Raw genomic sequence first — 227,860 nt, 5'->3', positions numbered from 1 at the left:
CGCAGGTGGTCGGCGTCGGGGCCGCGGGCGGGCCGGTCCGGTGGGCGTCGGCGCCGTCCGGGACGGTGTGGGACAGTGTCCGGCTGTGAACGAGTCCCTCCCCGCCGCGGTCACCGAGGAGACGCTGAGCGTCGCCGAGGTGGCCGACCGCCTGTCGATCCCCGTCTCCCGGGTCCACCAGCTCGTCCGCGACGGTCAGCTCCTGTCGTTCAAGAACGGGCACGACGTCGTCGTCCCGACCGCGCTGCTCGACGACGACGGTGTCGTGCGCGGGTTGCCGGGCACGATCGTCGTCCTCCGCGACGGCGGCTACGACGACGACGCCATCCTGAGCTGGCTGTTCACCGAGGAGGAGTCGCTCTCCGGTGCTCCGATCACCGCGCTGCGCGCGGGCCGGCACAAGGAGATCAAGCGCCGCGCCCAGGCCATGGCCTTCTGAGGGTTCCGCCGGCTCACCCGCGGGACGGACGCCCGGCGCGTTCGCGCGCCAGCTCGGTCCCGCGGGCGGCCAGCGCCCGGCCGAGCCGGGGCAGCGCGACGGCGGCCCGGCGCCGGTTCGGCACCGCGACCCGGTGGGTCAGCACGTCGTAGCCGGCGTCGGCGATCTCGTCGAGGATCTCCGCGTACAGCACCCGGGCGGCGCCGACGCAGGCCCGCGACACCGGCTCCAGCATGGGGATCCCGGGGTCGGCCCGCCGGTAGGTGGCCCGGGTCCGGGCGACCAGGTGGGCCAGGGCGCGGCGGATCCGCGGGTCCGGGCGCCCGGTGCGCCGGCTCCAGGCCAGCAGCTCCCGGTCGACGCCGAACGCGGCGAGTTCGTCGGCGGGCAGGTACACCCGGCCGCGGTCGAGGTCCTCGCCGACGTCGCGCAGGAAGTTCGTGATCTGGAACGCCACGCCCAGCAGCGCGGCGTGCGGCTCGGCCTCCGCCCGCGGGACGACCGTCCCGAGCACCGGCAGCGTCTGCAGCCCGATCACGGCGGCCGAGCCGTGCACGTAGACGGCCAGCTCGTCGTCGGTGGCGTAGCCGGTGACGGTGAGGTCCATCCGCATCGAGACCATGAAGTCCCGGAACAGCGACGCGTCGAGGTCGTGGCGGCGCGCGGTCTCGGCGACGGCGAGCACCTCGGGCCTGCTGCCGGGCAGCGGGGCGCCCGCCAGCGCGGCCGCCAGCTCGGCGTCGAGCGCGTCGAGCCGGGTGTGCGGGTCCCCGCCGCCCGCGCCGTCGGGGTCGTCGACGATCTCGTCGGCGAAGCGGGCGAAGCCGTAGAGGGCGTGGATGTCGACCCGTCGCGCCGGGGGCAGCAGCCGGGTCGCCAGGAAGTAGGTGCGCCCGTGCTCGGCGTGCAGCGCGCGGCAGGCCGCGTAGGCGGCCCGTAGCTGCGGGTCGGTCAGGCCGGCGGCGTCGAGCTCGACGCGCCCGGCCCGCTCAGCCGCGGACGCCCGCATCGGTGGTGGGCGCGGTCGACGGTGCCTCCGGGGCGCCCCGGCGCAGCCCCAGCGGGTCCGGGCGGAGCAGCGACGCCGCGGCCAGTACACCGGCCAGGGCACACACCAGCAGGTAGTGCGGCACGTAGAGGGCGGTCTCGCCGTCGGGGAAGTACACGATCATCAGCCAGATCGAGCCGGCGACCACCCACTGCAGTCCGCGCGCGCTCCACGGGGTCATCGCGAGCAGGCAGAACCCCCAGCTCAGGTACCACGGCAGGGTGGTGGGGGAGAGCACGGCGGCCAGCGCGAGGGCGATCGCGGCATTGCGCACCGCGGCCCGCGGGTCGTCGCGGCCGCGCCACCACAGCAGGGCGATCAGCAGGCCCATCACCAGCGCGCCGATGAACCGGAACGTGTCCACGAACGCCTGGGTGTTCACCTCGCCGGCGAACATCCCGGCCACGCTCGCCGTCGCCTGACCGACGGCGGTCGGCACCGACAGCCAGTTCACGATCATCGACGGGGCGCTGAGCGCGGGCAGCCAGCCCAGCCCGAGACCGGTGAGCCAGGTGGCCCCGCCGAACACGACGCCGAACACGGCCACCGACGGCACCCCGGCCCGGACCAGCCGCGACCAGAACCCGCCGGACAGCGTCGCGGCCCACACCAGCACCAGGAACGGCAGCACGATCCCGGCCGAGGCCTTCACCGCCATGGCCAGCGACGCGACGACGATCGCCCACACGAACCGCTGCCGCAGCGCCAGCAGCGCCGCCAGCGGCAGCAGGCCGACGACCAGCAGGTCGTTGTGCACCCCGCCGACCATGTGCACGACCATCACCGGGTTCGCCACGGCCAGCCACAGCGCGACCGCGGGACGCCCGCCGAGGCGCCTGGTCAGCGCGGGCAGCACCGCCACGAGCAGCAGCAGCCCGGTGACCAGGGTCAGCCGCATCAGCACGACGCCGAGCAGCACGTTCTGGCCGACCAGCAGGACCACGCCCTGCGCGAGCAGGATGAACAGCGGGCCGTAGGGGGCGGGGGTGTCCTGCCAGAAGAAGTGGACGTTGTCGGTGAAGATCCCGCCCATGGTGTCCGGCCCGACGACGTACGGGTCGTACCCGGCCAGCGGCAGCGCGCCCTGGGCGAGGTAGCTGTAGGGGTCGCGGGTGAACAACGGCGCCGTGACGAGCATCGGCAGCATCCACACCGCCGCCGTCGTCAGCACCGCGCGGCCACCGGCGCGCCGGGCGAGCACGGCGCGGCCCAGCCGCACCCACGCCCACACCATCAGCACCAGGCCGACGTAGATCACGATCGTCGCGAGCATCGCGCCGTGGCCGTAGCGCCAGAACGACAGCGCCGAGTTGCCGATCACCGGGTCCCGCATCGGGATCCCGCCGCCGCCGAACGAGCCGAGGAACATCAGCACGGTCCCGGCCAGCCCCAGCAGCAGGACACCCCGCGGCGGCGAGCCGAGCCGCTCGACCAGGCCGGGGCCCGCGGGCTCCGGTGCGGGCGGCGGGGGCACGACCGCGCCCGCGCCGGGGTCCGGCGTCACCGTCTCGGGTGCCGCCGGGCGGGGGAGCGGGGGCGAGGGCTGAGCCGTCATCGTGTCCGTGTGTGCTGGTCGGGCATCGTCGGGAGCATGATTCCACGCCCCCCGGCACCCGCCCTCAGTGCCCCGTGTCAGTGCCCCGTGCGCGCGGCGGCCCCGCGCCCGGCGTGCTCGGCCGGGCGCGGACCGGTGATCCGCTCGGCCGCCAGCCGCCCGGAGATCAGGACCGGGGGGATCCCGACGCCCGGGGTCGTGCCGCACCCGGCGAGCACCGCGTTCGCCGTACCGCGGACCAGGTTGCGCGGCCGGAACGGGCCGGTCTGGGCCAGCGTGTGCGACGCCGAGAACGGCGTGCCCGCGGCCATCCCGGCGGCCGCCCAGTCCTGCGGGGTCCACATCCGGGTCCAGCTCGGCTGCGCGGAGGGGTCCACCAGCCCGCGGTCGGCGAGCACACCGAACAGCTCCTCGGCGTACGCCGGGCCGACCCGGTCCCAGTCGATGCCGGGCGCCACCGCGGTGTTCGGACACGGGGCGAGCACGCTCATGACCTCGCGCCCGCCGGGCTGCAGCGACGGGTCGGTCAGCCCGGGCCGGGTGACCAGCAGCGACGGGTCGGACATCAGCTGTCCCTCGTCGATGATCTCGCGGAAGGTGCCCGCCCAGGAGCCGCCGAAGGAGATCGTGTGGTGGTGCTGCGCGGTGCCGGGGGCGGGCGTGGGCATCCCGGCGTGCACGACGACGGCGCTGGGCGACCAGCGCAGCCCGACCGGACGCCGCGGTGCGCCGCCGAGCAGGGCGTAGGCCGCGGGCAGCTCCGGGGTGAGCACGACCGCGTCGCACGGGGTCAGCGTCTCGTCGGCGCCGTCGGGACCGGTGTGCCGGACCGCGGTGACCCGGTCCCCGGAGCGGTCCAGGCCGGTGACGGTGCGGCCGTAGTGGATCTCTGCTCCCGCGTCGGCGGCGGCGCCGGCCAGTGCGGTGCCCATCATCCGCATGCCGCCGCGCGGGAAGTACACGCCCGCGACGGTGTCCATGTAGGCGATCACGCCGTAGGCGCCGAGCGCGTCGCGCGGGGAGACACCGGCGTAGAGCGCCTGGAAGGAGAACACCCGGCGCAGCCGCTCGTCGGGCAGGAAGCGGTCGATCCGCTTCCCGAGCCGCCCGAAGCCGCCGAGGGCGGCGAGCCGGGCCAGGTCGGGGCCGAGCAGCGTCAGCGGCGAGTCCATGTTCGCGCCGATGAAGTTGTCCATCTCGGCGCGGTAGAGGTCGGTGAGCCAGTGGCGCAGCCGCCGGTACCCGGCCGCGGAGTCCGGGCCGCACTGCTCGCGGATCTCGTGCTCCATCGCGGCGGCGTCGGTGTGCACCGCGATCGCCGAGCCGTCGGCGAACTCGGCCCGGTAGGCCGGGTCGAGGCGGACCAGGTCGAGCCGGTCCGCGGTCGTCTCGCCGACGGCGGCGAACGCGGAGTCCAGCAGCTCCGGCATGGTCAGCACGGTGGGGCCGGTGTCCAGGGCGTAGGTGCCGTGGTCGTCGGTCACGTCGAGCCGCCCGGCGCGCCCGCCGGGGAAGCTCTCCCGCTCGACGATCGTGACGCGGCGGCCCGCGCCGAGCAGGTGCAGTGCTGTCGACAGCCCGGCCAGCCCCGCCCCCACGACGACGACGTGGTCGGTGTGCCCCTCGATCCGCCGCACCCCGCTCACCAGGCCCGCCGGGTCGCGCGCTCGGCCAGCTCGAACAGGTGCGAGCGGCCCGGTTCGGCGACCGGTGCGGAGTCGAGCGCGTCGAGCGCGGCGCCGGTGAGCGCGGCGATCCGCTGCTCCACCGACTGGACCGCGCCCAGCTCCGACAGCGCGGAGCGGGCCCGTTCCAGGCTCGCGGCGTCCAGGTCGGGGTCGCCGAGCGCGGAGAGGACGACGTCGGCCGCGGCCCGGTCCCCGCGCTGCTCGGCGCGCTGCAGGGCCGCGGCGACCAGCAGGGTCCGCTTGCCCTCACGCAGGTCGTCCCCGGCGGGCTTGCCGGTGACCCGCGGGTCGCCGAACACGCCCAGCAGGTCGTCGCGCAGCTGGAAGGCGACGCCGATGTCGGCGCCGTAGCGCCGGTAGGCCGCGACGACCCGCGGGTCGGCCCCGGCGATCGCCGCGCCCAGGTGCAGCGGCCGCTCCACGGTGTAGGCGGCGGTCTTGAACCGGTCGATGGTCAGTGCGGTCGACTCGGCGGTGTCCCCGGAGGCCTGGGCCAGCACGTCGAGGTACTGGCCGGACAGCACCTCGGTGCGCATCGCCCGCCACGGCTCGGCGGCGCGGGTGTGGGCGCCCTCGGGGAGCGCGGCGGCGTGGAACATGTCGTCGGCCCACACCTGGGCCAGGTCCCCGACGAGGATCGCGACGGCGGCGCCGAACCGCGCCGGCGGTCCGGACCAGCCGTTCGCCGCGTGCATCCGGGCGAACTCCACGTGCACCGTGGGCCGGCCGCGGCGGGTGGAGGAGGCGTCCATCAGGTCGTCGTGGACCAGGGCGCATGCCTGGATCAGCTCCAGCGCGGCGATCGCGCTCAGCACGCCCTGGGCGTGCGGGTCGGCCGGGTCGCCGCCCGCGCCACGCCAGCCCCACCAGGCGAAGGTGGGCCGCAGCCGTTTGCCGCCGCCCAGCACGAACCCGGCCAGCGCGTCGGCGGCCGCCGCGACGACCGGGTCGATGCCCAGCACCTCGGTGCGGCGGCGGTCCAGGTACCCGGCCAGCACCCGTTCCACGTGCTGGGGCAGCGCGTCGTCGAGCGGAGCCGGACCTGCGGTGGACAGGCCCGGGGACCCGGACGGACCGGACGGTGCGGACACGGGGGAGACGGGGTCGGCCACGACGACCAGGCTATCGGTGCACCCGGGACCCGGCTCGCCGATGCCGTCGTGGCGCACGTCATGGCGGTGCGCAGACGGTGCGCGCCGGTCGGTGGACGACCGAACGGCGGTACGCACCGTAAGGTCGTCGGGGTGACGACGACCTTCGCATCCACGGTGACCGAACGGATCAACGTCGACCGCCCCTTCTTCGCGGTGGAGTTCTTCCCGCCCAAGGACGATCGGGGCGAGGCGGAACTGTGGCGCGCCATCCGCCGATTGGAGGTGCTCGACCCGGCCTACGTGTCGGTGACCTACGGCGCGGGTGGCTCCAGCCGTGACCGCACCGTCCGCACGGTGGAGCGGATCGCCACCGACACGACGCTGTGCTCGATGGCGCACCTGACCGCCGTCTCGCACTCGACCGATGAGTTGCGCCACGTGATCGGGTCGCTGGCCGCCGCGGGTGTCCGCAACATCATGGCGCTGCGCGGGGACCCGCCCGGTGACCCGCTCGGCGAGTGGGTCGCCCACCCCGACGGGCTCGAGTACGCCGACCAGCTCGTCGCGCTGATCAAGCGGTCCGGCCCGTTCTGCGTGGGCGTCGCCGCGTTCCCCTACGGCCATCCGCGCTCGGCCGAGCTCGAGACCGACACCGAGCGGCTCGTCGGGAAGTTCCGGGCGGGCGCGGAGTTCGCCGTGACCCAGCTTTTCCTGGAGCCCGACGGTTTCCTGCGGCTGCGCGACCGGGTCGCCGCCGCCGGGTTCGACCAGCCGATCATCCCCGGCATCATGCCGCTGACCTCGGAGAAGACCTTCCACAAGGGGCCCGAGCTGTCGGGCTCGCCGCTGCCGGCGGCGCTCGTCGAGCGGCTCGCGCCCTACTCCGGTGACACGGCGGCGTTCCGCGCCGCGGGCATGGAGGTCACCGGCGAGCTGTGCGAGCGGCTGCTCGCCGAGGGTGTCCCCGGGATCCACTTCTACTGTCTCAACCGGTCGACGGCGACGACCGAGCTGGTCGATCGTCTCGGGCTGGCGCCGCGCCACGAGGGCACCCGGCTCTCCACGCCGGCCTGACCGTCCGCGGCGGGGCCCGCACCGGCCCGTCGCGGTGAGCCCACCCCGGTGAACCGGGTCCGGCCACCCGGTCCCCGGCCGGGACCGCCCGCCCCGGCCCGGTGGCTCCGGCCCGCCGGACGGGCGGGTGGTCAGGAGGCCGGGCGCACCAGGTGCAGGTCCGGGGCCGGGCGGGCGCCGACCGGCCCGACGTCGGCCCAGGTCGTCTTGCCGCCGTGGTGCCGGCGCACCCCCCAGCGCTGCGAGAGCCGACCGACGATCTGCAGCCCGCGTCCGCGGGTCGCGGTGGGGTCGTAGGGCTGCTCGCGTCCGCGCACGACCGAACCGTCGCGCACGCGCAGCCGTACCGCGCCGTCGCGCACCCGTGCGGTCACCAGCATCGGGGTGTGCGCGTGGTCGACACCGTTCGCCACCAGTTCGTGCAGCACCAGCGTCGCGTCGCCGACGGTCGCGTCGTCCACCAACGGGGTCAGGAACCGCGTCAGCTCGTGCCGGGCCGTGCGGCACGCGGCCGCGTCGGGCTCCACCCTGAGGATCCAGGACTGTGCGGTCACGGGCCCGCCCCCTCCCCGTCCTGCCGGGCCGGCCCGCCCGACGCGACCCGGTTACCCGATGTGCCCGCCTCGCACACCCCCGCGGTCGCCCACCCGGGGGCGGACCGGAGCGGGTACGGTCACGGGTCCGACGCGTAGAGCCAACTGCGCGTGCCCGCAGCCGCGAGCACGACGTGGAGGCTCCGCTTGCGCATCGCCGTCATCCGTACCCCCGAGGTCCCGCGAACGTGCGGCGCGGGGATCACCGCCGCCTCGCTGGCCGCCGCCGGTCACACGGTCCGGGTGTTCACCGACGTCCCCGACGACCCCGACCTGACCGCCCCGGCCGACGGCGGCACGCTGCGCGTGCAGCCGTGGGAACCCGGGCAGGACACCGCACTGGCCGCGGCGTGGTCCGACGACCCGCCCCAGGTGGTGCACGCCATCGGACCGCGCGCCGGGGCCGCCGCCGTCGCGACCGGGGTGCCGGTCGTGCAGGTCTATCCGGCCGACTGCCAGGGCCCGGCCGCGATCCCCGCGGCCCGTACCGGGTCGTCGCAGGGGGCCGCCCGCGTGCTGGCCTCCAGCGAGGAGCAGCACACCGCCCTGCTGCGCCGTGGGGTGCCGCGGGCGGTGCTGCGGACGGTGCCCGCCGCCGTCGACACCGACGTGTTCGCCCCCGACGGGCCGGCGCTGCGCCGGGACGACCGGCCGCGGTTGCTCGCGGTCGGCTCGCTGGCCGACGGCGCCGGGATGGACACGGTGATCCGTGCGCTGTCCCGGATCCGCACCGCCGAGCTGCTCGTCGCCGGCGGCGCGGCGGACCCGGACCCCGACCGCGCGCGCCTGTTCGGCATCGCCCGCGAGGCCGGCGTCGCCGGGCGCGTCCGGTTCCTCGGGCCGGTCGAGGGCGGCCTGATGCCGCGGCTGCTGCGCTCGGCCGACGTCGTGGTCGCCGCACCGGAGCGCGACGTCGGGGTCGGGCCGGTCCTGCAGGCGATGGCCTGCGCGCGGGCGGTCGTGGCGACGAGCGTGGGAGGGCTGCGCGACGTCGTCGTCGAGGGGGTGACCGGGGTGCTGGTCCGCCCGGCCCGGCCCGCCGAGTTGGCGGTCGCGCTGCGCGGCGTGCTCGGCGACGACGCCCTGCGCGCCGGGTTCGGGATCGCGGGCCGGGACCGTGCGGTGTCGCGGTTCGACCGGGCGCGGATCGCCGAGGCCCTGACCGTCGTCTACGGCGAGCTGGTCGGTGCGCCGGCCGCCGAGCCCGCCGAGGAGGACGACCCCGAGGACCGCACGCCGGTCGGCGCCGCGGGCTGACCCGGTGGCCACGCCAGGTCGCGGAGGTCCCGGACCGCGCGCGGCGCGGCCTCGACGGCCGCATGCCGGTGCGGCCCGGGTGCCCCGGGTCGGCGGATGACCGGGAAGTGCCCGGCGCGGCGGACCCGCCGCGCCAGCGCGACGCGGTGCCGGGGCGGGGCGACCAGGCGGCGGTGCACCCGCTGCAGCCCGGCCCCGCCCGCGAGCGCGACCGGCAGCGCCACGACCACGTGCCACCACGACGTCGCCCAGAAGTGCACGGTCGCGACGAACAGTGCGGTCCAGCCGAGCGCGGCGGTCCGGAGCAGCGTCAGCCGCAGGCGCAGTGGCCGGTCGCGGCAGCCGCGTCGCAGCACCGGGGCGGTGCGCGTGAGCACCCACAGCCAGTACAGCGCGAGCAGGGTGAGCGCGAGGTAGCCGGTGACCCGGCGGAGGTCCATGTGGCCCCCCTCGCCGCCGATCCACGTGGTGTTACGGCTCACACACGCAGGGTCGGTATGGGACCCGGTGTCCGGTACCGCCTGCGCCGTGCGAGTGATCATCCGCGTGACTGATGAGCAACGCTAACCGTCTGCTCCTAGCGTGATCGTCATGCGCACAGCCGACGATCAGTGGGACATCACCAGCAGCGTGGGCGCCACCGCCCTGGCCGTCGCCGCGGGGCGGGCGCTGGAGACCCGCCGCGCCGACCGGCTGGTCGACGACCCGTACGCCCAGCGGTTCGTCGACGCGGCCGGGACGCTGTCGGCGGTGCCGCGGGACCCGGGCGACGCCGCCGACCCGTGGGTCGTGCAGGCCGGCTACCAGGGCGTGCGCTCCCGGTTCTTCGACGAGGCCCTGACCGGCGCAGGGACGACCCAGGTCGTGCTGCTCGCCGCGGGCCTCGACGCGCGGGCCCTGCGCCTGCCGTGGCCCGCCGGGACCACGGTGTTCGAGATCGACCAGCAGAAGGTGCTGGACTTCAAGGACGGGGTCGTCGCCGAAGCGGGGATCACGCCGACCGCGCGCCGGGTCACCGTGCCGGTCGACCTGCGCCACGACTGGCCCGCCGCGCTCACCGCGGCCGGCTTCGCCCCGGACCGGCCGACCGCCTGGCTGGCCGAAGGCCTGCTGCCCTACCTGCCCGCCGACGCCGAGCAACTCCTCTTCGAGCGGGTGCACGCGCTGTCGGTGCCGGGCAGCCGGATCGCCGTCGAGCACTTCGGCGACCAGGTGGAGCGGATCGCGGACGATCCGTCGTTCCGCGAGGCGGCCCAGGAGATGCTGCACACCACCGACGTCCGCGAGCTGTTCTTCGCCGAGCCCCGGGCCGAGTCCTGCGACGACTGGCTGCGCCGCCACGGCTGGACGGTCACCGCCCGCCCGGTCCGCGAGGTCGCCGCGGGCTACGGGCGGCCGCTGCACGACACGGTCACCGACACCCTCGGCTCGGCGACGCTGCTGTGGGCCGACCGGACCTGAACGGCGGGCTCAGCGGGCGGCACGGGCGTCGACCAGCAGGGCCATGTGCAGCGCGGTCCGCACCTCGGGGTCGGTGAGGTCGAGGCCCAGCAGGCCGGAGAGGCGGCGCAGCCGGGCGTAGGCGGCGGGGCGGCCCACCCCGAGCCTGCGGGCGACGTCGGCGACGACCCCGCCCGCCCCGACCAGGGCCCACAGCGTGTCCCGGGCGTCGGCGCGTGCGGCGGCGGGCAGCGCCGTCACCGGGCCGAGCACGTCCGCCGCGAAGCCGAGCAGGGCCGGGTCGTCGCCGAGGCGGTGCACCAGCCCGCGCAGCGCGGGCACCCGGACGGGGCCGCGGCCGCCGGTCGCGGCGTGCGCGGCCGCGTCCTCGCGGGCCCGGCGCAGCAGGTCCGCCACGGCGGCGAACGGGCCGGGCCCGGCCGTCGCCGCGGCCACCGTGGCGGGCAGCGCGGCGAGCAGCGGGCGGCCGTCGCCGGGCACGAGCACGACCAGCTCCCCGGGTGCGGGCGAGACCACCGTCGCCCCCGGTGCGACGACGGCGAGCGCCGCGTCCACGGCCTGCTCCGGGTCGACGGCCCGCCCGGGGTCGTCGTCTCCGGCCGGGCGCAGCGCCACCACCGACAGCGGACCCGCGGTGTCCAGCCCGGCGGCGCGGGCCCGCACCGCCAGCCGTCCGGCGTCGGACGGCACCGCGACGGCCAGGTCGGCCACCAGCGCGTCGCGGGCGGACCGCAGCAGGCCCTCGGGCGACGGGTCGAGCAGCGACACCGCGTCCGCGGCGGCGTCGAGCAGTGCGCGCACCCGCTCGGCGGTGCCCGGCGTCGGCCGCGACGGCACCGTCAGCCGCCCCCACCGCGCGCCGGGCCGCCCGACCGGAGCGGTCGCCCAGCCCTCCGGCCCGGCGGGCCCGGCCAGCCGCGAGCGCGCCGCCCAGTCCCGCAGGTCCGGACCGCCCGCGGTGAGCAGCACCCGGTGCGCGAGGTCCTCGCACACCACGGGCGCGTCGATCCGGCGGGCCAGCTCGCCGACCACGCGCCCCGGCGGCACCCGGTGCAGGGCGAGCGTCCGGAACGCGGCCTCGACGCCCGGCGGCCCCGGGTCGTCGTCGCGGCGGGCGACCTGCCCCAGCACACCGGCGACGATCTCGGCGAAGCGCACCGTGCGCCGCAGCTCCACCAGCGGGAACCCGGCCGCCCGGGCGGCCTGCACCAGACCGGCGGGCAGCGACGGCAGCTGCCGGCCGATCTCCACGACCAGCCCGACCGCCCCGGCGGCCCGCAGCGCGTCGACGTAGCGGGCGGGGACGGTGGTGGGGTCGGCCACCGGCACCCCGACCGAGAGCACCAGCACCCCCGGCGGCAGCGTCCCGGCCGGGTCGGCGACCTCGCTGACGTGCACCCAGCGCACCGGGGTGCCCAGCGCCGCCCGCCCGGCCCGGACGGCGGGTGCCCCCGCCCGGACCTCCGGACGGGCCAGCACGTCGGCGATGGTCGGGTGCACCGGGATCCACTCCGTCCGCCGCGCGGTCGAGGACGATACGGATCGTATCCCTGACCGGGGCCGCCGCGGCGCCGACGATCGGAGACGTACCGCGCCGCTACCGAGGGAGCCCCACGTGACCGCCGTCGAGAACACGACCCGGACCGAGGCCGGAGCCACCCCGGACGCGCCCGCCCTCTCGCCGCACGCCGACGCCGCCGGGCGGCATCTCTGGATGCACTTCGCCCGGATGCACGGCCGGGACGGCGCCGCCCCGATCCCCGTCATCACCCGAGGCGACGGCGTGCACCTGTGGGACGACCGCGGCCGCCGCATCCTCGACGGCCTCGCCGGCCTGTTCGTCGTGCAGGCCGGGCACGGGCGGCGTGAGCTGGCCGAGGTCGCCGCGAAGCAGGCGTCGGAGCTGGCGTTCTTCCCGGTCTGGGGCTACACGACCCCGCCCGCGGCCGAGCTCGCCGAGCGCCTGGCCCATCTCGCCCCCGGCGACCTGAACCGGGTCTTCTTCACCTCCGGCGGCGGCGAGGCCGTCGAGAGCGCCTGGAAGGTGGCCAAGCAGTACTTCAAGCTCCGCGGCCGCCCGCTCAAGCACAAGGTGATCTCCCGGGCGACGGCGTACCACGGCACCACCCACGGGGCGATGGCCGTGACCGGGCTGCCCGCGATGAAGAAGGACTTCGAGCCGCTGGCGCCCGGCGGGTTCCGCGTACCCAACACCAACCTCTACCGCCACCCCGAGTTCGACGGCGACGCCGAGGCCCTGGGCCGCTGGGCCGCCGACCGGATCGAGGAGGCCATCGCGTTCGAGGGCGCGGACACCGTCGCCGCGGTCGTGCTCGAGCCGGTGCAGAACTCCGGCGGCTGCCTGACCGCGCCGCCGTCGTACTTCGCCCGGGTCCGCGAGATCTGCGACCGGCACGACGTGCTGCTCGTCGCCGACGAGGTGATCACCGGCTTCGGCCGCCACGGCGTCCCGTTCGCCAGCGCGAAGTTCGGGTTCACCCCGGACATCATCACCTGCGCGAAGGGCATGACCTCGGGCTACGGGCCGCTGGGCGCGATGATCGCCTCGGAGAAGGTGATCGAGCCGTTCCTCGCCCCCGGCGTCACGTTCCCGCACGGCTACACCTGGGGCGGGCATCCGGTCTCGGCCGCCGTCGCGCTCGCGAACCTCGACCTCATGGAGCGCGAGGACCTCTACGGCAACGTCCTGTCCCACGCCGACGCGTTCGGCGCGACCCTCGACCGGCTCCGTGACCTGCCGATCGTCGGCGACGTCCGCGGCGACGGCTACTTCTGGGCGATCGAGCTCGTGCGGGACCGCGACACCAGGGAGACCTTCGGTCCGCAGGAGCGGGAGCGGCTGGTGCGCGGGTTCCTCCCCGGGGCGCTGTTCGAGGCGGGCCTGTACTGCCGCCCCGACGACCGCGGCGACGTCGTGATCCAGCTGGCGCCGCCGCTGATCGCGGGACAGCGCGAGTTCGACGAGATGGAGCAGATCCTGCGGGGGGTGCTCGCCGAGGCGGACAAGATCGTGTGAGTTGGCGGGCGACCGCCGCGTCGGGTTGTTGCCCAACCGGCGGGTAACTAGGTTGACCCCCGCAGGCGCCGCACCGCGGCGGGGCATGCCGACGGGGGGCTCCATGACGACCGACGACCTCACCGGCGGCGGACGCGAGGTCGTGGTGACCCAGGCCCGGTCGCACACCGAACGCGGCATCCTGCGGCGCTGGGCCGAGGAGCAGCACCCGGGCTCGGCGGTCGTCGGGATCGGGCCGAACGGCGAGGTCCCGTCCGCGCTGGGGGAGGCCCTGCACGGCGACGACACGGTGATCGTCCCGGCCCGCGTGGCCTGGGTGACCCCCGAGCCCGAGGACGGCGGCCCGGTCCGCAAGCTCACCGGGCTCGCGACGTCGGCGGTGATGCGGATGGCGTGGTCGCCGCTGCACCCGTCGATGGCCCGGCACCGCCCGGATGCGGCGCGCGTCGTGGCGGGGGAGCCGGCGACCGTCGCCGACCTGGTGTCGCGGTTCGTCGCCCAGGAGAGCGGGCGGCCGGGCAGTAACGGCTTCACCCGGTTCGTCGCCCGCCAGGCCGTGCTGGCCTGCGACCGCGCGGAGCGGCGCATCCTCGGCGACCGCTACAAGGTGCCGCGCCGGATGGTCGAGCAGATCACCTCCTCGGCCCGGTTCCCGGCCCTGGTCGAGCGGCTCGCGCACCAGACCGGCAGCCCCGCCACCGAGGTCGAGCAGCGTCTGGAGTCCTGTCTGCACGAGATGGCCGCCGTGCAGAGCCCGCCCGCCATCGACCTCTTCCGGGCGATGATGGGGCCGATGCACGCCAAGGCCTGGGACGTGCAGGTCGACGAGTCCGGGCTGGAACGGCTGCGCGAGCTGAACAAGGAGCACGCGCTGGTGTTCCTGCCCAGCCACCGCTCCTACGCCGACCCCCTGCTGTTCGCCGAGGTGCTGCACGACCGCAACTTCCCGCGCAACCACGTCCTGGGCGGCAACAACCTGTCGTTCTGGCCGATGGGGTCGCTCGGACGCCGCGCCGGGATCGTGTTCATCCGCCGCACCTTCGGCGGGGACACCGTCTACAAGGCCGCGATCCAGGAGTACCTGGGGCATCTGCTCGCCAAGCGTTTCAACCTGGAGTGGTACATCGAGGGCGGCCGCAGCCGCACCGGCAAGCTGCGCAAGCCCCGCATCGGGCTGCTGCGCTACCTGGTGTCCGCGCTGGAGGAACGCCCCGAGCTCGACGCGGTGCTCGTCCCCGTGTCCATCGTCTACGACCAGCTGCACGAGGTCGGCGCGATGGCCGCCGAGCAGCGCGGCGGGCAGAAGAAGGCCGAGGGACTGGGCTGGCTCTACGGCTACTTCCGCGACCAGCGCCGCCACATCGGCACCGCCCGGGTGCGCTTCGCCGAGCCGTTCGCGCTGCGCCGTGCGCTCGACGACGCCGGCCCCGGCCGGGCCCAGCTGGAGAAGGTCGCCTTCCGGGTGTGTGCGGGCATCAACCGCGTCACCCCGGCGACGGCGACCTCGCTCGCGACGTTCGCGCTGCTCTGGGCGCAGGACCGGGCGCTGACCCTGCAGCAGGTCCGGGAGGTCGTCGCGCCGCTGGCGGACTACCTGGAGGCCCGCGGCATCCCGGTGCCGATCGCCGAGCTGCGGACCCGGCACGGCCTGCGGATGACCCTCGACCGGCTCGCCGAGGCCGGGGTCGTCACCGTCTACGACGGCGGCACCGAGCCGGTCTTCGCCGTCAGCACCGGCCGCCACCACGTCGCCGCGTTCTACCGCAACGGCGCGCTGCACCACCTGCTCAACCGGGCCATGCTGGAGATCGCGCTGCTGCGTGTCGGCGACGCCGCCCCCGACGAGGACATCGTCGAGGTCGCGTGGCGCGAGCTGGCCCGGCTGCGGGACCTGCTGAAGTTCGAGTTCTTCTTCTCCACCCGCCGTGAGTTCCGCGCCGAGATCATCGGCGAGCTGGACCTGGTCGACCCGGAATGGCGGACCCGGGCGGCCGACCCGGCCGACGTGCGCGGTGTGCTCCGCCAGGCTCCGCTGCTGGTCGCGCCGGGCGTGCTGCGGTCGTTCCTCGACGCCCAGCTCGTCGTCGCCGACCGGCTGGTCGCGCTGGGCGAGGAGCCGATGGCCGAGGAGAAGGAGTTCCTGGAGGACTGCCTCGGCGTCGGCCGTCAGATGCTGCTGCAGCAGCGGCTCGACCGCGCCGACTCGGTGTCGCGCGAGCTGTACGCCACCGCCGTGCGCCAGGCCGGCAACCGCGACCTGCTCGGCGAGCCGGAGTCCGGCGCGGCCGGCGCGTCACTGGGGGAGCGGCGCGCCGCCTGGCTGACGGAGGTCACCGCGGTGATCCAGGATCTGGGACGGCTGGGCGAGTTGCAGCGCGCCCGCCTCGAGGTGGTCCTCGGCTCCGGCGGGACGACGGCGCCCGAGGCGGCCCCGGCGTCGCCGGTGGTCCCGCCCTCCGGGGCGAAACAGCGTGCGGAAGGGGATACGGGTGTCGCCAGCTGACGGGACGCCGGCCGGGGACACCCGGGACCGGCTCCGGGCCATCCGGGAGGCGGAGCCGGGACCGGGGACGGTCGCGTACTTCGACTACGACGGCACCGTCATCGACGGCTACTCCGCGGGGGCCTTCTACCGCAAACGGCTGCGCGAGTTCGACGTCGGGCCGGTCGAGATGGTGCGCACCGTGCTGTCGGGCATGCGCGGGATCCGCACCGACGACGACTTCAAGGAGTTCCTCTCCATCACGCTCGCGACCTGGAAGGGCCGCAGCGAGGACGAGCTCCACGCCCTCGGGCGGACGCTGTTCCGTGACGAGATCGCGGGCTCGCTGCACCCGGAGGTGTGGGAGCTGGTCGCCGCCCACCAGGAGCAGGGCCACCAGGTCGTGATGGCGTCCTCGGCGACGCGGTTCCAGGTGCAGCCGATGGCCGACGAGCTCGGCGCGGACCGGGTGCTGTGCACCGAGCTGGAGGTGCACGACGGCGTGCTCACCGGCCGGGTCGCGGGCACCTCGCTGTGGGGCACCGGCAAGGCCGAGGCGGTCCGCGCCGACGCCGCCGCGCACGGTGTCGACCTGGCGGGCTGCTTCGGCTACGCCAACGGCACCGAGGACGCGGAGTTCCTGTCCGCCGTCGGCCACGCGGTCGCGGTGTCACCGACCGACTCGCTGCGCGCGCTCGCCGGCGAGCGGGGATGGCCGGTGCTCGACTGCGCACCCCGCGGCGGGCTGTTCCCCAGCGTCACCGACGTCGCCCGCACGGCTGTCTTCTACGGCGGCATGGCCGGCGGGCTGGCCGCCGCGGCCGGGGCCGGGCTGCTGCACGGCTCGCGCCGCCGGTTCGTCGACATGGCCGGCTCGGTCGGCGCCGACGTCGCCTTCGGGCTCGCCGGGATCGACGTCGAGGTGACCGGCGCGGAGTACCTGCACTCCGCGCGGCCGTGCGTGTTCGTGTTCAACCACCAGTCCAAGTTCGACGTGCCGGTGCTGATGAAGCTGCTGCGCGAGAGCTTCACCGGCGTCGCGAAGAAGGAGGCCGCGCAGATCCCCGTGTGGGGGCAGCTGTTCTGGGCCGCCGACGTCGCGTTCATCGACCGCTCCAACTCCCGCGCCGCCCGCGCGGCGCTGCAGCCGGCCGTCGACAAGCTGCGCGACGAGGGGATCTCCCTCGCGATGGCGCCGGAGGGCACGCGCTCGCCGACGCCCCGGCTCGGCCCGTTCAAGAAGGGCGCGTTCCACATCGCGATGCAGGCCGGGGTGCCGATCGTGCCCGTGGTCATCCGCAACGCCGGGGAGATCATGTGGCGCGGCGCCCAGACGTTGCGAGGCGGGACCGTGCAGGTCGCCGTCCTGCCCCCGGTGGACACCTCGTCCTGGGTCCCCGAGGACGCCGGGAAGTACGCCGAGGAGGTCCGCGGCCGGTTCCTCGACACCCTCGCCGCGTGGCCGGAGCGCCGCATCGCCCAGCAGTACGACCGCAGCGACGACAGCCAGGAGGACCCGGCATGAGCGACTCCCCGGCGGGCTGGGGTTCGGCCCGCGAGATGTCGCCGTTCGAGGTCATGATGTGGCGGGCCGAGGGCGACGACCCCCGTTTCCGGTCCCCGGTCCTGGCGGTCGAGCTGCTCGACGCCAAGCCCGACTGGGACCGGCTCGTCGCCGCCGTGGACTGGGCGACGCGGATGGTCCCGCGCTTCCGCGAGCGCATCCGGGAGCCGCTGGGCGGGCTCGGTACGCCGTACTGGATCCACGACCTCGAGTTCGACCTCCACTACCACCTGCGCCGGGTGCGGATCCCCGGCGCCGGACCGGGCTTCTGGGCGGAGCTGTCCCCGATCGCCGAGCAGTTCATGATGACCCCGTTCGACCGGGAGCGTCCGCCGTGGGAGGCCATGCTCGTCGAGGGGCTGCCCGGCGGGCGTGCGGCGTTCCTGCTGAAGCTGCACCACGTGCTCACCGACGGCATGGGCGTGGTCCAGCTCCTGTCGCAGCTGCACAGCCGCAAGCGCGAGCACGACGACACCAAGCCGCAGCCCGCCGCGCCCGAGCCGACCTCGCCCGACCCGCTCGCCGAGGTCGACCGGCTGGTCCGCCGCGAGGCCGGGATCGTCCCGGCGGCCGCCCGTGCCGCCCGCGACGTCGTCGGCGCGCTCACCCACCCGCTGTCGGCGGCCCGCGACACCGCCCGCTACCTCGACTCGGCGCTGCGGGTGCTGTCCCCGCCGCCCGGCGGTGCCTCGGAGCTGCTGCGACCGCGGGGGATGTCCTGGCGGTTCGTGGCGCTCGACGTCGACTTCGCCGACCTGCGGGCGGCGGGCAAGTCGGTGGGCGGCTCGTTCAACGACGCCTTCGTCGCGTCCCTGCTGGGCGCCTTCCGGCTCTACCACGAGGCGATGGGACACCCGGTCACCGGCGACGCGACCCTGCGCACCTCGGTGCCGGTGTCGGTGCGCAGGGAGGGCGACGCCGCAGGCGGCAACCGCTGGGCACCGGCCCGGCTCGCCGCGCCGATGGGCGTCGCCGACCCGGCCCGGCGGATCCGGGAGGTGTCCGAACAGATGCGTGCCGCCCGTTCCGAGCCCGCGCTGGAGAGCCCCGACGTCGTCGCGCCGCTGCTGGCCCGGCTGCCCGGCCCGCTGCTGACCCTGGTCGCGGGCGGCTCGACCCAGGGCAACGACCTGCAGGCGTCGAACGTGCCGGGGCTGCGGTCCGAGGCGTTCCTGTGCGGCGCCCGGATCGACCGCGTCTACCCGTTCGCGCCGCTGCCCGGCTGCGCGGCGATGATCTCGGTGGTCACCCACGGGGACCTGTGCTGCGTCGGGGCGAACATCGACGCGGCCGCGATCACCGACCGCGAGGAGTTCGCCCGCTGCCTGGCCGGGGGGTTCGCGGAGGTCCTCGCGCTGCAGCCCGGGGCCGCCGAGCCCATGATCGTCGGATGAGCGCACACCACGTCGGCGGCTCGGGGGAGCCGCTGCTGCTGCTCCACGGGATGACCTCCTCCTGGCGGGCCTGGAAGCCGCTGCTGCCCATGCTGGAGGAGCACCACGAGGTCTGGGCGGTCACGATGCCCGGACACCTCGACGGCCCGTCGATGCCCGAGGGCGAGTTCAGCATGGACCTGATGGTCGACGCCCTGGTCGAGGAGCTCGACGCGCTGGGTGTGCCGGAACGGCCGCACGTGGTCGGCAACTCCCTGGGCGGCTGGGCCGCGCTGGAGCTCGCCCGCCGCGGCCGGGCCCGCTCGGTCGTCGGGCTGTCCCCGGCCGGGGCCTGGTCGGTGCCCTCGGACCTGTACCGGCTGCTCGTGGTGTTCCGGCTCGGGGCACTGCTCGCCGGGTGGGCGCCGATGCGCACGCTGGCCTCGTGCGGGGCGATCCGCAGGCTGCTCCTGCTCACCGTGGCCGAGCACGCCGACCGCTACACCGCCGACGAGGTGGCCGAGCTGTTCGACGACCTCGCCGGCTGCACCATCCTGGAGCCGCTGCTGTCCGCGGCGCGGATGGACACCGCCATCACACCGTTCGAGCAGCTGCCCTGCCCGGTGCGGGTCGCCTGGGCCGGCTCCGACCGCACGATCCCCTACGGCCGCTACGGCCGCCCGCTGATGGACGCCGTCCCCGGCGCCGAGCTGGTCGTGCTCCCCGGCGTGGGCCACGTGCCGATGGTGGACAACCCGGCGCTGGTGGCCTGGACGATCCTGCAGCACACCCGCTACCAGGTCGCGTCGTGACCGGCCCCGGCAACGCCCCCGCCGACCTCTCCGCCGCCCTCGACGGCTGGGCCCCCGGACCGCTCGTCGGCACCGACACCGTCACCCCGTGGTCGGTCGCCGCGTTCTCCGGGCTGCTCGACCTCGACCCCGTCGCCGCCGACGGGGACCCGCTCCCGCCGCTGTGGCACTGGCTCGCCTTCCTCGACACCCCGCCGATGTCCGCGCTCGGCGACGACGGCCACCCCCGCGAGGGCCACTTCCTGCCGCCGGTCCCGGACCGGCGACGCATGTTCGCCGGCGGACGCCTGACCTGGCACGCCCCGTGGCGGGTAGGCGAACCGGTGACCCGCCGCCAGGAGCTCGGCCCGGTCCGGGTCAAGCAGGGCCGCAGCGGCGAGATGGCGTTCGTGACGACGCGGGCGGAGTTCCGCCGCGGCGACACGCTGCTCTGCGTCGAGGAGCAGGACATCGTCTACCGCTCGCAGCCGGCCGGCACCGTCCGGGGCACGGTCGCGCCGGACCCGGCGCCGCGCCCGGAGCACGAGTGGGCCTTCACCGTGCCGACCGGCCCGGAGCTGCTGTTCCGGATGTCGGCGTTGACCTACAACACCCACCGCATCCACTACGACCTGCCCTACGTCACCGGCGTCGAGGGCTACCCCGGCCTGGTCGTGCACGGCCCGCTGTTCGCCCTGCTCGGCCTGGAGATCGCGCGCCGCCACCGTCCGACGGCGTTCGTGCGCGGCTTCGAGTACCGCCTCACCGCACCGGCTTTCGCCGGCGCCGACGTCTGGGTCGGCGGGACCCCGGACGGGGACCGCATCGACGTCGCGGCCGGGTCCGACGGGGCACCGGAGTCGGTGCGGGGGAGCATCGAGCTCGCGACCTGAGCCTGCCCGGGTCCTGCCCCGGTGCACCACGGCTCCGTCCTCAGCTCTCCCCGGCCCCGGTCGTTGCCCCGCCCCCGGTCATCGCGGCGATCGCCTCGGTGACGGCCTGCTCCACCCGCTCACCGTCGACGCCCGACCGGGTCAGGACACCGTCGCCGTCCTCCTGCTCCAGCAGGGCCAGCAGGACGTGCTCGGTCCCGACGTAGTTGTGCCCCATCCGCAGTGCGTGCCGGAAGGTCAGCTCCAGGGCCTTCCTCGCGGCCGGGTCGAACGGGATCAGGGCGGGCACCGTCGTCGCCCGTTCCGGGAGCGCGGCGACGGCGGTCTCGCGCAGTGCCGCGGTGTCGGTCCCCAGCCCGGTCAGCAGCGCGACGGCCAGCCCCTGCGGTTCGGCGAGCAGCCCGAGGACCAGGTGCGCCGGGGTGATCCGGTCGCTCTCGGCCGTACGCGCCTCGTTCTGCGCGGAGACCACGACGTTGCGGGCCCGCGGGGTGAACCGCTCGAAGCCCTGGGCCATGTTCTCCGGGGCGTCCGGACGGGTGACGAACCGCTTCTGCGCGGCCTGCTTGGAGACCCCCATGCTGCGGCCGATGTCGGTCCACGACGCCCCGGCCCGGCGGGCCCGGTCCACGAAGTGGCCGATCAGGTGGTCGGCGACCTCGCCGAGGTGGTCCCCGGCGAGCACGGCGTCGGAGAGCTGCTCCAGCGGGTCCTGGTGGACCGAGGTGATGGCGTGGATGAGGCCGTCGAGGCGGACGGTGCCCCCCAGAGGTGTCGGTGACGTCATGCGTCAACCGTAAGTTGACGACGGTTGTTCGTCAACCTCGGGTTGACGATCACTCGTGTTCGGGCAGCAGGGGCACCTGCAGTCCCTCGTCGTGGCCGAGGCGGCTGGCGCGGCCGACCGAGGCCGAGCCGAACCGGCTCCGGACGGCGTCGAGCGCGGTGTCCAGGGCCGGACCGGCGTGGGCGTCGAGGGGAAGCTCCAGCTGCAGGGCGTCGTCGCGGTCCAGGTTGGTCAGCGACAGGCCGAGCAGGGTGATGCCGCGGGCGTGGATCTCGGGCAGGGCGTCGCTCAGCAGCCGGCGGGCGGCGGAGAGGATCGTCGGCGTGTGCGCGGTCGCGACCGGCAGCGTGTGCGACCGCGTGATCCGTGCGTAGTCGCCGAACCGCACCCGCAGCACGACGGTGCGGCAGACCCGGCCGCCCGTCGCGGCCCCACCCGCGTCGCGCGGTACGGACGGGCCGTCGATGTCGATGGTCTCGTCCGGTTCGTCGCGGTCGGACCCGCGGGGGGCGCGCAGGCGCCGGGCCAGCCGGTCGACGGTCGAGGCCAGGATGCCGTCGAGCTCGGTGTCGGTGCGCGGGTGGCGACCCAGGGCCCGCTGCGACCCGATCGAGCGGCGTGTCCGGTGCGTGTCCACCGGGCGGGGGTCCCGCAGGTGCGCGAGCGCGTGCAGGTGCCGTCCCGCGGCCGGCCCCAGGTAGGACACGAGCGCGGCCTCGCCGAGCGCGGCGACGTCGGCGACGGTCCGCACGCCCACCTCGTGCAGTCGCCCCGCCGTCACCGCCCCGACGCCCCACAGGCTGCGCACCGGCAGCGGGTGCAGGAACTCCCGCTCCCGCGCCGGGTCGACGACGAGCAGCCCGTCCGGTTTCGACGCCCCACTGGCCACCTTGGCGAGGAACTTGGTGCGGGCCACGCCGACGCTGATCGGCAGCCCCGCCTCCCGGGCCACCCGCTCGCGCAGCCGCGCGGCGATCTCCCGGGGCGTGCCCGCGATCCTCGCCAGCCCGCCGACCTCCAGGAACGCCTCGTCGATCGACAGCCCCTCGACCTCCGGGGTCGTGTCGCGGAACAGCGCGAACACCCGGCGGCTCGCCTCGGAGTAGGCCGCCATCCGCGGCGGGACGACGATCGCCTGCGGGCACAGCGCCCGCGCCTGGCGGCCGTTCATGGCGGTCCGCACGCCGTGCGCCTTGGCCTCGTAGCTCGCGGCCAGCACGACACCGCCGCCCACGACCACCGGCCGCCCCTGCAGGCGCGGGTCGTCGCGCTGCTCGACCGACGCGTAGAACGAGTCCAGGTCGGCATGCAGGATGGTGGCCAGGCCGCGCACGAACACATGTTCGCATGCGGCGGGGTCCGCGGCGAGCGGCTGCGCCCGACGGCTCAGGCGCCCCCGGTCCGGCTGCGCCAGCGTTCCCGAGCCCGGCGTGCGGCCTTGGCCACCGCGGCGTCCGGGTGGTGCTCGCCGAGCGCGGCCAGCACCTCGCCGACCCGCGGGTGGTCCAGCTGCCACACGGCGTCGAACACCTCGAGGGTCTCGGGCGGGAACTCGGCGGCGAACGCGTCCGGCCAGTCCTCGGCGTCGACGGTGTCCAGCGCGACGGCCAGCACGTCGATCGAGGCGGTGAGCAGCAGCTCCGGCTCGACGGCGTCGGCGTCGAGCTCTCCGCGCGCGACCAGCCGGCGCGCCACCATGCCGCGGTGCGGGCCGTCGAGGTGGTCGTGCAGCAGGGTGTCGACGGCCTCGGCGCCGAAGCGGTCCGCGGCCACGCCGGTCGCGGTGAGGGCGACGAGCAGGGGCTGGCCCGGCGCGAGCGCCGCCGCCACGAACTCGGCCACCGCCCGCGCCGGATCGGGCTGCGCGGCGTGCCAGGCGTCGATGTCGCGGCGCCATTCGTCGGGCGGGACCTCTCCGGCCAGCTCGACGATCTCCGCGGCCGAGGCGACCGCCGGGTCCGGCCGGGTCGGGTAGTGCAGGTCCTCCGCGGCGAGCAGCAGCAGCGCGCACGCGACCCCGCCCGGGGTGAGCTGCACGATGCCGCCGACCCGGACCTCCTCCGCCCCGTCGGGCTCGTGGCTCGACCCGGTCCAGGCGACCATCCCGAGCCGCTCCAGCTGCTCCAGCAGCGTCGCGGTCCGGAGCGAGGCGACGTCGGCGTCCCCGTCGGCGTCCTCGGTCCAGTCGAGCAGCACGTCCAGGGCGTGGCGCAGGTCGTCGTGGTCGACGCCGTCGTCGACGTGGCGCAGCAGGAACAGCAGGGCCGGGGTCGCGTCCTCCGACGGCGGACCCTCCTCGGCGCGCAGCAGCGCCTCGATCGCCTCGTCGTCGATCTCACCGGTGAACACCACGTCCGCTTCGGGTGCGGTGTCGTCGACCGGGGTCGGCGCGGCCTCCCGGACGGGCAGGTCCGGGTCCACGGTGTCCTCGGCGGCGACGTGCGGCCAGCCCGTCGACAGCGCGCCCACCTCGCGGGCGGCGAGCACCAGGTCCTCGTGGGCGGAGGTGTCGTCCAGCCCGGCGAAGCGCGGCACCGCCACCAGCCGTCCCGACTCCCGCCGGACGGCGCCGGCGCGCACGCTCGTCTCCAGCACCCAGGTCAGGGTCCGCAGCCGGGTCGAACGGTCGAGGCGGACGACACGGTCCGGCTCGTCGCCGGTGCCGAGCAGACCGACCAGCTCGCGGGCGTCGGCGAGGCGCAGGTTGCCCGTCGCGGTCAGGGACCGGCCGCGCGGGCCGCACCAGCCGGCCAGCGCCCGCGCGTCGTGCAGGATCCGGGCCTGCGCCGCGGACGCCGCCCGGTCGGCGGGCGAGGGGATCCGCACCGGGTCCGGGTCGTCACCCAGCTCGGTGAGCAGCGGCGACCCGGCCCCGGCCTCCAGCTCGTCGTACTCCTCGACGTACTCGCCGCACAGTCGCCGCACCTGCGACGGCCGCGGCGAGCCCGGGGCGAGCAGCCCGCGCTCGTCGAGGAACTCCACGAACGCGGCGACGCTGGCGGGCACCAGCCGCACCGGCAGCCGGTGCTCCAGCACGATGTGCGGGCACCAGCCGTCGAGGAAGGTCTCGACGTGCTCCAGCGGCCAGTCGGCGAGGTCGCCGTCGCCGGCGAGCCACTTGTACTGCAGCAGCAGCTCCGCCGACATCGGTTCGGCGACCACCTCGTTCTCGGTCAGCCACGCCGCGAACCCGTCGAGGAGTTCCTGGGCGGCCGCGTGGAACTCGTCGTCGGAGTCCGGGCCGAACCGCATGCGCATGGGCCGAGTGTGCACGCCCGGCACCGGCCACACACCCACGGGCGCCGATCGGCGTGTCCGGAGCAGGTCGTGCCGCGGGCGGGCAGGATGGGCCCGGACATGACCACACTGTTCGCCCTGCTGATCGCCGCGACGGCGATGGTCGGCAACACCGTCGCCGCCCTCTGGGAGGCCCGCGGCAGCCGGCTGGCGAAGTACGGGCGCCCGGTGTGGCTCCAGCCGTGGTTCCTGGCCGGGCTGCTCGCCGACGTCGTGGCCTGGGTGCTCACCGTCGTCGCGCTGCGGTACCTGCCGGTCTTCGCGGTGCAGTCGATCCTGGCGGGCGCGATCGCGCTGACCACACTGGCCGACCACGACTGGAACCCGTGGAACCTGATCCGGCGCGACCGGTGGGCGGTCGTCGCGGTGCTGGCCGGGCTGGTCGTGGTGGCCGCGAGCGCCGCGCCGGACCGCCCGGACGCGCTGCCCCCCGTGGCCACCCCGGTCCTGCTGGTGTCGTTCGTGGTGATCCTGGCCGCCGCCCCGTTCGTGTGGCGGGCCGGACGGCCGATGCTGCTGGCGCTGCTGGCCGGGCTGGGCTTCGGCGGGACCGCGCTGGCCGTCCGCGCGATCCACCCCGGCCCGCTCCGATGGGAGACCGCGGGCAACCTGCTGCTCGACCCGCTGGTGTACGGCGTCGTCGCGATGGGGGTGCTCGGGGTGCTGGCCTTCGCCCGCGCCCTGCAGGACGGCGCCGTCGGCCCGGCGACGGCGGTGCTGTCGGTGACCGAGGTGGTCGTGCCCGGTCTCGTCGGGATCGCGCTGCTCGGCGACCGGATCCGGCCCGGCTGGGAGGGGGCGGCGCTGGCCGGGGTCCTCGTCGCGCTCGGCGGGGTGGTCGCGCTGACCCGCCCGGACCCGGAGTCGGTCCGCCGCCGCGTGCACTGAGCCGCGGCCCCGGGGGAACACCTCCGCCCGGCTGTGGTGTTGCCCCCACATGACGAGCACCCTCACCGCCCACGACGCGTGGCGCACCGCGCGCGAGCAGACCCTCCGCGAGCCGCACGGCTGGTTGTCCCTGACCGCGCTGCACTGGCTCGACGACGGTGACGGTGCCGTCCCCGGGCTGCCCGGGACCTGGCGCGCCGCGGGTCCCGACGAGGTCGCGGTCACCGCCGTCGCGGACGACGGGATCGTGCTGCCCGGCGCGACCGGCCCGCTCGACGGCACCGCGCACGTCCGGCCCGTCGACGGCGCCCCCGGCGTGATGGTCACCGTGGGGGAGCGGGTGGTCGAGATCGCGCGGCGCACCGACGCGTGGGCGCTGCGCGTGCGCGACCCGCAGGCCCGCACCCGGACCGCGTTCACCGGGGTACCCGCCTGGCCCTACGACCCGGCCGCCGTCGTCGACGCCGTGTTCACCCCCTACGACGCGCCGCGGACGGTGACGGTCGACGCCGTCGTCGCCGGGGTGCAGCACTTCCCGACCGCGGTCGGCGAGGTCGCGTTCACCTGGGCCGGTGCTCCGCAGCGGCTCGTGGCGCTGGCCGGGAAGGACGGCGGCCTGTCGCTGCACTTCCGCGACGCCACCTCCGGGGACACCACCTACGGCGGCGGCCGCATCCTGCGCACCGACGACCCGGCGCCGGACGGGACGCTGGAGGTGGACCTGAACCGGGTGGTGAACCTGCCGTGCGCGTTCACCGCCCACGCCACCTGCCCGCTGCCGCCCGCCGGGAACGCCCTGGACGTGGCCGTCGAGGCGGGGGAGATGAGCCCGCTGCGGCCCGACCTCGCCTGAGGCCCCCGGTCCTGCCGCGGTGAGGGGGAGTTGCAACCTCCCCGCAACCGGTGTCGTGGATCACGCGGGTGGTGTTCACTCACCTCCGTTGCCCCGACGACCGCGGCAGGACGGCGAGCGCCGCCCCGGTCGTGGCGAACCGCTCGCAGGAGGTGCCCGTGACCACCACGCAGGAGAAGACGGCGGCACGCACGACCGCGGAGGGTTGGCTCACCGCCTTCGCCGACGCCCTGTCCGCCCGCGACATCGACCGCGCCGTCGCGCTGTTCGCCGACGAGAGCTACTGGCGCGACCTGGTCGCGTTCACCTGGAACCTGAAGACCGTCGAGCATCACGACGGCGTCCGCGACCTGCTCGAGAACACCCTCGACGGGACCGACCCGTCGCACTGGGAGATCTCCGCGGAGCCGACCGAGGCCGGCGGTGTCACCGACGTGTGGTTCACCTTCGAGACCGCCGTCGGGCGCGGCTCCGGGCACGCCCGCCTCGTCGACGGGAAGGCCTGGACGTTCCTCACCACCCTCGACGAGTTGAAGGGGCACGAGGAGCCCCGCGGCGAGAACCGGCCGTTCGGCACCGAACACGGCGCCAACCCGGACCGGGTCACCTGGAAGGAGCGCCGCGAGGCCGAGCTGGCCGAGCTGGGGCGCACCCGCGACCCCGAGGTCGTGATCATCGGCGGCGGCCAGGGCGGTATCGCGCTGGGCGCCCGGCTGCGCCAGCTCGGCGTCGACACGATCATCGTCGAGCGCAACGAGCGGCCCGGCGACTCGTGGCGCAAGCGCTACAAGAGCCTCGCCCTGCACGACCCGGTCTGGTACGACCACCTGCCGTACCTGAAGTTCCCGGACAACTGGCCGGTGTTCGCGCCGAAGGACAAGATCGGCGACTGGCTGGAGTTCTACACGCGGATCATGGAGCTGAACTACTGGGGCTCCACCACCGCGCGCAGCGCCGAGTTCGACGAGGCGTCCGGCCGATGGAGCGTCGTCGTCGACAAGGCGGGCGAGCAGATCACCCTGCGCCCGCGCCAGCTCGTGATCGCGCTCGGCGTCTCCGGCAAGCCGAACATCCCCGACTTCCCGGGCCGGGAGCAGTTCCGGGGCGAGGTGCAGCACTCGTCGCAGCACCCCGGCCCGGACGCCTACCGGGGCAAGAAGGTCGTGGTCATCGGGTCGAACAACTCCGCGTTCGACATCTGCGGTTCGCTGTGGGAGGTCGGCGCCGACGTCACCATGGTGCAGCGCTCGTCCACCCACATCATCAAGTCCGACACGCTGATGGAGTACGGCCTCGGGGACCTCTACTCCGAGCGCGCGGTCAAGGCGGGCGTCGACACCCACACCGCCGACATGATCTTCGCGTCGCTGCCGTACCGGATCATGCACACGTTCCAGAAGCCCGCCTACGACAAGGCCCGCGAGGTCGACGCGGACTACTACCGGCGGCTGGAGGAGGCCGGGTTCGAGCTGGACTTCGGCGACGACGACTCCGGCCTGTTCATGAAGTACCTGCGCCGTGGCTCGGGCTACTACATCGACGTCGGTGCCGCCGAGCTCGTCGCCGACGGCAAGGTGAAGCTGGTCCGCGGGCAGATGCAGGAGTTCACCGAGAAGGGGGTGCGGCTCGCCGACGGCACCGAGCTCGACGCCGACCTCGTCGTGTTCGCGACCGGCTACCGGTCGATGAACGGCCTCGCCGCCGACATCGTCGGCCAGGACGTCGCGGACAAGGTGGGCAAGGTGTGGGGCCTGGGCTCGGAGACGACCAAGGACCCCGGTCCGTGGGAGGGCGAGCAGCGCAACATGTGGAAGCCCACCCAGCAGCAGAACCTGTGGTTCCACGGCGGCAACCTGCACCAGAGCCGGTTCTACTCGCTGTACCTGGCGTTGCAGCTCAAGGCGCGTGAGGCGGGCATCGACACCCCCGTCTACGCGCTGCAGGAGCGCCACCACCTCTCCTGACCGCCGAGCGGGAGAGACCTGTCGGGGACGGTCACCGCCGCACTACGGTGCGGTGGTGACCGTCCCCGACATCGCGGTGCAGGCCGCGCGGGCGCTGTGGGCCGAGCTCGAACCGGTCCACGACGTCGTGTACTTCGCCCCCGAGGCGCGGGCGGCCGCCGAGGCGGCCGGGTTCCGCGGGTTCTGGCGCGGCTACTTCGCGATGCGCGCCGCCCCGCTGGGGCCGGTGGGCGCGGCTCCGGTGACGGCCGCGTTCCACGGCTTCCACCCGTCGATGGTCGCCCGTGCGCTGCCCGGGGTCTGGTCGCCGGGGTCCCCCGACGGGGCGCTCGCGGCCCGGCTCGCCGGTTCCGCCGCCGCGCTGCGCCGGTCCGGGCTCGACGGCGCCGGCCCGGCCGCCGACCCGGCCGCGCTGCACCGGGCCGCGGAGCTCGCCTGGGCCGCCGCCGGGGAGGTCGACGTCGACGGCCGCGTCCTCGCCGCCGCGAACGCCGCGCTGCCCCGCCCCGACGGCGACCTCGAGACCCTCTGGCAGGCGACGACGACGCTGCGCGAGCACCGCGGGGACGGTCACGTCGCGGTCCTGGTCGCGCGGGGTGTCGGCCCGGTCGCCGCGCACCACCTCAAGATCGCCGCCGGGGAGACCGACGGCGAGTGGCTGCGCACCGCCCGCGGCGTCGACCCGGACGCCTGGGCGGCCGGCGCGGAGGACCTGCGGGCCCGCGGCTGGGTCGACGCCAACGGCGCGCTCACCGCCGCCGGCGCCGACGAGCACGACGAGATCGAACGGCTCACCGACCGGGCCGCCGCCCGCCCGTGGGGCGCACTCGGCCCGGAACGGACCGCCGAGCTCGCCGCGCTGCTGGCGCCGATGGCGACGGCGGTGCTCGCCGCCGGGGACGTGCCCGTACACGGCCCGGTCGGGCTCGTCCGGGACGGCCGGTGAGGACCGCCACGACGGTCGAGGCCTCCGGCGGTGACTGGCGCGAGACCGTCGAGTTCGTCGTCGAGGCCGAGAAGCTGGGCCTCGACGACTGCTGGGTCGCCGAGGCGTGGGGGTCCGACGCGCCGTCCGCGCTGGGCTACCTCGCCGCCCGCACCGGACGCATCCGGCTCGGTTCCGGGGTGATCCAGGTCGGCACCCGCTCGCCGGTCGCGATCGCCCAGGCCGCGCTGACCCTGCACGACATGTCGCAGGGACGGTTCCTGCTCGGGCTCGGCCCGTCCGGCCCCCAGGTCATCGAGGGCCTGCACGGGGTGCCGTTCGCCCGCCCGCTCACCCGGCTGCGCGAGACGATCGAGGTGGTCCGGGCCGCCTGCGCGGGGGAGCGCATCGCCTACGACGGCGAGACCGTCGCGATCCCGCTGCCCGGCGGACAGGGCCGCCCGATGCGGCTGTCGACCACGCCGGTGCCGGACCTGCCGGTGTTCGTCGCCGCGCTGTCCCCGCGGATGCTGGAGCTCACCGGGCGGGTCGCCGACGGCTGGCTGGGCACGAGCTTCGTCCCCGAGGGTGCCGACGCCTACCTCGCCCACCTCGACACCGGTCTGCGCGCCGCCGGGCGGGACCGGTCCGCGATCGAGGTCTGCCAGGGCGCCGAGGTCGCCTTCGCCACCGACGAGGCCGACCAGGCGGCGATGGTCGACGCCCGCCGCCCCGGCATCGCGTTCAGCCTCGGCGGGATGGGCACCGCGGAGCGGAACTTCTACTTCGACGCCTACCGCCGCCAGGGCTGGGGCGAGCGGGCCGACGCCGTCCGCGCCGCCTGGCAGGGCGGGGACCGGGCCGGCGCCGCGGCCCTGGTGACCGACGAGATGGTGCTGGGGACGACGCTGGTCGGCACCGAGGAACGGGTCGCCGCGCGGTTGCGGGACTGGGCCGCCGCCGGCGTCGGCACCGTCCGGCTCTACCCGGCGGGGGAGACCCTCGACGAGCGCCTCACCACGCTGGCGCGGGCCGTGGAGCTGGCCCGCGCCGCGGGGTGATCACACGTCGGCGGCGCGCTTCTCGGCGAACCGGCGCCACGCCGTCCAGACCAGGCCGGCGAGGAGCAGCAGGTACAGCACGACGGTGATCGGGCTCGACACCAGCACCGCCGGGTCGTTGTCGGAGTTGCCCATCGCGTCGCGCAGCGAGTACTCCGCCAGCGGCCCGAGGATCACCGCGATCAGCACCGGCGCGACGGGGATGTCGTAGAGCCGCATCGCCAGCCCGAGCACGCCCACCACCAGCATGATCACCAGGTCGACCTGGCTCGCCCCGGAGGCGTACACGCCGAACGCGGCGAACACCGCGATGCCCGCGTACAGGTAGGACTTCGGGACCCGCAGCAGCTGCGCCCACAGCGGCGCGAACGGCAGGTTGAGGATCAGCAGCACGATCATCGCCAGGAAGAACCCGGCGAGCAGTGCCCACACGATGTCCCCGGAGCGCTCCAGCAGCAACGGGCCCGGCTGCAGGCCGTACTGCTGGAACGCGGCGAGCAGGATCGCCGCCGTCGCGGAGGTGGGCAGGCCGAGCGCGAGCAGCGCGCCCATCGCGGTGCCCGCGGTGGCGTTGCCCGCGGCCTCCGGCGCCGCGACGCCCTCGATGGCGCCCTTCCCGAAGGTCGGCTCGGCCTTGCGCCGGTCGAGCCTGCGCTCGGTCCCGTAGGCCAGGAACGTCGGCACCTCGGCGCCACCGGCCGGGATGACACCGAACGGGACGCCGATCGCCGTGCCGCGCAGCCACGCGGGCAGCGCCTGGCGGAACTCGGCCTTCGACAGCCACCACCGGCCGGTCGGCATGACGGCGCTGGTCTCCTCGGCCCGGCCGACCTTCGCGGCCTGGCTGAACACCTCGCCCAGCGCCAGCAGCGACACCGTGATCACGACGATCGAGACGCCGTCGAGCAGCGGGGAGAAGCCGAAAGAGAACCGGGGTGTGCCGGTCGGCTGGTCGATCCCGACCAGGGCCAGGGTCAGGCCGATCGCGAGCGCGGCGACGCCGCGGATCGCGGAGTCGGCGACGACGGCGGAGATCGCGACGAAGGCGAACACGGCGAGTGCGAGGAACTCGGCGGGGCCGAACCCGGTGGCGAGCCGGGCGAGGGTCGGGGCGAAGAACACCACCAGCGCCGAGGCGACCATGCCGCCGATGAACGCGCCGATCGCGCCGGTGGCCAGCGCCTGGGCGGCCTTGCCGCGCAGCGCCATCCGATGCCCCTCGAAGGTGCTGGCGATGGCGGTCGAGTTGCCGGGGGTGTTCATGAGGAACCCGGCGATGGAGTCGCCGAACAGGCCACCGAAGTAGATGCCGGTGAACATGATCAGCGCACTGGTCGGCTCGAGGACGAAGGTCAGCGGCAGCAGCAGCGCCACGGCCATCGCCGAGCCCAGCCCCGGCAGGACCCCGACCGCGGTGCCCATCAGCGCACCGAGGAACACGAACAGCAGCGCGGAGGGGCTGAGGACGTGGGCGAAGCCGCCGAGCAGGTTGGTCAGTTGTTCCACGGGTCAGAACCCTCCGACGAAGCCGGCGGGCAGCGAGATCCCGAGCAGCATGCTGAACACGACCTGGACCGCCGAGGACACGGCGAGCCCGCCGAGCGCCATCGCGGGCCAGCGCCGGTTGCCCAGGGCGGCGGCGACGGTGACGAACAGCCCGGTCGCGGACAGGATCCACCCCAGGTAGGGCAGGACGACGATGAACGCGGCCACGCCGCCGACCGCGGTCAGCACGGCCGGGGCGTTCACCCCGGTGTCGGCCGGCGCGTCCCCGCCGGCGGCGCCCTCGACGTCGCCGTCACCGGTGGCCGCCGCGGCCGGGGCCGGGGCGTCGAACTCCGGCCGTGGCCGCAGGATGTCGAACGCCAGCAGCGCCGCGACCACGTAGCACAGGATCGCGACGATCCACGGCATGGTGGTCGGGCCGAACAGGCCGCCGTCTCCGACGACCCGCATGGTCAGCGTGCCGTAGGTCAGGAAGACCCCCAGCGCGGCGAGGATCGCGGGCACGACGAGCGCGCCCCGGGACAGGTGTGCAGGACGGCCGCTCATGCCAGCCCCAGCTCCTTCAGAAGGTCGTCGATGCGGGCCTGTTCGGAGACCAGATAGCGGTCGTAGTCCTCGCCGTAGGTCTCGCTGCGCACCCAGCGGTTGCGGGTCACGGCCTCGCCCCAGGACTCGGTCCCGACCATCTCGCGGGCGATCTGCTCCAGCTCCGCGCGGGCCTCGGGGGTGATCCCGGCGGGGGCGACGAGCCCGCGCCAGTTGACGAGGTCGACCTCGGGCATGCCCAGCTCGTCCATGGTCGGGGCGTCGACGCCCTGCAGGCGTTCGGGCGCGACGACCGCCAGCACCCGCAGCTGCCCGGACTCCACCAGGTCGCGGAAGTCGTTGTAGCCGGAGATCCCGACGCCGACGGTGCCGGCCGCGGTCGACAGCAGGCTCAGCGTGAGTTCGCCGCCGCCGGGGTGCGGGGTGTAGACCATCCGCTCGACGGGGATGTCGCGGGCCTGCGCGAGCTGGGCGGCGACCATGTGGTCGATGCCGCCCGCCGAGCCGCCGCCGATCGGTAGCGCGGCCGGGTTCGCGGCCCAGGCGGTGAGCATGTCGTCGAGCGTGCGGAACGGTGACTCGGCCGGGACCGCGACGACCTCGAAGTCCTCCGCGAGCCGGGCGATCGGCGTCGTGTCCTGCAGGCTGAGCGCGCTGCCGGACTGGCTGATCCCGCCGAGCATGACGGTGCCGGTGACCATCATGGTGGTCTCCTCGCCGGCGAGACCGGCGAGCTGGTTGAGGCCGATGGTCCCGGCGGCACCGGGGATGTTGACCACCTGCACGGTGTTCACGATGTTCCCGGTGCGCATGGCCTGCTGCGCCTCGCGGGCGACCAGGTCCCAGCCGCCACCGGCGGCCGCGGGGGCGATGAGGGTGAGGTTGGAGCGCGCCGCCTGTCCCTCCCCGGACCGGGCGGCGTCGGCGAAGGCGGTCACCGCGAGTGCGGCGACGAGGACGATTCCCAGGGCTGCGATGACCTGCCGTCGTGGCATGGGGGCAGACGTTGGCACACGTCCGCTCCGTCCTCCATGGTCCGGATCGGAAACTCTACGATCTCTGTGACCACAACGAACTTTTCTCCGGTATGTCCGTTCGGCGTGGTTAGTCTCCGTCCCGTCCGCGAACGCCTGATGGGGAGCGACATGACGATCTGTGTGGCCTACGGCCCGACGCCCGAGGGCGACGCCGCCCTGGACCTGGCGGTCCGCGAGTCCCGGCTGCGGGGCGCCCCGCTGACGGTGCTGGCCACCGGCCGCCAGGAGCTGTTCGACGCCGACGGCACCGGGACCCACGACCACGCCTCGCTCGAGGTGACCATCGGGTCGCGGCTCGCCGGGCTGCGCGCCGAGGGTGACCCGACCACCGCGGTGCGCGTCGTCGACGACGGCGGCGACCCCGCCGAGGCGATCCTCGACCTGGCCGCGCAGGAGGACGCGCAGCTGCTCGTGGTCGGGGTGAGGCGGCGCAGCCCGGTCGGCAAGCTGCTCACCGGCAGCACCGCGCAGCGGATCATCCTGGACTCCCCGATCCCGGTCCTCGTGACCCACGCGGCGCGCTCGTAGGCTCGGCTTTCCCCAGGTCAGGCGCGCCTCACCGGGTGTCGGACGGATCACGAACGGGTGTGGGCGTCCCGAGGGCGGGGCACTCCCGGTACATCCCGAACCGACATCGGAAGGAGCGGTGGGCACCATGGCCACCCCGATCACCAGCCCGCTCGACAGCGGCGCCACCGACATCACCGGCGGCGTGCTGCAGGAGACCCTCGTCGACCTCGTCGACCTGTCCCTGGTCGCGAAGCAGGCGCATTGGAACCTCGTCGGCAGGCAGTTCCGCGACATCCACCTGCACCTCGACGAGCTCGTCGACCTGGCCCGCGAGCACGGAGACTCGGTCGCCGAGCGGGCCGCCGCGATCGGCGTCGCCCCCGACGGTCGCGCGAAGACCGTCGGCCGCGACACGGGGCTGCCCGAGTACCCGGCGGGCTACGTGTCCGACTCCGACACCGTGCTCACCATCTCGGCGACCGTCGACGCCGCCGTCGACCGGCTGCGTCCGCGCATCGAGCAGGCCGGCAAGGCCGACCCGCTCACCGAGGACCTGCTCATCGAGCTGGGGCGCGCGCTGGAGGAGGCCCGCTGGATGTGGCAGGCGCAGGCCGCCGGCTACCGCGGCGAGGTCTGAGCAGCACCCGCACGACCACCGGCCCCGGGCGTCCCCACCACGACGTCCGGGGCCGTCGTGTGTCCGGGGTCGTGGTCTCCGGGGTCCGGCTCAGCGCACCGCTGTCGCGGCCGCGGTGACCGTGGCCCGCCAGATCGCCATCGCCGCCCAGAGCACGAACACCCCGACCGGCAGGGGCAGGGCGTCGGGGAGGTCCGCACCGTAGGACGGCCGTAGCCCGCCGGTCCGCCACACCCGCCCGGCCTCGTTGACCGCGTCGGCCGTGGTGAGCAGGGCGAAGCGGCGCCCGATCCCGGAACCGGTGAGCCGGTAGGTCAGGTCGCCGAGCTCGACGGTCCACCGCGGGCGGGAGAGCGGCCCGTCCGGGTGGTCGACCGATCGCTGGATGTGCGCCCGGATGTCGCCCTCCAGCGCGAACCGGGCGATCCCCTCCGACCGCAGCGCGTAGGGGTGTCCGTCGATGACGAGGTCCCGGTGGGAGTGCCAGGCCCGCGCGCTCCACCCGGTGACGGCCCGGCCGTCGGCGGTGACCTCGTAGCGCACACGGAGCAGGCCCGCCGGGGTGGAGGTCGCACGCAGCTGCACCCGCCCAGCGTGCCACCGGCGCCGCCGCCGCGGGAGGATCACGCGGTGAACCGTGCGGTGGTCCTCGCATTGCTGGCCGCGTGCGCCGGGGTGGTGGACGTCTGGGCCGTGGTCGCACTGGGCGGCGCGTTCGCCGGTGTCGTCACCGGCAACCTCGTGACGGCCGGGTACGCCCTCGCCGTCGCCGAGCCGGCCCGGCTGCTGCCGCCTGCGGTCGCGGTGGCCGGGTTCGTCGTCGGCGTCGCGCTGTGGTCGCTGCTGCGACGCCGGTGGCCGACGGCGGTGTCGGTCCCGCTCGTCGCCGAGCTGGCGGTGCTCGTCGTGCTCGCGGTGGCCTGGCCGCTCGCCCCGGGCGCGACGCTCCCGCTGCTCGCCGGCGCCGCACTGGCGATGGGCGGGCAGAGCAGCGTCGCGCAGCTGCTCGGACAGTCCACGACGTACATGACCGGCACGCTGACCGGCGCCGTGTCCGACCTGGCCACCGGCGACGGGCGGCGGTGGCCGGCGCTGCGCCAGCTCGCGGCGATCGTGCTCGGCGCCGTCGCCGGCGGGCTGCTCCTGGCGCACCTGCCGGCCGTCGTCCCGGCGCTGGCGGCACTGCTCGCCGCGGCCGCGGTCGTGGTCCGTGCCGTCGGGGGACCGGCGGGTGTAGGATGATCCGGTGGGGCCCACCGCCCCGCAGGACGACGACGTCGAAGGAGCACCGACCGTGCCGCTGCATCCGCAGGTGGAAGCCCTCCTGAACCTCATGGCCGAGCAGGGCGGGGCGCCGCCGGAGACCATGACCGTCGCGCAGAACCGCGCGATGATCCGGGAGATGGCCGCGGTGTCCGGTCCGCCCGAGCCGGTCGCGGCGGTCCGCGACGACCGCGCCGGCGACGTACCGGTGCGCATCTACAGGCCCGAGGGCACCGGCCCGTTCCCGGTCCTGGTCTTCTACCACGGCGGCGGCTGGGTGATCGGCGACCTCGACAGCCACGACCCGGTCTGCCGGTCGCTGGCCAACCGGTCCGGCGCCGTCGTCGTCGCGGTCGACTACCGGCTCGCCCCCGAGCACCGGTTCCCGGCCGCCGTCGACGACGCCGTCGCCGCCCTGGAGTGGGTGCACGCCCACGCCGCGGAGTTCGACGGCGACCCGTCCCGCATCGCCGTCGGTGGCGACTCCGCGGGCGGGAACCTCTCGGCCGTCGTCGCCCAGCACGCCCGCGACCACGGCCCCGCCCTGCGGTTCCAGCTGCTGGTCTACCCGGCCGTCGACGCCGCCGACCAGAGCCCGTCGATGACCGAGAACGCCCAGGGCCCGCTGCTGACCGTCGCCGGGATCGAGTGGTTCATGGGCCACTACCTCACCGGCGAGCAGGACGCCCTGGACCCGCGCATGTCCCCGGCCCGCACCACCGACCTGTCCGGGCTGCCGCCCGCGCTGGTCGTCACCGCCGAGTTCGACCCGCTCCGTGACCAGGGCGCCGCCTACGCCGCAGCGCTGAACGCCGCGGGCGTGAAGACGGAGCTGCGCGAGTCGCCGGGCATGATCCACGGGTTCCTGCAGTTCGGTGCCGCGATCGACGACAGCCGCGCCCTGCTCGACGAGGCGGGAGCAGCCCTGCGCGCCGCCCTGGCCTGACCCGGTGCGCCCTCACCCCGGGGTTGCCCCCAGGGGCACTTTCGTGGCTTAGAGGGCTACGAGGGTGACCCTGGGAGCAGCCCGGGCGGGGTGGGGGTGGCCGGCCACGCAGCGGCGTGGGAATGCGGGCCCCGGGCCGGTCGTTGCCGATGCTCAGTAGGCCGTCCGACCCGAGGAGCACCGTGCCCCGCCTGTCCCCGCCGGTGGCGTTCGCCGTCGTCGCAGCGACGTTCGTCTGGTTCCTCGCCGCGTCGTCCGCGCCGTCCCCGCTCTACGTCGTCTACCAGGAGCGGTTCGCGTTCACCGAGTTCACGCTGACCACGGTGTTCGCGGTCTACGTCCTCGCGCTGATCGCCGCCCTGCTCGTGGCCGGGTCGCTGTCCGACCACATCGGACGCAAACCGGTGCTGCTCGGTGCGATCGCGCTGGAGGTCGTGTCCCTGGTGCTGTTCCTGCTGGCCGACGGCGTCGGCTGGCTGCTCGTCGCGCGCGTCGTCCAGGGCGTCGCGACCGGTGCGGCGACGGCGACGCTGCCCGCGACGCTGGTCGACCTCGCCGCCCGCGGTGACCGGCCGGACCGGGCGGGTGCGATCAACGGGACCGCTCCGCTCGCCGGGCTGGCGCTCGGTGCGCTCGGCTGCGGCCTGCTCGTCGAGTACGCGCCCGCCCCGACCCGCCTGGTCTGGGCGCTGCTGGTCGCCGGCCTGGTCCTGGCGGCCGTGCTGGTCGCGCTGATCCCGGAGACGATCGACCGTCGGCCCGGGGCGCTCGGATCGCTGCGGCCGCGGGTCGGGGTGCCGCCACGGGTGCGGGCCGGCTTCGTCGCGATCGTGCCGATCCTGCTGGCCAGCTGGGCGCTCGGCGGGCTCTACCTGTCGCTCGGGGGCTCGGTCGTCGCGCAGGTGTTCGGGGTGCACGACCACCTGGTCGGCGGGCTCACCGTCGTCGCGCTCGTCGGGACCGGCGCGGTGACGGCGTTCGCGCTGCGCGGGCGGGTGCCGTCGACGCTGCTCGTCCCGGCGGCCGGGCTGCTGGCCGCCGGCACCGTCGTCACCCTGGCCGGGGTGTCGACCGGGCTGCTCGCGCTCGCCGCCGTCGGTGCGGTCGTCGCCGGGCTCGGATTCGGTGCGGCCGCCTACGCCACGTTCGGGACGATGTCCACGCTCGCGGCCCCGCACGAGCGCGGCGAGCTGTTCGCCGCCCTCTACACACTGGCCTACCTGGCGTTCTCGGTGCCGGCGATGGTCGCGGGCGTCGCCGCGACGCTGGGGGAGCTGCGCCCCACGGCGCTGGTGTACGGCGGCGTCGTCGCGCTGCTGGCCGTCGTCGCGGCCGTGCTGGGCCGCCGTGTGCCGGTTCCCGCGACCGGAGAACCGGTCCCCGCGCCGACCTGCGGAGCCTGATCGGCGGACGGCGCGAGCGGTATGCGTTACCCCATCCGTCGGTGAACGCGGGCAGGCGACCACTCGTCGCGTACTCCGCGGTGGGCGGGTGTCACGGGTTGTGACCGATGGTCTCGGCGTGGTTACGGTGTCGGCCGCTCCGGGTCCTCCCCGCACTCTGGCCCGGGCGGTACCTGCTCCCCGAGGTAGAGGAACGACCATGGCTGGACGACACCGCAAACCCACCGAGACCGGCCGCCAGGTCGCCCGGATCAGCGCGTTCGCCGCGATGGCGGCCGCCCCGCTGGGCGTCGCCGGGACCGCCTCGGCGGCCGAGTCGACCTCGTCGGCCCCGTCGGCCCCGTCCGTCGAGCGCTCGGCCACCTGGGAGAAGCTCGCGCACTGCGAGAGCACCGGCAACTGGGACGCCGACACCGGCAACGGCTTCAAGGGCGGCCTGCAGTTCACGCCGTCGACCTGGAAGGAGTTCGGCGGCCGCCAGTACGCGCCGAGCGCGGAGCAGGCCACCAAGGCCCAGCAGATCGAGATCGCGAAGAAGGTGCAGGACGAGCAGGGCTGGAAGGCCTGGCCGGCCTGCACCAAGAAGCTCGGCTGGCGCTGACCCGCCACACTGGCCGCATGGATCTGGACGCGGTACGGCGGATCGTCGCCGAGGACTCCGGGCTGTGCACCGTGGCGGTCGTACGCGCCGACGGCCGCCCGCACACCTCGCTGGTCAACGCCGGTGTGCTCGACCACCCCGTCACCGGCGCCCCGGTGGCCGCCTACGTCACCTATGGCCCCGTCAAGCTGACGGCGTTGCGTGCGCGACCCGCGACGTCGCTGCACTGGCGGGCCGGGTGGCGCTGGGTGGCCGTCGAGGGCAGCTCGGAGATCATCGGGCCGGACGACCCGCGGGACGGCGTCGACGTACCGCAGCTCCTCCGGGACGTGTTCGTCGCGTGCGGCGGGACCCACGACGACTGGGCCGAGTACGACCGGGTGATGGCCGAGCAGCGGCGGGCCGCGGTGCTCGTCGTGCCGGAGCGGGTGGTCGGGAACCACTGACCGGACGACCCACTGCCTGATTTCCACTTGCCTGTCCGGTACGTCACGCGGTGCGATGGTCCGCGTGAGGATGTCGTGACGGCCGGGCAACCCGGCCCGCAGCCGGTCGGCCCGCTCGGGACGGCGGAACGCGCACCGGCGCCGGACCTCGCCCGCGGGGCGATGCTGTTGCTCATCGCGCTCGCGAACACACCGTTCTACCTGTACGGACGGGCCCACTCCGAGGCCGGTTTCCACCCGGTCGAGGGTTCGCCCGTCGACCGGGTCGTGCAGGCCGCGCTGATCATCGGCGTGGACATGCGGGTGTACCCGATGTTCGCATTCCTGTTCGGGTACGGCCTCGCGGTGATCCGTCGGCGGCAGGCCGAGGCCGGGGTGCCGGACGCCCGGGCCTTCGCGGTGCTCCGCCGCCGCAACCTGTGGTTGATCGCGTTCGGTCTCGTGCACGCCCTGCTGCTGTGGGGTGGCGACGTCCTGGGCGCGTACGGCCTGTGCGGGCTGGTGCTGACCTGGCTGTTCCTGCGACGTTCCGACCGGACCCTGCTGGTGTGGTCGGCGCTGGGCACCGTCGTCCTCACGGCGTTCGCCGCGTTCTCGCTCTACGGTGCCTGGGCGGTCGTCGTCGAGGGAGTGCCGGTGCAGGGCGGAGGGCTCCCCGCCTTCGTGACCGCGAGCGCCTCGGCCACCGACCCGCTCACGGCGGCGCTGGACCGGATGCTGCTGTGGCCGTTCATCGTGCTCGGCCAAGGACTGTTCGGGATCGCGGTACCGGTTGCGATGCTCCTCGGGGTCTGGGCCGCCCGGCGCAGGGTGCTGGAACGGCCGGCCGAGCACCGGCGGCTGCTGTGGCCGGCGGCCGTCCTGGGGATCGCGGTCGGCTGGCTCGGCGGGCTGCCGCACGCGCTCGCCCACGTCGGCGTGCTGCCGGAGCTCGGCACGGTCGTCTGGGCGTTCACCGCCGTACAGATGGTCACCGGGTTGGTGTGCGGGATCGGTTACGTCGCGGTGTTCGGTCTGCTCGCCGCCCGGCTCGAGGGGCGGCCACCGGGGCGGGTCGCGTCGGCGGTGACCGCGCTCGGCAGGCGGTCGATGACCGGCTATCTGGGACAGTCCGTGCTGTGCGCGCCGGTCCTCGCGGCCTGGGGGCTCGGGGTGGGTGGGCTGCTGGGTAGCGCCGGGATGGCCGTCTACGCGGTCGGGGTGTGGACGGTGACTGTCGCTGTCGCCGTCGCACTCGAACGGGCCGGTCGTACGGGCCCGGCCGAGCAACTGCTGCGGCGGCTGGTGTACCGGCCGGGGCGGTGACCCGGCGGTCGGGCGCGGCCATCGGTACCCGACCGCGGACCCGGCGGAACCGCCGCGGCCCGGGCCTCGTCCAAGCCGCATGACCACCTACGCCCACGACCCGGTCGCCTCGACGATCGTCGCCTGCTGGCCCACCGGCGACGGCGCCGTCGCCTGCCGGGCCGCCCGCGTCCCGAAGGCCCTCGACCACTCCCTGGCCCGCCGCACCGCAAAGGCGCTGAGCGCCCTGTCGACGCACCTGTGGGCCGCCTACGCCGACCAGGCCGCCCACGAGCTCGACCCGGCGGCGCTCGCCGCGGCCGTGCGGCACCCGAACCAGCCGGTCGGGGACCTGCTGCGCGTCATGGAGGACGGCTGTGCCGAGACCGCGCACCTGCTGGGCCGGATCGTGGCGCGGGCACCGGGACGGGCGTTCCGCGACGCCGTCGTCGCCGACGTCCGCGCCGAGACCGACGCCGTCCTCGACGCCGACGACGGCGTCCTCACCGGACGCTCCGCCCAGGCCGTCGTCCACCCCCGGAGCGACGCCCCGGCCGAGCAGCTCCTCGTCGCCCACGCGCTGCTGCACGACGACCCGCTCGGCCCGCCCGCGATCGTGACGTCGGTCGAGCCGAACGCGGCCGCCGTCGCGACCCTGCGCTGGCTGCGGGCCTCGGCCGTGCTCGTCGCGGAGCGGGTCGGGCACACGGTGCCCGACGTCGTCGCGCTCGCCGAGGCGATCGGGCACGAGGACCTCCCGGTGGCCCGGCACGTGCTGTGCACCCTGGCCGGGGTCGGTGAGGAGGAGGTGGTCCTCGACCTGCTCCAGGAGGCCGTCCTGGCCCGCCAGGGCTGGTTCATCGTGTGCCCGGAGCAGCCACCGCATCCCGAGGAGGGCCACCGGGCGGTCTCGACCGTGCTGGACCCGCTCGACCCGGCGTCGTGCCTGCTCGACGGCCTGGTCCGCGGGCTGCACGGCTGTTTCCGGGTGTGGCTCGACGACGTCGTGGCCCGGGAGACCCCCGGCACCGACCCGCGGCTGGTCGGGACCGCCCGGACCGCGGCGCTGCGCCTGCGCTACACCGACGAGGTGCGGCGCTCGGTCCGGGCGGGCCGCTGAGCGGCTCGGCCGGCGACGACCGGCCCGGCGACCACCGGCCGTCACCGGGGCGCGGCTGGAGGATCACGCCGTTCCGGGCCGGCGCCCCGCGAGCATCTGTACCGCGGTCCCGGCGACGGGCAGCACCAGCAGCAGCGCGAGTGCCGCGCTCAGCCCGACGACGGCGGCGAACCCGCCGATCACCGCCGCCCCGATCCCGGCGCCGGTGAGGAAGCACAGCGTCGCCACCCCGATCGCGCCGCTGCGCCGGTCCTGCGGCACCGCCGTGCCGACGGCGGCGATCATCGCGGGCTGCCCGGTGCCGAACGCCAGCGTCACCAGCATCGGCGCGAGCGCCAGCACCCACGGCAGGTGGCTCGCCACCCCGGCCACGGCCACGACCAGCCCGACGACGGTCGTCGCGCAGGCGCACGTCAGGGTCTGCCGCGGCCCGATCCGGGCCTGCAGGAACGCCGACGCCGCCGGGCACGCCAACGCCACCACCGCCGACGGCACCAGCACCAGCCCGGTGGCCAGTGGGCTCCAGCCGCGCTCGGCGAGCTCCAGCGGGATGCCCAGCAGCAGGGCGAACCAGCTGGCCGGCACCGCCGAGGCGCACAGCGAGCTGCGCACCACCGTCGCGTTGCCGACCACCCCGCGCGGCAGGAACCCGTCGGGCCGGGCCCGCACCCACAGCGCCGTCACCGGGACGCCGACCGCGAGCAGCACCCCACCGGCGACGGCCGCGACCGCACCCGCGCTGGGCGACTGCACCAGCAGCACCAGTCCGGACACCGCCGTCGCGACGATCGCCGCACCCACCAGGTCCACCCGGGCGCCGTCGCCGCGGACCACCGAGTGCCGCCACAGGTAGGGGACCGCGAGCAGCGCCAGCACCGGCAGCGCGACCGCGGCCCGCCAGCCGCCCACCGTCGTCAGCGCCCCGCCGATCAGCGGGCCGAGCGCGGACAGCGCGGCCGAGATCCCGGCCAGCCGCCCGAGCACGCCGCCGCGTCGTTCCGGCGGGGTCCTGGCGGACAGCAGCGCCGAGGCGAGCACCGGGACCGAGGCCGCGCCCAGCCCCTGCACGATCCGGGCGGCCATCAGCAGGCCGAAGCTCGGCGCGGCCGCCGCGGCGAGCGCTCCCAGCCCGAGCAGGCCCACCCCGACACACAGCGGCACCCGGATGCCGACGGCGTCGGCGAGCCGTCCGTGCACCGGCGTCGCGACGGCCAGCGCGACCGCGTACCCGCTCACCATCCAGGTCGCGACCGCGGTGTCGACGCCGAGCCCGTCGGCGAGCAACGGCAACGCGACCGTCACCCCCGACGTCGAGGTGCCGGCGAGGCCGAAGAGGAGTCCGAGCACGATCGACAGGAGCACGCGACGATCCTCACCCGCCCGGGCGACCGGTGCACCGTGATTCGCTGTGAACCGTGCCGAACCGACCCGTCATCCGCCCGGCGACCGCCGAGGACGCCGACGCCTGCGCCGCCGTCTACGCCCCCTACGTCCGGGACACCGCGATCAGCTTCGAGGCCGAGCCGCCGGGCCCGGTGGAGATGGCCGAGCGGATCGCCGCCGCCCGCGAACGCCACGCCTGGCTGGTCGCCGTCGGCCCCGGCGGTGAGGTGCTCGGCTACGCCTACGGCGGGCCGTGGAAGTCCCGCGAGGCCTACGCGTGGACCTGCGAGGTCTCGGTCTACCTGGCCCCGTCGGCGCAGGGGCGGGGGCTGGGCCGGGCGCTGTACGAGGCGCTGTTCGCCGAACTCGTCGCGCGCGGCATGGTCGTCGCCGTGGCCGGGATGACCGTGCCGAACGAGGCGAGCGCCGCGCTGCACCGCGTCCTGGGGTTCAGCGAGGTCGGGACGTTCCGCGGTGTCGGCTGGAAGCACGGGGCGTGGCGCGACGTGACCTGGTTCCGGCGGGCGCTGGTCGAGGCGCCGCCGGACGGCCCCCGGGACTGACACCGCCGGGCGCGTGCGAGGATCACCGCCCGTTGCGCCCCGCACCGTTCCGGCCCACCGGCCGGGATCGGCGCCGGCGCGCCCCGCCCGTGACCCGGGCCGGGGGAGCGGTACCGCACGGGGAGCACCATGGACGGCCTGCGCCGTGAACTCGACGGACGCCAGATCGGCATGATCGCCGTGGGCGGCGCGATCGGCACCGGGCTGTTCCTCGGCTCCGGGCTCGCCATCTCCATCGCCGGGCCGGCGGTGATCGTCGCCTACGTCGTCGCCGCCGTCGTCGCGCTGGTCCTGGCCTACGCGTTGGCCGAGATGGTGGTGCGCCACCCCGAGGCCGGGGGATTCGGGCCCATCACCCAGCGCTACCTCGGGCACGGTGCCGGGTTCGTGCAGCGCTGGATGTACTGGGCGGCGCAGGTCGTGAACATCGGCAGCGAGGTCGTCGCGGCCGGGCTCTACCTGACGTTCTGGTATCCCGACCTGCCGCTGTGGATCCCGGTCGTCGGGTTCTCGGTGGTGATGCTCGCGGTCAACGCGGGCGCGGTCCGCTTCTTCGGCGAGACCGAGTACTGGTTCGCGATGATCAAGGTCGTGACGATCGTGGCGTTCATCGTCGTCGGCCTCGTCGCGATCGTGTTCGGTCTGCCCGGGCAGCAGCCCGTGGGCCTCGGCGCGCTCACCGCGCACGGCGGGTTCGCCCCGAACGGCCTCGGCGCGATCTGGCTCGCCCTGACCGTGGTGACGTTCTCGTTCCTCGGCACCGAGGCCGTCGCCGTCACCGCGGCCGAGTCCTCGGACCCGGTCCGCGACATCCCGCGCGCGGCCCGGCGCACCGTGGTGCGCCTCGCGGTCTTCTACGTCGGGGCGATGCTGGTGGTGGTGACCCTGCTGCCGTGGAACACCGTGACGACCGGCGACGACGTCACCGAGTCGCCGTTCGTCCGCCTGTTCGCCCTGGCCGGGGTGCCCGCGGCGGCCGCGGTGATGAACGCCGTGGTGCTGACCGCGGCGCTGTCGGCGATGAACACGAACCTCTACGTGACCGCGCGCATGACCTACTCGCTGGCCCGCGACGGCTACGCGCCCCGTTCGCTCGCCCGGGTCAACCGGCACGGCGCCCCGCAGCGGGCGCTCGCGCTGTCCGCCGTCGGCCTGGCGCTCGCCTCGCTGGTCTCGGTGTTCGCCGAGGCCACCGCCTTCCCGCTGCTCGTCGGGCTGGCCCTGTTCGGGGCGCTGGTGACCTGGCTGCTGATCTTCGCCGCGCACCTGGCGTTCCGCCGGTCCGGCGCGGGGCAGGAGTCCCCGGTACGGCTGTGGGTCGCCCCGTACACGACCGTCGCGGCGATGCTGTTCGTCGCCGCGGTGCTGGCGACGACGCCGTTCACCACCCAGTTCGCGACGGCGGCACAGGCGGGCGTGCCCTTCCTGGCCCTGCTCGTCGTGGTCTACCTGGTGGTGCGGCGCCGCCGCCGGCGGGTCACGCCTTCTTCAGTTCCGAGTGGAGCTTGAGGACGGTCTGGCCGTCCTCCTGCTCGAGCACGTAGGCGGGTTGTCCTCGGTCCCGTTGCGGGACTGCTTCGACCCGTCGATGGTCTTCTCGATGCGGTCGGTGGAGTGGTCCACGACCTTGCCGGTCGGGGTGCCGTTGCCCCAGTTCCACGCGACCCACGTGCCCTTGGCGAACTTCTGCGTCATGGGACCGGATACCCCCGCGCTGGCCGGTCAACCCGGCGCGGGGGAACGCCTCACCAAATCCGGACGCGCCGGTCCGGGTCGGTGTAGAGCCCGTCGTCCTCGGTCACCCCGAACGCCTCGTGGAACGTGTCGAGGTTCGTGACGACCGCGTTGCACCGCAGGTCCGGCGGCGAGTGCGGGTCGGTGGTGAGCCGCCGGATCGCCTCGGCGTCGCGGGTCACCGCCCGCCACACCTGCGCCCAGCCGAACAGCACCCGCTGCTCGCCGGTCAGGCCGTCGATCACCGGCGGCTCGGAGCCCTCGTGCGCGATCCCGTAGGCCTTCAGCGAGATCGTCAGACCACCCAGGTCGCCGATGTTCTCGCCGACCGTCAGTGAGCCGTTGACCTTGTGGTCGGGCAGGCCGGCCGGGGACAGGCCGTCGTACTGGTCGATCAGCATCTTCGCGCGGGACTCGAACTCGGTCCGGTCGGCGGCCTCCCACCAGTCGGTGAGGTTGCCGTCGCCGTCGTAGCGGGAACCCTGGTCGTCGAAGCCGTGGCCGATCTCGTGGCCGATGACTGCGCCGATGCCGCCGTAGTTGGCGGCGTCGTCGGCGTCGGGGTCGAAGAACGGCGGCTGCAGGATCGCGGCCGGGAACACGATCTCGTTGAGCCGCGGGTGGTAGTAGGCGTTGACCGTCTGCGGGGTCATCAGCCACTCGTCGTGGTCGACGGGGCCGCCGAGCTTGGCGTACTCGAAGTCGTGGCGCCACTCCGCGGCCCGGCCCGCGTTTCCGAGCAGGTCGGCCGGGTCGATCTGCAGGTCGGAGTAGTCCTTCCACTTCTCCGGGTAGCCGACCTTCGGGGTGAACTTGCCGAGCTTGTCCTGCGCCCGCTCCCGGGTTGCCGGGCTCATCCAGTCCAGGGTGGAGATCGACCGGCGGTAGGCCTCGACGATGTTGTCGACCAGCTCGGTGATGCGCTCCTTGGCGTGCGGCGGGAAGTGCCGCTCGACGTAGATCTTCGCGACGGCCTCGCCGAGCGCGCCCTCCACCAGTGACACCCCGCGCTTCCACCGCTCGCGCAGCTCCGGGGTGCCGGACAGGGTGCGGCCGAAGAAGTCGAAGTCGGCCTCGACCAGGTCAGCGGACAGGAACTCCGCGCACGACCCGGCGACGGTCAGCGCCAGCCACGCCTGCCACTGCTCCAGCGGGCGCCCGGCCCACAGCTCACCAGCCGCGGTGACGAAGCTCGGCTGGCGGACGATGACCTCGTCGTAGGCGTGCGCGGGCACCCCCAGCGCGGACTCCCACTCGGCCCAGTCGAAGCCCGGGGCGGCGGCGCGGAGCTCGTCGCGGGTCATCAGGGTGTAGGTCTTCTCGGCGTCCCGGTTGAGGACCCGGTCCCACGACGCGTCGGCGAGCGCGGTCTCCAGGTCCATGACCTGCTCGGCGACGCGCTCCGGCTCGGCCAGCCCGACCAGCTCGGCGAGACGCTGGAGGTGTTCGACGTACTTCGTGCGGATCTCCGGGTCGCCCTCGTCGCCGTAGTACGACTCGTCGGGCAGTCCCAGCCCGGCCTGGTTGAGGTTCACCAGGTAGCGGGACGAGTCCTTGAGGTCGGTCGCGATGAACTCGCCGAACAGCGCGGCACGGCCCTCGCGCTGGCGCCGGCCGAGCACGCCGGCCAGCGCCGCCCGGTCGGTCGCGGCGTAGATCTCGTCGAGCAGCGGGCGCAGTGGCGCGGTCCCGAGCTCCTCGGCCCGCTCGACGTCCATGAAGGAGCGGTACAGGTCGCCGACCTTGCGGGCCTCGGTGCCGGGCTCCGCCGAGGACGCGCACTCCTCGACGATCTCGTGGACCTGGTCCTCGGCCCGGTCGCGCAGGACGCGGAACGCGCCGTCCTGCGAACGGTCATCGGGGATCTCGTGGGTCGCCAGCCACCGGCCGTTCACGTGGGCGAACAGGTCGTCCTGGGGGCGGACGTCCGGGTCGACCCAGTTGAGGTCGAGACCGGACGGTCGCGAGGTCGGGGCGGACTCGGTGGTCGTCATGGGGCCATCCTGCCTGTCGGGTCCGACGGTTTCGAGCAGCCGACGACGACACGCCCGCGCCGCCCGGTCCGCTGCGGAAGTGGGAGTGCTGCGCCGGTGGTACCCGGAGGGCGATCCGGCAATCGTGATTCCGGCCGATTCCTCGGGCCGCGTCAGACAGGACGGATCAGACGCATGGTCCCGTCGGGGCGCGAGTCCATCGTGATGGTGTCGGCCTCCACGGAAGTTGGTAGAGCGACCTGTGGTGCCAACGCCGCGGACAGATGGGCGAACAGAGCCTGACTCCGACCGTTCTCGGCGGCCTCGTCGCTGGCGAACGCGGGCAGGAACCGGCCGGAGAAGGTGCTCGCCGTCAGAGGAGTCGAGGCCAGGCGGGTGAACAGCATCCGCATCCGGCGGACCTCGTCGGCGCGTGCCGCCAGATCGGCGTCGACAGTGGCTCGGAATGCCGCGAGCGGCGCGCCGGGGTTACGCAGCTGGGCCTCGGTCGCGGTGAGGACGGTCCGGCGGCTGTCCAGAGCGATCGCCCGGTAGGCGGTGTGGACGGCCAGCCCGAACGAATCCCAGCCGAGTGAGCCGACGTTGCCCAGCTTCTCCCGCAGCTCCGAGCCGGACGTCGTTGCCGCGCACTCCCTGGCGACCTGCTCCCACCCGTCGAGGAGCGCCACGGAGCGGTTGCGGATGACCTGGAGGTCCCGCATCGCGGCGCCGAGCCCGACGCTCTCGGGAATGGACGCACCGTCGAGCAGCGCGGCGTGCGCGGTCTCGATCGTCTGCTCGGCCGTCCTGAGCTCGGCCTCGTCGTCGAGCTCCAGCCGCACGGCCAGCCGGTCGACGCCCTTCTTGATCTCGCCGAGGGTGCGGGTCTGCTCGTCGCCGCCCAGCATCTCCGCAGCGACGGTGAGTGCGAGCAGCCCGACGCCGACCGGGCTCATCGACTTCGCCAGCGCTCCGGGACTCATCGGCAGGAGCCGCACCTGACCGGTGATGCGCCCGGCACCGTTCGTGGTCATCCCGCGATAGCCGCCGCTGACGGCCTTCATCAGCGAGTCGGTGCTGCCGCTGGGCATCTGCAGGATGAAGCGCTGACCGGTGGCGGTGACGGCCTGTCCCGTGCCGGCGACCGCCTTCGCCACGCCGTCGGCCAGCGCGCTCGTCGCGCGCAGGGGCTTGCGCCAGTCCGTGCCCGTCCCCGGGCTGGGCTCGGACCGCAGGATCGCGCCTTCCCCGCGGGCCAGGAGCTCCCACGGGTCGGTCGTGGCCGAGTCCCCCAGCGGGAGGACGACGGCGGTCGGCTCGGACGCTCCGGCGCTGCTCATACTCGGTCAACGGCCGCAGCCGCCCGGGGCAACGCGTCCCTCCGGGTGGTGGCGCGGACCGGAGCCCGCGGCACGCGTGTAGAACCGTCACCGATGACCGACATGTGGGACGACCTGTTCGAACCCCCGGACCCCGCCGACGTCCTCGGGGACCTCCACGAGGTCGCGACGAGCGTCTTCGACCTCTGCTACGACGGCTCCGAGCCGGAGTGGGCGGCGTGGGCCTGGTCGATCCTCACCCGGGCCGGACTGGCGGCCGCCGGCACCGAGTACGAGCGTGGCGAGCTGGTGCTGCGGCTGCTCGCGCTGAACATGTTCCACCGCGAGTTCTGCGCCCGCGCCCTCGACCTGGGCGTGCCGGGGGAGTGGGACGTCGACCCCGACCGCGTGCTGGGCGACCACCCGCGCCTGCACCCGGTCCTGCTCGGGATCATCGCGGAGCGGCGCAGCCTGGACCTCGCCGACTCCACCGACCCGGGGGACCTGGACTTCGACGTCTCGGTCGCCGCGACCGCCCTCGACGCGCTGGTGCGTTCGGAGTACCGGCGGGTGGTGCCGCTGCTGGTACAGGCGGCCGGTCCGGTGGACCTGGCCGCGTCGGTGTGGGCGTCCACCCGGGAAGGGGCGCGGTTCCCGCTGCCCGACACCGCGGTCCGCGAGCTGACGGCCGCGCTCACGCCCGCCGGGCACGCCGCGCTGGAGTGGGTCCGGGGCGGCGCGCGCCGGAGTTGACCGGACAGGACTCCGCCGGGTGGACCCCGCATTGTCGGCCACCGGAGCCGGCGCGCACCATCGCGGTGTGACGATCAACTTCGACGCGCCGGTCACCCGGCCCCGCACCACTCCCGCCATCGACCTGCTGGAGGGCGAGCGCCTGCTCGCCCGTCTGCCGGGCGACGGGCCGGACCGGAGCAGCGCGCGGTACGAGGCGTTCACCGTCACCCCGCTCGGACGCACCCTGGGCGCCGAGATCACCGGGATCGACCTGCGGGAGCAGGTCGACGAGCAGCTGCGGGCCGAGCTGCACCGGGCACTGCTGGAGTGGAAGGTCCTGTTCTTCCCCGGCCAGCACCTGACCAGCGAGCGGCAGCGTGAGCTCGCACTGCTCTGGGGCGACCTGGAGACCAACCCGATGCTCGACACCGGTGACTCCGCCGACGTCGTCCGTTTCGGCACCGGGAAGCGCACCTACGAGAACATCTGGCACGCCGACACCACGTTCCGCACCGCTCCGGCGATGGGCGCCATGCTGCGGATGGTGCAGACGCCGCCGTTCGGCGGGGACACGATGTGGGCCGACATGGCCGTCGCCTACGACAACCTCACCGACGAGGTGAAGGCACGCATCGACGACGCCGTCGCGGTGCACGACATGGTGCCCGGCTTCGCCCGGTTCGTGGACCCGGAGCGGCTGGCCCGCGGCCACGAGCTGTTCCCGCCGGTGACCCACCCCGTCGTCCGGACCCACCCGGAGACCGGGCGGCGCACGCTGTTCGTGAACGCCTCGTTCACCACCGCGATCGTCGGTCTGCCGCGCGAGGAGTCCGACGCGCTGCTGCGGCACCTGTTCGCCCAGGCCCACGTGCCCGAGTTCCAGGTCCGCTACCGCTGGTCGGAGGGGACGCTCGCGTTCTGGGACAACCGGGCGACCCAGCACTACGCCGTCGGCGACTACCACCCGCACACCCGGGTCGCCGAGCGTGTCGCGATCGCGGGTGACCGACCCTTCTGAGGCTCGGCCGGCCGAGTTCGAGTTGCCGAACACGGGGGCCCCTCGATACTGGGAGGAGGCGGTCCACCAGAGCGGCCGCCACCGCGAACCGGTCGGTCCGGCGTGTCCACACGCAGCAGGATCGGCGCCTCCCACGAGCGTCCGTACGCGCATCCCGCCCCGCCGCCGCCACCCGCGGCGGGGCGTGCGTCGGCATGCTCCGACCGCGAAGGAGCACCCCCGTGCCCGCGATCCTGTTCGGCTCCATCTCCACCCTCGTCGACACCTCCGAGCTGCAGCGCGAGGCGTTCAACGAGGCCTTCTCCCGGCACGGCCTCGACTGGCACTGGGACCGCGACGACTACATCGCCATGCTGGAGTCCAACGGCGGCGCCCAGCGCATCGCCGAGCACGCCGCGTCCACCGGTGAGACCGTCGACGCCGACGCCGTGCACGCCACCAAGTCCGAGGTCTTCCGGACGAAGCTGCGGGAGTCCGGCGCGACCCCGCGCCCCGGTGTCCGCGAGACCATCAAGGCCGCGCACGGCCGCGGGGTCACCGTCGGGCTGGTCACGACGACCTCCCGCGACAATGTCGACGCGGTCCTCGACGCGCTCGGACCGGACGTGACGCGCGCGGACTTCGCGCTGCTCGTCGACCGCGCGATCGTGTCCGCACCCAAGCCCGACCCGGCGGCGTACACGCACGCGATCGCCGCGCTCGGCGAGACCGCCGACAGCGTGGTCGCCATCGAGGACAACGTCGGTGGCGTCGCCTCGGCGACCGGTGCGGGTGTGCGCGTCGTCGCCTTCCCGAACGCCAACACCGCGGGTCACGACTTCTCCCAGGCCACCGAACGCGTCGAGTCGCTCGACGACGGTGCGCTGCTCGCCGACGTCACCCGCTGACGCCCGGCCGCACCCCTCCCGCACGGCCCCGACGGGCCCGGTCGTACCGACCGGGCCCGGCACGGGCGTGCCCACGAGTCCCATGCCCCGCCCCGGATCGACCTGATCGGAGACCAGAGGACATGAGCAATCCCCAGGCAGCGCAGACCCTGCCGCCGAGCCCCACACTGACCACGACCGACACCGCGTTCCGGGTCGAGAGCTGGGAACGGATCGAGTTCACCCTCTCCTACGTCGACGGCGCCTTCGCCGCGGAGAACACGCACGTCGCGGACCTGTACCGGGACCGGGGCCGCTGCCTGATGGTCGTCGACGAAGCGGTGCACGAGCTCTACGGCGACCGCATCCGCGCCTACTTCGACCACCACGGCATCGCACTGACCACGGTCCCGCTCACGATCGCCGAGACCGCGAAGAGCCTGCGGACCCTGGAGCGGATCGTCGACGCGTTCGCCGAGTTCGGGTTGAACCGCACCGAGCCGCCGCTCGTCGTCGGGGGTGGGCTGACCACCGACGTCGCCGGGTTCGCCTGCGCGTCGTACAAGCGGGGAACGCCCTACATCCGCATCCCCACCACGCTGATCGGCCTGATCGACGCCAGCGTCGCGATGAAGGTCGCGGTCAACCACGGGAAGCACAAGAACCGGCTCGGTGCCTTCCACGCCTCGCACGACGTGCTGCTGGACTTCTCGTTCCTGGCGACGCTGCCCGAGGCGCAGGTCCGCAACGGTGTCGCCGAGATGATCAAGATCGCGACGGTGGCGAACGCCGACCTGTTCGACCTGCTGGAGAAGTACGGCGAGGACCTGCTGGCCACCGGGTTCGGGCACCGGGACGGCACGCCGGAGCTGCGCGAGATCTCCCACCGCGCCACCTACGACGCCGTCCGCACCATGCTCGAGCTGGAGCACCGCAACCTGCACGAGCTCGACCTCGACCGGGTCATCGCCTTCGGCCACACCTGGAGCCCCACCCTGGAGCTGGCGCCGGAGACGCCGATGCTGCACGGGCACGCGATCAGCGTCGACATGGCGTTCTCCGCGACCCTCGCCGAGCGGCGCGGCTACATCTCCACCGGCGAGCGGGACCGCGTCCACCGCCTGTTCAGCGGGCTCGGGCTCACCGTCGACAGCCCGTACCTCACCCCTGAGCTGCTGACCGAGGCCACCGAGTCGATCACCCAGACCCGGGCCGGGCTGCTGCGCGCGGCGGTGCCGAAGCCCATCGGCACCTGTCACTTCGTCAACGACGCCACCCCCGCGGAGCTGACCGCGGCCCTGGCCGCGCACAAGGAGGTCGTCGCCGACCTGCCGACGGCGGCGGGCGGGGTGGACATGTGGTCGCTGAAGTGACCGGCGCACCGACCCGGCCCGCCCGCCCGGTCACACCGACGACGATCCTCGCCGAGCTGCTCGACGACCTCGTCACCCGCGCCGGGGCGGGCGCCGACCCCGACCTCGTCCGGGCCCGGGACCTGGCCGCGGGCCTCGACCCCTACCTCGACGAGCACACCTCGCCGGCGTCGTCGGCGCTGGTCGAGCTGGAGGCGCGCACCCGGTCCGCGGCGTGGACCGGGACCCTGGAGCAGGAGATGCTGTCCGGTCACGTCGAGGGCCGGTTCCTCGCGTTCCTCGTCGCCATGACCGGCGCCCGGCGGGTCCTCGAGGTCGGCATGTTCACCGGCTACTCGGCGCTCGCGATGGCCGAGGCCCTGCCCGACGACGGCGAACTGGTCGCCTGCGAGCTCGACGCCGACGTGGCGGCGTTCGCGCGGGACCGCTTCGCCGCGTCCCCGGCGGGACGCCGGATCCGGGTCGAGGTCGGCCCGGCCGCGGACACCCTGGAACGGCTGCGGGGCACCGCGTTCGACCTGGTGTTCGTCGACGCCGACAAGGCCGGATACGCCGGGTACCTCGACACCGTCCTCGACGGCGGCCTGCTCGCCCCGGGCGGGGTGGTCTGCGTCGACAACACCCTGATGCAGGGCCTGCCCTGGACCGGGGACCGGACGGCGAACGGCGACGCCATCGCCGCGTTCAACCGCCGGGTCACCGACGACCCCCGCGTGGAGCAGGTGCTGGTGCCGCTGCGCGACGGGCTGACCCTGATCCGACGGTCCGCATGAGCCGCACCACCGCCCTGAGGGGCCGGGCCCGTTCGTCGGGCCCGGCCCCGGCGCGGCTCGCCTCGGGCGTCGTCGCGCTCGCCGCCGCCGGGCTCGCCGGGCGTGCGCTGGGCACCGGCCGCGACGGCGCCCCGCGCGAGGGCACGGCGGCGACCCGGGTCCGTACCGCGGGCACCCTCGCCCTGCTCACCGCCGCCCTGCCCGCCGACCTGGCGATCACCGGCGTCGCCGCGCTGGCCGGGCTCCTGCGCCGTCGTGAGCGGGCCCGGCCGCACCGGCCGCTGACCGTGCTGCTCAGCGGCGGGAAGATGACCAAGGCGCTGGAGCTGGCACGGGCCTTCCACCGTGCCGGGCACCGGGTCGTGCTCGTCGAGCAGGCCCGCTACCGCTTCACCGGGCACCGCTTCTCCCGGGCGGTCGACGCGTTCCACGTCGTCCCCGCCCCGGACGCGCCGGGCTACGCCCACGCGCTCGCCGACATCGCCCGCCGGGAGGGCGCCGACGTGTACGTGCCGGTGTGCAGCCCCGTCGCGAGCTGGTACGACGCCGACGCCAAGCGGCTTCTCGAACCGTTCTGCGCGGTCGTGCACCCCGACGCCGACGTCGTCGCCATGCTCGACGACAAGCACCGGTTCACCGCGACCGCCGCCGGGTTCGGCCTGCCGGTGCCCGCGGCGCGGCGCATCACCGACCCGGCGCAGGTCGTCGACCACGACTTCGCCGCCACCCCGGGGCGCACCTGGATCCTCAAGTCGCTGCGCTACGACCCGGTGCGCCGCCGCGACCTGACCCGGCTGCCGCTCCCGACCCGCGCCGAGACCGCGGCGTTCGTGGCGACCCTGCCGATCTCACCGGACAACCCCTGGATCCTGCAGGAGTTCGTCGAGGGCACGGAGTACTGCACCCACGCCACCGTCCGCGACGGCGACGTCCGCCTGTACTGCTGCTGTCCGTCGTCGAGCTTCCTGCTCAACTACGACCACGTCGACCACCCGGCGATCGAGGACTGGGTGCGGCGGTTCTGCGGCGAGCTGGGGGTGACCGGGCAGCTGTCGTTCGACTTCATCGAGGCACCCGACGGCCGGGTCCTGGCCATCGAGTGCAACCCGCGCACCCACTCCGCGATCACCCTGTTCCACGACCACCCGGGCGTCGCCGCGGCCTACCTCGACGCCGGTGCCGGCACGCTCGTGCCGGCACCGGCCACCCGGCCGACCTACTGGCTGCACCACGAGCTGGGCCGGCTCCTCGGCGACCCCGGGTCATGGCGGGAGCGGCTGCGGATCGTGCGCGACGGACGGGAGGCACTGCTCGACGTGCACGACCCGTTGCCGTTCCTGCTGGTCCCGCACCTGCAGATCACCTCGCTGCTGCTCGGCAACCTCCTGCGTGGACGGCCGTGGGTGACCGTCGACGTGAACATCGGCAAGCTCGTCGAACCGGCGGGGGACTGAACCGTGCTGCGTGTCCTGCACCTCGTCGGCTCGGGCGTCGACGAGTTCTTCTGCGACCTGTCCCGGCTCTACGCCGCGGACTGCCTCGACGCGACCGCCGACCCGGCGCGCTACGAGTTCGTCGTCGCGTACGTGACGCCGCAGGGCTGGCGGTTCCCGGCCGGGCTCGACCCGGAGCAGATCGCCGCCGCGCCACTGCGGACCCTCCCCGAGGCGGTCGCCGAGATCGCCCGGGCGGGCGTGGACGTGATGGTGCCGCAGATGTTCTGCCGGCCCGGGATGACCCACCACCGGGCGCTGTTCGAGCTGCTCGGGATCGGCTACGTCGGCAACACCCCCGAGGTCATGGCGCTGGGCGCGGACAAGGCCCTGGCCCGCGCGGTCGTCGCCGAGGGCGGGGTCGCCGTCCCGGCGGGGGAGACGGTGCGCGCCGGGCAGGTGCCGACGGTCCGGCCGCCCGCCGTCGTCAAGCCGGTGGACACCGACAACTCGGTCGGGGTCACCCTCGTCCACGACCCGGACGGGTTCGGGGTGGCCGTGAAGGCCGCCCTGGTCCACGGCGACCGCGCCCTGGTCGAGGAGTTCGTGCCGCTGGGCCGCGAGGTCCGGTGCGCGGTGGTGGAACGCGACGGCCACCTGGTCGGGCTGCCGCTGGAGGAGTACCGGATGGACGCGGTCGACAAGCCGGTCCGCCTCGCCGACGACAAGCTCGCCCGCACCGGCGACGGCGACCTGCGCCTGGTCGCGAAGGACGCCCGGTCCTGGATCGTCGACGCAGGCGACCCGGCCACCGGGCCGGTGCAGGACGCCGCCCGCGCGGCGTTCCGCGCCCTGGGCTGCCGCGACTACGGGCTGTTCGACTTCCGCATCGACCCGGACGGCCGGCCCTGGTTCCTGGAGGCCGGGCTGTACTGCTCGTTCGCCCGCACCTCGGTGGTCGTCACGATGGCCGAGGCCGCGGGGATCGGCGTCGCCGACCTGTTCGCCGACGCCGTCACCCGCGCCGCCGCCCGCACCACCGCCCCACCCGGCTCCGACCGCTGATCCCGGCTCCCGCCGCCGGTGGGGCGCGCCGTCGCACCCCGCAGGTGGCCCGCGCACCCTCCGCGGCGGGTGCGGCGACCGCGTCCGGGGTGCGCGGCGGGAGCTCAGCGGGCGGCGCGGGGCCGGACGTGCTCGCGCACCATGCCGCGGTGCATGACCCGGTCCCCGACGACGCCGGAGTGGTCGGCGCGGTGCAGCACGCAGGCGTTGTCCCAGATCACGACGTCGCCCGGTGCCCACCGGTGGTCCAGCACGTTGTCCGGCCGCGTCGAGTGCTCGATCAGCTCCCGCACGGTCGCCGCGGACTCCTCGGCGTCCATCCCGCCGACCTCGGCGCAGCGGGCCGCGGTCGAGAGGTAGAGCGCGGTCCGGCCGGTGCGCGGGTGCGGGCGGAACACCGGGTGCCAGGCCTCGGTCTCGGTACCGGCGTCGTCGGGGGACAGCCCGGTGACGACGTGGCGGATGCTGCGGCCGTCGAGCCGGGTCCGCAGCGGCTCCGGGAGCGTCTCGTAGGCGCGGTACTGGTTGGAGAACTGCGTCGCGCCGCCCCGGGCGGGGACGGTCACCGCCCGCAGCGCGGTGTAGGCGGGCGGGGCCGCGACGTAGCTGGTGTCGACGTGGAACGAGCTGCGCGGCGGGGTGTCGCGGCCGACGTTGGAGATCACGTTGAGGTCCGGGTGGGTCTCCAGCGGCGTCTCACCGGTGGTGAACGCCAGCGGGCCGAGACCGCGGAGGAACGCGAGGAAGCCGTCGTCGCCGACGTCGTCCTGACCGCGCAGGACGAGGACGCCGTGCTCGGCGAGCAGCGCCCCGAGCGCGTCCGGGTCGAGGTCGGGCAGGGACGTCCCGGTGACGCGGGCGCCGACCGGATGCAGGGCCTCGATGTCCATCACCCGAGTGTGCGGGCGCCCGCGGTCACCCGCGCGCCGGACGCCGGGGTCAGGACGCCGTACGGCCCCACCGGCGGCGACGCGGGCGGTCGGCTGGCTCGTCCTCCATCGGGGCGGCGATCGCGAGCCGCCCGACCTGCTCGTTGAGGACCTTGAGGTGCACCCGGACGTCGTCGTGGGTCGGGTCCAGCACCGCCTGCTCGGCGATCTCCGCGGCCTGGTCGACCGACTGCTTCAGCGACGCCTTCGCCTTGTTCAGCCGGGCGGCGATCCGCTTCGCGGGCGGCTCGGTGAGCCGGAACCGTGCCGGCTCGATCGAGTCGCCGACGGCGGCCAGGCGCTGCACCGCCTCCAGCTCGGAGTCCAGCCGCTTGCCGATCTCGGTGAGCCACGTCCGCACCTGCATCGCCGAGATCACCGTGGTGATCCGGTGGAAGCGCTGCACCTGCTCGGTGCACTCGGCCACGTAGGTCCGCCAGTACCGCGAGAGCGGTGCGGGTGACGGCTCGGATCCGGGTCGCAGGAGTGACACGTGCGCAGGCTACCGGTGATCACGACGAGGTCGCCGTGGGTCACGGGATGCGCCCGTCCGTCGCCAGCACCGGCGCGTCGGCGGTCACGGTGTCGGGGTAGATCAGGCCGCTGCCGGTGTTCAGCACGACGACCGTCTCCGACCCGTCGAGCCACCCCGACTCCCGCAGCCGGCCCGCCGCGGCGACGCAGGCCGCGCCCTCCGGGCAGATCCAGGTGCCCTCGTCGCGGGCGAGGGCGTGCTCGGCGGCGAGCAGCTCGTCGTCGGAGACGGCGACGGCGGTCCCGCCGGTGTCGTACACGGCGTCGAGGACGAGGAAGTCGCCCAGCGCCTTGGGCACGGTGATCCCGAACGCGACCGTGTGCGGGTCGGCCGGGGCCGTCGACTCGCGCAGCCCGGCCTCGAACGCGTCGACGATCGGCGCGCAGCCGGTGGCCTGCACCGCGACCAGCCGGGGCAGGGGACCGGAGATCCAGCCGAGCTCCCGCATCTCCGCCAGGGCCTTGTGGATCGCGATGATCCCGACGCCGCCGCCGGTGGGGTAGAGGATGACGTCCGGGCAGCGCCAGCCGAGCTGCTCGACGATCTCGTAGCCCATCGTCTTCTTGCCCTCGATGCGGTAGGGCTCGCGCAGCGTCGAGGTGTCCTGGTACCCCGCCCCGACGGAGTTGCGGCGGGCGACGGCGTCGGCCACGAGCCTCCCGGCGTCGCCGATCAGGCCGTCGACCAGGTACAGCTCCCCGCCGGAGACGACGACCTCGCGCCGGGTGATCTCCGGGGCGTCGACCGGCATCGCGATCAGCGCACCGAGCCCGGCGCGCGCGGCGTAACAGGCCCAGGCGGCACCGGCGTTGCCGTTGGTGGGCATCGCGACCGCCCGGACTCCGAGCTCGGCGGCCCGGGACACCCCGACGGCGGCGCCGCGCGCCTTGAACGCCCCGGTCGGGACCAGCCCCTCGTCCTTCATCCGCAGGCCGGGCAGCCCGAGGCGGGCGCCGGCACGGGGGAGCGGGAGCAGCGGGGTCATGCCCTCGCCCATCGTCACCACGTGCGCGGGGTCCCGCACGGGCAGCACCTCGTGGTAGCGCCACAGGTCCGGCGGGCGGGCGGCGATGTCGGCCGGGGTCACCAGCGTGCGGGCCCGGTCGAGGTCGTAGCGGGCGAGCAGCGGGGCACCGGAGGCCGAGGTGCCCTGCACCGTGTCGGCGTCGAGGACCTCGCCGGTACGGGAGCACTCCAGGTGGGTCAGCGTCGAGAAGTCGGGCACGGGTCCAGCTGATCTCCCGCCGTGCCGTGGCGCAACCGGAGGGGTGCGGCGACGCGGGCAGGAGCAGGCCGCCACGACTACGCCGTTGCGACGATCCTGTTAGCCTCGGGAGCGTAAGCGTGAAAGTTCAACAATCGAGAGGAACCCATGCGCCCGCTCCCCGCGCCGCTCTCCGACATCGCACTCCTGCTCGTCCGGCTGCTCGTCGGCGTCGTCCTCGTCGCCCACGGCCTGCAGAAGCTCTCGGGTGGTGTCGGCGGGGTCGCGTCGGGCTTCGCCGGCATGGGCATCCCGCTGCCCACGGTCTCCGCGCTGTTCGTCATCGCGGCCGAGCTCGGAGGCGGTCTGCTGCTGATCGCCGGTGCCGCGACGACCGTGGCGGGGCTCGCCGTCGTCGTCGCGATGGCGGGGGCCTACCTCTTCGCGCACGTGGGCCTGAACCCGTTCGTCGACTCGGGCGGCTGGGAGCTGGTCGGCGTGATCGCCGCCGGTGGACTCGCGCTGGCCGCGACCGGACCGGGCCGGTTCTCCGTCGACGCGCTCGTCGCCGGACGCCGTCGCACGCCCGCCCGGCACGCGGTGGGTGTGTCCGCGGGGGAGTAGTACCCGCCCGCACGGGGGATCCCTCCGCATGCCCGAGGGCCACACCGTGCACCGGCTCGCGCGGCTGCAGCGCCGCCGCTACGCCGGACGGCCGGTGGCCGTCTCCAGCCCGCAGCGCCGCTTCACCACCGGCGCCGAGATCGTCGACGGGCGGGTGCTGGTCGACGTGCAGGCCCACGGCAAGCACCTGTTCCAGCACTACGGGCCGGACACCACCGTGCACGTCCACCTCGGGCTGTGGGGCCGGTTCCCGAACCGGAGGCTCCCCGAGGAGCCGCCCCGCGGCCAGGTCAGGATGCGGATGGTCGGCGAGACGCACTACGCCGACCTGCGCGGCCCGGCCGCCTGCGAGCTGCTCGACGACGTGGGTGTGAAGGAGCTGCGGGCCCGCCTCGGCGAGGACCCGTTGCGCGACGACGCGGATCCGGCGCGGGTCCGGGAGCGGTTCGCCCGCTCCCGGGTCCCGCTGGCCGCCCTGCTCATGGACCAGTCGGTGATCGCGGGCATCGGCAACGTCTTCCGCGCCGAGACGCTGTTCCGCACCGGACTGGACCCGATGACCCCGGCCCGCGACCTCGACGACCGGTCCTTCGCCCTGCTCTGGGACGACCTGACCGAGATGCTCCGCGACGGCGAGCGGCGCGGCCGGATCGAGACGCTGCGCCCCGAGCACGACCCGGCCCTGCTGGCGCCCCCCGACCGCGGCGCGGTCTGCGCCAGCGTCGTCTACGCCTACCGCCGCACCGGACAGCCCTGCCTGGTCTGCGGCGCCCCGATCGCGCACGCCGAGATCCGCACGCGGAACCTGTTCTGGTGTCCCGGGTGCCAGGCCGGAGGCACCGCCCGGCCGCTCACCGAACGGTGACGATGGATGTCCGATCTGTCCTGTACCGCGCGGTAGCGGTACCGTTGACGTCATGCTGTCGACCGGTCCCGCTCGTCCGGAAGCGGGGCGTCGGCCGATCGTCCGCTGGGACGCCGCGCTGTCCGGGGCCGCGCTGGCCGTGACCGGCATGCTGGTCGCCCTGGGCGTGTTCGGTGCCGTCTTCCTCGTCGCGTTCCTCGACTACTGCCCGCCGCGGACGTGCAGCTCCTCGGCCGTGCTCGTCTCGGTCGGCGGGTCGCTGGTGGTCGCGGCCGCCGCCGGGATCGCCGGTCTCGCCATGACCGTGCTGCGGGTCGTCGAACGACGCCCGGCCTGGCCGTTCGCGCTGGCCACCCTCGTCGTGACCGGCTCCGCCGTCGTCTTCGGGGCGGTCCACTACGCGAGTGCGATCGGGTACTGACGCATTCACGGGTCGATTCCCAGAATGCGTGCGCCGAGCCGGACCTCGCGGCCGGAACCGTTGCACGCGCCGCAGTGCCGCCACGATTTCGTGGCCAGTGCGCCGTACTGCCGCGGGGTGCCCTTGCAGCGCCCGCACCGGGTGAAGGGGTGCAGGTAGAGTGAGCCGATGTACAGGAACAGGGCCACCGCACCGATGATCACCAGAATGGTCGTGCCGCTCGCCCCGCTCTGTTCCTCGGCTGCGGACAGCAGAAACTCCGTCATTCTCGTCGCCCCCCGGTGAATGGAGCGCGACCCCCTGTCGCCGCCCCGGTCACCGAGGTTACGTCGCCGTTTACGGAATCCTTGACCGGTTAATCACTGTTGACGATCGCCGGTCCGCTCGGCTGCGTCCGCCGCCGCAGCGCGCTGCGCCGTCCGGCGGAAACCGACCGCGATCGCCGCCGACATCAGCATCATCACCGCGACCACCCACATCCCGGCGCGGGAGTCGCCGGTCAGGTCCTTCAGCCACCCCGCGACGAACGGCCCGGCGAACCCGGACAGGTTGCCGAAGGAGTTGATCAGCCCGATCCCGGCGGCGGCCCCGGCCCCGGTGAGGAACGCGTTCGGCAGCGCCCAGAACGGCGGGATTGCGGCGAAGACCCCGATCGCGCAGACGGTCACGCATGCCATGACCAGCAGCGGTGAGTCCATGTACAGCGCGCCCGCGATCGCGACCGCCCCGACGACGGCGGGGACGGCCACGTGCAGCCCCCGCTCGCCGCTGCGGTCGGAGTGCCGGGCCCACAGCACCATCGTCACCGACGCGATCGCGTACGGCACCGCGGTGATCAGACCGACTTCGACCAGCGAGTAGTCGGCGCCGAACTGCTGCTCGAAACCTGCGACGATCTGGGGCAGGAAGAACGCCAGTACGTAGAGCCCGAACACGATCCCGAAGTAGACGACCGAGAGGGCCACCACCCGGCCGTCGCGCAGGGCGGCGGCGACGCCGCGGTCCTGCCCGGCCGCCGCAGCGTCCTCGGCGGCGATCCGTTCCTCCAGTGCGACCGCCTGGTCGGCGGGCAGCCACCGGGCCCGGGTCGGGCGGTCCGGCAGCAGCCACAGCACCGCGATGCCCAGCAGCACCGCCGGGATGCCCTCGACGAAGAACATGAAGCGCCAGCCGGCGTCGAAGCCCAGGGCGCCGTCGCCGACCGAGATCAGCCACGTCGACAGCGGCCCGCCGACCACCGAGGACAGCGGCACGGCCAGGAAGAACAGCGCGACGATCCGCGCCCGCTCCACCCGCGGGAACCAGTAGGTCAGATACAGGATGATGCCGGGGAAGAAGCCGGCCTCGGCGACACCGAGCAGCACCCGCACGACGTAGAAGCCGATCTCGCCCTGGATGAACGCCGTCGACGATGCGACGACGCCCCAGGTCACCATGATCCGGGCGATCCAGATCCGGGCGCCGACCCGGTGCAGGATCACGTTGGACGGGACCTCGAAGAAGAAGTACCCGATGAAGAACAGCCCGGCGCCCAGGCCGTAGGCGGCCGCGGACAGGCCCAGGTCGGCGTTCATCGTCAGCGACGCGAACCCGACGTTGACCCGGTCGATGTAGTTCAGCAGATAGGCCAGGGCGAGCAGCGGGATGAGCCGCTTCGTCGCCGTCCGTACGGCCGTCGAGACCAGCACGCCTTCCCCCTCCGTTGCGGTGCGCACGCCCGCGCAGTCTCTCCGCCGGAGGGTCAGTCCTTCAACCAGGCGTAGGCGGTGTGCCGGGAGACACCGAGCGCCGCCGCCATCGCGCTGACCTCGCAGCCGGCCTCGCGCCCGGCGCGCAACAGCGCGCGGCGACGCTCGCGCGGCGCGTCCGCCGCCGCCCGCAGCTCCTCCAGCACGGCCGCGGACTCGGCGGATCCCCGGCGGCGGCCCACCCCGGGCCGGGAGAACGCGCGGACGGCGTCGGCGTCCCAGACCTTGCGGCCGCCCGGGCCGGGGTCGGGCAGCGGGGCCGGCGCCTGGCCGCGGGAGACGTAGGAGTTCCAGGTGCCCACCTGCACGCCCCAGTGGGCGGCGCACTCGTCGCTGGTCCATGTCGTCACGAGGGCCGAGCCTGTCACGGGGCGCCGGGTGCGTCGCCGCCGACGATGTGTCGATCTCGGTAAGCCGTTGTCGACGGACCGCCGGGGTCATCACATTCGATGATCAGGTCGTCACGGTCGGCGCCGGTCGAACCGGACGAGGTGTACGGGCGCGCGCGATTCTGCGCGCCCTACGGCCGCAGTGCGGTGACCACCCAGCGCAGCGACGTCCGGTCGGTGCAGGTGGCGAGCAGCTCGGCCTGCTCGGCGCTCTCGGTGTCGCGGCGACGGGTGTCGAACAGGTCCTCGACCAGGCCGGGCACGTCGCGGTGCTCTCCGGGCAGCGGCTCGTCGCCACCGGGCAGTCCGAGGCGGGCGACGACCAGGCGCAGCGTGCGGTGCCCGATCAGTCGCATACCCGGGGACAGCAGCGCGGAGTTCCGCGGGGGAGTGGTGCCGGCGGCGGGCTCCTGCCCGGGCAGCGGCACCGCACCGGGCGGCGTGCCGGGCAGGCTCACCGCGGACACGGCGATCACGCCGCCGTCGAGCAGGGCCCAGGCGTCGATCGCGGGACGGTGCGTCTCGCGACCCGACGCGGTGGCCAGTCCCTGGTCGGCCAGCCACCGGCGCAACCGCGGCCGCAGGTCCCAGCGCACGTCGAACACGCCCTCGGCCAGGTCGGACGGGGTGAACACCTCGTCCCACCGCGGGCCGCCGGACGCCCCGTTCCCGACACCCGTCTCGGGCTGGATCGCCATCTTCGTCCCCCGACCCGGGGCACGCGCGTTCCCGGGGAACCAGGATAGGACGGTCCGGACGGGCGTACAGGCTGGTGCACACGGCCGTACCCACAGGTGTGATGACACGACCGACGCGGCGGTGATCGGCGTCCCCGGAACGCCGATCAGCAGGCGATGTCACACTGTGTGAGCGATTATGCCGGTGTCTGCGTGACAGATGACACGATCGAGCGAGTCCGCCGCAGGCGGTAACGAGGCAGGATGAGTCGAGCGATCCACAAGTGACGGCGACGTGGAGGCGACATGGACGGGCAGTTCGACAGGGTTCCGGCGGTGCACCCGGGGATGATCCCCGCGGCACGGCGCTCGGTGGAGAACCTGCCGTCCGGACGAGGTGTGGTCGACGGCGAGCGGGGCCGCGTGCTGGCCCGCTACGCGCGGCTGATGCGGTCCGGCCGGCCGGAGGTCTGCCTGCCCGGGCGGCGCGAGATCTCCGAGCGCGAGCGGTTCGGCGCCTCCGCGACCGGCAGCGACGGCAAGGTCATCTACCCGGACCGGGACGCGGCCGAGTGTGCCGCCCGTGAGCTGGAGGCCCTCGGCGGGCGCCCGCAGCGGGCCTATCTGTGCCGGCGGTCCCGCCGCGGGCACTACCACCTGACCACCGACGCCGTCGCCCAGCGTCGTCGCGGCCCGGCGGAGCTCATCCCGCAGCCGCGCCGCGGCGACTGACCCGACCCGACGTCCGACGACCCCCGGTGCCCGCGGCGCCGGGGGTCGTCGCGCGTCCGGGGCCGGTTCCCCACGGATGTCACACCGATGTGATGCGCGGCACACGCTGATCGTCTAGCGTGGGATGTGGCGGCGGTCACGTCACCGCCGAGCCGACGTTCCCACCACCACGCATCGGAGGGCCCCGTGAACCCGCACCTGCTGGAGGAGCGCGTCGCCACCGTCAACGGCGGCCGCGATCTCGCCGACCCCGCCCGTGCCCGCCTGCGCGCCCACAAGGCCACCGCCGACGCCTGCCGACGGCGCGCCGCCGAGCGCCGTGCCGAGCTGGAGCGCGTCCTCTCCGGAGGCACCACCGGTGACGCCCTGGACCTCATGCTGGAGCTCGACGCGCTCGAGCGGGTGCAGGACCGCATCGACAACCGGCTCTCCGAGCTGTGCGACGCGCTCACCGAGCCGCGCACCCCGCGCTACGGCGACGCCCAGCCCGTGTAGCCGCGCCCCGCGGCCCGTGTGGATCACCCGCGCCCGTGGTTCGATGACCGGCGGACACCGCCGTCGGACCACGAGGGAGAGCACACGTGCGTGCAGTGCAGGTCAGCGAGCTGGACGGGCCGTCCGCGGTCCGCGTCGCCCAGGTCGAGCCGCCGGTCCGCGGTGACGGCGAGGTTCTGATCGACGTCGCCGCGGCCGGGGTGAACTTCCCGGACGTCCTGCTGACCAAGGGGATGTACCAGTACAAGCCGGAGCCGCCGTTCACCCTCGGCTCCGAGTGCGCCGGCACGGTGCGCGAGGCGGGCCCGGACAGCCGGTTTGCCGCCGGGGACCGGGTCGTCGCGTTCACCATGTCCGGGGTGTTCGCCGAGACCGTCTCCGCTCCGGAGCAGCACGTCTTCCCGCTGCCCGACGAGGTGGACTTCGCGGCGGGCGCCTGCCTGCCGATGAACTACCTGACCGCGCACTTCACCCTCGACACCCGCGGTGGCCTGCGGGCGGGGGAGACGGTGCTCGTCCAGGGCGCGGCCGGGGGCATCGGGACCGCGGTGATCCAGCTGGCGGCCGCGATGGGGGCCACCGTCATCGGCGTCACCTCCACCGAGGCCAAGGCCGAGGTCGCCCGGCGCGCGGGCGCGGCGCACACCGTCGGCGTCGACGGGTTCAAGGACGTCGTGAAGGAGTTGACCGGCGGTGCGGGCGTCGACATGGTCGTCGACCCGGTCGGCGGGGACCGCTTCACCGACTCGGTGCGCTGCCTCGGCCCGCTCGGCCGTCTCATGGTCGTCGGATTCACCGCGGGGGACATCCCGACGGTGAAGGTGAACCGGCTGCTGCTGAACAACGTCGACGTCCGCGGGGTCGGCTGGGGTGCCTACGCGCTGGGACGCCCGGACTTCATCCGCTCGGAGTGGGACGCCCTGCTCCCGCACCTGCGTTCCGGCGCGCTCGACCCGCTGATCAGCGAGCGCTTCGGCCTCGACGACGCCGCGACCGCCCTGTCACGCATCGACGACCGCACCGTCACCGGCAAGGTCGTCCTGCTGACCTGATCCGGGTCAGCCCGCCGGCTCGAGGTTGTGCCGGACCGCGGTTCGCGGCAGCGGCGCCGTGGTCTCGGCGGCCGCCGCGCGGGGCGCCGGGGTGGGGCCGACGTGGCGGTGCGGCGCCGGCACCACCACGGGCTCGGCGACGTGCAACCGGTGGCGGGCGGCGACCGCCCGCCCGGCCGGGCCGGTCGCGGTCAGCGCGTGCAGCGCGAGGGCCCGGTGCGCCGGGACCTCGCAGCGGCGCAGGAAGCGGTCCAGCTCGCGTACGGCGTCCCCGGGGTGGCGGGCGAGCGCCCACGCGGCGAGCTCGGCCTCGGCGACGTCGGCCCGCACCCCGCTCATCCGCACGCACACGTACTCGACGTCCTCGTCGGCCAGCTCTCCCGGCGCGGGCAGGTGCATGCCCTGCTCGGTCAGGTACTCGTGCACCGCCCACAGCCCCATCGGGGTCAGCGCGACGACCGTGGGGTCCGGGTCGTCGCGGTGCGCGACCCGGGACAGCTCGTCGAGCTCGTCGGCATCGAGGGTCTCGGTCAGCTCGATCGCGCCGAGCAGCTCGCAGGCGTCCAGCAGGGCCGTGACGTCGCGGCGCCACAGCCGCTGCTCGACGTCGCCGGCGAGGTCGTCGACCACGCAGCCGGCCTCGTCGTTGACGGCGTCGCGGACCTGGCGGTGGAAGTGCTCGAGCGGGACCTGCCCGCCGCCGGTGGCGTAGAGGCCGACCCACAGCATCGGGAACGCCTGCGACATCGACATCCCGAACAGCGACGGTGCGCCGAACACGTCGGTCCCGCCCAGGCTGTCGCCGAGGCGTCCGACCGACTCGAACACCCGGCGCCACAGCTCGATCGGCCGGTTCAGCAGCGGGCCCGCGCTCTTGACCGGCAGCAGCCGGCCGCGCACCACGCGGACCAGGCGCGCCGAGCGGGCCCAGCGCAGCAGCAGCGACACCTCGGGCAGGTCGTCGCTGGTGCGGGCGGTCTCGCGGTAGATGTGGTCGAGCTGCAGGTGCGCGGCGAGGTCGAGCGCGTCGGTGCGGTCGAGTCGGCCGTCGGAGGTGAGCCGACGCCCCGCCCGCACCCACAGGGTCAGCTTGCGGAGCAGCTCGAGGGCCTCGGAGCGCTCCGCGGCGTCGACGAGCGCCGCGGCGCCGGGCATCGGTACCGGCGGCAGCTCGGGGTTCCACTCGGTGCGGGGCGGACGCTGCGCCTCGCGCCGCATGATCTCGGCGAGCGCGTGCCGGTCGACGTCGGTCTGCCCGGCGCCGGCGCGGTCGAGGAACCGCTGCACCGCGGCCGGGTCCGCGGGGTCGACGCCGTGGCGGTGCAGCTGCACGCCCCAGAACTTGCCGAGGTCGTAGTTGCGCTCGTCGGCGAGACCGTCGTGCAGGGCGGGGGTGGAGTCGAGGACCTGACGGTGCAGCGCGTCCGCCGGGTGCGACTGCGGGTCGAACCAGTCGTGCTCGTCGACGAAGTCGATGAGTGCGTGGAAGGCGGGGGCGACGTCGTCGGGCTCGAGCACGGTCACCTTGCGCGGGAACCACATGCCCAGCGCGTCGGCGATGTGCGAGCGCGTCCAGCGGCCCAGCCTGCGGTCGCGCGCGTACTTGTAGTCCAGCACGGCGGCGACGAGCGCGGTGTCCACCTCGACGCGACGGCGGCGGGCCCAGAGGGAGAACTGCTCCAGCAGGCAGCTGCGGGCCTCGGCGTACCCCTGGTCGTCCCCCGGGGTGAAGACGAGACGCATCCGGCCCACTGTGTCAGGTCCCTCCCATCCGCTCCGGCTGCGGCGCAGCACTTTCCGATGATCGTCGGTGCGCGCGGGGGCCGTGCACCGGGTGGTCGCAGGAGGTCCAACGAGCGCGGTCGGCCCGGGTCACTCCCGACCGCTCACCGTCGGTGGGCGGTCGGTCACGGGCCGTCCGATCGTCCGGCCGTCCCCGCGACCGTGAGCCCTCGACCCTGCCACGGACGACGACGGCCGGACACCCCGGGAGGGTGTCCGGCCGCCGTCGTGTGCGACGAGAGGTGGTCAGTCGCCGCCGACCGGGCTGTCGCGCCGTTCGGCGGTCGCCCGCGTCGACTCGTCGCCGGTCCGCCCCTCCGGCCCGTCGGCCCCGGCCGCGACGGAACCGTGGCCGTTGCCGGAGCTGCCGTTGCCGTCGGCGGGTGTGTTCGGGTCGGTCGAGTCGAATGCACCGACCTTGACGTAGAAGTTCTCGCCGTGGTTGTCGGTGGCCCAGTCGACGGCCTGCTCCAGCACCTGCGCGCCCTTCTCGTCCCGCAGCACGACCTTGTCGCGGCGCAGGTCCTTGAACAGCGCGAAGCACAGCAGCACCATGATCACGACGAACGGCGCCGCGACCAGGATGGTCAGGTTCTGGATGCCGTCCAGGGCGTTCTCACCGCCGGTGACGAGCATCAGCACGGCGACCGCGCCCATGACCGAGCCCCAGAAGACCACGACCCACTTGCTGGGCTCGATGGTGCCGCGCTGGGACAGCGTGCCCATGACGATCGACGCGGCGTCGGCGCCGGACACGAAGAAGATCGCGACCAGGAGCATGACCAGCAGGCCGGTGAAGGTCGCCCACGGGTAGGCGGCCAGCATCTGGAACAGCTGGACGTTGGAGTCGTCGGAGAACTGCGCACCCTGCTGGGCCTGGGTGATGGCGGTGCCGCCGAAGATGCAGAACCAGACCAGCGAGACCAGGCTCGGCGCGAGGATGACGCCGCCGACGAACTCACGGATGGTGCGCCCGCGCGAGATCCGCGCCAGGAACATGCCGACGAACGGCGTCCACGAGATCCACCACGCCCAGTAGAAGATCGTCCAGCCGGAGAGCCACTCGAGCATCGGCTCGCCGCCGACGGCCTCGGTGCGCCCGACCATCTCGAAGAACTGGGAGAAGTACGCGCCGATCGACGTCGGAATCAGGTCCAGGATGATCACCGTCGGGCCGACGACGAACACGAAGAACGCCAGCACCGCCGCCAGCACCATGTTGGTGTTGGACAGCCACTGGATGCCCTTCTCGACGCCGGAGACGGCGGAGAGGATGAACGCGGCGGTCAGCACGATGATGATCGCGGCGAGCACCCAGGGGCTCACCTGGCCGTCCACCCAGCCGACGGTCTGCATGCCGCCGCCGATCTGGAACGCGCCCAGCCCCAGCGAGGCCGCGGAGCCGAACAACGTCGCGAAGATCGCGAGGATGTCGATGCCCCGGCCGATGGAGCCCTCGGCGGCCTTGCGCCCGATCAGCGGGATGAAGGCCTGGCTGATGAGCTGACGGCGGCCCTTGCGGAAGGTGGAGTAGGCGATCGCGAGGCCGACGACGGCGTAGATCGCCCACGGGTGCAGCGTCCAGTGGAACAGCGAGGTCGCCATCGAGGTCTGCAGCGCGTCGATGGTGCCGGGCTCGGCGGCGCCGGGCGGCGGCGACTGGAAGAAGGTCAGCGGCTCGTTCACGCCGAAGAACATCAGCCCGATGCCCATGCCGGCGGAGAACATCATCGCGATCCAGGAGACCGTGCGGAACTCGGGCTCCTCGTCGTCGGCGCCGAGCTTGATGCGCCCGAAGCGGCTGAAGGCCAGGAACAGTGCGAAGGCCACGAAGGCGGTCGCGGCGAGGATGAAGCCCCAGCCGCCGCCGCGCATCAGCCCGCCGAGCATCGCCTCGGCGGTGGCGCCGAGGGTGTCGGCGCTGAGCAGCCCCCACAGCACGAACAGCAGCGCGAGCGCGGCGCCGACGCCGAACACGATCCAGTCGGTGCGGGGCCGGTCGTCCCCGGTCGTGTCCGGACGGCCGTCCGGTGGTGATTGGGCCTGTGTCATACGTGGTCACGCCCGTGTGCCGGGCGCATCCCCCCTCCGCTCTCGTTCGTGCAGAAATGGTGCACAAGTCGTTTGTGTGCCGAAAGTGTAGGTACTGGGCCGTCCCGTGTCGCTGTGCAGGCCGAACCGTGATGTCAGGAGGTGGTCCAGCCCTCGTCGGAGACGCCGCCGGGGACCGGTGCGGCCGGGTCGTAGGGGGTGCGGGTGAAGACGAACGTGGCCAGCCACAGGTGGTCGCGGGCGATCCGCAGGGTCTCCCCGGCGAAGTAGCCGTCCAGGCCGACCCAGGTGCCGTCCGGGCCGGGCCGGAACCGCGACGCGCGTCCGGGACGCCCGAGACCGCCGAGGTGCAGCAGCCCGCCGCCGACCGAGCGCAGCGCGTAGGGGGAGGGGCCCCAGAACCACGGTCCGAGCAGCTCGGGGTCGACCGGGCAGGGCTGCGGGGTCCACGGCGCGACGATGCGGGGCTCGGCGACGCGCAGGTCGTTCAGCAGCCCGGCGGCCAGCCCGCTGTCCATCCCGGAGGTGGTGTTGCCCATCGCCAGGGCCCCGGCGCCCTCCTCGCGGTCCACCCAGAGCCCGGCGAGGAATCCGGGCATGGATCCGCCGTGCCCGACCAGCGTCGTCGTGCCGCCGCCCTCGGGCCGCTCGAGCCGCAGGACCTGCACGCCCAGGCCGTAGCCTGCCCAGACCGGCGACGTCGGGTCGACGCCCGCGGGCAGGGTCATCTCCTCGACCGTCGCCGGGGAGAGCACGTCGCCGGTGTCGCCGAGCAGCAGGGCGCCGAGCCGGGCCAGGTCCGCCGCGGTGCACCACAGCTGCCCGGCGGCGGCCATCACCCCGGCGTCGTGCTCGGGCTCGGACAGCACGAGGTCGGCCCACGGGTGCACCGCCCGTCCCGCCGCGGCGGGCTGCTGCGGGCGGGTCGAGGTACGGGTCATGCCCAGCGGGAGCAGTACCTCGTCGCGGGCGACGTCGGCCCAGGCGCGGCCGCGGAGGCGGGCGACGACCTCACCGAGCAGCCCGAACCCGAGGTTGGAGTAGTGGAAGCGGCGCGCGGCGGGCAGCACCCGGTCGGCGTCGCCGAGGCCCAGCTCCTCGAGGGTGCCGCCGGGGGTGCGCTCCCACCACCGGCCGGGGCTCTCCGAGCCGGCCCCGGCCAGGTGGGACAGCAGCTGGCCCAGGGTGCGGTCGCCGAGCGGGGTGCCGGGGAGGTGCCGGTCCAGCGGGTCGTCGAGGTCGAGCAGTCCCTCGTCGCGCAGCCGCAGGACGGTGACCGCGCAGACGGTCTTGGAGATGGAGCCGATCCGGTACTGGACGTCGTCCTCGGCGGCCCCGTCCGGCAGCGCTCCGCGCCCGGCGTGCCAGACGAGGGCGCCGTCGCGGACCACCCCGGCGACGAGGGAGGGGACGCGGCCGTCGCGCTGGGCGCGGGCGACGCGGGCGAGCAGGGTGCGCTGGGTGCTGGGGAGCAGCTCGGTCACGGGGCGACCCTAGATCCCCGGCGTGCTCACAGTCCGCGGATGTCGGCGAACGAGCGCAGCCGCACGGCCCGCTCCGACAGTGCGGCGGGCACCGGCTCGGGTACCGGCATCCGGTCCGCCGCGGTCAGCGGGCCCAGGTCGAGCCCGGTCAGCTCGCCGATCCGGGCCACCGGCACCTGGAAGGTGCGGTACGGGCCCAGCGGCGGCGGGTCCCCTGGCGCCGGCTCGGCGAGGTCGCCGAGCAGGGGCGTCTGGTCCAGCAGGTATGCGGTGGTGCTGAGCGCGCCGCCGACGACGAAGGCGCCGATCTTCCAGAACAGCCGCGGGATGCGCACACCGCGGTACTCCGGGTCGTCGTCGGCCAGCACCGGGCCGGTGAACACCACGAGCCGCCGGTCGTTGTCGCCCGCGTTGTCGAGCAGGTAGTCCTCCAGCCCGCCCCAGGTCTGCTTGTCCTGGTTGAACGCGGCGGCCTGCGGGGCGGCGTTGGTGTAGTGGAACGTGTCGGACTCCGCCGTCGCAGCCTCGGCGGCCCCGCCCCACACCGGGTCCTGGCGGCGGACCAGGTGGCCGCGGTCGAGATCGTTGTCGGCGTAGAGCTCGGCGCCGGCCTGCTGCCCGGCGGGCAGCCGGTCGTCGAGGCGCCAGTCGTCGGAACGTTCGAGCTGCCGCAGGGTCGCCCCGTCGATCGCGACGGCGGTGGCCGCGGCCAGGCGCCGGTCGGGCCGGTGCAGCGTCGCGAAGTGGGTGTAGGGGAGCAGCAGGGTGTCGGTCCCGGGCAGCGTCGGCATCGGCGTCGCGACGCCGAGGAAGTCCGGGTCGAAACCGGGGGCGGCGGGGGCGCTCATCGGCGTGACGGTAGCGGCGCCGGGTGAACGACGGGTGCGCCTGCGCCGCCGTCGGTCAGGCGGTGCAGCAGCGGGGCGGTGCGGAACCCGACCAGCGAGCGCATGACCAGCGACGTCGACGTGCGCTCCACCCCGTCGATCGCGAGGAGGTGGCCGGCGATCCGGTAGAGGTCGTCGGCGTCGCGGGCGACCAGGTGCACCAGCAGGTCCTCCGGTCCGGAGACGCCGTGCACCTCCAGCACCTCCGGTACCCGGTCCAGTGCGTCGGCGACGGCGGCGAGCTCGCGCTGCACCACCCGCACCGTCACGAACGCGGTCAGCGGATAGCCGAGCGCCGCCGGGTCGACCCGGCGCTCGAAGGTGTCCAGTGCGCCGAGCCGGTCCAGCTTGGCCAGCCGGGCCTGCACGGTGTTGCGGGACAGGCCGACCTGTTCGGCGAGGGCGAGCACCGTCGCGCGGGGGTCCTGCGCCAGGGCCAGCAGCAGCCGGGCGTCGTGGCCGTCGAGCGCGGCCCGCCCGTCGCCGGTCGTTCCCGTCACGTGGTGCCCCCTCCTCGTGTCCGCGGGTGCGCATTATGCCGCCCCGACGCGCGTCCTGCCCGGCCCGGGGCGTGCACTCTGCTCAGTCATGCGGTCTGTGGTTGTGCACTCGTCGATGTGATGGTGGGCTGGGTGGGCAGGCTGCATGAGCGACGAGGCTGGAGTGGTGGGCGATGGGCACGCAGACGGTGACGACGGACACGCTCGTCGAGATCGAGAAGCGGGTGCTGTGGCTGTCCACCGCGATCGTCGACGCGGCCAACCGGCGCGGCGACCCCAGCGGGCTGAAGGTGGGCGGGCACCAGGCGTCGTCGGCGTCGATGACGACGATCATGACCTCGTTGTGGTTCGAGCACCTGCGGGCCGGGGACCGGGTCTCGGTCAAGCCGCACGCCTCGCCGGTGCTGCACGCGATCAACTACCTGCTCGGCGAGCTCGACGAGCGCTACCTGGGCACGCTGCGCGCCTTCGGCGGGCTGCAGTCCTACCCGTCGCGGTCCAAGGACCCCGACCCGGTCGACTACTCGACCGGCTCGGTGGGGATCGGCGCGACCGCCCCGATCTGGGGTGCGCTGGCCCGCCGCTACGTCGACACCCACTTCGGCGGCGCCGGACAGGGCAGGCAGTACTCCCTGGTCGGCGACGCCGAGCTCGACGAGGGCGCCGTCTGGGAGGCCATCCTCGACCCGATGGTCGGCGAGCTGGGCGAGGTCGTGTGGATCGTCGACCTGAACCGGCAGTCCCTGGACCGGGTCGTCCCCGCGATCGGCGCGCCGCGGATCGAAGGCATGTTCTCCGCGGCCGGCTGGCAGGTCCTCACCGTCAAGTACGGCAGGCTGCTGCACGAGCTGTTCGACCGCCCCGGCGGCGACGCGCTGCGCGCCCGGATCGACACCATGCAGAACGCGGAGTACCAGCGGCTGCTGCGCTGCGACGCCGACGAGGTCCGCACCCGGCTCCCCGACGGGCACGCCGGCCTGGAGGAGCTCGTCGCCGGCCTCGACGACGACACCCTGCTCGCCGCGGTGCGCAACCTCGGCGGGCACGACACCGCCGCGCTGCGCGACGCGTTCTCCGCGATCGACGACACCCGGCCCACGGTGATCCTCGCCTACACGGTCAAGGGCCACGGCCTCGCGACCGCGGGCCACCCGCAGAACCACGGCTCGATCCTGAGCGCCGACCAGGTCCGCGAGCTGGCCGACGCCGTCGGCGCCGACCCCGACGACCCCTGGCGGTGTTTCGATCCGGAGTCCCCGGCGGGCGAGGTGGTGGCCGCCGCGGCGCAGCGGCTGCACCGCGACCCGGTCGACGACCAGCCGGTCCCGCCGCTGCCGACCGACATCGGACGCACCCCGACCGGGCGGGCCACCACCCAGGCCGCGCTCGGTCGGGCGCTGCTCGACCTCACCCGCGAGGCCCCCGAGGCGGCAGGCCGGGTGGTCACGCTCTGTCCGGACGTGTCGTCGTCGACGAACCTGGGCGGCTGGGTGAACAAGGTCGGCGTCTGGTCCACCGCGGAGCGCAAGGACTGGTTCGACGACGATCCCGAGACGATCCTGCACTGGCGCGAGCGGCCCACCGGCCAGCACCTGGAGCTGGGCATCGCCGAGGGGAACCTCGTCGGGGCGCTGGGGGAGCTGGGGGCGACCTGGTCGCGCTGGGGCCGTCCGGTGCTGCCGATCGGGGTGCTCTACGACCCGTTCGTCGAGCGCGCGCTGGAGCCGTGGTCGTTCGGCATCTACGCGGGTGGCCAGTCGATCCTCGTCGGCACGCCCTCCGGGGTGTCGCTGGCCCCCGAGGGCGGTGCCCACCAGTCGGTGACGACACCGTCCGTCGGGCTGGAGCAGCCCGGCTGCGTCACCTACGAGCCGGCGTTCGCCATCGACACCGAGTGGACGCTGCTCGCCTCGCTGGCCCGGCTCGGCCGTCCGGACGGCACGAGCGCCTACCTGCGCCTGTCGACCCGGCCGGTGGACCAGACCCTCGCGGCGGTCCCGGCCGACCCGGCCGCGCGCGAGCGGCGCCGGCGCCAGGTGGTCGCCGGGGCCTACCCGCTCCGCCGCGCCGCGGGCACACCGGCGCTGACCATCGCGGTCGCCGGTGCGCCGACGACCGAGGCACTCGCCGCGGCGGACCGGCTCGCCGAGCTCGGCCACGACGTCGACGTCGTCGTGGTGACCAGCCCGGGGCTGCTGTTCGACGCCCTGCAGGCCCGCGCCGGACGCCCCGCCCGTCCGCAGGCCGAGCCGTGGATCCTGGAGTCGGCGTTCCCCGCGCGCCGGGCCGCGCCGCTGGTCACCCTGCTCGACGGGCACCCGCACACCCTCGCGTTCCTCGCCGGGGTCAACCGGGTCCCCGCGACGCACCTGGGCGTGCACCGCTTCGGTCAGTCCGGCGACCTCGCCTCGGTCTACGCCCACCACGGGCTCGACGCGGACACGGTCGTGGCGGCCGGACTCGACCTGCTCTAGGCGGAACCGGACATCGGGTGACGTACGTCGCTGGATCGCGCAATCGATAATGACTACGGTTACCGACCATGCTGCTTCTGGGGTTGGCGTCGGTCACCTTCCGTGAGAGGTCCGTTCCGGACGTCGTGCGCCTGGCGGTCGACGCCGGGTCCGAGGTCGTCGAGTGGGCCGGGGACCGGCACGTCCGCCCCGGTGACCGGGCGGCGGCGTCGGCGGCCCGCGGTGCCTGCGCGGGCGCAGGGCTGCGGATCGGCACCTACGGCAGCTACCACAAGGCCGGTGCGTCCGACCCCGGCGAGTTCGACGCCGTCGTCGCGACGGCGGCCGAGCTCGGCGCCCCGCGGGTACGGGTCTGGGCCGGGACGGCGGCCTCGGCCGACGTGTCGCCCGCCGGGCGCGCCGCCACCGTGGACGCGCTGCGGCGCTGCGCCGACGCCGTCGCCGAGCGGGGGATGGGGTTGCTCGTCGAGCACCACGTCGAGTCCCTCACCGACGGCCTCGACACCGCGCTGAGGCTGCGCGCCGAGGTCGGCCACCCCGCCCTGGTCACCCACTGGCAGCCGCGCGAGCTGCCCGACACCGACGTCTGCCTGGCCGAGGTCCGCGCGCTGCGCCCGGCCACCGTGCACGCGTTCTCCTGGGGCGCCGACGGATACACCGAGCGGCTGCCGCTCGGCGACCGCGCCGACCTGTGGGCCCCGGTGCTCGCCGAGCTCACCGCGCAGTCCCGCGACGACGGCACCGACACCGAGGTGCTGCTGGAGTTCGTCCCCGGCGACACCGCCGCCTCGCTGAGCCGCGACGCCGCCGCGCTGCGCGACCTGCGGGCCGGTCGCGACCTGGCCGGTGCGCGATGAGCGCCCGTCGCCTGCCCGCCGATGCCGATGCCGGCTCCGCCGCAGCCGCTCGCACCGCCGCCGCCCGGTCCCGTGCCTCCCGGATCGCCGCCCTGCTGCCGGTCGCGCTGGTCGCCCTGCTGCTCGCCGGGTGCGGTGGGACGGCCGCGCCCGCGCCGGAGGCGGCCGCCGGGCGGCCCGCCGTCAGCCGGGACGTCGCACCGCTGGAGCCGGCACTCTCGGTCACCGACCCGCGCGGCACCGCCGTCGCCGTGCCGGCCCCGCCGACGCGCATCGTCTGCCTGACCGGCCTGTGCGACGACATGGTCGTCGAGCTGGGGCTCACCCCGGCCGGCACCTCCACCCCGGCCCTGCTGAAGAACCCCGTCCTGCTCGGCGAGCGCGCCGCGCAGGTCCCGACCGTCGCCGGCAGCTTCGGCAGCGAGGACGTCGAGTCCATCGCCGCGCTGCGTCCCGACCTGGTGATCGGGCTCGGCGGAGTGCACGAGCCGCTGCGTGCGGCGATCGAGCGGTTCGCCCCGCTGTGGCTGGTGCAGCCGACGACCTGGGAGGAGTCGGTCGGCTACCTGCGGGACCTGGGGTCGCTCACCGGACGCACCGCCGAGGCCACCGCGGGCGAGCGGCGCTTCCGCACGACGCTGGCCGACGGCGTCGAGCGGGCGCGCGCCACCGGCCAGGCCGACCGGAAGGTCCTGCTGATGTACGGCAGCGCCGACACGATCGGCGTCGACACCACCGACACGGTCAACGGGAACCTGCTCGCGACGCTCTACGACTACCCGTTCGTCCCGCGCGGCGCCGACGTCGAGACCGCGAGCACCTACAGCGTCGAGGAGATCCTCGCGCAGGCCCCGGACGTGGTGTTCGCGTTCTCGCTGCTGTTCTCCTCCGCCGACCGCACCCTGACCGACCAGCTCGCCGCGAACCCGGTGTGGGCCCAGGTCCCCGCGGTGCAGCAGGGGAACGTGCACGAGATGGACCCGCGGCTGTGGGGCAGCGGGCGCGGCACGCGCAGCCTGGGCGCGATCGTCACCCAGTCGCTCGCGGTGGTCCCCGGCCGGTGAGACGGGCCCTGGTGCTGCTCGCCGTCGCGGCCGGGGCGGTGCTGCTCGCCGCGCTGGTCCTCGGGACCGGCACCCCGGCCGTCGCGCCGCACCGGCTGCCCGCCGTGCTGGGCGCGGCGGGCGGGATCGAGCACGTCGTCGTCACCGAGCTGCGGGTGCCGCGGCTGCTGCTCGGTGTGCTCACCGGCGCCGCGCTCGGGCTGGCCGGGTTGCTGCTGCAGGACGGTCTGCGCAACCCGCTCGCCGTCCCCGAGCTGCTCGGGGTGTCCTCCGGTGCGGCGGCCGCGGTGGCGGTCACGGTCGTCACCGGGGCCGCGGTCCCGTTCGCGCCGCTGCTGCCCGCCGTGGTCGGCGCGGTGACCGGGGGAGCGCTCACCCTGCTCGCCGTCCGCGGCGCCGTCGGCCCGGCCGCGGTCCTGCTGATCGGAGCCGGGGTGGGCGCGGCGCTGCAGGCGCTGCTGCTCGCGGCGGTCGCCATGACCGGCTCCTCGGAGCAGGGCGTGCTGGTGCGCTACCTGCTGGGCTCGCTGACCGGCACGACGTGGGCGACGGTGACGCCGGTGCTGCCCGCGCTGGCGGTCGCGTTCGTCGCGGGGGTCGCGGTGCTGCCGCTGCTGGGGCCGCTGCGTCTCGGCGACGACGCCGCCTCCGCGCTGGGCCTGCGCACCGGTGCGGCCCGGGCGGCGGTGCTGGGCGTGGCCTGCCTGCTCGTCGCGGCCGTCGTCGGCCCGGCGGGGCCGGTCGCCTGGGTCGGGTTCCTCGCCCCGCAGCTGGTGCGGGTGCTGCTCCCCGCGGCCCGGCCGCTTCCCCGCGCCGCGGCCTGCGCCGGGGCGGGTGCGGCCGTGGTCGTCGTCGCGGACCTGCTGGCCCGCACCGTGCTCTACCCGGTGGAGCTGCCGGTCGGCGGCTTCACCGCGGGGGTCGCGGTCGTCGCGGGCGGGCTGCTGCTGGTGTGGCGACGCCCGCGGGCCGCCCGCACGGCCGGTCCCGCCCGCACGGCCGGTCCCATCCGCACCGACGGTCCCGCCGCGGCGGTGGACCGGTGAACCGCCCGGTGGGCCGGGGCGTGCCGCTCGTGGCCCGGTTCGGGCTGCTCGGACTGTGCGTGGCGGTCGCGGCCCTGGCCGGGCTCCTGGCCGGCACCGCCGTCGGGCCCGGCACCGCGCTCGCGGCGCTGGCCGGGGTCGCGGACCCGCTGTCCACCGACCTCGTCCGGGAGCTGCGGGCACCGCGGGTCCTGGTCGGGCTCGCGGCCGGTGCCTGCCTCGGCGTCGCCGGGACGGTGCTGCAGGCGGTACTGCGCAACCCGCTCGCCTCCCCGGAGGTGACCGGTGTCGGCTCCGGCGCGGTGCTCGGCGCGGTGCTGGGGACCGTGCTCGGCGGACCGGTCGGCACCCCGCTCGGCGTGCTCGGCGTGGCCCTGCTCGGCGGCACGCTCGGCGGCGGGGTGCTGTGGCTGCTCGCCGGTCGGGCCGCGGGGCCGGGCACCGCGGACCCGCTGCGGCTGGCCGTCGTCGGGGTGCTGGTGTCGGCGGTGCTCGGCGGGACGACGTTGCTGCTGCTCACCGCCCGCCCGCAGCTGGCCGGGTCGATGGTCCGGTGGCTGGTCGGCTCGCTCAACGGGCGTGGCTGGGAGCACTGGGACGCGCTCTGGCCCGTCGCGCTGACCGCGGTGGTCCTCGCGGTGCTGCTCGGCCCGGTGCTCGCCGTCCTCGGCGTCGACGACGACCACGCCCGCGGCGTCGGCCTCGCCGTGTCCGGGTGGCGCTCGGCCGCGGTGCTGCTGGCCGTGCTCGCCACCGGCGGGGCGGTCGCGGCGGTCGGGGCGCTCGCGTTCGTCGGGCTGCTCGCCCCGCACCTGGCCCGTGCGGTGCTCGGGCTGCGGGGCGCGGCCGACCCGCGGCTGCTCGTGCCCGCGTCGGCGGCGGCCGGGGCGGGCACGGTCGTCGCGGCCGACGTCGTCGCCCAGGTGCTGACGGCGCTCGCCCCGGCCGGGGACCGGCCGATCGGGGTGCCCGCGGGAGCGGTGACGGCGGTCGCCGGCGCGGTGGTGCTCATCGGGATCGTCCGCCGACGGTCCCGTACGACGGTGGGAGGTGCGCTGTGACGGTGCTCAGGGCCGAGGGGGTGACGGTGCGCTTCGACGGGCGCACCGTGCTCGACGGCGTCGACCTGGCGGTCGACCGCGGGCAGTGGCTGTCGCTGGTGGGGCGCAACGGCTGCGGGAAGACCACGCTGTTGCGGGTGCTCGCCGGGCTGCACCGGCCCGACGCGGGCGCGGTGCACCTGGCCGACCGGCCGCTGGCCGGGACCCCGCGCCGGGAGGTCGCGAAGCGGGTCGCGGTGCTGCCCCAGGCCCTGCCGCCGCTGGGCGGGGTGACCGTGCGGGCGCTCGTCGCACAGGGCCGCTACGCCGTCCGCGGGCCGCTGGGCATGCTCGGCGGCGGCGCCGACGCGGCGGTCTCCGACGCGCTGGCGGCCACCGGCACGCAGGCGTGGGCCGACACCCCGGTCGAGCTGCTGTCGGGCGGGGAACGCCAGCGGGTGCGGATCGCGCTCGCCCTGGCCCAGGACGCCCCGGTGCTCCTGCTCGACGAGCCCACCACCTACCTCGACGTCCGCCACCAGCTGGAGGTGCTCGACCTGGTCCGGGAGCTGCAGGAGCAGCGCGGCCTGACCGTCGTCGCGGTGCTGCACGACCTCGCCCAGGCCGCGCGGTGCGCGGACCGGATCGTCGCGCTGCGCGACGGGCGGGTGCACGCCGACGGCGCACCCGGCGACGTCGTCGACGACCGGCTGCTGGCCGAGGTGTTCGGCGTGCGCGGGGTCGTCTCGACCCACGAGGGGCGGCTGACCTGCAGCTACCTCGACGCCGACCCGGTCCGCAGCGTCAGCGCCTGAGCCCGGCGTCGGCGCCCTGGTCCGGAGTCGGCGCGCCGACCCCGGCAGCTGCGTCCGACCCCGGCCGCGGCGCCCGCGTCGCCGGGCGTCGCGTTGTCGTGGTTCCGGCCACCGTGTCGTCACCGCCGGCGGCCGGCCGACGATCGAGATGCACGTTCCGGCCCTCTCCGGGGCGGAAACGTGCATCTCGCGGGACCCGCGACGGGCCCTACCCGCGGGCGGCCCGGCGCAGCGGCGGGGTGAGCCACGCCAGCGCGACCCCGGCGGCCAGCACCGCGGCCCCGGCCGCCAGACCGCCGCGCGGGCCTGCCGGTGTCGTCGCCACGACGCCGGCCAGGGCCGCCCCGGCGGGGGTGCCGAGGCCCCAGGACAGCATCCGTGCGGTCGTCGAGACCCGGGCGCGGGCGTGCTCGGGCGTGACCTGCAGCCGGTAGGTGACGGCGTTGAGCACGACCGTCGAGTACGCCGTCCCGAACGCCGTCGCGGCGAGGAGTGCGGGGACCCAGTGCGTCGCCGACACCACCGCGACCGCGCAGGCCAGCGACACCGGCAGCCCGGCCAGCGCGAGCCGCGCCCCGCCCCAGCGCTCCGACAGCCGCGGGACCAGCCGGGCCGCGGCCAGCCCGCCCACACCCCAGCAGGCGAACAGGAGGCCGAGCCGGGCGTCGTCGTCGGCGCGGATGCCGAGCACCCGGTCCGCCCACGGCACGGTCATCGCGAGCCAGGCACCGCCCGCGACGGCCTGGGTGGTGCCGACCAGCGTCAGCGTGCGGACCACCGGATGGCCCATGAGCAGTGCCAGGCCTTCGCGCACGTCGGCGAGGATCCGGGTCGGCGCGCGGGTGCCGGGCCCGGGGGACAGGCTCCCGGCGACCGACCGGATCAGCAGAGCCGACGCGACCGCGGTGAGCGCGGTGACCGACAGCAGCCCGGCCGGGGCCAGGGTCGCGACGGCCAGCCCGGCGAGCGGCGGCACGACCAGCTCGACGACGGTCGTCGCGCCGTAGAGGGTGGAGAACGCCGCGGTGATCCGGTCGGGCCCGACCAGCGTGGGCAGGGCGCCGAAGTTCGCGGCGTCGAAGAAGACGAAACCGGTCTGCACCGCGACCGCCGTGCCGAGCACCTGCCACGGGGTGAGTACCCCGGCCCACCAGGCGAGCGGGATCCCCGCGAGCACCGCGCCGCACGCCAGGTCGACGCCGACCATGAGCCGCCTGCGGTCGACACGGTCGGCCAGCGCTCCCGCGACCAGCCCGAACAGCAGGTAGGGGAGTGCCTCCGCGGTCGCGATCGCCGCCGTCCACGCGGGCGAGCCGGTCAGCCGGTAGACGAGCACGGGCAGGGCGACCGCGGCGACCAGGGAGCCGGCGACCGAGACGACCCGGGCGGCGAGGTAGCGGCGCAGGTCGTTGCGTTCCTGCTCGGGGGCGGTCGGGGCCGTCTCGCTCACGGGGTCCTTCCGTCGGGGATGCGCGAACCATAGTGTGAAACGACAGTCATCACCAATAGTGGTGCCACGAGACGTTGACCACTGTTGAAAATCGATGTCGTTTGTGACCACGATGGAGTGGTCCGGAACCGGACGATGTCACCCACTGGAGGAGAAAACGATGAAGGACGTCTTCACCGAGCTCGAGGCCGAGCGCGCCCTGCCGCACAACTCCGCGAGCCACTCCAACGCCCTCGTCGAGAACCCGTTCGCGACCGAGCAGGCCGCCGAGCAGGAATGACACCCGCCGCGGGCCCGGCACCGGTGACGGTGCCGGGCCCGCGGTCTGCCGTGACCGACCGACGGACCAGGGAGTGCCAGTGGAACGACTGCGACCGGGCGTGAGCGTGTTCGAGGTCCCCGGGCGGGGCTCGGCGCTGCGGGAGGCCTCCGGCCGGTTGCGTGGGGTCGAGCTGCCCCGCGGCACGGTCGAGGCGCTGACCCGCTGGTTCGACGGCGCCGACCCCACACCTCCGCCGGGACTCGACCCGGAGCGCGGCGCGTTCGCCGCGGCCGGGTACCTCGACGACACCCGCCCGGCCCGGACGGCCACCGTGACCGTCGCCGGTGACGGCGCGCTGGCCGACGCCGTCGCCGCCGCGCTCGCCGGGCCCACCGTGCGGGTGCTGCGCGGGACGGTCGGAGAGCTCGCGGCCGTCCCGGCCCGCCCGGACCCCACGCGCCCGGCGACCGGCGTCGACGCCACGGGGGGCGCGGATGCGTCCACGCCGCCGACCGCGGTCTGCGTCGTCGCCGACGGGCCGGCACCCGCCTCCTGGACCGCGCTGGACCGGCTGCCCGACCGCGGGACGGCCGTGTTCCGGCTCGCCGTCGAGGGCCGGCACGGGATCCTGGAACCTCCCGCCGTACACCCCGGCGACGCCGGGCACGCCGACGTCCGCGCCCGCCGCCTCGCCGCGGCCGGATCCGGGCACCCGCACCTGCTCGCGTACTGGGAGGCCGCCCCGGCCGCCCCGACCGGGCCCGGCGACCACGCCCTGCTGGCCGCGCTGCTCGCCGCCGACGTGCGCGCCTGGGCCGCCGGCCACGACGTCCCGGCGGTCGGTGACCTCGTCCCGTCCGCCCTGCCGGCCCGGCGCCGTCTGCGGGTGGTCGACCTCGACACCGCCGCCATCGCCGACCACCCACTCCTGCCGGTCCCCGACAGCGCGCCGTGACCGACCCCGCCCGGCCCGGCCCGTCAGCCCAGGGCACCGTCGACCTCGACCTGACCGCGCCCGACGGGGCCCGGCTCGCCGCCACCCTCGTCCGCCCCGCCGCCCCGACCTGGCCCGCGGTGCTCATCCGCACCCCCTACGGCCGCGGGCGGCTGCTGCCCGAGGCCCGCGGCTGGGCCGCGCACGGGTTCGGCTGCCTCGTCGTCGACGTCCGGGGGCGCGGCGGCTCGACGGGGGAGTTCCGGCCCTACGCCCACGAGACCGACGACGGCGCCGCCGCGCTCGCCGCGCTGCGCGCGACCCCCGGCTGCGACGGCCGGGTCGTGCTGGCGGGCGCCAGCTACGGGGCGCACTGCGCGGTCGCCGGTGCCCTCGCCGATCCCGACGTGTGCGGGGTGCTCGCCGCGGTCCCGGCGCTCGGGCCCGGCGAGACCGCCCGCGAACCCGGCGGTGCCGCCCGGCTGGCCTGCCGGATCGGCTGGTGGTCCGAGCACGGTGCGGGCGCGCGTCCCGCCGCCCCGTCGGCGGCCGCGACCCTGCCGGTCTCCGGCGCACTGACACCCGCCCCGGACGGGTGGGCCGACCTGTGGGACGCACCCGAGGAGACCCCGTGGCTGTGGTCGGGGATCGCGCGGGCCGCGATGCCGCTGCTCGCCGTCGGGGGCACCGCGGACCCGTTCGCCGCCCGGACCCGGGAGCTCGCCCGGCGCTGGGGCGGACCGTCGAGACTCGTCCTGGGGCCGTGGGGGCACGAGCTCGACGCCCCCGCACCCGGCGCGGTCCTGGCCGGGCGGCGGATCGGCGCGGTCTACGCCGCCTGGGCCCGCGCCGCGGTGCAGGGCCGGCCGCGGGGGCGCGGGGCACTCGTGGCGGTGGGGGAGACGGGGCGCTGGGTGCGGGCCGGGGACGGGCCGGCAGTCACGGTCGCCGCGGCGCCGCCGGACGGGTTCCCCACCGGCTTCGTCGCCGACCCCGAGCGGCCCGTCCGGTCCCGCGTGCCCGGCGCACCCACGCCGGCTCTCGCGTCGACCGACGGCGCCGCTCCCGCTGCTACGCCCCCTGCGGCGACCCCTGCCACCAGCACCGGGGCGACCGCCGCAACCACCAGCGCGACCACCGCCGCAACCACCAGCGCGACCACCGAGTCGGCCGCCGCGGGCCGCCCCGCCGACCGGGTCGTCGCCCACACCCCGCCCCTGCCGGCGGGGGTGCTCGCCGGGCCCCTGGTCGTCACCGTCACCGGCGAGACCGACGCCCCGGACGCCGACTGGGTCGTCCGGGTCGGACTGCGCGGCCACGACCTCGTCACCGCCGTGCACCGGCACCGCGGCCCGGCGTCGCGGCAGGTCGTCGTCACCACCCCGCCGGTCGGCGCCGCCGTGGGCGAGGGCGACCGGCTGCGCGTCGAGATCGCCGGGCACCACTGGCCCGCACACGCCCGCAACCCGCACACCGGACAGGACCCGGCGCACGCGACCGACCTGCGCGTCGACCACCGCACCGTGCACGCGCTGCGCCTGGACCTGCCACACGTCCGACCCGGCCGCGACGAGGTCGCCGCGGCCGCCATCCCCGAGGAGGTCACCCTGTGACGGCACCGACCGTTCCCGTACTGCCGGTGGAGGCGCTGGTCGACCCGCTGGGCGGGATCGTCCGCCGGTTGGTCGACGTCGCCCTCGTACCGGGGCTGCCCGCCGCCTACACCGCCGTCACCGCCGAGGTGTCCGACGCGCGCCGGCTCGGCGCCTGGCCCGCGGACCGGGTCAGCCTCGGCACCACCTTCGGCGACCGCGACGGCGCCCGCACCGCCGCACTCGGCGAGGCGGTCGAGCGCTACTGCGGCAACCGCGTCCCGCGCGACCTGCCGCTCACCACGGCCGCGGAGCTGCGCGCCGCGGGACACCGGTGCTGGGGGCCCGAGGAGCTGCCGCTGCTCGCGCACTGGCAGGACGGCCGTCCCTACCAGCGCTTCACCGAGGACCTGCCGATCCGCTGGATCGCCGGCGTCGAGGCCGACGAGGAGCCGACCTGGCTGCCCGCCTCCTGGGCGCTGCTCAACCACCACAGCGGGGCCCGTCGCGCCGAACCCCGCTTCCACCACCTCAACTACGCCGGCATCGCCACCGGCGACGGCGCCGTCGACGCCCACCGGCGCGGCCTGCTCGAGCTCGTCGAACGCGACGCGCTGGAACGCTGGTGGCACCTCGGTCTGCCCTCCCACGGCATCGACCGGGCCTCGGTCCCCGGGCTCGACGCCGCGCTGGCCGGGGCCGCGTTCGACGTCCACCTCGTCGAGCTGCCCACCGAGTACCCGGCGGCCGTGGTCGGTGCCGTCGTCGTCGACCCGGAGACCGGGATCGTCGCCGGGGGCGGCGCCGCCCGTTTCGACGCCGCCGAGGCCGCCACCAAGGCGGTGCTGGAGGCCGTCCACACCTGGGTGTTCACCCGCGGACTGCTCGACCCCGACGGCTGGGTGTACGCCTCGATCGACGCCGGTGTCCTCGCCCGCGGCCTCTACCTCGACCACCGCGCCGACCGCCGCTACCGCGACGACGCCGGCGGGCGCTACGCCGCCGTGCGCGACCTCGGCGCCCAGGTGCAGGTGTGGCTCGACCCGCGCGTGCAGGAGGAGCATCTGCCCCGGTTCACCGCGCCCGCGACCCGCGGCCCGCTGCGCACCGGACCGGCCGGGGACCTCGCGTCGCTGACCGCCGCGCTGCTCGCCGACGGGCACCGCATCGCCCGCGTGGACCTCACCACTCCCGACGTCGCCGAGACCCCCTGGCGGGTGGTCCGCACCTGCGCCACCGGTCTCGTCCCCAACGCGCCCGCCGCGTTCCGGTACTGGGGGCTGCCCCGCTGGCGCGACACCGCCCGCGCCCACGGGCTCGGCCTCGACCCGGCCGCCGGTCCCGACGGGCTCGTGCACTGCCCGCCGCCGTTCCTGTGACGGTCCCGCCCCCGGGCAGGGCCGCACCGTGCCCGGGCCACGCCGCACCGGGGCCCGGACCGGACCCGCAGCGGGACCGGTCCGGCGGCGCCGAGGAGGCCCGGACCGCCGCGGCGTTCCGGCTCGCCTGGTCCGGCGCCGACCCGGGCCCCACCGACCACACCACCCGCCCCGCCGAGGCGACCACGGCGGCCCGGCCGGTGCCCCTGACCCGCGACGGCACCGGGACCGGTGCACTGCTGGCGCTGTCGCTGGCCGCCGACCCGGACCGGGTGGTCGGCGGGGTGCGGCTGCGCCGGGTGCCGTCGGCGGGCGGCCGCTACCCGGTCGACGCCTGCGTCCACGACCCGACCACGGACGGCCGCGACGCCGGTCGCGTCTACGACCCGCTCGCCCACGCCCTCGACGGCGGGCCCGCCCGGGAACCCGCCCGGCCCGGCGCAACCGGACCCGGCAGCCACGCCCGGCCCGGCGCCGCCGTCCCGGCCCTGTCCGACCCGGACCACGACGACCACGACGACCACCCGGACGTCGTCCTCCACCTCGCCCCGGAGCGGACCGCGTGGCGCTACGGCCCCCGCTCGCTGCCGGTGCTGCTGCTCGACCTCGGCCACGCGGCCGCCGCCGTCCTCGCCGCCGCGGCGACGCTGCGACGACCCCGTACGGCCCACCTCGTCCCCGACGGCGACCGCTCCCGCGTCGTGCTCACGACCGGACCCGGTCCCGAAGGCGCCGTCGCGCTCGGTGCCAGCGCGGACCCGCACCCGGCGGCCGTGCTCCGCGCACGCCGCTCGGCGCCGTTCGCGAGCCTGTGTCCACCGGTCGCCGACCCCGGGCTCGACCGGGTCGCCCGGACCCGCCTCGGCGCGGGACAGCACGCGGCCCTGCTCGACGCGGGCCACCCGCTCGCGGCGGCGCTGACCCGGCGGGCCTGCGGCCTGCCCGACCTCACCGGTGTCGGCGGGCTGCTCGTCGTCACCGGGGACGTCGACCCGGGCCCGGACACCGTCGCCCAGCACGTGCGGACCGGCCTCGCCGTCCACGACGCCTGGCTGACGGCCACCGCGGCCGGGCTCAGGGCCCGGCCGGTCGGCTGCTGGGTCGAGGCGGTGCTGCACGGACCCGGCGGCCGGGGCCGGGTGCAGCACGCCCTCGCGCTCGGCGGCTGACCCGCCGGGGGAGTACCGGTCAGGTCGCGGGCGGCAGCGGGGGGCGGGCGGCTCGTGCGGCGGCTCGTCGCCGGACTTCCCGCCCGGCTTGTCGTCCCCACCGCCGGCGAGGAAACGCTCGAACTCCGCGGCCAGCTCGTCGCCGCTGGGCAGCTCGCCGCCCTCCAGGCCGTCCCGCAGGTCACCGGACTCCCGGGCCGCGACGACCTGGTCGTACTGCTCCTCCAGCGCCGAGACGACCTGCCCGACCTCCTCCGACGCCGCCATCTGCTCGGCGATCTCGGACTCGGCCTGTTCGGCGGCGCGGGTCAGCGTCTCGGTCGGCAGGTAGAGCCCCGCCGACAGCCCCGCGTGGTCCAGCAGCACCCGTGCGGCCTGCGGGTACGCCGAGCGCGACAGGTAGTGCGGCACGTGCACGGCGTAGCCCACGACGTCCTGCCCGGCCTGCCCGAGGCGGTACTCCAGCAACGCCGCGGCACTGCCCGGGACGTCGGCGGTCGCGAACCACGGGGTGTGGCCCTCCACCAGCTCCGGGCGGGTGCCGTGCGCGGTCACTCCGATCGGACGCGTGTGCGGCACGGCCATCGGGATGCCCTGCAACGTGATCACCAGCCGGATCCCGAGCTGCTCGACCAGCAGCCCGACCGCGGCGACGAACCGCTCCCACTGCATGTCCGGCTCCGGACCGGCGAGCAGCAGGTACTGCGTGTCCCCGGTGTCGGTCAGCGCGACGACGTCGAGCTCCGGCGGGTCGTAGTCGGCCCAGCGGTCGGTCTCGAACCGCAGTGGCGGGCGTCGCGACCGGTAGTCCACGAGCTGGTCGACGTCGAACCGGGCCACCCGGACCGCCTCGCGTTCGTCGGTCAGCGCGCCGACCGCGAGCGCACCCGCGTTGCCGGCGTCGACGAAACCGTCCAGCACGACGATCAGGACCGGCTCGTCGAGCGCCGGCGCGGCCGGATCGACCTGGTACAGCTGAGCGGGATCGAGCACCGGCGTCCTCCGAGTCGTGGCGTGCACCGCGACCCTATCCGGAGCCCGCGTCGGCCTGCCCGGGCGCGGTGTGACCACCGACCCCGTGTGACACGGCCCCGCCGGTACACCCCGCCCGCCCGGGATGGACCAGAATGGTCGTTCGTCATGCACACGTCACGTCGCGCTTACCTCGTCTGGTCCGCCGGTCTGTTCGCCTACGTCGTGGCGGTGCTGCAACGCAGCTCGTTCGGCGTCTCCGGGCTGGAGGCGGCGGAGCGGTTCGGTGCGTCCCCGACCGTGCTCGCCGGGTTCCTCGTCCTGCAGCTGCTGGTCTACGCCGCCCTCCAGGTGCCGGTCGGGCTGCTGCTCGACCGGTTCGGCGCCCGCACCATGGTCCTCGCCGGCGCCGTCACCATGACCGCGGCGCAGGTGCTCGTCGCACTCGCCACCTCGCTGCCGCTGGCCATCGCCGCCCGCGTGCTCGTCGGCGTCGGCGACGCCCTGACCTTCATCTCGGTGCTGTCGGTGCTGTCCACCTGGTTCGCGCCGCGCCGGGTCCCGCTGATGACGCAGATCACGGCGCTGCTCGGCCAGTTCGGCCAGGTGCTCTCCGCGATCCCGCTCGCCACCGTCCTGCACGCCTACGGCTGGACGGCCGCGTTCCTGTCCGCCGCCGGGATCGGCGTCGTCGCCGCGGTCGCGGTGCTCGCCGTGTTCCGCGACCGCCCGCCCGGCAGCCCGGCCCCGGCCCCGGCGAGCAGCCCCCGCGAGGTCGTCGACGGGCTCACGGGCGCCTGGGCGCACCCGGGCACCCGCCTCGGGCTCTGGTCGCACGCCGGCACCCAGTTCTCCGGCCTGGTGTTCGCGCTGCTGTGGGGCGTGCCCTACCTCGTCGCCGGGCAGGGGATGACGCCCACCGGCGCCTCCGTGATGCTGACCGTGCTCGTCCTCGCCGGCGCCGTCGTCGGCCCGGTGTTCGGCGAGTTCACCGCCCGCCACCCGCTGCGCCGCTCCTGGCTCGTCCTGTCGGTCATCGGCGCGACCGCGCTCGTGTGGACGGTCGTGCTGCTCGTCCCGCCGCCCGCGCCGCTGTGGCTGCTCGTGCTGCTCGTGGTGGTGCTCGCCGCGAACGGCCCCTGCTCCGCCGTCGGCTTCGACTACGCCCGCACCTTCAACCCCGCGCACCGGCGCGGCACCGCCGTCGGGATCGTCAACGTCGGCGGGTTCACCGCCTCGCTCACCACCACACTCCTGGTCGGGCTCGTGCTCAGCGTGTCGGGCGGCTACACCCCCGAGGCGTTCCGGCTGGCCTGGCTCGTGCAGTTCCCGATCTGGGCGCTCACCGCCGTCGCGGTCGTCCTCGCGCGGCGCAAGGCCCGCCGGGTGATGGCCGCCGAGGGCACCGTCGTCCCGCCGCTGCGGGAGGCGCTGCGCCGCAACCGGCGCCGGCGACAGGCCCGGTAGACGACGACGGGGGCGGGACCATCGCGGTCCCGCCCCCGTCGCACACGGAGCGGTCTGCCCGTCCGGCGGGCCTCACCCGGTGTCGCCTGCTCGCTCGGCAAGTCTCACTCGGTGTAGCCCGCTCGTTTCGGCGGGCCTCACCCGGTGTCGTCTGCTCGCTCGGCGAGCCTCACTCGGCCAGCAGCCGGTACAGCGCCTTGCGGGCCTCGGTCAGCGCCTCGGTCGCCGACGCCACCTGCGCCTCGGAGCCGGCCTCGGCGACCTGCCGCGCGGCGGCGGCGAGCCGGCCGAGCTCGGTGACCAGGCCGGTCGCCGGGTCCGACTCGGCGGCCTCGGCGTCCTCGGCGAAGGGCGCCCACACCGCGTCGAGCTCGGCGCGGTGCTCCTCGACGTGCCGGGTGCCCTCCTCGGTCAGGTGGACGACCCGACGGCCCTCGGTCTGCTCGGACCGGACCAGGCCCTCGTCCTCCAGCTGGGACAGCATCGGGTACACCGAGCCGGGGCTCGGCTTCCACTGCCCACCGGAGCGGCCGGTGATCTCCTGGATGATCTCGTAGCCGTGCCGCGGGCCGTCGGCGACGACCGCGAGCACCGCGGTGCGCACGTCGCCGCGGGCACGCTTGCCGCGCCGGCCGCGGGGCCCGCCGGGGCCGAACCCGCCCGGGCCGAACCCGCCGGGACCGAACCCGCCCGGGCCGAAGCCTCCGGGACCGAACGGGCCTCCGGGGCCGAACCCGCGGCCGGGACCGAAGGCCCGGCCGCCGGGCCCGCGTCCGCGGCGGTGGGCGCGACCGTGGCGGTGGCCGGGTCCGCCCTCGTCGCGGGGGTCGTCACGGTCGTCGCCGTGGACGTCGGGGGTGTCGTGCATGGCTGCCTCCTCCGGGCCGCAGGGGAACCCGGCGCCGCGGTGGCCCCGGGGGTGTCGGTGGATGCGGGGCCCGAAGGGGCTCCGGAACATGTCGCGCGTGGTCATGACGTGTGGTCCTCTCGTCGTGAGCCTCCTTGTCGATCGGCTCGTGTGCCATCACGATATATCGCGACTGCTCTACGTTGCAACGGTGATGGCCTGAGAATGTCCTGAGGGTGCGCGGAGCGGCCCGTGGCGGGTTCACTGTCCCGGCGGGCCGGCGGGCGGTCCGCCGGATGTGAGGGGGAGTCGTGGGGCGTCACGACGCAGGGGCCGGCCGGGCCGGCGAGGTACCGGAGGACACGGCCGAGGAGGTCGACCTCAGCGATGTCTCCGCGGCGCAGCTGCGGGACCGGCTCTCCGCGCGGTCCGACGGCCGCGACGACCAGGTCGTCGACGCCGCGCGCGAGCTGCGGGCGAGCCTGGACCGGCTCGGCGCGGGTCTCGCGGCGCGCCGTGCGGCGCTCGTCGGACGGGCGGGGGAGATCGCCCGGGCCGCCGTGCCCTACGTCGGCGGCGCCGTCGCGACCGGGGTGGGGGCGGTGCTGGTGGCGCGCCGTGCCCGCCGTCCGCGCCGCTCCCGGTACCCCGGGGCGGTCTGACCCGGGCCGGTCGGGGTCAGTGGCTCCCGAGCCCGGCGCGCACCCGCATCAGGGCGAAGCCCAGCAGGTTCCGGCCGGGCCAGCGGTCCGGCGCGCCGAGGTCGGGGTCGTCGGCGGCCAGGCCGATGCCCCAGATCCGGTCGACGGGGGAGGCCTCGACGAGCACCGCGTCGCCGGTGCCCAGCAGGGCCGCGGTGAGCCGCTCGGCGGAGCGGAACTTCGCCCGGTTGCCCTCGACGACGACCTCGACCCGGCGCGCGGCCCACACCTGCGAGTCGAAGCCCCGGACCTCGCGCCCGGCCCGCTTGGCGGTGTCCGGGTCGTCGTCGGACAGGACGCGGTCCAGCGCGTCGTCGTCGCCGAAGGTACGGGCCTTGGCCGCCATCATCCAGTGCTCGGCGGTGGCGTAGCGGACCCCGTCGACGACGAACGGCGACGGATGCCACTGGCTCAGCACGTGCACGTCGCCCGGGGCGGGCTCGGAACCCCAGAACGGGACGAACCGCGGGCGCGCCCCCGCCGCGACGGCGGCCCGCAGGGATGCGACGTCGGTCGGGGCGTCCTCGCTCACGCCCTCCGATCCTAGGGCGTCGGCGGGGCGGCCGCGTCGGCCAGCGCGGACAGCAGGTCGGCCGCGCCCACTCGTCGCTCGGGCGGGACCCGGCCCAGCAGGTCGGCGACCGCGGCGCGACGGTGGGCGTCGACCTCGCGGATCAGCTCCCGTCCGGCCGGGGTGAGCTCGACGAGCAGGTGCCGCCGGTCGTCCGGGTCGGGGCGGCGTTCGACCAGGCCGGCCCGCCCGAGACGCACGAGCACCCGGGTGGCGTTCGACGGGTGGACGTCGAGTTCACGACCGACCGCGGTGACGTTGGTGCGCCCCGCGTCCGCGATCAGCATGAGGACCCGCAGCTGGGGCACGGTCACGGCGTCCCCGGCCGCCGCCACCGCGCGCACGCTGATGCCGGTGAACGCGCGCGCGAGCGCCAGGCCCGCCTTCACCGTCGCGCCGTCCGGGGGATCCCGATCTCGGCCGTGTGCGTCGGTCATCCCGTCCACCTCCCTCACCGGCGATCTTTACTCCGCGCTGACCGATGCGTCGATCAATCTTTGCCATTGCACAACTACTGCGCAAGCGCAACAATAGGGACGTCGAAGGGAGAGTTCCATGAAGGTGTCGGACATCCTGCGGATCAAGGGCGACACGGTGCACACCGCGTTGTCGTGGAACACCATCGCCGAGGCCGCGACCCGGCTCGCCGGTCCGCCGGCGATCGGCGCGCTCGTCGTCTCCGACGACGGCCGTCGCGAACGCGTCGACGGCATCGTCTCCGAACGCGACATCGTGCGCCGGCTCGCCACCGACGGCGCGGGCCTGCTGGATCTCACCGTCGCCGACGTCATGACCCGGCACGTCGTGACCTGTTCGCCGGAGGACTCGCTCACCGAGGCCATGGGTCTGATGAACCGCTGGCGTCACCGCCACCTGCCCGTCGTCGACGACGGACGGCTCGTCGGGATGATCAGCATCGGTGACGTCGTCAAGCAGCGGCTGGCCGAGATGAGCACCGAGGCCGGGGTGCTGCGCGACATCTACCTCGCCTCGCACTGACCCCGCCCCGGTCGTCCCCGGTGTGACGTGACCGTTTCGCCGGGAACGACCGGGGTGTGCCGTGCGTTGGACCGGACATGACTGCAGCGAGTGCCACCGCAGGTCGCCGCGCCGGCCGCACGGCCGCGTTCGCGACACTCTTCCGTGCCCTCACCCGTCGCGGCCGCCCCGGCGAGCCCGGACCCGTCGAACGGTTCCGGGCGCTGCCCGCCATGGCCGGCGACGCCTGGCGCGGCACCTACCCGCACCTCGGCAAGGGCCGGGTCGCGCTGTTCCTGATGGCCCTGGCCTACCTGGTGTCGCCGGTCGACCTGGTGCCCGAGGCGTTCCTGACCGTGTTCGGCCTCGGCGACGACGCGGTCGTCGCGATGTGGCTGGGCGGGGCCCTGCTGGTCGAGGCCGACCGCTACCTGGGGTGGCGGCGGACCGCACCGGTCGTCGTCGACGGTCAGGCGCAGGTCGACCGCACGTAGTCCCGGATCCGCTGCGACGCGGCCTGGTAGTCCGGGTCCGCCCGGTCCTGCGCGATCTCCGGGTCACGGGCGACGGCGAGGGTGTCCCCGCCGTTGGCCTCCAGCAGGTCGAGCTGACGCTCGACGAGCTGGTCCACCCGCTCGAAGTCCGCGCGGATCTCCTGCGGTGCGAGCGAGGTGACCTGCTGGTTGGCCTGCCGGACGTTCGCGGTGACCTCGCCGACATCGGAGATCGAGCGGCCGATGCCCACCCCGCTGAACGGCTGGGTGGCGGTGCGGCTCGCCTCGACGGCGTCGCAGAAAGGGCTGGACGGGCGGTTCTGGGTCGTGACGACCGTGCGGGACGACGAACCCGGCTGGGTCGCCAGCGAGCTGCCGCAGCCCGCCACCAGGAGCAGGGCCAGTGCCGCCGGGACGAGCAGTCCTGGCCGCCGTACAGCCGTCATCCCCGATCCTCCACTCACCGGCCGGGAAGGTGCCCGCGCCGCGAGGGGAAGTCTAGGGCGCGTGGTGTGAGGTGGATGTCGGCGGTGGGTCGGCGGCGCGGACGCGGATCGCGTCAGCCTGCGAGGACCGTCCGCAGCACCGCGGGCCGGTCGGTGATGATCCGGTCCACCCCGGTGGCCGCGATCCGCCGCATGTCGTCGGGGTCGTCGACCGTGTACGTCCCGGTCTGCATCCCGCGCGCCGCGACTTCCGCGACCAGCGCGGCGTCGACGACCTCGAACGACGGGTTGATCTGGGTGACCCCGTGGGCGGCGGCGTCGTCGAGCTGCGCCGCGGTCGGGCGCCCGTCGAACAGCCATCCGGCCGGGACCTCCGGGGCGGCCTCGGCGAAGCTGCGCATCACGTCGTGGTCGAAGGACTGCACGACGACCCCGCGCCGGCCGTCGAGCTCGTAGGCGACCTCCTTCTCCATTCCCGGGTACCGCGCCGGGCCCTTCAGCTCGACCAGCAGGTCCGCGCGACCGCGGAGCCGGTCGGTGAACTCCCCGAGGGTGGGGATGCGCTCCCCTGCGGAGGCGGGGGAGAACCACGACCCGGCGTCGAGACGGCGCAGCTCGGCGAGGGTGAACGCGCCGACCGGTGCGATGGCGCGGGTGGGGAAGACCTGTGCGACGTCGGTGGTGCGGGCCAGCGTGGCGTCGTGGACGAGCACGAGGTGACCGTCCGCGGTGCGCTGGACGTCGACCTCGACGGCGTCGGCCCGCTGGGCCAGCGCCTCGTCGGCGGCGGCGAGGGTGTTCTCCGGGGCGTCGGCGGAGGCGCCGCGGTGCGCGACGACCTCCGGACCGGGCCGGGGACGGTCGGAGTCGGCGAGGGCGGACGTGGCCGTCGCGAGGAGGGCGGCGGGGACGAGGAGGGTTCCGGGCAGGCGTCGCACGAGGTGGGTCCTCAGGATCGGGGGCGGTGCCTGGGAACCATCGTGGCGTGGCCGGTCCGGCCGATGTCGAGCGGGTGTCCGCCGGGGGACGAGCGGGCGAGGACCTGGTGGTCAGGGGAGGGTGACGGCCGCCTCGAACGCGGGCAGGTAGCCGTCGCGGTAGCCCTGGGCGGTCGGGTGGTAGACCGCCGGGGCCGACGCGGGCGGGGGAGTGATCCACGGGTCGGCGGAGCAGACCCCGTGCCCGGCGAAGGCGGCACGGACGTCGACGAACCGGCCCCGGAACCGCCCTGCCGCGTCGGCGAGGGCGGCGTCGAGGGTGTCCGCCGCCCGGTTCAGCGCCTCGCGGCGGACGGCGTTCGGGACGCCGGGGACGTCGCACTCGGCGCCCGGCTCGAACAGCCGCGGGTAGCCCAGGACCAGGATCGTCGCGCCGGGGGCCTGCAGCCGGACCCCGACGATGGTCGAGATCAGCCCGCCGGGCGCGACCCAGCGGGCGGCACGCTCCCCGCCCCGGACGGCGCGCAGGCAGGTCTCGTCGTCGCGGGCGGTGCTGCAGGCGGCCAGGACCGGACCGAACCCGGTGTCGTTGCCGCCGACGGTGATCGTCACCAGGGTGGTGTCCGCGGAGACGGTGCGCACCTGCCGGGCGATCACCTCGCCGCTGGTGGCGCCGCTGCAGGCGACGCTGACGAACGACGCCGGGTCGTGCCGGGCCGCCCACAGTGCCGGGTAGGACGCGGTGCTGCGCCGGCAGTCGCCGGTGGCCGGGTCCGGCCGGGCCCCGACGCCCGCGGCGTAGGAGTCACCGAGCGCGACGTACCGGACGGGGGCGGCGGCCGCGGTGGCCGGTGCCGGGTCGGCGAGGGCCGCCGGCGCCAGGACGACCAGCAACGCGCATGTCAGCAGGGGGACCAGGAGGCGGCGCACCCGTCCAGACAACCCGCGCGACACCGTGACGGCAATCCGGGCACCGGGTGAGCGGGTGCACGCGCCGTCGACGACGAGGTGCGCCGAACGGGTCCCGGGCCGGCCGCCTGCGCGGAGCGCGCGTCGCGGAGCCACCGCGCACGCGTCCTCACCGTGGGTGAGAGCGTGGACCGCGACGCCCCCGGCCACGACCACTCGGCCGCGGCGCGCGGCCGACGGAAAGCCCAGCTCAGGACCCTGTCCGAGGTGGACCGGCCGGGCCGGCGCCACGGTGAACGGCAGGTGGCCGGGGCGAGTGGCCGGCGGCGTCCGCTCACCGCCCGCAACGTCCCGTCGGTCTCGTGATCACCCGATCGGGTTCTTCCGTCCGTTGCGTCCGGCTAGCGTCGGTGTCAGATCACGGAACGGTCACGAACCGGACGCGGCTCCTCCCCAGGGGGCCGCCCGCTCCCCACGGGTTGTCCGCCGTTCCGGGATCCGGAAGGAAGGGTCGTGGCACGGCATCGCTCCCCCCGGAGCCGTCAGGCGAGCCTCGCGCTCCTGGCCCCGCAGTTCGCGGTGGCCGGGATCGGGGTCCCGGTCGGCTCGTTCCCCGCAGGTCCGCACGTCCGGCGCGCCCGTGACGCCGGGGCCGAGGACGGCTCACGCTGGGCGGCCTCGACCCGGATCACCGCCGCCGTCGTCGCGGTGGGCGGCATCGCCGCCACCGCCCACGCGGGTGTCGGCTCCGGCGACCTGTCCGCGACCGTGACGTCCTGGTTCGACACGGCGGGATCGTCGTCGGTGTCGAGCCAGGACGCCGCGCTCCCCGCCGCCGTGCCCGCCCCGCGGGCCGCCGCGGACGACGCCGCCTCGCCGATCGCGGACCCGGCCACCATCGCCTCGCTGGCCGCTCCGGCCGCCGCCCCCTCGGCGGCCGCGCGCACCGTCGCCGTCGCCGACACCGGCCGCGCCAGGGCCGCCTCCGCGGTCCAGGCCGCCACCGCCTCGGTCGACCAGGTCCGCAAGGCCGCCGAGGAGCGCGCCCGGGCGGTCGAGGCCGCCCGCGCCGCGGGTGCCACCGGCGCGCTGCAGTCCGCCTCCGCAGGCGGTGCGGTGTCGATCGTGACCGGCCGGGTCACCTCGGGCTTCGGTTCCCGCTGGGGCACGAAGCACATGGGCCTCGACATCGCCGCCCCGATCGGTACCCCGATCCACGTACCGATCGCCGGCACCGTCATCAGCTCCGGCCCCGCCAGCGGGTTTGGTATGTGGGTCCGGGTCCGGCACGCCGACGGCACGGTCACCGTCTACGGCCACATCAACCGCTCGCTGGTCTCGGTCGGCCAGAAGGTGGCGGCAGGCCAGCAGATCGCCGAGGTCGGCAACCGCGGCCAGTCCACCGGCCCGCACCTGCACATCGAGGTCGTCGATCCGAGCGGAACCAAGATCAACCCGAAGCCGTGGCTCGACGCGAACGGGTTCCGCTACACCTGAGTCAGGAGTTCTGGACCGACTCCAGCGCACGGATCTTGTTCGTGGCGTCCAGCGCGGCGACCTTGTACGCCTCCGACAGCGTCGGGTAGTTCAGGACGGTGTCGACGAGGTAGTCCACCGTCCCGCCACAGCCCATGATGGCCTGCCCGATGTGCACGAGGTCGGTGGCGTTCGTGCCGAACACGTGCGCCCCGAGCAGCCGGTGGTCCTCGGGCGACACCAGCAGCTTGAGCATGCCGTAGGAGTCGCCGACGATCGCTCCGCGCGCGAGCTCGCGGTAGCGCGACAGCCCGGTCTCGTACGGGATCGACGCCGCCGTCAGCTCGGCCTCGGTCCGCCCGCAGAACGAGATCTCCGGGATCGTGTAGATGCCGATCGGCTGCAGCTCGTGCAGCTCGCGGACGGGCTCGCCGAACAGGTGGTAGGCGGCGAGCCGGCCCTGGTCCATGCTCGTCGACGCCAGGGCCGGGAACCCGATCACGTCGCCGACCGCCGCGATGTGCTCGACCGAGGTCCGGTACTGCTTGTCGACCTCGATGCGCCCCCGGTCGTCGGCCCGCACACCGGCCGCGTCCAGGCCCAGCTCCTCGGTCATGCCCTGGCGGCCCGCCGAGTACATGACCATGTCGGCCGGGATCTTCTTCCCGCTGGCCAGGCTGGTCACCGTGCCGCGGCCGTTCACCTCGACCGAGGACACCTCCTCGCCGAACCGGAACGTGACCGCCGAGTCGCGCAGGTGGAACTTCAGCGACTCCACGACCTCCGGGTCGCAGAACCCGAGCATCGAGTCCCGCTTCTCCACCACGGTCACCCGCGTGCCGAGCGCGGCGAACATCGAGGCGTACTCGATGCCGATCACCCCCGCGCCGACGACGACCATCGAGCCCGGCACCCGGCCCAGCTGCAGCACCTGGTCGGAGTCGACGACCCGCTCGCCGTCGAACGCGACGGTGTCCGGGCGGGCCGGGCGGGTCCCGGTCGCGACGACGAAGTTCGAGGCGGTGACCTGGTTGTGGTCACCCCGCCCCGTCCCCTCGACGACGACGGTGTGCGGGTCGGTGAAGCGCGCCGTCCCGGTCAGGATGTCGACGTGGTTGCGCAACAGCTGGCTGCGCACGATCTCGGTCTCGCGGCCGATCACGTGCCGGGTGCGGGCCAGCAGGTCGTCGATGGTGATCTCGGACTTGACCCGGTAGCTGGCGCCGTACATCTCGCGCTGGCTGAACCCGGACAGGTACAGCACCGCCTCGCGCAGCGTCTTCGACGGGATGGTGCCGGTGTTGACGCAGACCCCGCCCATCATGTGGCCGCGGTCGGCGATCGCCACCCGCTTCCCGAGCTTCGCCGCGGCGATCGCGGCCTTCTGCCCCCCGGGACCGGAGCCGATCACCAGCAGGTCGTAGTCGTGGGCGGGTGACTCGTCGGCACTCACCCGCCCAGCGTGGTGGCCGCCGCGCCGCGCGGCAACCACGCCGGTGTGAACAGCGTGTCACGCGCGGTAGGAGCGTCTCCGTTCGTCGGCGAGGAAGTGCGCGGTCTCCCGGGTGGCGGTGTAGAGCGAGCGGTAGTGCGGGTGGAAGCGGTCGTAGACCTCGCGGGCCGCCGGGTCCGGCTCGACCGTGCGGGCGACCGGGTTCCAGTCGCGCAGCCGCGGCTCGGCCCCGGTCGCGACGGCGGCCAGCCACGCGTCGCCGAGCGCGGCGCCGACGGTCTGCTCCGGCACGTCCTGCGGGACCCCGGTCACGTCGGTGACGATCCGGGTCCACAGCCCGCCCTGCACCCCGCCGCCGACGGCGACCAGGCGCTTCGTGCCGCCGCCCGCGGACCGCATGACCTCCAGGTTGTGCCGGACGCCGTGCGCGATGCCCTCCAGCGCGGCCCGGTAGACCTCGCCGCGGGTGTGCCCGGTGGTCAGCCCGGCGAGCACGCCGCGGGCGTCCGGGTCGAACAGCGGGGTCCGCTCCCCGGCGAAGTAGGGGAGCAGCAGCAGCCCGCCGCTGCCCGGCGGCACCTCCGCGGCCTCGGCGACGAGCCCGGTGAACCCCTCCCCGGTGAGGTCGCGCAGCCAGTTCGTGATCGCCCCGGAGGTCGCCATCCCCGCGGCCAGGGTGAACGACCCCGGTACGGCCCCGCGGGTCGTCCACATCGCCGGGTGCGGGTGCGGGCGGTCGATGACCTCGATGAGGAACATCGTCGTCCCGTACATCACCATGACCTCCCCGGCGCCGGTGACGCCGGCGCTGGTGGCCTCGGCCCAGGCGTCGACGGTGCCGGCGGTGACCGGCAGCCCCTCCGGCAGCCCGGTCGCGGCGGCCGCCGCCGCGCTCACCCGCCCGGCGACCTCGGTCGGCCACAGCAGCCGGGGCAGCGTGATGCCCGGGGCGGTGCGCTCGGCCCAGTCGGGCGCCCAGTCCGCGGCGGCCAGGTCGTACATCGGGTCGCACTGGCTGGCCGAGTGGTGGTCGAGCACGTACTCGCCGGTGAGCCGGTGCACCAGGTAGGACGAGCACATCAGGAACATCTCGGTGCGGGCGAACACCTCCGGCTCGTGCCGGGCCAGCCACCGCCACTTCGGCCCCACCGCCTGCGAGGACAGCGGTGTCCCGGCCCGGGCCAGGATCGCGTCCTCGCCCAGCTCCGCGTTCAGCTCGTCGATCTCGGTGCCGGCGCGGGTGTCGACGCCGTAGAGGATCGCCGGGCGCAGCGGGCGGCCGTCGCCGTCGGCGGGGAGCAGGGTCGGCCCGATCCCCGACACCCCCAGGCCGGCGAGCTCGGCGCCGTCGTCGAGGGCGGGCAGCAGTTCCCGCACGACCGCGACGAAGTCACCCCACCAGACGGCCTCGGCGTCGTGCTCCACGTGGCCGGGCAGCGGCTGTGCGGTCTCGTGCGCCCGGTCGGCCCGGGCCAGCACCCGGCCGCGGGCGTCGACGAGGACGCCCTTCGAACCCGACGTACCGATGTCGACGCCCAGATACACGTGCATGGGACGTTCCTACCGTCCCCCGCCCGCGGTGCACACAGAACGGGTGCAGAACATTCGTGCAGGTCGACGCGCGCGGTGGGCCGGGGCGCCGCAGACTTCTCCGGTGCAGCTGCCCACACCCCACCCGGACACCGCGACCGACTGGGTGCGCGAGCACCTCGGTGACCTCTGCCGCGACGAGCCCGTCGCCTCCGGAGCGTTCCGGGGCGGGCAGACCGCGGCCGACGCCGCCGTCGCGGCGCTGGACCTGACCGGCTATGCGAAGCGGCGCAACGAGGTGCTGCCGGTGTCGCGGCGCGGTGCGACGGCGCTGTCGCCGTGGATCCGGCACGGGCTGGTCGACCTGCCGACCGCCTGGGACGCCGCCGCCGACGCCCCGCCGCGCGACCGCGCCAAGTTCCGCGACGAGCTGTGCTGGCAGGAGTACGCCCGCCACCTCTACGCCCGGCTCGGCACCCGCACCCGCTCCGCGCTGCGCGCGGCCCCGGCCCGCGCCGAACAGGGATGGGACGAGCCGTGGCCCGCCGAGATGGCCTGCGTCGACGCCTGCCTCACCGAGCTGCACACCGACGGCTGGCTGGTGAACCAGACCCGCATGTGGCTGTCCTCGCAGTGGACCGTGCGCGCCGGGCACGAGTGGGCGGGCGGGGAGAGCGAGTTCTTCGCCCACCTGCTCGACGGCTCGCGCGCGGCGAACCGGCTCGGCTGGCAGTGGACCGTCGGCGCCGGCACCGGCAAGCCCTACGGCTTCTCCCGCTGGCAGGTCCGCAAGCGCGCCCCGCAGCTGTGCGGGAGCTGCGCGCTGTCCGACGCCTGCCCGATCGAGCACTGGCCCGCCGATCCGCCGTCGCGCCCGGCTCCCGAGCACGACCCGCGGCTGCGCTCGGACCCCGACCCGGAGACGACCGGGGGGCCGGCCGCCCCGGTCTCCACCGGCGCCGCGCCGGAGGCGGTGTGGCTGACGGCGGAGTCGCTCGGCGACGCCGACCCCGCCCTCGACGCCCACCCGGACCTGCCCGCGGTGTTCGTGTTCGACGAGCCGCTGCTGCGCCGGCTGCGGCTGTCCGGCAAACGGCTGGTGTTCCTCGCGCAGACCCTCGCCGACCTGGGTGAACGCCGTGCCGTGTTGGTGCACCGCGGCGTCGTCGCCGACGAGCTCGACGGCACGCCCGTCGCCGTCACCCACGCCCCGGTCCCCGGGTTCGTCACGCGCTCCGCCGCCGTCCGCCCGGTCGTGGTGCACCCCTGGCCGTGGCTGTACCGCCCGCACGCCGGTCCGGTCACCTCGTTCACCGCGTGGCGCAGGCGACTGCCCCGGCGCGGGGGGAAACCATCCACGACACCCCCTCGGCAAGGGGTGTGAGGCGGGACCGTCCACAGCCGGTCGGGTGACGGCGTTCCGCACGTCCCGGCCCGCGACGACCGTGGCGGCATGACCGCCTGCCCCCAGCCCGACCCCCTCCCCGGCCCCGGCCCCGGCCCCGGCCCGTCGCCGGGGTCGGAGGACCTGCCCGCCACCGGATGGCCCCCCGGCACCGCGTCCGGTCCCGGTCTGCGGCTCGACCGGCCCGCCGAGCTGATCGCCGCGGTCCCGGTGCTGCTCGGCTTCCACCCCCGGGACTCGCTGGTGCTCGTCTCGGTCACCGGGCCGCACCTCCACGACCGGCTGGGGCTCACCGTGCGGGTCGACCTGCCGCGCTCGTCGGCGTCGGCCCGCCGGGTGTGCCGGGAGGCGGTCGGGGTGCTCGCCGGGGAACGGCCCGCCCGGGCACTGGCGCTCGTCGTGCGCGACCCGGGCCCCGCCGGGCCGGGTCCCCGCCGGAGCCGCCGGGACGTGGGGGCCGCCGCGCGGCGGGCGCTGCTCGACGCCGCGATCGAGCCGATCGCGGCCCTCTGGGCGACCGGTACCCGGGCGGGGGACCGGTGGGGCTGCTTCGATCTGCCCTGCACCTGCGGCGGGCTGCTGCCCGACGCCGCGTCGACCACGCTCGGGGTCACGGCCGCGGTCCGCGACGGCCGGGCCGTCCTGCCCGACCGCGCCGCGGTGCTCGCCCCGCTCGACTCCGACGCCGGCACCCGTCGTCGCCGGGCCCGGTTGCGCGACCCCGGCGCCGCACCGGCCCGGGTAGGTGCCGCGACCGGCACCGCCCTGCTCGACGCCTGCCTGGACGAGGCCGCGGCGAGCCGGCTCGTCGTGGACGACCGGCTGGCGCTGGCCCTGTGCGGCGCCCTCGACGTCGGCGACGTGCGCGACGAGGCGCTGCGCCGCTGCCTGGGCCCCCGCGCCGCGGACGCCGAGCAGCTGTGGGCGGTGCTGGTCGCGGCCCTGCCGTCACCGCAGCGGGCGCACCCGCTGGCCCTGCTCGCGGTGTGCGCCCTGCTGCGCGGCGACGGCGCGCTCGCGACCGGGGCGACGGAGCGGGCGCTGGCCGAACGGCCCGACCACGTCCTCGCCGGGGTGGTGGCGGCGAGCCTGCACGGCACCCGCGACCCGCGCTCACCCGCCGCACGGTGGGCGGGCCCGGGCGGGCTGCGGCGGCTGCTCACCGCGATGCTCGACCCGGACGCTCCCGACGAGACGGCCGCCCGGTGAGCCGGCCCCGGGCCGCGCAGGTTCAGCGGGACCGGGCGAACTCCCAGGCGTCGCCGACGATCTCGGCGATCGCGGTCCGCGACGGCTTCCAGCCCAGCTGCTGCGCGGCCTGCTCGCTCGAGGCCACCAGCACCGCGGGGTCACCGGCTCGGCGCGGCGCGACGACGGCCGGGATCGGGTGCCCGGTCACCGTGCGGCAGGCCTCGACCACCTCGAGCACGGAGAACCCGTGACCGCTGCCGAGGTTGTAGATGTCGTGCCGCCCCGCGACGGCGTGGGTCAGCGCGAGCAGGTGGGCCTCGGCGAGGTCGTCGACGTGGATGTAGTCACGCACGCAGGAGCCGTCGGGGGTGGGCCAGTCGTCGCCGTAGACCGAGATCGACTCGCGGGTGCCCGCGGCGACCTGCAGGACCAGCGGGATCAGGTGGGTCTCGACCGCGTGCCGCTCCCCGAGCGGGGTGTCACCGGACAGGTGCGCCCCGGCCACGTTGAAGTACCGCAGGCTCGTAGCGGCCAGGCCGTGCGCCGTCGCGTAGGAGGTGATCATGTGGTCGATCGCGAGCTTGCTCGCCCCGTAGGGGTTGGTCGGCCGGGTCGGCGCGGTCTCCGGGATCGGGACCTGCTCCGGCTCGCCGTAGGTGGCGGCGGTGGAGGAGAACACCAGCCGCGGTACCGCGTGCTCCCGGACCGCCTCGAGCAGCCGGAACGAGGCCACGACATTGCCGTCCCAGTACTTCTCGGGCTTCTCGACGGACTCCCCGACCAGCGAGCGGGCGGCGTAGTGCAGCACGCCGTCGAACCCGCCGCGGCCCAGGACCTCCCCGGCGCGGGTACCGAGCTCACCCTCGACGAACTCCGCGCCCGCGGGCACGGCGTCGCGGTGGCCGGTGGACAGGTCGTCGAGCACGACGACCTCGTGGCCGGCGTCGAGCAGGTGTGCGGCGCACACGCTGCCCACGTAGCCCGCGCCGCCGGTGACGAGCAGCTTCACGTGTGCGGATCCTCCTCAGACGGCGCGGACGAGCACGGCGTGCGCGACCGGCGGAGCGACGGTCGACTTCTCGTCGTCCGAGCTCACCGGCACCGGGTCGCCGAAGCGGGAGATCGGGCCGACGTCGATCACGTTGCCGGGCACGATCCCCGCGAGCTTCAGCTCGCCCATCAGGTCGGAGTCCAGCTGCACGTGCTCGGCGATCCGCCGGATCTCGACGCGACCGCCACCGCGGCGGGCCAGCTCGTCGAGCCGCTGCAGGCCGACCTCGAGCGTGGGCGGCACCGACGACGACGTCGACGCGTCGTCCCCGCGCTCCAGCTCCTCCAGACCCGGGATCGGGTTGCCATAGGGCGACACGGTCGGCTTGTCGAGCAGGCGGAGCAGCTTGCGCTCGACGTCCTCGCTCATCACGTGCTCCCAGCGGCACGCCTCGGCGTGGACGAGCTCCCACTCGAGCCCGATCACGTCGATCAGCAGCCGCTCGGCGAGGCGGTGCTTGCGCATGACGGCGACGGCGCGGCCGCGGCCCTCGTCGGTCAGCTCGAGGTGGCGGTCCCCGGCCACGACGACGAGTCCGTCGCGTTCCATACGGGCCACCGTCTGGCTGACGGTCGGCCCGCTCTGTCCGAGGCGTTCGGCGATCCGCGCGCGCAGCGGGACGACGCCTTCCTCCTCGAGTTCGTAGATGGTGCGGAGGTACATCTCCGTGGTGTCGATGAGGTCGTTCACGTGGGGCCCCTTCGTTCGACGTCCAGTCTACCCAGCGCGGCTCCCGCGCACGGCGAGCCCGTCCGGGGCAGGATGGGCGCCGTGTCCGGATCCATGATCCCCCCTTCGGAACTCGCCGGCCTGCTGGGGCCCGCCCCGGCCGCCGGCACCGTGCGGCCCGTGGTGCTCGATGTCCGGTGGCGTCTGGCCGGCCCGCCCGGCCGCGCGGACCACGGGGCCCACCGGGTCCCCGGTGCGGTGTTCGTCGACCTCGACACCGAGCTGTCCGCGGGCCCCGCGCGCCCCGGCCCCGGCGGGCGCCACCCGTTGCCGGAACCCGCTGCGCTGCAGGAGGTCCTGCGCCGGGCCGGGATCCGGGACGAGGCCGGCGACCAGCTCGTCGTCGCCTACGACGACCTCGACGGCTCGGTCGCCGCGCGCGCCTGGTGGCTGCTGCGCTGGGCCGGCGTCGCGCCCGGCCGGGTCCGGGTGCTCGACGGCGGGTTCGCCGGCTGGCAGGCCGCGCGGCTGCCGGTGGCCGGCACCGGCCCGGGTGCCGGGACGCCGGAACCGGAGCCCCTGCCGCCCGGCGATCTGGTGGTCCGGCCCGGCGGGATGCCCGTCGTCGACGCCGACGGGGCCGCCGCGCTGGCCCGCGACGGCGTGCTCCTCGACGCCCGCGCCGCCGCCCGCTTCCGCGGTGAGACCGAGCCGGTCGACCCGCGCGCCGGGCACGTCCCCGGTGCCCGCAGCACCCCGGCCGCGGCGAACACCGGCCCGGACGGGCGCTGGCAGCCCGCCGGCACGCTGGCCGAGCGCTTCCGCGCCGCCGGCGTCGCACCCGGTGTCGCGACCGGCGCCTACTGCGGGTCAGGCGTCAACGCCTGCGCCCTGGTGCTCGCGCTGGAGGAGTCCGGCCTCACCACGCCGGACGCCCCGGCCGCGCTGTACCCCGGGTCGTGGTCGGAGTGGAGCGCCGACCCGGACCGGCCGGCCGAGACCGGGGACCGGCCGTGGGCCGCGCGGGAGTGACCGCGCCCGCCGGCCTGGCATACGGTTCCGGCCCATGAGCGCTCGCACGTCGGTGGTGTGGACTCCGGAGTTCCTGACCTACCAGCTGTCCGACGACCACCCCCTCAACCCGGTGCGGCTGGAGCTGATGATGGAGCTGTCCCGCGGGCTGGGGGTGCTCGACGGCGTCGACCCGGTCGTCCCGGAGCCGGCGGGCGAGATGGATCTGACCCGGGTGCACACCCCCGGCTTCCAGACCGCGGTGAAGTCCGCGCCGGAGGCGCCGTTCGGCGTCGGCCACGGGTTGGGCACCGCCGACAACCCGATCTTCTTCGGCATGCACGAGGCGTCCGCGCTGATCGCGGGCGGCTCGGTCGCCGCCGCCCGGGAGATCGCCGAGGGCCGCGCGGACCGCGCGGTGAACATGGCGGGCGGGCTGCACCACGCGATGCGTGACCGCGCCGCGGGCTTCTGCGTCTACAACGACTGTTCGGTCGCGATCGCCTGGCTGCTGGAGCAGGGCTACGAGCGCATCGCCTACGTCGACGTCGACGTCCACCACGGCGACGGCGTGCAGGACTGCTTCTACGACGACCCCCGGGTGCTGACGATCTCGCTGCACCAGCACCCGCTCACGCTGTGGCCGGGCACCGGCTGGGCGGGGGAGATCGGCCGCGGTGCCGGCGAGGGCTACGCCGTCAACGTCTCGCTGCCCCCCGGCACCGGCGACGCGGGCTGGCTGCGGGCCTTCCACGGCGTCGTCCCGTCGCTGCTGGAGTCGTTCCGTCCGCAGGTGCTGGTCACCGAGTGCGGCGCGGACACCCACTCCGAGGACCCGCTGGCGAACCTGGAGCTGTCCGTCGACGGCCACCGGGCCATCTACCACGCGTTGCGCGAGATGGCCGAGACCACCGCGGGCGGCAAGTGGCTCGTGCTCGGCGGCGGCGGGTACGCGCTCTACCGGGTGGTCCCGCGCTCGTGGACGCACCTGATGGCCGTCGCCCTGGACCGCGACCTGGACCCGGACACCTCCATCCCCGCGGACTGGACCGCGCTCGCGGCGACCCGGACCCGTTCGCCGCTGCCGGTCTCGATGTCCGACGGTGCCGACCCGGCCTTCGAGCGGTGGGGCGGCTCGTTCGGCGAGCGCGTCGACTCCGCGATCCTGGAGACCCGTCGTGCGGTGTTCCCGCTGCACGGCCTCGACCCCGACGACCCGCGGGACTGAGACCGACCATGACCGAGAAGACCGACGAGACCCCGGCCGACGCCCCCGGGCACCCCTACCCGCGGCACTGGGAGGCCGACGTCGTCGCCTCCGACGGCGGGATCGTGCACCTGCGCCCGATCCTGCCCGGCGACGCCGACGCGCTGCTCGCCTTCCACGCCAAGCTGTCCGACCGCACCCGCTACCTGCGCTACTTCGGCCCGTACCCGCGGATCTCGGCGCGGGACCTGGAGCGGTTCACCGTCGTCGACCACCGGACCCGGGTCGCGTTCCTGGCGCTGCTCGGCGACGAGATCATCGCGGTCGGCCGCTACGAGGGGCTGACCCCCGGCGGCGGGGCGGCCGCCCAGGAGGGAGCGGGCACCGACAAGCCGGTCACCTCCGCGGAGGTCGCGTTCGTCGTCCGCGACGACCACCAGTCCCGCGGCCTCGGCTCGATCCTGCTCGAGCACCTCGCCGCCGCGGCCCGGGAGAACGGGCTGTCCCGGTTCGAGGCCGAGGTGCTGGTGGAGAACCACGCCATGGTGCGGGTGTTCCGCGAGGCCGGCTACGGCGTCACGCGGGCCTTCGCCGAGGGCGTCCTGCACCTCGAGTTCGACATCGACCCCACCGAGAAGTCGATCGCGGTCCGCTACGCGCGCGAGCAGGCCGCCGAGGCCCGCAGCGTCGCGAACCTGCTGCACCCGACCTCGGTGGCGGTGATCGGTGCGTCGGCGGACGAGACCAAGATCGGCCACGCCGTCCTGCTGAATTTGCTGCGCGCCGGGTTCACCGGCCCCGTCTACCCGGTCAACCCCGACGCCCGCTCGGTGCGGGGCGTGCGCGCCTACCCGTCGGTGATCGACATCCCGGACGAGGTGGACCTCGCGGTCGTCGCCGTCCCGGCCGCGAACATCGACGAGGTCATGGACTCCTGCCTGGCCAAGGGCGTGAAGGTGCTGGTCGTGATCAGCTCCGGCTTCGCCGACGGCGGCACCGTCGCCGAGCGCAGGCTGGTCGCCGAGGCGCGGGCGCACGGGATGCGGGTGGTCGGGCCGAACGCACTCGGCGTCGCCAACCCCGACCCGTCGGTGCGGCTCAACGCGACCCTCGCCCCGCGGATGCCCGGGCACGGGCGCACCGGGTTCTTCTGCCAGTCCGGCGCGCTCGGCAGCGCCATCCTCGCCAACGCCCGCACCCGCGGGCTCGGCCTGTCGTCGTTCGTGTCGGCGGGCAACCGCGCCGACGTGTCCGGCAACGACCTGATGCAGTACTGGCAGACCGACCCGAGCACCGAGCAGGTGCTGCTCTACCTGGAGACCTTCGGCAACCCGCGCAAGTTCGCCCGGGTCGCCCGCAGGCTGGCCCGCACCAAGCCGGTGATCGCGGTGAAGTCCGGCCGGCACACCGGGACGCTGCCGTCGCTGGCCTCGGTCGGGGCGCCGATCGACGAGTCCAGCGTGCAGGCGCTGTTCGAGCAGTCCGGGGTCATCCGGGTGCAGACACTGCCGCAGATGTTCGACACCGCCCTGCTCATCGCCCACCAGCCGCTGCCGAAGGGCCGCCGGGTCGCGGTCGTCGGCAACTCCACCGCGGTGAACCTGCTGGTCCTCGACGGGCTGCTCGACGAGGGCCTGGAGCTGGCGGGGGACCCGGTCGACGTCGGCACCCAGGCCTCGCCGGAGGCGTTCGCCGGCGCGGTCCGCGCGACCCTGGACGGCGACGCCCGCCCGGACGCGCTCATCGCGGTGTTCGTCCCGCCGGTCGCGGTGGCCGGCCGGGACCACGCGCACGCCCTGCGCGACGCCGCGGACGGTGCCGGGGTCCCGGTCATCGCGGTGTTCCTCGCCGCCGAGGGCATCCCGGCGGAGCTGTCGGTACCCGGCGCCGACGGCACGCCCGGCCGCGGGTCGGTGCCGAGCTTCGCCAGCCCCGAGCGGGCCACGTCGGCGCTGGGCCGGGTCAGCCGCTACGCGCAGTGGCGTGACACCCCGGTCGGGGAGTTCGTCGTGCCCGAGGGCATCGACGCCGACCGCGCGCGGGAGCTCATCGCGTCGTTCGGGCCGGACAGCCGGCACCCCCTCACCGACGACGAGGCCGTCGACCTGCTCGCCTGCTACGGCCTGGAGGTGATCACCTTCCGCCGGGCCAAGGGCGCCGACGACGCCGTCGCCGCCGCCGAGCAGCTCGGCTACCCGGTGGTCATCAAGGCGACCGCGGACCAGTGGCGGCACCGCGGCGACTTCGTCGGGGTGCGCCTGGACCTGGTCTCGGAGGAGGCCCTGCGCGTCGCGCACGCGGAGCTGTCGCGGGTGACCGGGTCCGACGAGGTCTACGTGCAGCGGATGGCCCCGAAGGGCACGTCGTGCACGGTGGAGGTCGTCGACGACCCGTCGTTCGGGTCGCTGGTCGCGTTCGGGCTGTCCGGGATGGCGACCGAGCTGCTCGACGACCGCGCCTACCGGGTCCTGCCGGTGTCGACCGAGGACGCGGCCCGGCTGGTGCGGGCCCCGCGGGCGGCGCCGCTGCTCACCGGCTACCGCGGCACGGACCCGGTCGACCTCGCCGCGCTGGAGGACGTCGTGCTGCGGATCGGGCGGCTCGTCGAGGACCTGCCGCAGGTCCGCTCGCTCGCCCTGGACCCGGTGCTGGCCTCGCCGCAGGGGGCGTTCGTGGCCGGGGCCCGGATGACGATCGGCCCGGTGCCCGACCGGCGCGACGCGGGCCCCCGCCGCCTGCGCTGACCCGCCCGCCCGCCCCCGGGAGCCCCCGGTTCCGTCGCCGGGCACCCGCCGGGTGGCCCCCAGGGGAACCTTCGTGGCTTAGAGCGCTACGAGGGTTCCCCTGGGTGCACGGCGCGCCGTGCACGGGGGCCGCGGGCACACCCCCGGGGGGGGGGCGGGCGTCGCAGCGGTCAGGTGCGGAAGGTGACCTGCAGGGTCGGGGCGCTGGTGTCGGCGAAGAAGTCGTTGCCCTTGTCGTCCATCACGACGAACGCCGGGAAGTCCTCGACCTCGATCTTCCAGACCGCCTCCATGCCGAGCTCGGGGTACTCGAGCACGTCGACCTTGCGGATGCAGTCCTGGGCCAGACGGGCGGCCGGGCCGCCGATGGAGCCCAGGTAGAAGCCGCCGTTCGCGGCGCAGGAGTCCACGACCTGCTTCGACCGGTTCCCCTTCGCCAGCATCACCAGGGACCCGCCGGCCTCCTGGAACTGCTGGACGTAGGAGTCCATCCGGCCGGCCGTCGTCGGACCGAAGGAGCCCGAGGCGTAGCCCTCGGGGGTCTTGGCCGGTCCGGCGTAGTAGACGGCGTGGTCCTTGAGGTACTGCGGCATCGGCTCGCCGGCGTCGAGCCGCTCGGCGATCTTGGCGTGCGCGATGTCGCGGGCGACGACCAGCGGCCCGGTCAGCGACAGCCGGGTCTTCACCGGTAGCTGCGACAGCTGGGCGCGGATCTCGTCCATCGGCCGGTTCAGGTCGACCCGCACGACCTCGTCGGACAGGTCGGCGTCGGTGGCCTCGGGCAGGTACTGGGCCGGGTCGCGCTCCAGCTGCTCCAGGTAGACCCCGGACGGGGTGATCTTCGCCTTGGCCTGGCGGTCCGCCGAGCAGGACACCGCGACGCCGACCGGCAGCGAGGCGCCGTGCCGGGGCAGCCGGATGACGCGCACGTCGTGGCAGAAGTACTTGCCGCCGAACTGGGCGCCGATCCCGAAGTTGCGGGTCAGCTCCAGGACCTGCTGCTCCAGGTCGGTGTCGCGGATGGCGTGCCCGAGCGGCGAGCCCTCGGTCGGCAGGTTGTCCAGGTAGCGGGCCGAGGCCAGCTTGGCGACCTTCAGGTTGAACTCCGCCGACATGCCGCCGACGACGATCGCCAGGTGGTACGGCGGGCAGGCCGCGGTACCGAGGCTACGCAGCTTCTCGTCCAGGAACGCCGCGAGCCGCTTCGGGTTCAGCAGTGCCTTCGTCTCCTGGTAGAGGAAGGTCTTGTTGGCCGAGCCGCCGCCCTTGGCCATGACCAGGAACTCGTAGTACGGGTCCCGGCCCGGCTTGGCGTACAGCTCGACCTGCGCGGGCAGGTTGGTGCCGGTGTTCTTCTCGTCCCAGAAGCTGATCGGCGCCATCTGGCTGTAGCGCAGGTTCAGCTCCTGGTAGGCCTCGAAGACCCCGCGCGACACCGCGGCCTCGTCGTCGCCGCCGGTCAGCACGGTCTCGGTCTTCTTGCCGACGACGATCGCGGTGCCGGTGTCCTGACACATCGGCAGCACCCCGCCCGCGGACACGCAGGCGTTGCGCAGCAGGTCGGTGGCGACGAACCGGTCGTTGCCGGACGCCTCGGGGTCGTCGATGATGGCGCGCAGCTGCTTCAGGTGCGAGGGTCGCAGGAGGTGCTGGATGTCGGTGACGGCCGCGCGGACCAGTCCGGTGATCGTCTCGGGCGGGACCTCGAGGAAGGTGCGGCCCGCGGCCTCGGTCACGGTTCCCGCGGGCAGGTCGAGCTCGCGGTACTCGGTGTCGTCCGGGCCGAGCGGGAGCACGTCGGTGTGGTGGAACTCGGGCATGGCGGGGACGCTACCGGCCGTCGCCGGGCGGGCACCGCAGGTGGAGACGCAGACGACGTGTGAGGCGCACTAACCGGACGACCCTCCGGTTAGTGTTGTAGTGTGGGCCACATGCCTGGCTCGATCCTGGGAACCTCCGTCCGCCGCGTCGAGGACGCCGACCTGATCACCGGTGCGAGCACCTTCGTCGGCAACCTGGTCCACGGTGCCGACGCACCGGCGGGCCTGGCCCATGTGGCGTTCGTCCGCTCGCCGGTGGCGCACGCGCTGCTCACCGGTATCGACACCACCGAGGCCGCGGCCGCGCCCGGCGTCCTCGCCGTGTACACCGCGGCCGACCTCGACCTGCCCGCCCACCACGGCCTGATGGTCCTCAACCCGGCGCTGCCGCGCCCGCCGCTGGCGACCGACCGGGTGCGGTTCGTCGGCGAGGCGGTGGCGCTGGTCGTCGCCGAGAGCCGCGCCGCCGCCGTCGACGCCACCGAGCTCGTCGAGGTCGGCTACGACCCGCTGCCCGCGGTCACCGACATCGAGGCCGCGCTCGCCGACGACGCCCCGCTGCAGTTCCCCGACCAGGGCAGCAACCTGGCCGCGGGCGAGCGGGGGACCGGCGACCCGCTCGACGGCGCCGAGGTCGTCGTCCGCGCGCGGATGGTGAACCAGCGCGTCGCGGCCGTCCCGATGGAGGGCAACGCGATCGTCGCCGACCCCACCACCACCGACTTCCCGCTCACCGTGCACGTCTCCACCCAGATGCCGCACGGCTTCCGCACCCAGCTCGCCGGACTGACCGGGCTGGAGGCCGACCAGGTCCGGGTGATCGCCCCGCATGTCGGCGGCGGGTTCGGCGCGAAGGCCGGTGTGCTCGCCGAGCACACCGCCACCGTCGCCGCCGCCCGGGCGCTGGGGCGGCCGCTGGCCTGGGTCGAGACCCGCTCGGAGAACCTCGTCTCGATGCCGCACGGCCGCGGCCAGGTCGGCTACTACGAGCTCGGCCTCACCCGCGACGGCCGGATGACCGGCCTGCGCGTGCGGGTCGTCGGGGACGCCGGGGCCTACGCCGGCTTCGGCGGCGCGCTCCCGCTGCGCACCACCTACCTCATGGCGACCGGCGTCTACGACATCACGGACCTGCGCTACGACGCCGTCTCCGCGCTGACCAACACCACCCCGATGGGCGCCTTCCGCGGCGCGGGACGCCCCGAGGCCGCCGCCCACCTGGAGCGCCTGGTCGACGTCGCCGCCGCCGAGCTGGGCATCGACCCGGTCGAGCTGCGCCGGCGCAACCTGCTCGCGCCCGACGTCTTCCCGTACACCACCCCGACCGGCGCCCGCTACGACGTCGGCGACTACGACCTGCCGCTGCGCGAGGCCCTGCGCATCGCCGGCTACGACGAGCTGCGCGCCGAACAGGCCCGCCGCCGCGAGGCGGGCGACCCGGTGCGCCTGGGCATCGGCATCGCGGTCTACGTCGAGGTCACCGCCGGGGGCGGGGGCGGCGAGTACGGCTCGGTGACCGTGCACGACGACGGCACGGCGACCGTGTCGGCCGGCACCTCGGCGCACGGTCAGGGGCACGCGACGTCGTTCGCGATGCTGGTGTCGGACCGGCTCGGCATCCCGATGGACCGGATCCGCTACGTCCAGTCCGACACCGCGCTCGTCCCGCGCGGCGCCGGGACCGGCGGCTCGCGGTCGCTGCAGCTCGGCGGGACCGCGGTGTCCGAGGCCGCGCACGAGCTGTACGAGCGGGCCCGCAAGCTCGCCGCGCACCTGCTGGAGGCCGCCGCGGAGGACGTCGAGATCACCGACGAGGGCATCTTCGGCGTCGCCGGTGTGCCCGGCGGCCCGACCGCGACCTGGAGCGACGTGCACCGCCAGGCCGCCGCCACGGGGGAGGAGCTGCACGTCGGGCTCGACTCCGCGCAGGACGGGGCGACCTTCCCGTTCGGGGCGCACCTGTCGGTGGTCGAGGTCGACACCGACACCGGCCGGGTCACCCCGCGCCGGCACGTCGCCGTCGACGACTGCGGGCGGATCCTGAACCCGCTGCTCGTCGAGGGCCAGCAGCACGGCGGGCTCGCCCAGGGCGTCGCCCAGGCGCTGCACGAGGAGGTCCTGTTCGACGACGAGGGCCAGCCCCTGACCTCCAGCCTCGCCGCGTACACGATCCCGACCGCGGCCGACCTGTTCTCCTTCGAGACCGCGACGACCGAGACCCCGACCCCGCTGAACTCGCTCGGCGCCAAGGGCATCGGCGAGTCCGCGACGATCGGGTCGACCCCCGCGGTGCAGAACGCCGTGGTCGACGCACTGTCGGACCTGGGTGTGCGGCACATCGACCTGCCCTGCACCCCCGAGCGGGTGTGGCGGGCGGTCGCCGCGGCCCGCGCCGGGGCGCCGGAGCAGGCGTGGCGGGAGCCGCCCGCGGTCTTCGACGACCTGCCCGTGCGCGGCGGTGGCGCCGAGGACGACGCCGCGATCTGACCCGGGTGCCGGCCCGGGTCGGTCACCGCCGGGCCGTGGGAGTGCCGTGGCGGATCCACACCCGCTGTCCGGCATCCACACCTGCTGCAACGGGTGTGGTCACCGGACAGCGGGTGTGGCTGCGGACCGCCACGAGGCCGGGTCGGCGAGGGCGGGCGGTCACCTGCGGGCGGGACGGGTGGCGCCGCACCGGCGGGGCGGATGCCCGGACGGGGCCGCCCCGTCGCCGTGGTGGCGGAACGCGTGTCGCGGTCCGTCGACGGTGTCAGCCGTACGGGTGAGTTCGGCCCGTCCACCGGCCGGGACGCGCGGTAACCCACCCCCTGACTGTCCCGCGGGCCCCCGGTGGCGCAGACTCTCCGCCGGACGGCAACCGATACCGGGAGGCACCCGCACGATGAGGCTCGCGACGATCCGGACCGCGACCGGGCACCGGGCGGTGCGCGTCGACGGCGACACCGCCCTCGAGACGGGGGAGGCCGACGTGCGGGCGCTGCTGGAGCGCCCCGACTGGGCCGAGCACGCCGCGGGCGCGGCGGGCCCGGTCCACGAGACCGCCGGCCTGGACTACGCGCCGCTGGTGCCGTCGCCCGAGAAGATCATCTGCATCGGGCTGAACTACCGCGACCACGTGCTCGAGATGGGCAACGAGCTGCCCGAGTACCCCACGGTCTTCGGCAAGTTCGCGCCCGCCCTGGTCGGCGCCCACGACGAGATCGAGCTGCCCGAGCAGTCCGACCGGGTGGACTACGAGGCCGAGCTGGCCGTCGTCATCGGGCGTTCGGTCCGGCGCGCCGACCGCGAGGCGGCGACGGCCGCCATCGCCGGGTACACCGTGCTCAACGACGTGTCGATGCGCGACTACCAGCGGCGCACCAAGCAGTTCCTGCAGGGCAAGACCTGGGAGCACTCGACGCCGCTCGGGCCGGTGCTGGTCACCCCCGACGAGCTGCCCGCCGACCCGGCCGCCGGTGGCGCGCTGCGGATCTCCTCGGAGCTGTCCGGGGAGACCATGCAGGACTCCACGACCGACCAGCTCGTGTTCGGCGCGGTGGACCTGATCGTCTACCTGTCGGAGATCCTCACGCTCAACCCGGGCGACGTCATCGCCACCGGCACCCCCGGCGGCGTCGGCGACGCGCGCACGCCCCCGCGCTACCTCACCGACGGCGTCGAGATCGTCACCGCCGTGGAGGGGATCGGCGAGTGCCGCAACGTGTGCCGGGCGGTGCGGTGACCCCCGCGCGCACCCCCGGCGACGGCCGCGCCCTCGTCCCGCCACCGGTGGGCGACGCGCTGGCCTGGGCCGGCGACGGCCAGGCCCACCTGCGCGGGCTGATGACCCGGATGGCGGGCGAGGCGTTCCGCGCCCCGTCGGCGCTGCCGGGCTGGACCCGCGCGCACGTGCTCACCCACCTGGCCCGCAACGCCGACGCCATGGTGAACCTGCTGACCTGGGCGCGGACCGGCGTCGAGACCCCGGCCTACCCCGATCCCGCGTCCCGCGACGCCGACATCGAGGCCGGCGCCGGGCGCAGCTCCGACGAGATCCGCGCCGACGTCGTCGCCGCCTCCGACCGGCTCGCCGACGCGGTCCGGGCGATGCCCGAGAAGGCCTGGTCGGCGACCGTGCGCAACCCGCAGGGCGTCGAGATGCCGGTGACGGCGGTGCCCTGGAACCGGGCCCGCGAGGTGTGGATCCACGCCGTCGACCTCGACGTCGGCGCCTCGTTCAAGGACCTGCCGATCCCGATGCGGGAGGTGCTGGTCGCCGACGTGGTCGCGCGGCTGGAGCGCAAGCCCGGCTGCCCGCACGTGCGCCTGGAGGAGGTCCGCACCGGCGCGACGCTGGAGTTCGGGCCGGGGCCCGCCGGGCCGGACGGCGCCGAGCCGCGCGACCTCGGCACGGTCCGCGGCAAGGCGCACGACATCATCGCCTGGCTGCTCGGCCGCCCGTTCGACAAGGGCCTGCGCGACGCCGACGGGAAGCTCCCGCCGCCGCTACCGGTCTGGCTCTGACCCCGGCTCCGCCGCGGGCCGGTCGCGGCCCTCGAGCGAGTCCAGGCGTGCGGTGGCCCGGCCGAGCTGGCGGGCCATCTCGTCGAGCCGGGCCTGCAGCAGTGCCATCTCCGCGGTGAGCACGGCGACCGCGCCCGCCGCGGCGACCGGGTCGCCGATCAGCCCGTCGGCCGCCTCGGTGCCGTGCGGGTCGGGGTGCTCGGCGAACCCCGCCGCGTCGTCGGGCGTGGTCAGCGGGCCCGTCGCGACGTCGTCGGGCAGCAGGGTGAGCTCGGCCAGTTCGGCGAAGCGCTGCGCCGACAGCACCGGGCGGGCCCCGGCGCACCGCAGGCACACCGGTTCCAGTCGGCGCCAGCCGTGCTGCCCGGAGCCGGTGTCGGCGAGCACCGCGACCCGCGCCCCGCAGCGGCAGGGCCGCATCCGGATCGTGCGCACCCGCTGCCGGGCGTAGCGCAGGCCCAGCTCGTAGCGACGGAACCGGCCGGAGACGGCCACCTCGAGCAGGATCGCGCCCTGGTGCTCGGGCGCGCACGCCAGCTCGCGGGCGTCGTCGGCGGTGTGGAAGCAGTAGAACCCGCAGTCGCACCACCGTGACGGGCAGGCGTGCCGGCAACCGTGCGCGCACACCGCGTCGTCGACCGTGCGGTAGACGTGCGCCCGCCCGAGCGTCACACCGCTGAAGCCCACCGTCGTGCCGTCCGCGGACAGCATCGGGAACGCCAGCTTGTGGCCCTCCAGCGGGCCGGTCGGGTACTCCAGCGGGGTCCGGCGGAACAGCCCGCGCACCCGGTCAGTCCTCGTGGGACCCCGAGTGCGCCGGCTGCGGGGCGGCCGGCGTCCACTCGGTGAACTCGGGCTCGACGGTGCGCGCCGGGCGCGGGCGCTCCTGGGCGTCGGCCACCCGGTCGGCCTCGTGGTCCACGGCGAATCCCTCGGAGATCTTGCGGCCCAGCCTCATGACGCCTCCCGTGTGCTCCGGGTCCCGGCCACCTGGTGGACGTGGCCGCCGTCACCAGGCTGACCGTTCGTCGCGGGGTTGTCCAGGGCGGAACGGGTGAGGAGGGTGCGGGGACGGATCACAGCCGGCGCCGGGCCCGGCCTCGGTAACGTCCTGTGCCAGGACGGGGACCGGGGGTGGTCGATGCGGGGCGAGGCGCGCTACGGGCTCGAGCACGAGCTCGCGCTGCTGCGGGACGACGGGACGGTGGCCGACCACCGGTCGCTGACCCACGCGCAGGTCGCGGCGGTCGTCGACGAGCTGCCGGAGCTGTCCGGGGACCAGACCGACCTGCGGATCGGCGACGCCGGCATCCGCCGCAAGCGCTGGTACGCCGAGGGCTACGAGCGCCTCGACGAGAACGGCGGGCTGCTCCGGTTCGACCCCAAGGGCATCGAGATCCGGACGCGCGTGCACGACTCGGTCGAGGCCGCCGCCGACGCGCTGGCCGCCGACGCGCTCACCCTGGCCGCGGTGGCCGCCCGGCACGGACTGCGCCCCGTCGCGTTCGCCCACCACCCGCAGCTGTCGGCCTACCGGCTGGACCCCCCGCCGAACGCCCACGAGCGGGCGCTGATGGCGGCCTCGCCGGAGGAGCGGACCTCGCACCTGCACATGGTGACCTGGGGGCCGGACCTGAACCTGTCGTTCCCCGAGTCGGGCACCGACCCCGCCGTGCTGGCCGACGCGGCGGCGAAGCTGACCTTCTACAGCCCCTACCTGGTGCCGTGGTCGTTCTCCTCGCCGTTCCGCGACGGCCGGGTCTGGGGCGGGCTGTCGGCGCGCACCGCGCGTCGCACCGGGGCGCGCCCGGCGGCGCTGGCCTACCTGCCGCCCGACGCCCCGCTGCTGGTGACCGACCCCACCCTGGTGCGGCACGCGGGGATCCCCGGGGAGGTGGGGCGGATCGAGTTCAAGGCGTTCGACGCCGTCCCGGCGGTCGCGGGGGAGGAGCCCGCCGACGGTGTGGGCACCGACCTGCCCGCGGCGCTGCTGAGCCTGCTGACCGGCCTGCTGCGCGACGACACGCTGCCCGGCCGGCGTCGGACCCCGGACGCGACGGCGCACCGCCGCTCGGCGCTGCGGGGCTGGGCCGACCCGGCGGTGCGGGCGGGGTCGCAGGCCGTCCTCGACGCCGCGACCGCCGCGCTGGCCGGCGACGACGCCCACGGCGCGCGGCTGGCGTCGCTGGCCCGGCGGCTGGCGCGCCGCGAGACCCCCGCGGACCGGATGCTGGCCCGCCACCGCGCGGGCGGCGGCATCCCGGGGCTGGGGCACCCGGCGACGCACGGCGCAGGCTGAACCGGTCCCGCCCGGCCGACCGGGCCCCGGCGACGCGCGCCGGGGCCCCGGTCCGGCTCAGCGGTAGCTGTGCTCCTCGGCGGGGTACTCGCTGTGCGCCACGTCGGCGGCGAACGCGGCCGCCGCGTCGTGCAGGGCCGAGCCGAGCTCCGCGTACTTCTTGACGAAGCGCGGCACCTTCCCGCGGTTCATCCCGGCCATGTCCGACCAGACGAGGACCTGGGCGTCGCAGTCGGGCCCGGCGCCGATGCCGACGGTCGGGATGCGCAGCTCCCCGGTCACCCGCTTGGCGACGTCGGCGGGCACCATCTCCAGCACGACGGCGAACGCGCCCGCCTCCTGCACGGCCAGCGCGTCCTCGACGAGCCGGTCGGCGGCGTCGCCGCGGCCCTGGATGCGGAACCCGCCCAGCGCGTGCTCGCTCTGCGGGGTGAACCCGAGGTGGCCCATCACCGGCACGCCGGACGCGGTGAGCGCCTCGACCTGCGGCGCGAAGCGCGCACCGCCCTCGAGCTTGACCGCGTGCGCCCCACCCTCCTTCATGAACCGGAACGCCGTCTCCTGCGCCTGCGCGGGGGAGATCTGGTAGCTGCCGAACGGCAGGTCGGCGACGACGAGCGCGCTGCGGGCGCCGCGCACCACGGCGCGGGTCAGCGGGACCAGGTCGTCGACCGTGACCGGGATGGTGTTGTCGTGGCCGAACACGTTGTTGCCCGCGGAGTCGCCGACGAGCAGCACCGGGATGCCGGCGTCGTCGAAGATCTCGGCGGAGTAGACGTCGTAGGCGGTCAGCATGGGCCAGCGCCGGCCCTCCTGCTTCCACTGCAGCAGGTGGTGGACGCGGGTCCGCTTCGGCGGGGTCGCGGGCGCCCGGTACGGGGCCGCCACCTCTCCGCTCTCCTGTGTGCTCACCGGTGAGCTCCTTCCGTGCCTCGAGGCCCACGCTGGTCGTGGGTCCCCGGGTTCGCCGTCGATGGCGGACGCCAGGGTGGCAGCGCACGGGCCCCGACCGCCCCGTGGTGTGGGCACCCTCACCCGGGCCGTGACCCGCGACCGGTCACCGTCGGGGGTCGGTGGCATGCTCACGGTCATGCTCCCTCGGCTGTTGCGACGACGTGCCCACCGACGAGAGACACCGGCCCCGGCCCGCCGGCGGGCGCGTCCGGCCGCGCTCGCCGTGCTCGGTGCGGCGACCCTCGTCCTGGTCGGCGCGTGCGCCGACGCGGGCACCGGCGACCAGCCGCAGGCCGCGCAGAACCCGCCGGAGCTGGCGCAGTTCTACGACCAGCAGCTGCAGTGGGGCCCCTGCGCGGACTACGCCCCCACCGCGGACGACGCGCAGACCTACGCCGACCCGCAGTTCGACTGCACCCGGGTGACCGTCCCGCAGGACTACGCCCGGCCCGGCGACGGGAAGACGATGCAGATCGCGCTGCTGCGCAAGAAGGCGACCGGAGCGAAGATCGGCTCGCTGTTCGCCGACCCGGGCGGCCCCGGTGCCTCGGGCACCTCGTTCGTCGCGCGCCAGGCCGCCACCTGGGCCACCAACGGTCTGGGGGACCGGTTCGACCTGGTCGGGTTCGACCCCCGTGGCACCGGTGCGAGTCTGCCGAAGATCCAGTGCCTCACCGACGCGGAGAACGACGAGGAGCGCACCAAGGTCTTCGCCGACCCCTCGCCCGCCGGGGTCGCCGCCGCCGAGGCCGACAGCCGTCAGTTCGCCGAGCGCTGCACCCAGCGCACCGGGGCCGACGTGCTGGCGAACGTCGGCACCCGTGACGTCGCGAAGGACATGGACGTCATGCGGGCCGCCGTCGGCGACCAGAAGATGACCTACGCCGGTTTCTCCTACGGCACCGAGCTCGGCACCGCCTACGCCGAGGCGTTCCCGCAGAACGTCCGCGCGCTGCTGCTCGACGGCGCGATCGACCCGACGCAGTCGACCATCGACTCCACGGTCAAGCAGAACGCCGGGTTCCAGCTCGCGTTCGACAACTTCGCCGAGGACTGCACCAGCCGCCCCGGCTGCCCGCTGGGCACCGACCCGGCGAAGGCGACCCAGGCGTTCCAGACGGTGATGCGGCCACTGATCGACACGCCCGCGAAGGTCGGCGACGGGCGCGTCCTGAGCTTCTCCGACGCCCAGACCGGCGTCAGCCAGGCGCTCTACGTCTCCCAGCTGTGGCCCGCGCTGCAGCAGGGGATCTCGCAGGTCGCGAACGGCAACGGCGACCTGCTGATGCGTCTGGCCGACCTCTACCACGAGCGCGACGACCAGGGCCGCTACTCGAACATGCTGCAGGCCTTCCAGTCGATCAGCTGTGTGAACCAGCCGGCGCTGAAGGAGCCGTCGGAGGCCCTGGAGCTGGCGACGCGGGCCGACGAGGCCGCCCCGTTCCGCTCCACCGGCCGCGGCCCGGTCGGTGCCCGCGACGCGTGCGCGTTCTGGCCGGTCCCGCCCACCAGCGAGCCGCACACGCCGAAGGTCGACGGACTCCCGCCGGTCGTCGTGGTGTCGGTCACCGGTGACCCGGCCACGCCGTACCAGGCCGGGGTCGACCTGGCCCAGCAGCTGAACGGCAGCCTGATCACGGTCAACGGCAACCAGCACACCGCGTCACTGCAGGGTGACGCGTGCACCGACACGCTCGCGATCGACTATCTGGTGAACCTCACGCTCCCGCCGCAGGGCGCGGAGTGCACGCTCGCGCCCAGCTGAGGGCCGTCGTCGGGGGTGTGCGGGCGACCACGACCGGGTCGCCCGCACACCCCGGTAACTTCCGCGTAACACGGGGTTCCTAGGCTCCGCCGCATGGACCGCCAGCAGGAGTTCGTGCTCCGCACGCTCGAGGAACGCGACATCCGTTTCGTCCGTCTCTGGTTCACGGACGTGCTCGGATATCTCAAGTCGGTGGCGGTGGCCCCGGCCGAGCTGGAGGGCGCCTTCGCCGAGGGCATCGGCTTCGACGGCTCGGCCATCGAGGGCTTCGCCCGCGTCTACGAGTCCGACATGGTCGCCAAGCCCGACCCGTCGACGTTCCAGGTGCTGCCCTGGGAGACCGCCTCGGGCGAGCACTACTCGGCGCGGATGTTCTGCGACATCGCCATGCCCGACGGGTCGCCGTCCTGGGCCGACCCGCGGCACGTGCTGACCCGCGCGCTGAACAAGGCGGGCGAGGCCGGGTTCACCTGCTACGTGCACCCGGAGATCGAGTTCTACCTGCTGCGCGACCTGCCCGGCGACGGCACCCGGCCCGTCCCGGCGGACTCCGGCGGCTACTTCGACCAGGCCAGCCACGACGTCGCCCCGCACTTCCGGCGCAACACCATCGAGACGCTGGAGTCGATGGGCATCTCGGTGGAGTTCTCCCACCACGAGGGCGGCCCCGGCCAGCAGGAGATCGACCTGCGCTACGCCGACGCCCTGACCATGGCCGACAACCTCATGACGTTCCGCTACGTCGTGAAGGAGGTCGCGCTCACCCAGGGCGTGCGTGCCTCGTTCATGCCCAAGCCGTTCTCCGAGCACCCCGGCTCGGCCATGCACACGCACTTCTCGCTGTTCGAGGGCGACCACAACGCCTTCCACGACCCGGACGACCCCTACGAGCTGTCCGCGACCGGCAAGGCGTTCGTCGCCGGCGTGCTCAAGCACGCCCGGGAGATCACCGCGGTCACCAACCAGTGGGTCAACTCCTACAAGCGCCTCATCACCGGCGGCGAGGCCCCGACCGCGGTGTCCTGGGGCCACGCGAACCGCTCCGCGCTGGTCCGGGTCCCGATGTACTCGCCGGGCAAGTCCTCGTCGCGGCGGGTGGAGGTCCGCACGCTGGACTCCTCGTGCAACCCCTACCTCGCCTACGCGGTCATCCTGGGCGCCGGCCTCACCGGCATCCAGAAGGGCTACGAGCTGCCCCCGCCCACCGAGGACGACGTGTGGGCCCTGACCGACACCGAGCGCCGGGCGCTGGGCTACGAGCTGCTCCCGCAGAACCTCACCGAGGCCCTCGACGTCATGGAGAAGAGCGAGCTCGTCGCCGAGTACCTCGGCGAGCACGTGTTCGACTTCTTCCTGCGGAACAAGCGGGCCGAGTGGGACGCCTACCGCCGGAACGTGACGCCGCACGAGCTCGCGACGTATCTTCCCGTGCTGTGACCGACTTCTCGGACGAGATCATCCTGGGCCCGCTGCCCAAGGGCATCACGCGGGCCGGTGAGGGCCAGTACAAGCGGGTGTGGAACGTGCTGGGCCACACCTACTGGGCGAAGGCCGTCAGCGAGACCAGCTTCGCCTTCGAGACCCTCGACCCGCCCGGCACGGGCGTCCCGCCGCACGTGCACCCGACCCAGGACGAGCACATCCACGTCCTCGACGGCGTGTTCACGCTCTACCTGGACGGGCAGTGGGAGAAGGCCGGGCCGGGCGACACCGTCCTCATGCCCAAGGGTCTGCCGCACGCCTACTACAACAAGGAGCAGGGCGACGCCCGCGCGCTGTTCTGGGTCAGCCCGGCCGGCCGGCTGGCGTCGCTGTTCGACCGGCTGCACGACCTGACCGACCCGGCCGAGGTCGTGCGGCAGTCGGCGCTGCACGACGTCGACTTCCTGCCGCCGGGCAGCGTCCCCGGCGCCGACTAGCGGGTGTTGCCCGACGCGCGGTGGTAGCCGGCGAAGATCTCCTCGAGCTCCCCGCCGGTGATCACCGCGTCGAGGTCGTCGAAGCCGTCGGGCGCGCGGCGCTCGACCTCGTCGATGACCCGTTCCGGGCCACCCACGCGGTTGCGGAGCACGACGTCGGCGGTCATCGGCAGCCGTTCGGCCTCGTACGCGGCCAGCGCCGCCGCCGGGTCGCCGCCCGCGGCCAGGTGCCGGGCGAGCGACTCGGCGTCGAGGATCGCCTGCCCGGCGCCGTTGGAGCCCATCGGGACCATCGGGTGCGCGGCGTCGCCGAGCAGGGTGACCCGCCCGTGCGACCAGCGCGGCAGCGGGTCCCGGTCGCACATCGGGAACTCGAAGATCTCCGGTGTCGCGGCGACCAGCGCGAGGTGGTCGACGTCGTCGAGGTGGAAGCGGCGGGCGTGGGCGAGGGTCTCGTCGCGGTCGGCGGGCCGTGACCAGTCCTGTCGCTGCGGGGCGGGGTCGCCGTCGGCGCCGGTCGCGATGCACACCGCCCAGTTCGTGAGGACCGTGCCCGGCGCGCTGCCGGCGCCGACCGGGTAGACCACCAGCTTGGCCGCGTTCCCGCCCGCGACGACCATCGAGCGGCCCCCGCGGAACGCCGGCCAGTCCGTCGCACCGCGCCACATCGACACCCCGTTCCAGCGCGGCGGTCCCTCGCCCGGGAACAGGCCCGCCCGCACCGCGGAGTGGATGCCGTCCGCGCCGACCAGCACGTCGCCGGTCGCCTCCGGCAGGGCGTCGTCGGCGAAGCGGACCCGGACACCCCCGTCGGAGTGCTCGACGCCGGCGACCCGGTGCCGGGTGCGGATCGCGTCGGACCCCAGCCGAGCGCGCACGGCGTCGGTGAGCATCCGGTGCACCCGGCCGCGGTGCCCGGCGACCTGCGGGAACGAGAAGCCGGCCGCCACCCCGCAGGGTCTGCGCAGGATCGGCTGCCCGAGCCGGTGGGCGTAGGTGAGGTCGGTGGTCGCGATGCCGACGTCGGCCAGCTCCGCGGCCAGGCCGAGCCCGTCGAGCACCCGCACGGCGTGCGGCAGCAGGTTGAACCCGACACCGAGCTCGCCCGCGCCGGACCCCTGCTCCAGGACCGTGGACCCGATCCCGGCCCGCTCCAGGGCCAGGGCCGTGGTCAGTCCTCCGACACCCCCACCGACGATCACGACGTGCATGCCCCCGAGCCTGACCGCTGGACGCCCCTGAGGGAAGGGCGGCCCGCGATGGGGCAGGATCACCGGTCATGGACCGTCGCACGGGGACCTCGCTCGCCCGGCTCGGCCTCACCGGTGAGGACGCGGCCACGACCCTGCGAGGTCTGGGCTGGTGGGCGACCGACGGGCCGGCGCCCGGCTGCGAGGAGATCATGTGGGCGCTGGCCCGCAGCCCCGACCAGTCCCTCGCCCTGCGGGCGGTCGAGCGGCTGGCGCAGACCGCCCCGTGGCCCGCGATCGACCGGGCGCTGCGCACCGACCGCGGGCTGCGGGGGCGGCTGTTGGCGACCCTGGGGTCGTCGACGGCGCTGGGCGACCACCTCGTCGGCCACCCGGACCGCTGGCCGCTGCTGGCCGACACCGCCGAGCGCGGGAACCCGCCGCCGGACCTGGCCCGGCGCACCGCGAACCTGCTGCGCGCGGTCGGGGCCGACCCGGCCGCGCCGCCGCCGGGGACGCCCGGCGGAGCGCGGGCGTCGCTGACCGGCGCCGAGGCCGTCGCGGCGCTGCGCACGGCCTACCGCGACGAGCTGCTCGGCCTCGCCTCGGCCGACCTGGCCGCCGTCGGCGACCCGGGTCTGCCGGTGATGGAGGTCGACGACGTCGCCGCCCAGCTCGCCGACCTCGCCGAGGCCGCGCTGTCGGCGTCGCTGGCGGTGGCCGCGGCCGAGCAGGACCCGCCCGAGGAGCTGCGGCTCGCGGTCATCGGGCTCGGCAAGTGCGGTGGCCGGGAGCTCAACTACGTCTCCGACGTCGACGTCGTGTTCGTCGCCGAACCCGGCGGGGAGCTCACTCAGGCCGCGACGAAGCTCGCGTCGCGGGTCATGCGCATCGCGGGGGAGGCCTGTTTCGAGGTCGACGCGAACCTGCGCCCCGAGGGCCGCCAGGGCGCACTCGTGCGGACCCTCGACGGGCACGTGGCGTACTACAGGCGGTGGGCGAAGACCTGGGAGTTCCAGGCGCTGCTCAAGGCCCGCCCGATCGCCGGGGACCGCGAGCTCGGCGCCGCCTACGTCGAGGCGCTGTCGCCGATGGTGTGGCAGGCCTCCACCCGCGACGACTTCGTCACCGACGTGCAGGCCATGCGGGCCCGGGTCATCGAGAACATTCCCTCCGAGCAGCGCGAACGCGAGCTGAAGCTCGGCCGCGGCGGGCTGCGCGACGTCGAGTTCGCCGTCCAGCTGCTGCAGCTGGTGCACGGCCGGGGCGACGACTCGCTGCACTCGGGCAACACCCTGGTCGCGCTGGCCGCGCTGTCGGAGAGCGGCTACGTCGGCCGCGACGACGGCGCCAACCTCGCCGCGTCCTACCGGTTCCTGCGCCTGCTGGAGCACCGGCTGCAGCTGCAGAAGCTGCGCCGCACCCACCTGCTCCCGGCCGCCGACGACGTCGACGGACTGCGCTGGCTCGCCCGGGCCGCGCGGATCCGCCCGGACGGGCGCCGCGACGTCGTCGGGGTGCTGGTCGACGAGTGGCAGCGCAACGCGCGCCGCGTCACCCGGCTGCACGAGAAGCTGTTCTACCGGCCGCTGCTGTCGGCGGTGTCCCGGCTGGCCGCCGACGGCGCCGACGCCGTGCTGTCCCCGGAGGCGGCGAAGGCACGGATGAAGGCGCTGGGCTGGGCGTCGCCGGAGGGGGCGCTCGGGCACCTGCGGGCGCTCACCGGCGGGGTGTCGCGGGCCGCGTCGATCCAGCGGGCGCTGCTGCCGGTGCTGCTGGACTCGCTGTCGCGCAGCCCCGACCCCGACCGCGGCCTGCTCGCCTACCGGCGGGTGTCCGAGGCGCTCGCCGACACCCCCTGGTACCTGCGGCTGCTGCGCGACGAGGGCGCGGTCGCGCAGCGGCTGATGACGCTGCTCGGGACGTCGGCCCTGGTCCCGGACCTGCTGGCCCGCGCGCCGGAGGTGCTGCGGATGCTGGCGACCTCCTCGGGGGTGCAGAGCCCGGAGCTGACCCGGGACCCGGCCGAGGTGTCGATGGCGCTGCGCACCACCGTCGCCCGGCAGAGCACGCCGGAGGCCGCGGTGGCGTCGGCGCGGTCCTACCGCCGCCACGAGATGCTGCGGATCGCCTGCGCCGACCTGCTCGGCCTGCTGCCCGTCGACGCGGTGTGCACGGCGCTGAACTCGGTCAATGAGGCGGTGCTGGCCGCGACCCTGGACGCGGTGCTGCGCGCGGAGACCGAGCGCTCGGCCGTCCTGTCGGTGATCGGGATGGGCCGCCTCGGCGGCGGCGAGTCCAGCTACGGCAGCGACGCCGACGTGATGTTCGTCTGCAGGCCCGCCGAGGGCGTCGACGACCACACCGCGGTGAGGTGGGCGACCCGGGTGGTGGAACGCGTGCGGCGGCTGCTCGGCTCCCCCAGCCCGGATCCGGAGCTGTCGGTCGACGCGGACCTGCGCCCGGAGGGCCGGTCCGGGCCGATGGTGCGCACCCTGGCCTCCTACCGCGAGTACTACGCCCGCTGGGGCGAGGTGTGGGAGGCCCAGGCGCTGCTGCGGGCCCGCCCGATCGCGGGGGACCGGACGCTGGGCCGCGAGTTCACCGCGCTGGTCGACCCGATCCGCTACCCGGCCGACGGCGTGTCGGCGGCCGCGGTGTCGGAGATCCGCCGGATCAAGGCCCGGGTCGACGCCGAGCGGCTGCCCCGCGGCGCGGACCGCACCACCCACACCAAGCTCGGCCTGGGCGGGCTGGCCGACGTCGAGTGGACGGTGCAGCTGCTGCAGCTCCAGCACGCGGGCGACGTCCCCGAGCTGCGCACCCCGTCGACGCTGCACGGCCTGCACGAGGCCGCGGAGGCGGGGCTGATCAGCGCCGGGGACGCCGCCGAGCTGGAGGAGGGCTGGCGCACCGCGACCGCGGCCCGCAACGCGATCATGCTGGTCAAGGGCAAGCCCGGCGACCAGCTCCCGCGTTCGGGGCGGGAGCTGGCCGCCGTCGCCGTCGCGCTCGGGTACCCGGCGGGCGGCGACCCGGGGGAGTTCCTCGACGACTACAAGCGCGTCACGCGGCGGGCCCGCGCGGTCGTCGAGCGGGTGTTCTACGGCTGGTCCGAGGACTGACCGGCCGGTGCCGAGCGCAGCGCCGCGGCGAACCACTCGAACGCCGGAACCGCGGGCTCGCGGGCCGGCCAGCCGTTGAGCACCCCGAGCAGCGTCCAGTAGCGCTCGACGCGGCGGTCGGCGAACAGCTCGACGCTGTCCGCGGTCCGGGCGCGGGCCGCCGCGTCCTGCCCCTCGACGCCGGGGATGCGGGCGAGGACCCGGGCCGCCTCCGGGCTCGCCGGGTCGACGCCCGCGGCGAGCGCGGCCCCGGCGTGCTCGGCCACCGCGGCGGGGTCGGCCCCCCGCTCGTGGTGCTCGGGGGCGGTGGCACCGGCGACGGCCATCTCCCGGCACCGGGCCCGGAACCCCGGGTCGGCGACGAGCTCGGCCAGCTCCACCCAGGCCCCCACCTGCTCGGGGGTCGGGTCGTCGGGCAGTTCGGCGGGCATCGACCGCATGCCGGTGGCGATGCCCGCGCCGGGCGCGTCGTCGTCGATGCCGGCGAAGGTCTCGGTCACGAAGTCGTCGATCAGGTGCTGGCGCTGGGCCGCGGACAGCCGGGCGAGGTCGTTCATCAGGGTCACGCTCCGTTCGTCGGGTGGGGTGTCACCGGCTCCGGTGCGGGCGAGCAGGGCGCACACCGCGCGCTGCGCCCGCAGCTCCCGGATCCGGTCGTCCAGGGCCCGGACGTGTGCCGCCGCGATCTCGCCGACCCCCCGTCGGCGGGACAGCACGGCGCGCACGTCGTCCAGGCCCAGGCCGAGCTCGCGCAGGGTGCGCACGAGGTCGAGCCGTGCGACCGCGGCCGGTCCGTAGACCCGGTGGCCCGCACCGTTGCGGTCGGCGGGGACGAGCCCCTCGTCCGACCAGAAACGGAGCGTGCGCACGGGGACCTCGCTGCGCCGGGCGAGCTGCCCGATCGTCAGCGTGACAGGGTGATCATCGGTAGGTGGTGCGGTCACGGGGACAGCGTCGGGTGTTCCAGCGGCTGGAGGTCAAGTGCGAATCGGTTTCGGGATCCCGCAGTTCGGTGCGTCCGCGGCCCACGTGGACGGGACGATGCGGTTCGCGGCGGGCGCCGAGGAGCGCGGCGCGGCGAGCCTGTGGACGGGCGACCGGCTGCTGGTGGCCGTCGACCCGACGGTCGGCTACGGCGGCGGGCCCGGCGGCCCGGGCAGCGTGCCCGAGCAGTTCACCGCCGCGCACGACCCGCTGGCGCTGCTGACCGCGGCGGCCGCCGTCACCGCGCGGGTGCAGCTCGGCACCAGCACGCTCAACGCGCCCTGGTACCCGGCGGCGCTGCTGGCCCGGCAGGCGGCGACGATCGACAACCTGTCGGGCGGACGGCTGCTGCTGGGCCTCGGCATCGGCTGGTCGCCCGAGGAGTACGACGCGGTGGGTGTCCCGATGGGTGAGCGCGGCGCCCGGCTCGACGAGACCCTCGACCTGTTCGACACCTGGTGGCACGACGACCCGGTGGAGTTCACCGGGCGGTTCGCGAGCGTCGCGCCGTCGTACGTGCACGCCCGGCCGCGGCACGTGCCGGTCTACCTGGGCGGCTTCAGCCCCCGGGCGCGCCGCAGGATCGCGGAACGGGCCGACGGGTTCCTGCCGGTCGTCACCTCCGACGTCACCGACCTCGACGCCGCGGTCTCCGCGCCCTGGGCGGACCTGCGTGCCGCCGCGGCCGAGGCGGGCCGCCCCGCCGACGCGGTCGGCGCGGTGCTGCGGGTGAACCCGAAGCCGGGGGAGACCGCCGCCGACGCCGCCGCGCTGGTGCGCCGGGCGGCCACCGACACCGACGTCGACCACACCTTCGTCGACCTCATGTACCTGGCGGACGACACCGACTCGGCGCTGGAGGCGGTCGAGGAGATCCTCGGCGCGGTGTGACCGGACCCCGCTGGTTCACTGGGGTCCGTGGCAGACCTCGACGTGATCACCCGCGGGTACGAGCTCGTCGCGGCCCGGCCGGCGTCGCTGCTGGCCGCGCTGCTGGCCCTGACGGTCGTCGCGTGGCGGCCGACCTGGCGGCTGACGCGCACCGCGGTCACGATCGCCCACGAGGGCGGGCACGCACTCGTCGCGGTCCTGGTCGGGCGGGGCCTGGCCGGGATCCGGCTGCACGCCGACTCCTCCGGCGTCACGCACTCCACCGGCGCGGGGCGCGGGCCCGGGGTGGTCGCGATGTTCTTCGCCGGCTACGTCTTCCCGCCGCTGCTGGGCCTCGGCGGTGCGGTGCTGGTCGCGGCGGACGAGGCGCAGGCGATGCTGTGGATCGCGGTGGTGCTGCTGGCCGCGACGCTGCTGCAGATCCGCAACCTCTACGGCGGGCTGGCCGTCGTCGCGACCGGGGCGGTGCTCGTGCTCGTCGCGCTGCGTGCCCCGGCCGACCTGCGGACCGGGTTCGCCGCCGCGCTGACCTGGTTCCTGCTGTTCGGCGGGGTGAAGGCCTGTCTGGAGCTGCGCCGCGGCCGTCGCGGGGGCCGGCTGCGCCACTCCGACGCCGACCGGCTCGCCGAGCTCACCCCGCTCGGCGGCGGGGCGTGGGCAGCGGTGTTCGTGCTCGTCGCGTTCGCCGCGACGCTCGCCGCCTGCTGGGTCGTGTTCGCCCCCGGCGGGGCGCCCGCCTGACAGCATGGGGCCATGGCAGAGGACTTCAACACCAGGGTGATCCGTGAGTTCCGCGAGAACGACGGCCGGGTCGGCGAGCCGTTCACCGGCCTGCCGATGATCCTGGTCCACCACGTCGGCGCGAAGAGCGGCGCCGAGCGGATCGCGCCGCTGCGCTGGTTCGCCGACGGTGACCGCTGGGTCGTCGTCGCCTCCGCGGCCGGCGCGCCGCGCCACCCCGCGTGGTTCCACAACCTGATGGCGAACCCGGACGTCACCGCCGAGATCGCCGACGGCGAGGGCGGGGTCGAGACCGTGCCGGTGCATGCGGCCGAGCTCGACGAGGCCGACCGCGACCGCGTCTGGACCTGGATCAAGGAGAACAACGGCGGCTTCGCCGACTACGAGCGCAGGACCGACCGGACGATCCCGCTCGTGGGCCTCACCCGGCGCTGACCGCCGCCCACCCGCCGTGTGAGGCCGGGGTGGGCGTGCGCGGCGCGGTGATGGCAGGGTTCGCGGTATGACGATCTCCCTCGAGCAGGCCCAGACCATCGCCGCCGCTGCCCTGGCCCACGGCACCGAGCAGGGCTTCAACCCGCTCACGGTCGCGGTGCTCGACCCGGGCGGCGCGATCGTCGCCCTGGCCCGCCAGGACGGCTCGGGCTTCCTGCGGCCCGACCTCGCCGTCGCCAAGGCCAGCGGTGTGCTCGCCCTCGGCATGACCAACCGCGCGATCGCCGCCCGCGCCGCGGACTCCCCGGAGTTCTTCACCTCGGTGGCGAACCTCGCCGGCGGCAAGATCCTCTCCGTGCCCGGCGGGGTCTTCGTCAAGGACGGGGCCGGCGCGCTGCTCGGCGCCGTCGGGGTGACCGGCGACGCGTCGCTCAACGACGAGGCCGCCGCCCTCGCGGGGATCGAGGCCGCCGGTCTGGTGGCGGTCACCGGCGCCGAGTAGTCCCACCGTCCCGCAATGTGCCGCACCCCCGGGCGACGAGGTCAGCCCGGGGGCGCGGAGGGGACACGATCCTGCCGCCGAGGAAGGACCGTGCACGTTCGTGGTCGCGCCGAGGGCGCAGGGTGACGCAGGGGGTCGCGCGTGGCCGGTGCCGTTCCGTGGACACCCGGGCGGTGTCACCGAGCGGAGTGGACGGGCCGGTACGACCCTCACTCGATGTGACCTGGAACACGATACCTCTGAGTCAAGCATTCGCGTCCCACCGTTGTCAACGAATCCGCGGACGCGGGCGATGAGATGATCTCTGCACCGATTCCGCGTGCGGGATGCTCCGAGCGGACCTGACCCCGAGCGGGGGTCGCATCCGTCCGCGGTGACCGCCTCGTGACGCGTCCGCATCCGGGAAGACCCCGACCGTGCGAACTCCGGCACCTGATGGTGGGGCAGGGGTGTTCTGCGATGTTTCCGTGACCGGCAGTGGTTAGCGTCGGCGACGTCCTACACGACATCGGGAACCGCGTGGTGCCGACGGCCGTACACCGGTCGGCGGACGGGCGTCTCCACGGTGCCGTTCGGAGCAGCCGGAGCGGGCCGATGTTCCCCCGTCTCCTGATCGCATCCGAACGGTGACCACCGGGGACGTTTCGCCACGACCCCCACGGGTCACTCGGTGCCGACCGGTCAGATTCGGTTCGTCACGAACGGACCGTGAGCGAGGGAGACAGACATGGGCATCATCGCGTGGATCGTGCTGGGGCTGATCGCGGGCGCCATCGCCAAGGCCATCATGCCGGGCAAGGACCCGGGCGGAATCATCGTCACCCTGATCCTGGGTGTCGTCGGCGCGCTGCTCGGCGGCTGGATCGGCAGCGCGGTGTTCGGCGTCGGCCTCGGCGGCTTCTTCAACATCTCCACCTGGCTGCTCGCCATCGTGGGGTCGCTGATCCTGCTGGGGATCTACCGCGTGATCGTGGGCCGCAAGGTCCGCGCCTGACACGCGCGTAACACCCTCGTCGGCGCCCGCCCGGAGACTCTCCGGGCGGGCGCCGACGTATGTCCGGACCCGTCCGCCGGCGCCCGCGCGGCGGGTGGCCGGGGGAGCAGCCGGACCGCCGGCCCGCCCCGCACCGCAGGCCCGCGGGCCCGGCCCGACGGACCGCGAGGTCCGTCGGGGAGACTGGGGCCAGTACCCGACCACCGATCTGGAGTTCTCGATGCCGCAAGGGACCGTCCGCTGGTTCGACGCCGAACGGGGTTTCGGCTTCCTCGCACCCGAGGACGGCTCGCCGGACGTGTTCGTGCACGCCTCCGAGATCGTCGGGGGCGGCGGTGCGCCGGTGCTCCGCGAGGGCCAGGTCGTCGAGTTCGAGGTCGGCGAGAACGACCGCGGACCCCAGGCGCTGCGGGTGCGCGTCACGGGCGAGGCGGCCGACAGCGCCGTGGGCCTGCTCGGCACCGTCACCTGGTACGAGCCGGGGAAGGGGTACGGCTTCGCGACCCCGGACGGCGGCGGCGCCGACATCTTCGTGCACAGCTCCGCCATCGTGACCGGCGGCGTGGTGACCGATGGTCAGCGGGTGGCCTTCCTGGTGGTGGAGGGCGAGCGTGGCCCGCAGGCCGGGCACGTGATCCCGCTGGGAGCGGGGGCCGGCCTGCCCGCCACCGACGACACCGCGGACGACGCCGACGGCACGGTGGCCTGGTACGACGAGGACAAGGGCTTCGGCTTCGTCACCCCCGACTCCGGCGGCGACGACGTGTTCGTCCACGCCCGGGCCCTGGCCGAGGGGCTGACCTGGCTCGCGGAGGGCGACCGTATCGCCTTCGAGGTGGCCCAGGCGGAGAAGGGGCCCCAGGCCCGTGACGTGCACCTGGTCCGGGCCGGCGAGCCCTCGACGGCGCCGAAGCGGTCGGCACCCGCCGCGGGGCCGGCGGCGCGCGAGGTCCCCGCGCGGGGCGGTGAGGGCGTCGTCGTGCGCTACGACGAGGACCGCGGCTTCGGGTTCATCTCCCCGGATGCCGGCGGGGACGACCTGTTCGTCCACGTGTCCGTGATCCGGGACGCGGAGCCGCTGCAGAAGGGCGACCGCGTCCGCTACGCCGTGCGTCAGAGCGACCGGGGCCCGCAGGCCGACCGCGTCGAGCGCCTCTGACGGGGCGGCCGACGACCCGCCGGACGCGCCGAGGCCCGGCTCCCTGACGGGGGCCGGGCCTCGGTGTGACGTGGGTCAGGTGCGGATCACACGTCGTAGTACAGGGCGAACTCGTACGGGTGCGGGCGCAGCCGCAGCGGGTCGATCTCGTTCTCCCGCTTGTAGGAGATCCAGGTCTCGATCAGGTCCGGGGTGAACACGCCACCCTCGAGCAGGTAGTCGTGGTCCTGCTCCAGCTTGTCGATGACCGCACCGAGCGAGGCCGGGACCTGCGCGATGTCCTTGGCCTCCTCCGGCGGGAGCTCGTAGAGGTCCTTGTCGATCGGCGCCGGCGGCTCGATCTTGTTCTTGATGCCGTCGAGACCGGCCATCAGGATCGCCGAGAAGGCGAGGTACGGGTTGCCGGACGAGTCGGGGCAGCGGAACTCGACGCGCTTGGCCTTCGGGCTGTCACCGGTCAGCGGGATGCGGATGCAGGCCGAGCGGTTGCGCGCGGAGTAGACCAGGTTGACCGGGGCCTCGAAGCCCGGGACCAGGCGGTGGTAGGAGTTCACCGTCGGGTTGGTGAACGCCAGCAGCGACGGCGCGTGGTGCAGCAGGCCGCCGATGTAGTAGCGGGCGGTGTCGGACAGACCGCCGTAGCCGGACTCGTCGTGGAAGAGCGGCTGCCCGTCCTTCCACAGCGACGAGTGCACGTGCATGCCCGAGCCGTTGTCGCCGAACAGCGGCTTCGGCATGAAGGTGGCGGTCTTGCCGTTCTGCCACGCCACGTTCTTCACCAGGTACTTGAAGAGCATGACGTCGTCGGCCGCACGCAGCAGCGTGTCGAACTTGTAGTTGATCTCGGCCTGGCCCGCGGTGCCGACCTCGTGGTGCTCGCGCTCCACCTCGAAGCCCGACGCCTGCATCGTGCTGACGATGTCGGCGCGCAGGTCGGCGTAGTGGTCGACCGGCGGGACGGGGAAGTAGCCGCCCTTGTAGTTGACCTTGTAGCCCAGGTTGCCCCCGACCTCTTCGCGGCCGGTGTTCCACCAGCCCTCCGAGGAGTCGATGTGGTGGTAGGCCTGGTGCGGGTCGGTGCCGAACCGGATCGAGTCGAAGACGTAGAACTCGGCCTCGGGCGCCATGTACGCGGTGTCGGCGATGCCGGAGGCGGTCAGGTACTCCTGCGCCTTGCGGGCGACGTTCCGCGGGTCCCGGGAGTAGGGCTCACCGGTGATCGGGTCGTGCACGAAGAAGTTGATGTTCAGCGTCTTGTGCTTGCGGAACGGGTCGAGACGGGCGGTCGTCGTGTCCGGGTGCAGCGCCATGTCGGACTCGTTGATCGCCTGGAAACCGCGGACGGAGGAGCCGTCGAAGGCGGCACCGTTCTCCAGGAGGTCGCCGGCCGTCTTGGCGGGGACGGTGAGGTGCTGCATGACGCCGGGCAGGTCGCAGAACCTGATGTCGACGTACTCGACCTTCTCGTCCGAGATGTACTTGAGTACCTCTTCGGCGTTGCTGAACACTCTCTGGGCTCCTTCATTCGCTGGTGGAGATCGTGGGTGACGGTAGGAGTGCCGTGTTGCTCACCCATCACTCACCTGTTTCACCGACGTTAACTGACCCGACCGCGACATCGATCACGTTCGTCATTTGTGTCCGGTCCGGTCCCGCTCGGTGGTGCGGCTACGGCGCCTACGCTAGAGAGCATGGCCCGTTGGATCGAGTCCTGGCTCCCCGGTTCATCCGCCGGAGGCTCCGCCCCGGCCGGACACCCCGGCGAGCGTTTCGGGCTGCCGGCGGCCGGCCACTACTCCGTCGCCGGGTTCGGCCGCCGCGTCGCCGGCGTCTGCCTCGACTGGTTCCTGTCCTACCTGCTGGTGCTGCTGGTCGCCGGGGTCGACGCGCTCGGCACCCCGGAGTTCAGCTGGTGGGTACTCGGGACCTGGTTCGTGATCACCGCGCTGTCCGTGTCGGTGCTCGGCACGGCACCGGGGCACCTCGCGCTGGGGATGCGGGTCGCGCGCACCGACATGGCGACCCACGTCGGTGTCCCGCGGGCGCTGCTGCGCACCGCGATGATCGCGGTGGTGCTGCCGCCGTTCCTGCGCGACACCGACGGCCGCGGCTGGCACGACCGCGCGAGCCGCACGGTCGTGGTGCGGGTGCTGCGGGGCTGAGGCCCGGCGGCTCAGGCGCTCGCCGGGGGAGCGCCCAGAACCGACGCCCGGGTGCCCGCCAGGTGCACCCGGAGCACGGCCACCGCGCCCTGGCGGTCCCGGGCGCGCAGCCCGGCGAGCAGCTGCCGGTGCTCGGCGACCAGGCGCTCGGCCCGGCCGGGGAAGCGGCCGCCCAGGGCGCCCATGTTCATCCGCAGCTGCCGGTCGCGCAGCGTCCCGTAGACCTCCAGCAGGATGCTGCGGCACCCGGCCCGCACCAGCACGGTGTGGAACTGGCGGTCGGCCTCGACGAAGGCGAGCTCGTCGCGCGCGGCCACGGCGGCGAGCTGGGCGTCGATCGCGGCGTCCATCGCCGCGACGATGTGCTCCAGGGTCTCGTCGTCGACCCCCACGACGGTGGCGATCGCGTGCGACTCGATGACGTCGCGGGCCTCGACGACGGCGTCCACCTCACCGGGGGAGACCGGCACCACGAGCGCGCCGCGCTTGGGGTAGAGCTTCAGCAGACCCTCGGCCTGCAGCTGCAGGAACGCCTCGCGGACCGGCGTGCGGCTCAGCGCCAGCGGCCGCGCGACCTGACCCTCGCTGATCAGCTCGCCCGCGGGCAGGGAGCCGTCGAGGATCCCGGCCTTGGCGAACCGGTACGCCCGTTCGGTGGCGCTACCGCTCGCCCGTGACCCGTCGTCCACACCCGAAATGATGCCTGAACACGTCCGGTCCGGGTTCGCGAGGCTTGCCCACCCCGGTCGACATCCCTACCGTTCCCCTCCAGGAATGCGGCATAGATGCAAGATGGATACCGGGAGGACCGGGTGATCCTCGCTCACGGTGCGGCGCAGGACCGGGGTGTGACGTCGCTGCTCGACGACCTCGTCCGGCGCACGACCAGCAGGCTGGGCGGTGGTGGCGGCACCGTCGCGTTGCTGGGCGACCCGGCACCGGTCGTGCACCGCGATCCCCTGCCTCCGGTCGAGGACGTCCTGGCCCGCCTGGTCCGGGAGCCCCGCACCCTCCTTGTGGAGGGGGACGGCCCTGGCGCACCGGACGTGCTCGGAACCCCCCTCTGGTGGGACGACGAGTTGCTCGGAGCCTGTGCTTTCGGTGGGGGTGGGAGCTTCCGCGATTCCGACGTCGCCGCGGTCGAGGGGTTCGCCGAGCAGGCGGCCGTCGCGGTGATGGCGGCCCGGCTGCTCGCCGACGTCCCGGCGGTCGCGACCGCCCCCGCCGCGCCGCGGCTGCTGCCGGAGCTGCGGGCCGAGCTGGACCGCGCGCTGCGTGCGCTCGGTGCCCGCGGCGGCGTGGTCACCCTGGGTACCGAGCGGGTGCCGGCCCCGGTCGTCGCGACGGGGGTGCACGAGGTCGCGCGGCTGCTGCTCGACAACGCGGTGCTGCACTCCGGTGCGTGCACGCTGCGGGTGGGGCTGGCGTTCGAGACGGGGACGGTCCGCCTGCTCGTCGAGGACGACGGCCGCGGTTTCGACCCCGGCACCGCGCCCCGGTCCGGGCTGCACCGGGTCGAGTCCACCGTGCGCGCCGCCGGCGGCCGGCTGGAGATCGACAGCGTCCCCGGGTGGGGGACGCGCGTGCGGGCCTGCTGGCCCGACCCGCCCACCCCCTGCACGGCGGGTCCGCCCGTCGCGCCGCCCGCCGGCCACCAGCCGGCCCGCGGCCAGCACACGCTGACCCTGCGGGAGCGGGAAGTTCGCGCACTCGTCGAGCAGGGGCTGGCCGACAAGCAGATCGCCACCCGGCTGGCCATCTCGGTCAAGACGGTGGAGAAGCACGTCGGAGCGGTGCTGCGGAAGACCGGTGCCCGCAACAGGACCATGCTCGCCCGCTTCGGCGCGGGCAACTGAGCGAGGGCCGCCCCCGAGCCGCACGCAGGACGGCGTGGCCGCCGTCGCTGCGGCCGGCGGGGCCACCTGGTCGACGCCGCGTCGGCGACCGGCCCAGTCGACGCCGCCGCACCGGCGCCGACTGGGCCGTACGGCCCTCTCCGGAGGGTGTGGGGGTGGGGGTGAGGTAGGGAGAGTCCTCATATCTGTACGGGTGACCGCGCTCATAGCGTCCTCGTCGTGGCCCGGTACGGACCCGGGCAGCTCGACTCGACGAGGAGTGAGGCCCGGATGCAGCGACTGACCCTCCAGGACGCAGAGAAGGCGCTGGCCGCCGGACTGGCGAAGGCGACCGAGATCGGCCAGCCGATGAACGTGGCGATCGTGGACGACGGCGGCCACCTGCTCGCCTTCGCCCGCCAGGACGGCGCGATCCGCGCGAGCATCGACATCGCCCAGCGCAAGGCGCGCACCTCGATCCTGATGAACCTGCCGACCGCGGCGCTGACCCCGCTGGTACAGCCCGGTGCCGAGCTCTACGGCCTGGAGCACACCGCCGGTGGCATGGTCATCTTCGGCGGCGGCATCCCGATCCACCGCGACGGTGAGCTCGTCGGCGCGGTCGGGGTCAGCGCCGGCTCGGTGGAGCAGGACGTGACGGTGGCCGAGGCCGCCGTCGCGGCACTCGCGTGAGCCGCGGGGACGCCGGCGAGCTCGCAGCCGAGTTCGCCGGGACCTTCGTCCTGATCCTCATCGGCTGCGGCACCGTCGCCCAGGTCGTGACCTCCGAGGGCGCCAACGGCGACTGGGGCACCCTGGTCTGGGGCTGGGGCGTCGCGGTCACCATGGGCGTCTACATCGCCGGCCGCGTGAGCGGGGCCCACCTCAACCCGGCCGTCACCCTGGCGCTGGCCGTGTTCAAGGGCTTCGCCTGGCGCAAGGTCGTGCCCTACTGGCTGGCCCAGACGGTCGGCGCCTTCCTCGCCGCCCTCGTCGTGCGGGCCGTCTACGCCGGCCCGATCGCGGCGGTCGACCCCGGCCACACCGTCGCCACGCAGACCATCTTCTCGACCCTGCCCGGCGAGCACGTCACGATCTTCGCCGCGTTCGGCGACCAGATCGTCGGCACCGCCCTGCTCGTCTTCGTGATCTTCGCGCTGACCAACGCGCTCAACAACCCGCCCGGCGCCAACATGGCGCCCTTCATGATCGGTTTCCTGGTCGTCGGCATCGGCATCGCGTTCGGTGCCAACGCCGGCTACGCGATCAACCCGGCCCGTGACCTGGGCCCCCGACTCGCCTCGTTCGTCACCGGCTACGACACCGCGTTCGTCACCGCCGCCGGCGTCCCGTACTGGTGGCTCCCGATCGTCGCCCCGCTGCTCGGTGGCCTGATCGGAGGCGGCGCCTTCGTCCTTCTGGTCGAGCGCTTCCTCACCCCGGCCGAGCTGGAGGCCGCCGCGGCCGGCGAGACCCCCGTCGGCCGCGTCCCGCACCCGCAGGCCCCGGTCGAGCAGCCCGTGGCGTCCCGCCTGGAGGAGACCCGATGAGCACCACCCTCGGCCCCACCGACTACCCGCTGTCCGTGCAGCGGCCCGACCTGCTCCGTACCCCGACCGGCCGGCCGCTGGCGGAGGTCACCATGGCCGCCGTCGTGTCCGGGGAGATCCGCAACGAGGACCTCCGCATCTCGCCCGAGACCCTGAAGCTCCAGGGCGAGATCTCCGACTCGGTCGGCCGCCGCCAGCTCGCCGAGAACATGCGGCGCGCCGCCGAGCTCACCGCCGTCCCCGACGAGGAGGTCCTCGCGATCTACAACGCGCTGCGGCCCCGCGCCTCGTCGGCCGCCCGGCTCGCGGAGATCGCCGACCGGCTGGAGAACGACTACGCCGCCGCCACCTGCGCCGCGCTCGTCCGCGAGGCCGCACAGGTCTACGCCGCCCGCGACCTGCTCGCCCGCGAAGGAGACTGACCGATGACCAGCACCCTCCCCGAGGCGGGCACCCCGGCGACCGGGGCCCGGACCTCCAAGCGCACCGACATGCTCGAGTCCCGCCCGGTCAACCTCGACGGCTTCGTCGAGGAATGGCCGGAGAAGGGTCTCGTCGCCATGGAGAGCGACTTCGACCCGCAGCCGAGCGTCCGCGTCGAGAACGGCGTGATCGTGGAGATGGACGGGCGCGAGCGCTCCGAGTTCGACTTCATGGACACCTTCATCGCCGACCACGCGATCGACGTCGAGGTCGCCGAGCGGGCCACCGCGATCCCCTCGACCGACATCGCGCGGATGCTCGTCGACCCGGGCGTGACCCGGGCCGATCTGCTCGACATCACGCGCGGCCTCACCCCGGCCAAGCTGCTCGACGTCGTCAAGCTGCTCAACGTCGTCGAGATCATGATGGCGATGCAGAAGATGCGGGCCCGTCGCAGCCCCGCCAACCAGGCGCACTCCACCAGCGCCCGGGACAACCCCATCCAGGTCGCGGCCGACGCCGCCGAGGCCGCGCTGCGCGGCTTCGCCGAGATGGAGACGACCCTCGGCGTCCTGCGTTACGCCCCGCTCGTCGCCATCGGCCTGCAGGTCGGTGCCCAGTCCGGGCGCGGCGGTGTCATCACCCAGTGCGCGCTGGAGGAGGCCACCGAGCTCGACCTGGGCATGCGCGGCATCACCGGCTACGCCGAGACGATCTCGGTCTACGGCACCGAGTCGGTCTTCGTCGACGGCGACGACACCCCGTGGTCGAAGTCGTTCCTCGCCAGCGCCTACGCCTCCCGCGGCATCAAGATGCGCTTCACCTCGGGCACCGGGTCGGAGGTGCAGATGGGCAACGCCGAGGGCCGCTCCATGCTGTTCCTCGAGATCCGCTGCATCCTGATGGCCAAGGGCGCCGGCGTCCAGGGTCTGCAGAACGGCTCGATCAGCTGCATCGGCGTCCCGGGCGCGGTCCCCGGCGGCATCCGGGCCGTCGCCGCGGAGAACCTGGTCTGCAACATGGTCGACCTGGAGTGCGCGGCCGGCAACGACCAGTCGTTCTCGCACTCGGCGATGCGCCGCACCAGCCGGCTCATGCCGCAGCTGCTGTCCGGCCAGGACCTGGTGTGCTCCGGCTTCTCCGGCGTGCCGAACTCGGACAACATGTTCGCCGGGTCGAACCTCGACGTCGAGGACTACGACGACTGGAACACCATCCAGCGCGACCTGCAGATCGACGGCGGCCTGCGCCACGTCCGCGAGCCGGAGATCCTCGCGGTGCGCGAGAAGGCGGCCCGCGCGATGCAGGCCGTGTTCGCCGAGCTGGACCTGCCGCGGATCACCGACGAGGAGATCGAGGCGGCCACCTACGCCAACTCCAGCGCCGACTACCCGCTGCGCGAGGTCCTCGAGGACCTCAAGGGCGCCCAGTCGGTCATGGACCGCGGCATCACCGGCCTCGACCTGGTGAAGATCCTGGAGCGCACCGGCTTCCACGACGTCGCGGAGAACCTGCTGCAGGTCCTGCGCCAGCGCGTGTCCGGCGACCTGCTCCAGACCTCGGCGATCCTCGACGAGAACTTCGTCCCGCAGGCCGCCATCAACGACGCCAACGACTACGCCGGTCCCGGCACCGGCTACCGCCTGACCGGCGACCGGTGGAACGCCCTGAAGAAGCTGCGCCACGTCACCAGCGCCGAGAACCCCGAGGAGGAGGTCTCGTGAGCACCGCTACCGAGAACCCGTTGTCGCTCACCGAGAGCGGGCCCGCCGAGCGCGGCACCCGGCCCGACGAGGTCGTCATCGCGGTGTCCCCGGCGTTCGCCGGGTTCTTCACCCGCACGATCGTCGACGTCCCGCACGCCGAGGTGCTGCGCCAGCTCATGGCGGGCATCGAGGAGCAGGGCGTGACGTCGCGGCTGATCCGGGTGTGGGACACCGCCGACCTGGCGGCCATCGCCCACACCGGCGCGAAGCTGTCCGGCTCCGGGATCTGCGTGGGCCTGCTGTCGCGGGGCACCACGATGATCCATCAGAAGGACCTCGCCCGGCTGTCGAACCTGGAGCTGTTCCCGCAGTCCCCGCTGCTCGACGCCGAGGTGTTCCGCGGCATCGGTTCCAACGCCGCGCAGTACGCCAAGGGCGAGTCGCCGCAGCCGGTGCCGACCCGCAACGACCAGATGGCCCGCCCCCGCTGGCAGGCCAAGGCGGCGCTGCTGCACCTCAAGGAGTTCGAGCAGATCCGCACCGGGGTGCGTCCGGTCGAGGTCGCCCTCGGCGCACCGGTCGCAGGCTGAAGGAGACACAGGTGCACGGGACGGACGGCTCGCGGCTGGTCGTGGGCGTGGACATCGGCAACTCGACGACCGAGGCCTGCGTGGCCTCGATCGACGCCGGCGGCCGGGTCACCTACCTCGGGACCGCCCTGACCCGCACCACCGGGGTCAAGGGGACCCCGGACAACACCGACGGCGCGGTGACGGCAGTCCGCCGGGCCCTGGAAGGGGCCCGGCGCTCCGCCGACGAGCTGGACGAGGTGCTGCTCAACGAGGCGACACCGGTGATCAGTGGCCTCGCCATGGAGACGATCACCGAGACGATCATCACCGAGTCCACGATGATCGGGCACAACCCGGCGACGCCGGGCGGCAGCGGGATCGGGGTCGGCGTCACCGTCGCGGTGGAGGAGCTCACCGGCCCCGGTCCGGTCCCTGAGGGACCGGTGATCGCCGTCGTCGGGCGCGGGTGGGACTTCGACCGCGTCGCGCGGGTGCTGAACGACGCGCTCGGACGCGGCCTGGAGCTGGTCGCGGCGGTGCTGGCGCAGGACGATGCGGTGCTCGTCGCGAACCGGATCGACGTCTCGATCCCGATCGTCGACGAGGTCGGCGCCGTCGAGCGGGTGCCGCTCGGCATGTCCGCGGCGGTGGAGGTCGCCCTGCCGGGGCGCACCATCCGGACCCTGTCGGACTCCTACGGTCTGGCCACGGTGTTCGGGCTCGACCCCGACCAGACCCGGCAGGTCGCGCCGGTGGCGCGTGCGCTGACCGGGAACCGCTCGGCCGTCGTCGTCCGGACCCCGGCCGGGGACGTGACCGACCGCCGCGTCCCGGTGGGGGAGCTGGTCCTGACCGGGGCCGGCAAGACCCTGCGGGTCGACGTCGACGCCGGCGCCGACGAGATCATGGAGACCCTGGCCCGGGTGCAGCCCCTCGACGACGCGACCGGCCAGCCCGGCACGCACGTCGGCGGGATGCTCGCCCAGGTCCGGGACACGATGACCGACGTGACCGGGCAGCCGGCCGGGGAGATCCGGATCCGCGACGTGCTGGCCATCGACACGTTCGTCCCGCGCGAGGTGCGGGGCGGGCTGGCCGGTGAGGTGTCGCTGGAGAACGCCGTCGCGCTCGCCGCGATGGTGCGCACCAGCCGCAGCCGGATGCAGGTCGTCGCCGACCGGGTCGCCGAGACGCTCGGCTGCTCGGCCCGGATCGGCGGCGTCGAGGGCGAGATGGCGGTCCGCGGGGCGCTGACCACCCCGGGCACCGACACGCCGATCGCGATCCTCGACATGGGCGGCGGCTCCACCGACGCGGCGCTGCTGCTGCGGGACGGCACGTGCACCGCGGTGCACGTCGCCGGCGCGGGCGAGCTGGTCACCAAGCTGATCGACTCCGAGCTGGCGCTCGACGACCGTGAGACCGCCGAGCAGGTCAAGTGGTTCCCGCTGGCGAAGGTGGAGAGCTTCTTCCACATCCGCCACGAGGACGGCTCGGTGCAGTTCTTCACCGAGCCGCTGCCCTCGCACGTGTTCGCCCGGGTCGTCGTCATGACCCCGGACGGGCCCGTCCCGGTGACGACGCGGCACTCCATCGACCACGTCGTGCGGGTGCGCCGGGAGGCGAAGCGCCGGGTGTTCGTGGTGAACGCGCTGCGGGCGCTGCGCCAGGTCGCCCCGAGCGGGTCGCTGCGCATGCTCGACTTCGTCGTGCTGCTCGGCGGGTCCGCGCTGGACTTCGAGATCCCGCAGATGATCGCCGACGCGCTCGCCGGGTCGGGCGTGGTCTGCGGTACCGGCAACGTGCACGGCACCGAGGGCCCGCGCAACGCCGTCGCCTCCGGTCTGGTCGACGCGCACGCGAGCTCGCTGGTCAGCAGCGGGGAGCCGGCGGCATGAGCCACCCGGGCCCGGCGTCGGCCTCGGAGCCGCCGTCGGTCGTCGTCGGGCACCACCCGGACATCCCGGACCCGGTGCTGCGCGAGGTGCTGGCCGGCGCCGAGGAGGAGGGCGTCCCGGTCACGACCTGGCCGGACCCGGACGCCGTCGGGGGCCCCGACGGCGTCGTCGCGCTGGCCCACCGGGCGGCGCAGCGGTCCCGGCTCGACGTCGGCGTCGGGATCGACGCCGACGGCTCCGTGGTCGTGCACCACACCACGCTGCCCGCAGACCGGCCCGCCTTCACCGAACCCGGTCCGGGGCCGGCCGTGCCGGCCGGCCCGGAGGGGGCCGGGGGCCGGCCGCACGGGCGCCGCGCGGGCGCGGCGGCGGCCCGGATCGTGACCGGGCTGCCGCTGCCCGGGCCGGCCGGTGCCCGGCCGTGACGCGCCTCCCGGCCGCGGCGACGGCGACGGGACGGGCGACCGCGCGGAGCCTCCTCTGGCTGACGGTGCTCGCCGCGCTGGTGGCGTCGTCGACGGCGGCGCAGGCGCTCACCGTCGTCGCCGCTGCGGGGGCGGTGCTGTGGGTCGGACCGGTCGCCGGGACCCTCACGAACGGCTCGACCGGGACGATCAGGGATGCGAGGCTTCCCCGGTGACCACGGAGCACACCGACATCGCGCGTCCGGCCACCACCCCGCCGGTGAGCGACGTGCTGGCCGGGCTCGCGGCGGTCGGGCCGTTCTTCGAGCTCCTCGACGTCACCGAGGAGCGGGCCGGCGGACGGTCGGTCCGCCCGTTCGCCGCGGTCCTCGCCCCCGACGCGCTGCTGGAGCGGGTCGAACGGACCCGGGTGGCGCTCGGGGCCGAGCCGCCGCTGGGCCGGCGGATCGCCGCGTCGATCGCGGTGCAGGGGCTCGCGGCGAAGCTGCTGTCCGGGCCGGTCGCGGCGCTGGCCCTGCACGGTGTCCTGGTCGACCTGCGGCCGGAGACGCTGTGGTGGTCGGCCACGCCGCTGGGCGACGTCGTCGCGCTCGACCCGCCCCGGGTGGTGCGCTGCCCGTTCCCCGGGCCGGACGCGCTGGCCCCGCTGGTCGACGACGTCCTCACCCCGCTCGTGGAGATCGCGGGCGAGCGCTTCGGGGTGTCCGGGACGGTGCTGTGGGGCAACGTCGCGTCGTCGGTCGCGGGGGCCAAGCGGGTGCTCGACATCCAGCGCCCCGACGCCGCGGACGCCGTCGCCGCCGTCGCCGCGGACCTGCTGGAGCACCCCCGGCTGACCGGTACGGGGGAGCGGCGGGCCCCGGTGGCGCCGGACCACGCCTGGACGTTCCGGCGGCGGTCCTGCTGCCTGTACTACCGGGTGCCCGGCGGCAGCACCTGCGCGGACTGCGTCCTGGCGGACCTGCGCGGCGAGCCGGCGTCCGGCGACCCGACCGACTGACCCGGCGGGCCGGCCGGCCGGCGGCGGGGTCAGCGGCGGCGGACGGTGCGCTGGATGCTGCGCATCTTGGCGCCCTGGGGCATCGGCCCCTTGGGCATCGCGGCCGAGCGGCTGCCGAGGGCGTTGAGCTTGCCCTCCAGGGAGTCCATCTCGGCGGCGGAGATGTTGCGGGGCAGCTTCATGAGGTGGCGCTGCAGGCCCTTGAGCGGGACCTGGCCCTCCTCGTTGCCCACGATCACGTCGTAGATCGGGGTGCTGCCGGCGACCCGCGCGGTGCGCTTCTTCTCCTGTGCGAGCAGGGTCTTCACCCGGTGCGGGGCCCCCTCGGCGACGAAGATGATCCCGGGCCGCCCGATGACCCGGTGCACCGCGTCGAGGTGGGTGGTGCCCGCGATGCCCTGGGTGATCCGCCACTGGCCGCGCATGTTGTCCAGCGCCCAGCCTGCGGCGCCCGGCTGCCCGTCGGCCTTCACGTAGATCGACTTCTGGACGCGGCGGCCGAAGATGCTGAACGCGGCCAGCGCGCCGATCAGGATGCCGAAGGGCACGAAGAACCAGACCAGGCCCAGCAGCCACCCGATGAGCGTGACGACCACGATCGACCCGACGAACACGCCGATCATGATCGGGAGGAGCTTGGAGTCCTCCTTGCGCTGCATCTGGAACGCCTGCCAGATCTGCTGGCGACGCTGCTTCGACGCGGCCTTCTTCTGGGCCTTGAGCGCCTTCTTCTCTTCGGGCGAGGGCTTACGGGGCTTGCCGGGCATGTGACCAGCCTACTTCCGACCGGTGATCGACGGTGCGAGGAGGTCTCAGCCGCGTGCGAGCAGGGAGCTGGCCTCCTGCGCGGCCGGGCCGGAGTCGGCCAGGTGCGCCAGGGCGGGGGAGAGCTCCTCGCCGCGGTGGGCCACGGTCTGGGCGTAGAGCCGGCCGGCCCGGTAGGACGAGCGCACCAGCGGCCCGGCCATCACGCCGGCGAAACCGATCTGCTCGGCGGCCCTCGAGTGCTCGACGAACTCCTCGGGCTTGACCCAGCGCTCCACCGGGTGGTGGCGCTTGGTCGGGCGCAGGTACTGGGTGATCGTAATGATCTCGCAGCCCGCGTCGTGCAGGTCCTGCAGCGCGGAGGTGACCTCGTCGGGGGTCTCGCCCATGCCGAGGATCAGGTTCGACTTGGTGACCAGACCGAACTCGCGGGCCTTGGTGATGACCTCCAGCGACCGGTCGTAGCGGAACGCCGGGCGGATCCGCTTGAAGATCCGCGGGACGGTCTCGAGGTTGTGCGCGAACACCTCGGGGCGCGACTCGAAGACCGGGGTCAGCTGGTCGTCGATCGAGTTGAAGTCCGGGGCGAGCAGCTCGACGCCGGTGCCCGGGTTCAGCTCGTGGATCTTGCGGACGGTCTCGGCGTAGAGCCAGGAGCCGCCGTCGTCGAGGTCGTCGCGCGCGACGCCGGTGACGGTGGAGTAGCGCAGCCCCATCTGCTGCACCGACTCCGCCACCCGGCGCGGCTCGTCGGTGTCCAGGTCGGCCGGCTTGCCGGTGTCGATCTGGCAGAAGTCGCAGCGACGGGTGCACTGCTCCCCGCCGATGAGGAACGTCGCCTCCCGGTCCTCCCAGCACTCGTAGATGTTGGGGCAGCCGGCCTCCTCGCACACCGTGTGCAGGCCGCCCGACCGGACGAGACCCTTCAGCTCGGTGTACTGCGGACCGGTCTTGGCGCGGGTGCGGATCCAGGACGGCTTGCGCTCGATCGGGGTCTCGCTGTTGCGGACCTCGAGGCGGAGGAGCTTGCGGCCTTCGGGTGCGATGGTCACGCGCCCAGCCTACGCCCGGGGTCCGGTGTGATGCCGGTCGCGGCGGCCGTGACCTGCCACAACCTGCCCGCGAGCACCGGGTCCTGCGCGGCCGCCGAGCGCCGTGCCGGACCGGCCGGGCCGCGGGCCTCCCCGAGCCCGGTGGGGCCCAGGTAGTCGCCGCCGTGGACCGGCCCCGTCACCGCGGCGAGCTGCGGCCCGACACCCTCGGACACCGGGGAGGTGAGCCGGCGCTCCCACGGTGCGAACAGCCGCGCCTGCAGCGTCGCGCCCCGCCGGAAGGAGTTCGCGAGCAGCGACGACTCGGTCATCCCCGGGTGCGCGGCCACCGAGAGCACCGGGTCCCCGGACAGCCGCAGCCGCCGGTCCAGCTCCGCGGCGAACAGCAGGTTCGCCAGCTTCGACGCGCCGTAGGCCGCGTTCGGGGACCAGCGCCGGCGCCGCCACCCCAGGTCGTCGGGGTCGAGCCGGCCGGTGCGGTGGCCCAGGCTGGACGTCGTGACGACCCGCGACGGCCGCTCCGGGTCGCCGGCGGCCCGCAGCGCGGGCATCAGCAGCCAGGTCAGTGCGGCCGGCCCGAGGTGGTTGGTGCCGATCTGCAGCTCGAAACCGTCCGCGGTGTCCGCACGCGGCCCCATCGCGACGCCCGCGTTGTTGACGAGCACGTCCACCCGGTCCCCGGTGCGTTCCCGGATCTCCGCCGCAGCGGCCCGCACCGAGCCGAGGTCGGCGAGGTCCAGCAGCACCAGCTCACCACCGGCCCCGCGTGCCGCGGCGCGGCCGCGGGTCACGTCGCGGGCGGTCATCAGCACCCGGGCCCCGGCCCGGGCCAACGCGGTGGACAGCGCGAGACCGAGCCCGGAGGTCGTGCCGGTGACGACGACGGTCCGGCCGGTCTGGTCGGGGATCGGGTGCACGACGCGACCGTAGCGAGCGGGCCCCCGCGGCCGCCGCCGGTGGTCGGGCGGCGCGGGCGGGCCGGTGCGGCTAGCGTCGCGCCCCGTGGACTTCCGGATCTTCACCGAGCCCCAGCAGGGCGCCCGCTACACCGACCTCCTGCGGGTCGCCCGCACCACGCAGGACGCCGGCTACGACGCGTTCTTCCGCTCCGACCACTGGGTCGCGATGGGCGACGGCAGCGGTCTCCCCGGCCCGACCGACGCCTGGGTGACCCTCGCCGCGCTCGGCCGTGAGACCGAGCGCATCCGGCTCGGCACCCTGGTCACCAGCGCGACGTTCCGGCTGCCCGGGCCGCTCGCCGTCGCCGTCGCGCAGGCCGACGACATGTCCGGCGGCCGCGTCGAGGTCGGGCTCGGCTCGGGCTGGTTCGAGGCCGAGCACCGGGCGCTCGGCATCCCGTTCCCGCCGCTGGCCGAGCGCTTCGAGATCCTCACCGAGCAGCTGGAGATCCTCACCGGGCTGTGGGCGACCCCGCTCGGCGGGCGCTTCACCCACCAGGGACGGCACTACACCGTCACCGACTCCCCGGCGCTGCCGCGCCCGGTGCAGGACGCGCCGCCGGTGATCGTCGGCGGGATGGGGAAAAGGAAGACCCCGGCGCTGGCCGCCCGGTTCGCCACCGAGTTCAACGTGCCGTTCCAGCAGCCCGAGGCCGTCGCCGCGCAGTTCGGCCGGGTCCGCGACGCGTGCACCGCCGCCGGGCGCGACCCGGGCTCGCTCACGTACTCGGTGGCGCAGATGCTGTGCCTGGGCAAGGACGACTCGGAGGTCGACCGCCGCGCGGCCGCGGTGGGCCGCGACGCCGCAGAGGTCCGCGCGAGCAGCCTCGCCGGCACCCCCGGCGAGATCGTCGACCGGCTCGGCCGGTGGGCCGAGACCACCGGCACGACCCGGGTCTACCTGCAGGTCCTCGACCTGTCCGACCTCGCCCACATCGAGGACTTCGCCGCGACGGTGGTGCCCCAGCTCGCCTGAGGCACCGGGGCCGGGGGATCAGCCCAGGCCGGACATCAGGTCGACCTGGCGGACGACCGGGTGCTCGGCCACCGGCAGCCGGCCGTCGAGCGCGTCCAGCACGGCGGCGGCCGCCGGGCCGGCGACCTCGTCGACGGTCACCTCCCGGTCCAGCTCCGCGGTCAGGGTGGTGACGCCGGCGTCGGCGATCCCGCACGGCACGATCCTGCCGAAGTCGCCCAGGTCGGCGTCGCAGTTGATCGCGAATCCGTGCTGGGTGACCCCGCCGGCGATCCGGACGCCGATCGCGGCGACCTTCCGCTCGGGGGTGAAACCCTGCGCGGGCAGCCAGACGCCGGAGCGCCCCTCGACCCGGCCGGCGCTCGTCACACCGAGGTCGTGGCAGACCCGGATGAGGGCCTCCTCCAGGCGGCGGACGTAGTCCACGACGTCCATCGGCTCACCGAGGGCGACGATCGGGTAGCCGACGAGCTGCCCCGGCCCGTGCCAGGTGATGCGCCCGCCGCGGTCGACGTCGACGACCGGGGTGCCGTCGGTGGGCCGGTCCTCCGGCCGGGTGCGCCGCCCCGCGGTGTAGACGGGCGGGTGCTCGAGCAGCATCAGCACGTCCGGCCCGCCGTTCTTGCGGGCCTCGGCGTGCGCCTTCTGGGTGTCCCACGCCGCCTGGTACTCCACGCGCCCGAGCCGGTCGACCCGGACGTCGTCGGTTCCGGCGCGGCAGGACAGATGCGGTGCGGGCATGGCGGCGAGCTTACGCCGCGCCCAGCCGGGCGAGGACGGCCTGCGCGGCCCGGCGGCCGCTGACCAGCGCACCCTGGGTGGACGGGGTGTCGCGGTGGTCGCCCGCGACGAACAGGTTCTCCCCGAGGTCGACGTCGCGGCGCACCGGGCGCCCCGCCTCGAACAGCGGCAGCGCCTCGTCGACCTGCGCGGTGTGCAGGTGCGCCCAGTCGTCGGTGCCGGCACCCCAGATCCGGGCCAGCTCGCGGCGCACCGCGGGCTCGTCGACCCCGGTGGACCCCGGGGTCCCGACGATCGAGGACGCCACCAGCGGGCGCCCGTCGGCGGAGTAGCCCGGCGCGGCCGCGGTCATCACCATCGTGTTGACGACCGGCCCGCCGGTGCCGTCCAGGTGCAGCAGCGGGGAGGCCGTCGGGGCCTGCGGCGGGACGTGGAAGAACGTGGTCAGCGCGTTCATCCGCGGCTCGGCGACCCCGGGCAGCAGCGCGGCGGCCGTCCTCGGGTCCGCCGCGACGACGACCGCCCGCGCGGACAGGGTGCCGTCGTCGGTGTCCAGGGCGGGTGCGGGCCCGCCGCGCACGGCGTGCACCCGGGTCCCGAGCGTCACGGTGCCCTCGGGCAGGGCCGCGGCCAGCCGCCGGGGCAGCGCCTCCATGCCGTCGTCGGGCACGACGACCGTGCCGAGGGCGAAGCTGCGCCACACCAGCCGCACGAACGCGGCCGAGGTCTCCAGCGCGGTCTCGGCGAGCACACCGGACAGGAAGGGGCGCAGGAACCGGTCGGTGACCGCGCCGCCGAGCCCGGCGGCGTCGAGGTCCCGGGCGGCCGAGGAGTCGACCAGCGTCGCGGTCCGCGACGGCGGCGAGGCCAGCACCTTCGCCGTCCACGCGACGAGCTTGGCCTTCTCGATCGGGCCGAACAGGTCGTCCAGCGCGGTGGCCGGGGCGGACGCCGGGCGGCGCAGCGGGTTGACGAAGCGGTGCAGCTCGCCGTCGCCGGCCCGGATGGCGGCACCGGGCTCGAAGGGCCGCGCGGCCAGGGTGTCGAGCCCGTGCGGGGCGAGCGCGGCGTGCAGCGCCGGGTAGGAGGTGTTGAGCACCTGGAACCCGCGGTCGCAGCGGAACCCGTCGACGACGTCGGTCGCCATCCGCCCGCCGACCCGGTCGGCGGACTCCAGCACGCGCACGGTCAGCCCGTGCCGGTGCAGCACGGTGGCCGCGCGCAGGCCGGACAGGCCCGCCCCGACCACCAGGACGTCGACGTCGGACGGGGTCATGACCCGACCGCGGCCGAGAGTGCGTCGCCGACGGTGTGGTGGCGGAACTGGAACCCGGCCTCGAGCAGCGCCGCAGGCACCGCCCGCTGGCCGCCGAGCAGCATCTCGCGGCCCATCTCGCCGAGCACGGTGGAGACCACCGGGCCGGGCACCGGGAACGGCGCGGGCCGCCCGACCGCCGCGGCCATCTCCTTGGTGAACTCGGCGTTGGTGACCGGCACCGGGCCGGTCACGTTCGCCGGGCCGGACAGGGCCTCGGTCTCGACGGCGAACCGGATCGCCGCGACCTGGTCGTCGAGGGAGACCCACGGCATGAACTGGGTGCCCTTGCCGATGCGCCCGCCGAGGAACCCCTTGAACAGCGGGCGCAGCATCGCGAGCAGCCCGCCGGAGGGGGACAGGACCAGGCCGGTGCGGACGAGCACCACCCGGGCGCCGGCGTCCACGGCGGGGGCGGCGGCGGCCTCCCAGTCCCGGCACACGTCGGCGAGGAACCCCGAGCCCGACGGCGCGGACTCGTCGACGACGACCTGGCCGGTGTCGCCGTAGTAGCCGACGGCCGACCCGCTGACCAGAACCGGGACCTTGTGCCGGGCCACGGCCTCGGCGAGGACGTCGGTGGGGACGTTGCGCGAGTCGCGGATCAGCTGCTTGCGGGCGCCGGTCCACGGGCGGTCGGCGATGCCGGCGCCGTTGAGGTTCACGACCGCGTCGGCGCCGTCGAGGGTGCCGTCCTGGACGGTGCCGGCGGGCGGGTCCCAGCCGCGCTCGTCGGGGGCGGCGGGGGTGCGCCGCACCAGGCGCAGCACCTCGTGCCCCGCGCCCCTCAGGTGGGCGACCAGGGCTGTTCCGATCAGTCCGGACGAACCGGCCACGACGACTCGCACGGCCGCGATCCTTCCCGGTCCCGGGCGGACGCGCGAGCCGGACATGCCGCGACCATCGTCACCCGTTCACCCGGACCGGTGACGACGGCGGCCCGCCCCGGGTGGACCGGGACGGGCCGCCGTGTGTCGCGGGGGTGCCTACAGGCCGAGCTCGGCCTCGAAGGCGCCCTCCTCCAGCCGGGCCTTGACCGCGGACAGGAAGCGGCCGGCGTCGGCGCCGTCGACCAGGCGGTGGTCGTAGGTCATCGGCAGGAAGCAGACCGAGCGGACGGCGATGACGTCGTCGCCCTCGGGGCCGGTGACGACCTTCGGCTCCTTCGAGATCGCGCCGGTGCCCAGGATGGCGACCTGGGGCTGGTTGATGATCGGCGTGTCGAACAGCGCGCCCGCGGACCCGATGTTCGTGATCGTGAAGGTGCCGCCCGACAGCTCGTCCGGACCGATCTTGGAGTCGCGGGTGCGGGCCGCGACGTCGGCGATCTTCTTGGCGATCCCGGCCAGCGACAGGTCGTCGGCGTCCTTGATCACCGGCACGAGCAGGCCGCGCGGGGTGTCCACGGCGATGCCCATGTGCACCGAGCCGTGGTAGGTGACCTGCTTGTTGTCCTCGGAGATCGAGGCGTTCAGCGACGGGAACGCCTTGAGCGCCTCGATGGTGGCCTTGGCGATGAACGCCAGGAAGGTGAGGTTGGCGCCCTCACGCTTCTTGAAGTCCTCCTTGACCCGGTTCCGCAGCTTGACGATGCGGGTGAGGTCGACCTCCTGGACGGTGGTCAGCTGCGCCGAGGTCGCGAGCGACTCGTTCATCCGCTGCGCGATGACCTGGCGCAGGCGCGGGAGCTTGACCGTGGTGCCCGGCTCCGGCGCGTTGTCCGCGCGGGTCGGGACGGCCTTCGGCTCCTGGGGCGCACCACCGGAGGCGGGCTGCGCCGCCGGGGCGGACGGCTTCTCCTGCGCCGGGGCCTTCGCCTGCTCGGCGGCGGCGAGGACGTCCTGCTTGCGGATGCGGCCGCCGACGCCGGAGCCGGTGACCGAGTCGAGGTCGACGCCGTGCTCCTGGGCCAGCTTGCGCACCAGCGGGGTCACGTAGGGCTTCTCGCCCGAACCCGAGCCCGAGCCGTTCGAGGAGGGCTCGATCCTCCCGGCGGGGGAGTCCTCGGAGCCGGCCGGGGCCTTCTCCTGCTTCTCCTCGGCCTTGGGGTGCTCGGCCTTCGGCTCCGGCTTCGGCTCGGCCTTCGGAGCCTCCTTCTTCGGCTCCTCCTTCTTCTCCGGGGCCTTCTCCTGCTTCGGCGCCTCGTCCTGCGCCGGGGCGGCGGAGCCGTCGCCGACCAGCGCGAGCTGCGCGCCGACCTCGACGGTCTCGTCCTCGGCGACGGTGTGCTCGAGCACGGTGCCCGCGACCGGCGAGGGGATCTCGGTGTCGACCTTGTCGGTGGAGACCTCGAGCAGCGGCTCGTCGACCTCGACGGCGTCGCCGACCTGCTTGAGCCAGCGGGTCACGGTGCCCTCGGTGACCGACTCGCCGAGCTCGGGCATCGTGACCGGGGTGCCGGAGCCCCCACCGGACGACGAGCCACCGGAGGACGGCTCCGGGGCCTCCTCCTCGGCCTGCTCCGGCTCGGGCTCGGGCTCCGCCTCGGACTCCGCGGGCTCCGCGGCCTTCCCGGAGGAGCCGGAGTCGGACGAACCGGCGTCGTCGGCCTCGTCGGCGTCGCCGATGACGGCGAGCTCGCCGCCGACCTCGACCGTGTCGTCCTCGCCCGCGATGATGCGCTTCAGGACGCCCGCGGCGGGCGACGGGATCTCCGTGTCGACCTTGTCGGTCGAGACCTCGAGCAACGGCTCGTCGACCTCGACGGTGTCGCCCTCGGCCTTGAGCCAGCGGGTGACGGTGCCCTCGGTGACACTCTCGCCCAGGGCGGGCATCTCAACGGTGACGGCCATGTCGGGTGGAGCTCCTCTTGTTCCGCGTGGGTGTTCGGGTTGTGGGGCCGGGATCAGCCGTGGGTGTGCAGCGGTCTCCCGGCCAGCGCGAGGTGGGCCTCTCCGAGGGCCTCGCTCTGTGTGGGATGGGCGTGGATCAGGGCGGCGACGTCGGTGGGCAGAGCCTCCCAGTTGTAGACCAGTTGCGCCTCTCCGACGAGCTCCCCGATCCGGGAGCCCACCATGTGCACGCCGAGGACGCGTCCGCCCTGTCCGGCGGGCCCCTGGGCGACGAGCTTGACCGCCCCGGAGGTCTGCAGGATCTGCGACTTCCCGTTGCCGGCCAGGTCGTAGGTCAGGGTGTGCACCTCGCCGTGGAGGTCCCGCGCGGCCTGCTCGGTCAGCCCGACCGAGGCGACCTCGGGGTCGCAGTAGGTGACGCGCGGGATGCCGTCGTCGGTGACGGGGCGGGGCGCGAGCCCCGCGACGTCCTCGGCGACGAAGATCCCGTGGGCGAAGCCGCGGTGGGCGAGCTGCAGGCCGGGGGTGACGTCCCCGACGGCGTACACGCCGTCGAGGTTCGTGCGCAGCCGCTCGTCGACGGTCACGACGCCGCCGTCCATCGCGACGCCGGCCTCGGCGAAGCCGTGACCGGTGGTGTTGGGGCCGCGGCCGACCGCGACCAGCAGCAGGTCGGCCTCGATCTCCTCACCGGACTCCAGCGACACGGTGACGGTGTCGCCGCTGCGGGTCGCCTTCGCGAACCGCACCCCGGTGCGGGTGGTGATCCGGCGCCGCCGGAACGCCCGGGCCAGCTGGGTGGAGCAGAACTCGTCCTCGTTCGGCACGAGCCGCGGCAGCGCCTCGACGATCGTGACCTCGGCCCCGAACGAGCGCCACACACTGGCGAACTCGACGCCGATCACGCCGCCGCCGAGCACGACGACCCGGCGCGGGGCCTCGTCGAGGGAGATCGCGGCGTCGGAGGTGACGACGCGGTCGTCCAGCTCCAGGCCGGGCAGCGACCGGGCGTAGGAGCCGGTGGCGAGCACGACGTGGCGGCCGGTGATGCGCTCGTCGCCGACCCGGACGGTGCCGGGGCCCTCCAGGGTGCCGGCACCGGGCACCACGGTGATCCCGCGCGAGGCGACCAGGCCCTGCAGTCCCTTGTACAGCCGGGAGACCACGCCGTCCTTGTAGGCGTTCACCCCGGCCATGTCGACGCCGTCGAACGTGGAACGGATACCGACCTGCGCGCCGTCGCGGGCGTGGTCGGCCACCTCGGCCGCGTGCAGCAGCGCCTTGGTGGGAATGCAGCCGCGGTGCAGGCAGGTGCCGCCGAGCTTGTCCTTTTCGACCAGGACCACCGACAGGCCCAGCTCCGCGGCCCGCAGCGCGCAGGCGTAGCCGCCGGAGCCGCCGCCCAGGATCACCAGGTCGGCGGAACGAGCGTCCGGGTCGGACACCGATCAGCTCCCTCCGGGGGTCACCGCCGGTGGACCGGCTCCGCCGGACGGGACCCCGCTACGCGGCGACCATCTTGTCATCCGGCCGCGACTGCGCCACTGGGGTGTCGGGAGCAAATCCGTGATCCCGGTCGTTGGGCACTCGGAGCTACCGTGTCCGGTTCGTAGGGGTGCGACCGGATCGACGAGAGGACGACGCGCATGGGTCTGCTCGACCTGTTCCGGTCACGTGGACCGTCGGGCCCCAGGTCCGGCCGGGGATCCGGCTCCGGCGGGAGGCGTGGCGCGTACGCGGAGGGCGAGGCCCACCTGCGTGAGTGGTCGGCCGCCCGGATCGGGGTCGAGGCCTTCGTCGAACCGCGCACGACCGTGACGGAGACGACGGTGGTCTTCGTCGCCCACGACGGCGAGTGGACCCGCAGGCGGGTCGCGAACCCGAACGCGGCGAAGAAGCTGGCCCGCTCGCTGCAGATGCCGATCTACGACGTGCAGCTCGTCGGGTACCCGAACCGGATGCGCGAGCACGACGCCCGTGACCGCGCCCTGCGCAAGCGCGAGCGCCGGGAGCGGATGCTGCGCGAGCTGCGGGCCGAGGACCGCGACGCCTGACCCGCCGGGTCAGGGGCGCAGCGAGCGGGCGCGCCGCTCGCCGAGCGCCCGCATCGCGGGCTCCAGGCGCAGCGCGGGCCCGGGTGCGAGCGCGGTGAGGCGCAGCAGCGCGCCCCGCCAGGCGGGAAGCGTCCGGTAGACCCGGCCGGTGCCGAACATCCCGACCAGCGCCGTCGCGACCTGTTCGGGGGTGACCAGCACCCCGGACCGCACGAGCGCCTGGCCCTGGCCGCCGGGCGTCATCGAGCGCAGCAGCTCGGTGTTCACCCCGTCCGGGCAGACCGCGTGCACCCCGATGCCCTCCCGGCGCACCTCCGAGGCCAGCGCGGACACCATCGACAGGGCGCCCGCCTTCGACGCCGCGTACACCGACAGGCCCGGAACCGGGCCGAGGCCGGACAGCGACACGGTCACGCCGATCTCGCCGCCGCGGGCGGTCCCCGCCGCCGCCTGCTCGCGGAACGCCGTCACCGCGGCCCGGGCACCCCAGATCGGGCCCAGCAGGTTGACCTCGACCAGAGCGCGGGCGCGGGCCTCGGCGATGTCGGTGACGGTGCCGTCGAAGCCGACGCCGGCGTTGCTCACCCAGGCGCCCAGCGGCGCGAGCTCGCGGGCCCGGGCCACCGCCACCGCGGACGCGGCCGGGTCGGTGACGTCGCAGGCGGTGCCGGCGGCCGCCCCGATCCGGGTCGCGGTGGCCTGCGCCGCGGCCTCGTCGAGGTCGGTGACCAGCACCCGGTAGCCGCGCCCGACGAGCTCGCGGGCGATCTGCTCGCCGATGCCGCGGGCCGCGCCGGTGACCACCGCGGAACGGGGGGCGTGCGCGGGGACCTCGTGTCGACGACGCTGCCGGCTCATGGGCGGCAGTATGCCCTACCCGTGGGTAACCCCCGGTCCGGTGTCGCCGCCCGGATCCGGTCCGGCCAGACTCGGGCCCCGTGACGGCCGCGATGCACCTGCCCCGCTTCCTCGTCCGCCAGCGGATCACCCTCGGCGTGAACCGCTATGACGTGCACGCCGCGAACCCCGACGGCAGCGCGGGCGCGCTCATGGCGTTCGCGCAGCAGAAGCGGTTCGCCTTCAAGGAGCAGGTGACCTTCTGGTCCGACGACAGCCGCTCCCGCGCGGTGTTCTCCTTCCGCGCCCGCCAGCGTCTCGACGTCCGCGCCGAGCACGACGTCCTCGACGAGCACGGCCGGGTGATCGGCACCTTCGGCAAGCGGTTCGGGGCGAGCCTGCTGCGCTCGACCTGGACGCTGACCGCGCCGGGCGTCGCCGCGACCGGGCGCGAGCGCAGCCTCGGCGTCGCCCTGTTGCGCCGGGTGGCCGAGAACCTGCCGCTGCCGTACCACTTCGACGTCACCGAGGACTCCGGCGGCACGCTGCTGATGAGCAGCGACCGGCGGTGGTCGCTGCGCGACTCCTACGACGTCTCCGTCCCGGACCCGCGCATCGACTTCCGCCTGGCCGCCGCCTTCGCCGTCGCGCTGGACGCGTTGCAGGACCGCTGACGCGATAGGAGGCGTCGCGCCTCAGCTCAGATCGACCTCTGTCAGTTCGGGGGACTCGGGGCTGAGGAGGAACGCGGATCGGCCGTCCGGGGCGATAGCGATGGCCGTCATCTCTCCCGTACCCGTCAACACGGGTAGCGGTCGGTTCGTCCGCACGTCCAGAGCGGCGGCCCCGCTGTCGGATCCAGCGACGTAGATCCTGCCACCGTGCGCTACGACGCCTGAGGGGCTTCCGCCGACCGCGACGGTCGTGACCACCGCGAGATTCCCGACATCGACGACCGTGACCGTCCCGGAGTCCTGATCGGCCACGTAGCCGAGGCGACCGTCCGAGGATATGGCGACGCCCTGCGGAGTCTCGCCGACCGGGATTTCGCCTCGTGTCCGACCTTCCCCGATGTCGAGCACTGCGACGGTGTCGCTCTGCAGGCTGCTGTCGACGGTCACCAACACGGTTCGACCCGCATCGTCCACCGCGAGCCCTTCGATAGTCGTCCACGGCATGAATCCCACCGAGATCGTGTCGACGACCGCATTCGAGCGGGTGTCCACGACGGCGACATCGGCGGATTGTTCGTTCCCGACGAACAGTCGGGCCCCATTCCCCTGGAGGGCGAGTGCGGTGGGTCGATCTCCTACCGGTATCGACGCGGTCACCGTCCGGGAACGCAGATCTACGACTGACACCGTGCCTGTACCGGCGTTCGCAATATAGGCGCGCCGTCCCGTGGCATCGATGGCCACGGCACGCGGATCGGTGCCAACCCGTATCTCGGCGGTGACCCGACGTTCGGCGAGATCGATGACGTTGGCGGTGCCATCCTGTGGGTCCGAGACGACCAGCGTCTCACCGTCAGGAGCCACAGCGAGTGAGTCGGGCGCGGCGCCGACGCGGATCGCGGGCACTACGGCGGGCGTAGGAGTTCCGCTGGACGGAATCCCCTGTGTCGCGAGATACACGATGCCGGCGAGCACGAAGGCTGCCGTGACCCCGATGACACCGGGTAGGAGGCGTGGCCGCCCTGGGGGCCTCGACACCGACGGCCGTGGCGGGGCTTCGCGGTCCCGGTGCGCGGCGAGGGGATCCGGTCGAGTGCGTGGCGGTTCGTCTCGAGTGCGTGGCGGTTCGTTGTCGCCTATCGGGCCCCGCGGGTGGGACTTCCCGCCGCCCTGAGCCCGGCCGTCGGGAGGGTGTGTCTTCGGCTGGGCATCAGTTCGGCGCCGTCGGAAGGAGTCGCGTAGTGCACGCTCCGCCATCTCGGACAGAGCTAGGGCAGATGCCGGACGATGGGCTGGATCGTGCGCGAGGCCGAGCGCGAGCACGTTGTCGAACTGCCGTGGCACGGCTGGACGGAGAGAGTGCGGTCGCGGTCGTTGTCCACCGATGTCAGCCCCGCTGAATGCCTTGGTCCCGGTGAGCAGTTCGAACAGGACGCAGGCCAGGGAATAGATATCGCCGCGCACTGTGTCGGGTTCTCCTGCGAGTCGCTCCGGCGGGATGTAGCCAGGACTGCCCCAGAGGTCGCCAGGACGGGTCAGCCCGCCGGAGGTGTGTGCGTCGATGCTCCGGCCCAGTCCGAAATCAATCAGGTAGACGAAGTCATCCGACGTGATCATGATGTTCGACGGTTTGACGTCACGGTGCAGCAGTTTGAGCCGATGAGCGGCCTCGAGGGCCGACGCGACCGACCGGATGATCTCGACGGCCCGCGCCGGATCGAATCCGGCGGAGGGAAGTGCCGACGTCGCAGTCCGTCCGTCGATCCACCGCATGTCGATGAACAGACGGCGGTCGATCTCGCCGGTCTTGTGCACCGGCACGCTGTGCGGTTCGGCCAGCCGCGCCGCCAGGATCGCTTCCTGCTCGAAGCGGGCCCGGAACTCCGGCAGGTCGGAATAGTGGGGAAGCAACAACTTGAGAGCGACCTCGCGGCCGCCCTCAGTCGGGTCGACGGCCTTCCAAACCTCGCCCATGCCGCCGTTGCCGACCCGCCGGATCAGCCGGTAATGGCCGAACAGCTCCCCGGGCTCAGTCTCCCCGTCGTACGTGCTTGTCAACGGCCCCCCCGACGATCAGGGCACATATGATCTCACGAACGGGTGATCTCAGCCGTTCGCGGCCACGTCCTCGAGGAACGCCAGCAGGGTGCGCACCGGCACCCCCGTGCCGCCCTTGGTGGTGTAGCCGCGTGGCCCGCCGGTGTTGAACGACGGCCCCGCGATGTCGATGTGCGCCCACGGCAGCCCGGCGGGTACGAACTCCTTGAGGAACACCCCGGCCAGCAGCATCCCGGCGAACCGCTGCCCGCTGACGTTGCTGATGTCGGCCACCCGCGAGTCCAGCTCGCCGCGCAGGTACTCCGGCAGCGGCATCGCCCAGGCGTCCTCGCCGACGGCGGTGCCGTGCGCGGCGACCCGGTCGCGCAGCTCGTCCGACCCCATCACCCCGGCGGTGCGCATGCCGAGCGCGACGAGCTGGGCGCCGGTCAGCGTCGAGGTCTCCACCAGGTAGTCGGGGTCGTCCTGGGCGGCACGGACGATCGCGTCGGCGAGGATCAGCCGTCCCTCGGCGTCGGTGTTGAGCACCTCGACGGTGGTCCCGCCGAACATGGTCAGCACGTCGCCGGGCTTGTACGCCGTCGACGACGGCATGTTCTCCGCCATCGGTACGGTCGCGGTCACCGTGACCGGCAGCTCCAGCTTCGCGGCGAGCACGACGGTCGCGACGACCGCGGCCGCCCCGCCCATGTCCGAGGTCATGTCGGCCATGCCGGCGTTGGGCTTGAGCGAGATGCCGCCGGTGTCGAAGGTGATGCCCTTGCCGACGAGCGCGACCCGCTTCGACGCGGCCGGGCCGCCGTTCCAGGTCAGGCGCACCAGCCGGGGCGGGTTCGCCGACCCCTTCCCGACGCCGGTGACGCCGCCGTAGCCGTTCTCCCGCAGCCCGGCGTCGTCGAGGACCTCGGTGACCAGCCCGGCGCGCTCGCCCAGCGCCACCGCATGCGCCGCGAAGGTCTCCGGGACCAGCACGTTCGGCGCGGTGTTGACCAGGTCCCGGGCGGTGGTGACGGCCTCGGCGACGAGCGTCGCCCGCCGCACGGCCGCGTCGTCGGCGCCGGTGAACGACCAGCTGCCGACCGGGACGGCCGCGGCGTCGGTGGAGGTCCGGTGCCGGTCGAAGCGGTGGCCGCCGAGGACGGCGCCGACGACCGCGGCCTCGGCGTCGAGGGCGGACAGCGTGCTCAGCACCGAGCCGGTCCCGGCCAGCGTGCGGGCGGCGGCACCGGCGGCGCGGCGGACCGCCTCGGACGCCTTCGGTCCCTCGGCGGGGCGGCCCAGACCGACCGCGACCAGCCGCGGCGCGGACAGCGCGCCGCGGGTCGGCAGCGACACGACCTGCTCGGCCTTCCCGGTCGCGCCGACGGTGGTGAGCAGCTCCAGCAGCTCCCCGGAGAACGCCGTGTCGACGCCGGCGGCGCTCGCGGCCAGCGCCGGGCCGGTGCCGTCGGCGGCGTCGGCCGCGGGGGCGTGCAGACCGACCACGACGGCGTCGACGACCGCCTCCGGCTCGGCACCGCTGTGTGCGGCGGTCTGCGGGAGAGTCGGGACGTCGATCGGCACGGGTGGCACTCCTCGGGGTCGGACGGGAACGGTGGGTATCGGACGAGTGGCTCCAGATCGCCCGATCTCACCCTGCGTGGCCGGTGCACGTGTCCCGTCCGCCGGGTGGGTGGGGAGCCGGGTGGCGGGCAGGACGACGAGACCGGACCGAGATGGTAATGACACCCCCGCGGCGCCGCGCGGCACAGGGGTGGATGGGAAGGTGAACGGGTGCCCCGCCCCCCGTACCGGATCCCGACCGTGACCGCGGTCGTCGTCGCCCTCTCGGCGACGTTCGGTACCGGGCTGTACGCCGCGCTCGGCCCGGCGGCCGCGTCGGCGGGCACCTGGTTCCCGCTCGGGGTGCTCCTCGCCGCGCTGCTCGCGCTCGGCGTGGTCGGCTCGACCGCGCACCTGTCGCTCGCCCGCCCGGCCGGTCCGGAGCTGGCCCGCGGTGACCTGCCCGCCCCCGCACTACGGCTCGGGGCGGTCGCGCGGGTGACCTCGCGGGCCGCCGCCGGGTCGGCCGCGGCGCTGGTGTTCGGCGCCTACGTGCTGCCCACCCAGCCGGTCACGATCGCGGTGGTGGCGGTGCTCGCCGTCGTCGCGGTGAACGCCTTCGGGGTGCGGATCTCGCCCGGTGCGGCGCGCGGGCTGGTGGTGGGCACGCTGCTCGCCCTGACCGTCGCGATCGTGGTGGGGCTGCGGTCGGACGGGCCGCACGCGGTGCTGTCCTCGGCGATGCCCGCCGCAGCCACCGGAGCCGGCATCGCCGGCGACGGCGCCGGGACGCCCGACGACCCGGCCGTCGCCACGCTGCAGGCCGCGATCGAGCCGGGCCCGCTCGGCGTGCTCGCCGCCGCCGGGTTCGTGTTCCTCGCCTTCACCGGGCTGTCCCGCGTCGCCGAGCTCGGGGGCAGCCTGCGGGACCCGGTGCGGGCGATCCGCCGGGCCCCCGCACTCGCCGTCGTGATCACGACGGTGCTGCTGCTCCTGCTGTCGGCGGCCCTGCTGCGCGGGCTCGGTGCGTCCGGGCTGGCGTCGGCGTCGGCCCCGCTGGCCGCGCTGATGGACACCAGCAGCAGCGCCCAGGTGGGGGTGCTGGTGCGGGTCGGTGCCGCCGCCGCGACGATCGCCGCACTGCTCGGGGCGCTGTCGCGGGCCGCGGCCGGCGCCGCCCGGCTGTCCCGCGAGGGGGAGCTGCCCGCGTTCCTGGGCCGGGGCGGGTCCCGCGGCACGCCGTGGGTGGCCGACCTGACGCTGGGGGTGCTCACCCTGGCGATGACCCTGCTGCTGTCCGCGACGACCGCGATCGTCGTCACCGTCGTCGCGGCCCTGGTCCACCACGCCGTGCTGCACGCCGCGGTGCTCCGCCTGCCGGGACGCCCGGTGCGGGCGGCGGTCGTCGCCGTCGCCGGTGGGGTGGGGTGCCTGGCCGTCGCCGCGTCGATGCCGCCGTGGCCGCTGGTCGCGACGGCCGGGGCGCTCGCCGCGGGCTGGGTGCTGTGCGCCGTCACGGCGCGCTCGCGCGCCGGCACGGCGGCCGAGGAACCCGTGCGCCACAGCGATCCCGAGGAACAGGCGGCCTGAGGCCGATAGGGTCGCGGGCGTGACCGACGAGCTCCTGCCCAGCCCGCTGCACGACCGGCACGTCGCCCTCGACGCCACCCTCGGCGAGTTCGGGGGGTGGTCGATGCCGATCTCCTACCCGGGCGGCACCGTCGCCGAGCACACGTCGGTCCGCGAGACGGCGGGCCTGTTCGACGTCAGCCACCTGGGCACCGTCCCGATCTCCGGGCCGGGCGCGGCCGCGCACCTGAACGCCTGCCTCACCAACGATCTCGGCCGGATCGGCCCGGGCCGCGCCCAGTACACCCTGGCCTGCGACGACCGCGGCGGCGTCGAGGACGACATGATCGTCTACCTGGCCGCCGACGACGACCTGCTGCTCGTCCCGAACGCCGCGAACTCCACCCGGATCGTGTCCGCGCTCGCCGCCGACGCCCCGCCCGGCGTCACGATCACCGACCGGCACCGCGAGCTCGCCGTGCTCGCCGTCCAGGGGCCCCGCTCCGCCGAGGCGCTGGGCGCGGCGCTCGGTGCCGCGGGGGAGGGCGTCGCGGACCTGGACTACATGGCGTTCACCGACCTCGAGGGCGGTCTGAACGACGGCGGTGTGCGGATCTGCCGCACCGGCTACACCGGCGAGCTCGGCTACGAGGTCGTCCTCGCCGCGGAGGCCGCCCCGGCGATGTGGGACGCCCTGCTCGACGCCGTCCGCGGCGTCGGCGGCGGACCGTGCGGTCTCGCGGCGCGCGACACCCTGCGCACCGAGATGGGCTACCCGCTGCACGGCCACGAGCTGTCCACCGAGATCAGCCCGGTCCAGGCCGGGAGCAGCTGGGCGGTCGGCTGGGACAAGCCGGCGTTCTGGGGCCGCGACGCCCTGCTCGCCGAGCGCGCGGCGGGCCCGGCACGGTGCCTGCGTGCGCTGCGGGCGACCGGGCGGGGTGTCCCGCGGGCGGGGATGACCGTCCTCGACGGCGAGGGGGGCAGCCCCGTCGGCGTCGTCACCTCGGGGACGTTCTCCCCGACGCTGCGCACCGGCGTCGCGCTGGCCCTGGTCGACACCGCGGGCGGGGTGGCCGTCGGCGACGCGTTGGTGATCGACGTCCGGGGACGTGTGCTGCCGGTGGAGGTCGTGAAGCCGCCCCTGGTGCCCTCGCACGTCCGCTGAGCGGGCCCACCGGCTCCCGTTCCTCGGGAATCCGACTGTTTGCCCCGTGGACAGCGGGGATACCGTCTGGGCCATGAGCGCGCCGAAGTTCTCCGTGACACGCAACCCCGCCCCGGCGTCCCCGCAGCGGCGCGCCGACGTACTGGCCGCCCCCGGCTTCGGGCGGTACATGACCGACCACATGGTGACGATCCGGTGGACCGCCGGGACCGGCTGGCACGACCCGGCGGTCGTGCCCTACGGCCCGATGACACTGGACCCGTCCTCGATGGTCCTCCACTACGGGCAGGAGATCTTCGAGGGGCTCAAGGCCTACCGCCAGCCCGACGGTTCGATCGCGTCGTTCCGGCCCGACGCCAACGCCGCCCGGTTCGCCGGCTCCGCGCGCCGGCTCGCGATGGCCGAGCTCCCCGAGGACCTCTTCCTCGCCTCGCTGTCCGAGCTCCTCGCGGTCGACTCCGAGTGGGTGCCCGAGGCCGGCGGCGAGGACTCGCTCTACCTGCGGCCCTTCATGATCGCGACCGAGGTCGGGCTGGGGGTGCGGCCGTCGTCGGAGTACCTGTACTCGGTCATCGCGTCGCCGGCCGGGCCGTACTTCGCCGGCGGGGTCAAGCCCATGGACGTGTGGCTGGAGACCGAGTACACGCGCGCCGCGCTCGGCGGCACCGGCACCGCCAAGTGCGGCGGGAACTACGCGGCGTCGCTGCTGCCGCAGTCGGTCGGCGCCCAGCACGGCTGCGCCCAGGTCGCCTACCTCGACGCCGAGGAGCGCCAGTGGATCGACGAGATGGGCTCGAACAACCTGTTCTTCGTCTTCCGCTCCGACGACGGCTCGGTCGAGGTCGCGACGCCGGACCTGCGCGGCTCGGTGCTCGCCGGCATCACCCGGGACTCGCTGATCACGGTGGCGAAGGACCTCGGGATCTCCGTGGTCGAGCGCCGCATCTCCGGCCAGGAGTGGCTCGGTGGCGCCGCGAGCGGCGTGCTGACCGAGGTGTTCGGCTGCGGCACCGCCGCGGTGATCACCCCGATCGGGACGGTCAAGCACAGCGGCGGCGAGGTGACCGTCGGCAACGGTGAGCCCGGCCCGGTCACCCTGCAGCTGCGCGAGGCGCTGACCGCGATCCAGCGCGGCGCGGCCCCGGACCCGCACGGCTGGATGCACACCCTGGTGCCGGCCCCCGCGTCGGTCTGAGCCGTCCCACCCGCTTGATCACCGGTTGTGGAGTCCTCCGCCCGCCTGGCGGACGTTCCGCTCCACAACCGGTGATCACCGACGCAGGGCCCGCCTGATCGCGGCGACGGTGCCCTCGGGTGCGTCGTGCACGTCGTGCCAGGTGAAGCGCAACAGCGTCCACCCCCGAGCGACGAGAGCATTCCCCTTCGCCCGGTCGGCCCGGAACCGGTCGGGGTCGGTGTGCCAGGCCCACCCGTCCAGCTCGATCGCCACCCGCTCGGCGGGGAAGGCCAGATCGACCTCCCGCCCGCCGCCCACGGGCAGCCCGCGGACGGGGCCGCCGATCCCGGCGGCGCGCAGCAGCCGCAGCAGCATCCGTTCCAGCTCCGAGTCCGCGCGGTCGAGCGCGGCCACCAGCAACCGGTGCGCCGCGGCCATGCCGTGCGCGCCCGCGTTGCGGCAGTAGGCCTCGTGCAGCAGCGCCGGGTGCACGACGCGGCGCTGCAGAACCCGGTCGAGGAACGCGGCCCCGTCGGGCAGCACGGCGCAGGTCTCCAGCACGGTCAGGTGCGCGGCGGTGACGGCGACGCCCCGGATCCAGGCCCGGTCGGGACCGGGCACGTCGCGCCGCCGCAGCGCGATGCCGCCGGGCGCGAGCCGCCGGGTGCCGCGGGGGAGCGTCACCCCGACGTCGCGGGGCCACCGGTCGATCATCCCGCTCCAGCACGCGGCGGCCGGCCCGTGGACCAGCCCGGAGGGTCCGGCCCAGAGCGCCGCGGCCCGGACGCGCATCGCCGCGGTCGGGACGCGGGTCGCCTCGGCGAGGACGCCCGGGTGCAGGTCGACCCACTCGCCGCGGGCCACCCGTCGTCGAACGGACTGCCGGGACAGCCCGGTGGCCCGGGCCTGGGCCGCGGACAGGACGCCGTCCTGCGCGAGGAGCAGGTCACGCAGCGGGACCGGCGAACGGACGGGGGAGGGCGGTGGCATCCCCGCAGGGTGGCGGGACCCGCTCCCCAACGGTCCTGATCCCGCACACCCCGTCGCAGGTGCGAATCCCGTCCATGATCACCGGTTGTGGAGTCCTGCGCCCGCCTCGCGGACGGAACGCTCCACAACCGGTGATCTCGGAGGTCACCCGACCTGCCCGGCCGGATCACGCCCCGCGGACCACCCGGGTCACCCGGTGAGCGCGGCCGCCAGGACGACGAGGACCGCGGTGCCGCCGAGCTCGCAGGCCGCACCCAGGACGTCGCCGCTCATCCCGCCGAAGCGTCGCCGGGTGTGCCGGGCCAGGCCCACCACGAGCACCGCCGCGAGCAGCACCGCCCCGGCGACGGCGAGCACCACCCCGGCTGCGCCGAGCGTCCCGGCCCCGGCCGTGCCCGCCGCCAGGACGGCGGTGTCCCGCTGCGGCTCGACGGTGACGACCAGCGCGGCGGCCGCGGCCGCCGCCAGACCGGTCCACCACAGCGGCGCCACCCACACCGGCTGCGACCCGGCGACCGTCGCGCCCAGCCCGCCCGGGCGCGCAGCGGGCGTCCCGCGGCGCGCGACCCAGCAGAACCCGGCCCGCCCGGTCGCCGCGGCCAGCGCGCAGACGACGAGCACGACCGTGGGCGGCGCGGACGCCAGCTGCGCGAGGGCGGCGGCGCGGGCGCCCAGCACCACCAGCAGCGTGACGACGGCGAACGGTCCGGCCCCGCCGTCGGCCATGATCCGCAGTGCCCGCTCCGGCGGGCCGTAGCTGCCCAGGCCGTCGGCGGTGTCGGCGATGCCGTCGACGTGCATCCCGCGCGTCGCGAGTGCGCCCGCCCCGACCGTCAGCAGGCCCGCGACCAGCGGGGACACCCCGGCGGCGGCCAGACCGGTGAGCAGTGCCCCGCCTGCGACGCCGAGCCCGGCGCCGACCAGCGGCGCCCAGCGCAGGGCGGCCGCGGCGACGCCGTCGGGCAGCGCGCCGTCGTCGGAGGTGCGGACCCGGGCGGGCACGACGGTCAGCCAGCTGACCGCCAGCGCGAGCCCCGCGAGGGGACCGGGCCGGGGTCCGCTCACCGGCCGGCGCCTGCCGGCACCGTCACGTCACCCGGGACGACGCCGGTGTCCTGCGCGGTCCCGGTCTCGGCGAGCAGCCGCGCCGCGGTGACCAGCAGCGGCAGCGCCGTCACCGCGGCGGTGCCGTCCTCGGTGCGCACCGCCAGGTCCAGCAGCGGCACCAGCGACAGGTGCTCCAGGACGAGCGTCGCGGCCGGTTCGGTCGACGGCTGCGCGGCGACCCACCAGTCCTTCGCCCCGGGGGCCAGCTCGTCGGCGAGCAGGGCCGCCGCGCCGACGGCCAGACCGTCGAGCACCGTGGGCACCTTGCGCTCCGCGGCCCGGGCGAGGAACCCGGCGAGCACGATCAGGTCCGTGCCGCCGACCGTGCGCAGCAGCGCCAGCGGGTCGCGCAGGTGCGGACGGGCCCGGCGCAGCGCGTCGCGGATCGCGACGGCCTTGCGCATCCAGGCGCGGTCGTCGATCCCCGAGGCCCGCCCCACGACGGCGACGGGCTCGGCCCCGGTCACGGCCGCGACGAGCGTGGCGGCGGGGGTCGTCACGCCGACGGCGAGCGTCGCCGGGATCAGCAGGTCCGCGCCGGCGTCGATCTCGGCGTCGGCCAGCCGCCGCCCGGTAAGCCACGCCGCGGTGGCGCGCTCACCGTCCAGGGCGTCCTCGCGGTCGATCCGGCCGGTGCCGTGCGCGACGAGCCAGCCCGGCTCGGCGCCCTCGGCCCCGGACACGAGACCGACGTCGACGACCCGCACGGTCGCCCCGGCGGCCCGCGCGGCGACGGTGACCGGCAGCCGTCCGGCCGCGGCGGCGGTGGCGCGCACCGCGGACACCTGCGGCGGGTAGGCCGAGACGCCGTTCCCGGCGATGCCGTGGTCGGCGGCGAGCAGCACCACCCGGGCGCGCACGGGCGCCTGCGGGGGACAGGTGCCCTGGCAGGACGCCAGCCACACGCCCAGCTCGCCGAGCCTGCCGAGCCCGCCGGTGGGCATGGCGAGCCCCTCGACCAGGGCGACGGCCGCACGGCGGCTGCGGGAGTCCGGCCGTCCGACGGTGACCGGGACGATCTCCACGTCGGACTCGGTGATCGAGGCGGGGGTCGTCGCGGCTCCCGCGACGGCGCCCGCGGCCGCCCCGGTCGCGGGGAGGACCGCACCCGGGACCCCGGCGGGGGTGCCCGCGACGGCGCCGTCGGGTTCGGCGACGTCGGTGCCGACGGGCCCGCCGGCTCCGGCAGCCGGGACACCGGTCCCCTCGGGAGCCGCGGACCCGGTGGCGGAGCCGGGCGCGCCTGCTCCCGCGGCGTCGAGCCCGGAGCCGGGGCCCGCCACGACGGGACCGGCGGGTGGTCCCGCCGCCGACGCCGTGGGGACGGGTGTCGGGGCGACACCGGTCCCCGGCTCGGTGACGGCGGGAGCGGGCAGGGTGAGCGCCCGCCCCGCCACCACCAGCACGACGTCGTCGCACACCCGCGCGACGGCGGCGTTCAGCTCACCCAGCCGGTCCCGGAACAGCCGCCCGGCGCGGGTGTCCGGCACGACCCCCAGTCCGGTCTCGGCGGAGACCAGCACCAGCGGTCCCGGTGCGGCGGCGACCGCGGCGACCAGGCCGTCGACGGCGGCGTCGACCGTGGCGGGCACGACCGGGGCGTCCCAGGCGCCGGCATCGTCGAGGACCCCGGTCAGCCAGGTCGCCAGGTCGTCGACCAGCACCGGGCCGGGCCGGGCGAGTGCGGTCGCCAGCTCGGTGCCGCCGACCTCCTCGGTGGTCCAGTGGGCGGGACGCCGGGCGGTGTGCGCGGCGATGCGCGCGTCCCAGTCGGTGTCGCCGGGGATCCGCCGGCCGGTCGCGAGGTAGCGGACCGCCGCGTCGTCGCCGAGCAGTTCCTCGGCGTGCCGCGACTTGCCGGAGCGCGTGCCCCCGAGCACGAGCGTCCGCAGTTCGACGGGAGGAGTCACGCCGCACATCGTGTCCTACCGGTCCCCGGTAGCGTCGCGAAGGTGCTCGATCATCTGGTCCTGGCCACCCCCGACGTCGACGACACCGCCGCTGACCTGGCCGGACGTCATCTCCACACGCTCGAGGGCGGGCCGCACGTCGGTGTCGGCACCCGCAACCGGCTGGCCGGGATCGGGCCGGGCCGGTACCTGGAGGTGGTCGGCCCCGACCCCGCGCAGGACGAGCCGGACGCACCGCGCCCGTTCCGGATCGACACCCTGACCGCGCCCGCGCTGGTGACCTGGGCGGTGCGTGTCGACGACCTCGACGCCGCGCTCGACGCGGCCCGCGCCGCCGGGCACGACCCGGGACCCGCCCGGGACATGTCCCGCAGGCGCCCGGACGGCACGCTGCTCGCGTGGCGGCTCGCGTTCCCGCCCGACGACGCGGGCGGGGTGCTGCCGTTCCTCATCGACTGGGGCGCCACCCGGCACCCGTCGTCGGACCTGCCGGTCCCGGCGAGCCTGCGCACGCTGCGCCTGACCCACCCCGAGCCGGAGCGGGTGACCGCACTGCTCGACGCGGTCGGTGCGGGTGGGGAGGCCGAGGTCGTCGCGGGGGAGTCGCCGTCGCTGCAGGCCGTTCTGGACCTGCCCGGCGGGCCGCTCGTGCTCTGAGAGCAGGGGCCCGCCGGGACGGTGTCAGACCGTGTCGCCGCGCTTGACGCGCGGCTTGGGCACCCGCATGCGGCGCGGCTGGGTGGCGCGGGAGAACGCGTACCACCCGGTGCCGAGGCCCTTGATCTCCTCGTCGGGGAACTTCGCGCGGGCCTTCTTCAGGACCTGCATGCCCAGCAGCGTGCCCTCGACGACCATCACGATCAGCATCAGGAACGTGAACAGCGTGACGTACTGCTGGATCACCGGGTTCTGGATGAGCGCGGCGACCAGCACGAGCGCGGCCAGCGGCAGGAACAGCCCGATGACGTGCGGGCGCGAGTCGACGATGTCGCGCACGTACGCCCGCACCTTGCCGCGGTCGCGGGGGAGCAGCACGCGGTCGTCGCCGGCGTCCATCCGCTTGCGGCGCTCCAGCGCCTTCGCCCGGCGCTCGTCCTTCGACGGCCGGGTGGCGCGGGCCAGCTTCGCGGCCTCCCGCTGCGTACGCGGCGGGGGCGGCGCGGGACCGCGCCGCCTGCCCTCGGCGTCACGGCGCTTCGGTGTCGCCCGGCCCTTGCCGGGGGTGGTGTGGGGACGCGAGCGGGTCGCGCCCTCGTCCTCCGTCTCCGCAGCGTCCGTGCCCGCCGGGGACTCGACGGCCGTCTGACCGGCCTGGTCGGAGCTCTCGGAGCGGCGCAGGAACCTCACAGGTGTCCACAATACGGGCCGCCGCTAGCCTGCCCCGCATGCGCATCGTGGTGGCTCCCGACTCCTTCGGCGGAACCCTCAGCGCACGGGAGGCGGCCGAGGCGATCGCCGCGGGCTGGCGGCGCGGCGTGCCCGGAGCCGACGTCGCGATCGTCCCCCTCGCCGACGGCGGCACCGGCTTCGCGGAGGTGCTGCACACCGCGCTCGGCGGGACCGTGCACGAGCTGGAGGTCACCGGCCCGCTCGGTGACCCGGTGACCGGGTCCTGGCTTCGCGTCGGCGACACGGCCTACCTGGAGTGCGCCTCGGCGTGCGGGCTGCACCACGTCCCGCGCGAGGACCGGGTCCCCGGGGTCGCCCGAACCGCGACGACGTCCGGGGTGGGGGAGCTGCTCGCCGCCGCCCGCGACGCCGGCGTCACCACCGCCGTCGTGGGGCTCGGCGGGTCCGCCACCACCGACGGCGGCGCCGGTCTGCTGGCCGCGCTCGGCGCCGTCCCCGTCGACGACGACGGCCTCCCGCTCCCGCCCGGCGGCGCGGCCCTGGACTGCTGCGCCCGTCTCGACGGGACCCCCGACCTGGGCGGGATGACGCTGGTCGCGGCGAGCGACGTCGACAACCCGCTGCTCGGACCGCACGGCGCCGCCGCCGTGTTCGGCCCGCAGAAGGGCGCCGACGACGCCGCCGTCACCGAGCTGGACGCCGCGCTGACCGTGTTCGCCGGGGTCCTCGCCGACCTGGCCGGGCGCGAGGTGCGCGACCTGCCCTCGGCCGGCGCCGCGGGTGGTCTCGGCGCCGCGCTGCTCGCCCTCGGGGCGCGGGTCGAGTCCGGTGCCGGGCTGGTCCGCGGCCTGGTCGGGCTCGACGCCGAGCTGGACGCCGCCGACGTCGCCGTCACCGGGGAGGGCAGCTTCGACTGGCAGTCGCTGCGCGGGAAGCTCGTCACCGCCGTCGCCCGGGGCGCGGCCGACCGCGGGACGCCGTGCGTGGTGCTGGCCGGTCAGGTCAGCGTGGGCCGCCGCGAGGCCGCGGCGGCCGGGGTCGACGCGGCGTTCGGGGTCGCGGAGGAGTTCGGCCTGGAGGCCTCGATGGCGGACCCGGCCGGGACACTCGCCGACCTGGCGGAACGTGTCGCACCGCGCTGGAGCCGGTGAGCCCCGTCACCCGCCCGTCGGCGATTCGCACGGTCTCCGCACGGATGCGGACCGGCCCGACGTCGTACTATGGATTCCGACGCCCGGTGGGAACAGGGCGGACCACGCACGTTGTTGGGAGAGTCATGACCGTTGACAACACCTTGGACGCGGGCGCGACCACGGAGCAGACGCACGGCGTGGAGCTGACCGACTCCGCTGCCGTCAAGGCGCGCACCCTGCTCGAGCAGGAGGGCCGCGACGACATGCACCTGCGCATCGCCGTGCAGCCCGGTGGCTGTGCCGGCCTGCGCTACCAGCTCTTCTTCGACGACCGGTCGCTCGACGGTGACCTCTTCCGTGACTTCCACGGTCTCAAGGTCGGCGTCGACCGGATGAGCGCCCCGTACCTGCAGGGCGCCACGATCGACTTCGTCGACACCATCGAGAAGCAGGGCTTCACGATCGACAACCCGAACGCGGGCGGCTCCTGCGCCTGTGGCGACAGCTTCAACTGACGTCGCACAGCAGCACCTCCGAAGGGCCCCGCCGGTGATCTCCGGCGGGGCCCTTCGGCGTGGGTGACGTAGGGTCCCCGGTGTGCCTATTGCCGTGACGGGTTCGATCGCCTCCGACAACCTCATGCATTTTCCGGGGAAGTTCTCCGAGCAGATCCTGGCCGACCAGCTGGACCGGATCTCGGTCAGCTTCCTGGTCGACGACCTGACGGTCCGCCGGGGCGGCGTGGCCGGCAACATCGCCTTCGCGCTCGGTGTGCTCGGCCAGAACCCGGTGCTGATCGGCGCCGTCGGTGCCGACTTCGCCGAGTACAAGCAGGTCCTCGACGACCTGGGTGTCGACACCTCCGGGGTGCACACCCACGACGACGTCCACACCGCCCGCTTCGTCTGCACCACCGACGACGACATGCGTCAGATCGCGTCCTTCTACACCGGCGCCATGGCCAAGTCGAAGGAGATCGAGCTCGCCCCGATCGCCGAGCGCGTCGGCGGGTTCGACCTGGTGCTCATCGGTGCCAGCGACCCCGAGGCCATGCTGCGCCACACCGACGAGTGCCGCACCCAGGGCTACCCCTTCCTCGCCGACCCCTCCCAGCAGCTCGCCCGGATGGAGGGCCCCGAGGTCCGCCGCCTCATCGAGGGCGCGACCTACCTGGTCACCAACGACTACGAGTTCGAGCTGCTGCTCAAGAAGACCGGCTGGACCGCCGAGGAGATCGGCGCCAAGGTCGGCACCCGCATCACCACCTTCGGCGAGAAGGGCGCGCTGATCGTCGAGGCCGACGGCACCGAGACCCGGATCGACGTCGTCCCGCCGACCGAGCTGGTCGACCCGACCGGCGTCGGCGACGCCTGGCGCGCCGGATTCCTGACCGCGCTCGGTGCCGGGCTGTCGCTGGAGCGTTCGGCCCAGCTGGGTGCGCTCATCGCGACCTACGTCCTGGAGTCCGACGGCCCGCAGGAGTGGACCTGGGACCGCGACGCCGCGCTGACCCGCCTGGCCGACGCGTTCGGCGAGGCCGCGGCCGACGAGCTGCGCGCCGTCCTGCCCGCCTGACCCCCTCCGGACGCCGACGGGCCGGCACCCCTCAGGGGTGCCGGCCCGTCCGTCGTGCGGGGACCGCTCAGATCTTGACCGGGTAGGTCGGGGTCGGGACCTCGGGCACGATCCGCTTCTCGACGAAGATCCCGTGCCACAGCAGGAAGACCAGCACCGCCCAGATCCGGCGGGAGTGGTCGACCGGGCCCTCGCGGTGCGCGTCGAGCATGCGGTGCACGGCCTGCAGGTCGATCAGGTGCCCGGCACCGGAGTTCTGCAGGATGTCGCGCGCCCAGGCGTACATCTCGTCGCGCAGCCAGTGCCGGATCGGCACCGGGAAGCCGAGCTTCGGCCGGTTGAGCACGTGCGGCGGGATGATGCCCTCGCAGGCCCGGCGCAGCGCGTACTTCGTCGTGCCGTTCGAGCCGTGGGTGATCTTCTGCGACTGCGGCAGCGACGAGGCGATGTCGAAGACCTCGGGGTCGAGGAACGGCACCCGCAGCTCCAGCGAGTGCGCCATCGTCATCTTGTCGGCCTTGACCAGGATGTCGCCGCGCAGCCAGGTGAACAGGTCGACGTGCTGCATCCGGGCGACCGGGTCCCAGTCGTGGCTGGCGAAGTAGTGCGGCGCCGTCACGTCCTGGTGCGACACCCGCGGGTCGTAGCCGCGCAGGACCTCGTGGAGCTGGTCGTCGCGGAAGATGCGGGCGTTGCCGTAGTAGCGCTGCTCCATCGACAGCGACCCGCGGCGCAGCAGGTCCTTGCCCCGCATGCCCTCGGGCATCTTGCGCGACGCCCGGCGCATGAGCGGCTTGAGCGTGCCGGGGACCTTCTCGAACGGCGACAGCGACAGCGGCTCGCGGTAGATCGAGTACCCGCCGAACAGCTCGTCGGCGCCCTCGCCGGACAGCACGACCTTGACGTGCTGGCGGGCCTCGCGGGCGATGAACCACAGCGGGACCAGCGCCGGGTCGGCGACCGGGTCGTCGAGGTACCAGATGATGAGCGGCAGGGCCTCCATCATCTCGTCCGGCTTGACGGTGCGGACCACGTGCCGCACGCCGATCGCGGCGGCGGACTCCGCGGCCACGTCGACCTCGGAGTAGCCCTCGCGCTCGAACCCGGTGGTGAAGGTGATCAGGTTCGGGTTGTGCTCCTTGGCGAGCGCCGCGATCGCGGTGGAGTCGATCCCGCCGGACAGGAACGCACCGACGGTGACGTCGGCCCGCATGTGCTTGGCGACCGAGTCGCGCAGCACGTCGGCGATCTCGCCGTGCACGATCGCCTCCGCCTCGGCGCTGGCCGGGGCGTGGCTGGGCAGCGAGATGAACTTCGGCGCGAAGTAGCGCTGGTGCAGCGGCTCCTCGCCGGGGCGCACGGTGACGTGCGTGCCGGACTCGACGCGCGAGATCATCCGGTGCAGCGACATCGGCTCGGGCACGTACTGCAGGGTCAGGTAGTGCTGCAGCGCGGCCGGCTCCAGGTCCAACCCGATCTCCAGCTCACCGGCCAGCGACAGCAGCGACTTCTTCTCGCTGGCGAACGCGGTGCCGACCGGGGTGGTGGCCAGGAACAGCGGCTTGATGCCGAACGGGTCGCGGGCCAGGAACAGCTCGCGCTCCACGACGTCCCAGATGGCGAAGGCGAACATGCCGCGCAGGCGCTGTACGGCGTCGGGGCCCCAGTAGTGGAACGCCGCGACGATGACCTCGCCGTCGCCGTCGGTGGCGAACGCCGCGTCGTAGGTCTCGATCAGCTCCTCACGGAGCTCGAGGTAGTTGTAGATCTCGCCGTTGAAGACGATGGTGTAGCGGGTGTCCTCGCCCGGCACCGGCCCCCAGTGCAGGGGTTGGTGGGAATGGTCCACGTCGATGATCGACAACCGGTTGAACCCGAGGACGAGGTCGTGGTCGTTCCACGTCTCGCTCTCGTCGGGTCCCCGATGCCGCGCACAGCGTAGCCCGTCGACGATCGGGTCGACCCGGGTCGCGGCGTCCGCCCCGGCGGTCAGCAATCCCAGCAGTCCGCACACACCGGTTAGTATGCCGAGTCAGCCGGACGGGTCTCGCGCGCCCCGGTGCGAAACGGTCTTCCCGCTGCGAGACTGCCTGTTTCCCCTGCGGCGGTGACGACGTTCACGCCCTGTCCGGGAACCCCCGGGGGGCGCGGCCCGACCGGGGTTCGTCTAGGCTCTACGCGAGGTCGAAGACGGTGCTCCATACGGGTGGCACATGATCCCCTTCGACCGCGGTGTCGTGACGGCGGAGCAAGGAAGAACGTGCTGGCAGTGCGGCGTACGCAGGAGACGACAGGAAGGCGGCGTGCAGTGGCCCGAACCGAAGGCCGCTCCCGGATCGCCCGGGCGGCGAAGGTGGCCGTGGTCGGCCTGCTGGCGGCTCCGGCTCTGGCCGGTTGCTCGGTCCAGGAGGTCATCCGGTTCGGGTGGCCCGAGGGGGTGACCCCCGAGGCCGAGTCGATGCGCAACCTGTGGACCTGGTCCGCGATCGCGGCGCTGGTCGTCGGTGTCATCACCTGGGGCGCCATGTTCTGGGCGATGATCCTGCACCGGAAGCGCAAGGACGACGACGGCTCGCTGCCGCGCCAGACGCAGTACAACCTGCCGGTCGAGCTCGTCTTCACGGCGATCCCCACCGTCATCGTCGCCGTGCTCTTCGGCTTCACGGTGAACGTGCAGAACTACATCGACAAGGAGAACCCGACCGCGGGCGGCCCGGCCGACCTGCGGGTCGACATCGTCGGGTTCCAGTGGAACTGGGAGTTCTCCTACCCCGACGAGGCCGGCCAGGGCGGACGCCCGGTGAGCACGCTGGGGACGAGCGACACGATCCCGATCATGGTCCTCCCGACCGACCGGTCGATCCAGTTCACGCAGCGCTCGCCCGACGTGATCCACTCGTTCTACGTGCCGGAGTTCCTCTTCAAGCGCGACGTCTTCCCGTTCCCGGAGCGGAACGAGCAGGACAACACCTACATCATCGACCGGATCGACCGTGAGGGTGCGTTCGTCGGTCGCTGCGCCGAGCTGTGCGGCACGTACCACTCGCAGATGAACTTCGAGGTGCGTGCCCTGGAGCCCGCGCTGTTCGACCGGTACATCCAGCTCCGCAAGGAGACCAACCCGCAGACCGGGCAGGCCTACTCGACCGGCGAGGCGCTGCAGGCGCTGAACTGCGGCGAGTGGTGCGCGCCGGAGGCGATCAGCACGCAACCGTTCTCGACCGACCGTGGCCAGCTGGCCGCGCAGGTCACGGGCTGAGGGAGGACGCGCACCCATGAAGATCGAGTCCCGGCTCTTCGAGATCGTCACCGGCTTCTTCATCCTGGCCGCGCTGGCGTACATGTTCATCGCCGGTGAGGTCGTCGGCGTGACCGCGCTCTGGCTGACCGCCGGTCTGTCGCTGATCGTCGGCACGTACTTCCGGTTCGTCTCCCGCCGCCTCGAGGAGCGCCCCGAGGACAACCCCGAGGCCGAGGTGTCCGACGGTGCCGGCGAGGTGGGCTTCTTCTCCGCCGGCAGCTACTGGCCGCTCGGCCTGGCCGCCGCGGCCGCCTTCGCCGCCCTGGGTGTGGCCTTCTGGTACGCCTGGATGATCGTCATCGGCATGACGCTGGTGCTGATCGCCGTCGGCGGCCTGGTGTTCGAGTACCACCGGGGCCCCGCCGCCCACTGATCGACCGCAGCCCACGACGGCCCAGCCCGGGATCCCCGGGCGGGGCCTCGTCGTCCCAGCTGCTGCCTCTCACCTCCGCGGCTCCCCGGCCTGCCCCCAGGGGAACTCTCGTGGCTTAGAGCGCTACGAGAGTTCCCCTGGGGGCACCCCTGGGTCGCCCCGCGGCTCAGGCGGCGTCGTCGAGGTGGACGACGTCGGGACGGGGCTGGGCGAGAGCGCGGGCGTGACATCGGCGTAGCTCGTCGACGATCTCGGCCGGTCGTCGTCGCAGGTCCGAGGGCAGCGTCTGCACCACGACGACACCGTGCCTGCTGAGGGCGGCCCGCCTGCGCACGGTGCGGGCGTAGTCCTCCGGGGAGAGGTGGAACTCGATTGAGTCGATCTCCCAGGCGAGACCCGCGTCCGGCCACCAGAAGTCGACGACGGCGATCAGGACGCCACGCCGGTCGGTCAGCCGGACGTTGGACCGCGGCACCGGCAGACCGCTGCGGAGCGCCAGCTTCCGCGCCCTGGCCTCGGCCACGGAGCGCACTCCCGCGGTCATCTCGCCGAGGACCGCCCGGGGCAGGGCGACTCCCCGGCTGCTGCAGACAGCCAGCTCCTCCCGGAGCTCGTCGATCGTGCCGTGCCCGTGTTGCAAAAGATCGGCGAACAGGTCCCGGACGAAGTCGCGATCGCGGGAGCACCGAGCCGCGTCGACTGCCGCGCGCACCACCGGTGCGACCGGGTGCCGGCGTGCTCCCGGGACCGGCAGACGCCGCGTCCGTTCCGTCCGCACCACCGACCACCTTCCGCGCCGACGGTCGTGCGGGACGAGCACGTGCACCGGGCCGTGGGGCGACGGCGCGGTGCGCACACCGTGCAGGTGCAAGGCGTCGAGCCCGGTCAGCATCGCGTCCGGCCCGGCGACGATCAGGGCTGCCCGCTGCCGGTCGTCTCGGACCACGGAGCCGTTGGACAGCTTGACGACCCCGGGACAGAGACTGCGCCACGGCCCGCCCGGCCGGCAGCGGCGGGCGATCGTCCTGCGGTCCAGGCCCAGCCTCTCGAGCTCACGGACCGGGACGACGGGTTCGCGGAGCTCGGACAGGACCTCAGCGGGTGAGGGGGCGCTGCGTCGGGGCACCCGACCAGCGTGCCCCCGTCCGGCCCCGCAACCGGGACGACTTCCTCCCCTGTGGACAACCATCCTTGCGCCACTCCCGCCCGGACTGCCCCGAGTGTCACTTTCGTGGCTTAGAGCGCTACGAGAGTGACTCTGGGAGCTACCCGGAGGGCGGGGCGGGGCGGGGGCGGTCTGGGGCGCGGGGCGCGGTCAGCCCCGGGCGGCGCGGCCGAGCGCGTCGCGGGCGATGATGACCTGCTGGATCTGGCTGGTGCCCTCGTAGATCCGGAAGAGCCGGGCGTCGCGGTAGAACCGCTCGACGGCGACGCCGCGCATGTAGCCCGCCCCGCCGTGCACCTGCACCGCGCGGTCGGCGACCCGGCCCACCATCTCCGAGCAGAAGTACTTCGCGGCAGCGGGCCCGGAGACCATGTCGGTGCCGTCGTCGAAGCTGCGGGCGGCGTCGAGGACCAGGCCGCGGCCCGCGCGGGCGTCGGTCACCGAGTCCGCGACCAGGCCCTGGACCAGTTGGAACCGGGCGATCGGCTTGCCGCCCTGCTCGCGGGTGCGGGCGAACTCGACGGTCTCGTGGACCAGCCGGTCGGCCATCCCGACGCAGACCGCGCCGATGTGCAGCCGGCCGTGGGCGAGGCACTTCGCGGCGACGAGGAAGCCCCTGTCGATGCCCTCCTCGCCGCCGACGACGTTCTCGAACGGGACGCGGACGTCGTCGAGGTACACGTCGGCGGTCCAGGCGCCGAACTGGCCCATCTTGTGGTCCTTCGGCCCGACCGAGAGGCCGGGGGTGCCCTTCGGGACGAGGAAGGTGGAGATGCCGCGGTTGCCGGGGGCGTCCGGGTCGGTCCGCGCGAACACCATGATCACGTCGGCGACGGGGGAGTTGGTGATGTAGCGCTTGGAGCCGTTGAGGACCCAGCCGTCGCCGTCGCGGACGGCCCGGGTGGTGAGCGAGGAGGGGTCGGAGCCGGCGTCGGCCTCCGTCAGCCCGAACGAGGCGGTGACCTCGCCGGAGGCGAGCCGGGGCAGCCACTGCTTCTTCTGCTCCTCGGTGCCGCCCTCCAGCAGCACGTGCCCGGCGATGCCGTTGTTGGTGCCGAACAGCGAGCGCAGCGCGGGGGTCGTCCAGCCGAGCTCGAACGCGAGGCGGACCTCCTGCGAGGCGGTCAGGCCGAGGCCGCCGTACTGCTCGGGGATGGTGAAGCCGTAGAGGCCCATCTCCTTGCACTGGGCGACGATGCGCTCGGGGACGGCGTCCTCGGCGTCGATCCGCTCCTCCTGCGGCACCACCTCGGTGCGGATGAAGTCACGGACGGAGTCCAGGACGTCGGTGAGGTCGGCGGGGTCCACGGGCACACCTTCTCGCGTCGTCGCGTCTGTTACCGAGGGGTAGCTCACCATGTCGCCCCCGTCCCACGCGACCCCGGCGGGGTGTTCGTCACCGCCTATCCTCGGGGTGCACCCGTGCCGCGCCGAGCAGGAGGACCGCATGTCCGAGGAGCCGGCCGACCGCGACCTCGCCACCCGCCCCCGCCCCGCCCCCGACGAGCCGGGCGGCAGCCACCTGGACCCGCACCTCGTCCGCGCGCTGGAGGGCTGGGGCAACGGCGCGTTGCGCGAGTACCTGCTGCGCGACGGCGGCCTGCACCTGCCGCACCCGCCGGGCTGGCCGTCGTCGTGGCCGGGGCGCACCCGGCTGGGCGCCCAGATGGCCTACCTGCTGACCGGGCTGCCGCTGGCGGTCGTCAGCGGGGTCGTGGTCCTGGTCGGGCTGGTGCTGGGCGCGGGGACGTTCGTGATCTGGATCGGGCTGCCGATCACCGTCGGGCTGCTGGCCGCGGCGCGCGGGTTCGCCGAGCTGGAGCGCCGGGCCACCGAGGCCGCGACCGGTGGCCCGCTCCCGCCGCACCACTACCGGCCCAACCGCGGGCGCTCGCTGATGGGGCGGCTGTTCCGGGCCCTGGCCGACCCGCAGAGCTGGCGCGACGTCGCGCACGCCGTCACCGCGCTGCCGGTGCGGACGGTGACCGCGGCGATCGCGCTGGTGTGGTCGGTCACCGGCCTGGGCGGGCTGTTCTACGTGTTCTGGCAGTGGTCGCTGCCGCGAGGGCCGAACAACTGGACCCTGTTCGGCTCGATCACGGGCATCGACTCCACCCTCGGCGACGTCGCGCTCAACACCGGGCTCGGCGTCCTGCTGCTGATGACCCTTCCGACCGTCGTGCGCTGGCTGACCGACGTGCGCGCCCTGCTCGCCCGCGGCCTGCTCACCAACCAGACCGCCGCGCTGCGGGCACGCGCGCTGGCGCTGGCCGCCGGCCGCCGGGCGGCCGTCGCGGCCGAGGCGCAGACCCTGCGCCGGCTCGAACGCGACATCCACGACGGGCCGCAGCAGCGCCTGGTGCGGCTGGGCATGGACCTGGAGTCCGCCGTCCGGCGCCTCGACGACGACCCCGAGCGCGCCCGCCCGCTGTTGCACGAGGCCCTGGAACAGAGCCGCGAAGCGCTCTCGGAACTGCGTGCGCTGTCCCGGGGCATCGCGCCGCCGATCCTGGCCGACCGCGGGCTCGGCCCGGCGTTGCGGGCCGCCGCGGGGCGCTGCCCGGTCCCGGTCGACCTCGACGTCGGCCTCGACGACGGCACCCGGCTGCCCGCCCTGGTCGAGAACACCGCGTACTTCGTGGTGACCGAGGCGCTCACCAACATCGCCAAGCACGCCGGCGCGACCGCGGTGACGGTCACCGTGACCGTCGACGAGACCCTGCTGCGGGTCTGCGTCCGCGACGACGGCCGCGGCGGCGCCCACCCGGGCAAGGGCCACGGCCTGGCCGGGCTCGCCGACCGGCTGGAGATCGTCGAGGGACGCCTGGAGGTCGACAGCCCGCCGGGTGGCCCGACCGTCCTGACCGCGGAGGTCCCGGTCGCCGGCCTGGGGGACGCGTGACCCAGGATGGGGCCATGACGATGCGGGTGGTCCTCGCCGAGGACTCGGTGCTGCTGCGCGAGGGTCTGGTCCGGCTGCTGGAGGAGGCGGACGCGACGGTGCTCGCCGCCGTCGGGGACGGCACCGCGCTCGTCGCCGCGGTGGAGGAGCACCAGCCCGAGGTGGCCGTCGTCGACGTCCGGATGCCGCCCTCGTTCACCGACGAGGGGCTGCGGGCCGCGCTGGAGATCCGCAGGCGGTTCCCGTCGGTCGGCATCCTGGTGCTGTCGCAGTACGTCGAGGAGTCCTACGCCACCGACCTGCTGGAGGCCGGCGGCGGGGTCGGGTACCTGCTCAAGGACCGTGTGTCCAGGCTCGCCGACCTCTCCGACGCACTCGGCCGGGTCGCCGCGGGCGGCACCGTGCTGGACCCCGAGGTCGTCTCCGCGCTGCTCACCAAGCGCCGCCGGCGCGACCCCCTGGCCGAGCTGTCCCCGCGCGAGCGCGAGGTGCTGGAGCTCATGGCCCAGGGCCGCACCAACATCGCCATCGGGCGGCTCATGGTGATCACCCAGGGCGCGGTGGAGAAGCACATCTCCTCGATCTTCACCAAGCTCGGGCTGCCGCCGTCGTCGGACGACCACCGCCGCGTGATGGCGGTCCTGGCCTGGCTGGGCTAGACCGAGCGCAGGTCCAGCGCCAGCTCGGCGGACCCGCCGTCGTCGACGGTCACCGGGATGCCCCAGTCCTGCTGGTAGCGGTGGCAGGCGGCGAACCCGTCCGACGGGTCGTCGCAGGCCGCCGCGGTCACCGCGACCTGCAGCACCCCGGCGCCGACGCCCGGGTCCAGGCGCAGCTCGCGGGTCAGCCCGGTCGCGGTGCCCCCGCCGGACAGCAGCAGCGACGGCGGGTCGGCCGCCACGGTCAGCGACGTCGGGTCGCCGTACCGGTCGTCCAGGTGCTGCCCGGTGGGCGGGGCGAACCCGATCCGCAGCGCCACTCCGGGGGCGAGGGCCGTCGGGGTCCGCCGGACGACGTGGGCGTCGCCGGACACCAGCGACCCGGCCGGGACGGGCAGCCGCACCAGCCGGTGCGCCGCGGACTCGACGACGACCAGCGTCTCGCCGTCGACGAGCAGGTCCGACGGTTCGGCGAGCCCCTCGGCCAGCGTCGAGACCAGGTTCGTCGCGGGGTCGAACCGGCGCACCGCGCCGTTGTAGGTGTCGGCGACGGCGACCGAGCCGTCGGGCAGCACGGTCACCCCGAGCGGGTGCTGCAGCAGCGCCTGCGCGGCCGGGCCGTCGCGGTGCCCGAACTCGAACAGCCCCTGCCCGACGGCCGTCGCGACCGCGGCCCCGGGGCCGTCGCCGACCCGGCGCAGCGCGGAGATCTCGGAGTCGGCGACCCACAGCGTCCCGTCGGGGCCGGCGGCCAGCCCGGACGGCTGGGCGAAGAACGCCTCGTCGAACGCGCCGTCGCGCAGTCCCTCGGTGGTGGTCCCGGCCAGGACCCGGGCCTCGCCGGTGGCGGGGTCGAGGGTCCACAGCTGGTGCGGTCCCGCCATCGCGACGACGACCGTCCCGCCCCACCACGCCAGGTCCCACGGCGAGGACAGCAGCGACGACGCGCCATCGACGGCGACCCGCTCGCGCAGCTGCTCACCGGTCCCGGCCAGGGTGGACACGGTGCCGTCGGCCAGGTCGACCCGCCGGACCGCGTGGTTGACGGTGTCGGCGACCAGCACGGCGTCGCCGGAGGGGAGGACCAGCAGCCCCTGCGGCTCGGAGAACCGGGCCGCCGCCGTCGCGCCGTCGGAGAGCCCGCGCTCCCCGGACCCGATCCGCCGCACCTCGGTCTCCAGGTCGGACTCCAGCTCGACGAGCTGGTGGTGGGCGGTGTCGGACACGAGGAACGTGCCGCCGGGCAGCGCGACGACCTTCCCGGGGAACCGCAGCGCGGTGTCCGGCGCGGGCGGCGGGACGTACGGGTCGTCCCCGCGGCGCAGCCGGTCGCCGTGTGTGCCGACCAGCTCCCGGACCAGCGCGGCCAGCCCGGGGCCGTGGCCCTCGCCCGCCATCCGGGCGACGACGAACCCGTCCGGGTCGATGACGGCCAGGGTCGGCCAGGCGCGGGCGGCGTAGGCGTCCCAGGTGGTGAGCTCCGGGTCGTCGAGGACGGGGTGGGTGACGTCGTAGCGCTCCACGGCGGCCTCGACGGCGGCCGGGTCCGCCTCGTGCAGGAACTTCGGCGAGTGCACCCCGATGATCGTCAGGACGTCACCGAACTCGGCTTCCAGGGGCCGCAGCTCGTCGAGCGCGTGCAGGCAGTTGACGCAGCAGAACGTCCAGAAGTCGAGCACCACGATCCGCCCGCGCAGCCCGGCGAGGGTCACGTCCTCACCGCCGGTGTTGAGCCACCGCCGTCCGCGCAGTTCGGGCGCCCGCACCTTCATCCGTTCACCAGCAGTCACACCGGCCCCAACGACGGACCGGCGCGCGCGTGTTCCCCGGCCACGCCACACTGACCGTCATGCCCGAGCTGCCCGAGGTGGAGAACGCACGCACGGTCCTCGCCGAGGCCGTCGGCCGCACGATCACCGTCGTCGACGACCGCGACGACTGGGTCTGCCGCCCGCACCGGCCCGGTGACATCGCCTCGGCGCTGAAGGGCGGGCGGCTCACCCGGGCGAACCGGATCGGCAAGACCATGTGGTGCGACACCGAGACCGCCGACGGCGAGGCGGGGCCCGCGCTCGGCGTGCATCTCGGGATGGGCGGACGGATCGTCGTCACCGACTCCGACGGCGAGCGCATCGGCGGCGGCCCCGCCCGCCCCGACCGGCAGCCGCGCAAGGCCGAGTGGGACCGGTTCACCATGACCTTCGACGACGGCGGGCAGTTCCGGCTGTTCGACAAGCGCCGTCTCGGCCGGGTCCGGCTCGACCCCGACCTGTCCGGTCTCGGCCCCGACGCGGAGGGGATGAAGCCGGCCGAGTTCCGCGACCGGCTGCTGCGCGGCACGTCGGCGGTGAAGGCACGGCTGCTCGACCAGTCCGTGCTGGCAGGCGTCGGGAACCTGCTGGCCGACGAGACGCTGTGGCAGGCGCGGATCTCGCCGAAGGCCCCGGTGCGCGACCTGACCCGCACCGACCTGGACCGGCTGCAGCGCAACCTCGACCGCGCGCTGGAGCGGGCCGTCGTGAACGGTGGCGTGCACACCGGTGAGATCGTCGAGCACCGGCACCCGGGTGGGCACTGCCCGCGCTGCGGGGCCGAGATGGTGCACGGGACCGTCGGCGGGCGGTCGACCTGGTGGTGCCCGCAGGAGCAGGTCTGACCGGGGGCCGTGCACAATCACCCCATGCCGGACACGTCCGACACCGCTCTGCTCTTCCTCGACCGCGGCCTCGTGCGCGCCGACGACACCCCACCCGATCCCGCGGCCCAGCGCCGCGCCCACACCCTGGTGCGGACCGCCCGCGGTGCCCGATGGGTCGTCCCCGTGCTCCTGCTCGTCGTACTGGTGCTCGCCTTCACCCCGGTGGCGGGCGCGGCGTTCTGGGTGGCGGCCGTCGTCGTGCTGGTCGGGGTCGTGGCCGTGGTGCTGCTGCTGACCCGCGCGGCCGCCGTCGCGCACGCCACGGCGGGGCTCCCGGTGCCGATCGAGATCACCGGGAAGGTCGCGACCGCGATGCGTGCCGTGCTCGCCATGACCGGCGCGCTGCGCACCCACCGGAGGGCCGGCGGTGCCGCCGAGGGGGTCGCGCTGCTGCGGCAGTGGACGACGGCGACCGAGGCGTTGCGCGCGGCGTGGCTGCGCGACGACATCGGTGCCTGGCACGACCACGCCCGCACCCTCGCCGCGGCGGGGGAGCGGGCCACGCGCATCACCGGCGGCCTGACCGGCGCCGCGACGCCGGACGGGGACGCCGCGGGCTGACCGGCGCCCTGGTGGGGCCGCGCGGGGTCAGGCCGCGGCGGTGTCCGGTCGCCGGGTCCGCCGGGCGAGCACCAGCGACAGCACCGTTACCCCGGTGAACGCCAGCGCCGCCCCGAGCGTCCACCCGGCGAGCACGTCGGAGAGCCAGTGCACACCCAGATAGATGCGGGTGAACCCGACGGCCCCCGCCCACAGCACCGCGAACGCGGTGAGCAGCACCCGGCCGCGTGACCGCAGCACCGGCCACAGCACGAGCACCAGCGTCGTCCATGCGGCGGCGGCCATTGTCGCGTGCCCGGACGGCAGCGACTCGTTCGCCACGGCCATCACCTGCAGGTCTGCCGGCGGACGGGCCCGGTCGAGGATCCGCTTGACCACCGTGAACACCACGCTGGCGACGAGCGGGACCGCGGCCAGGCACAGGCCCTCCGCGACCCGGCCGCGCACCGCGAGCACGGCCCCGCCGACGAGCGCGACCGCCGTGCTCCCGACGGTGTTGCCGAGCTCGGTGACGACCAGCGCGCCCACGGTGACGCCGGGGATCCGGTCCGCGGCCAGCCCGACGGCGGTCTCGGTGTCACCGCCCTGCAGCACGCCCGTCCACGCCAGGGCGATGAGCACCCCGGCGAGGACGAGCAGGGCCGCAGCGACCGGACCGGTGACGCGGGCCCGCAGCGGGGCCGACGGTTGATCGTTCACCGGGCGATCCTCCCCCTGGCGACGCTCCTCCGCCGGAGAGGTGCCTCAGCGACCACGCCAGGCGCGGTAGCGGCCGATCAGCGCGGCGGTGGAGGTGTCGAGACCGGCCTCGGCGGCGTCCGGCGGGTTCGGGTCGTGGAGCGCGGGGCCGAACTGCTTGGCCATGACTTTGCCGAGCTCCACACCCCACTGGTCGAAGGAGTCGATGCCCCAGATCGTGCCCTCGACGAAGGTGACGTGCTCGTAGAAGGCGATGATCTGCCCCAGCACCGACGGGGTCAGCTTCTCGGCCAGGATCGTCGACGACGGCCGGTTGCCCGGCATCACCTTGTGCGGCACGACGTCGGCCGGGGTGCCCTCGGCCTCGATCTCCGCGGCGGTCTTGCCGAACGCCAGCGCCGCGGACTGGGCGAACAGGTTCGCCATGAACAGGTCGTGGGAGTCGGCGGCGTCCTCGCCGGGCAGGTCGTGGTGCGGGCGGGCGAATCCGATGAAGTCGCACGGCACGAGCCGGGTTCCCTGGTGCAGCAGCTGGTAGAACGCGTGCTGGCCGTTGGTGCCCGGCTCGCCCCAGAAGATCTCGCCGGTGGTCGTGGTGACCGGGGTGCCGTCGCCGCGCACGGACTTGCCGTTGGACTCCATGGTCAGCTGCTGCAGGTAGGCGGGCAGCCGGTGCAGGTACTGGGAGTACGGCAGCACCGCGCGGGTGTCGGCGCCGAAGAAGTTCGCGTACCAGACGCCGAGCAGCCCGGAGATCACCGGCAGGTTCTGCTCGAGCGGGGTGTGCCGGAAGTGCTCGTCCATGGCGTGCATGCCGGCGAGGAACTCCGCGAAGTGCTCGCGGCCGATCGCGCACATCAGCGACAGCCCGATCGCGGAGTCCAGCGAGTAGCGGCCGCCGACCCAGTCCCAGAACCCGAACATGTTGTCGGTGGAGATGCCGAACTCCGACACCTTCTCCGCGTTCGTGGAGACCGCGGCGAAGTGCTTCGCGACGACCCCGGTGTCGTCCGTCCCGAGCCCGGACAGCAGCCAGGACCGCGCGTTGCGGGCGTTGGTCAGCGTCTCCTGCGTGGTGAACGTCTTCGACGAGACGACGAACAGCGTGGTCGCCGGGTCGAGGTCGCGGGTCTTCTCGTACAGGTCGGTCGGGTCGATGTTGGACACGAACCGGCACTCGAGGTCGCGCTGGGCGTAGTCGCGCAGCGCCTCGTAGGCCATGACCGGTCCCAGGTCGGAGCCCCCGATGCCGATGTTGACCACCGTGCGGATCCGCTGCCCGGTGGACCCGGTCCACGCCCCGGAGCGCACCGCGTCGGTGAACTCGCCCATCCGGTCCAGGACGGCGTGCACGTCGGCGACGACGTCCTGGCCGTCGACGGTGAGCGACGCGTCACGCGGCAGCCGCAGGGCCGTGTGCAGCACGGCCCGGTCCTCGGAGGTGTTCACATGCTCACCGGTGAACATCGCCTCGGTGCGGGCGGGCAGCCCGGCCGCCCGCGCCAGGTCCGTCAGCAACCCGACCGTGTCGCGGGTGATGCGGTGCTTGGAGTAGTCGAGCACCAGGTCGGCCCCGGTGGCGGTGAGCGCACCGGCGCGGTCGGGGTCGTCGTCGAACAGCGACCGCAGGTGCCGCGGCTCGACCTCCGCCGCGTGCTCGGTCAGCGCCGTCCATTCCGTGGTCGCCGTGATGTCGTGGCTGTTCGTGTCGGACACGACGGCCATCATGGCGCAGCGCCGGGGCCCGAGCGCGACGGCACGACCCGGCGGCGCGTCACTGGGCCGCTCGGGCGTACCGCCCGGCGCGCGCAGGGTCGTGCGGGACGAGCGGTCTGTCCGGATCGACGGGCTGCACGTGGCCCCGACGGTCGGTGACCCCCGGGTGGGTGAGTCGCCGGTCACTGCGACGTCCGGGTGATCTCCGCTCCGACAGGGACACGCAGCGTGCCCGCGACCTGCGACGACGCCGGATCGGGGCGACCGCTCGACCGGTCGTGCCGTGTGGGCCACCGGCCACAGTGCTCCCCGGTCGGGTGACACGCGGTGGCGCACATCTCGTCGCGTGCTGCGGCCGTCTCGTCGCGCAGGGTGGCTGAACCGGGCGGCGTAGCGCGTTCGTGCCTCTAGGGTCTTGTGCAGTCCGTGGTGACGAGCTCACCCGCGGTGATCATCTCGTACCTGGAGGAACCGTGTACCGCTCCCTGACCGGAACCCCGCGCGACGTCGCGCTGCTCGTCGCCCGCCTGCTGCTGGCCTACATCATGGTCATGCACTCGTGGAAGAAGATCGACGCCGGTCTGTTCGACACCGCCGCCGTGTTCGCGAAGTTCGGCATCCCGCTGGCGATCGGCGCGGCGTCGTTCACGATCGTGGTCGAGCTCGTGTTCTCGGTCTCGGTCGCCCTCGGTGTCCGCATGGTCCTGCCCGGCGCGATGATGACGTTCGTGATGGCCGGCGCGATCTGGTTCGTCCACGGCAAGAACGGCCTGTTCATGGCCGACAACGGCTGGGCGCTCGTCGGCACCATCATCTGCGCCACGCTGATCCTCATGTCCACCGGCCCGGGCCGGTTCAGCGTCGACGAGCTCCTGTCCCGCCAGGCGGCCCGCCGGATGGAGCAGACCCAGGCGATCCCGCGCCAGACCGTCTCGGTCTGACCCGCACCTCCCGGTCTGCCCGCGCGCCCCGGAGCCGGGCGGGCCGGTGACCCTCCTCCCGGACCGCCCGCGAGCGCGACCACGGCCCGCACCCCGACGCCACGGGGTGCGGGCCGCATCCGTGCTCGGCGCTAACCTCCGCGGGTGAGCCACGAGCGGACGACCGAGGGGCGGGCGCTGCCCCGGCTGACCGCGATCCGGTACGTGACCCCGCTGCGCGAGGGCGGGTCGCTGCCCGGGCTGATGGAGGCCGACGACCTCGGCACCTACGCGGTCAAGTTCACCGGCGCCGGGCAGGGCCGCGCGGTGCTGGTCAACGAGATCGTGTCCGGGGAGCTCGCCCGCGCGCTGGGCCTGCCCGTCCCGCGGATCGCGACGATCGTCGTCGACGGGACGCTCGGGCGCACCGAGCCGGACGAGGAGGTCCAGGAGCTGCTCCGGAACTCCCACGGGCTCAACCTGGCCGTCGACTTCCTGCCCGGGGCACTCGACCTGGACCCGGTCGCGTTCGACGTCGGGCCCGGGTTCGCCGGTCGGGTGCTCTGGTTCGATGCGCTCGTCGGCAACGTCGACCGCTCCTGGCGGAACTCGAACATGCTGCTCTGGCACCGCAGGCCCTACCTGATCGACCACGGAGCGACGCTCACCTTCGCCCACGACTGGTCGGCCGCGCCACGGTTCGCCCACCGCCCGTTCGACGCCGGCGACCACGTGCTGCTCGGCGCCCACCCCGACCTCGACGCCGCGGACGGCGCACTCGCCCCGCTGGTCACCCCGGACCTGCTCGAGGGGGTGCTGGCGCTGGTGCCCGACGAGTGGATCGCCGACGTCGACGGCGTCGGGGGCCCCGACGCCGTGCGCGCCGCGTACGTCCAGGCGCTCGCGGCCCGGGTCGCGGCGCGCGGGGAGTGGCTGCCGGGCGTCGCCGCGACGGTGGCGGCGGGCAGACCACGGCCGGTCGACCGTGCCCCACGCCGTCCGCCGTGGCTCCGGATCGGCGGCGTCGGCGGCGGTGAGGGTCGGTGAGCGGCCTCGTCGCCTACGAGTACGCGCTGCTGCGGGTCGTGCCCCGGGTGGAACGCGGCGAGTCGATGAACGCCGGGGTGCTCCTGCACTGCCGGGCCCGCGACGTCCTCGCGGTGCGGGTCCACCTCGACCGCGCCCGGCTGGCCGCGCTCGACCCGACCGCCGACGCCGACGCCGTCGACGAGCTGCTGGCGACGGTGGCCGCGGTGGCCGCGGTGCCCGAGCCACCGCGCTCGGACCGGCACGCCACCGGCGCGCTGGCCGCCCGCGGGCCCGGCGCGGGGGAGGACATCGGACGCCGCTTCCGGCGCCTCACCACCGCACGCAGCACCATCGTGTGCCCCGGCCCGGTCCACACAGGACTCACCGAGGACCCGGCCGCGGAGGCCGAGCGGCTGCTCGCCCGCCTCGTCCTGCCGCTGTCCTAGGGTGACCCCGGCCGGAACGCACGACGGCGCCGCCCGGTGACCGGTGCGGCGCCGTCGGGTGTGGACGGTCTCAGGAGGAGGCGGCCCGTCCGGCCTTCTCGATCGAGTCCGCGAGCTGGTCCTCGCTGAGCATCGGGAAGAAGCCGCGGAAGCCCTGGTCCTGCACGCCGCTCCAGTCGTAGACCTGGGTGACCGTCGTGCCGTCGCCCTCGGGCGCGAGGTGCCAGGTGTAGGTGTGGCCCTCGGCGCGCACGTCGCCGATCGTGTCCTTCTTCGCGTCGATCGGGTGCATCGACGGCGCCCAGCCGATCACGCGGTCCTGCTCGAAGGACGTGACGGTGTTCTTCATCTGGTAGTCGCCGAGGTCGCCGTTGTGCATGTTCATCACGAACTCGTCGCCGACACCGCTGATCTCCGTCGAGCCCTCGACGCCCCGCAGCATCCCGGCGCCGTCGATCTCCTGGTGCCGGGTGGGGGTGGACAGCAGCGCGAACAGCTGCTGCGGGGTGGCGGACACGGTGCGGGTGACGGTGATCTGGTCGCTCACGGGTTCCTCTCCCACCGGTCGTCGTCGACGGCGCCGGGGTGCGCCGGACGCGACCGGTCATGATCAGGGGAGAGGTGCCCGCAATCGTCGCGCCCGAAACGGGGGTGGTCGGCGCGGGGGCGATCATGTTGCATCGGGGGATGACCGACGCACACGACGGGGTGGACCCGGTCGCCCTGACCCGCTGGCTGGCCGCCGAGGTGCCGCGGGTCGAGCTCGGCGACGGCCCGGTGGCCGTGGAGCGGATCTCCGGCGGGCACTCCAACCTGACCTTCCGGGTCACCGACGCCCGCGGCACGCCGTACGCGCTGCGTCGCCCGCCGACCGGGGGCGTGCTCGCCACCGCGCACGACATGGGCCGGGAGTGGCGCTTCCTGACCGCGCTGGCCGGTACCGCGGTCCCGGTGCCGGAGCCGGTCGCCCTGTGCTCGGACACCGCGGTGCTGGGCGCCGGCTTCTACCTGATGGGCTGGGTGGACGGCGTGGTCCCGGGGGACCGCGCCGCGGGCGAGGCCGTCCCCGAACCGGAGCGGCGGGCCTGCGGTCTCGACACCGCCGAGGTGCTCGCGGCGCTGCACGCCGTCGACCCGGCCGAGGTGGGGCTCGGCGACCTGGAGCGGCCCGGCCGCTACCTGGAACGGCAGCTGCGCCGCTGGCACCGGCAGGCGCACGCGGGCGCGTTCACCGACCTCGCCGCGCTCGACGCCGCGCACGCCGCGCTGGTCGAGGCGATGCCGCCGGAGCCGGCCGGCGGGCCGCGGATCGCCCACGGCGACTTCCGGCCGGGGAACCTGTCGTTCCGCGGCGGCCGGATCACCGGCGTCTTCGACTGGGAGCTCGCGGCCCTGGGGGAGCCGCTGGCCGACCTGGGGTGGCTGCTGGCGTCCTGGGAGCGTCCGGGCGACACGCTGCCCGCGATCACCAGCGGCCCGACCGCGGCGCCCGGCTGGCCCGACCGCGACCTCGTCGCCACCCGCTACGCCGAGCGCTCCGGGCGCGCGCTGGACCAGCTGCCGTACTGGGTGGCGTTCGCGCACTGGCGCTGTGCCTGCATCGGGACCGGGGTCTGGACGCGCTACGCCCAGGGCAACATGGGCTCGGGCGCCGAGTCCGGGGAGGCCCTGGAGCGCCGTCGCGGGCGCGTGGTCGCCGACGCGGAGGCCGCGCTCGCCGCGTTGCGGCGCGGGCCGACGGGGCGTCCTCGCGGGGCGTAGTCTGCTGCCCACCACAGGTGATCACCCGGGCCCGGGTGGTCCCCGTCGCGCCGCGCCACACCGACGCCGCGCACGGCCCGTCCGCGACCGGGGGAGTACGACGATGTCCGAGGCCGACGACCGCACCCGAGAGATGAGCCGGGAGACCGCCCGGCCGCGTCCCCGCAGCGGGGTGAACCCCGGTCGGCTGTGGGCCGGCGGTGTGGCGACGGCGGTGATCGCCGCGTTGATCGCCCTGGTGGGGCTGCTGATCCTGCAGGTCCTGCTGCAGATCCCGTACCTGGCCCCGGCCGTCTCCGAGCCGCTCGACGGCTGGGCCGCGGCGCAGAGCCTCGCGATCTGGGCGGCGGTCGCCGGGCTGGCGGCCACCGGGCTCGCGCACCTGCTGCTGGTCGCGGTGCCGAGCCCGATGTCCTACTTCGGCTGGATCGCGGGGCTGCTCACCGCGCTGGCCGCGGTGTCCCCGCTGATCCTCACCGAGCAACCCTGGACCGTCCGCATCGCCACCGCGGTGATCCACCTCGTGATCGGGATGTCGATCATCAGCCTGGTGACGACGACGGTCACCAGCGCCACCAACCGGGCCTGAGCTCAGGCGTCGACGGGGACCCGGGCGTCGCCCAGGCGGACCGGCAGCGTCCGGTAGCCGCGCAGCACCCGGGTCCCGCGCAGCTCGGCCGGGCCGTCGGCGCGCAGGTCGGGGTAGCGGTCGAACAGCGCCCGCAGCCCCACCTCGCCCTCCATCTTCGCCAGCGCCGCGCCCAGGCAGTAGTGGATCCCCTGGCTGAACGCCACGTGCCGGTCCGCGCCCGCGCGCCCGACGTCGAACCGGGCGGGGTCGGGGAACACGTCCGGGTCGCGGTTCGCGCCCCCGAGGTGGGTGAGCACCAGCGCGCCCCGCTTGACCGGGAACCCGCACACCTCGGTGTCGCGCGCGGCGACGCGCCCGGTCCGCTGGACGGGGGAGTCGTAGCGCAGGACCTCGTCGACGGCGTTCGGCCACAGCGCCGGGTCGGCCTGCAGCCGGGCGAGCTCGTCGGGGTGGGTCAGCAGCAGCCGGGTGCCGTTGCCGATGAGGTTGACCGTCGTCTCGAACCCGGCGGCGAGCAGCAGCATCGCCAGCGACAGCAGCTCGTCGTGGGTGAGCCGGCCCTCCTCCTCGTCGTAGGCGGCGACCAGCGAGGACAGGATGGAGTCGTTGGGCTCCCGGCGCAGCCGCTCGAAGTGCCCGGCCATCCAGTCGGTGAGCGCGTCGATGTCGCGCTCGGAGCGGTGGAACGTCGCGTAGTCCAGGCCCATGTCGAGGGAGTAGGCGCCGCCCTCGCCCCACTCCAGGAACTTCTCCCGCATCTCCACCGGGGCACCGAGCATCTCGGTGATGACGGTGGCCGGCAGCAGGGAGGCGTAGCCGGAGATGACGTCGGTGCGCCGGTCGGCGCCGGCCCGGGTCTCGAGGTCCGCGAGCAGCTGCGCGGCGATCTCCTCGGTGCGCCCGCGCAGCGAGGAGATCGCCTTGGCGCTGAACGAGCGGGTGACCAGCTTGCGGATCCGGTTGTGGTCCGGCGGGTCGATCGACAGCAGCGACGGCGGCTCGGCCGGCCCGAGCGGCCAGGTCCCGCCCGCGGCGAGCAGCGCGCGCAGCAGGCCCGGCGCGTTCTCCGGCATGCGCAGCCCGACGCAGAAGTCGGGGCTGCGCAGCACCTCGGTGGTGATCTCGTGGTCGACCGTGGTCCAGGTCAGCGCGGAACGCACCATCCGGCCCTGTCCACGGATCTGCTCGTAGGCCGGGTACGGGTCCCGGACCGCGTCCGGGTTGATGATCATGTGCGCGCCCAGGTCACCCTTGGCCGCCTGACGGGTCACCTCCCGCCGCATCGCCCCGTGCCGCAGCACCCACCGGATCCACCGTCGTACTCCCCGCGATGCCGCCATCCCGGCCTCCCCGCCTCGTCGTCGAGCTCGGTCCCGAAGCTACCAGCAGTAAGTTACCGCGGGTAGGTACGTTTCCGGCCCCGGCGGACGGTGGGCCGGACCCCACCGGGTACCAATGGCGGGTGACCGCCGTCGGGGAGCCGCGCCTGCTCGCGGTCAGTGACCTGCACGTGCGGCACGCGGAGAACGCCGACATCGCCGCGGGGCTGCACCCGGGACACCCGGGGGACTGGCTGATCGTCGCGGGTGACGTCGACGAGCGGATCGAGAGCGTCGTCGCCACGCTCGCCGTGCTGCGGGAGCGTTTCGCGCAGGTGCTGTGGACCCCGGGCAACCACGAGCTCTGGACCCGCGCCAAGAACGCCCGGGCCGACGCGGTCGAGCAGCTCGCCGGCGTCGCCCGCTACGACGAGCTGGTCCGTCGCTGCCGGGACGTCGGGGTGCTGACCCCGGAGGACGCGTGGCCGGTGTGGGACGGCCCGGGTGGACCGGCCGTCGTCGCGTCACTGTTCGTGCCCTACGACTACTCGTTCCTGCCCGCCGGCACCACGACGTCGGAGGAGGGGCTGGCCGCGGCGTACGCCGCCGGTGTCGTCTGCACCGACGAGTACCTGCTCCATCCGGCCCCGTACGCCACGCGTGCCGAGTGGTCCGCGGCCCGGGTGGCGTCGACGGCGGCCCGCCTCGACGCGCTCGACCCGGACCTGCCGACGGTGCTGGTCAACCACTGGCCGCTGGTCCGCGAGCCCTGCGACGTCCTCTGGTACCCGGAGTTCGCGCTCTGGTGCGGCACGACGGCGACGGCCGACTGGCACCGCCGCTATCGGGCGCGGGTGGTCGTGCACGGCCACCTGCACATCCCGCGGACGGTCACCGTCGACGGCGTCCCGTTCGTCGAGGTGTCGCTGGGCTACCCGCGGGAGTGGCGACGCCACTCCGAGCGCGTCGGCGGCCACTTCCCGGACCTGTTGCCGCGCACGGTGTTGCCTGCATCATAGTTAGGTAAGGCTTACCTTGCTATAGCCTCGGGGTCCGTCGACACCCGAGGAGAACGATGACTGCGCTGCGCGTCGCCGTGATCGGCGCCGGTCCGGCTGCCGTCTACGCCGCCGACACCCTGCTGAAGTCCGATGCCGACGTCGCCGTGGACCTGTTCGAGAAGCTGCCCGCCCCGTTCGGGCTGGTCCGCTACGGCGTCGCCCCGGACCACCCGCGGATCAAGCAGATCGTGCACGCCCTGCACCGCGTGCTGGACCGCCCCGGCGTGCGGCTGTTCGGCAACGTCCACTTCGGGACCGACATCACCCTGTCCGACCTGCGCGACCACTACGACGCGGTCATCGCGGCCACCGGCTGCGAGCGGGACCGGGACCTCGACGTCCCCGGCGTCGACCTGCCGGGCAGCCACGGCGCCGCCCGCTTCGTGCAGTGGTACGACGGCCACCCCGACGTGCCCCGGGACTGGACGCTCGACGCGTCGTCGGTCGCGGTGATCGGCGCCGGGAACGTGGCCCTGGACGTCGCCCGGATCCTGGCGAGCACCGCCGAGGGCCTGTCGGGCACCGAGATCCCGGACTCGGTCCATGCCGGGCTCGCGGTCAACCGGGCCACGGACGTGCACGTGTTCGCCCGCCGCGGGATCGCGCACGCCCGGTTCAGCCCGATGGAGCTGCGCGAGCTCGACCACGTGCCGGGCGTCGAGGTGGTCGTCGACCCGGCCGACGTCGAGTTCGACGACGTCGCCGCCGCCGAGGTCCGTTCGGCCAAGCACGTCGAGATGGTGGTGCGGACCCTGCAGGGATGGGCGCTGCGGGACCGGCGCGGCGACCCGCGCCGGGTGCACCTGCACTTCCTCGCGCGCCCCGAGCGGATCCTCGGCACCGACCGCGTCGAGGGCATCCGGATCGAGCGCACCGAGTACACCGGCCACGGCGACGTCCGCGACACCGGCGAGTTCACCGACATACCGGTCGGTGCGGTCTACCGGGCGATCGGCTACACCGGCTCGCACCTGGCCGGGTTGCCCTTCGACCACGAGCACGGCGTGCTGCCGCACCGCGAGGGGAGGGTGCACGACATCGACGGCCAGGAGCTGCCCGGCGTCTACGCCGTCGGCTGGATCAAGCGCGGCCCGGTCGGGCTGATCGGGCACACCAAGGGCTGCGCCTCGGAGACCGTCGCGAGCCTGCTGGCCGACGCGCCGCAGCTGCCCCGGGCGCCCCGCCGCGACCCGGCCGAGGTCGACGCGCTGCTGGAACGCCGGGGCGTGGAGTACACGACCTGGACCGGCTGGCTCGCGCTCGACAAGCACGAGCGCGGCCTCGGCGAGGCACGCGGCCGCGAGCGGACGAAGGTCGTGCCGCGCGAGGACATGGTGGAGATCAGCAGGACGGGATGACCCTCCGGCCCACGACGCCGGATGCCGGGGTGGGTGGTCGCGGAACCCCGCGGCCGCCCACCCGATCACTCCCGCGGGTCCCGGGGCCCGGGCAGTGCCCGTGGGGGTCGGCGCCCGACCGGCTCGCGCCGTCCCCGCTCCCGGGGCGGGACGAACAGCCACCACAGGATCCACAGCCCCGGGCCGCTGGTCAGCAGGATCGCGGTGGCCAGCCAGCCGTCGCGCCACAGGGCGCCGGCGACGATCCAGCCCGCGATCCACACCACCATCGCGACGAGCCGGATCCGGATGCGACGACCGTGCTCGACCGTCAGCGGCTCGGTCAGGTCGGTGACGACCTGGACCCGTTCGCGACGGCGGCGGCGCATGCCTCCCGACGCTACGCGGGCCTAGCCGCGCGTGCGCTCCCCGAAGCGGCGGCGGAACTTCTCGACCTGGCCCGCGGCGTCGAGCACCCGGGCGTTGCCCGTCCAGAACGGGTGCGACGCCGAGGTCGTGTCCACCTTGATCAGGGGATAGGTGTTCCCGTCCGACCACTCGACGGTCTCGCGCGAGGTCTCGGTCGACCGGGTCAGGAACTCGTCGCCGGTGGACGTGTCGCGGTAGACGACCGGACCGTACGGGGGGTGGATGCCGGGCTTCACGGTGTTCCTCCTGCGTCGCGGGTGTTACCGTCGACTGTAATCGACAACGATTACTGTTTGCAGGAAGGGGTGCCGGTGGACGGGTTCACGGTGGTCCGGTGCGGGGCCTGCGCCCACGCGCCGTCGGGGTTCGACGAGGACGCGCACGGCACCGTCGCGGCCCTGCCCGGCGTCGACGAGGTGCTGGTCGAGGGCCTGCGCGCGGTGGTGCAGGACAGCACCCAGGGGGTGCTCGTGACCGCGGGGTGCCGGCTCGGGCCGGGTGTCTGCGCGGCGCGGCGGCCCGGGCTGATGGTGCTGGTGCAGGCGTGCGACGCCGCCCGCACGCGTCCCGAGTCGCCGGTGGTCGCGGTCGGCCCGGTCCGCGGCACCGACGACGTCCGTGCGGTGACCCGCTGGCTGCAGGACGGCGGCGCCCCCGACCCGCAGGCACTGCCCGCTCGGCTGCGCTGCGCGATCACCCCGGAGACCGCCCGCGGCTGACGCACGCGAAGCGCCTCCCCGGGCCGCCGGCCGGTGACGTCGGCGCGGGGCGACAACTCCCTCGCGCGGGCGCGCCCCGGTCGGGCAGGGTCGGGGAGTGAGCACGCTGCGCCGGGACCCGATGCCGTTGCGCGGCCGGACCGCGCTCGTGACCGGAGGCGGCCGGCGCGGCGGGATCGGGCACGCGACCGCCTGCCGGCTCGCCGCCTACGGCGCGGCCGTCGTCGTGCACCACTTCGCCCCGCACGACGCGACGCAGGAGTGGGGCGCCGACGACGTCGACGCCGCTCTCGCGGAGGTCCGGGGACACGCGACGGCACCGGTCGCCGGGGTGCACGCCGACCTCGCCGACCCGGCCGCGCCGCAGCGTCTGCTCGACGCCGCCCGCGAGCTCACCGGGCCGGTCGACCTGCTCGTCGCCAACCAGGCCCTGTCGGGCTCCGACGGTCCGCTGGGGGAGCTGTCCGAGGAGCTGGACCGGCACTGGGCGGTCGACGCCCGCGCGTCGATCCTGCTGGTCCAGGCGTGGGCGAACGCGCACGACGACACCCGCCCCGGCGGCGCGGCCGTCCTGCTCACCTCGGGGCAGGCACGCGGGCCGATGCCGGGCGAGGTGGCCTACGCAGCGGCGAAGGCGGCCGTCGCGGGCATCACCCCGACGCTGGCCGACCAGCTCGCGGACCGGCGGCTGCGGGTCAACACGGTGAACCCGGGGCCGGTCGACACCGGCTACCTCGGCGCGCAGGCGTTCCGGGCGATGGCCCCGATGTTCCCGTTCGGCCGATTCGGTGAGCCCGACGACCCGGCCCGGATGATCGCGTGGCTGTGCACCGACGAGGCGGCCTGGATCACCGGACAGGTGATCGACTCGGAGGGTGGGTTCGCCCGGCATCGCAACGGGTGGCGACCGTGGTGACGTGGAGCGGACGACGGGATTCGAACCCGCGACCCTCACCTTGGCAAGGTGATGCGCTACCAGCTGCGCTACGTCCGCAGTCGCACCGTCTCCGGCGCGTGCTGCCCCACGATAACGCACCCGCTCCCGGGAGCTGCGCCGCACCCCGGCGATGATCACTACGTCGCCGGGTCCGCGGGTACACCGCTGTCATGAGCGGACGGTTGGACGGGACGACGGTGATCGTGACGGGCGCGTCGAGCGGTATCGGCGAGGCGACCGCCCGGGCGCTGGCCGCCGAGGGGGCGACGGTGGCGCTGCTGGCCCGGCGCCGGGAGCGCCTCGAGGCGCTGGCGACGGAGCTGCCGAGGGCGTCGGTGCACCCGGTGGACGTCACCGACGACGACGCGCTGCACGCCGCCGTCGCGGCGGTGGTCGAGCAGCACGGCGGGCTGGACGTCCTCGTCAACAACGCCGGCTTCGGGTCCTGGGGCCCGGCGGCCGAGTCCGACGTCGCGGACTGGCGTACGATGATCGACGTCGACCTCACGGGCGTCCTGTCGACGACGCACGCGGCCCTGCCGCACCTGGCGACGGCGGCCGGTGGGCCGCGCGGCGTCGCCGACGTGGTCACGATCAGCTCGGTGGCCGGGCGGCGGGTCCCGTCGCCGGAGAGCAACGTCTACGCGGCCACCAAGCACGGGGTCGGCGCGTTCTGCGAGGCGCTGCGCCAGGAGTACGCCGAGCGCCACGTACGGGTCGGCCTCGTGGAGCCCGGCCTGGTCGCCTCGGAGATGACGACCTCGGGTGCGGAGTACGCACCGGATGCGACCTCGAAGGGCGGGCGCGGGGTGCTGAAGCCCGCCGACATCGCCGACGCCGTCGTCTACATCGTGACCCGCCCGCGGCACGCGGCGGTCAACGAGATGCTCGTGCGCCCGGTGGAACAGGTGCGCTGAACCGCGGCGGGGGAGGCCCGGAAAGCAGAATCCCCGGGGCCGGACTTCCGGCCCCGGGGATCCGGGAATGGTGCGCGATACTGGGATTGAACCAGTGACCCCTACCGTGTCAAGGTAGTGCTCTCCCGCTGAGCTAATCGCGCGAGGCGGCGGCGGGAATCGAACCCGCGTACAGGGCTTTGCAGGCCCTTGCCTAAGCCACTCGGCCACGCCGCCGGAAACCGGCCTGCTGTCGGGGCCCGGCAGAGCGGACGACGGGATTCGAACCCGCGACCCTCACCTTGGCAAGGTGATGCGCTACCAGCTGCGCTACGTCCGCATGTCGCACCGTTCCCGAGGTGTTTCCGCAAGTTCCCGGTGCGTTGGGAGAACAGTAGCGCACCGTCCGTGGCCGCTGTCGAGGGGGTACCCGATGATCGTCCGTCCAGGTCAGCGGGGCCACGACCGCCGGACGAGCGCGGGGGAGGGTGCCGTGGGGGGTCGGCGGTGCGCGTCGCCGTACCCGGAAATGCGAAATCCCCGGGGCCGATGTGCGGCCCCGGGGATCCGGGAAATGGTGCGCGATACTGGGATTGAACCAGTGACCCCTACCGTGTCAAGGTAGTGCTCTCCCGCTGAGCTAATCGCGCGTGGGAAGAGAAGTCTCCGAGCGGACGACGGGATTCGAACCCGCGACCCTCACCTTGGCAAGGTGATGCGCTACCAGCTGCGCTACGTCCGCACCGTGCACCGCGTCCTGGGCCGTGAGGCCCGTCCGCGGTGCGGTGAGAGAACACTAGCACCCGCCCCGAGGGGGGTCCGACCGCCCCCTCTCTCCACCACCGGATGTCCTCTCACGTGCGGAGACGGGCTCCGCCCGGTGGTGGGGTACGTCGGGTCAGTCCCGGGCGGTGGTGTCGAGCAGGTCGGCGAGGGCGGCGTCGAAGTCGAGCCACGAGTACTCGGCGGCGGCCGGCACGGCGTCGTAGGTCGCCTGCAGGAACTCCGACAGCGTCGCCGCGGAGGTGGTGAACAGGGCGTGGCCCGACGGAGAGGTGAGCTCGAGCTCGATCCGGGTCGGGTCGTCGCTCATCGGCTGCACCCGGACGTCGCCGGTGCCGGCGGAGTCGACCAGCCCGTCGCCGAGCAGGTCGCGGGCGAAGACCCAGTCGACCGTGGTGTCGTGACCGGTCTTGAACGAGGCCTGCACGGCGTAGGGGTCGCGGCTGGTGTAGGACAGCTCGACCTTCACGGGAACGACAGGCGCGTCCGGAGCGATGAGCTCGAACATGGCCGTCGCCCGGATCGTCTTGGACTCGTCGCGCATCGGTGATCCTCTTTCGTGGGGGCGTTGCGTGGGGCGTCAGTGTGGGAACGAGACAGAAGGCCTCGGGGTGACGGGTTCGATGCGCAAGAACGTGGATCACCGTGGGATGACCCCCGATCGAGTCACAACGGTGTAACTCGCTGCGTGTGGCGACAGGGCTGAACGGGCTCCGCGCCGTCCTGGCGTGTGAGCCGTGTGACCGAGAACGACTACTCTCGTCGGAGTTCGAACCGGAACGGGTGCGGACACCGAACACAGCAATCGTGAGGACAACGCTGGTGGCAGGCATCGCCGATCCGCCGGACCGCCCCGAGCACGGGCGGGCCGCCGGGCCTGCCGCGCGCCGTGACCCGTCGCGTCGTGACGACGCGGGGGACACGCGACTCGTGCAACGGATCGTGTCGGGCGACTCGACCGCACTGGGTGAGCTGTACGACCGCTTCGGGCGTCAGGCCTACTCCCTCGCACGACGTATCTGTGCCGACGAGGGGCTGGCCGAGGACGTCGTGCAGGAGGTCTTCCTGGCCTTCTGGCGCGACCCGTCGCGCTTCGACCCGGCCAAGGGCCGCTTCGGTACCTGGCTGCTGACCCTGGTGCACCACAAGTCCGTCGACGCCGTCCGCCGGGAGAGCGCCATCCGGCGCCGCACCGTCCCGGCGTCGGACGACGGCGCGGAGTGGAACGCCCCGCCCGGCCCGGGCGCCGACGAGGGGGCCATCGGCGCACTCGTCGCCGGACAGGTGCGCGACGCGCTCGGTCAGCTGCCCGCGGACCAGCGGAAGGTCCTCGCGCTGGCGTACTACGGCGGCTACACACAACGCGAGGTGGCTGCGATGACCGGGGTGCCGCTGGGCACCGTGAAGTCCCGCATGTTCACCGGGGTGGCCAAGCTCCGGAACCTGCTGGGCCCGGCGCTCGGGGAGGCCGGGGGAGACCTGGCGGGAGGGCTGTCGTGAACGAGGGGAGGCCCTGTCCGATGAACGAACAGACGGTCGGGTGGGCGCTGCACGCCCTCGAACCCGACGAGGAGATCGAGGTGGTGCAGCACCTCGAGGGCTGCGACGAGTGCCGACGGCTCGCCGCGGACGTCGCCGGGACGACGACCGTGCTCGGTGGCGCGGTGCCACAGGTCGAGCCGCCGCCGTCGCTGCGGGAGTCGATCCTGGAGCAGGCCCGGCAGACCCCGCAGGTCGGACGCGAGTCCGACCGCGCGGTGCCGCGGCACGCCCTGCGCGACGAGACGTCCTCCGCCGACGGAGCCGGCTACGAGGGGCCGCAGGCTGGCGACGCCGCGCCGCGCGCCCGCCCTGCGCGGTCCGAGCGGTCCACCGGGCCCGCGACACGCCCGTCGGGAGGCGCCGGACGAGGTCCGGCCCGGAACGGGTGGCTGCGCCGCCCCGGACGGGTACTGGTCGCCGCGGCCGTCGCACTCGCGGTGATCGTGGGCGGGGGAGCGGCGTTCGGGCAGATCCAGTCGCTGCAGGCCGAGCGGGACGCGAGCCTCGCGCAGGCCCAGGAGCTGCGCGACGTGCTCTCCGCCATCGCGCAGCCCGGGACACCGCACGCCTTCCTCTCCGCGGAGCCGGGGGCGCCGATGGTGGCCGCGGTCGTCGTGAAGGACGGACAGCGCCAGGTCATGCCGATGGGGCTGGACCCCAACGAGACCGCGGACCAGACCTACGTCCTGTGGGGACTCGACGGTGACGGAACTCCGCGCGCGGTCGGCACGTTCGACGTGCGAGCGGGGCAGTCGGGACCGGTGTCCGTAGAATCGCCCGACAGCGGGAGCTACGGGACATACGCCGTCTCGCTCGAGCGCGGAAGGGAGGCTCCCCCCGCGCCGACCAAGGTAGTCGCGGCCGGGCAGGTGGAGACCTGAGTACGACGGAGAAGAACGACGTCGGTGTGCCGGCGTCCGGGAGAACCACCTCCGGGCGCCGGTACACCGGTATCCGCAAGAAGTACCGGCGGGCGAAGGTCCGCTACCGCGTGTTCCGGGCCCGCGTGGCCCGCAACCCGGTGCTGGACCTGACCTACCGCATCACCATGGGGGTCCTCGGCACCGCGATCGTGATCATCGGGATCATCGCGCTGCCCGCGCCGGGGCCCGGCTGGGCCATCATCTTCCTCGGCCTGGGCGTGCTCGCCGCCGAGTTCGGCTGGGCGCAGCGGCTCCTGCACTGGGTCCGTGTCCGCTACGACGGCTGGGTGGCCTGGATGGGCCGCCAGAACCGCGTCGTGCAGCTGCTGGTGATGACGCTGATCCTCGGCACGGTCGCCGTGTGCGCGTGGCTGTTCGGGATCTTCGAGACGGCCGGCGGCTGGGTGGGGATCCACTGGGAGTGGCTGCGCTCGCCGCTGCTGCCGCTGATCCAGCCGCCGCCCCCGCCGGTGCCCGTGCCGGGATCAGAGCTGGTCACGGGCCCGCAGTGATCCACGGGTGACCCCCCGTGAACGGCGGTGGGACCGGCTGTGTAGAGTCGGCGTCACCGCTGAGGGCGATTAGCTCAGGGGGAGAGCGCTTCGTTCACACCGAAGAGGTCACTGGTTCGATCCCAGTATCGCCCACAGTCAAAACCCCTGGTCACAGCCTCGTAAGAGGTTCGAGACCGGGGGTTTTCTCGTTCCCCGGGTCGAGCAGGCAGCGTGGAGGCAGCAGCGGTCATCAGGCACGCTGCCCGATGCCTGCGGCTCCGGAGCCGTCGTCCGGGTCCTCGTCGTCGAGGGCCTGGAGGATGCGCGCGGAGTTGTCGGTCCGCCGGGTGTAGAGATCCAGCGTCGTCGACGAGCGCTCGTGCCCCAGGACCCGCTGCACCATGTTCGGCGGAACGCCGTCGTCGACGAGCCAGGTGGCGTACGAGTGGCGCAGGTCGTGGAAGCGGAGACCGTCGGCGCTGCTGCGGGCGACCTCCATCACGGCCTGGGCGTACGTCGGGGCAGTCTCCGTGTGCTGGTTGCCCTCCCGGTCGAGCCAGCGGGCCCGGAACAGCTTCGGCCCGACCTGGACCACGGAGCCCAGAAGACCGGCCCGGACGAGCGACGGCCGCCAGACCCGCGAGCGGAAGATCGTCCGGCCCAGCGGCCCGCCGAGCTCGTTCGCGAAGATCGGTGATGTCGACTCCTGCGGCCAGCGGCGCATGTGCCCCCGGATCGCGGTCACGACCCACTGGGGGAGCGGGACGACGCGACGGCCCGCCGTCGACTTCGGGAACGGCTTGAAGCTCCGCTTGCCCGCAACCTCGATCACCGTGCGCACGATGGACACCTTCCCGGCATCGAGGTCCACGACGTCCTCCCGCAGACCGGCGACCTCACCCCAGCGGAGGCCGGCCCCGGCGGCGGTCGCGACGAGAGCGCGGTGACGTTCGGGCACGGCGGGCAGCAGTACGCCGCGCAGGTCCTCCCGGCTGATCACCCGCTCGTCGGTGTCCTGCCGCCGCCGCTTGGGGATCCGGACGTCCGTCGCCGGGTTGAAGGCGATCAGCCGGTTCCGCACCGCGGAGCGCAGGACCGCCGAGGTGAGCCGGTACGCCTCGGCCACGGTCGCGCGGGACCGGGTGCGTCCCAGCTCGGTGACCCACTGCTGCACGGACAGGTGGTCGATCTTGGCGAGCTGCCAGTCCGCCCACTGGGGCAGGACGTGGGTACGCATCACCGATCGGTCCCGAGCCGCGGTGGTCTGTTCGGTGTTCCAGGACGCGGCCCACGCCTCGGCGTGATCGCCGAACGTCATCCGGCCCGCGTGCGGGGAGACGTAGGTCCCGTGGCTCTTGGAGGTCTCGGTCTCCGCGAGGAAGGCGCCGGCCTCCTTCTTGGTCCGGAACGTCTTGGAGCGCTGCCGTCCGGTGGGGTCACGCCAGAACGCCTTGTAGCGCCCACCGTCGGTCTTGCGCACGAACCCCATCAGGCCACGCCCCGAGCGGTCGCCCTGGTCTCGCCGTCCAGCCAGGCGTGGAACCGGTTCCGCGGGATCAGCCATCGGCGGCCGACCCGGATCGCCGGGATCTCACCGCTCCGGACCTGCTCGTACGCGACCCCTCGGGCGACGCCGAGCATCTCGGCGACCTGCTCCACGGTGTAGGTCAACTGCTCCACCTGTCTCTCCTCCCTCGTCGTCATGCGGTGGTCGTGCTCAGCTCCTCGCGGGCGGCGCGCCTCCTGGCCCGGGCCTGCGCGGCCGCGGTGTTGGCTAGTAGGGCGTCGGCGGTGGTGTGCCAGCCGATTCCGGCGAAGTGCAGCGCGGAGATGACGACCTCGGTGGTGTCCTCGCCGTCGTCCAGGCGTTCGACGTCGTCGGCGGTGGGGCGGGGGTTGGTGTGGTCGCGTTGCCAGTCCCGGCGTGCCTGCCGGAGCGCGGTGAGGGTGGTGGAATAGCGGCGGGAGCGGGTGGAGAAGTGGCCGGCGAAGCCGAGCATGTGCGCCCACCGCCACAGCCGGCCCCAGGAGGTCGACCAGTCGTCGGGGTCCCAGCCACCGGGGCGTTGGCCGAGGCGCCAGCAGGCGTCGATCTGACGGCCGGAGTGCGTGGCGTGGTCGGTGTAGGAGCGCACCGTGTGCGGCCGCAGCCGGGTCGAGAGGTGCCCGGCGGTCTCGGTCGCCTTGGTGGCGTACTTGGCGAGGTAGGCGGCGACGGCGGTCGTGGTGATCTCCGCGGCGTCGTCGAGGTCGCGAGCGGCGAGCCGGACCGGGCGGGGGTCGACCTGTTCACCCCAGGTGATCGGCCAGCCCTGGGGCCGGGCCGGGTGCGAGGCGGTGGTGAACGAAGTCTCGGTGACCGCTCCCCGGAGCAGCAGCGCGACCTGGGCGGCGGAGATCCCGGGCGGGGGCGACAGGGTCAGGTGCGACAGGGCAGGGTCGGGGTCGCGGCCGTCAAGCCGGACCAGGGCGTGCAGGTGCACGGCGCCGCGGGCCTGGAACTCCGCGACCTTGGTGTAGGACAGCCGGAGCTTGGCACCGGTGAGCTTCTCGAGCTGGCGCAGGTTGCGGGTGGCGGCGATCATCGTGCGGCGCCAGAGTTCGCCGACGTGGAGGTTCCACACCGCCTGGTGCGGGTGGTCGTAGCAGTCCAGGCACAGCGGCCGGCCCACGCGGGGGTCGTCGGCGGCGTGGCGCTCCCAGCAGGCGTGCGACACCCCGTGCTGGCAGGTGGTGTCGTCGCGGCGAGGGCGGCACGGGAGAGGCCGGCCTTTCCGGTCGGTGCGGTGGGCGTGGACCGGCCCGAACGAGGGCGCGGTGACGGTCAAGAACACGCACGGGTGCCCGACGACGCTGGCCGGGGTGCCCTTGCCGCCGACCAGTCCGGCGGTGACGAGCTGGAAGGTGTCGGCACGGTAGGTCTCGGCACACGACGGGCAGACGGACGCGCGGCGGTTGCCGCAGGCGGTGTAGATCAGCCCGTCGGGCATCTCGGCGGTGTGGCGCTCGGAGGTGATGCGGCCGGTGGCTTCCTCGACGCGGAACACGGTGCCGGACAGGCGGATGGGGTGGGCGCATCCGGCGGCGGGGGTGACGTGGCGCAGCCAGCCCGCGAAGTCCTCGCGGCGTCCGGCAGCGGCGATGAGGTCGGCGGTGGGGGTTTGTCCGGCCAGGCGCGTGAGCCGTCGGGCCGCGAGGCTGTCGACGGTCGCCGAGTGCTGGCCGGTGCTCATCACGCCACCCGAGCCGCAGCGGTGCGGGCGTACTCGCGGGCGGTCCGGGTCCAGTCGGCGGCGGAGCGCAGGGCAGCGGCCTCGGCGTCGGACACGGCCGCGATGTAGACGAGCGGGATCGTGTGGTCGGCGACGGCGGTGCGGGCGAGCACAGACCACCAGCGGGCGTCACGGGCGTGCAACGCGGCGAGGGCGTCGGCCCACTCAGCGGCGGTGAGGGCTCCACGGTCGTAGCGGGCGCTGACCTGACGGCGAGCAGCCGCGCACCGACGCAGCCCGGCGTGGACCAGCTCGGCCGTCGTCGGTCGGGCGGTCATGCCGCACCACCGGCGGCGTCATCGAGATCCTGGCCATGGGCGATCCCGGCGGCGAGCCGTCGCATGGCGGCACGGTCGGCCAGGGCGTAGACCTGCTCGTCGGACAGGTGCGCAGCCTTGATCCGGCGCGGGACACCGCCTTCGGCGAGCAGGAACCCGATGCCCTTGGTCTCCGGAGCCACGCTCGCCGCGGAGTGGCCGCGGGCGGCCCAGCCGTGCCCGAGCACGATGTCCGAGCTGGCGTCGGTGGTGCAGCGGAACGCCCACCGGTACCCGAACAAGTCCCGCAGGCTCGTCGGGATGATGTCCGAGGACGGGCGCTGCGTGGCCGCGACGACGATGATCCCGGCCGCACGGCCCCGGGCCACCAGGTCACGCACGAGCACGGAGAAGGCTTCCTGCTCCCGCTTGGTCCCGACGGTGGCGGAGAAGTAGGCCAGCTCGTCGAGGACGACCACGATCGGCGCGACGCCGTCGGCGGGGGCGATCTTGCGACGGCGCTCATCGTCGAGGACGGCGTAGCGCCGATCCATCTCCGACTGCAGGTCCAGCAGAGCGGCGATGGCGTCGTCGAGGCTGTTGGCGACGAACCGGTCCGCGCACGACCGCCACAGGCCCAGCTCGACGATCTTCCCGTCGAACAACCACAACCGGCAGTCCGTCGCGAGCGCGGCGTGGGCGACGATGTTGTTCAAACCCACCGACTTCCCCGCGCCAGGCTCCCCAGCCAGCAGCATGTTGCGGTAGATCAACGGGACCCGGACCGGACGCCCGTCCTCGCCGGTACCGAGGTGGATCGGCTCCCAGATCGACGGCCCGGCGTCGGTGCGGCGTTCGCGGCGGTGGGCGCGGTACTCATCGGCCCACCGGCGCAGGACCAACAGCGGGCGCACCAGCCGACCCCGAGCGTCCTCGACATCGGTGATCAGCGGGAGGGGCTGTGTCGGCGGGTGCTCAGACATACTCCGACCAGTCCCCACCACGCCCGTTGTCGGACGGGCCATCGAACGCGGGCTGAGGTGCCGCGGGCAGCTCCGGGCGGGACGGCTCCCGGCGCGGAGCCGGGACGTCGGAGTCGGGGCCGTCGTGGGTGGGCCAGCCCGGGTCGTGGATGTCGCCGGAGGCGTAGCGGAACAGGTCCGAGCGGATCAGGTTCGGCGCCAGCGGGTCGCGGCGGATGATCTCGACCCGCACCACATTCGTGAGCCGCGGCCACGGGATGACGCGGGCCTCGCGGGCGAAGCACGCCGACGCCAACTCCTCAACATGCTCGGCGACCGCCGCCGGGGAGATCCCCGCACGCAGCACCACCCACACGACTTCCCCGACCCGGGTCGGGGAAGCCCAGACGGTGAGCGGGCAGGCGCGAGAGCGGGAGTTGAGGACCCGGCATTCCAGGAGCGTCTGGCGGACCCGGTGACGGGTCAGGACGGCCTGGGCGCGGTGGAATAGGTAGCGCCGCGTCCAGGGCAGCCCCGCCAGCACCAGCCCGACCGCGACGAACAGCGCGACCCGCGTGCTGGTGTCGAAGCCGGTGTCGGGGACGGCGACGAATCGGCCGGCCTCGTCGCGGACGTAGTCCGGGCCCAGCGCCACCCACGCCCACACCCCGACGGCGAGGACGAACAGCTCCGCGCGCAGGCGCAGCAGCAGGGCGGCGACGCGGACGGCGGGGTTGGCGGGCGGAGCGGAGATGATCTCGAAGGAGTCCACACGGGACTTCCCCGCACCGAAGGTGCGGGCAGGAGCGGCGTTGCGAGCCATGACAGGGCCTTCCGGACGCGGGGCGAGCGACGAGGCGGGGAGCGCAAACAGCGGTGAGGCGCCGGGGTGCGGGGCGGGACTCCGGGGAAGACAGCCCCGACCCGCACCACCGACCAGACGAGCGGTCAGGAGGCCTTGGACGCCTGCGCGTGCGCGGGCTCGATCCGGTCAGCCTTGAACGCCACACCGGCCCGCTGGCCCTGCTGCCACGGGATCGCCACCAGACCCACCGGACGCACCTCGGCGCCCTGCTCCACCTGCGGGGCACCCGGGGTGGTGATGGTCAGGATCTCCGCGCCCTCGGCGTCGACCTTGACCAGCTGCGTGGTGAACAGCGGCGTCCCGGTCTGGCGGTCGGTGCGCTGACGGCCGTCCATGTCGTTCTTCGGACGCGGAGCCGCGCCCACGGTGTAGCGGGTACCAGTGGTGTCGACCTTGATCGTTGCCATGACCGTCCTCCAGGGACTGAATCGGGATGGCCCTCGTAGCGGGGCAGGTCCAAGACTCCGGAAATCACCGGGACGGCCCGACCACACAGAGGGACATCTCAGGACGTCTCAGCTAGAATCAAGACGTCCCGGCTCGTGTCCACGGAGGGGTGCGGCGATGGCGAACGAGCGACTGCGCGACGCGCTGATGAGCGCCGGCCTCACGCCCGCGACGGCGGCCGAGCAGATCGGCGTGGACGCCAAGACCGTCGAGCGGTGGGCCACCCAGGGCCGCACTCCGTACGCGCGGCACCGGGCCGCACTGTCCGCGCTGGTCGGGCAGAGCGAGTCCTACCTGTGGCCCGCAGCGGTGCCCCCGGAGCGTCAGGCGAAGATCGCGGCCTCGGAGATCGTCGCCGCCTACCCGCACCGCGGCGCGGTCCCCGCCGAGCTGTGGGACGAGCTGCTCGCCTCGGCGACCGACCGGATCGACGTCCTGGTCCACGCCGGCCAGTTCCTCATCGAGCGCCCGGACTTCATCCGCACCGTGGCCGAGAAGGCCGGCGCCGGAGTGACCGTGCGGATCAACTTCGGCGACCCCGACAGCGACGCCGTCGAGCTGCGCAGCCAGGAAGAACGCCTCGGGACCGGGACGCTGGCCGCGCGGATCCGCTACGGGCTGGCCGCCTACCGGCCGCTACTGGACACCCCGGGCATCGAGTTCCGGTTCCACACGACCACGCTCTACAACTCAATCTTCCGGTTCGACGACCAGGCCATCATCAACACCCACGTCTACGGCGTACCCGGCGCCCACGCCCCCGCACTGCACCTGCGCAAGCTCGGCGCCGGGGACCTGTTCGACACCTATGCGCGTAGCTTCGTCGACGTGTGGAGCACCTCGACCCCAGCCCGTTGGTGACCGGCCCGTGGCCCGGACAGACCACTACCACGACCCGAACGCCCCAAAGGCGACCAGCATCGTCATCGCCGTGAGCGCGTTCGTCACCGACGAGCGCGACCGGCTGCTGATGATCCGCCGCACCGACAACAACCTCTACGCGCTCCCCGGCGGCCGCCATGAGCTCGGCGAGACCATGACCGAGACCGCGGTCCGCGAGACCGACGAAGAGACTGGCATCCGCATCGAGGTCACCAGCCTGGTCGGGATCTACAGCAACCCCGACCACGTCATGGCCTACACCGACGGCGAAGTCCGACAGGAGTTCTCGATCTGCTTCCGCGCCCGACCGGTCGGCGGCGAACCGAGGACGAGCGACGAGTCCTCGGAAGTGCTGTGGGTCGAGCGGGCCGAGCTGGACGGCATCGACGTCCACCCGTCGATCCGACTGCGCATCGAGCACGGGTTCAGCCGGCGGGACCCGTACTACACCTGACCGCCCAGGCCAGCGGACGACAGCCACGACTCGGCACGATTCACGGCACCACGGCGGTCGGCCATGCTGCCGTCGAGAGCGCGACTCACGTAGTGCTCGGCGGGATAGCGCTCCCGCACCTCAGCCATGCGGTCGTCGAACGAGACGCGCTCGCCGTCCGGGCTCGTAGTCATGTCGAGGTACCAGAGCAGATCGCGCACCAGGCCCTGCGGATCGTCGAAGGTACGCAGCTCGTCGAGCAGGCCCAGGACGTCAGCCTCGTGGGCCGCAGCGGAGTGGAATGCGACCAGGCCGCACATCAGGTCGTCCGCACCCCAGTCGCGGAGCGCACGGGCACCGTCGAGCGGGTGGAACCGTGTCGCACCGAGATCCGGGGCGTAGCCGACGTCGTGGAGCCAGCAGGCGGCGACGAGGACCGGGCCGCCATCAAGATGCGGACCGATGACCTCAGCACGCGTGGCAACGCCCCGGACGTGGTTCCAGCGACGCGGCAACGCCTCGGCAAGGTGGCGCTCAGCCACCGAACGCGCCGTGTCGAGGACCATCACATCTCCGAGCCTAGGAGGCCGCCCGGGCACCTGCCCGGACCACTGGCCGTAGCCGACCGGAATCCACCCGCTCGGTCGGTGAGGACTTTCCTTACGTCTTCAAGCCGGCCCTGACGGGCCGGACGGGCGGCGTCGCAGCCGTCCGCCTATCGCCTCCGGCCCGGCGGCCGCCGCGCGCACGCCCGCCACCGTCGACCAGCTCGGAACGCCAAGAAGCCTCATCGCCGGAGCGAACCGAAAGTGCGGTCACGAGCCGGGGCCGGGGCCCGAGCACAAAGTACGAAAAGTGAACCGGGCCGACGGTCGACAAGGGGGGAGACCTGCCCCTCACGGCCGGGGCGGGCCGGGACCACTGATGGACCGCCTTCGGCGGGACCTGACGGCCCCGAAGCGTCACACGGGCTCACTCAGCATCAATGGTGCTGCGCATCGGCTGCGCCGACCGCCTCCGGCGGCCCTTGACCCTGAGCCTCCGAGCCCTTGTCACGCGCTCCGCGCGGAGGCGGGGGAACGCACCCCGCCTCTGATCTCGGGACCGGCAGGTTCTGCAGCCTCTGATGGGCCGGCTTGCGTCGTTGTGGTCCAGGTAACGCCTCGGCGGTTGCGGTCGATACGTCTTGGACCAAGCCGACTAGCAATGAAAGTGAAAGAGATTGTCAGAAAAGAAGACTCCGGTCACAATCTCTGATATTGCGAGCCCGAAGTTTCTAATGTTCATATGGAGAAAGCAAGTATATCCGCAGCTTGCATCTATGACATTCAATAACTTCAATCTATGTCATGATTGCCTCGATTATGCCGCCTACGAATGGAGCTTGCGCGGCTTTCTTGCCAGTATATCTAGGGAACTGATTCTTGGGCAGTATGCGCCCCAACGGGGGGAGTTGGTTCGAGCCGCGAAGGGGAGGGGTCTTTCGCGACCTCTGTGCTTTCTGACCGTACGTGATGCCCTCGTATTCAAGGCAATAGTCGTAACTGCCGAGCTTCACCTAGTTGCGGAAGCTGAGGACTGGGTAGAGCTAGACGATCAGAAGAGGAGCGGCGATTCGACTTCTCAGAGGGTGCCTGCGGGTTCCAGCTTCGATTGGTTCAGCTTCTGGCTGGAACAGCAAGGGATGCTGAGGGAGATGATGGATGACGATTCTGTTGACTTCTTTGTTGAGGCCGATATTGCGAACTTCTACCCATCGGTTCGGTTGGATGTTGTCCGCGAGCATCTCCTCTATCAGACCAACCTAGCCAAAGAAGCTGTTCGTCTTTGCGTTCAAATAGTTGATGGAGTGATGCCGCGGAGCGATTATTCAGAGACATCGCTTATGGGGCTGCCACAGGAGCAGCTCGATTCGTCACGCCCTATCGCGCACAGCCTGTTGATCTACGTCGATAAGGAGTTCCAAGGCGAGGGTGTGGTTCGGCGATACTACCGTTACATGGACGACATTGTTATGACCGTCCCGACTGTAGAAGACGGTGAATCAGTGATCTCTCGACTCCAGAGTCGTCTTGAATCAATTGGACTCTATCCCAATCCGTCGAAAACCCGAATAGTGCATAAAGAGCAGTTTGTTGTCGATGCGATGGTCGAAGCTCAGGCTGAGCTGTCACGTATCGAGGACGTCTTGAAGGGGCAAGTTTCTAACACTCCACCATACGTGACACGGGCCACTGCTCAGCAGCGTCAGGAGATCATCGACTTCTCGATCAAGCATCGTGAGCTATCAGAACGGCCAAAGCGATGGGACCGCGTCACACGAAGACTTTACACATTGCATCGAGACGTGGGAATCAAGGAGTGGTGGCCACATTGGACCGCTGATCTTCAGGCTGATCCAGGATCTGCATCGCAGATATTTGAGTATGTCCGATCATGGCCACTGAAGCCAGCCGTACTGCGCGACCTGGTGTCGCTCAGTGAGCGATACTGTCACCTATATGCCGATATAAGTCTTCTGGCTGCTGAAGTCGTTCTGACTGCTCCAGTAGGTCTAGATCGGAACTTCTGGATCGAGATTGCAAACTCATGTCGATCTGAATTCAAGCGACTCGCATTCTCAGCGGGAGACCGAAGTGGCTACGATCGGATGGCTTCATCTTGGCTTCTTGCTGCTTGGAAGTACGGGGATCATGAATTTCGCGAACTTCTTCTCGATGATCTCCCGAAAGAGCTGAACTCAGTATCTCCGTTGCGATCGCAGGCGCTGCCGCTATTCTTCTCTATTGGCGACTCTTCGGCCGCTGAATGGGCTGCTTCGGTCCCAGGTCTTGACTGGGAATCAAGTCTCGCAATCGAGTATCTGCGCAACGTCAGGGGAGGCGAGCGGTCCGCTCTAAAGTCGGCTCTTCATGCTATCCGACCTTCTCTGCGACTTAGCCCCCAGAGGTACACGATTCTGCCAAGGAGTGTTCCCCTATTAGGAGTCCTGAAGCGAAGTGCGAATCAACGTCTGCGGTTCTCCGCCGCGAGGGCGCTTCGTCTCCTGGCGTCTAATCCAGCTAGGTTGCGCGACCGCCGTTTAGAGTATCTTGTTCGAACATGCATCGATTAGGCTGCAAGCTTTACCGAGCTTCCAATGAGAGAATAGGCGAAGAATAGTGGCAAATTTCCAGGCAGAATCAGTAGACGCGCCCGGTGAAAAGGGTGACACCCCCGAAGGTCTTGTAAGAACGCTCGAGAATCGATCGTATACAACCTACAAAGATCGACTGTTTGCTTATAATAGATTGGAGTGGTGGGATCTGGCTAGTAATATCCTGCTTGTCGCTCTATCAACATCAACAACCATTGCATCAGTGGGCCTGCTTGTCAACGATAAGATGTACGGGACCAATGGCGATGCTCTCATGGTTGCACTGGCGATTCTTTCTCTTGTCGCATCTCTGCTGGTCGCGAATGCCAAGTATGGCGCTCGCGCCAAACAGATGGAACTGAGCTATAAGCAGATTCAGTGCATATCTATGAAGTTTGAACGGCTTAGGTGTAGCTCGACTTCGAGGCAGGAGTTGGAGCGCGCCTTGGACTCAATACAGGCGGAGTACTTTAACGCGCTCGAAAGTTCTGAGAACCATCTAAGCGCCGACCATAAGCGAATGGTCAATAAGAACGAACATCCGCGTGCCGCGGCGTACACTCTATTCCTATTTCCTGCGGTTCTTCTGATACCATTCGTAATCTGGTTGTTCGACCTGCATCTCTGAGTCTTCAGAACGGCGTTGGCAGTCGTCGAATGATCGACTCTGGCGCCCTTGCTGCACCGATGGAGGCAGCATTTGGGCAGCAAGTCGACGAGTGAGGGGCGGCCGTGGCTGATATCGGTCGTCAGATCGGAGCTGGTCGGGAGAGTCTCGCCGAGGTTCATTGGCACTGGCTGACATGGGGAAGCGCCCTTCACACCGAAGAGGTCACTGGTTCGATCCCAGTATCGCCCACAGTCAAAACCCCTGGTCACAGGCTCAACGAGCCGGATGTGACCAGGGGTTTCGTCGTTCCCGGGTGTGCTGCCTGTCGAACTGCCCGACTATCGCTGTTGCTCGGCGAACAGACCGCCCGGGCGGATCCGGTCGAGGGCCGTACCGCCGTTGGACAGCAGGGCTCTCTAAGTGCTGCCCGATTCGTTCTGGTGCGACGTCCTGCGAGACAGACGTGTCCGTAGCGGTGGAAGCAGGCGCGGAGGAAACTGCGGCCATGGTGGTCGTCGCCCAGATCAACATCGTCGTCGCGGACCTCGAACGAAGCCGTGTCCTCTCCGAGCGGTTGGGGCTAACGTTCCGCAGCGGAATCGACGAGGCGAGGGCCCGGCCGAGGCCTGGGTCTCGACGGGCACGGGCATCTCCGTGGTGTTGCACTCGACGGAGTTCGCCTCCTGGTGGGACGAGACCGGGCCGCGGCCGTCCGGCGGTGGACCGCAACTCGATCTCGAGTTCGAATCCGTGGTGCGGCTGGACGGAGTGCTGTCTGAGCTCGGCGTCCTCGGCGCCACGACGGTCAAGCCGCCCACGGACATGCCCTGGGGCAGCGCTTCGCGATCGTGTGCGACTTCGACGGATAGCGCGTCGGTCTGAAGGCTCCACTCGGCGACGGAGAAGGCTGAACAGCCGTTTCCGTAGGTTCGTCGACGTGTGGAGCACCTCGACCCCAGCCCAATGGTGACGGGCGCTTGACCCGGACCAACCTGCTTAGGCGCCACCCGACCGTGTGGCCCCAGTCCAGGCGGCGGAGTGCGAGTTCGCACTCGCCTCGTAGCGAGACCCGAGTTTCTTGCCCGATTCGAGTGAACTCTCCTCGTCTCGGTGACGGTGCTGTGCTTGCCTTCGATGAGGGGTGTGGCGCCCAGACCGGGCGGTTCGGGAGAGGAAGTCGATGACGCACGAGCACGACCCGTCGACCAGGGATCGCGTGACACGGTTGATGGGCGTGCTACGGCAGATGGCCGCGGCCCGCTTCGCGCCTGTGCGAAGCGTCGACCGCTACCACCGGACCTTGTGGCTGCACTACGCCCAGCAGGCGACCACGATCCAGAGCCCGGACGGACCTGGGGCCGAGGTGCTCCGTGTCTCCCGGGTGCACCGCGATCCCGAACCGGCGGTGTCCCGCGAGCTCAAGCGGTGGCTGGACCGCTCCGTCACCGACGACCTCAGCGAGCCGCGGCTCAAGGAGCGCGTGGTCGTCCGAGGACAGGGCGAGGTCCCGATCGACGAGCACCCCCACATCCGCGGGCAGTTCGACGCGTGGCTCGTCGACTGGCGGGCGTGGGCGGAGCAGGAGCGGCTGCGGAGGCCTCGTCGCCGGGTCTTCGAGGCGCTGTTCGACATGCACCGGCTCGCACAGGACCAGCCGGAGTCCGTCGAGCTCGTGCTCGCCTCCGGGCTGTTGCAGACCCCCGGCGTGCGGGTCCACATGATCAGCCAGGCCGTGCGGATCGACCAGGACCTCGAGTCCGGCGACATGATCTGCGTCCTCGCCGACGAGTCCGGCCTCCGCCTCGAGGACGACGAGCTCCTGGGCGGGCTGGACTCCTTCGACCTGTCCGGTAGCGCGATCCTGCGGGACAAGCTCCTCGAGCGGGCTGTGAGCCCGATCGAACCCGCTCTGCCCGAGTTCCTGAAGCAGTGGGCGGCCCGGGTTCTGCAGGTCGCGCACAGGGTGAGTGACGGCTGGGAGCCTGAGCGGACCGAGCACTCCTTGGTGTCGATGAGTCCGGCACTCGTCGCCCGGCCGCGCGGCGCCTACGCGATCAGGGCGTACTACGACGCGATCGCCACGTCCCTCGCGGATGAGTCCTCGCCCGTGCCGCTGGGGCTCGCGCAGCTTGTTGAGGCAATCGAGCCTGAGCAGCGCCTCGCCTGGCTGGAGCGCACCGGCTTCGGCACTGCCACGGCGGGGGAGGCCCCGCTCTTCCCACTGGCCGCGAACGAGGAACAGTCTCAGATCATCCATCGGCTCGATGCGGACAGCGGCGTCGTGGTCGAGGGTCCGCCCGGCACCGGGAAGACCCACACCATCGCCAACCTGGTCAGCGCGCTGCTCGCCCAGGGCAAGCGGGTCCTGGTCACCGCAGAGAAGGCGCAGGCCCTCCGGGTGCTGCGGGACAAGCTGCCGCCCGAGATGCAGGAGCTCTGCGTGTCGCTCACCGACGCCTCCGCGAAGGGGAACTCCGACCTCTCGCGCAGCGTGGCGACCCTCGCCGGGCGCAAGACCGACTTCAACCCCTCCCGGGCCGACCGCGAGATCGCGGACCTCACCGAGAAGCGCGAGGCCGTCCGTCGGGACCGCGCGCGGCTCCTGGAGGAGATTCGCGCCGTCCGCGAGGCGGAGACCTTCGAGCACCCCGAGGTGGCCGTCGGCTTCCGGGGCACGCTCGCCCGGATCGCGGCAGAGCTCGGTCGCACGCAGGAGCGGGACGGCTGGCTGGGGGAGGGCGTCGCGGGCGAGCTCCCGGTGTCGGCCGCCGAGCTCGGTGAGCTGGTGCGGCTGCTCGGGGAAGAGACCGACGAACGCCGTAGCCGTCGTGACCAGCGGATTCCTACCGGTCTGCTCGACCAGCGCCGCTTCGGTGAGCTAGCGGAGGCGGTCGCGCTGGGTGAGTCGGTCCGGCGGGGCGACACGTCGCTGTTGGTGGCCACGCTCGAGACTCTCGACGGTGAGCAGCTCGTCCGGCTGGGTCCCGCCTGCACCGAAGCCGACGAGAGCCTCCTGGCGTTGCGGGACCTGCCCGCGCACCGGGACTGGGCGCGGGACATGACGTCCGCACTGCTGGGCGGAACGGGGCCGCACGCCTGGCAGCGCGCAGTGGAGCGTCTGGGGCTGGTGGACGCCGCGGTGCAGCACGACCAGGCGGCCGGGTTCGCGGACGTCTCCGTCCACGCCCAGGTCGATCTGGACGCCGCCGCGCACGCCTTCGCTGCGCTCGGCGCCCACCTCGACGGTGGTGGCTCCCTCCGCAAGATGTTCAAGAGCCCCGAGCAGAAGGCCGTCGCACCGTTCGAGGCGGCCGTGCTCGTGGGCGGACGGCCGGTGGACTCCGCGGCCGCGGCGCACGCTGCAGCCCATCACATGGCGGTCCTCGCGATCGGGCAGCAGATCAACGTGGCCTTCGGGCCCCTTCGCATCGGCGTCGGCCTCGGCGAGCCCCGCGTGGTGCTGATCGACCTCCTTCAGCAGCTCCGGACGGTGTGCGGGGTGATCGCGCGGGTCCTGGCCGCCACTGACGCCCTCCGCGCGGTGCTCGCCACGTTGCCGCCTGCCGCGAGGCCCGCGCTGTACGACATCGGGGCCGTCGAGCAGGTCACGGCTGTCGCGGTCCAGGTGACCCACGCCCGGTCGGCCGCGATCGCCCGTGCCGAGCTCGACGCCGCTCGCGACGACCTCGTGGCCGCGGTGCCGCTGGAGGTGCGCCCGCACGAGCTGGCACATGCCTTGCGGGCGTTCGAGGCGGCGGACCAGGGCGCCTACGCAGAGGCCCTCGCCTCGCTGGCCCGTGCCGCGGATCAGCAGACGGCCCAGCTGCGCTGCGACGAGCTGCTCGACCGCGTCCACGTCGCGGCGCCGCACCTCGCCGCGGACCTCCGCGAGCACCCGCTCGACGGCTGGACGGACCGTCTCCGCCGCTGGCCGGAGGCTTGGGCGCGGGCGTGCGCGGCGACCTGGCTGCAGGTCCAGATCGATCCGGGCCGGGAGCAGCGCCTCGAGGCCGACCTGGCGATCGCGACCAAGGACCTGGCCCGGCTGACCGGCCGCCTGGCCGCCGCCCGGTCCTGGCGCGCCTGCCTGAGCCGGATGAACGCGACCCAGGTGCAGGCCCTGCAGTCGTACAAGAACAACATGGCGAACGTCGGTAAGGGCACCGGAAAGTACGCCGAGCGTTACCGGCAGGCCGCGCGGGACGCCATGCGCGTGGCGCAGGGCGCGGTCCCCGCCTGGGTCATGCCGATCCAGCAGGTCCTGGCCTCGGTCCCGCCGCGGGCGAACACCTTCGACGTCGTGATCGTCGACGAGGCGAGCCAGGCCGAACTGACGAGCGCGTTCCTGCTGTGGCTCGCGCCGCGGGTGATCGTCGTCGGCGACGACAAGCAGTGCACACCGTCCGAGGTCACGAGTGGCTCCTTGCAGCCCATCTTCGACCGCATCGACTCGGAGCTGCACGACATTCCCCAGTACCTGCGCACGAGCTTCACGCCACGCGACAGCATCTTCTCGCTGCTGCGCAGCCGGTTCGGCCAGGTCATCCGGCTGCGGGAGCACTTCCGGTGCATGCCGGAGATCATCAGCTGGTGCTCGAACTCGTTCTACCGGGACGCGCCGCTCGTCCCACTCCGGCAGTTCGGGGCCGACCGGCTCCCGCCGCTGCGCGCTACCTACGTCGAGGGCGGGTTCACCGAGGGCACGGGCAGTCGGGCGGCCAACGTCGCCGAGGCGGAGGAGATCGCGGCGGCACTGGCCGCATGCCTGGCGGACGAGGCGTACGACGGGCTGTCGTTCGGGGTCGTAGTCCTCCAGGGACAGGCGCAGGTAGAGATCATCGCCTCCGCGCTGAAGCGGGTGATCGATCCGGAGGAGTGGGACCGGCGGCGGATCCGAGTCGGCACCCCGCCCGAATTCCAGGGCGACGAGCGCAACGTCGTGTTCCTGTCCATGGTCGTGGCCCCGAAGGAGCGGGCCGCGTTCCCCTTCACCAAGCGGGACGCGGAGCAGCGTTTCAACGTGGCCGTCTCCCGTGCCCAGGACCAGCTATGGCTGTTCCACTCGGTGACCGCTGATCTGCTGCGCCCGACGGACCTGCGCCGGTCGCTGCTGGACCACATGACGTCCGGCGCCGGCGCGGAGCTCCCCCCGGTGCTCGCCGACGTGACCCGGACCCGCCGCCACGACGCCTTCGACTCGCTCTTCGAGCAGCGGGTCTTCCTCGACCTTCTCGGTCGCGGCTTCCACGTGACCCCGCAGGTGGAGGCCAACGGGCGCTTCATCGACCTGGTCGTCACCGGGGCGGCGGGCAAGCTCGCCGTGGAGTGCGACGGGGACGCGTTCCACACCACGCCGGAACAGCAGCTCGCGGACCTCCACCGTGAGCAGGAGCTCAAGCGGTGCGGGTGGACGTTCCAGCGGATCCGGCAGTCCGAGTACGTCCTGAACGAGGAGCGCGCCCTGGCCCCGGTGTGGGCCGAGCTCGACACCCTGGGGATCGGACCGTTGGTGGCGAGCGACGCACCGGCCGAGAGCCCTGAGATGCCCGAGTTCGCCGAGACGGCGGAGGTGACGGTAGCGCCGGAGCTTATGGAGGACGAGGCCCCCACACCCGTCCTCGGCGTCCCGGTGGTCCTACCACCCGTCGTTGAACAGCCGGACGAGGACCCCGACGCGGATCGCTCCGGCCTCGTCCTCATGTTGGCCGGCCGAGGCGCGCTGTCGACGAGCCAGGTCGCGGACCTCCTGGCCGTGAGCCTGCCGGAGGCACGCTTGATCCTCACCGCGCTCGTGGAAGACGGCCGTCTCGAGAAGGTGGGGCGGACGAAGGGCACCCGCTACGTCCTGCCCGGCACGGCGGATTGAGTCGCCGACACGATCGGGGTGTCCGATTGGGGCGAGGACGGCAACACGGTCACGTTCGGTACATCATCAACGGGCGCCCTGGGATCGGGAAGGCGCAGCACGGCGGCAATGGAGGGGCGGACATGGCGCGGCTCAGCACCATCCTGGATCAGATCGACTCGGGGTCGATGCTGCTCCCGGAGTTCCAGCGCGGCTACGTGTGGAACAAGGACCAGATCCGCGGCCTCATGCGGTCGCTCTACAAGGGCTTCCCCGTCGGCGCGCTGCTCGTCTGGGAGGCGGAGGGGCAGCAGCAGGCAGTCCGTGGCGCGGAGGCCGGCAGCGGCACCAAGCAACTCCTCCTCGACGGTCAGCAGCGGATCACCACGCTCTACGGCATCATCCGCGGGCGCCCACCCGCGTTCTTCGAGGGTGACCCGGCGATTTTCACCCGGCTCTACTTCAACGTGGAGACCGAGGCCTTCCAGTTCCTCGCTCCGTCCACCGCGCGGGCCGACCTGCTGTGGGTGGACGTCACCGGCCTCTTCAACACCGACCAGGCCAAGAAGTACGACCAGCTGATCGACGAGCAGTGGATGCGCCCGAACCTCGGCGTGTACCTGTCCCGGCTGCTGCAGCTCGAGAGCATCCTCGAGCGAGACTTCTTCGTCGACCGGATCACCGGTGCGGACAAGACGGTGGACGTCGTCGTCGACATCTTCAACCGGGTCAACTCGGGTGGCACCCGGCTGTCCAAGGGCGACCTGGCGCTCGCGCGGATCTGCTCGGAGTGGGGCGATGCCCGCCCGTCGATGCGCCGAGCGCTGGAGGGCTGGCGGGCGCGGCAGTTCACGTTCTCGCTGGACTGGCTGCTGCGAAACGTCAACGCGGTGGCCACCGGAAGGGCGCCGTTCGCCGCCTTGGAAGGGGTGTCCGCGGATGAGTTCCGGACGGCGCTCGACCACGCGTCGCAGAACATCGAGCACTTCCTCGGCCTCGTCGGTGGGCGGCTGGGCATCGACCACGACCGCGTGATCAGCAGTGGCCGCTACGCGTTCCCGATCGTCACCCGGCTGTTGCACAACGGACAGGGCCGGTTCGCGGACGGTGCGGAGGCGGATAAGGCTCTCTACTGGTTCGTCCATGCCGCCCTGCGCGGCCGGTTCGCGGGCTCCGCCGAGACCGCGCTGGCTAAGGACCTCGACATCGTCGACAGATCCGGTGTGGATGGACTGATCACTGCGCTCGAACGCTCCCGTCGGGGCGGCCTGACCGTCGAGCCGCAGGATCTCGAGGGGGTCGGCCGCGGGGCGCGCGCCTACGCGTTGCTCTACATGCTCACCCGGGTCAGCGGTGGGCGGGACCTCGGAACCGGCGGCCTGCTCGACGGCGAGAGCGGCGAGCTGCGGGTGCACGAGATTTTCCCGAAGGACGCTCTTTACCGGCACGGCTACTCCCGGTCCGAGGCGAACGCCGTCGGGAACCTGGCCTTTGCGGTGCCCGGCACCGCGACCACCTTGAATCGCCGCAGCCCCCACGAGTACCTGATGTTCTGCTCGGCGGAGGCGTTGGCGAGCCAGTGGATCCCGGCCGACCCCGAGCTGTGGCGCGTCGAGAACTATCGCGCCTTCCTCGACGCCCGTCGCAGGCTGGTTGCGGCGGATGCGAACGCGTTCCTTGGGCGCCTCGTCGGCGCCGAGGTCGCGTGGACAGAGGGCTTGCCGCAGGTACGGGTCGCCGAGGACACCGACGAGCGGGACGCCCGCGCGGTGCAGATCCGCGACCTGCTCACCGAGCTGGGGGCGGCCGGGTACGCGAACCCGGCGTTGGATGCGGAGATCGCCGACCCCGAGACGAGCCGGGCGCTAGCCGTGGCGGAGGCGTACTGGCCCGAGGGACTGCAGGCCGGGCAGGGCTCGCCCGTGGTGCTGGAGCTGGACCCGGACGAGGCGGACCTGCCCCGCCTCGCCGAGCTGGGCTTCGAGGTCTTCACCTCGGTCGACGCTCTGCGCGGCTTCGTCCAGCGCCGCAACGAGATTGCGGCGGGGGATCGGGACGACGAGGGCACGGGCGCCCCCGGCGTCGCACTCGTGGAACCCGCACCCGAGGCCGAGCCCGTCGTAGGCCCGGCTCGGCAGTTGGAGCTCATCGAACCCGAGGTCGCGCAGCTCGAGCTCCCGGAGGTCGAGCAACAGGCTCCCGCGGAGACGCCCGCGGCTGCGGCCACGCCGGAGCCCGCTGCCCCGGTCCACGTCCCCGCGCCGAGCGTCGAGCCGGAGCCCGTCGTCGCGCCGGAGACGACGCAGGCCGAGGCTCTCTTGGAGGCCCGCCTCGTCGAGGTGCTCGATGTCTGCAAGGGCGAGCTGAAGCACAACCCGCGACCGTTCGTGGGGCTGCTCGTCGAATACGGCCCGGTCGACGCGGTGCGTCGGGCTCTCCGGAAGCCCGCCAACGACACGTTCTCGTTCCTCTGGGAGCGCAGGCGGCTCGATCTCAGCGTCGAGGCCGTCATGCTGGACGAGCGCTTCCACGACTTGTTCACCGACGAGGAGCGCGCCACGGCGCGCGCTCGGCTGGGGGAGTTCGACTACGAGGCCGCCCGGGCTTGACGACGGCGGGCCGCGCGCAGCTCGGTTTCCAGCTTCCCGAGTGCCTTGCTCTGGATCTGTCGGATGCGCTCGCGGGTCACCCCGAGCTCGCCGCCGATGGTGTCCAACGTCGAGGCGTCGCCGACGAACCCGAAGCGACGGTCGATGATCGTTCGCTCGCGCTCGGACAGGATCGAGAGGGCGGCTGCGATGTCCTCGGCGTCGAATCCCCGCAGGTCCGGGGCGGGTGGGTCGAGGTGGCGTTCTGCGACGCCCTGCAGGCTCTCCTCACCGAGGGCGTTCTGTGCACTCTCGTACGGCACCGTCGTCGGCAGCGTGGCGGCCAGCTCGGCCGTGGCGGGATCGTCGTCCGGGTGGGTGCGGCGAGCGAAGGTGTTCAGGCGCTCGACGATGTGTACCGGGTAACGGATGGTGCGCGACTGGTCGGCGATGGCGCGGGTGATGGCCTGCCGGATCCACCAGGTCGCATACGTCGAGAACTTCGTGCCCTGGGCGATGTCGAATTTCTGCACGGCCCTGATCAGGCCGAGAGCGCCCTCCTGTACGAGGTCGAGGGCGTCCAGACCCGGAGCTCCGTACCCGCTCGCGATGGAGAGCACGAGTCGAAGGTTGGCCGTGACGAAACGCTGGTACGCGCCCTCGCCGGCCGCGATCAGCAACCGCAGCGGGAGAGCGGCCGGTGTCGTCTCATCGCTGTTCTCGAGGCGTTCGGCGGCGAGGAGACCGATCTCGATCGCCCGCGCCAGCGCGACCTCCTCGGCCGCGTCGAGCAACCGTGCGCGGCCGGTCTCCAGCCGGTACCGCCAGAACGAGTCCGTGGCCTCCGCGTTCTCGTCGAGGTCGTCCTCGTCAAGGTCTAGGACGGACTCGTCCGGCTCCTCGGTGGCCTCGACCACCGGGGGCGCCGGCAGCCGCTCGACGGGCGGATCCCACACCGCCTCTCGGGGGAGGGGAACCCCGTCCCGTGTGGCAACCAGCCCGAGGTCGGTCAGTGAGATCGAGTCGAGATCGAGGGTCGTGTGCTCCGAGAACGCCTCAGCCAAAGCCGCCGGGACCGGGACCGAGGCGACCAACGGACGGAGCGGCCTCGGTACCCGGGCACCGTCGTCGACGAGCCGCCGGAGCAGGACGGCCAGGTCGGCCTCGCCCAGCTCGTGACCGCGCGCCATCGTCGAAATCGCCACGACCGTGAGTTCACGGGCTCGGAGCGCGCTGAGCGCGAGGTCGACCGCGCTCGGGACGAGGGTGGATCGGGCGTCGGGCATCCCTCAGACCTCGAAGACCGGGACGAACCTGCCCAGCAGGCTGAGGGCACCCGCTCGGCTGAGCTGCTCGTGATAGCGCTCGTTGCGGAAGGCGCGCAAACAGCCATAGCAGCTGGTCTCCGGCCCGCACTCGCACGAGGCCACCCGTCGGACGGCTGCCTCCAGCACGGTGGCCAGCTGCCGCGCGATCCGAGGGGTGTTCCCCGCCCCGCCCGGCGTCGTGTCGAAGAGGATCAACGACGGGAACCCGTCACCGCCGTGGTGCACGGTGCCGTCGATGTCGTCCCGGCTGATCTCGAGCTCGGCGGCGGCACCCTCCAGGAGGGCGTACACGGTGGACCGCAGCGCCGACTCGGGGACAACGGTCGCCGTGCCGGGCGGCAGCTCCAGCTCCACGAAGTCCGTCTGGTACTGGTGCGCCAGACTCTGCGACCGCATCGGGCCGGCGCACTCGGTCCCCTTGAGCAGGTGCTTGTGGCTCTTCGCCTTCTTGCGCCCGGCGACCATCGAGGTGCCGAACCCGCACCAGTCGCACAGCTGGTAGCCGCCCCGGTTCGGGCCCTCGTTGACCACGACGAACTCACCGCGAGCACCGGAGCGCCAGCGCAGCTCCGCTCCGGTGGGAAACCGGACGACGTCCTCCTCGACGTCGGCGTGGGAGTCGATGATGTAGGTGGCCCCGGACCAGGAACGACGAGGTGCCTGCCCCGATCCTTGACGGACGCTCTCCGAGGCGACGAACCCGAACTCCGGCACCACGTACGCCTTTGCGGCCTTGGTCTGAATGGTCTCGCAGGCGGGACACTCGGCTGCGGGCGGTGAAGCGTCCTGCCGGTAGTGCCCGCAGGTCTCGCAGACGGTGTAGTACTGCCGGAAGAGGTCTTTCCCAGGGAGCCGGTAAACCCCGCCCGAGGTCCATCGGTACCCGCCCGCGATCACCTGGGCACCCGGGGCGTACTCGTTGATCGCCATGGTGAGATCCCGGGTCAGCTCCAGCGGCTTGTCGATGCCACCCTGCAGCCGGTCGGTGCGCAGCTCCACCGTGTCGACCGGGAAGCCGTATTTGGGCAGCACGTTCCGGTTGGCCAGGTATCCGATCAGCTGGCGGCTGCGCAGGGTGGCGATGACCCGCTTGCACTGGCCCGCGAGGGCGTAGTTCGCCTCGGCCGCGGCGGTGCGTTCGCGTTCGGTGAAGTCCTCGACATCCTGCGCGAGCTGTTGCCCCGCCTGTTCGACGAGGTCCAGGAGGACCTCGGCCCAGGCGCCGGACTCGACGTCGATTTCAGCGGCGACGTCCGCGGGCAGGACCTCCAGCAGGCTGTCCCGGACCCGGCGGGGGACGGGGGTGAGGAACCGCCGCAGCTGGGCGACCGGGCCGACCCAGTCGGGCGGTGTGGGAACAGGCGGCAGGAAGAACTCGCCCGCGGTGGTCCACTCGCGGGCCAACTGCCGTTTCATCGTGCCGAAGAACGCGGCGATTGCCACGGAGTGGGCGTGCCTCCGGTCGATGCGCACGTTCGCCAGCGGCACGATCGGTGGACGCATCTCACCCGCGATCATCTTCTCCGGTTCGGCGAACCGGGTGAGGTCGTGCGACCGACGCTGAGCGTAGGTCAGCACGAGAGCGGCGGAGTCGGAGCGTCGGCCCGCCCGACCGGCGCGCTGGACATAGTTGGCGGTCGACGGCGGCATGTTGCGCAGCACCACCGCCTGCAGCTCGCCGACGTCCACGCCGAGCTCGAAGGTCGTCGAGCAGGAGAGCGCGTTGACCTCGCCCCGGACGAACTGCCCCTGGATCTCGGCGGCCTTCTGGCTCGTCCATTGGGCGGTGTGCTCCATGACCTTCATGGGCACCGGCTTGGCGTCGAGGTAGAGGTGCCGGTAGTGGTCGCGCTCCTCCGCGGCGCGGGGCCGGACCCACGGCTCGAGCATGCCGTCGCAGCGCAGCGTGGGGCAGACCCCGCGCACGGACACGCCGGCCATCCGACGGCACCGTTCGCACCGGAAGAGCTGCTCCTGTTCCTCGACCGGTCGGATTCGGAACCGTAGGTGGTTGAGCCTGCGCACGGGGCCGAGGTCCTTGGGCGAGACGACCGAGAACCAGCTGTGCGGGCCCTCCTTGTCCGGTGTGCCGACGGGGTCGAGCGCCATCCAAACCGCGTCGAGCAGCGCGCGCGGCGCCGCCGTCGATCCCACGGACTCCAGCACACGGGTGAGGTAGTCGATCCGCCGGTTGGTCCCCGTCGTCGGGAGCCAGCTCAGCACCTTCCGCTTGGCGTCGGAGCCGTCGCCGCGGACGTAGATGGGGCCGGTGCGCGGTTCGAAGATCGGCGAGTTGGGCGGTACCTCCTCGGGCATGTCGATGGCGCCCTGGAACCGTAGGGTGCGGACGAGCTCCTGCAGGAGGTCCCAGCCCTCCTCGTCGGGCAGGCCGAGGTCGGCCAGACAGCCCGGCAGCGCCCAAGAGGCCTTGCGGACCATCTCGACGCGCATCAGCCCGACGCCTTCGAGCGACTGGCGGTCGTCGAAGCTGATCGCCTCGTGGACCGTCCACTCGAGGGCCTCGCGGCGGGCGACGACGGAGGAGGCGTCCTCGTCGAAGACTCCCTCCCGCTTGGCAGCCAGGTAGGCGTAGTGGGCGAGGCCATCGAGCTTCGCCGGTTCTCGCTCCATCCGCTGGTGGTCGGCCAGCGCCATCGTGAGGATCCGGCGCTGTGCGAGTTTGCGGTGGGTGTCCTCCAGGTAGGGCGCGAAGTACGCGGCCGTCTGCCTGCTGTCGCTGAAGAACAGGAGCTTCCGACCGTTGCCGGGCAGATCCGACGAGGGCCCGTCCGCGGCGGGGAGTGCCTGATAGAGCGCGGAGCCGAGTACCGACGCCGAGGCCTCGCCGCCGCTCTCCAGGAGCCGGATCAACCGGGTGCCCCGCGCCCCGCACGCAGCACAGGAGCCGAGGGCCGCGGACTCGGACGACAGCAGCTGGACCGTCCGGAAGTCGGCGGCGGTGCAGTCGCCCGCACCGCAGTTCAGCGGCTGGTCGAGGTGCACGGCTCCGCAGCCGGTGCAGAGGTAACGCCGGTCGCCCTCGGTGGCCTTCTCCTCCTCGAGTGCGGCGTCGTCCTCGTCGTGGGGCGTGCGATCGGTGCTGTCGCCGTCCTCCAGCAGCAGCCAGGCGTGGCGTCGGTGCCCGCCCGCCTTCCACGGGACGTGGCGGGGGACCGGGCCGCTGTCGTCGAGCGCGCCGTGCAGGTGGGCGGCACCGCAGCGCTGGCAGCCACCGAGCTCGAAGACGACCCGCTCGCACGTCTCGCAGCGTTCCCGACGGCTCAACCCGAGGTGGGGGCCGTCCGGGCCGAGGCAACTGAATGCGCCCTCGGTGGCGCGCACGAAGAGGTGGAACCGCGACGAGAGCGCCGGGGACCGGTCGGGGGCCCGTAGCGCCCCCGCCAGGCGGACGAGGTCGGTCAGGTGCCGCTCCTGCTCGACGTCCTCACCGAAGACCGTGCGGGCGACGTCGGCGAACGGGCGTGGTCCCGTGGACAGCGCGGTGCGGAACGCCGTCAGCCGGGACTCCGAGCGGAGGGCGGCGACCGCGTCATCGGGCCCGTCCCAGCCGTGGTCGCGGGCGGCCTTCAGCACGTCGGTGTGATCGACGTGCGCACCCAGCCGGGCGTAGTCGCCGGCGGGGAGCGGCCCCCACGTCGGTCGGTCCGGGGCCGCGACGACGGTCGAGGTCACGAGGTCCTGCCTGCCCGGTGTGTCGTCGTTCCACTCGAAGGGCAGGTCGAAGAGGTCGGTCGCGAAGCGGGTCACCGCGGCCGGGGAGTCCTTGGCCCCGACCGTCGCGCTCGTCGCGATCGCCTGCAGGTCCCGGCCCGACGACACCCGGTCGCGGAGCCTGCGCAGGAGCATCGCGAGCTCCGCCCCCTTGGCTCCGTCGTAGACGTGGGCCTCGTCGACGACGACGAACCGCCACTGCCCGGCGTGGTCGCCCTCGAAGAGATCGAGGTCCTTCGGCCGGAGCAGGAGGTACTCGAGCATCGCGTAGTTGGTCAGCAGGATGTGCGGCGGCGTGGCGCGCATCTCGGCGCGGCTGAGCAGCTCGTTGGGCAGCCGGCGTTCGTGTGGATGGAGCTGGGCGAAGGTCGCCTCCGCGTCCCGCACGGAGTCCCGGGTCTCGCCGGTGTAGCGGCCGAAGGTGATCTCCGGCGAGTCCGCGAGCAGGTGCCGGAGCCGCTTCATCTGGTCGTTGGCCAGCGCGTTCATGGGGTAGAGCAGCAGCGCTCGCACACCCGGCCCGAGCCGACCGGCGGCGGACTCCTCGGCGAGGTGGCCGAGGATCGGCAGCAGGAAGCTCTCGGTTTTGCCCGAGCCGGTGCCGGTGGCGACCACGACGTTGCGTCCGGCCCGGACCTTGCGGATCGCCTGCTCCTGATGCCGGTAGAGCGGGCGGTCCGCGGGGAGCTCGGGCCCGGTGAGGGATATGAACCTCTCCGGGAGCACTCCCTCGGCCACGAGCTCCGCGAGGGTCGCGCCGGGCATATAGGCGGGCGTCGCCTCCAGCAGCGGTCCCTTGGTCAGCAGCGGGCTCGTGTCGATCATGTGCTCCAGCGCCGAGGCCAGGGAGGCGTCGCGCAGGGGAAGCAGGGAACGCAGGTATCGGCGGTAGCCGAGGGTGATCTCCCGGCTGGACTCCAGCGGATCGAACGTCACCGTTGCTCCTTCGCGGTGTCAGGCACGGTGGGCGTGCCAGTGGGAGACGAGGTACTCGGCCAGGGCGAGGTCGGAGGCGGCCGTGCCGGGGTCGGCGGCGACGACGGCGAGCCAGGCGACACGCAGGCCGGGCTCGGCCTCCGCCGCGTCCGGGTCCCCGTGCGCGGCGAGCCGGGCGACGATCGCGAATCCGAGCGAGACCTCCCGTGGGGAGGAGGCTCCGGGTGCGCGCACGTGCGTGAGCACCGAGAACAGCTCGCCGAACGCTGAGGCGTGCGCGAACGCGCGCAGCTCGTCCAGACCGGTGAGCGCGGTGGTGGCGGCAGGAGATGGAGCGTCCGTCACGTCGAGAAGCGGCTTCGGGGGCACGGGCCCGTCCCACCGTCGCTCGCCGGTCAGGATGTCCAACCCCGCGGGACTGGCATATCGTTCCGCGGCGTCGAGGAGCAGGGCCTCCTCCGTGCTCAGCTCAGCGGGAGACCAGTCCACGGCTCCGCTGCGGTAGGGCAGCAGCGGTGAGGTGAGGAGCAGCGACAGCAGGGGGCTGCTCTCCCAGAGCAGCGTGATCGCCTCGGGCCGGTCGACCCGGGCGAACCGGTGGGCGGCGAGCCCGGAGCGGACCAGGATGGGCACGGTTCGGTGCGCGGGCATCGCCGTACGGGCCCCGGCGACCAGCGCGGCGTACGGACGCTCGCCGAGGACCGCGGCGCACTCCTGGGTGACGAGCGCTCGGCTGCCCGCGTCGGTCGCGGGTCCGCCTGCGTCCGCAGCCGCCCAGAGGAGGCGGTAGGCGGCGATCCCGGTGGGCGGGGGCGCCTGGCCGGCCAGGTAAGCAGCCGCCTGGAATTCCACTCCGGACAGGGCGGTCGGCACCCGGTTCGGGTCGCCGATGCGGAAGGACCGGTCTGTCCGGCTGGCGAGGTGGGGTGCGCCAACCCGGACGTCCAGCAGCCCACCGTGGACATAACCCGGGCCGAGCGGCACGGCGGACTCGCCGGGCGCGACGGTGACCTCCCACGGCCGGAGCCATGGCGTAAGCGGCGACGTCACCCGCACGACGAGCTCCGGTGCGGGGTCCCGGTCGACCAGACGCAGCTCGTCGCCGCGGCGGAGCACCGCCTCGGCCACGGCGGAACCGCGGATCCGGGCGACCTGCGCGGTGAAGCCGTCGCCGAGCACGAGCGAGAGCGCGAGGCTGCCGTCGGAGCGCACAGAGTCGAGCAGCGCGGCGAGCCGGTACCGGTACACGCCGTCGGCCACTCGGGCTCCGCGGACCAGCTGGTCACGGCCGCCCGCGGGATCGGTGGCGACCAGCGCGGGGACGTGACCGAGCGCCTCGCGGAGGCGGGCGGGCAGCTGCACGTCGAGGCATGCGCCGTGGGCAAGGTCGTCGAGGGTGAAGGCCTCGGGCCGGACGCCCCAGACTCCGTTCTCTCCCGCCACCCGGCGCCGCAGCGCGCAGTGGGGGAGTTCGACCACGGCGTCCAGGCGGTGCGTCGAGTCCGCGGCACGGATCGTCACCGATGTCCGCATCTCGATGGACTTCAGCGACACGACGGAGGGGACCAGCACCCCGGCGGGGGCGCTGAGCTTGACGTCGGCGGAGGTGAGTCCGCCGTTCTCGCGAAGCAGCCGCAGTCGGCGCTTCGTCGTCAGCGTGACGCCCTGGGCGAGGGTTACCGATGCCCGCACCGGCGACTGCCCCGGCGCCGAGGCGGCGACGCGGAACCGCCCCACCAACGGCCCCGTCGACCCGTCCGCGAGTGAGACGACGGCACCACCGAAGGCGGTCCACCGCCGGGGGAGCGCCGCGCCGTCGCGGAGCAGCTCGACGGTCCAGGTCTGGCTCGCGCCTCCGGGCAGACGGAGCCGCGGGGGCTCCCCGTGGACCGGCTCGCCGTCCGGCCCCAGGAGCCCCTCGATGGGTTCGCCGAGCAGCAGGTCGGCTCGTTCGGTGCTCTGCACCGGCCGCCAAGGACCCGGCGGCGGCCCGAAGTCCACCGCCGAGCGGATGGCAGCCGCGCCGGCGAGCGACACCCGCGCGAGCCACCACCGGGACCACCCGACGGGCGGCGTCGCGTGCTCGAGGACCTGCCAGGTCCCGTCGACCGCGTCCGCCGTGGGGGTGCCGAGGTGGAGAACCCAGACCTCGCCTGCGGGCAGGGCGGCACCGGCGGGCAGCCGGGCTCCGGTGTCGTCGAAGACGACGAGCGGGTCTATGACGTCGACGACGTCGACGACGTGGACGCCACCGAGCACGTCCGTGCAGGTCGCGATCCGCGACGGCCGCGCCAGCAGGAACCCTCCACCGGCGCGAGGACACTTGCCCCCGCCCACCATGACGGAAGCCCCGTGGCGTTCGTCGGGGAAGGCGACGACGAGTGCGCCCCGTTCGAGATCAAGCCGCAGGAGTGGAGCACCCACCACCGACCCGACGGCGCCGCTGGCCCGCACAGCAGCGGTCAGGCCCGGCGAGTGAATGTGGCCTCGCAGTTCCGGGTGCATGTCCCATGCGTGAGCCCATCCTGCG

At 74.1% G+C, this 227,860-nt stretch carries 206 protein-coding genes, 7 tRNA genes and 1 pseudogene (1 of these 214 running past the window's edge); 121 read left to right on the top strand and 93 right to left on the bottom strand.

Translation table 11 applies throughout. The annotated features are described in order from the left end of the window. The first annotated feature begins 85 nt into the window (after positions 1-85). On the top strand, positions 86-439 hold the full coding sequence (locus tag MTO91_RS17770; protein ID WP_062396076.1) for an Rv2175c family DNA-binding protein: 354 nt from the start codon (positions 86-88) through the stop codon (positions 437-439). A gap of 13 nt (positions 440-452) precedes the next feature. On the opposite strand, the gene MTO91_RS17765 is transcribed toward MTO91_RS17770, so the two are convergent. The 4 genes from MTO91_RS17765 to MTO91_RS17750 all read right to left on the bottom strand — a co-directional run bounded on the left by MTO91_RS17765 (position 453) and on the right by MTO91_RS17750 (position 5,785). Beyond that, positions 453-1,448 (bottom strand): phytoene/squalene synthase family protein, encoded by a 996-nt coding sequence (locus tag MTO91_RS17765; protein ID WP_476651969.1) that lies wholly within the window; start codon positions 1,446-1,448, stop codon positions 453-455. Then, positions 1,429-3,042: a polyprenol phosphomannose-dependent alpha 1,6 mannosyltransferase MptB gene (gene mptB / locus MTO91_RS17760; RefSeq protein WP_179762350.1), complete on the bottom strand. Its 1,614-nt coding sequence runs from the start codon at positions 3,040-3,042 to the stop codon at positions 1,429-1,431. The genes MTO91_RS17765 and mptB overlap by 20 nt, the downstream gene beginning before the upstream one ends. A 77-nt stretch (positions 3,043-3,119) precedes the next feature. Continuing rightward, complete coding sequence (gene crtI, locus MTO91_RS17755; protein WP_476651967.1) at positions 3,120-4,679, bottom strand: phytoene desaturase family protein; 1,560 nt, start codon at positions 4,677-4,679, stop codon at positions 3,120-3,122. Positions 4,680-4,684: 5 nt separating this feature from the next. Beyond that, positions 4,685-5,785 (bottom strand): polyprenyl synthetase family protein, encoded by a 1,101-nt coding sequence (locus MTO91_RS17750; protein ID WP_073574434.1) that lies wholly within the window; start codon positions 5,783-5,785, stop codon positions 4,685-4,687. Between the two features lie 189 nt (positions 5,786-5,974). On the opposite strand from MTO91_RS17750, the gene MTO91_RS17745 reads away from it, so the two are divergent. Further along, complete coding sequence (locus MTO91_RS17745) at positions 5,975-6,898, top strand: methylenetetrahydrofolate reductase (protein WP_476651966.1); 924 nt, start codon at positions 5,975-5,977, stop codon at positions 6,896-6,898. A 131-nt stretch (positions 6,899-7,029) separates the two neighbouring features. Here the strand turns inward: MTO91_RS17745 and MTO91_RS17740 are convergent, their stop codons facing one another. Continuing rightward, entirely contained in the window at positions 7,030-7,452 is a 423-nt protein-coding gene (locus MTO91_RS17740; protein WP_253068930.1) for an ATP-binding protein, read from the bottom strand. 186 nt (positions 7,453-7,638) lie between these two features. Between MTO91_RS17740 and MTO91_RS17735 the strand changes: the two genes are divergently transcribed. Continuing rightward, on the top strand, positions 7,639-8,748 hold the full coding sequence (locus MTO91_RS17735) for a glycosyltransferase family 4 protein (protein WP_476651964.1): 1,110 nt from the start codon (positions 7,639-7,641) through the stop codon (positions 8,746-8,748). On the opposite strand, the gene MTO91_RS17730 is transcribed toward MTO91_RS17735, so the two are convergent. After that, complete coding sequence (locus tag MTO91_RS17730; protein ID WP_476651962.1) at positions 8,661-9,230, bottom strand: hypothetical protein; 570 nt, start codon at positions 9,228-9,230, stop codon at positions 8,661-8,663. The two genes, MTO91_RS17735 and MTO91_RS17730, sit on opposite strands and share 88 nt — an antisense overlap. Positions 9,231-9,339: 109 nt before the next feature. On the opposite strand from MTO91_RS17730, the gene MTO91_RS17725 reads away from it, so the two are divergent. After that, positions 9,340-10,209 carry an SAM-dependent methyltransferase gene (locus tag MTO91_RS17725; RefSeq protein ID WP_476651960.1) on the top strand — a complete coding sequence of 290 codons (870 nt, stop codon included), beginning with the start codon at positions 9,340-9,342 and terminating at the stop codon, positions 10,207-10,209. A gap of 9 nt (positions 10,210-10,218) precedes the next feature. Here MTO91_RS17725 and MTO91_RS17720 read toward each other — a convergent pair whose 3' ends face one another. Continuing rightward, a complete protein-coding gene (locus tag MTO91_RS17720) occupies positions 10,219-11,709 on the bottom strand; it encodes a PucR family transcriptional regulator (RefSeq protein WP_476651958.1) in 1,491 nt (496 codons plus the stop codon). Between the two features lie 115 nt (positions 11,710-11,824). Between MTO91_RS17720 and MTO91_RS17715 the strand changes: the two genes are divergently transcribed. From MTO91_RS17715 to MTO91_RS17690, 6 genes are all read left to right on the top strand, one after another. Beyond that, a complete protein-coding gene (locus tag MTO91_RS17715; RefSeq protein ID WP_073574250.1) occupies positions 11,825-13,246 on the top strand; it encodes an aspartate aminotransferase family protein in 1,422 nt (473 codons plus the stop codon). Positions 13,247-13,349: 103 nt separating this feature from the next. Continuing rightward, positions 13,350-15,749 (top strand): glycerol-3-phosphate 1-O-acyltransferase, encoded by a 2,400-nt coding sequence (locus MTO91_RS17710; RefSeq protein WP_073574249.1) that lies wholly within the window; start codon positions 13,350-13,352, stop codon positions 15,747-15,749. Next, positions 15,736-17,253, top strand: coding sequence for an HAD-IB family hydrolase (locus MTO91_RS17705; protein WP_476651957.1), 1,518 nt, complete (start codon positions 15,736-15,738; stop codon positions 17,251-17,253). Before MTO91_RS17710 ends, MTO91_RS17705 begins: the two co-directional genes overlap by 14 nt. Further along, positions 17,250-18,686 (top strand): wax ester/triacylglycerol synthase domain-containing protein, encoded by a 1,437-nt coding sequence (locus tag MTO91_RS17700; RefSeq protein WP_161151302.1) that lies wholly within the window; start codon positions 17,250-17,252, stop codon positions 18,684-18,686. The genes MTO91_RS17705 and MTO91_RS17700 overlap by 4 nt, the downstream gene beginning before the upstream one ends. Beyond that, positions 18,683-19,477, top strand: a complete 795-nt coding sequence (locus MTO91_RS17695) for an alpha/beta fold hydrolase (RefSeq protein ID WP_073574246.1) — start codon at positions 18,683-18,685, stop codon at positions 19,475-19,477. The genes MTO91_RS17700 and MTO91_RS17695 overlap by 4 nt, the downstream gene beginning before the upstream one ends. Next, positions 19,474-20,349 carry an HTD2 family dehydratase gene (locus MTO91_RS17690; protein ID WP_073574245.1) on the top strand — a complete coding sequence of 292 codons (876 nt, stop codon included), beginning with the start codon at positions 19,474-19,476 and terminating at the stop codon, positions 20,347-20,349. The genes MTO91_RS17695 and MTO91_RS17690 overlap by 4 nt, the downstream gene beginning before the upstream one ends. Before the next feature lie 40 nt (positions 20,350-20,389). Here the strand turns inward: MTO91_RS17690 and MTO91_RS17685 are convergent, their stop codons facing one another. From MTO91_RS17685 to MTO91_RS17675, 3 genes are read right to left on the bottom strand one after another with little or no spacing between them, the layout of a single operon-like run. Continuing rightward, positions 20,390-21,136: a Clp protease N-terminal domain-containing protein gene (locus MTO91_RS17685; protein ID WP_476651956.1), complete on the bottom strand. Its 747-nt coding sequence runs from the start codon at positions 21,134-21,136 to the stop codon at positions 20,390-20,392. Between the two features lie 49 nt (positions 21,137-21,185). Then, positions 21,186-22,475 carry a DNA polymerase IV gene (gene dinB, locus MTO91_RS17680; protein ID WP_476651954.1) on the bottom strand — a complete coding sequence of 430 codons (1,290 nt, stop codon included), beginning with the start codon at positions 22,473-22,475 and terminating at the stop codon, positions 21,186-21,188. Positions 22,476-22,522: 47 nt separating this feature from the next. Beyond that, a complete protein-coding gene (locus tag MTO91_RS17675) occupies positions 22,523-24,394 on the bottom strand; it encodes a hypothetical protein (RefSeq protein WP_161151298.1) in 1,872 nt (623 codons plus the stop codon). A gap of 99 nt (positions 24,395-24,493) precedes the next feature. Here MTO91_RS17675 and MTO91_RS17670 point away from each other — a divergent pair, with 99 nt between their 5' ends. The 5 genes from MTO91_RS17670 to MTO91_RS17650 all read left to right on the top strand — a co-directional run bounded on the left by MTO91_RS17670 (position 24,494) and on the right by MTO91_RS17650 (position 30,124). Then, entirely contained in the window at positions 24,494-25,321 is an 828-nt protein-coding gene (locus MTO91_RS17670; RefSeq protein WP_253068726.1) for a hypothetical protein, read from the top strand. A gap of 49 nt (positions 25,322-25,370) precedes the next feature. Further along, positions 25,371-26,174, top strand: a complete 804-nt coding sequence (locus MTO91_RS17665; protein WP_253068727.1) for a DUF1684 domain-containing protein — start codon at positions 25,371-25,373, stop codon at positions 26,172-26,174. A 158-nt stretch (positions 26,175-26,332) separates the two neighbouring features. Continuing rightward, a complete protein-coding gene (locus MTO91_RS17660) occupies positions 26,333-28,138 on the top strand; it encodes an NAD(P)/FAD-dependent oxidoreductase (protein WP_073574430.1) in 1,806 nt (601 codons plus the stop codon). A 55-nt stretch (positions 28,139-28,193) separates the two neighbouring features. After that, positions 28,194-29,084, top strand: coding sequence for an SCO6745 family protein (locus tag MTO91_RS17655; RefSeq protein WP_476651953.1), 891 nt, complete (start codon positions 28,194-28,196; stop codon positions 29,082-29,084). Next, the gene (locus MTO91_RS17650) at positions 29,081-30,124 is read left to right on the top strand and encodes an LLM class flavin-dependent oxidoreductase (protein WP_100878122.1); all 1,044 of its coding nucleotides are present in this window, start codon (positions 29,081-29,083) and stop codon (positions 30,122-30,124) included. Before MTO91_RS17655 ends, MTO91_RS17650 begins: the two co-directional genes overlap by 4 nt. Here MTO91_RS17650 and MTO91_RS17645 read toward each other — a convergent pair whose 3' ends face one another. The 3 genes from MTO91_RS17645 to MTO91_RS17635 are packed head-to-tail and all read right to left on the bottom strand — an operon-like array spanning position 30,125 to position 33,171. Beyond that, positions 30,125-31,630: a tripartite tricarboxylate transporter permease gene (locus MTO91_RS17645; protein ID WP_179762362.1), complete on the bottom strand. Its 1,506-nt coding sequence runs from the start codon at positions 31,628-31,630 to the stop codon at positions 30,125-30,127. It abuts the gene before it with no gap. A gap of 3 nt (positions 31,631-31,633) precedes the next feature. Further along, positions 31,634-32,176, bottom strand: coding sequence for a tripartite tricarboxylate transporter TctB family protein (locus MTO91_RS17640; RefSeq protein WP_179762363.1), 543 nt, complete (start codon positions 32,174-32,176; stop codon positions 31,634-31,636). Beyond that, on the bottom strand, positions 32,173-33,171 hold the full coding sequence (locus MTO91_RS17635) for a Bug family tripartite tricarboxylate transporter substrate binding protein (RefSeq protein ID WP_357458306.1): 999 nt from the start codon (positions 33,169-33,171) through the stop codon (positions 32,173-32,175). Before MTO91_RS17635 ends, MTO91_RS17640 begins: the two co-directional genes overlap by 4 nt. A gap of 150 nt (positions 33,172-33,321) precedes the next feature. On the opposite strand from MTO91_RS17635, the gene MTO91_RS17630 reads away from it, so the two are divergent. Both MTO91_RS17630 and MTO91_RS17625 read left to right on the top strand, forming a co-directional pair. Continuing rightward, the gene (locus MTO91_RS17630) at positions 33,322-33,741 is read left to right on the top strand and encodes a universal stress protein (protein WP_073574428.1); all 420 of its coding nucleotides are present in this window, start codon (positions 33,322-33,324) and stop codon (positions 33,739-33,741) included. A 127-nt stretch (positions 33,742-33,868) separates the two neighbouring features. Beyond that, positions 33,869-34,360: a Dps family protein gene (locus tag MTO91_RS17625; protein WP_161152388.1), complete on the top strand. Its 492-nt coding sequence runs from the start codon at positions 33,869-33,871 to the stop codon at positions 34,358-34,360. Between the two features lie 90 nt (positions 34,361-34,450). On the opposite strand, the gene MTO91_RS17620 is transcribed toward MTO91_RS17625, so the two are convergent. Then, the gene (locus tag MTO91_RS17620) at positions 34,451-34,945 is read right to left on the bottom strand and encodes a hypothetical protein (protein WP_161152389.1); all 495 of its coding nucleotides are present in this window, start codon (positions 34,943-34,945) and stop codon (positions 34,451-34,453) included. A 45-nt stretch (positions 34,946-34,990) separates the two neighbouring features. On the opposite strand from MTO91_RS17620, the gene MTO91_RS17615 reads away from it, so the two are divergent. From MTO91_RS17615 to MTO91_RS17585, 7 genes are all read left to right on the top strand, one after another. Continuing rightward, positions 34,991-35,602: a DUF1275 family protein gene (locus MTO91_RS17615; RefSeq protein ID WP_476651951.1), complete on the top strand. Its 612-nt coding sequence runs from the start codon at positions 34,991-34,993 to the stop codon at positions 35,600-35,602. Between the two features lie 91 nt (positions 35,603-35,693). After that, positions 35,694-36,569, top strand: a complete 876-nt coding sequence (locus MTO91_RS17610; RefSeq protein WP_476654909.1) for an alpha/beta hydrolase — start codon at positions 35,694-35,696, stop codon at positions 36,567-36,569. A 182-nt stretch (positions 36,570-36,751) separates the two neighbouring features. Further along, on the top strand, positions 36,752-37,972 hold the full coding sequence (locus tag MTO91_RS17605; protein ID WP_253067827.1) for an MFS transporter: 1,221 nt from the start codon (positions 36,752-36,754) through the stop codon (positions 37,970-37,972). 199 nt (positions 37,973-38,171) lie between these two features. Continuing rightward, the gene (locus MTO91_RS17600) at positions 38,172-38,573 is read left to right on the top strand and encodes a transglycosylase family protein (RefSeq protein WP_100878118.1); all 402 of its coding nucleotides are present in this window, start codon (positions 38,172-38,174) and stop codon (positions 38,571-38,573) included. 17 nt (positions 38,574-38,590) lie between these two features. Next, positions 38,591-39,019, top strand: coding sequence for a pyridoxamine 5'-phosphate oxidase family protein (locus tag MTO91_RS17595; RefSeq protein WP_476651949.1), 429 nt, complete (start codon positions 38,591-38,593; stop codon positions 39,017-39,019). Positions 39,020-39,094: 75 nt separating this feature from the next. Further along, positions 39,095-40,324 (top strand): DUF418 domain-containing protein, encoded by a 1,230-nt coding sequence (locus tag MTO91_RS17590; protein ID WP_476651948.1) that lies wholly within the window; start codon positions 39,095-39,097, stop codon positions 40,322-40,324. A gap of 79 nt (positions 40,325-40,403) precedes the next feature. Further along, positions 40,404-41,423, top strand: a complete 1,020-nt coding sequence (locus MTO91_RS17585) for a hypothetical protein (protein ID WP_476651946.1) — start codon at positions 40,404-40,406, stop codon at positions 41,421-41,423. Between the two features lie 63 nt (positions 41,424-41,486). Here the strand turns inward: MTO91_RS17585 and MTO91_RS17580 are convergent, their stop codons facing one another. After that, positions 41,487-42,785, bottom strand: coding sequence for an MFS transporter (locus MTO91_RS17580; RefSeq protein WP_379673366.1), 1,299 nt, complete (start codon positions 42,783-42,785; stop codon positions 41,487-41,489). A 53-nt stretch (positions 42,786-42,838) separates the two neighbouring features. Between MTO91_RS17580 and MTO91_RS17575 the strand changes: the two genes are divergently transcribed. Continuing rightward, the gene (locus MTO91_RS17575) at positions 42,839-43,369 is read left to right on the top strand and encodes an N-acetyltransferase family protein (protein WP_476651945.1); all 531 of its coding nucleotides are present in this window, start codon (positions 42,839-42,841) and stop codon (positions 43,367-43,369) included. Between the two features lie 129 nt (positions 43,370-43,498). Further along, the gene (locus tag MTO91_RS17570) at positions 43,499-44,878 is read left to right on the top strand and encodes an amino acid permease (RefSeq protein WP_476651943.1); all 1,380 of its coding nucleotides are present in this window, start codon (positions 43,499-43,501) and stop codon (positions 44,876-44,878) included. On the opposite strand, the gene MTO91_RS17565 is transcribed toward MTO91_RS17570, so the two are convergent. From MTO91_RS17565 to MTO91_RS17555, 3 genes are all read right to left on the bottom strand, one after another. Continuing rightward, complete coding sequence (locus MTO91_RS17565) at positions 44,858-45,064, bottom strand: hypervirulence associated TUDOR domain-containing protein (RefSeq protein WP_476651941.1); 207 nt, start codon at positions 45,062-45,064, stop codon at positions 44,858-44,860. The genes MTO91_RS17570 and MTO91_RS17565 overlap by 21 nt on opposite strands. Positions 45,065-45,114: 50 nt before the next feature. Beyond that, entirely contained in the window at positions 45,115-47,097 is a 1,983-nt protein-coding gene (locus MTO91_RS17560; RefSeq protein ID WP_073574227.1) for a M13 family metallopeptidase, read from the bottom strand. Positions 47,098-47,249: 152 nt separating this feature from the next. Then, positions 47,250-48,416 (bottom strand): hypothetical protein, encoded by a 1,167-nt coding sequence (locus MTO91_RS17555; RefSeq protein ID WP_405416429.1) that lies wholly within the window; start codon positions 48,414-48,416, stop codon positions 47,250-47,252. Between the two features lie 93 nt (positions 48,417-48,509). Between MTO91_RS17555 and MTO91_RS17550 the strand changes: the two genes are divergently transcribed. From MTO91_RS17550 to MTO91_RS17520, 7 genes are all read left to right on the top strand, one after another. Then, positions 48,510-49,148 (top strand): hypothetical protein, encoded by a 639-nt coding sequence (locus tag MTO91_RS17550; protein ID WP_476651939.1) that lies wholly within the window; start codon positions 48,510-48,512, stop codon positions 49,146-49,148. A 67-nt stretch (positions 49,149-49,215) separates the two neighbouring features. Beyond that, positions 49,216-50,148 (top strand): TauD/TfdA dioxygenase family protein, encoded by a 933-nt coding sequence (locus tag MTO91_RS17545; RefSeq protein ID WP_476651938.1) that lies wholly within the window; start codon positions 49,216-49,218, stop codon positions 50,146-50,148. A gap of 221 nt (positions 50,149-50,369) precedes the next feature. Continuing rightward, positions 50,370-51,035: an HAD family hydrolase gene (locus MTO91_RS17540; RefSeq protein WP_476651937.1), complete on the top strand. Its 666-nt coding sequence runs from the start codon at positions 50,370-50,372 to the stop codon at positions 51,033-51,035. 122 nt (positions 51,036-51,157) lie between these two features. Beyond that, positions 51,158-52,387, top strand: coding sequence for a sedoheptulose 7-phosphate cyclase (locus tag MTO91_RS17535; protein WP_476651936.1), 1,230 nt, complete (start codon positions 51,158-51,160; stop codon positions 52,385-52,387). Next, complete coding sequence (locus MTO91_RS17530) at positions 52,384-53,160, top strand: O-methyltransferase (protein WP_251785074.1); 777 nt, start codon at positions 52,384-52,386, stop codon at positions 53,158-53,160. The genes MTO91_RS17535 and MTO91_RS17530 overlap by 4 nt, the downstream gene beginning before the upstream one ends. Beyond that, a complete protein-coding gene (locus tag MTO91_RS17525; RefSeq protein ID WP_476651934.1) occupies positions 53,157-54,614 on the top strand; it encodes an ATP-grasp domain-containing protein in 1,458 nt (485 codons plus the stop codon). Before MTO91_RS17530 ends, MTO91_RS17525 begins: the two co-directional genes overlap by 4 nt. A gap of 3 nt (positions 54,615-54,617) precedes the next feature. Beyond that, positions 54,618-55,658: a D-alanine--D-alanine ligase family protein gene (locus MTO91_RS17520; protein ID WP_476651933.1), complete on the top strand. Its 1,041-nt coding sequence runs from the start codon at positions 54,618-54,620 to the stop codon at positions 55,656-55,658. A 104-nt stretch (positions 55,659-55,762) separates the two neighbouring features. Here the strand turns inward: MTO91_RS17520 and MTO91_RS17515 are convergent, their stop codons facing one another. Genes MTO91_RS17515 through MTO91_RS17505 form a run of 3 tightly spaced genes read right to left on the bottom strand, consistent with a single transcriptional unit; the run spans position 55,763 to position 58,347 of the window. Further along, the gene (locus MTO91_RS17515) at positions 55,763-56,548 is read right to left on the bottom strand and encodes a TauD/TfdA dioxygenase family protein (RefSeq protein WP_476651931.1); all 786 of its coding nucleotides are present in this window, start codon (positions 56,546-56,548) and stop codon (positions 55,763-55,765) included. Positions 56,549-56,597: 49 nt separating this feature from the next. Then, the gene (locus MTO91_RS17510) at positions 56,598-57,080 is read right to left on the bottom strand and encodes a hypothetical protein (RefSeq protein WP_062396040.1); all 483 of its coding nucleotides are present in this window, start codon (positions 57,078-57,080) and stop codon (positions 56,598-56,600) included. A 40-nt stretch (positions 57,081-57,120) separates the two neighbouring features. Then, entirely contained in the window at positions 57,121-58,347 is a 1,227-nt protein-coding gene (locus tag MTO91_RS17505) for a threonine synthase (protein ID WP_476651930.1), read from the bottom strand. A 147-nt stretch (positions 58,348-58,494) separates the two neighbouring features. Between MTO91_RS17505 and MTO91_RS17500 the strand changes: the two genes are divergently transcribed. From MTO91_RS17500 to MTO91_RS17490, 3 genes are read left to right on the top strand one after another with little or no spacing between them, the layout of a single operon-like run. Further along, a complete protein-coding gene (locus MTO91_RS17500) occupies positions 58,495-58,950 on the top strand; it encodes a DoxX family protein (protein ID WP_405416441.1) in 456 nt (151 codons plus the stop codon). A 28-nt stretch (positions 58,951-58,978) separates the two neighbouring features. Next, positions 58,979-59,815, top strand: coding sequence for an Fpg/Nei family DNA glycosylase (locus tag MTO91_RS17495; RefSeq protein WP_476651928.1), 837 nt, complete (start codon positions 58,979-58,981; stop codon positions 59,813-59,815). Positions 59,816-59,867: 52 nt separating this feature from the next. Further along, positions 59,868-60,236 carry a hypothetical protein gene (locus tag MTO91_RS17490; RefSeq protein WP_405416445.1) on the top strand — a complete coding sequence of 123 codons (369 nt, stop codon included), beginning with the start codon at positions 59,868-59,870 and terminating at the stop codon, positions 60,234-60,236. 5 nt (positions 60,237-60,241) lie between these two features. Here MTO91_RS17490 and MTO91_RS17485 read toward each other — a convergent pair whose 3' ends face one another. The 4 genes from MTO91_RS17485 to MTO91_RS17470 form a co-directional block, all read right to left on the bottom strand. After that, entirely contained in the window at positions 60,242-60,502 is a 261-nt protein-coding gene (locus tag MTO91_RS17485; protein ID WP_405416447.1) for a hypothetical protein, read from the bottom strand. Between the two features lie 93 nt (positions 60,503-60,595). Continuing rightward, positions 60,596-61,951, bottom strand: coding sequence for an MFS transporter (locus MTO91_RS17480; protein ID WP_476651926.1), 1,356 nt, complete (start codon positions 61,949-61,951; stop codon positions 60,596-60,598). A 26-nt stretch (positions 61,952-61,977) separates the two neighbouring features. Then, positions 61,978-62,334: a hypothetical protein gene (locus MTO91_RS17475; protein WP_073574423.1), complete on the bottom strand. Its 357-nt coding sequence runs from the start codon at positions 62,332-62,334 to the stop codon at positions 61,978-61,980. Positions 62,335-62,504: 170 nt separating this feature from the next. Further along, entirely contained in the window at positions 62,505-63,071 is a 567-nt protein-coding gene (locus MTO91_RS17470; protein WP_405416451.1) for a hypothetical protein, read from the bottom strand. Positions 63,072-63,356: 285 nt separating this feature from the next. Between MTO91_RS17470 and MTO91_RS17465 the strand changes: the two genes are divergently transcribed. From MTO91_RS17465 to MTO91_RS17455, 3 genes are all read left to right on the top strand, one after another. Continuing rightward, the gene (locus MTO91_RS17465) at positions 63,357-63,782 is read left to right on the top strand and encodes a hypothetical protein (protein ID WP_345652480.1); all 426 of its coding nucleotides are present in this window, start codon (positions 63,357-63,359) and stop codon (positions 63,780-63,782) included. A gap of 186 nt (positions 63,783-63,968) precedes the next feature. Beyond that, a complete protein-coding gene (locus MTO91_RS17460; protein ID WP_073574211.1) occupies positions 63,969-64,277 on the top strand; it encodes a hypothetical protein in 309 nt (102 codons plus the stop codon). An 86-nt stretch (positions 64,278-64,363) separates the two neighbouring features. Next, positions 64,364-65,329, top strand: a complete 966-nt coding sequence (locus MTO91_RS17455; RefSeq protein ID WP_476651924.1) for an NADPH:quinone oxidoreductase family protein — start codon at positions 64,364-64,366, stop codon at positions 65,327-65,329. A gap of 6 nt (positions 65,330-65,335) precedes the next feature. On the opposite strand, the gene MTO91_RS17450 is transcribed toward MTO91_RS17455, so the two are convergent. From MTO91_RS17450 to MTO91_RS17430, 5 genes are all read right to left on the bottom strand, one after another. Continuing rightward, on the bottom strand, positions 65,336-67,072 hold the full coding sequence (locus tag MTO91_RS17450; RefSeq protein WP_476651922.1) for a hypothetical protein: 1,737 nt from the start codon (positions 67,070-67,072) through the stop codon (positions 65,336-65,338). A 285-nt stretch (positions 67,073-67,357) separates the two neighbouring features. After that, positions 67,358-69,163: a BCCT family transporter gene (locus tag MTO91_RS17445; RefSeq protein WP_405416459.1), complete on the bottom strand. Its 1,806-nt coding sequence runs from the start codon at positions 69,161-69,163 to the stop codon at positions 67,358-67,360. Between the two features lie 134 nt (positions 69,164-69,297). Then, on the bottom strand, positions 69,298-70,647 hold the full coding sequence (locus MTO91_RS17440; protein WP_405416461.1) for a serine hydrolase domain-containing protein: 1,350 nt from the start codon (positions 70,645-70,647) through the stop codon (positions 69,298-69,300). A 26-nt stretch (positions 70,648-70,673) separates the two neighbouring features. Next, entirely contained in the window at positions 70,674-71,495 is an 822-nt protein-coding gene (locus MTO91_RS17435; protein ID WP_476651920.1) for a DNA/RNA non-specific endonuclease, read from the bottom strand. Beyond that, positions 71,492-72,034: an Lrp/AsnC family transcriptional regulator gene (locus MTO91_RS17430; protein WP_405416463.1), complete on the bottom strand. Its 543-nt coding sequence runs from the start codon at positions 72,032-72,034 to the stop codon at positions 71,492-71,494. The genes MTO91_RS17435 and MTO91_RS17430 overlap by 4 nt, the downstream gene beginning before the upstream one ends. 173 nt (positions 72,035-72,207) lie before the next feature. Here MTO91_RS17430 and MTO91_RS17425 point away from each other — a divergent pair, with 173 nt between their 5' ends. The 6 genes from MTO91_RS17425 to MTO91_RS17400 all read left to right on the top strand — a co-directional run bounded on the left by MTO91_RS17425 (position 72,208) and on the right by MTO91_RS17400 (position 79,330). Next, positions 72,208-74,508: a transketolase-like TK C-terminal-containing protein gene (locus MTO91_RS17425; RefSeq protein ID WP_405416465.1), complete on the top strand. Its 2,301-nt coding sequence runs from the start codon at positions 72,208-72,210 to the stop codon at positions 74,506-74,508. Positions 74,509-74,576: 68 nt separating this feature from the next. Beyond that, a complete protein-coding gene (locus MTO91_RS17420; RefSeq protein ID WP_476651918.1) occupies positions 74,577-75,365 on the top strand; it encodes a sugar phosphate isomerase/epimerase family protein in 789 nt (262 codons plus the stop codon). Next, positions 75,362-76,429, top strand: a complete 1,068-nt coding sequence (locus MTO91_RS17415; protein ID WP_476651916.1) for an ABC transporter substrate-binding protein — start codon at positions 75,362-75,364, stop codon at positions 76,427-76,429. The genes MTO91_RS17420 and MTO91_RS17415 overlap by 4 nt, the downstream gene beginning before the upstream one ends. Beyond that, positions 76,426-77,475, top strand: a complete 1,050-nt coding sequence (locus MTO91_RS17410; protein WP_476651915.1) for an iron chelate uptake ABC transporter family permease subunit — start codon at positions 76,426-76,428, stop codon at positions 77,473-77,475. The genes MTO91_RS17415 and MTO91_RS17410 overlap by 4 nt, the downstream gene beginning before the upstream one ends. Continuing rightward, positions 77,472-78,536, top strand: a complete 1,065-nt coding sequence (locus MTO91_RS17405) for a FecCD family ABC transporter permease (protein ID WP_476651913.1) — start codon at positions 77,472-77,474, stop codon at positions 78,534-78,536. The genes MTO91_RS17410 and MTO91_RS17405 overlap by 4 nt, the downstream gene beginning before the upstream one ends. Next, positions 78,533-79,330 (top strand): ABC transporter ATP-binding protein, encoded by a 798-nt coding sequence (locus MTO91_RS17400; RefSeq protein WP_476651912.1) that lies wholly within the window; start codon positions 78,533-78,535, stop codon positions 79,328-79,330. Before MTO91_RS17405 ends, MTO91_RS17400 begins: the two co-directional genes overlap by 4 nt. A gap of 208 nt (positions 79,331-79,538) precedes the next feature. Here MTO91_RS17400 and MTO91_RS17395 read toward each other — a convergent pair whose 3' ends face one another. Then, on the bottom strand, positions 79,539-80,780 hold the full coding sequence (locus MTO91_RS17395; RefSeq protein WP_476651911.1) for an MFS transporter: 1,242 nt from the start codon (positions 80,778-80,780) through the stop codon (positions 79,539-79,541). Positions 80,781-80,940: 160 nt separating this feature from the next. Between MTO91_RS17395 and amiA the strand changes: the two genes are divergently transcribed. From amiA to MTO91_RS17370, 5 genes are all read left to right on the top strand, one after another. Continuing rightward, positions 80,941-81,060: a streptamidine family RiPP gene (gene amiA, locus MTO91_RS17390; protein ID WP_345652532.1), complete on the top strand. Its 120-nt coding sequence runs from the start codon at positions 80,941-80,943 to the stop codon at positions 81,058-81,060. 100 nt (positions 81,061-81,160) lie between these two features. Beyond that, the gene (locus MTO91_RS17385) at positions 81,161-81,997 is read left to right on the top strand and encodes a hypothetical protein (RefSeq protein ID WP_476651910.1); all 837 of its coding nucleotides are present in this window, start codon (positions 81,161-81,163) and stop codon (positions 81,995-81,997) included. Next, entirely contained in the window at positions 81,994-83,589 is a 1,596-nt protein-coding gene (locus MTO91_RS17380) for a CocE/NonD family hydrolase (RefSeq protein ID WP_476651908.1), read from the top strand. The genes MTO91_RS17385 and MTO91_RS17380 overlap by 4 nt, the downstream gene beginning before the upstream one ends. Continuing rightward, positions 83,586-84,947: a YcaO-like family protein gene (locus MTO91_RS17375; protein ID WP_476651906.1), complete on the top strand. Its 1,362-nt coding sequence runs from the start codon at positions 83,586-83,588 to the stop codon at positions 84,945-84,947. The genes MTO91_RS17380 and MTO91_RS17375 overlap by 4 nt, the downstream gene beginning before the upstream one ends. After that, positions 84,944-86,116, top strand: coding sequence for a nitroreductase family protein (locus tag MTO91_RS17370; protein ID WP_476654990.1), 1,173 nt, complete (start codon positions 84,944-84,946; stop codon positions 86,114-86,116). The genes MTO91_RS17375 and MTO91_RS17370 overlap by 4 nt, the downstream gene beginning before the upstream one ends. Before the next feature lie 276 nt (positions 86,117-86,392). Here MTO91_RS17370 and MTO91_RS17365 read toward each other — a convergent pair. Next, a pseudogene (locus MTO91_RS17365) lies at positions 86,393-87,037 on the bottom strand (PAC2 family protein); the annotation flags it as partial. A 219-nt stretch (positions 87,038-87,256) separates the two neighbouring features. Between MTO91_RS17365 and MTO91_RS17360 the strand changes: the two are divergent. Then, a complete protein-coding gene (locus MTO91_RS17360; RefSeq protein ID WP_476651904.1) occupies positions 87,257-88,555 on the top strand; it encodes an MFS transporter in 1,299 nt (432 codons plus the stop codon). 169 nt (positions 88,556-88,724) lie between these two features. Here MTO91_RS17360 and MTO91_RS17355 read toward each other — a convergent pair whose 3' ends face one another. Further along, positions 88,725-89,423 (bottom strand): PadR family transcriptional regulator, encoded by a 699-nt coding sequence (locus tag MTO91_RS17355; RefSeq protein ID WP_100880540.1) that lies wholly within the window; start codon positions 89,421-89,423, stop codon positions 88,725-88,727. 290 nt (positions 89,424-89,713) lie between these two features. Between MTO91_RS17355 and MTO91_RS17350 the strand changes: the two genes are divergently transcribed. Beyond that, positions 89,714-90,064: a hypothetical protein gene (locus MTO91_RS17350; protein ID WP_073574198.1), complete on the top strand. Its 351-nt coding sequence runs from the start codon at positions 89,714-89,716 to the stop codon at positions 90,062-90,064. A 16-nt stretch (positions 90,065-90,080) separates the two neighbouring features. Here the strand turns inward: MTO91_RS17350 and MTO91_RS17345 are convergent, their stop codons facing one another. Then, entirely contained in the window at positions 90,081-90,635 is a 555-nt protein-coding gene (locus tag MTO91_RS17345; protein WP_073574197.1) for an NADAR family protein, read from the bottom strand. A gap of 11 nt (positions 90,636-90,646) precedes the next feature. After that, positions 90,647-91,111: a MarR family transcriptional regulator gene (locus MTO91_RS17340; RefSeq protein ID WP_476651901.1), complete on the bottom strand. Its 465-nt coding sequence runs from the start codon at positions 91,109-91,111 to the stop codon at positions 90,647-90,649. Positions 91,112-91,229: 118 nt separating this feature from the next. Between MTO91_RS17340 and MTO91_RS17335 the strand changes: the two genes are divergently transcribed. After that, positions 91,230-91,673 carry a CBS domain-containing protein gene (locus tag MTO91_RS17335; protein WP_073574196.1) on the top strand — a complete coding sequence of 148 codons (444 nt, stop codon included), beginning with the start codon at positions 91,230-91,232 and terminating at the stop codon, positions 91,671-91,673. 77 nt (positions 91,674-91,750) lie between these two features. Beyond that, positions 91,751-92,146 (top strand): YkvA family protein, encoded by a 396-nt coding sequence (locus MTO91_RS17330; protein WP_073574195.1) that lies wholly within the window; start codon positions 91,751-91,753, stop codon positions 92,144-92,146. Here MTO91_RS17330 and MTO91_RS17325 read toward each other — a convergent pair. The 3 genes from MTO91_RS17325 to MTO91_RS17315 all read right to left on the bottom strand — a co-directional run bounded on the left by MTO91_RS17325 (position 92,122) and on the right by MTO91_RS17315 (position 94,460). Next, the gene (locus tag MTO91_RS17325; protein ID WP_100878075.1) at positions 92,122-92,592 is read right to left on the bottom strand and encodes a hypothetical protein; all 471 of its coding nucleotides are present in this window, start codon (positions 92,590-92,592) and stop codon (positions 92,122-92,124) included. The two genes, MTO91_RS17330 and MTO91_RS17325, sit on opposite strands and share 25 nt — an antisense overlap. A 113-nt stretch (positions 92,593-92,705) precedes the next feature. After that, the gene (locus tag MTO91_RS17320; RefSeq protein WP_161152163.1) at positions 92,706-93,530 is read right to left on the bottom strand and encodes a glycerophosphodiester phosphodiesterase; all 825 of its coding nucleotides are present in this window, start codon (positions 93,528-93,530) and stop codon (positions 92,706-92,708) included. A 111-nt stretch (positions 93,531-93,641) separates the two neighbouring features. Next, positions 93,642-94,460, bottom strand: coding sequence for an SGNH/GDSL hydrolase family protein (locus MTO91_RS17315; protein WP_476651899.1), 819 nt, complete (start codon positions 94,458-94,460; stop codon positions 93,642-93,644). Between the two features lie 492 nt (positions 94,461-94,952). Between MTO91_RS17315 and MTO91_RS17310 the strand changes: the two genes are divergently transcribed. Next, positions 94,953-95,936: a M23 family metallopeptidase gene (locus tag MTO91_RS17310; RefSeq protein WP_476651898.1), complete on the top strand. Its 984-nt coding sequence runs from the start codon at positions 94,953-94,955 to the stop codon at positions 95,934-95,936. Between the two features lies 1 nt (position 95,937). Here the strand turns inward: MTO91_RS17310 and sthA are convergent, their stop codons facing one another. Next, positions 95,938-97,368 carry a Si-specific NAD(P)(+) transhydrogenase gene (sthA, locus tag MTO91_RS17305; RefSeq protein WP_476651896.1) on the bottom strand — a complete coding sequence of 477 codons (1,431 nt, stop codon included), beginning with the start codon at positions 97,366-97,368 and terminating at the stop codon, positions 95,938-95,940. Positions 97,369-97,425: 57 nt separating this feature from the next. Beyond that, positions 97,426-98,919 carry an FGGY-family carbohydrate kinase gene (locus MTO91_RS17300; protein ID WP_073574191.1) on the bottom strand — a complete coding sequence of 498 codons (1,494 nt, stop codon included), beginning with the start codon at positions 98,917-98,919 and terminating at the stop codon, positions 97,426-97,428. A 103-nt stretch (positions 98,920-99,022) separates the two neighbouring features. Between MTO91_RS17300 and MTO91_RS17295 the strand changes: the two genes are divergently transcribed. Both MTO91_RS17295 and MTO91_RS17290 read left to right on the top strand, forming a co-directional pair. Then, entirely contained in the window at positions 99,023-100,282 is a 1,260-nt protein-coding gene (locus tag MTO91_RS17295) for an FAD-binding domain-containing protein (RefSeq protein ID WP_476651894.1), read from the top strand. A 69-nt stretch (positions 100,283-100,351) separates the two neighbouring features. Beyond that, positions 100,352-101,512, top strand: coding sequence for a DUF4192 domain-containing protein (locus MTO91_RS17290; protein WP_476651892.1), 1,161 nt, complete (start codon positions 100,352-100,354; stop codon positions 101,510-101,512). A 22-nt stretch (positions 101,513-101,534) separates the two neighbouring features. On the opposite strand, the gene galE is transcribed toward MTO91_RS17290, so the two are convergent. Both galE and MTO91_RS17280 read right to left on the bottom strand, forming a co-directional pair. Continuing rightward, positions 101,535-102,503, bottom strand: a complete 969-nt coding sequence (gene galE / locus MTO91_RS17285; protein ID WP_073574188.1) for a UDP-glucose 4-epimerase GalE — start codon at positions 102,501-102,503, stop codon at positions 101,535-101,537. A gap of 15 nt (positions 102,504-102,518) precedes the next feature. Next, positions 102,519-103,235 carry an iron-dependent transcriptional repressor DtxR gene (locus MTO91_RS17280; RefSeq protein WP_073574187.1) on the bottom strand — a complete coding sequence of 239 codons (717 nt, stop codon included), beginning with the start codon at positions 103,233-103,235 and terminating at the stop codon, positions 102,519-102,521. Positions 103,236-103,328: 93 nt separating this feature from the next. On the opposite strand from MTO91_RS17280, the gene MTO91_RS17275 reads away from it, so the two are divergent. From MTO91_RS17275 to MTO91_RS17265, 3 genes are read left to right on the top strand one after another with little or no spacing between them, the layout of a single operon-like run. Then, positions 103,329-104,246: a sulfurtransferase gene (locus MTO91_RS17275; protein WP_179762401.1), complete on the top strand. Its 918-nt coding sequence runs from the start codon at positions 103,329-103,331 to the stop codon at positions 104,244-104,246. A gap of 34 nt (positions 104,247-104,280) precedes the next feature. Next, entirely contained in the window at positions 104,281-105,453 is a 1,173-nt protein-coding gene (locus tag MTO91_RS17270; protein WP_253068599.1) for an acetoin utilization protein AcuC, read from the top strand. Between the two features lie 8 nt (positions 105,454-105,461). Next, positions 105,462-108,176, top strand: a complete 2,715-nt coding sequence (locus MTO91_RS17265; protein WP_476651890.1) for a bifunctional acetate--CoA ligase family protein/GNAT family N-acetyltransferase — start codon at positions 105,462-105,464, stop codon at positions 108,174-108,176. 170 nt (positions 108,177-108,346) lie between these two features. Here the strand turns inward: MTO91_RS17265 and MTO91_RS17260 are convergent, their stop codons facing one another. Next, positions 108,347-109,996, bottom strand: a complete 1,650-nt coding sequence (locus MTO91_RS17260; protein ID WP_073574184.1) for a fumarate hydratase — start codon at positions 109,994-109,996, stop codon at positions 108,347-108,349. Positions 109,997-110,107: 111 nt separating this feature from the next. Between MTO91_RS17260 and MTO91_RS17255 the strand changes: the two genes are divergently transcribed. The 3 genes from MTO91_RS17255 to MTO91_RS17245 all read left to right on the top strand — a co-directional run bounded on the left by MTO91_RS17255 (position 110,108) and on the right by MTO91_RS17245 (position 114,502). Continuing rightward, complete coding sequence (locus MTO91_RS17255; protein ID WP_476651888.1) at positions 110,108-112,483, top strand: xanthine dehydrogenase family protein molybdopterin-binding subunit; 2,376 nt, start codon at positions 110,108-110,110, stop codon at positions 112,481-112,483. Between the two features lie 397 nt (positions 112,484-112,880). Further along, positions 112,881-113,720, top strand: coding sequence for a fumarylacetoacetate hydrolase family protein (locus MTO91_RS17250; RefSeq protein ID WP_476651886.1), 840 nt, complete (start codon positions 112,881-112,883; stop codon positions 113,718-113,720). After that, positions 113,717-114,502: a maleylpyruvate isomerase family mycothiol-dependent enzyme gene (locus MTO91_RS17245; RefSeq protein ID WP_251785034.1), complete on the top strand. Its 786-nt coding sequence runs from the start codon at positions 113,717-113,719 to the stop codon at positions 114,500-114,502. The genes MTO91_RS17250 and MTO91_RS17245 overlap by 4 nt, the downstream gene beginning before the upstream one ends. On the opposite strand, the gene MTO91_RS17240 is transcribed toward MTO91_RS17245, so the two are convergent. Beyond that, the gene (locus MTO91_RS17240; RefSeq protein ID WP_405416509.1) at positions 114,485-115,288 is read right to left on the bottom strand and encodes a hypothetical protein; all 804 of its coding nucleotides are present in this window, start codon (positions 115,286-115,288) and stop codon (positions 114,485-114,487) included. The genes MTO91_RS17245 and MTO91_RS17240 overlap by 18 nt on opposite strands. 4 nt (positions 115,289-115,292) lie before the next feature. Further along, positions 115,293-115,460, bottom strand: coding sequence for a hypothetical protein (locus MTO91_RS17235; RefSeq protein WP_405416510.1), 168 nt, complete (start codon positions 115,458-115,460; stop codon positions 115,293-115,295). Between the two features lie 183 nt (positions 115,461-115,643). Here MTO91_RS17235 and MTO91_RS17230 point away from each other — a divergent pair, with 183 nt between their 5' ends. Further along, on the top strand, positions 115,644-116,801 hold the full coding sequence (locus MTO91_RS17230; protein WP_476651883.1) for a glutamate-cysteine ligase family protein: 1,158 nt from the start codon (positions 115,644-115,646) through the stop codon (positions 116,799-116,801). A 57-nt stretch (positions 116,802-116,858) separates the two neighbouring features. On the opposite strand, the gene panB is transcribed toward MTO91_RS17230, so the two are convergent. Beyond that, a complete protein-coding gene (gene panB / locus MTO91_RS17225) occupies positions 116,859-117,713 on the bottom strand; it encodes a 3-methyl-2-oxobutanoate hydroxymethyltransferase (RefSeq protein ID WP_476651882.1) in 855 nt (284 codons plus the stop codon). 178 nt (positions 117,714-117,891) lie between these two features. Here panB and MTO91_RS17220 point away from each other — a divergent pair, with 178 nt between their 5' ends. The 3 genes from MTO91_RS17220 (at position 117,892) to MTO91_RS17210 (ending at position 121,439) form a co-directional block, all read left to right on the top strand. Next, positions 117,892-119,520: an alpha/beta hydrolase gene (locus tag MTO91_RS17220; RefSeq protein ID WP_405416514.1), complete on the top strand. Its 1,629-nt coding sequence runs from the start codon at positions 117,892-117,894 to the stop codon at positions 119,518-119,520. 93 nt (positions 119,521-119,613) lie between these two features. Continuing rightward, entirely contained in the window at positions 119,614-120,957 is a 1,344-nt protein-coding gene (gene glnA / locus MTO91_RS17215) for a type I glutamate--ammonia ligase (protein WP_062395995.1), read from the top strand. Then, on the top strand, positions 120,954-121,439 hold the full coding sequence (locus tag MTO91_RS17210; RefSeq protein ID WP_208822393.1) for a cupin domain-containing protein: 486 nt from the start codon (positions 120,954-120,956) through the stop codon (positions 121,437-121,439). Before glnA (MTO91_RS17215) ends, MTO91_RS17210 begins: the two co-directional genes overlap by 4 nt. On the opposite strand, the gene MTO91_RS17205 is transcribed toward MTO91_RS17210, so the two are convergent. Then, the gene (locus tag MTO91_RS17205) at positions 121,436-122,650 is read right to left on the bottom strand and encodes an FAD-dependent monooxygenase (protein WP_476651880.1); all 1,215 of its coding nucleotides are present in this window, start codon (positions 122,648-122,650) and stop codon (positions 121,436-121,438) included. The genes MTO91_RS17210 and MTO91_RS17205 overlap by 4 nt on opposite strands. 68 nt (positions 122,651-122,718) lie before the next feature. Here MTO91_RS17205 and MTO91_RS17200 point away from each other — a divergent pair, with 68 nt between their 5' ends. Further along, a complete protein-coding gene (locus MTO91_RS17200; RefSeq protein ID WP_476651879.1) occupies positions 122,719-125,754 on the top strand; it encodes a bifunctional [glutamine synthetase] adenylyltransferase/[glutamine synthetase]-adenylyl-L-tyrosine phosphorylase in 3,036 nt (1,011 codons plus the stop codon). Here the strand turns inward: MTO91_RS17200 and MTO91_RS17195 are convergent. After that, entirely contained in the window at positions 125,733-126,698 is a 966-nt protein-coding gene (locus MTO91_RS17195) for a MerR family transcriptional regulator (protein WP_251785027.1), read from the bottom strand. The genes MTO91_RS17200 and MTO91_RS17195 overlap by 22 nt on opposite strands. Positions 126,699-126,735: 37 nt before the next feature. Between MTO91_RS17195 and MTO91_RS17190 the strand changes: the two genes are divergently transcribed. The 6 genes from MTO91_RS17190 (at position 126,736) to MTO91_RS17165 (ending at position 131,460) form a co-directional block, all read left to right on the top strand. Further along, the gene (locus tag MTO91_RS17190) at positions 126,736-127,629 is read left to right on the top strand and encodes a TIGR03619 family F420-dependent LLM class oxidoreductase (RefSeq protein WP_476651878.1); all 894 of its coding nucleotides are present in this window, start codon (positions 126,736-126,738) and stop codon (positions 127,627-127,629) included. A gap of 27 nt (positions 127,630-127,656) precedes the next feature. After that, positions 127,657-128,370: a M50 family metallopeptidase gene (locus MTO91_RS17185; RefSeq protein ID WP_083474181.1), complete on the top strand. Its 714-nt coding sequence runs from the start codon at positions 127,657-127,659 to the stop codon at positions 128,368-128,370. A gap of 12 nt (positions 128,371-128,382) precedes the next feature. Next, positions 128,383-128,805 (top strand): nitroreductase/quinone reductase family protein, encoded by a 423-nt coding sequence (locus tag MTO91_RS17180; protein ID WP_224402117.1) that lies wholly within the window; start codon positions 128,383-128,385, stop codon positions 128,803-128,805. 67 nt (positions 128,806-128,872) lie between these two features. Continuing rightward, on the top strand, positions 128,873-129,307 hold the full coding sequence (locus tag MTO91_RS17175; protein ID WP_476651875.1) for a GlcG/HbpS family heme-binding protein: 435 nt from the start codon (positions 128,873-128,875) through the stop codon (positions 129,305-129,307). 727 nt (positions 129,308-130,034) lie between these two features. After that, positions 130,035-130,301 (top strand): GlsB/YeaQ/YmgE family stress response membrane protein, encoded by a 267-nt coding sequence (locus tag MTO91_RS17170; RefSeq protein WP_073574171.1) that lies wholly within the window; start codon positions 130,035-130,037, stop codon positions 130,299-130,301. A 220-nt stretch (positions 130,302-130,521) separates the two neighbouring features. Then, entirely contained in the window at positions 130,522-131,460 is a 939-nt protein-coding gene (locus MTO91_RS17165; protein ID WP_455752471.1) for a cold-shock protein, read from the top strand. Between the two features lie 86 nt (positions 131,461-131,546). Here MTO91_RS17165 and glnA (MTO91_RS17160) read toward each other — a convergent pair whose 3' ends face one another. Continuing rightward, on the bottom strand, positions 131,547-132,968 hold the full coding sequence (gene glnA / locus MTO91_RS17160) for a type I glutamate--ammonia ligase (RefSeq protein WP_476651873.1): 1,422 nt from the start codon (positions 132,966-132,968) through the stop codon (positions 131,547-131,549). A 183-nt stretch (positions 132,969-133,151) separates the two neighbouring features. Between glnA (MTO91_RS17160) and MTO91_RS17155 the strand changes: the two genes are divergently transcribed. Further along, positions 133,152-133,622, top strand: coding sequence for an RDD family protein (locus tag MTO91_RS17155; protein WP_350662720.1), 471 nt, complete (start codon positions 133,152-133,154; stop codon positions 133,620-133,622). 11 nt (positions 133,623-133,633) lie between these two features. Here the strand turns inward: MTO91_RS17155 and MTO91_RS17150 are convergent, their stop codons facing one another. Beyond that, complete coding sequence (locus MTO91_RS17150; RefSeq protein WP_476651870.1) at positions 133,634-134,311, bottom strand: GntR family transcriptional regulator; 678 nt, start codon at positions 134,309-134,311, stop codon at positions 133,634-133,636. 123 nt (positions 134,312-134,434) lie between these two features. Here MTO91_RS17150 and MTO91_RS17145 point away from each other — a divergent pair, with 123 nt between their 5' ends. The 10 genes from MTO91_RS17145 to MTO91_RS17100 all read left to right on the top strand — a co-directional run bounded on the left by MTO91_RS17145 (position 134,435) and on the right by MTO91_RS17100 (position 143,031). After that, a complete protein-coding gene (locus tag MTO91_RS17145) occupies positions 134,435-135,478 on the top strand; it encodes a LuxR C-terminal-related transcriptional regulator (protein ID WP_476651869.1) in 1,044 nt (347 codons plus the stop codon). A gap of 219 nt (positions 135,479-135,697) precedes the next feature. Next, complete coding sequence (locus tag MTO91_RS17140; protein WP_224402122.1) at positions 135,698-136,150, top strand: GlcG/HbpS family heme-binding protein; 453 nt, start codon at positions 135,698-135,700, stop codon at positions 136,148-136,150. Continuing rightward, positions 136,147-137,007, top strand: coding sequence for an MIP/aquaporin family protein (locus MTO91_RS17135; protein WP_476651867.1), 861 nt, complete (start codon positions 136,147-136,149; stop codon positions 137,005-137,007). The genes MTO91_RS17140 and MTO91_RS17135 overlap by 4 nt, the downstream gene beginning before the upstream one ends. After that, a complete protein-coding gene (locus MTO91_RS17130; RefSeq protein ID WP_062395983.1) occupies positions 137,004-137,429 on the top strand; it encodes a diol dehydratase small subunit in 426 nt (141 codons plus the stop codon). Before MTO91_RS17135 ends, MTO91_RS17130 begins: the two co-directional genes overlap by 4 nt. Before the next feature lie 3 nt (positions 137,430-137,432). Further along, a complete protein-coding gene (locus MTO91_RS17125) occupies positions 137,433-139,154 on the top strand; it encodes a propanediol/glycerol family dehydratase large subunit (RefSeq protein WP_476651866.1) in 1,722 nt (573 codons plus the stop codon). Then, complete coding sequence (locus MTO91_RS17120) at positions 139,151-139,726, top strand: propanediol/glycerol family dehydratase medium subunit (RefSeq protein ID WP_476651864.1); 576 nt, start codon at positions 139,151-139,153, stop codon at positions 139,724-139,726. Before MTO91_RS17125 ends, MTO91_RS17120 begins: the two co-directional genes overlap by 4 nt. A gap of 11 nt (positions 139,727-139,737) precedes the next feature. Next, a complete protein-coding gene (locus MTO91_RS17115) occupies positions 139,738-141,606 on the top strand; it encodes a diol dehydratase reactivase subunit alpha (protein ID WP_476651862.1) in 1,869 nt (622 codons plus the stop codon). After that, positions 141,603-142,031, top strand: a complete 429-nt coding sequence (locus MTO91_RS17110; RefSeq protein ID WP_476651860.1) for a glycerol dehydratase reactivase beta/small subunit family protein — start codon at positions 141,603-141,605, stop codon at positions 142,029-142,031. The genes MTO91_RS17115 and MTO91_RS17110 overlap by 4 nt, the downstream gene beginning before the upstream one ends. Beyond that, positions 142,028-142,246, top strand: coding sequence for a hypothetical protein (locus MTO91_RS17105; protein ID WP_405416532.1), 219 nt, complete (start codon positions 142,028-142,030; stop codon positions 142,244-142,246). The genes MTO91_RS17110 and MTO91_RS17105 overlap by 4 nt, the downstream gene beginning before the upstream one ends. Further along, on the top strand, positions 142,243-143,031 hold the full coding sequence (locus tag MTO91_RS17100) for a (2Fe-2S)-binding protein (RefSeq protein ID WP_405416533.1): 789 nt from the start codon (positions 142,243-142,245) through the stop codon (positions 143,029-143,031). The genes MTO91_RS17105 and MTO91_RS17100 overlap by 4 nt, the downstream gene beginning before the upstream one ends. A 29-nt stretch (positions 143,032-143,060) precedes the next feature. Here MTO91_RS17100 and MTO91_RS17095 read toward each other — a convergent pair whose 3' ends face one another. From MTO91_RS17095 to MTO91_RS17085, 3 genes are read right to left on the bottom strand one after another with little or no spacing between them, the layout of a single operon-like run. Beyond that, complete coding sequence (locus MTO91_RS17095) at positions 143,061-143,798, bottom strand: DUF4191 domain-containing protein (RefSeq protein ID WP_062395977.1); 738 nt, start codon at positions 143,796-143,798, stop codon at positions 143,061-143,063. A gap of 45 nt (positions 143,799-143,843) precedes the next feature. Further along, entirely contained in the window at positions 143,844-144,848 is a 1,005-nt protein-coding gene (lipA, locus tag MTO91_RS17090; RefSeq protein WP_405416535.1) for a lipoyl synthase, read from the bottom strand. Then, positions 144,845-145,765 carry an SDR family NAD(P)-dependent oxidoreductase gene (locus tag MTO91_RS17085; protein ID WP_405416536.1) on the bottom strand — a complete coding sequence of 307 codons (921 nt, stop codon included), beginning with the start codon at positions 145,763-145,765 and terminating at the stop codon, positions 144,845-144,847. The genes lipA and MTO91_RS17085 overlap by 4 nt, the downstream gene beginning before the upstream one ends. Before the next feature lie 85 nt (positions 145,766-145,850). Here MTO91_RS17085 and MTO91_RS17080 point away from each other — a divergent pair, with 85 nt between their 5' ends. Next, positions 145,851-146,783, top strand: coding sequence for an LLM class F420-dependent oxidoreductase (locus tag MTO91_RS17080; protein ID WP_405416537.1), 933 nt, complete (start codon positions 145,851-145,853; stop codon positions 146,781-146,783). An 18-nt stretch (positions 146,784-146,801) separates the two neighbouring features. Here the strand turns inward: MTO91_RS17080 and lipB are convergent, their stop codons facing one another. From lipB to lpdA, 5 genes are all read right to left on the bottom strand, one after another. After that, on the bottom strand, positions 146,802-147,524 hold the full coding sequence (gene lipB, locus MTO91_RS17075; RefSeq protein WP_405416539.1) for a lipoyl(octanoyl) transferase LipB: 723 nt from the start codon (positions 147,522-147,524) through the stop codon (positions 146,802-146,804). Between the two features lie 10 nt (positions 147,525-147,534). After that, positions 147,535-148,800: an NAD(P)/FAD-dependent oxidoreductase gene (locus MTO91_RS17070; RefSeq protein WP_476651858.1), complete on the bottom strand. Its 1,266-nt coding sequence runs from the start codon at positions 148,798-148,800 to the stop codon at positions 147,535-147,537. Continuing rightward, positions 148,797-149,687: a TIGR01777 family oxidoreductase gene (locus tag MTO91_RS17065; RefSeq protein ID WP_346102720.1), complete on the bottom strand. Its 891-nt coding sequence runs from the start codon at positions 149,685-149,687 to the stop codon at positions 148,797-148,799. The genes MTO91_RS17070 and MTO91_RS17065 overlap by 4 nt, the downstream gene beginning before the upstream one ends. A 138-nt stretch (positions 149,688-149,825) precedes the next feature. Then, complete coding sequence (gene sucB / locus MTO91_RS17060) at positions 149,826-151,631, bottom strand: 2-oxoglutarate dehydrogenase, E2 component, dihydrolipoamide succinyltransferase (RefSeq protein ID WP_476651857.1); 1,806 nt, start codon at positions 151,629-151,631, stop codon at positions 149,826-149,828. 53 nt (positions 151,632-151,684) lie between these two features. After that, positions 151,685-153,076, bottom strand: a complete 1,392-nt coding sequence (lpdA, locus tag MTO91_RS17055; RefSeq protein WP_073574154.1) for a dihydrolipoyl dehydrogenase — start codon at positions 153,074-153,076, stop codon at positions 151,685-151,687. A 201-nt stretch (positions 153,077-153,277) separates the two neighbouring features. Between lpdA and MTO91_RS17050 the strand changes: the two genes are divergently transcribed. Beyond that, positions 153,278-153,685, top strand: coding sequence for an oxidoreductase (locus MTO91_RS17050; protein WP_208822343.1), 408 nt, complete (start codon positions 153,278-153,280; stop codon positions 153,683-153,685). Between the two features lie 9 nt (positions 153,686-153,694). Here the strand turns inward: MTO91_RS17050 and MTO91_RS17045 are convergent, their stop codons facing one another. Further along, the gene (locus tag MTO91_RS17045) at positions 153,695-154,543 is read right to left on the bottom strand and encodes an SDR family NAD(P)-dependent oxidoreductase (RefSeq protein ID WP_405416543.1); all 849 of its coding nucleotides are present in this window, start codon (positions 154,541-154,543) and stop codon (positions 153,695-153,697) included. Between the two features lie 80 nt (positions 154,544-154,623). Between MTO91_RS17045 and MTO91_RS17040 the strand changes: the two genes are divergently transcribed. Then, the gene (locus tag MTO91_RS17040; RefSeq protein WP_202968194.1) at positions 154,624-155,196 is read left to right on the top strand and encodes an LURP-one-related family protein; all 573 of its coding nucleotides are present in this window, start codon (positions 154,624-154,626) and stop codon (positions 155,194-155,196) included. A 21-nt stretch (positions 155,197-155,217) separates the two neighbouring features. Here MTO91_RS17040 and MTO91_RS17035 read toward each other — a convergent pair whose 3' ends face one another. Continuing rightward, on the bottom strand, positions 155,218-157,254 hold the full coding sequence (locus MTO91_RS17035; protein WP_476651856.1) for a serine/threonine-protein kinase: 2,037 nt from the start codon (positions 157,252-157,254) through the stop codon (positions 155,218-155,220). Between the two features lie 48 nt (positions 157,255-157,302). Then, positions 157,303-158,811 carry a leucyl aminopeptidase gene (locus tag MTO91_RS17030; RefSeq protein WP_476654908.1) on the bottom strand — a complete coding sequence of 503 codons (1,509 nt, stop codon included), beginning with the start codon at positions 158,809-158,811 and terminating at the stop codon, positions 157,303-157,305. A gap of 216 nt (positions 158,812-159,027) precedes the next feature. Between MTO91_RS17030 and MTO91_RS17025 the strand changes: the two genes are divergently transcribed. From MTO91_RS17025 to MTO91_RS17015, 3 genes are all read left to right on the top strand, one after another. Further along, the gene (locus MTO91_RS17025; RefSeq protein ID WP_476651855.1) at positions 159,028-160,386 is read left to right on the top strand and encodes an APC family permease; all 1,359 of its coding nucleotides are present in this window, start codon (positions 159,028-159,030) and stop codon (positions 160,384-160,386) included. 19 nt (positions 160,387-160,405) lie between these two features. Continuing rightward, positions 160,406-161,533, top strand: coding sequence for a glycine cleavage system aminomethyltransferase GcvT (gene gcvT, locus MTO91_RS17020; RefSeq protein ID WP_476651853.1), 1,128 nt, complete (start codon positions 160,406-160,408; stop codon positions 161,531-161,533). Positions 161,534-161,606: 73 nt separating this feature from the next. Next, positions 161,607-162,728 carry a branched-chain amino acid aminotransferase gene (locus tag MTO91_RS17015; protein ID WP_346102736.1) on the top strand — a complete coding sequence of 374 codons (1,122 nt, stop codon included), beginning with the start codon at positions 161,607-161,609 and terminating at the stop codon, positions 162,726-162,728. Positions 162,729-162,803: 75 nt separating this feature from the next. Here MTO91_RS17015 and MTO91_RS17010 read toward each other — a convergent pair whose 3' ends face one another. The 3 genes from MTO91_RS17010 to MTO91_RS17000 all read right to left on the bottom strand — a co-directional run bounded on the left by MTO91_RS17010 (position 162,804) and on the right by MTO91_RS17000 (position 166,717). Then, complete coding sequence (locus tag MTO91_RS17010; protein WP_476651851.1) at positions 162,804-163,700, bottom strand: DUF559 domain-containing protein; 897 nt, start codon at positions 163,698-163,700, stop codon at positions 162,804-162,806. A 189-nt stretch (positions 163,701-163,889) separates the two neighbouring features. Then, positions 163,890-164,765, bottom strand: coding sequence for an adenosylcobinamide-GDP ribazoletransferase (locus tag MTO91_RS17005; RefSeq protein ID WP_405416551.1), 876 nt, complete (start codon positions 164,763-164,765; stop codon positions 163,890-163,892). Further along, positions 164,762-166,717 carry a bifunctional adenosylcobinamide kinase/adenosylcobinamide-phosphate guanylyltransferase gene (locus tag MTO91_RS17000; protein ID WP_405416552.1) on the bottom strand — a complete coding sequence of 652 codons (1,956 nt, stop codon included), beginning with the start codon at positions 166,715-166,717 and terminating at the stop codon, positions 164,762-164,764. Before MTO91_RS17000 ends, MTO91_RS17005 begins: the two co-directional genes overlap by 4 nt. A gap of 42 nt (positions 166,718-166,759) precedes the next feature. On the opposite strand from MTO91_RS17000, the gene MTO91_RS16995 reads away from it, so the two are divergent. Next, positions 166,760-167,374, top strand: coding sequence for a VOC family protein (locus MTO91_RS16995; protein WP_405416553.1), 615 nt, complete (start codon positions 166,760-166,762; stop codon positions 167,372-167,374). A gap of 24 nt (positions 167,375-167,398) precedes the next feature. On the opposite strand, the gene MTO91_RS16990 is transcribed toward MTO91_RS16995, so the two are convergent. Further along, positions 167,399-168,064, bottom strand: a complete 666-nt coding sequence (locus MTO91_RS16990) for a DUF3043 domain-containing protein (RefSeq protein ID WP_073574146.1) — start codon at positions 168,062-168,064, stop codon at positions 167,399-167,401. A 38-nt stretch (positions 168,065-168,102) separates the two neighbouring features. Between MTO91_RS16990 and MTO91_RS16985 the strand changes: the two genes are divergently transcribed. From MTO91_RS16985 to MTO91_RS16975, 3 genes are all read left to right on the top strand, one after another. Beyond that, on the top strand, positions 168,103-169,218 hold the full coding sequence (locus MTO91_RS16985; protein ID WP_346864561.1) for a glycerate kinase family protein: 1,116 nt from the start codon (positions 168,103-168,105) through the stop codon (positions 169,216-169,218). Between the two features lie 125 nt (positions 169,219-169,343). Next, positions 169,344-169,715 carry a HesB/IscA family protein gene (locus MTO91_RS16980; protein ID WP_062395963.1) on the top strand — a complete coding sequence of 124 codons (372 nt, stop codon included), beginning with the start codon at positions 169,344-169,346 and terminating at the stop codon, positions 169,713-169,715. A gap of 124 nt (positions 169,716-169,839) precedes the next feature. Continuing rightward, positions 169,840-170,775, top strand: a complete 936-nt coding sequence (locus MTO91_RS16975; protein WP_251785340.1) for a carbohydrate kinase family protein — start codon at positions 169,840-169,842, stop codon at positions 170,773-170,775. A gap of 67 nt (positions 170,776-170,842) precedes the next feature. On the opposite strand, the gene asnB is transcribed toward MTO91_RS16975, so the two are convergent. After that, positions 170,843-172,789: an asparagine synthase (glutamine-hydrolyzing) gene (gene asnB / locus MTO91_RS16970; RefSeq protein WP_476651849.1), complete on the bottom strand. Its 1,947-nt coding sequence runs from the start codon at positions 172,787-172,789 to the stop codon at positions 170,843-170,845. 294 nt (positions 172,790-173,083) lie between these two features. Here asnB and ctaC point away from each other — a divergent pair, with 294 nt between their 5' ends. Next, entirely contained in the window at positions 173,084-174,034 is a 951-nt protein-coding gene (gene ctaC, locus MTO91_RS16965; RefSeq protein WP_226357677.1) for an aa3-type cytochrome oxidase subunit II, read from the top strand. A 16-nt stretch (positions 174,035-174,050) separates the two neighbouring features. Then, positions 174,051-174,449, top strand: a complete 399-nt coding sequence (locus MTO91_RS16960) for a cytochrome c oxidase subunit 4 (RefSeq protein ID WP_062395961.1) — start codon at positions 174,051-174,053, stop codon at positions 174,447-174,449. Positions 174,450-174,615: 166 nt separating this feature from the next. On the opposite strand, the gene MTO91_RS16955 is transcribed toward MTO91_RS16960, so the two are convergent. Next, positions 174,616-175,575, bottom strand: coding sequence for a hypothetical protein (locus tag MTO91_RS16955; protein ID WP_405416557.1), 960 nt, complete (start codon positions 175,573-175,575; stop codon positions 174,616-174,618). 189 nt (positions 175,576-175,764) lie between these two features. Next, positions 175,765-176,922, bottom strand: coding sequence for an acyl-CoA dehydrogenase family protein (locus tag MTO91_RS16950; protein WP_476651848.1), 1,158 nt, complete (start codon positions 176,920-176,922; stop codon positions 175,765-175,767). Between the two features lie 139 nt (positions 176,923-177,061). On the opposite strand from MTO91_RS16950, the gene MTO91_RS16945 reads away from it, so the two are divergent. Together MTO91_RS16945 and MTO91_RS16940 are read left to right on the top strand one after the other, a co-directional pair. Beyond that, a complete protein-coding gene (locus tag MTO91_RS16945) occupies positions 177,062-178,516 on the top strand; it encodes a sensor histidine kinase (protein ID WP_100880530.1) in 1,455 nt (484 codons plus the stop codon). 20 nt (positions 178,517-178,536) lie between these two features. Further along, positions 178,537-179,175, top strand: a complete 639-nt coding sequence (locus MTO91_RS16940) for a response regulator transcription factor (RefSeq protein ID WP_476654906.1) — start codon at positions 178,537-178,539, stop codon at positions 179,173-179,175. Here the strand turns inward: MTO91_RS16940 and MTO91_RS16935 are convergent. Beyond that, positions 179,172-180,947 (bottom strand): NHL domain-containing thioredoxin family protein, encoded by a 1,776-nt coding sequence (locus MTO91_RS16935; protein ID WP_476651847.1) that lies wholly within the window; start codon positions 180,945-180,947, stop codon positions 179,172-179,174. The genes MTO91_RS16940 and MTO91_RS16935 overlap by 4 nt on opposite strands. A gap of 77 nt (positions 180,948-181,024) precedes the next feature. Here MTO91_RS16935 and MTO91_RS16930 point away from each other — a divergent pair, with 77 nt between their 5' ends. Together MTO91_RS16930 and MTO91_RS16925 are read left to right on the top strand one after the other, a co-directional pair. Further along, on the top strand, positions 181,025-181,831 hold the full coding sequence (locus MTO91_RS16930; RefSeq protein ID WP_476651845.1) for an Fpg/Nei family DNA glycosylase: 807 nt from the start codon (positions 181,025-181,027) through the stop codon (positions 181,829-181,831). A 24-nt stretch (positions 181,832-181,855) separates the two neighbouring features. After that, positions 181,856-182,434, top strand: coding sequence for a hypothetical protein (locus tag MTO91_RS16925; RefSeq protein WP_405416564.1), 579 nt, complete (start codon positions 181,856-181,858; stop codon positions 182,432-182,434). A gap of 27 nt (positions 182,435-182,461) precedes the next feature. Here the strand turns inward: MTO91_RS16925 and MTO91_RS16920 are convergent, their stop codons facing one another. Both MTO91_RS16920 and pgi read right to left on the bottom strand, forming a co-directional pair. Further along, a complete protein-coding gene (locus tag MTO91_RS16920; RefSeq protein ID WP_476651844.1) occupies positions 182,462-183,133 on the bottom strand; it encodes a phosphatase PAP2 family protein in 672 nt (223 codons plus the stop codon). A 45-nt stretch (positions 183,134-183,178) separates the two neighbouring features. After that, positions 183,179-184,849, bottom strand: coding sequence for a glucose-6-phosphate isomerase (pgi, locus tag MTO91_RS16915; protein WP_476651843.1), 1,671 nt, complete (start codon positions 184,847-184,849; stop codon positions 183,179-183,181). Positions 184,850-185,322: 473 nt separating this feature from the next. Between pgi and MTO91_RS16910 the strand changes: the two genes are divergently transcribed. From MTO91_RS16910 to MTO91_RS16900, 3 genes are all read left to right on the top strand, one after another. Then, positions 185,323-185,790 (top strand): DoxX family protein, encoded by a 468-nt coding sequence (locus MTO91_RS16910; RefSeq protein ID WP_100878037.1) that lies wholly within the window; start codon positions 185,323-185,325, stop codon positions 185,788-185,790. A 144-nt stretch (positions 185,791-185,934) separates the two neighbouring features. After that, entirely contained in the window at positions 185,935-186,816 is an 882-nt protein-coding gene (locus tag MTO91_RS16905) for a HipA family kinase (RefSeq protein WP_476651841.1), read from the top strand. Next, positions 186,813-187,244, top strand: coding sequence for a DUF3037 domain-containing protein (locus MTO91_RS16900; RefSeq protein ID WP_251784999.1), 432 nt, complete (start codon positions 186,813-186,815; stop codon positions 187,242-187,244). The genes MTO91_RS16905 and MTO91_RS16900 overlap by 4 nt, the downstream gene beginning before the upstream one ends. A 70-nt stretch (positions 187,245-187,314) precedes the next feature. On the opposite strand, the gene MTO91_RS16895 is transcribed toward MTO91_RS16900, so the two are convergent. Continuing rightward, positions 187,315-187,791 (bottom strand): SRPBCC family protein, encoded by a 477-nt coding sequence (locus MTO91_RS16895; protein WP_224402138.1) that lies wholly within the window; start codon positions 187,789-187,791, stop codon positions 187,315-187,317. Positions 187,792-187,931: 140 nt separating this feature from the next. Between MTO91_RS16895 and MTO91_RS16890 the strand changes: the two genes are divergently transcribed. Then, positions 187,932-189,005 carry a phosphotransferase family protein gene (locus MTO91_RS16890; protein ID WP_476651838.1) on the top strand — a complete coding sequence of 358 codons (1,074 nt, stop codon included), beginning with the start codon at positions 187,932-187,934 and terminating at the stop codon, positions 189,003-189,005. 103 nt (positions 189,006-189,108) lie between these two features. Next, on the top strand, positions 189,109-189,594 hold the full coding sequence (locus MTO91_RS16885; RefSeq protein WP_062395952.1) for a DUF6069 family protein: 486 nt from the start codon (positions 189,109-189,111) through the stop codon (positions 189,592-189,594). A gap of 2 nt (positions 189,595-189,596) precedes the next feature. On the opposite strand, the gene MTO91_RS16880 is transcribed toward MTO91_RS16885, so the two are convergent. After that, positions 189,597-190,937 (bottom strand): cytochrome P450, encoded by a 1,341-nt coding sequence (locus MTO91_RS16880; RefSeq protein ID WP_476651836.1) that lies wholly within the window; start codon positions 190,935-190,937, stop codon positions 189,597-189,599. Positions 190,938-191,059: 122 nt separating this feature from the next. On the opposite strand from MTO91_RS16880, the gene MTO91_RS16875 reads away from it, so the two are divergent. Next, positions 191,060-191,935: a metallophosphoesterase family protein gene (locus tag MTO91_RS16875; RefSeq protein ID WP_251784996.1), complete on the top strand. Its 876-nt coding sequence runs from the start codon at positions 191,060-191,062 to the stop codon at positions 191,933-191,935. A 56-nt stretch (positions 191,936-191,991) separates the two neighbouring features. Then, on the top strand, positions 191,992-193,335 hold the full coding sequence (locus MTO91_RS16870) for an FAD-dependent oxidoreductase (protein WP_476651834.1): 1,344 nt from the start codon (positions 191,992-191,994) through the stop codon (positions 193,333-193,335). A 65-nt stretch (positions 193,336-193,400) separates the two neighbouring features. Here the strand turns inward: MTO91_RS16870 and MTO91_RS16865 are convergent, their stop codons facing one another. Both MTO91_RS16865 and MTO91_RS16860 read right to left on the bottom strand, forming a co-directional pair. Further along, positions 193,401-193,703, bottom strand: coding sequence for a hypothetical protein (locus MTO91_RS16865; protein ID WP_179762439.1), 303 nt, complete (start codon positions 193,701-193,703; stop codon positions 193,401-193,403). Between the two features lie 21 nt (positions 193,704-193,724). Next, the gene (locus MTO91_RS16860; protein ID WP_020624102.1) at positions 193,725-193,979 is read right to left on the bottom strand and encodes a type B 50S ribosomal protein L31; all 255 of its coding nucleotides are present in this window, start codon (positions 193,977-193,979) and stop codon (positions 193,725-193,727) included. Between the two features lie 75 nt (positions 193,980-194,054). On the opposite strand from MTO91_RS16860, the gene MTO91_RS16855 reads away from it, so the two are divergent. Beyond that, on the top strand, positions 194,055-194,462 hold the full coding sequence (locus tag MTO91_RS16855) for a hypothetical protein (RefSeq protein WP_405416576.1): 408 nt from the start codon (positions 194,055-194,057) through the stop codon (positions 194,460-194,462). Between the two features lie 97 nt (positions 194,463-194,559). Continuing rightward, positions 194,560-195,378, top strand: a complete 819-nt coding sequence (locus tag MTO91_RS16850; protein WP_476651832.1) for an SDR family oxidoreductase — start codon at positions 194,560-194,562, stop codon at positions 195,376-195,378. Positions 195,379-195,380: 2 nt separating this feature from the next. Here MTO91_RS16850 and MTO91_RS16845 read toward each other — a convergent pair. Then, positions 195,381-195,456, bottom strand: a tRNA-Gly gene (locus tag MTO91_RS16845). A 113-nt stretch (positions 195,457-195,569) separates the two neighbouring features. On the opposite strand from MTO91_RS16845, the gene MTO91_RS16840 reads away from it, so the two are divergent. Next, complete coding sequence (locus tag MTO91_RS16840; RefSeq protein WP_476651830.1) at positions 195,570-196,316, top strand: SDR family oxidoreductase; 747 nt, start codon at positions 195,570-195,572, stop codon at positions 196,314-196,316. Positions 196,317-196,384: 68 nt separating this feature from the next. Here MTO91_RS16840 and MTO91_RS16835 read toward each other — a convergent pair. The 6 genes from MTO91_RS16835 to MTO91_RS16810 form a co-directional block, all read right to left on the bottom strand. Next, positions 196,385-196,459, bottom strand: a tRNA-Val gene (locus MTO91_RS16835). A gap of 1 nt (position 196,460) precedes the next feature. Then, positions 196,461-196,532, bottom strand: a tRNA-Cys gene (locus MTO91_RS16830). Between the two features lie 30 nt (positions 196,533-196,562). Continuing rightward, a tRNA-Gly gene (locus MTO91_RS16825) sits at positions 196,563-196,635 on the bottom strand. Positions 196,636-196,870: 235 nt separating this feature from the next. After that, a tRNA-Val gene (locus tag MTO91_RS16820) sits at positions 196,871-196,945 on the bottom strand. Between the two features lie 19 nt (positions 196,946-196,964). After that, positions 196,965-197,037, bottom strand: a tRNA-Gly gene (locus MTO91_RS16815). A gap of 156 nt (positions 197,038-197,193) precedes the next feature. Then, complete coding sequence (locus tag MTO91_RS16810) at positions 197,194-197,622, bottom strand: SsgA family sporulation/cell division regulator (protein WP_020624097.1); 429 nt, start codon at positions 197,620-197,622, stop codon at positions 197,194-197,196. A gap of 278 nt (positions 197,623-197,900) precedes the next feature. Here MTO91_RS16810 and MTO91_RS16805 point away from each other — a divergent pair, with 278 nt between their 5' ends. From MTO91_RS16805 to MTO91_RS16790, 4 genes are all read left to right on the top strand, one after another. After that, a complete protein-coding gene (locus tag MTO91_RS16805; protein ID WP_251784990.1) occupies positions 197,901-198,578 on the top strand; it encodes an RNA polymerase sigma factor in 678 nt (225 codons plus the stop codon). A gap of 20 nt (positions 198,579-198,598) precedes the next feature. Next, complete coding sequence (locus tag MTO91_RS16800) at positions 198,599-199,501, top strand: anti-sigma factor domain-containing protein (protein ID WP_476651828.1); 903 nt, start codon at positions 198,599-198,601, stop codon at positions 199,499-199,501. A gap of 26 nt (positions 199,502-199,527) precedes the next feature. Next, positions 199,528-200,055 (top strand): TIGR02611 family protein, encoded by a 528-nt coding sequence (locus tag MTO91_RS16795; protein ID WP_251784988.1) that lies wholly within the window; start codon positions 199,528-199,530, stop codon positions 200,053-200,055. A 63-nt stretch (positions 200,056-200,118) separates the two neighbouring features. Continuing rightward, a tRNA-Val gene (locus MTO91_RS16790) sits at positions 200,119-200,190 on the top strand. 97 nt (positions 200,191-200,287) lie between these two features. Here the strand turns inward: MTO91_RS16790 and MTO91_RS16785 are convergent. The 7 genes from MTO91_RS16785 to MTO91_RS16755 form a co-directional block, all read right to left on the bottom strand. Then, positions 200,288-201,526: a tyrosine-type recombinase/integrase gene (locus MTO91_RS16785; RefSeq protein ID WP_476651827.1), complete on the bottom strand. Its 1,239-nt coding sequence runs from the start codon at positions 201,524-201,526 to the stop codon at positions 200,288-200,290. Next, positions 201,526-201,717 (bottom strand): helix-turn-helix domain-containing protein, encoded by a 192-nt coding sequence (locus MTO91_RS16780; protein ID WP_476651825.1) that lies wholly within the window; start codon positions 201,715-201,717, stop codon positions 201,526-201,528. The genes MTO91_RS16785 and MTO91_RS16780 overlap by 1 nt, the downstream gene beginning before the upstream one ends. A 20-nt stretch (positions 201,718-201,737) precedes the next feature. Next, positions 201,738-203,270, bottom strand: coding sequence for a replication initiator (locus MTO91_RS16775; RefSeq protein WP_476651823.1), 1,533 nt, complete (start codon positions 203,268-203,270; stop codon positions 201,738-201,740). Then, positions 203,270-203,587 (bottom strand): hypothetical protein, encoded by a 318-nt coding sequence (locus MTO91_RS16770; RefSeq protein WP_476651821.1) that lies wholly within the window; start codon positions 203,585-203,587, stop codon positions 203,270-203,272. The genes MTO91_RS16775 and MTO91_RS16770 overlap by 1 nt, the downstream gene beginning before the upstream one ends. After that, a complete protein-coding gene (locus MTO91_RS16765; RefSeq protein WP_476651820.1) occupies positions 203,584-204,480 on the bottom strand; it encodes an FtsK/SpoIIIE domain-containing protein in 897 nt (298 codons plus the stop codon). The genes MTO91_RS16770 and MTO91_RS16765 overlap by 4 nt, the downstream gene beginning before the upstream one ends. 61 nt (positions 204,481-204,541) lie before the next feature. Continuing rightward, complete coding sequence (locus MTO91_RS16760) at positions 204,542-205,351, bottom strand: hypothetical protein (protein ID WP_476651818.1); 810 nt, start codon at positions 205,349-205,351, stop codon at positions 204,542-204,544. A gap of 125 nt (positions 205,352-205,476) precedes the next feature. Next, positions 205,477-205,800: a hypothetical protein gene (locus MTO91_RS16755; RefSeq protein ID WP_476651816.1), complete on the bottom strand. Its 324-nt coding sequence runs from the start codon at positions 205,798-205,800 to the stop codon at positions 205,477-205,479. Between the two features lie 157 nt (positions 205,801-205,957). Here MTO91_RS16755 and MTO91_RS16750 point away from each other — a divergent pair, with 157 nt between their 5' ends. Next, complete coding sequence (locus MTO91_RS16750; RefSeq protein ID WP_210027361.1) at positions 205,958-206,701, top strand: helix-turn-helix domain-containing protein; 744 nt, start codon at positions 205,958-205,960, stop codon at positions 206,699-206,701. Between the two features lie 7 nt (positions 206,702-206,708). Next, entirely contained in the window at positions 206,709-207,176 is a 468-nt protein-coding gene (locus tag MTO91_RS16745) for an NUDIX hydrolase (protein ID WP_476651815.1), read from the top strand. On the opposite strand, the gene MTO91_RS16740 is transcribed toward MTO91_RS16745, so the two are convergent. Next, positions 207,167-207,721, bottom strand: coding sequence for an HD domain-containing protein (locus MTO91_RS16740; RefSeq protein ID WP_476654904.1), 555 nt, complete (start codon positions 207,719-207,721; stop codon positions 207,167-207,169). The genes MTO91_RS16745 and MTO91_RS16740 overlap by 10 nt on opposite strands. Positions 207,722-208,476: 755 nt before the next feature. On the opposite strand from MTO91_RS16740, the gene MTO91_RS16735 reads away from it, so the two are divergent. The 4 genes from MTO91_RS16735 to MTO91_RS16720 all read left to right on the top strand — a co-directional run bounded on the left by MTO91_RS16735 (position 208,477) and on the right by MTO91_RS16720 (position 219,355). Then, positions 208,477-210,270: an RNA-directed DNA polymerase gene (locus MTO91_RS16735; protein ID WP_476651814.1), complete on the top strand. Its 1,794-nt coding sequence runs from the start codon at positions 208,477-208,479 to the stop codon at positions 210,268-210,270. Positions 210,271-210,316: 46 nt separating this feature from the next. Beyond that, entirely contained in the window at positions 210,317-210,919 is a 603-nt protein-coding gene (locus MTO91_RS16730; RefSeq protein WP_476651813.1) for an SLATT domain-containing protein, read from the top strand. 1,216 nt (positions 210,920-212,135) lie between these two features. Next, complete coding sequence (locus tag MTO91_RS16725) at positions 212,136-216,767, top strand: AAA domain-containing protein (RefSeq protein ID WP_476651811.1); 4,632 nt, start codon at positions 212,136-212,138, stop codon at positions 216,765-216,767. 122 nt (positions 216,768-216,889) lie between these two features. After that, positions 216,890-219,355: a GmrSD restriction endonuclease domain-containing protein gene (locus MTO91_RS16720; RefSeq protein WP_476654903.1), complete on the top strand. Its 2,466-nt coding sequence runs from the start codon at positions 216,890-216,892 to the stop codon at positions 219,353-219,355. On the opposite strand, the gene MTO91_RS16715 is transcribed toward MTO91_RS16720, so the two are convergent. The 3 genes in view from MTO91_RS16715 to MTO91_RS16705 are tightly spaced (at most 18 nt apart) and all read right to left on the bottom strand, a layout consistent with a single transcriptional unit that may run on beyond the window. Continuing rightward, positions 219,334-220,620 carry a sigma-70 family RNA polymerase sigma factor gene (locus MTO91_RS16715; protein WP_476651810.1) on the bottom strand — a complete coding sequence of 429 codons (1,287 nt, stop codon included), beginning with the start codon at positions 220,618-220,620 and terminating at the stop codon, positions 219,334-219,336. The two genes, MTO91_RS16720 and MTO91_RS16715, sit on opposite strands and share 22 nt — an antisense overlap. A 3-nt stretch (positions 220,621-220,623) precedes the next feature. Beyond that, complete coding sequence (locus tag MTO91_RS16710) at positions 220,624-225,330, bottom strand: DEAD/DEAH box helicase (RefSeq protein WP_476651809.1); 4,707 nt, start codon at positions 225,328-225,330, stop codon at positions 220,624-220,626. An 18-nt stretch (positions 225,331-225,348) separates the two neighbouring features. Further along, positions 225,349-227,860: the 3' portion of a hypothetical protein gene (locus tag MTO91_RS16705; protein ID WP_476651807.1), read on the bottom strand. Its footprint extends 347 nt past the window's final position; 2,512 of the gene's 2,859 nt are visible here — the last part of the coding sequence; the start codon falls outside the window, past its right edge; it ends in the stop codon at positions 225,349-225,351.

Source organism: Pseudonocardia sp. 2-7 (assembly GCF_056341085.1).
This window is presented reverse-complemented; position numbering and strand designations above follow the sequence as displayed.

What these genes read in the sequence shown, in the direction of transcription:
- MTO91_RS17765 (WP_476651969.1), bottom strand. Translation starts at nt 1,448, where the DNA reads ATGCGGGCGTCCGCGGCTGAGCGGGCCGGGCGCGTCGAGCTCGACGCC.
- mptB (WP_179762350.1), bottom strand. Translation starts at nt 3,042, where the DNA reads ATGACGGCTCAGCCCTCGCCCCCGCTCCCCCGCCCGGCGGCACCCGAG.
- MTO91_RS17725 (WP_476651960.1), top strand. Translation starts at nt 9,340, where the DNA reads ATGCGCACAGCCGACGATCAGTGGGACATCACCAGCAGCGTGGGCGCC.
- MTO91_RS17710 (WP_073574249.1), top strand. Translation starts at nt 13,350, where the DNA reads ATGACGACCGACGACCTCACCGGCGGCGGACGCGAGGTCGTGGTGACC.
- MTO91_RS17700 (WP_161151302.1), top strand. Translation starts at nt 17,250, where the DNA reads ATGAGCGACTCCCCGGCGGGCTGGGGTTCGGCCCGCGAGATGTCGCCG.
- MTO91_RS17695 (WP_073574246.1), top strand. Translation starts at nt 18,683, where the DNA reads ATGAGCGCACACCACGTCGGCGGCTCGGGGGAGCCGCTGCTGCTGCTC.
- MTO91_RS17685 (WP_476651956.1), bottom strand. Translation starts at nt 21,136, where the DNA reads ATGACGTCACCGACACCTCTGGGGGGCACCGTCCGCCTCGACGGCCTC.
- MTO91_RS17675 (WP_161151298.1), bottom strand. Translation starts at nt 24,394, where the DNA reads ATGCGCATGCGGTTCGGCCCGGACTCCGACGACGAGTTCCACGCGGCC.
- MTO91_RS17670 (WP_253068726.1), top strand. Translation starts at nt 24,494, where the DNA reads ATGACCACACTGTTCGCCCTGCTGATCGCCGCGACGGCGATGGTCGGC.
- MTO91_RS17665 (WP_253068727.1), top strand. Translation starts at nt 25,371, where the DNA reads ATGACGAGCACCCTCACCGCCCACGACGCGTGGCGCACCGCGCGCGAG.
- MTO91_RS17640 (WP_179762363.1), bottom strand. Translation starts at nt 32,176, where the DNA reads ATGAGCGGCCGTCCTGCACACCTGTCCCGGGGCGCGCTCGTCGTGCCC.
- MTO91_RS17635 (WP_357458306.1), bottom strand. Translation starts at nt 33,171, where the DNA reads ATGCCACGACGGCAGGTCATCGCAGCCCTGGGAATCGTCCTCGTCGCC.
- MTO91_RS17630 (WP_073574428.1), top strand. Translation starts at nt 33,322, where the DNA reads ATGACGATCTGTGTGGCCTACGGCCCGACGCCCGAGGGCGACGCCGCC.
- MTO91_RS17625 (WP_161152388.1), top strand. Translation starts at nt 33,869, where the DNA reads ATGGCCACCCCGATCACCAGCCCGCTCGACAGCGGCGCCACCGACATC.
- MTO91_RS17610 (WP_476654909.1), top strand. Translation starts at nt 35,694, where the DNA reads ATGGCCGAGCAGGGCGGGGCGCCGCCGGAGACCATGACCGTCGCGCAG.
- MTO91_RS17600 (WP_100878118.1), top strand. Translation starts at nt 38,172, where the DNA reads ATGGCTGGACGACACCGCAAACCCACCGAGACCGGCCGCCAGGTCGCC.
- MTO91_RS17595 (WP_476651949.1), top strand. Translation starts at nt 38,591, where the DNA reads ATGGATCTGGACGCGGTACGGCGGATCGTCGCCGAGGACTCCGGGCTG.
- MTO91_RS17585 (WP_476651946.1), top strand. Translation starts at nt 40,404, where the DNA reads ATGACCACCTACGCCCACGACCCGGTCGCCTCGACGATCGTCGCCTGC.
- MTO91_RS17570 (WP_476651943.1), top strand. Translation starts at nt 43,499, where the DNA reads ATGGACGGCCTGCGCCGTGAACTCGACGGACGCCAGATCGGCATGATC.
- MTO91_RS17565 (WP_476651941.1), bottom strand. Translation starts at nt 45,064, where the DNA reads ATGACGCAGAAGTTCGCCAAGGGCACGTGGGTCGCGTGGAACTGGGGC.
- MTO91_RS17560 (WP_073574227.1), bottom strand. Translation starts at nt 47,097, where the DNA reads ATGACGACCACCGAGTCCGCCCCGACCTCGCGACCGTCCGGTCTCGAC.
- MTO91_RS17555 (WP_405416429.1), bottom strand. Translation starts at nt 48,416, where the DNA reads ATGAGCAGCGCCGGAGCGTCCGAGCCGACCGCCGTCGTCCTCCCGCTG.
- MTO91_RS17550 (WP_476651939.1), top strand. Translation starts at nt 48,510, where the DNA reads ATGACCGACATGTGGGACGACCTGTTCGAACCCCCGGACCCCGCCGAC.
- MTO91_RS17535 (WP_476651936.1), top strand. Translation starts at nt 51,158, where the DNA reads ATGAGCAATCCCCAGGCAGCGCAGACCCTGCCGCCGAGCCCCACACTG.
- MTO91_RS17525 (WP_476651934.1), top strand. Translation starts at nt 53,157, where the DNA reads ATGAGCCGCACCACCGCCCTGAGGGGCCGGGCCCGTTCGTCGGGCCCG.
- MTO91_RS17515 (WP_476651931.1), bottom strand. Translation starts at nt 56,548, where the DNA reads ATGGACATCGAGGCCCTGCATCCGGTCGGCGCCCGCGTCACCGGGACG.
- MTO91_RS17500 (WP_405416441.1), top strand. Translation starts at nt 58,495, where the DNA reads ATGCGCCCGCTCCCCGCGCCGCTCTCCGACATCGCACTCCTGCTCGTC.
- MTO91_RS17495 (WP_476651928.1), top strand. Translation starts at nt 58,979, where the DNA reads ATGCCCGAGGGCCACACCGTGCACCGGCTCGCGCGGCTGCAGCGCCGC.
- MTO91_RS17490 (WP_405416445.1), top strand. Translation starts at nt 59,868, where the DNA reads ATGCTGTCGACCGGTCCCGCTCGTCCGGAAGCGGGGCGTCGGCCGATC.
- MTO91_RS17485 (WP_405416447.1), bottom strand. Translation starts at nt 60,502, where the DNA reads ATGACGGAGTTTCTGCTGTCCGCAGCCGAGGAACAGAGCGGGGCGAGC.
- MTO91_RS17470 (WP_405416451.1), bottom strand. Translation starts at nt 63,071, where the DNA reads ATGGCGATCCAGCCCGAGACGGGTGTCGGGAACGGGGCGTCCGGCGGC.
- MTO91_RS17465 (WP_345652480.1), top strand. Translation starts at nt 63,357, where the DNA reads ATGGACGGGCAGTTCGACAGGGTTCCGGCGGTGCACCCGGGGATGATC.
- MTO91_RS17450 (WP_476651922.1), bottom strand. Translation starts at nt 67,072, where the DNA reads ATGCGTCTCGTCTTCACCCCGGGGGACGACCAGGGGTACGCCGAGGCC.
- MTO91_RS17445 (WP_405416459.1), bottom strand. Translation starts at nt 69,163, where the DNA reads ATGACACAGGCCCAATCACCACCGGACGGCCGTCCGGACACGACCGGG.
- MTO91_RS17435 (WP_476651920.1), bottom strand. Translation starts at nt 71,495, where the DNA reads ATGAGCGCCCCCGCCGCCCCCGGTTTCGACCCGGACTTCCTCGGCGTC.
- MTO91_RS17425 (WP_405416465.1), top strand. Translation starts at nt 72,208, where the DNA reads ATGGGCACGCAGACGGTGACGACGGACACGCTCGTCGAGATCGAGAAG.
- MTO91_RS17420 (WP_476651918.1), top strand. Translation starts at nt 74,577, where the DNA reads ATGCTGCTTCTGGGGTTGGCGTCGGTCACCTTCCGTGAGAGGTCCGTT.
- MTO91_RS17415 (WP_476651916.1), top strand. Translation starts at nt 75,362, where the DNA reads ATGAGCGCCCGTCGCCTGCCCGCCGATGCCGATGCCGGCTCCGCCGCA.
- amiA (WP_345652532.1), top strand. Translation starts at nt 80,941, where the DNA reads ATGAAGGACGTCTTCACCGAGCTCGAGGCCGAGCGCGCCCTGCCGCAC.
- MTO91_RS17360 (WP_476651904.1), top strand. Translation starts at nt 87,257, where the DNA reads ATGCACACGTCACGTCGCGCTTACCTCGTCTGGTCCGCCGGTCTGTTC.
- MTO91_RS17355 (WP_100880540.1), bottom strand. Translation starts at nt 89,423, where the DNA reads ATGCACGACACCCCCGACGTCCACGGCGACGACCGTGACGACCCCCGC.
- MTO91_RS17340 (WP_476651901.1), bottom strand. Translation starts at nt 91,111, where the DNA reads ATGACCGACGCACACGGCCGAGATCGGGATCCCCCGGACGGCGCGACG.
- MTO91_RS17335 (WP_073574196.1), top strand. Translation starts at nt 91,230, where the DNA reads ATGAAGGTGTCGGACATCCTGCGGATCAAGGGCGACACGGTGCACACC.
- MTO91_RS17330 (WP_073574195.1), top strand. Translation starts at nt 91,751, where the DNA reads ATGACTGCAGCGAGTGCCACCGCAGGTCGCCGCGCCGGCCGCACGGCC.
- MTO91_RS17325 (WP_100878075.1), bottom strand. Translation starts at nt 92,592, where the DNA reads ATGACGGCTGTACGGCGGCCAGGACTGCTCGTCCCGGCGGCACTGGCC.
- MTO91_RS17300 (WP_073574191.1), bottom strand. Translation starts at nt 98,919, where the DNA reads ATGCACGTGTATCTGGGCGTCGACATCGGTACGTCGGGTTCGAAGGGC.
- MTO91_RS17290 (WP_476651892.1), top strand. Translation starts at nt 100,352, where the DNA reads ATGACCGCCTGCCCCCAGCCCGACCCCCTCCCCGGCCCCGGCCCCGGC.
- MTO91_RS17275 (WP_179762401.1), top strand. Translation starts at nt 103,329, where the DNA reads ATGATCCCCCCTTCGGAACTCGCCGGCCTGCTGGGGCCCGCCCCGGCC.
- MTO91_RS17270 (WP_253068599.1), top strand. Translation starts at nt 104,281, where the DNA reads ATGAGCGCTCGCACGTCGGTGGTGTGGACTCCGGAGTTCCTGACCTAC.
- MTO91_RS17265 (WP_476651890.1), top strand. Translation starts at nt 105,462, where the DNA reads ATGACCGAGAAGACCGACGAGACCCCGGCCGACGCCCCCGGGCACCCC.
- MTO91_RS17260 (WP_073574184.1), bottom strand. Translation starts at nt 109,996, where the DNA reads ATGCCCGAGTTCCACCACACCGACGTGCTCCCGCTCGGCCCGGACGAC.
- MTO91_RS17255 (WP_476651888.1), top strand. Translation starts at nt 110,108, where the DNA reads ATGCCTGGCTCGATCCTGGGAACCTCCGTCCGCCGCGTCGAGGACGCC.
- MTO91_RS17250 (WP_476651886.1), top strand. Translation starts at nt 112,881, where the DNA reads ATGAGGCTCGCGACGATCCGGACCGCGACCGGGCACCGGGCGGTGCGC.
- MTO91_RS17235 (WP_405416510.1), bottom strand. Translation starts at nt 115,460, where the DNA reads ATGAGGCTGGGCCGCAAGATCTCCGAGGGATTCGCCGTGGACCACGAG.
- MTO91_RS17230 (WP_476651883.1), top strand. Translation starts at nt 115,644, where the DNA reads ATGCGGGGCGAGGCGCGCTACGGGCTCGAGCACGAGCTCGCGCTGCTG.
- MTO91_RS17220 (WP_405416514.1), top strand. Translation starts at nt 117,892, where the DNA reads ATGCTCCCTCGGCTGTTGCGACGACGTGCCCACCGACGAGAGACACCG.
- glnA (WP_062395995.1), top strand. Translation starts at nt 119,614, where the DNA reads ATGGACCGCCAGCAGGAGTTCGTGCTCCGCACGCTCGAGGAACGCGAC.
- MTO91_RS17205 (WP_476651880.1), bottom strand. Translation starts at nt 122,650, where the DNA reads ATGCACGTCGTGATCGTCGGTGGGGGTGTCGGAGGACTGACCACGGCC.
- MTO91_RS17200 (WP_476651879.1), top strand. Translation starts at nt 122,719, where the DNA reads ATGGACCGTCGCACGGGGACCTCGCTCGCCCGGCTCGGCCTCACCGGT.
- MTO91_RS17180 (WP_224402117.1), top strand. Translation starts at nt 128,383, where the DNA reads ATGGCAGAGGACTTCAACACCAGGGTGATCCGTGAGTTCCGCGAGAAC.
- MTO91_RS17175 (WP_476651875.1), top strand. Translation starts at nt 128,873, where the DNA reads ATGACGATCTCCCTCGAGCAGGCCCAGACCATCGCCGCCGCTGCCCTG.
- MTO91_RS17170 (WP_073574171.1), top strand. Translation starts at nt 130,035, where the DNA reads ATGGGCATCATCGCGTGGATCGTGCTGGGGCTGATCGCGGGCGCCATC.
- MTO91_RS17165 (WP_455752471.1), top strand. Translation starts at nt 130,522, where the DNA reads ATGCCGCAAGGGACCGTCCGCTGGTTCGACGCCGAACGGGGTTTCGGC.
- MTO91_RS17155 (WP_350662720.1), top strand. Translation starts at nt 133,152, where the DNA reads ATGGCCCGTTGGATCGAGTCCTGGCTCCCCGGTTCATCCGCCGGAGGC.
- MTO91_RS17130 (WP_062395983.1), top strand. Translation starts at nt 137,004, where the DNA reads ATGAGCACCACCCTCGGCCCCACCGACTACCCGCTGTCCGTGCAGCGG.
- MTO91_RS17125 (WP_476651866.1), top strand. Translation starts at nt 137,433, where the DNA reads ATGACCAGCACCCTCCCCGAGGCGGGCACCCCGGCGACCGGGGCCCGG.
- MTO91_RS17110 (WP_476651860.1), top strand. Translation starts at nt 141,603, where the DNA reads ATGAGCCACCCGGGCCCGGCGTCGGCCTCGGAGCCGCCGTCGGTCGTC.
- MTO91_RS17095 (WP_062395977.1), bottom strand. Translation starts at nt 143,798, where the DNA reads ATGCCCGGCAAGCCCCGTAAGCCCTCGCCCGAAGAGAAGAAGGCGCTC.
- lipB (WP_405416539.1), bottom strand. Translation starts at nt 147,524, where the DNA reads ATGCCCGCACCGCATCTGTCCTGCCGCGCCGGAACCGACGACGTCCGG.
- MTO91_RS17070 (WP_476651858.1), bottom strand. Translation starts at nt 148,800, where the DNA reads ATGACCCCGTCCGACGTCGACGTCCTGGTGGTCGGGGCGGGCCTGTCC.
- sucB (WP_476651857.1), bottom strand. Translation starts at nt 151,631, where the DNA reads ATGGCCGTCACCGTTGAGATGCCCGCCCTGGGCGAGAGTGTCACCGAG.
- MTO91_RS17050 (WP_208822343.1), top strand. Translation starts at nt 153,278, where the DNA reads ATGGGTCTGCTCGACCTGTTCCGGTCACGTGGACCGTCGGGCCCCAGG.
- MTO91_RS17045 (WP_405416543.1), bottom strand. Translation starts at nt 154,543, where the DNA reads ATGAGCCGGCAGCGTCGTCGACACGAGGTCCCCGCGCACGCCCCCCGT.
- MTO91_RS17015 (WP_346102736.1), top strand. Translation starts at nt 161,607, where the DNA reads ATGAGCGCGCCGAAGTTCTCCGTGACACGCAACCCCGCCCCGGCGTCC.
- MTO91_RS17010 (WP_476651851.1), bottom strand. Translation starts at nt 163,700, where the DNA reads ATGCCACCGCCCTCCCCCGTCCGTTCGCCGGTCCCGCTGCGTGACCTG.
- MTO91_RS16985 (WP_346864561.1), top strand. Translation starts at nt 168,103, where the DNA reads ATGCGCATCGTGGTGGCTCCCGACTCCTTCGGCGGAACCCTCAGCGCA.
- MTO91_RS16980 (WP_062395963.1), top strand. Translation starts at nt 169,344, where the DNA reads ATGACCGTTGACAACACCTTGGACGCGGGCGCGACCACGGAGCAGACG.
- MTO91_RS16975 (WP_251785340.1), top strand. Translation starts at nt 169,840, where the DNA reads ATGCATTTTCCGGGGAAGTTCTCCGAGCAGATCCTGGCCGACCAGCTG.
- MTO91_RS16960 (WP_062395961.1), top strand. Translation starts at nt 174,051, where the DNA reads ATGAAGATCGAGTCCCGGCTCTTCGAGATCGTCACCGGCTTCTTCATC.
- MTO91_RS16945 (WP_100880530.1), top strand. Translation starts at nt 177,062, where the DNA reads ATGTCCGAGGAGCCGGCCGACCGCGACCTCGCCACCCGCCCCCGCCCC.
- MTO91_RS16940 (WP_476654906.1), top strand. Translation starts at nt 178,537, where the DNA reads ATGCGGGTGGTCCTCGCCGAGGACTCGGTGCTGCTGCGCGAGGGTCTG.
- MTO91_RS16935 (WP_476651847.1), bottom strand. Translation starts at nt 180,947, where the DNA reads ATGAAGGTGCGGGCGCCCGAACTGCGCGGACGGCGGTGGCTCAACACC.
- MTO91_RS16930 (WP_476651845.1), top strand. Translation starts at nt 181,025, where the DNA reads ATGCCCGAGCTGCCCGAGGTGGAGAACGCACGCACGGTCCTCGCCGAG.
- MTO91_RS16925 (WP_405416564.1), top strand. Translation starts at nt 181,856, where the DNA reads ATGCCGGACACGTCCGACACCGCTCTGCTCTTCCTCGACCGCGGCCTC.
- MTO91_RS16890 (WP_476651838.1), top strand. Translation starts at nt 187,932, where the DNA reads ATGACCGACGCACACGACGGGGTGGACCCGGTCGCCCTGACCCGCTGG.
- MTO91_RS16885 (WP_062395952.1), top strand. Translation starts at nt 189,109, where the DNA reads ATGTCCGAGGCCGACGACCGCACCCGAGAGATGAGCCGGGAGACCGCC.
- MTO91_RS16880 (WP_476651836.1), bottom strand. Translation starts at nt 190,937, where the DNA reads ATGGCGGCATCGCGGGGAGTACGACGGTGGATCCGGTGGGTGCTGCGG.
- MTO91_RS16870 (WP_476651834.1), top strand. Translation starts at nt 191,992, where the DNA reads ATGACTGCGCTGCGCGTCGCCGTGATCGGCGCCGGTCCGGCTGCCGTC.
- MTO91_RS16865 (WP_179762439.1), bottom strand. Translation starts at nt 193,703, where the DNA reads ATGCGCCGCCGCCGTCGCGAACGGGTCCAGGTCGTCACCGACCTGACC.
- MTO91_RS16840 (WP_476651830.1), top strand. Translation starts at nt 195,570, where the DNA reads ATGAGCGGACGGTTGGACGGGACGACGGTGATCGTGACGGGCGCGTCG.
- MTO91_RS16810 (WP_020624097.1), bottom strand. Translation starts at nt 197,622, where the DNA reads ATGCGCGACGAGTCCAAGACGATCCGGGCGACGGCCATGTTCGAGCTC.
- MTO91_RS16800 (WP_476651828.1), top strand. Translation starts at nt 198,599, where the DNA reads ATGAACGAACAGACGGTCGGGTGGGCGCTGCACGCCCTCGAACCCGAC.
- MTO91_RS16785 (WP_476651827.1), bottom strand. Translation starts at nt 201,526, where the DNA reads ATGGGGTTCGTGCGCAAGACCGACGGTGGGCGCTACAAGGCGTTCTGG.
- MTO91_RS16775 (WP_476651823.1), bottom strand. Translation starts at nt 203,270, where the DNA reads ATGAGCACCGGCCAGCACTCGGCGACCGTCGACAGCCTCGCGGCCCGA.
- MTO91_RS16770 (WP_476651821.1), bottom strand. Translation starts at nt 203,587, where the DNA reads ATGACCGCCCGACCGACGACGGCCGAGCTGGTCCACGCCGGGCTGCGT.
- MTO91_RS16760 (WP_476651818.1), bottom strand. Translation starts at nt 205,351, where the DNA reads ATGGCTCGCAACGCCGCTCCTGCCCGCACCTTCGGTGCGGGGAAGTCC.
- MTO91_RS16755 (WP_476651816.1), bottom strand. Translation starts at nt 205,800, where the DNA reads ATGGCAACGATCAAGGTCGACACCACTGGTACCCGCTACACCGTGGGC.
- MTO91_RS16750 (WP_210027361.1), top strand. Translation starts at nt 205,958, where the DNA reads ATGGCGAACGAGCGACTGCGCGACGCGCTGATGAGCGCCGGCCTCACG.
- MTO91_RS16740 (WP_476654904.1), bottom strand. Translation starts at nt 207,721, where the DNA reads ATGGTCCTCGACACGGCGCGTTCGGTGGCTGAGCGCCACCTTGCCGAG.
- MTO91_RS16735 (WP_476651814.1), top strand. Translation starts at nt 208,477, where the DNA reads ATGACATTCAATAACTTCAATCTATGTCATGATTGCCTCGATTATGCC.
- MTO91_RS16720 (WP_476654903.1), top strand. Translation starts at nt 216,890, where the DNA reads ATGGCGCGGCTCAGCACCATCCTGGATCAGATCGACTCGGGGTCGATG.
- MTO91_RS16715 (WP_476651810.1), bottom strand. Translation starts at nt 220,620, where the DNA reads ATGCCCGACGCCCGATCCACCCTCGTCCCGAGCGCGGTCGACCTCGCG.